157 protein-coding genes, 4 tRNA genes and 2 pseudogenes are annotated in these 175970 nt (G+C 29.5%); 85 read left to right on the top strand and 78 right to left on the bottom strand.

Translation table 11 applies throughout. The features are described 5' to 3' along the window. A partial coding sequence (locus ASC36_RS06035) for a T9SS type A sorting domain-containing protein (protein ID WP_221400567.1) occupies positions 1 to 1122 on the top strand: 1122 nt, incomplete at its 5' end. A gap of 35 nt (positions 1123 to 1157) precedes the next feature. Here the strand turns inward: ASC36_RS06035 and lpxB are convergent. Both lpxB and ASC36_RS06025 read right to left on the bottom strand, forming a co-directional pair. After that, entirely contained in the window at positions 1158 to 2282 is a 1125-nt protein-coding gene (gene lpxB / locus ASC36_RS06030) for a lipid-A-disaccharide synthase (RefSeq protein WP_055425592.1), read from the bottom strand. Between the two features lie 276 nt (positions 2283 to 2558). Beyond that, on the bottom strand, positions 2559 to 3338 hold the full coding sequence (locus ASC36_RS06025; protein WP_055425591.1) for an alpha/beta fold hydrolase: 780 nt from the start codon (positions 3336 to 3338) through the stop codon (positions 2559 to 2561). Between the two features lie 170 nt (positions 3339 to 3508). On the opposite strand from ASC36_RS06025, the gene ASC36_RS06020 reads away from it, so the two are divergent. The 5 genes from ASC36_RS06020 (at position 3509) to glpC (ending at position 10664) form a co-directional block, all read left to right on the top strand. Continuing rightward, positions 3509 to 4900: an amino acid permease gene (locus ASC36_RS06020; RefSeq protein ID WP_055425590.1), complete on the top strand. Its 1392-nt coding sequence runs from the start codon at positions 3509 to 3511 to the stop codon at positions 4898 to 4900. A 227-nt stretch (positions 4901 to 5127) separates the two neighbouring features. Beyond that, complete coding sequence (gene menB / locus ASC36_RS06015) at positions 5128 to 5946, top strand: 1,4-dihydroxy-2-naphthoyl-CoA synthase (RefSeq protein ID WP_055425589.1); 819 nt, start codon at positions 5128 to 5130, stop codon at positions 5944 to 5946. Positions 5947 to 6537: 591 nt separating this feature from the next. Beyond that, the gene (glpA, locus tag ASC36_RS06010) at positions 6538 to 8199 is read left to right on the top strand and encodes an anaerobic glycerol-3-phosphate dehydrogenase subunit A (RefSeq protein WP_082435414.1); all 1662 of its coding nucleotides are present in this window, start codon (positions 6538 to 6540) and stop codon (positions 8197 to 8199) included. Next, positions 8189 to 9475: a glycerol-3-phosphate dehydrogenase subunit GlpB gene (glpB, locus tag ASC36_RS06005; protein WP_055425588.1), complete on the top strand. Its 1287-nt coding sequence runs from the start codon at positions 8189 to 8191 to the stop codon at positions 9473 to 9475. Before glpA ends, glpB begins: the two co-directional genes overlap by 11 nt. Further along, the gene (gene glpC / locus ASC36_RS06000; RefSeq protein WP_055425587.1) at positions 9450 to 10664 is read left to right on the top strand and encodes an anaerobic glycerol-3-phosphate dehydrogenase subunit GlpC; all 1215 of its coding nucleotides are present in this window, start codon (positions 9450 to 9452) and stop codon (positions 10662 to 10664) included. Before glpB ends, glpC begins: the two co-directional genes overlap by 26 nt. A gap of 62 nt (positions 10665 to 10726) precedes the next feature. Here glpC and ASC36_RS05995 read toward each other — a convergent pair whose 3' ends face one another. Beyond that, entirely contained in the window at positions 10727 to 11494 is a 768-nt protein-coding gene (locus ASC36_RS05995; RefSeq protein ID WP_055425586.1) for a DeoR/GlpR family DNA-binding transcription regulator, read from the bottom strand. A 282-nt stretch (positions 11495 to 11776) separates the two neighbouring features. Here ASC36_RS05995 and ASC36_RS05990 point away from each other — a divergent pair, with 282 nt between their 5' ends. From ASC36_RS05990 to ASC36_RS05955, 8 genes are all read left to right on the top strand, one after another. Beyond that, entirely contained in the window at positions 11777 to 13351 is a 1575-nt protein-coding gene (locus tag ASC36_RS05990) for a glycerol-3-phosphate dehydrogenase/oxidase (RefSeq protein WP_055425585.1), read from the top strand. 60 nt (positions 13352 to 13411) lie between these two features. Next, positions 13412 to 14767: a phosphoglycerate transporter protein PgtP gene (pgtP, locus tag ASC36_RS05985; protein WP_055425584.1), complete on the top strand. Its 1356-nt coding sequence runs from the start codon at positions 13412 to 13414 to the stop codon at positions 14765 to 14767. A gap of 358 nt (positions 14768 to 15125) precedes the next feature. Next, complete coding sequence (locus tag ASC36_RS05980; protein ID WP_055425583.1) at positions 15126 to 16352, top strand: glycerophosphodiester phosphodiesterase family protein; 1227 nt, start codon at positions 15126 to 15128, stop codon at positions 16350 to 16352. A 112-nt stretch (positions 16353 to 16464) separates the two neighbouring features. Further along, positions 16465 to 17328 (top strand): YncE family protein, encoded by an 864-nt coding sequence (locus ASC36_RS05975; protein ID WP_055425582.1) that lies wholly within the window; start codon positions 16465 to 16467, stop codon positions 17326 to 17328. Positions 17329 to 17449: 121 nt separating this feature from the next. Further along, positions 17450 to 18757 carry a hypothetical protein gene (locus ASC36_RS05970; protein ID WP_055425581.1) on the top strand — a complete coding sequence of 436 codons (1308 nt, stop codon included), beginning with the start codon at positions 17450 to 17452 and terminating at the stop codon, positions 18755 to 18757. A 127-nt stretch (positions 18758 to 18884) separates the two neighbouring features. After that, entirely contained in the window at positions 18885 to 20390 is a 1506-nt protein-coding gene (glpK, locus tag ASC36_RS05965) for a glycerol kinase GlpK (RefSeq protein ID WP_055425580.1), read from the top strand. A gap of 468 nt (positions 20391 to 20858) precedes the next feature. After that, on the top strand, positions 20859 to 21608 hold the full coding sequence (locus ASC36_RS05960; RefSeq protein WP_055425579.1) for a hypothetical protein: 750 nt from the start codon (positions 20859 to 20861) through the stop codon (positions 21606 to 21608). Positions 21609 to 21782: 174 nt separating this feature from the next. Then, positions 21783 to 24158, top strand: coding sequence for a hypothetical protein (locus ASC36_RS05955; RefSeq protein ID WP_055425578.1), 2376 nt, complete (start codon positions 21783 to 21785; stop codon positions 24156 to 24158). 586 nt (positions 24159 to 24744) lie between these two features. On the opposite strand, the gene ASC36_RS10675 is transcribed toward ASC36_RS05955, so the two are convergent. The 3 genes from ASC36_RS10675 to ASC36_RS05945 all read right to left on the bottom strand — a co-directional run bounded on the left by ASC36_RS10675 (position 24745) and on the right by ASC36_RS05945 (position 26868). Continuing rightward, a complete protein-coding gene (locus ASC36_RS10675; protein WP_141656212.1) occupies positions 24745 to 25011 on the bottom strand; it encodes a hypothetical protein in 267 nt (88 codons plus the stop codon). Positions 25012 to 25148: 137 nt separating this feature from the next. Next, entirely contained in the window at positions 25149 to 25868 is a 720-nt protein-coding gene (locus ASC36_RS05950) for a 3-ketoacyl-ACP reductase (protein WP_055425577.1), read from the bottom strand. Between the two features lie 16 nt (positions 25869 to 25884). Next, positions 25885 to 26868 carry an aldo/keto reductase gene (locus ASC36_RS05945; RefSeq protein WP_055425576.1) on the bottom strand — a complete coding sequence of 328 codons (984 nt, stop codon included), beginning with the start codon at positions 26866 to 26868 and terminating at the stop codon, positions 25885 to 25887. Between the two features lie 601 nt (positions 26869 to 27469). Between ASC36_RS05945 and ASC36_RS05940 the strand changes: the two genes are divergently transcribed. Together ASC36_RS05940 and ASC36_RS05935 are read left to right on the top strand one after the other, a co-directional pair. After that, the gene (locus ASC36_RS05940) at positions 27470 to 29662 is read left to right on the top strand and encodes a glutamine synthetase III family protein (RefSeq protein ID WP_055425575.1); all 2193 of its coding nucleotides are present in this window, start codon (positions 27470 to 27472) and stop codon (positions 29660 to 29662) included. Between the two features lie 275 nt (positions 29663 to 29937). Continuing rightward, entirely contained in the window at positions 29938 to 31575 is a 1638-nt protein-coding gene (locus tag ASC36_RS05935) for a fumarate hydratase (protein WP_055425574.1), read from the top strand. 103 nt (positions 31576 to 31678) lie between these two features. Here the strand turns inward: ASC36_RS05935 and ASC36_RS05930 are convergent, their stop codons facing one another. From ASC36_RS05930 to ASC36_RS05915, 4 genes are all read right to left on the bottom strand, one after another. Further along, positions 31679 to 32623, bottom strand: a complete 945-nt coding sequence (locus tag ASC36_RS05930) for a carbohydrate kinase family protein (protein ID WP_055425573.1) — start codon at positions 32621 to 32623, stop codon at positions 31679 to 31681. Between the two features lie 13 nt (positions 32624 to 32636). After that, positions 32637 to 33644 (bottom strand): LacI family DNA-binding transcriptional regulator, encoded by a 1008-nt coding sequence (locus ASC36_RS05925; RefSeq protein WP_055425572.1) that lies wholly within the window; start codon positions 33642 to 33644, stop codon positions 32637 to 32639. A gap of 19 nt (positions 33645 to 33663) precedes the next feature. After that, positions 33664 to 35007 (bottom strand): sugar porter family MFS transporter, encoded by a 1344-nt coding sequence (locus tag ASC36_RS05920; RefSeq protein WP_055425571.1) that lies wholly within the window; start codon positions 35005 to 35007, stop codon positions 33664 to 33666. 475 nt (positions 35008 to 35482) lie between these two features. Further along, positions 35483 to 36061: a DUF4136 domain-containing protein gene (locus ASC36_RS05915; RefSeq protein ID WP_082435413.1), complete on the bottom strand. Its 579-nt coding sequence runs from the start codon at positions 36059 to 36061 to the stop codon at positions 35483 to 35485. Between the two features lie 181 nt (positions 36062 to 36242). Here ASC36_RS05915 and ASC36_RS05910 point away from each other — a divergent pair, with 181 nt between their 5' ends. Beyond that, a complete protein-coding gene (locus ASC36_RS05910; protein WP_055425569.1) occupies positions 36243 to 37016 on the top strand; it encodes a threonine/serine exporter family protein in 774 nt (257 codons plus the stop codon). Between the two features lie 52 nt (positions 37017 to 37068). Next, positions 37069 to 37563 (top strand): threonine/serine exporter family protein, encoded by a 495-nt coding sequence (locus ASC36_RS05905; protein ID WP_245630748.1) that lies wholly within the window; start codon positions 37069 to 37071, stop codon positions 37561 to 37563. 228 nt (positions 37564 to 37791) lie between these two features. On the opposite strand, the gene ASC36_RS05900 is transcribed toward ASC36_RS05905, so the two are convergent. Beyond that, entirely contained in the window at positions 37792 to 38796 is a 1005-nt protein-coding gene (locus ASC36_RS05900) for an acyltransferase family protein (RefSeq protein WP_055425568.1), read from the bottom strand. Positions 38797 to 39388: 592 nt separating this feature from the next. Between ASC36_RS05900 and ASC36_RS05895 the strand changes: the two genes are divergently transcribed. From ASC36_RS05895 to ASC36_RS05885, 3 genes are all read left to right on the top strand, one after another. Continuing rightward, positions 39389 to 39595, top strand: a complete 207-nt coding sequence (locus tag ASC36_RS05895; protein ID WP_055425567.1) for a hypothetical protein — start codon at positions 39389 to 39391, stop codon at positions 39593 to 39595. 128 nt (positions 39596 to 39723) lie between these two features. Next, positions 39724 to 40116 (top strand): hypothetical protein, encoded by a 393-nt coding sequence (locus ASC36_RS05890; protein ID WP_055425566.1) that lies wholly within the window; start codon positions 39724 to 39726, stop codon positions 40114 to 40116. A gap of 262 nt (positions 40117 to 40378) precedes the next feature. After that, positions 40379 to 40618 carry a hypothetical protein gene (locus tag ASC36_RS05885; protein WP_055425565.1) on the top strand — a complete coding sequence of 80 codons (240 nt, stop codon included), beginning with the start codon at positions 40379 to 40381 and terminating at the stop codon, positions 40616 to 40618. 171 nt (positions 40619 to 40789) lie between these two features. Here ASC36_RS05885 and ASC36_RS05880 read toward each other — a convergent pair. From ASC36_RS05880 to ASC36_RS05840, 9 genes are all read right to left on the bottom strand, one after another. Continuing rightward, positions 40790 to 40863: transfer RNA gene (locus tag ASC36_RS05880), tRNA-Met, on the bottom strand. 72 nt (positions 40864 to 40935) lie between these two features. Further along, the gene (gene ctlX, locus ASC36_RS05875) at positions 40936 to 41847 is read right to left on the bottom strand and encodes a citrulline utilization hydrolase CtlX (RefSeq protein WP_245630747.1); all 912 of its coding nucleotides are present in this window, start codon (positions 41845 to 41847) and stop codon (positions 40936 to 40938) included. Positions 41848 to 41872: 25 nt separating this feature from the next. After that, complete coding sequence (locus tag ASC36_RS05870) at positions 41873 to 42793, bottom strand: dimethylarginine dimethylaminohydrolase family protein (protein WP_055425563.1); 921 nt, start codon at positions 42791 to 42793, stop codon at positions 41873 to 41875. Between the two features lie 105 nt (positions 42794 to 42898). Continuing rightward, positions 42899 to 43972, bottom strand: coding sequence for a glycosyltransferase (locus tag ASC36_RS05865; protein WP_055425562.1), 1074 nt, complete (start codon positions 43970 to 43972; stop codon positions 42899 to 42901). Then, positions 43973 to 44521: a serine acetyltransferase gene (locus ASC36_RS05860; RefSeq protein WP_055425561.1), complete on the bottom strand. Its 549-nt coding sequence runs from the start codon at positions 44519 to 44521 to the stop codon at positions 43973 to 43975. 1 nt (position 44522) lies between these two features. Further along, entirely contained in the window at positions 44523 to 45674 is a 1152-nt protein-coding gene (locus ASC36_RS05855; protein ID WP_055425560.1) for a glycosyltransferase, read from the bottom strand. Between the two features lie 261 nt (positions 45675 to 45935). Then, on the bottom strand, positions 45936 to 47069 hold the full coding sequence (locus tag ASC36_RS05850) for a glycosyltransferase (protein WP_055425559.1): 1134 nt from the start codon (positions 47067 to 47069) through the stop codon (positions 45936 to 45938). Between the two features lie 11 nt (positions 47070 to 47080). After that, a complete protein-coding gene (locus ASC36_RS05845) occupies positions 47081 to 48010 on the bottom strand; it encodes a glycosyltransferase family A protein (RefSeq protein WP_055425558.1) in 930 nt (309 codons plus the stop codon). Positions 48011 to 48021: 11 nt separating this feature from the next. Next, on the bottom strand, positions 48022 to 49188 hold the full coding sequence (locus ASC36_RS05840; RefSeq protein ID WP_055425557.1) for a glycosyltransferase: 1167 nt from the start codon (positions 49186 to 49188) through the stop codon (positions 48022 to 48024). A 340-nt stretch (positions 49189 to 49528) separates the two neighbouring features. On the opposite strand from ASC36_RS05840, the gene ASC36_RS05835 reads away from it, so the two are divergent. The 4 genes from ASC36_RS05835 (at position 49529) to ASC36_RS05820 (ending at position 55220) form a co-directional block, all read left to right on the top strand. After that, entirely contained in the window at positions 49529 to 51766 is a 2238-nt protein-coding gene (locus tag ASC36_RS05835; protein ID WP_055425556.1) for a patatin-like phospholipase family protein, read from the top strand. Between the two features lie 217 nt (positions 51767 to 51983). Then, a complete protein-coding gene (ybeY, locus tag ASC36_RS05830) occupies positions 51984 to 52400 on the top strand; it encodes an rRNA maturation RNase YbeY (protein WP_055425555.1) in 417 nt (138 codons plus the stop codon). Positions 52401 to 52443: 43 nt separating this feature from the next. Continuing rightward, positions 52444 to 54312: a tRNA uridine-5-carboxymethylaminomethyl(34) synthesis enzyme MnmG gene (gene mnmG, locus ASC36_RS05825; RefSeq protein WP_055425554.1), complete on the top strand. Its 1869-nt coding sequence runs from the start codon at positions 52444 to 52446 to the stop codon at positions 54310 to 54312. Positions 54313 to 54407: 95 nt separating this feature from the next. Next, complete coding sequence (locus tag ASC36_RS05820) at positions 54408 to 55220, top strand: class I SAM-dependent methyltransferase (protein ID WP_055425553.1); 813 nt, start codon at positions 54408 to 54410, stop codon at positions 55218 to 55220. A 409-nt stretch (positions 55221 to 55629) separates the two neighbouring features. Here the strand turns inward: ASC36_RS05820 and ASC36_RS05815 are convergent, their stop codons facing one another. The 3 genes from ASC36_RS05815 to ASC36_RS05805 all read right to left on the bottom strand — a co-directional run bounded on the left by ASC36_RS05815 (position 55630) and on the right by ASC36_RS05805 (position 61071). Next, on the bottom strand, positions 55630 to 56823 hold the full coding sequence (locus ASC36_RS05815) for a phosphoglycerate kinase (protein WP_055425552.1): 1194 nt from the start codon (positions 56821 to 56823) through the stop codon (positions 55630 to 55632). A gap of 1174 nt (positions 56824 to 57997) precedes the next feature. Continuing rightward, complete coding sequence (locus ASC36_RS05810) at positions 57998 to 59821, bottom strand: lysophospholipid acyltransferase family protein (RefSeq protein WP_055425551.1); 1824 nt, start codon at positions 59819 to 59821, stop codon at positions 57998 to 58000. A 98-nt stretch (positions 59822 to 59919) separates the two neighbouring features. Beyond that, positions 59920 to 61071, bottom strand: coding sequence for an amino acid kinase family protein (locus ASC36_RS05805; protein ID WP_055425550.1), 1152 nt, complete (start codon positions 61069 to 61071; stop codon positions 59920 to 59922). A 258-nt stretch (positions 61072 to 61329) separates the two neighbouring features. On the opposite strand from ASC36_RS05805, the gene fbp reads away from it, so the two are divergent. After that, complete coding sequence (gene fbp, locus ASC36_RS05800) at positions 61330 to 62343, top strand: class 1 fructose-bisphosphatase (protein ID WP_055425549.1); 1014 nt, start codon at positions 61330 to 61332, stop codon at positions 62341 to 62343. Beyond that, positions 62327 to 62797, top strand: coding sequence for a GNAT family N-acetyltransferase (locus tag ASC36_RS05795; protein ID WP_055425548.1), 471 nt, complete (start codon positions 62327 to 62329; stop codon positions 62795 to 62797). The genes fbp and ASC36_RS05795 overlap by 17 nt, the downstream gene beginning before the upstream one ends. A 76-nt stretch (positions 62798 to 62873) precedes the next feature. On the opposite strand, the gene ASC36_RS05790 is transcribed toward ASC36_RS05795, so the two are convergent. After that, positions 62874 to 65420 (bottom strand): TonB-dependent receptor domain-containing protein, encoded by a 2547-nt coding sequence (locus ASC36_RS05790; protein WP_055425547.1) that lies wholly within the window; start codon positions 65418 to 65420, stop codon positions 62874 to 62876. Positions 65421 to 65848: 428 nt separating this feature from the next. Then, a complete protein-coding gene (locus ASC36_RS05785) occupies positions 65849 to 66343 on the bottom strand; it encodes a metallophosphoesterase family protein (protein ID WP_055425546.1) in 495 nt (164 codons plus the stop codon). A gap of 27 nt (positions 66344 to 66370) precedes the next feature. Here ASC36_RS05785 and truA point away from each other — a divergent pair, with 27 nt between their 5' ends. The 4 genes from truA to ASC36_RS05765 all read left to right on the top strand — a co-directional run bounded on the left by truA (position 66371) and on the right by ASC36_RS05765 (position 71141). After that, entirely contained in the window at positions 66371 to 67120 is a 750-nt protein-coding gene (truA, locus tag ASC36_RS05780) for a tRNA pseudouridine(38-40) synthase TruA (protein WP_055425545.1), read from the top strand. Beyond that, positions 67110 to 68879 (top strand): ABC transporter ATP-binding protein, encoded by a 1770-nt coding sequence (locus tag ASC36_RS05775; RefSeq protein WP_055425544.1) that lies wholly within the window; start codon positions 67110 to 67112, stop codon positions 68877 to 68879. Before truA ends, ASC36_RS05775 begins: the two co-directional genes overlap by 11 nt. A 347-nt stretch (positions 68880 to 69226) precedes the next feature. Further along, the gene (locus ASC36_RS05770) at positions 69227 to 70045 is read left to right on the top strand and encodes a 2,3,4,5-tetrahydropyridine-2,6-dicarboxylate N-succinyltransferase (protein ID WP_055425543.1); all 819 of its coding nucleotides are present in this window, start codon (positions 69227 to 69229) and stop codon (positions 70043 to 70045) included. A 13-nt stretch (positions 70046 to 70058) separates the two neighbouring features. Continuing rightward, the gene (locus tag ASC36_RS05765) at positions 70059 to 71141 is read left to right on the top strand and encodes a glycosyltransferase family 9 protein (protein ID WP_167336871.1); all 1083 of its coding nucleotides are present in this window, start codon (positions 70059 to 70061) and stop codon (positions 71139 to 71141) included. On the opposite strand, the gene ASC36_RS05760 is transcribed toward ASC36_RS05765, so the two are convergent. The 3 genes from ASC36_RS05760 to ASC36_RS05750 all read right to left on the bottom strand — a co-directional run bounded on the left by ASC36_RS05760 (position 71115) and on the right by ASC36_RS05750 (position 73154). Continuing rightward, positions 71115 to 71498 carry a DUF423 domain-containing protein gene (locus ASC36_RS05760; RefSeq protein ID WP_055425541.1) on the bottom strand — a complete coding sequence of 128 codons (384 nt, stop codon included), beginning with the start codon at positions 71496 to 71498 and terminating at the stop codon, positions 71115 to 71117. The two genes, ASC36_RS05765 and ASC36_RS05760, sit on opposite strands and share 27 nt — an antisense overlap. Positions 71499 to 71511: 13 nt before the next feature. Continuing rightward, positions 71512 to 72135 carry an endonuclease III gene (gene nth, locus ASC36_RS05755; RefSeq protein WP_055425540.1) on the bottom strand — a complete coding sequence of 208 codons (624 nt, stop codon included), beginning with the start codon at positions 72133 to 72135 and terminating at the stop codon, positions 71512 to 71514. 149 nt (positions 72136 to 72284) lie between these two features. After that, positions 72285 to 73154 (bottom strand): helix-turn-helix domain-containing protein, encoded by an 870-nt coding sequence (locus tag ASC36_RS05750; protein WP_055425539.1) that lies wholly within the window; start codon positions 73152 to 73154, stop codon positions 72285 to 72287. Between the two features lie 171 nt (positions 73155 to 73325). On the opposite strand from ASC36_RS05750, the gene hemA reads away from it, so the two are divergent. Both hemA and hemC read left to right on the top strand, forming a co-directional pair. After that, positions 73326 to 74579, top strand: a complete 1254-nt coding sequence (gene hemA / locus ASC36_RS05745; RefSeq protein ID WP_055425538.1) for a glutamyl-tRNA reductase — start codon at positions 73326 to 73328, stop codon at positions 74577 to 74579. 7 nt (positions 74580 to 74586) lie between these two features. Continuing rightward, positions 74587 to 75504 (top strand): hydroxymethylbilane synthase, encoded by a 918-nt coding sequence (gene hemC / locus ASC36_RS05740; protein WP_055425537.1) that lies wholly within the window; start codon positions 74587 to 74589, stop codon positions 75502 to 75504. Positions 75505 to 75512: 8 nt separating this feature from the next. Here the strand turns inward: hemC and ribH are convergent, their stop codons facing one another. The 6 genes from ribH to ASC36_RS05715 form a co-directional block, all read right to left on the bottom strand. After that, entirely contained in the window at positions 75513 to 75992 is a 480-nt protein-coding gene (gene ribH, locus ASC36_RS05735) for a 6,7-dimethyl-8-ribityllumazine synthase (RefSeq protein WP_055425536.1), read from the bottom strand. Beyond that, on the bottom strand, positions 75992 to 76699 hold the full coding sequence (locus ASC36_RS05730; RefSeq protein ID WP_055425535.1) for a tetratricopeptide repeat protein: 708 nt from the start codon (positions 76697 to 76699) through the stop codon (positions 75992 to 75994). Before ASC36_RS05730 ends, ribH begins: the two co-directional genes overlap by 1 nt. A gap of 38 nt (positions 76700 to 76737) precedes the next feature. Next, positions 76738 to 77400, bottom strand: a complete 663-nt coding sequence (aat, locus tag ASC36_RS05725; protein ID WP_055425534.1) for a leucyl/phenylalanyl-tRNA--protein transferase — start codon at positions 77398 to 77400, stop codon at positions 76738 to 76740. A gap of 67 nt (positions 77401 to 77467) precedes the next feature. Beyond that, the gene (locus tag ASC36_RS05720) at positions 77468 to 77857 is read right to left on the bottom strand and encodes a DUF3127 domain-containing protein (protein ID WP_055425533.1); all 390 of its coding nucleotides are present in this window, start codon (positions 77855 to 77857) and stop codon (positions 77468 to 77470) included. A gap of 770 nt (positions 77858 to 78627) precedes the next feature. Then, complete coding sequence (locus ASC36_RS11060; protein ID WP_245630750.1) at positions 78628 to 78756, bottom strand: Fic family protein; 129 nt, start codon at positions 78754 to 78756, stop codon at positions 78628 to 78630. A gap of 954 nt (positions 78757 to 79710) precedes the next feature. Beyond that, the gene (locus ASC36_RS05715) at positions 79711 to 80547 is read right to left on the bottom strand and encodes an OmpA/MotB family protein (protein ID WP_055425598.1); all 837 of its coding nucleotides are present in this window, start codon (positions 80545 to 80547) and stop codon (positions 79711 to 79713) included. Positions 80548 to 80756: 209 nt separating this feature from the next. Here ASC36_RS05715 and ASC36_RS05710 point away from each other — a divergent pair, with 209 nt between their 5' ends. Both ASC36_RS05710 and ASC36_RS05705 read left to right on the top strand, forming a co-directional pair. Then, complete coding sequence (locus ASC36_RS05710; protein ID WP_055425532.1) at positions 80757 to 81524, top strand: alpha/beta fold hydrolase; 768 nt, start codon at positions 80757 to 80759, stop codon at positions 81522 to 81524. Between the two features lie 96 nt (positions 81525 to 81620). Then, on the top strand, positions 81621 to 81950 hold the full coding sequence (locus tag ASC36_RS05705) for a HesB/IscA family protein (RefSeq protein WP_055425531.1): 330 nt from the start codon (positions 81621 to 81623) through the stop codon (positions 81948 to 81950). A 73-nt stretch (positions 81951 to 82023) separates the two neighbouring features. On the opposite strand, the gene ASC36_RS05700 is transcribed toward ASC36_RS05705, so the two are convergent. Next, a complete protein-coding gene (locus ASC36_RS05700; RefSeq protein ID WP_055425530.1) occupies positions 82024 to 82458 on the bottom strand; it encodes a hypothetical protein in 435 nt (144 codons plus the stop codon). A 355-nt stretch (positions 82459 to 82813) separates the two neighbouring features. Between ASC36_RS05700 and sufB the strand changes: the two genes are divergently transcribed. Beyond that, positions 82814 to 84268 carry a Fe-S cluster assembly protein SufB gene (gene sufB, locus ASC36_RS05695; protein ID WP_055425529.1) on the top strand — a complete coding sequence of 485 codons (1455 nt, stop codon included), beginning with the start codon at positions 82814 to 82816 and terminating at the stop codon, positions 84266 to 84268. Positions 84269 to 84345: 77 nt separating this feature from the next. Here the strand turns inward: sufB and ASC36_RS05690 are convergent, their stop codons facing one another. Genes ASC36_RS05690 through ASC36_RS05680 form a run of 3 tightly spaced genes read right to left on the bottom strand, consistent with a single transcriptional unit; the run spans position 84346 to position 86361 of the window. Further along, positions 84346 to 85254, bottom strand: a complete 909-nt coding sequence (locus ASC36_RS05690) for a hypothetical protein (protein WP_055425528.1) — start codon at positions 85252 to 85254, stop codon at positions 84346 to 84348. Between the two features lie 3 nt (positions 85255 to 85257). Further along, positions 85258 to 85662, bottom strand: a complete 405-nt coding sequence (locus ASC36_RS05685; RefSeq protein ID WP_055425527.1) for an ExbD/TolR family protein — start codon at positions 85660 to 85662, stop codon at positions 85258 to 85260. Positions 85663 to 85665: 3 nt separating this feature from the next. Further along, positions 85666 to 86361, bottom strand: coding sequence for a MotA/TolQ/ExbB proton channel family protein (locus ASC36_RS05680; protein ID WP_055425526.1), 696 nt, complete (start codon positions 86359 to 86361; stop codon positions 85666 to 85668). 130 nt (positions 86362 to 86491) lie between these two features. On the opposite strand from ASC36_RS05680, the gene hisE reads away from it, so the two are divergent. After that, positions 86492 to 87064, top strand: coding sequence for a phosphoribosyl-ATP diphosphatase (hisE, locus tag ASC36_RS05675; RefSeq protein WP_055425525.1), 573 nt, complete (start codon positions 86492 to 86494; stop codon positions 87062 to 87064). Here hisE and ASC36_RS05670 read toward each other — a convergent pair. Next, positions 87061 to 87480, bottom strand: coding sequence for a deoxycytidylate deaminase (locus ASC36_RS05670; RefSeq protein WP_055425524.1), 420 nt, complete (start codon positions 87478 to 87480; stop codon positions 87061 to 87063). The two genes, hisE and ASC36_RS05670, sit on opposite strands and share 4 nt — an antisense overlap. Positions 87481 to 87686: 206 nt before the next feature. Here ASC36_RS05670 and ASC36_RS05665 point away from each other — a divergent pair, with 206 nt between their 5' ends. The 11 genes from ASC36_RS05665 (at position 87687) to trpA (ending at position 97551) form a co-directional block, all read left to right on the top strand. Next, the gene (locus ASC36_RS05665; RefSeq protein WP_055425523.1) at positions 87687 to 89009 is read left to right on the top strand and encodes an OmpA family protein; all 1323 of its coding nucleotides are present in this window, start codon (positions 87687 to 87689) and stop codon (positions 89007 to 89009) included. A 182-nt stretch (positions 89010 to 89191) separates the two neighbouring features. Continuing rightward, on the top strand, positions 89192 to 89950 hold the full coding sequence (locus tag ASC36_RS05660) for an SDR family NAD(P)-dependent oxidoreductase (RefSeq protein WP_055425522.1): 759 nt from the start codon (positions 89192 to 89194) through the stop codon (positions 89948 to 89950). Between the two features lie 464 nt (positions 89951 to 90414). Next, the gene (gene trpB, locus ASC36_RS05655) at positions 90415 to 91608 is read left to right on the top strand and encodes a tryptophan synthase subunit beta (protein WP_055425597.1); all 1194 of its coding nucleotides are present in this window, start codon (positions 90415 to 90417) and stop codon (positions 91606 to 91608) included. Between the two features lie 3 nt (positions 91609 to 91611). Continuing rightward, on the top strand, positions 91612 to 93003 hold the full coding sequence (locus ASC36_RS05650; RefSeq protein ID WP_055425521.1) for an anthranilate synthase component I family protein: 1392 nt from the start codon (positions 91612 to 91614) through the stop codon (positions 93001 to 93003). A gap of 10 nt (positions 93004 to 93013) precedes the next feature. Further along, positions 93014 to 93520 (top strand): isochorismatase family protein, encoded by a 507-nt coding sequence (locus ASC36_RS05645; protein ID WP_055425520.1) that lies wholly within the window; start codon positions 93014 to 93016, stop codon positions 93518 to 93520. A gap of 10 nt (positions 93521 to 93530) precedes the next feature. Beyond that, a complete protein-coding gene (locus ASC36_RS05640; protein ID WP_055425519.1) occupies positions 93531 to 94097 on the top strand; it encodes an anthranilate synthase component II in 567 nt (188 codons plus the stop codon). 6 nt (positions 94098 to 94103) lie between these two features. Next, positions 94104 to 95102 carry an anthranilate phosphoribosyltransferase gene (gene trpD, locus ASC36_RS05635; RefSeq protein ID WP_055425518.1) on the top strand — a complete coding sequence of 333 codons (999 nt, stop codon included), beginning with the start codon at positions 94104 to 94106 and terminating at the stop codon, positions 95100 to 95102. 20 nt (positions 95103 to 95122) lie between these two features. After that, entirely contained in the window at positions 95123 to 95284 is a 162-nt protein-coding gene (locus tag ASC36_RS10670; RefSeq protein WP_156332317.1) for a hypothetical protein, read from the top strand. Between the two features lie 71 nt (positions 95285 to 95355). Further along, on the top strand, positions 95356 to 96138 hold the full coding sequence (gene trpC, locus ASC36_RS05630) for an indole-3-glycerol phosphate synthase TrpC (protein ID WP_055425517.1): 783 nt from the start codon (positions 95356 to 95358) through the stop codon (positions 96136 to 96138). Positions 96139 to 96154: 16 nt separating this feature from the next. Next, complete coding sequence (locus ASC36_RS05625; RefSeq protein WP_055425516.1) at positions 96155 to 96781, top strand: phosphoribosylanthranilate isomerase; 627 nt, start codon at positions 96155 to 96157, stop codon at positions 96779 to 96781. Further along, the gene (gene trpA / locus ASC36_RS05620; protein ID WP_055425515.1) at positions 96778 to 97551 is read left to right on the top strand and encodes a tryptophan synthase subunit alpha; all 774 of its coding nucleotides are present in this window, start codon (positions 96778 to 96780) and stop codon (positions 97549 to 97551) included. The genes ASC36_RS05625 and trpA overlap by 4 nt, the downstream gene beginning before the upstream one ends. A gap of 825 nt (positions 97552 to 98376) precedes the next feature. Here trpA and rnr read toward each other — a convergent pair. From rnr to ASC36_RS05560, 12 genes are all read right to left on the bottom strand, one after another. Beyond that, positions 98377 to 100530, bottom strand: a complete 2154-nt coding sequence (gene rnr / locus ASC36_RS05615; RefSeq protein ID WP_055425514.1) for a ribonuclease R — start codon at positions 100528 to 100530, stop codon at positions 98377 to 98379. A gap of 113 nt (positions 100531 to 100643) precedes the next feature. Then, positions 100644 to 101357, bottom strand: a complete 714-nt coding sequence (locus ASC36_RS05610) for an LrgB family protein (RefSeq protein ID WP_055425513.1) — start codon at positions 101355 to 101357, stop codon at positions 100644 to 100646. After that, a complete protein-coding gene (locus tag ASC36_RS05605; protein ID WP_055425512.1) occupies positions 101354 to 101692 on the bottom strand; it encodes a CidA/LrgA family protein in 339 nt (112 codons plus the stop codon). Before ASC36_RS05605 ends, ASC36_RS05610 begins: the two co-directional genes overlap by 4 nt. Positions 101693 to 101878: 186 nt before the next feature. Next, on the bottom strand, positions 101879 to 102850 hold the full coding sequence (locus ASC36_RS05600; RefSeq protein ID WP_055425511.1) for a Gfo/Idh/MocA family protein: 972 nt from the start codon (positions 102848 to 102850) through the stop codon (positions 101879 to 101881). Next, positions 102831 to 103847 carry a YveK family protein gene (locus ASC36_RS05595; RefSeq protein ID WP_055425510.1) on the bottom strand — a complete coding sequence of 339 codons (1017 nt, stop codon included), beginning with the start codon at positions 103845 to 103847 and terminating at the stop codon, positions 102831 to 102833. Before ASC36_RS05595 ends, ASC36_RS05600 begins: the two co-directional genes overlap by 20 nt. Positions 103848 to 103861: 14 nt before the next feature. Further along, a complete protein-coding gene (locus ASC36_RS05590; protein WP_055425509.1) occupies positions 103862 to 105529 on the bottom strand; it encodes a DUF6909 family protein in 1668 nt (555 codons plus the stop codon). Between the two features lie 549 nt (positions 105530 to 106078). Further along, positions 106079 to 108214: a S9 family peptidase gene (locus ASC36_RS05585; protein WP_073961221.1), complete on the bottom strand. Its 2136-nt coding sequence runs from the start codon at positions 108212 to 108214 to the stop codon at positions 106079 to 106081. Between the two features lie 166 nt (positions 108215 to 108380). Further along, positions 108381 to 108863 (bottom strand): thioredoxin family protein, encoded by a 483-nt coding sequence (locus tag ASC36_RS05580; RefSeq protein WP_055425508.1) that lies wholly within the window; start codon positions 108861 to 108863, stop codon positions 108381 to 108383. 4 nt (positions 108864 to 108867) lie between these two features. Beyond that, positions 108868 to 109233 carry a DUF4296 domain-containing protein gene (locus ASC36_RS05575; protein ID WP_055425507.1) on the bottom strand — a complete coding sequence of 122 codons (366 nt, stop codon included), beginning with the start codon at positions 109231 to 109233 and terminating at the stop codon, positions 108868 to 108870. Then, positions 109230 to 109931 (bottom strand): polyprenol monophosphomannose synthase, encoded by a 702-nt coding sequence (locus tag ASC36_RS05570; RefSeq protein ID WP_055425595.1) that lies wholly within the window; start codon positions 109929 to 109931, stop codon positions 109230 to 109232. The genes ASC36_RS05575 and ASC36_RS05570 overlap by 4 nt, the downstream gene beginning before the upstream one ends. An 88-nt stretch (positions 109932 to 110019) precedes the next feature. Further along, complete coding sequence (locus ASC36_RS05565) at positions 110020 to 110295, bottom strand: barstar family protein (RefSeq protein ID WP_055425506.1); 276 nt, start codon at positions 110293 to 110295, stop codon at positions 110020 to 110022. After that, complete coding sequence (locus ASC36_RS05560) at positions 110292 to 110738, bottom strand: ribonuclease domain-containing protein (RefSeq protein ID WP_055425505.1); 447 nt, start codon at positions 110736 to 110738, stop codon at positions 110292 to 110294. Before ASC36_RS05560 ends, ASC36_RS05565 begins: the two co-directional genes overlap by 4 nt. 80 nt (positions 110739 to 110818) lie before the next feature. Here ASC36_RS05560 and ASC36_RS05555 point away from each other — a divergent pair, with 80 nt between their 5' ends. Next, positions 110819 to 111598 carry a TrmH family RNA methyltransferase gene (locus tag ASC36_RS05555; protein ID WP_055425504.1) on the top strand — a complete coding sequence of 260 codons (780 nt, stop codon included), beginning with the start codon at positions 110819 to 110821 and terminating at the stop codon, positions 111596 to 111598. Between the two features lie 226 nt (positions 111599 to 111824). Then, positions 111825 to 112151, top strand: coding sequence for a YegP family protein (locus tag ASC36_RS05550; RefSeq protein ID WP_055425503.1), 327 nt, complete (start codon positions 111825 to 111827; stop codon positions 112149 to 112151). Between the two features lie 106 nt (positions 112152 to 112257). Here ASC36_RS05550 and ASC36_RS05545 read toward each other — a convergent pair whose 3' ends face one another. After that, complete coding sequence (locus ASC36_RS05545) at positions 112258 to 113442, bottom strand: pyridoxal phosphate-dependent aminotransferase (RefSeq protein ID WP_055425502.1); 1185 nt, start codon at positions 113440 to 113442, stop codon at positions 112258 to 112260. Positions 113443 to 113620: 178 nt separating this feature from the next. On the opposite strand from ASC36_RS05545, the gene rlmD reads away from it, so the two are divergent. The 16 genes from rlmD (at position 113621) to ASC36_RS05465 (ending at position 129978) form a co-directional block, all read left to right on the top strand. Continuing rightward, positions 113621 to 115027 carry a 23S rRNA (uracil(1939)-C(5))-methyltransferase RlmD gene (rlmD, locus tag ASC36_RS05540; protein WP_055425501.1) on the top strand — a complete coding sequence of 469 codons (1407 nt, stop codon included), beginning with the start codon at positions 113621 to 113623 and terminating at the stop codon, positions 115025 to 115027. A 4-nt stretch (positions 115028 to 115031) separates the two neighbouring features. Further along, positions 115032 to 115514, top strand: a complete 483-nt coding sequence (locus ASC36_RS05535; protein ID WP_055425500.1) for a DUF6452 family protein — start codon at positions 115032 to 115034, stop codon at positions 115512 to 115514. After that, the gene (locus ASC36_RS05530) at positions 115480 to 116160 is read left to right on the top strand and encodes a DUF6048 family protein (RefSeq protein WP_055425499.1); all 681 of its coding nucleotides are present in this window, start codon (positions 115480 to 115482) and stop codon (positions 116158 to 116160) included. Before ASC36_RS05535 ends, ASC36_RS05530 begins: the two co-directional genes overlap by 35 nt. Positions 116161 to 116239: 79 nt before the next feature. Then, on the top strand, positions 116240 to 117550 hold the full coding sequence (locus ASC36_RS05525) for a UDP-glucose dehydrogenase family protein (RefSeq protein WP_055425498.1): 1311 nt from the start codon (positions 116240 to 116242) through the stop codon (positions 117548 to 117550). 15 nt (positions 117551 to 117565) lie between these two features. Continuing rightward, positions 117566 to 118618 (top strand): dTDP-glucose 4,6-dehydratase, encoded by a 1053-nt coding sequence (gene rfbB, locus ASC36_RS05520; protein ID WP_055425497.1) that lies wholly within the window; start codon positions 117566 to 117568, stop codon positions 118616 to 118618. A gap of 8 nt (positions 118619 to 118626) precedes the next feature. Beyond that, positions 118627 to 119157, top strand: a complete 531-nt coding sequence (locus tag ASC36_RS05515; protein WP_141656210.1) for a hypothetical protein — start codon at positions 118627 to 118629, stop codon at positions 119155 to 119157. Positions 119158 to 119161: 4 nt separating this feature from the next. Beyond that, entirely contained in the window at positions 119162 to 120031 is an 870-nt protein-coding gene (rfbA, locus tag ASC36_RS05510) for a glucose-1-phosphate thymidylyltransferase RfbA (RefSeq protein WP_055425495.1), read from the top strand. A 13-nt stretch (positions 120032 to 120044) separates the two neighbouring features. Beyond that, complete coding sequence (locus ASC36_RS05505; RefSeq protein WP_055425494.1) at positions 120045 to 120908, top strand: ABC transporter permease; 864 nt, start codon at positions 120045 to 120047, stop codon at positions 120906 to 120908. Positions 120909 to 120967: 59 nt separating this feature from the next. Beyond that, positions 120968 to 122233 carry an ABC transporter ATP-binding protein gene (locus ASC36_RS05500; RefSeq protein WP_055425493.1) on the top strand — a complete coding sequence of 422 codons (1266 nt, stop codon included), beginning with the start codon at positions 120968 to 120970 and terminating at the stop codon, positions 122231 to 122233. A 25-nt stretch (positions 122234 to 122258) separates the two neighbouring features. After that, on the top strand, positions 122259 to 122660 hold the full coding sequence (locus ASC36_RS05495) for a sugar 3,4-ketoisomerase (RefSeq protein WP_055425492.1): 402 nt from the start codon (positions 122259 to 122261) through the stop codon (positions 122658 to 122660). 30 nt (positions 122661 to 122690) lie between these two features. Then, positions 122691 to 123212 carry a GNAT family N-acetyltransferase gene (locus ASC36_RS05490; protein WP_055425491.1) on the top strand — a complete coding sequence of 174 codons (522 nt, stop codon included), beginning with the start codon at positions 122691 to 122693 and terminating at the stop codon, positions 123210 to 123212. Between the two features lie 329 nt (positions 123213 to 123541). After that, the gene (locus tag ASC36_RS05485; protein ID WP_055425490.1) at positions 123542 to 124648 is read left to right on the top strand and encodes a DegT/DnrJ/EryC1/StrS family aminotransferase; all 1107 of its coding nucleotides are present in this window, start codon (positions 123542 to 123544) and stop codon (positions 124646 to 124648) included. After that, positions 124638 to 126152: a glycosyltransferase family protein gene (locus tag ASC36_RS05480; protein WP_055425489.1), complete on the top strand. Its 1515-nt coding sequence runs from the start codon at positions 124638 to 124640 to the stop codon at positions 126150 to 126152. Before ASC36_RS05485 ends, ASC36_RS05480 begins: the two co-directional genes overlap by 11 nt. 534 nt (positions 126153 to 126686) lie before the next feature. Next, positions 126687 to 127541 carry a glycosyltransferase gene (locus tag ASC36_RS05475; protein ID WP_055425488.1) on the top strand — a complete coding sequence of 285 codons (855 nt, stop codon included), beginning with the start codon at positions 126687 to 126689 and terminating at the stop codon, positions 127539 to 127541. Between the two features lie 113 nt (positions 127542 to 127654). Next, the gene (locus ASC36_RS05470; protein WP_082435410.1) at positions 127655 to 128587 is read left to right on the top strand and encodes a glycosyltransferase; all 933 of its coding nucleotides are present in this window, start codon (positions 127655 to 127657) and stop codon (positions 128585 to 128587) included. 344 nt (positions 128588 to 128931) lie between these two features. Then, on the top strand, positions 128932 to 129978 hold the full coding sequence (locus tag ASC36_RS05465) for a glycosyltransferase family 2 protein (RefSeq protein WP_055425486.1): 1047 nt from the start codon (positions 128932 to 128934) through the stop codon (positions 129976 to 129978). A 6-nt stretch (positions 129979 to 129984) separates the two neighbouring features. On the opposite strand, the gene ASC36_RS05460 is transcribed toward ASC36_RS05465, so the two are convergent. From ASC36_RS05460 to ASC36_RS05450, 3 genes are read right to left on the bottom strand one after another with little or no spacing between them, the layout of a single operon-like run. Further along, a complete protein-coding gene (locus ASC36_RS05460) occupies positions 129985 to 130983 on the bottom strand; it encodes a glycosyltransferase family 2 protein (protein WP_055425485.1) in 999 nt (332 codons plus the stop codon). Positions 130984 to 130992: 9 nt separating this feature from the next. Next, positions 130993 to 132300, bottom strand: a complete 1308-nt coding sequence (locus tag ASC36_RS05455) for a nucleotide sugar dehydrogenase (RefSeq protein WP_055425484.1) — start codon at positions 132298 to 132300, stop codon at positions 130993 to 130995. Positions 132301 to 132316: 16 nt separating this feature from the next. Continuing rightward, positions 132317 to 133369 carry an NAD-dependent epimerase gene (locus ASC36_RS05450; protein WP_055425483.1) on the bottom strand — a complete coding sequence of 351 codons (1053 nt, stop codon included), beginning with the start codon at positions 133367 to 133369 and terminating at the stop codon, positions 132317 to 132319. Between the two features lie 786 nt (positions 133370 to 134155). On the opposite strand from ASC36_RS05450, the gene ASC36_RS05445 reads away from it, so the two are divergent. Together ASC36_RS05445 and ASC36_RS05440 are read left to right on the top strand one after the other, a co-directional pair. Continuing rightward, entirely contained in the window at positions 134156 to 134914 is a 759-nt protein-coding gene (locus ASC36_RS05445) for a 5'-nucleotidase C-terminal domain-containing protein (protein ID WP_055425482.1), read from the top strand. Positions 134915 to 134925: 11 nt separating this feature from the next. Next, entirely contained in the window at positions 134926 to 135858 is a 933-nt protein-coding gene (locus ASC36_RS05440) for a bifunctional metallophosphatase/5'-nucleotidase (protein ID WP_055425481.1), read from the top strand. On the opposite strand, the gene ASC36_RS05435 is transcribed toward ASC36_RS05440, so the two are convergent. After that, positions 135846 to 136505 carry a YggS family pyridoxal phosphate-dependent enzyme gene (locus ASC36_RS05435; protein WP_055425480.1) on the bottom strand — a complete coding sequence of 220 codons (660 nt, stop codon included), beginning with the start codon at positions 136503 to 136505 and terminating at the stop codon, positions 135846 to 135848. The genes ASC36_RS05440 and ASC36_RS05435 overlap by 13 nt on opposite strands. A gap of 211 nt (positions 136506 to 136716) precedes the next feature. Continuing rightward, entirely contained in the window at positions 136717 to 139185 is a 2469-nt protein-coding gene (locus ASC36_RS05430; protein ID WP_055425479.1) for a beta-glucosidase, read from the bottom strand. A gap of 276 nt (positions 139186 to 139461) precedes the next feature. On the opposite strand from ASC36_RS05430, the gene ASC36_RS05425 reads away from it, so the two are divergent. Beyond that, complete coding sequence (locus ASC36_RS05425; protein WP_245630745.1) at positions 139462 to 139761, top strand: DUF3817 domain-containing protein; 300 nt, start codon at positions 139462 to 139464, stop codon at positions 139759 to 139761. Between the two features lie 202 nt (positions 139762 to 139963). On the opposite strand, the gene ASC36_RS05420 is transcribed toward ASC36_RS05425, so the two are convergent. Both ASC36_RS05420 and nadE read right to left on the bottom strand, forming a co-directional pair. Beyond that, positions 139964 to 140707: a YebC/PmpR family DNA-binding transcriptional regulator gene (locus tag ASC36_RS05420; protein WP_055425477.1), complete on the bottom strand. Its 744-nt coding sequence runs from the start codon at positions 140705 to 140707 to the stop codon at positions 139964 to 139966. 183 nt (positions 140708 to 140890) lie between these two features. After that, positions 140891 to 141679, bottom strand: coding sequence for an NAD(+) synthase (gene nadE, locus ASC36_RS05415; protein ID WP_055425476.1), 789 nt, complete (start codon positions 141677 to 141679; stop codon positions 140891 to 140893). A 53-nt stretch (positions 141680 to 141732) separates the two neighbouring features. On the opposite strand from nadE, the gene gldB reads away from it, so the two are divergent. The 3 genes from gldB to hemB all read left to right on the top strand — a co-directional run bounded on the left by gldB (position 141733) and on the right by hemB (position 144208). Then, entirely contained in the window at positions 141733 to 142749 is a 1017-nt protein-coding gene (gldB, locus tag ASC36_RS05410; RefSeq protein WP_055425475.1) for a gliding motility lipoprotein GldB, read from the top strand. A gap of 46 nt (positions 142750 to 142795) precedes the next feature. Further along, positions 142796 to 143122: a gliding motility protein GldC gene (gene gldC, locus ASC36_RS05405; RefSeq protein ID WP_055425474.1), complete on the top strand. Its 327-nt coding sequence runs from the start codon at positions 142796 to 142798 to the stop codon at positions 143120 to 143122. Positions 143123 to 143230: 108 nt separating this feature from the next. Continuing rightward, complete coding sequence (gene hemB / locus ASC36_RS05400) at positions 143231 to 144208, top strand: porphobilinogen synthase (RefSeq protein ID WP_055425473.1); 978 nt, start codon at positions 143231 to 143233, stop codon at positions 144206 to 144208. Positions 144209 to 144464: 256 nt separating this feature from the next. Here the strand turns inward: hemB and ASC36_RS05395 are convergent, their stop codons facing one another. The 7 genes from ASC36_RS05395 to recJ all read right to left on the bottom strand — a co-directional run bounded on the left by ASC36_RS05395 (position 144465) and on the right by recJ (position 151360). After that, positions 144465 to 146639 carry a peptidylprolyl isomerase gene (locus ASC36_RS05395; RefSeq protein WP_055425472.1) on the bottom strand — a complete coding sequence of 725 codons (2175 nt, stop codon included), beginning with the start codon at positions 146637 to 146639 and terminating at the stop codon, positions 144465 to 144467. 148 nt (positions 146640 to 146787) lie between these two features. Further along, positions 146788 to 147045: a DUF6952 family protein gene (locus ASC36_RS05390; RefSeq protein ID WP_055425471.1), complete on the bottom strand. Its 258-nt coding sequence runs from the start codon at positions 147043 to 147045 to the stop codon at positions 146788 to 146790. Continuing rightward, positions 147026 to 147340: a thioredoxin family protein gene (locus ASC36_RS05385; protein WP_055425470.1), complete on the bottom strand. Its 315-nt coding sequence runs from the start codon at positions 147338 to 147340 to the stop codon at positions 147026 to 147028. The genes ASC36_RS05390 and ASC36_RS05385 overlap by 20 nt, the downstream gene beginning before the upstream one ends. A gap of 24 nt (positions 147341 to 147364) precedes the next feature. Then, positions 147365 to 148003, bottom strand: coding sequence for a peroxiredoxin (locus ASC36_RS05380; protein WP_055425469.1), 639 nt, complete (start codon positions 148001 to 148003; stop codon positions 147365 to 147367). Positions 148004 to 148382: 379 nt separating this feature from the next. Continuing rightward, complete coding sequence (locus tag ASC36_RS05375) at positions 148383 to 149012, bottom strand: 7-carboxy-7-deazaguanine synthase QueE (RefSeq protein ID WP_055425468.1); 630 nt, start codon at positions 149010 to 149012, stop codon at positions 148383 to 148385. A gap of 50 nt (positions 149013 to 149062) precedes the next feature. Continuing rightward, positions 149063 to 149638: a nicotinate (nicotinamide) nucleotide adenylyltransferase gene (gene nadD / locus ASC36_RS05370; RefSeq protein WP_055425467.1), complete on the bottom strand. Its 576-nt coding sequence runs from the start codon at positions 149636 to 149638 to the stop codon at positions 149063 to 149065. A 12-nt stretch (positions 149639 to 149650) separates the two neighbouring features. Continuing rightward, complete coding sequence (recJ, locus tag ASC36_RS05365; protein WP_055425466.1) at positions 149651 to 151360, bottom strand: single-stranded-DNA-specific exonuclease RecJ; 1710 nt, start codon at positions 151358 to 151360, stop codon at positions 149651 to 149653. A 119-nt stretch (positions 151361 to 151479) separates the two neighbouring features. On the opposite strand from recJ, the gene ASC36_RS05360 reads away from it, so the two are divergent. From ASC36_RS05360 to ASC36_RS05345, 4 genes are all read left to right on the top strand, one after another. After that, entirely contained in the window at positions 151480 to 151971 is a 492-nt protein-coding gene (locus tag ASC36_RS05360; protein ID WP_055425465.1) for a hypothetical protein, read from the top strand. A gap of 118 nt (positions 151972 to 152089) precedes the next feature. Next, the gene (pyrF, locus tag ASC36_RS05355; protein WP_055425464.1) at positions 152090 to 153448 is read left to right on the top strand and encodes an orotidine-5'-phosphate decarboxylase; all 1359 of its coding nucleotides are present in this window, start codon (positions 152090 to 152092) and stop codon (positions 153446 to 153448) included. Between the two features lie 16 nt (positions 153449 to 153464). Beyond that, positions 153465 to 154031: a crossover junction endodeoxyribonuclease RuvC gene (ruvC, locus tag ASC36_RS05350; RefSeq protein ID WP_055425463.1), complete on the top strand. Its 567-nt coding sequence runs from the start codon at positions 153465 to 153467 to the stop codon at positions 154029 to 154031. A gap of 12 nt (positions 154032 to 154043) precedes the next feature. Next, positions 154044 to 154835 carry a UbiA prenyltransferase family protein gene (locus ASC36_RS05345; RefSeq protein WP_141656209.1) on the top strand — a complete coding sequence of 264 codons (792 nt, stop codon included), beginning with the start codon at positions 154044 to 154046 and terminating at the stop codon, positions 154833 to 154835. Positions 154836 to 154872: 37 nt separating this feature from the next. Here ASC36_RS05345 and ASC36_RS05340 read toward each other — a convergent pair. Then, positions 154873 to 155166, bottom strand: a pseudogene (locus ASC36_RS05340) (DUF4293 family protein); the annotation flags it as partial. Positions 155167 to 155432: 266 nt separating this feature from the next. Between ASC36_RS05340 and ASC36_RS10510 the strand changes: the two are divergent. Both ASC36_RS10510 and ASC36_RS05335 read left to right on the top strand, forming a co-directional pair. Next, positions 155433 to 155546 carry a class IIb bacteriocin, lactobin A/cerein 7B family gene (locus tag ASC36_RS10510; protein ID WP_073961218.1) on the top strand — a complete coding sequence of 38 codons (114 nt, stop codon included), beginning with the start codon at positions 155433 to 155435 and terminating at the stop codon, positions 155544 to 155546. A 63-nt stretch (positions 155547 to 155609) separates the two neighbouring features. Continuing rightward, positions 155610 to 156251 (top strand): ATP-binding cassette domain-containing protein, encoded by a 642-nt coding sequence (locus ASC36_RS05335; protein WP_055425460.1) that lies wholly within the window; start codon positions 155610 to 155612, stop codon positions 156249 to 156251. Between the two features lie 975 nt (positions 156252 to 157226). Here ASC36_RS05335 and ASC36_RS05325 read toward each other — a convergent pair. The 3 genes and pseudogenes from ASC36_RS05325 to ASC36_RS05320 all read right to left on the bottom strand — a co-directional run bounded on the left by ASC36_RS05325 (position 157227) and on the right by ASC36_RS05320 (position 160337). Beyond that, a complete protein-coding gene (locus ASC36_RS05325; RefSeq protein ID WP_317038629.1) occupies positions 157227 to 158621 on the bottom strand; it encodes a peptidase domain-containing ABC transporter in 1395 nt (464 codons plus the stop codon). Positions 158622 to 158658: 37 nt separating this feature from the next. Next, a pseudogene (locus ASC36_RS11135) lies at positions 158659 to 159039 on the bottom strand (cysteine peptidase family C39 domain-containing protein). 236 nt (positions 159040 to 159275) lie between these two features. Beyond that, positions 159276 to 160337, bottom strand: a complete 1062-nt coding sequence (locus tag ASC36_RS05320; RefSeq protein WP_245630744.1) for an HlyD family secretion protein — start codon at positions 160335 to 160337, stop codon at positions 159276 to 159278. A 554-nt stretch (positions 160338 to 160891) separates the two neighbouring features. Between ASC36_RS05320 and ASC36_RS05315 the strand changes: the two genes are divergently transcribed. After that, entirely contained in the window at positions 160892 to 161317 is a 426-nt protein-coding gene (locus ASC36_RS05315) for a hypothetical protein (protein WP_141656208.1), read from the top strand. Between the two features lie 37 nt (positions 161318 to 161354). On the opposite strand, the gene ASC36_RS05310 is transcribed toward ASC36_RS05315, so the two are convergent. After that, positions 161355 to 161738: a DUF4293 family protein gene (locus ASC36_RS05310; protein ID WP_055425457.1), complete on the bottom strand. Its 384-nt coding sequence runs from the start codon at positions 161736 to 161738 to the stop codon at positions 161355 to 161357. Between the two features lie 194 nt (positions 161739 to 161932). On the opposite strand from ASC36_RS05310, the gene rho reads away from it, so the two are divergent. Continuing rightward, a complete protein-coding gene (gene rho, locus ASC36_RS05305; protein WP_055425456.1) occupies positions 161933 to 163603 on the top strand; it encodes a transcription termination factor Rho in 1671 nt (556 codons plus the stop codon). A gap of 144 nt (positions 163604 to 163747) precedes the next feature. On the opposite strand, the gene ASC36_RS05300 is transcribed toward rho, so the two are convergent. The 3 genes from ASC36_RS05300 to ASC36_RS05290 all read right to left on the bottom strand — a co-directional run bounded on the left by ASC36_RS05300 (position 163748) and on the right by ASC36_RS05290 (position 166301). Beyond that, on the bottom strand, positions 163748 to 164320 hold the full coding sequence (locus ASC36_RS05300; protein ID WP_055425455.1) for a hypothetical protein: 573 nt from the start codon (positions 164318 to 164320) through the stop codon (positions 163748 to 163750). Between the two features lie 134 nt (positions 164321 to 164454). Beyond that, positions 164455 to 165345, bottom strand: a complete 891-nt coding sequence (gene era, locus ASC36_RS05295; protein WP_055425454.1) for a GTPase Era — start codon at positions 165343 to 165345, stop codon at positions 164455 to 164457. A 29-nt stretch (positions 165346 to 165374) separates the two neighbouring features. Further along, the gene (locus tag ASC36_RS05290; RefSeq protein WP_055425453.1) at positions 165375 to 166301 is read right to left on the bottom strand and encodes an N-acetylmuramoyl-L-alanine amidase; all 927 of its coding nucleotides are present in this window, start codon (positions 166299 to 166301) and stop codon (positions 165375 to 165377) included. 135 nt (positions 166302 to 166436) lie between these two features. Here ASC36_RS05290 and ASC36_RS05285 point away from each other — a divergent pair. From ASC36_RS05285 to ASC36_RS05275, 3 genes are all read left to right on the top strand, one after another. Continuing rightward, positions 166437 to 166521: transfer RNA gene (locus tag ASC36_RS05285), tRNA-Ser, on the top strand. Between the two features lie 19 nt (positions 166522 to 166540). Then, a tRNA-Pro gene (locus ASC36_RS05280) sits at positions 166541 to 166613 on the top strand. Positions 166614 to 166631: 18 nt separating this feature from the next. Continuing rightward, positions 166632 to 166705, top strand: a tRNA-Arg gene (locus tag ASC36_RS05275). Positions 166706 to 167145: 440 nt separating this feature from the next. On the opposite strand, the gene ASC36_RS10655 is transcribed toward ASC36_RS05275, so the two are convergent. Further along, a complete protein-coding gene (locus ASC36_RS10655) occupies positions 167146 to 167316 on the bottom strand; it encodes a hypothetical protein (protein ID WP_156332314.1) in 171 nt (56 codons plus the stop codon). A gap of 649 nt (positions 167317 to 167965) precedes the next feature. Next, a complete protein-coding gene (locus ASC36_RS05270) occupies positions 167966 to 169330 on the bottom strand; it encodes a phosphatidylinositol-specific phospholipase C domain-containing protein (protein WP_082435408.1) in 1365 nt (454 codons plus the stop codon). Positions 169331 to 170851: 1521 nt separating this feature from the next. Here ASC36_RS05270 and ASC36_RS05265 point away from each other — a divergent pair. Next, a complete protein-coding gene (locus ASC36_RS05265) occupies positions 170852 to 171559 on the top strand; it encodes an OmpA family protein (protein WP_055425452.1) in 708 nt (235 codons plus the stop codon). 27 nt (positions 171560 to 171586) lie between these two features. On the opposite strand, the gene ASC36_RS05260 is transcribed toward ASC36_RS05265, so the two are convergent. Beyond that, positions 171587 to 173758, bottom strand: coding sequence for a helix-turn-helix domain-containing protein (locus ASC36_RS05260; protein WP_055425451.1), 2172 nt, complete (start codon positions 173756 to 173758; stop codon positions 171587 to 171589). 344 nt (positions 173759 to 174102) lie between these two features. Between ASC36_RS05260 and ASC36_RS05255 the strand changes: the two genes are divergently transcribed. Then, positions 174103 to 175449 (top strand): hydroxymethylglutaryl-CoA reductase, degradative, encoded by a 1347-nt coding sequence (locus ASC36_RS05255; RefSeq protein WP_055425450.1) that lies wholly within the window; start codon positions 174103 to 174105, stop codon positions 175447 to 175449. A 311-nt stretch (positions 175450 to 175760) separates the two neighbouring features. On the opposite strand, the gene ASC36_RS10950 is transcribed toward ASC36_RS05255, so the two are convergent. Then, a partial coding sequence (locus ASC36_RS10950; RefSeq protein ID WP_221400566.1) for a hypothetical protein occupies positions 175761 to 175970 on the bottom strand: 210 nt, incomplete at its 5' end.

Genomic DNA, 175970 nt, shown 5'->3' with positions numbered 1-175970 from the left:
AATTCATTCCCTGCCTCTGTACTAATGGAAAATAAATCCTTCATTTATGATGGCAATCTTCATAGTTTGATGGTTACAGGTTTACCGGAATCTACCCAAGTTACTTATGAGAACAATGGCCATATTAACGCTGGTTCTTATTTAGTTACAGCTAAATTAAAGCACCCTAATTATGGCTATGCAGAACTTACGGCTACCCTTACCATCAATAAAGCTAAGGCAATTATCTCCGCTGAAGATATACAAACTTTTACTTATGATGGTTCGGTGAAAAATGTGAAAGCTACCTTAAATCATAATGAAACTGATTTAATCTATACGCCAAAGGGTTACATTAATGCCGGTGTACATATTATTACTGTAACTGCGCCTGAGTCCAAAAATTATACGGAAGTTTCTAAACAAATTACTTTAAAAATTGAAAAGGCAGAGGCTATTATTTCTGCAGAGGATATACAAACTTTTACTTATGATGGTTCGGTGAAAAATGTAAAAGCTACTTTAAATCATAATGAAACTGATTTAATCTATACGCCAAAGGGTTACACTAATGCCGGTGTACATATTATTACTGTAACTGCGCCTGAGTCCAAAAATTATGCGGAAGTTTCTAAACAAATTACTTTAAAAATTGAAAAGGCAGAGGCTATTATTTCTGCAGAGGATATACAAACTTTTACCTATGATGGTTCGGTGAAAAATGTAAAAGCTACTTTAAATCATAATGAAACTGATTTAATTTATTCTCCTCAACAAGGATATATAGAAGAGGGTATCTATAACATTACAATTATGGCTGATGAAAGTCCTAACTATTTATCTTCTTCCAAAAATGTAAAATTGATTATAACTAATAATTCTTTAGGAGTAGATGACCTTACAGTTGAAAATGAAGAAATCAAAATCGCACCCAATCCGGTTTCAACTACTTTAAAAATGATTTTTTCAAAATCACCGGTTAAAAAAGAAGCTATAAAAATCTATGATTTAATGGGTAGGTTGATTTTAGAAACACACACTGTTTCTGGAGAAAAAATTAAAGAAATCGATTTTACCGGCTATTATTCCGGAGTTTATATCTTAAAATATAAAAATAAAGTATTCAAAATTATTAGAGAATAATAAGTATTTTACTTGCATGTACTAAAAAAGGATTCCTAGTTTAGGAATCCTTTTTTTATATCATCCACTATCAGTTTTGCTGTTCTTATAGATGCTCCTGAATCTCCTAACCTATGTCTGAGCTCTAAATAATTCTTTTTAATTTTTTTCACATTTTCAATATCTAGCAATTTATTTAATTCACTCTTCAAATTAATATAGCTCAAATCATCTTGGATAAGCTCGGTTACTACTTTACGATCCATAATTAAATTAACTAAAGAAATATACTGTATATGTTTAATTAATCTTTTAGCTATTTCATAAGATATTCTACTTCCCTTATAGCAAACTACTTCAGGCACATTCAGTAAAGCCGTTTCCAAAGTAGCCGTTCCGGATGTAACTATTGCTGCTTGAGATATTCTTAACAAATTATAGGTTTGATTGGAAACAATCTTCACATGGGAATTCAAAAATTGCTTATAAAACTTTACCTCAATGGAGGGAGCAGCCGCAATTACAAACTCATAAGATAAAAAATCTTTTTCCACTGATAACATTTGTGATAACATCTTTATTATCTCTTGTTTCCTACTACCCGGCAATAAAGCAATTATGGGCTTATCCGAAAGACCATTCTCCTTTCTAAATTTATTTTGATCAAGATCCGGTAACGAATTTAAAGCATCTAATAAAGGATGCCCTACAAAATCTACCGGATAATTATATTTTGCATAAAAATCTTTTTCAAAGGGAAGAATTACAAACATTCGATCTATATATTTTTGGATGATCTTAACCCTGCCGGATTTCCATGCCCATAATTGAGGGGATATATAATAAAATGTTTTTATTCCTAATTTTTTTACACTTTTACAAATGCGAAGATTAAATCCGGGATAATCAATAAAGATTACACAATCCGGCTTATAATGAGAAATATCTTTTTTACACAGTTTAATATTTCCTAGTATGGTTCCTAAATTTACCAATACTTCTAGAAAGCCCATAAAAGATAAATCTTTATAATGTTTAACCATCATTCCCCCTTGAGCTTGCATTAAATCCCCTCCCCAGAAACGAAATTCAGCATGCTTATCCTCATTTTTAATTTCCTTCATCAGGTTAGAACCATGTAAATCTCCTGATGCTTCTCCTGCAATGATGTAATATTTCATATTTTTAATAAATTTAAGGTTGAAAAATACTCAAACCTCCCTGTTTGATCCTATAATGCTGACTTCAACTCTTTCTCAATAATCAATCCGTTTCCTATTAATTTATATAACATAAGCCATACTATTTTAAATTATAAAAAAAGCTTATCTAAACCAACGAATCATATAATCCGTATTTATTAATATATCCATCTTAAAATAGTATGATTAGCAGTTGTCGATAATAGACTCCTAAAACATCAAACGAGTAAAAGCTTTTCTTAAATTTTAATGAAATTAAGATTCAAGAAAAGTAGTTACAGTTTCATAAAAATCTGTAGGATTATCTACCTGCACCCAATGCCCGGCATTCGGAATTACTATGGTTTTTTCATTTGGAAAATATTGACGTATAGAAAACTCATCTTCCTTCAAAATATAATTAGACTTTTCTCCGGAAATAAATAAAGTGGGGCCTACATATTTCCCAAAAGAAATAGAATTATTCATCAGTTGATTATATTTCTCTGATAAGGTTTTCAAATTAAAGCGGAAATTAAAACGGTTATCTTCTGTTCTATAAACATTTTTCATTAAAAACATTATTACTCCGGAATCACTAATATATTGAGATAACATGTTTTCTACCTCTTTTTTTTCATTTACCTTAGAAAAATCAACACTTTCCAATGCCTTGAAAATTTGCTGATGATGCGGAGGATAGGCTTTAGGAGCCATATCAACTACTATTAATTTTTCAACCAGATCAGGATGTTTAATTGCACATTCCATAACTGACTTTCCCCCTAAAGAATGTCCTAATAAAATTGCCTTATCTATAGAATAATGCTTCATATAGCTTACCATATCATCTGACATGTCTGTATAGCTCATTTGATCTGAATGAAAGCTTCTTCCATGATTTCTTAAATCGATAAGGTGTACTTCATTAGTTTCTGAAAATTTTTTCCCTAAGGTTCCCCAATTATCTAACATTCCAAATAAACCGTGAAAAATTAATAATGGCAATTTTCCGGGATTATAAAATATTTTTGAATTTAAGATATGTTTTTCCATTTTATTATCTTTTTTACAAAAATATGGATATTCTTAACATATACTATGTTTTAAATAGTAGCACAAATGCATATTAATTTATATACAAACCTTCATAAAAAAATGTAATTTTATACTATATTTTATTATCAACACAACCAAGTATTACATAAACTAAAAAAATTGAATGCATGAATAATTTCAACAACCAATTAAAAAGGAGTTTAACCAACAGACATATACAGCTCATTGCTATAGGGGGAGCCATCGGAACAGGCTTATTTATGGGATCAGGAAAAACCATCAGTTTAGCTGGGCCTTCTATTTTATTAGTTTACACTATTATAGGTTTTATCTTGTTTTTTGTTATGAGAGCTATGGGCGAATTGCTTCTTTCCAATCTTAACTATAAATCTTTTGTAGATTTTACTACAGATTTATTAGGTCCTATGGCGGGTTTTTTCATGGGCTGGACATATTGGTTTTGCTGGATAGTTACTGGATGTGCTGATTTAATAGCTATTTCCGGATATGTAGAATACCTTTTTCCGAATATGATTGCTCCCTGGATTCCTGCATTGACTTGTATAATATTGTTCTTATGCTTAAATTTATTAACTGTAAAGTTATTTGGGGAAACAGAATTTTGGTTTGCCATAGTAAAAATTATTGCCATAATCTTCCTTATCGCAATCGGTATATTATTCATCTTTAATTATTTTAAATCTCCTTCCGGTGTAACTGCCTCCCTTTCCAATATATGGAATGATGGAGGATTTTTCCCTACCGGTTTTACCGGATTTGTGGCAGGATTTCAGATAGCAGCTTTTGCATTTGTAGGAGTAGAATTGGTAGGTACAACAGCTGCTGAGACTAAAAATCCTGAGAAAACCCTCCCCAAAGCTATTAACGCAATCCCTATTCGAGTAATTTTATTTTATGTACTTTCTTTAGCCATAATAATGTCGGTGATGCCTTGGCGCACCATAGATCCCGACAAGAGCCCTTTTATTGTATTGTTTTCTTTTACCGGAATTACATCAGCATTTAGTATTACTTATTTTGTAGTACTTACTTCCGCGGCCTCTTCAGCTAATAGTGGAATTTTTTCAACCAGTAGAATGCTATATGGTCTTTCGTTAAGTAAAAAAGCACCCATTTTTTTCAGAAAACTTTCAAAAGCTTCCGTTCCTTCTTATGGATTAACCTTCTCATGCATCTGCTTACTTCCGTCTGTATTGATACTTTATTTTGGAAATGAAAATATAATGTATGCCTTTACGTTAGTAACCTCAGCAGCAACTCTACTGTTTATTTTTATTTGGTCAATGATTCTCATCTCCTATATTTCATTCCGAAAGAGAAAACCCGAACTTCATCGAAGATCTAATTATAAAGTCCCCGGAGGCCTTATATCAATTTATTTATCCTTATTATTTTTTTTATTTCTCATAATTGCTTTTTGGTTCAAAGAGGATACCAAACAAGCTATCATCTTTACCCCCCTATGGTTTGTATTATTGAGAATTTGTTATTTCATAATTCCTAAAAAAATAAAAAAACAATGGAATTCATATTTTTAGTTTTAATACTTTCTTCTTACTAGAAAATTATAATTGAAATCTATAATGCAAAGGAAAAAGGAATGATTATTTAAAATTTTATGATACTAGCAAAATTTTTACCTAACATCCATTTAACTAATATAACTTTTTTATAATAAAATCCATATAGCCCCGATATTCTTACTTTTATAATAATAACAAAATACCTAAATTTGAAAATTATCAATAAAAATAAATAAAACAACATGGCTAGAAATTGGCAAACTATAAAAGAATACTCGGATATATTATTTCAATACTGGAACGGAATTGCAAAAATAACTATTAATCGACCTGAAGTTTATAATGCTTTCCGACCTGAAACAAATTTTCAAATGATAGAAGCCATGGAATATAGTCGAGAGCACCCGGAAATTGACGTTATTATTTTAACCGGTGCAGGAGACAAAGCTTTTTGCAGTGGTGGTGATCAAAATGTAAAAGGAGTCGGCGGCTATGTTGGAGAAGACGGCGTGCCTAGATTAAATGTATTGGAATTGCATAAAAAAATACGAGAAATTCCTAAACCGGTAATTGCCATGGTGAACGGATATGCTATCGGAGGGGGACATGTGCTTCATGTAGTTTGTGATTTAACCATAGCTTCCGAAAATGCAAAATTTGGACAAACGGGTCCAAAAGTGGGAAGTTTTGACGGAGGTTTTGGATCATCATACCTTGCCAGAAGTATTGGTCAAAAAAAAACAAGAGAAATTTGGTTTCTTTGTCAGCAATATTCCGCTCAAGAAGCTATGGAAATGGGTATGGTTAACAAAGTAGTTTCCTTAGAACAACTAGAAGACGCTACCATAGAATGGTGCGAAATTATGCAGCAAAGAAGCCCTATGGCTTTACGCATGATCAAACGTTGTTTAAATGCCGAACTAGACGGTCAACATGGTTTAATGCAATTAGCCGGAGACGCTACTCTTATGTATTATCTAATGGATGAAGCCCAAGAAGGTAAAAAAGCTTTCTTGGAAAAACGTAAACCCGATTTTAAAAAATTTCCCAAATTCCTTTAATAAAATTAAAAAAAGTCCCTTAAAAAAGGGACTTTTTTTACTAATTTAAAACTGAAAAATAATCCTTTTTTGAACGCTTATTAATCAGCAACTTACAAAAATTATGTCAATTTTTAAAATATTCTTAACTTTATTTCAAGTAAGGAAATGATTTCTTTTTTTAACTTATTTTTCTTATATAATTCTAACTTTCGCTTCATATTTTTTGGTATGATATAAAAAATATACCACAAAAAAAAGTTATGAATCTATTTTTACTTACCACTTTAAAAAAAATCAATAATATATCCATAAATAATTTACCATTATTTACGTTTCAGAATGGTTTTCTCAGACAATAATTGGGATAATAATAGATTATTTTTTAAAATATTTTCTAAAATTTTTCACTATAATAATTAATAAATTAATTTTAATTCATTAAAACTTTAACCATTAATTAATTAAAAATTAATCAAATCCATAAATCATATATTGATAAGAAAAATTTAGCTTAGCTGTTTTTAAAAAAAATGATCAATATCAGAATAATAGCCTATAATTGTTTCGTTTTCTTTCGTATTTTTGCTATTAAAATAAAACCAAACAATTGTGAAAACAGAATTTTCTAATTCTAGTAAAATTAACTCTTGGGATGTAATTGTCATTGGTGGAGGTGCGACCGGCTCTGGAACTGCTCGAGATTGTGCAAGAAGAGGATTGCGTACGCTTATGTTAGAGCGTCACGATATAGCCACTGGAGCTACGGGAAGAAATCACGGATTATTACATAGCGGCAGCCGATATGCTGTTACAGATAGAGAATCCGCTGAAGAATGTATCAAAGAAAACATGATCTTAAAACGTATCGCCAGTCATTGCGTTGAAAAAACGGACGGACTTTTTTTAACCTTGCCGGAAGACGATATAACATTCCAATCTAAATTTATCGAAGCCTGTCATACAGCCGGAATTGATGCTAAGGCAATAGACCCTAAAGAGGCATTACAATTAGAGCCTTCTGCGAATCCTTCCATAATCGGGGCAGTTGTTGTACCGGATGGAACAGTAGACCCATTTCGTTTAACACTTTCTAATATTATGGATGCTAAACAACAGGGAGCAAAAATTGAAACCTATCATGAAGTTTTAGGATTAATTAAAGAGCAGAACAGAGTTATCGGAGTAAAAGTCTTAGATCATATAACTAAACAAGAAAAAAACTTGTATGCTTCTGTTGTGGTAAATGCCGGTGGAATATGGGGACAAAAAATTGCAGAATATGCAGATCTTAAAATAAAAATGTTTCCTGCCAAAGGATCTCTTCTTATTTTTGGACATAGAGTAAATAATATGGTATTAAACCGCTGTCGTAAACCTGCAGATTCGGATATTCTTGTACCTGGAGATACCATATGTTTAATAGGTACCACTTCCACCCATGTTCCTTACGAAGAGATTGACAATATGTATGTTACTCCCGAGGAAGTAGACATTTTGATCCGAGAAGGGGGAAAACTATCTCCTACCCTGCTTCAAACCCGAATATTACGAGGATATGCAGGAGTAAGACCTTTAGTTGCTTCCGATGATGATCCGTCAGGCCGTAACGTAAGCCGAGGAATAGTTTTATTAGATCACGCTACAAGAGACGGATTGGAAGGATTCATCACTATTACCGGAGGTAAATTAATGACCTACCGATTAATGGCTGAATGGGCTACTGATTTAGTATGTAAAAAATTAAATAATACTACTCCTTGTACTACTGCTGAAGAAAATCTTCCGGGATCTCAACAAAGTATAGAAGAAATAAATCAAAAAATGATTTCCGTACCTGCTACCATACGTAAATCTGCAATTTACAGATTAGGCGATATGGCAGAAAATTTAAAAGCAAACCAGGTAACGGCAACTAGTTTAGTTTGCGAATGTGAGGAAGTATCTGTAGGAGAGGTTGAATATGCCATTAATGAATTGCATGTCAACAATCTCATAGATCTTCGAAGGAGAACTCGTGTGGGTATGGGAACCTGTCAAGGAGAACTTTGCGCCTGTAGAGCCGCCGGGCTAATGAACCATTATCAAGTATTAAGCTCAGATAAATCTAAAGAAGATTTAACGATTTTCTTAAATGAAAGATGGAAAGGTATACGACCAATTGCCTGGGGAGATACCTTAAGAGAAAGTGAATTTACCAGTTGGGTTTATGAAGGAGTGTGCGGATTAGATATGACTCAAGAACAAATTAAAAAAGCAAAAGATGAAATTTGATACAGTAATAATAGGAGGTGGCTTAACCGGTTTAATTAGTGGAATTAGGCTAATGCAGAAAGGACAGAAATGTGCCATCATATCTTCCGGACAAAGTGCTTTACATTTCTTTTCAGGTTCTTTCGATTTGTTAAACAATTTACCAGACGGAACTCCTGTAAATAACCCTGAAGCTTCCTTACTGGAACTCTCTAAACAAGCCCCGAATCATCCATATGTTAAAATGGGCGAATCAAAATTTACTGAATTAGCCCAAAAAGCAAAAAGTTTTCTTACAGAGATTGGAATAAAAACCCAAGGCTGTTCCCATAAAAATCATTATCGAATTACCCCTATGGGTATGATAAAACCAACCTGGTTGACAATGTCTAATTTTGCCTTTTTTGAGGTAGGAAAATTTCCGTGGAAAAAAGCTGCAATTATTAATATCGAAGGATTCTTAGACTTTAATCCTGATTTTATCTCCGAAGCATTCGAAAAGATAGGAGTGGAAACCTCCATCGCTTATTTTAACTTACCGGAATTAAATCTAATAAGAAAAAATCCGAGCGAATTCAGATCAACTAACCTATCCTTTGTGCTTGACAAAGAAGTTAATCAAGATCTTCTGGTTAAAATTCTTTCAGAAAAAAGTCAAGGATGTGAACTAATTATTTTCCCTGATTGTATCGGTTTTCGAAACGCAGATCTTTTGCCTGGGCTAATTAATAGATTAGGAAAGCCTATATACTTAATCCCTACCTTCCCTCCATCCTTAGTAGGTGTTAGCACACAATTGTATTTAAAAGATTATTTTACAAAATTGGGCGGAGTTTTTATGCTGGGTGACAATGCAACCCATGCAGATATAGAAGGTAATCAGGTGACCAATTTATATACACTCAATCACGGAAATATTCCAATTTCTGCCAAAAACGTAATACTTTCCTCAGGAAGCTTTTTTAGCCAAGGATTGTTAGCCGACATTAAACAAGTATACGAACCTGTATTTGATCTCGATACAGATTATTTAACAGATAGAGCAGACTGGTATAATAGCAATTTATTTGAAAAGCAAAATTACCAACAGTTTGGAGTAAAAACTGATAAGAATTTCCATGGGATTAAAAATGATACGCCTATTGATAATTTATATGTGGCAGGTGCAATTCTTAGTGGTTTCAATCCATTAAAAGAAGGATGTGGAGCCGGTGTATCCTTTTTATCTGCACTATATGTTGCTGAACAAATTTTAATTAAAGAAAAAACCTATGAACCTATTGCTCAATACAAGTGAAAATAACTTTGAACAATGTATTAAATGTACAATATGTACAGTGTATTGTCCAGTATCCAAAGTAAACCCCGATTATCCGGGCCCAAAACATTCCGGACCTGATGGAGAAAGATTACGTTTAAAAGATCCTGATTTCTATGATGAGTCTTTAAAATATTGTATCAACTGTAAAAGATGTGAAGTTGCCTGTCCATCTAATGTAAAAATTGGAGATATAATCCAGATGGCTCGTATTAAATATAGCAAGAAAAAACCTATTTTAAGGGATGTCATCCTTGCACACACTGACTTTATGGGTACCCTGGCTACTCCTTTTGCTCCCATTGTGAATGCAATGACCTCTTTTAAACCGGTTAAAAGCTTAATTGAGCCCATACTAAAAATTGATAAGAGAAGAAGTCTTCCCAAATATTCATTCGGTACGTTTAGAAGCTGGTACAAAAAAGTAGCTGATAAACAAAAAAAATATCCTACGCAAGTATCTTATTTTCACGGTTGCTACGTGAATTATAATAACCCTCAACTAGGAAAAGATATGATTAAAGTTCTTAATTCTTTGAATATAGGAATTCAGCTTCTTGAAAAGGAAAGATGTTGCGGCATTGCATTAATCTCAAATGGTTTTATAGACAAAGCTAAAAAGAATGCAAAAATTGATGAAGCAGAAATTCGCAAATCCGTAATAGATAAAAAACTTCCGGTAATTACTACTTCTTCCTCCTGTACTTTTACAGTACGCGATGAGCACTCTCATCTTTTGGGGGTAGATAACAGTTCGGTTAAAGATCAAGTGGAATTAGCTACTCGATACATTTACCGATTACTAAGTTCTTCTGATACCAAACTTAAATTTAAAAACAAGCCTTTAAAAATAGCATATCATACACCTTGCCACATGGCAAAATTAGGCTGGACTTATTATTCCGTTGAATTGTTAAAGCTTATCCCCAATGTAGAAGTAACAGTTCTGGAATCCAATTGCTGTGGAATTGCAGGAACATTTGGATTTAAAAAAGAAAATCATGAAGTTTCTAAAAAAATTGGTGATCCCTTATTTAAGCAAATTGAAACAGGTGGTTTCGATCTAGTAGCCACCGATTGCGAAACTTGTAAGTGGCAGATTGAAATGTTTACCACTAAAACATGTGAACATCCCCTTAGTATAATTGCCAATGCATTGGAGGATTGATATTATATTTTCAATAAAAAACCTTATGAAAATCATAAGGTTTTTTTGTTGAAAACAAATATTTATTTGGCTATAATTACTTCTATTCCGTTATCTTCTAATGTGTTAAGATCTTTTTCTGTAATATCGTTGTCCGTAATCAAAACATCAAGTTTATCTAAAGAACAGATTTGACCAAAACCTCTCTTATTTATTTTGGTTGAATCTGCCAATACGATGACCTTTTCTGATTGTTCAATCATTACTTTATTTAAATTGGCTTCTGTAGAATTAGAAGTTGAAAGACCAAAATCAAGGTCTATGCCATCTATACCTAAAAATAACTTATTACATGAAAATTTTTTTAACTCAGATTCTGCTAAAGATCCTATTACGGAAATGGAACTTTTCCTTAAGTCTCCCCCTAGCTGAATAACGTCAATAAAAGAATCCTTACTTAACTCCATTGACACACTTAACGATGAGGTAATGACAGTTAATTTTTCATACCCTGAAATGATTTTTGCTAAATAATATACTGTAGTTCCTGATGCTAAAATAATAAAATCCTGATCGTTAACAAACTTAAGAGCTGCTTTCGCTATTTTTTGTTTTTGCATTACTTGTACAAATTCCTTTTCATTAATATTTTTTTCGAAAGCATACAGAGGTTGCTTACTTGCACCTCCATGTGTTCTATATAAAAGACCCATATTTTCCAAGTATTGAAGGTCTTTTCTGATAGTTACCGCAGAAACATTTAACTTTTCACAAAGTTCATTAACTTTAGTGAAATTATGTTCATCTAATTCATCGATAATAAGTTGCTGCCTTCTATTAAGCTTGATCATGATCAAATATTTAAAAGTTTAAAGTTAAGAATAAAATCTAAATTTTTATTGCATATTTATCAATATGCCAATAAAAAAATCATTAACAAATATATACTCAGCAAATTATTTTTATATTCCATTAAATAACAACCCGCTTTTATATTTATCAAATTTTTAACTAATATTTATAGGAATTTCATGAAAAATAGTATATTAAAAATTTCATACTGTTTCGTATTGTTTTTTTTGTAATTTTACCGACAACAGAAAAGAAGCAAAAAACAATTAAATTAAAACAAAATGAAACGAAGTGCTCAATTATCAAAACTAAATACAAATTCTGAATGGGATGTCATTATAATTGGTGGAGGTTCAAGTGGTTTAGGTGCAGCAGTGGATGCGGCTACCAGAGGATATAAAACTGTACTATTTGAAGCTCGTGATTTTGCAAAAGCAACATCAAGTCGTTCTACAAAATTACTTCATGGAGGTGTTCGATATTTAGCACAAGGAGATATTGCACTAGTAAAAGAGGCTCTTCGAGAAAGAGGTCTTTTGGAAAGAAATGCCAGTCACCTTGCGAAAAAACAAGTTTTTGTTATACCTAATTATAAATGGATTGACGGTCCTTTTTACACCATTGGGTTAAAAATATACGATATGTTATCGAAAAAACTCAGCTTAGGAAAATCCGAGCATATCAGTAAAAGCAAAGCATTAGAAATGTTGCCTACCGTTGAACCTAACGGATTACATGGAGGTGTAATATACTATGATGGACAATTTGACGATTCACGTATGGCTGTAAATCTTGCTCAAACTGCTGTAGAAAATGGAGGAGCTATCTTAAACTATATGAAAGTAACCGGTCTTATCAAAGACAATAAAAATCAAATTACAGGTGTAAAAGTTAAAGATGAAATTAATGGTACTGAATACGAAGTAAAAGGTAAAGTCGTATTAAATGCTACCGGGGTATTTACTAATGATATCCTTAACATGAATGATCCTAATCATAAAAAAACTGTTGTTCCCAGTCAAGGAATTCACTTAGTTTTAGACAAATCTTTTTTACCAGGAGATAATGCTTTAATGATCCCTAAAACCAGCGATGGGAGAGTATTATTTGCCGTTCCATGGCATAATAGATTAGTGGTAGGTACAACAGATGTTTTAGTAGATAATCCTAGTTTGGAGCCTAGAGCTTTAGAACAAGAGATAGAATTTGTTCTTAATACAGCTTCTCAATATCTTGTTAAAAAACCAACTCGAAAAGATGTATTATCCATTTTTGCCGGACAGAGACCTTTAGCTGCTCCGGACAAAGAAGGAGGCAGCACTAAAGAAGTATCTAGAAATCATAAAATTTTAGTTTCAGAAACCGGATTATTAAGCATAATTGGAGGAAAATGGACAACATTCCGACAAATGGCTGAAGACTTTATCGATAAAGCTATTGAGACCGGAAAAATTGATCGCAGGCCTTGTAAAACAGATAAGTTATCAATTCACGGAAATATGCCTGCAAATCAAGTTGACAGAACCAATCACCTATATGTATACGGATCGGACATACCTGCTATCAAAAAGCTTCAACAAGAAAATCCTGAATATGCAGAAAAAATCCATCCTAACCATGAATATACAAAAGCCGAAATCGTATGGGCTGTTAGGGAAGAGATGGCTCAAAAAGTTGAAGATATATTAGCCAGAAGAGTTAGACTATTATTTGTTGACGCTCGTGCAGCTATAGATGCAGCCGAATCAGTAGCAAAAATCATAGCTAAAGAATTAGGATATGACGACAATTGGGTTACCCAAGAAACTAAAGAGTTTCAAGATTTAGCAAAAGGTTATTTATTAGTAAATTATTAAAATAAGTTATATATCATTTTCTCATTTAAAAATAATTAACTCTATTATAAAATTAAAAAAATGTCAAATTTTTTAACACCGCCTAAGCCTATTGAACGTAAGCCGGAATCAGAAGTTAATGCTTCATATAAACAATTGAGGCTTCAGGTTTTCATAGGAATTTTTATAGGATATGCCGCCTATTATCTTGTTAGAAAAAACTTTGCATTGGCTATGCCTTACTTAGTTGAATTGGGTTTTTCTAAATCTGATCTCGGAATTGCCTTTTCCTTTAATGCTACTGCTTACGGTTTGTCTAAATTCATAATGGGTGGTATTTCAGATAGAAGTAATGCCAGAAAATTCCTTCCTTTAGGATTAACCTTAGCTGCTGTCTCAACCATAATAGCAGGAACTTCCCTAGGAATGTATAATATTACTGTAATGGCCGTATTTCAATTTTTGGTAGGTTGGTTCGGTGGTATGGGGTGGCCTCCATGCGGAAGGGTTATGACTCATTGGTTCTCCGTAAAAGAAAGAGGAACTAAAATGGCTGTATGGAATTTGGCTCACAACGTTGGAGGTGGATTACTAGGTCAGGTAACCAAATGGGGAATACTTTTCGCTTCATCTCTTAGTATGAGCGTTTTGAGCTGGAAAGTAGGAATGTTTTGGTTTCCTGCAGGAATTGCTATCTTAATAGCCATAATTTCTTACATTCTTATACGTGACAATCCTCAAGCGTGCGGATTGCCTAGCATTGAAGAGTATAAAAACGATTACCCTCCAAACTATTCTAAAGATTCTGAAAAAGTATTATCAACTAAAGAAATATTTTTTAAATACGTTTTAAATAACAAAATGCTTTGGTTTGTAGCCTTTGCTAACGCTTTCGTTTACTTTATCCGATATGGAGTTCAAGACTGGGCTCCTACTTATTTATCAGAAGTAAAAGGATATTCCCAAAGTGATATCAGCAATGCCTATACGTATTATGAATTGGCTGCTATACCGGGAACCTTATTGTGTGGTTGGGTAAGTGATAAGATATTTAAAGGAAAAAGAGCCATGACTACCATCATATTCATGCTTCTTGTAATTACATCTATAATTGTTTATTGGCAAAACCCGGATAATAAATTAGTTGATTTAATAGCATTAACTTCAATTGGATTCTTTATTTATGGGCCGGTAATGTTAATAGGTGTTCAGGCACTGGATTTAGCTCCTAAAAATGCTGCCGGAACTGCTGCCGGTCTTACAGGTTTCTTCGGTTATTTTATTGGTACCTCATTACTTGCTAATATAGTTATGGGAAAAGTTGTTGAATCTTTTGGATGGTCAGCAAGCTTTCAACTGTTGATCGGTAGTGGTATTTTATCCATTATATTTATGACTTTTATTTACAAAAAAGAACAAGAACTAGATAAAAAATAAATATACAATATAACAATTATATTCTTTTTCTGTTTTTCTACTAAGTTTTGATTGTGAATAAATTTTTTGGGGATAAATATGACATTTGAATTTGTTCAATATATGGATAAATTCATGTTTAAATATAATTTCCTATTTAATTGAATATTACTTATAAAATAATAATGAATGATAGGTAAAAAACAAGGTACGATGGTTAATATTTATATATCATGTATTTAGAATGGTGTAGATGTAAATTGAGTTACCCATAAAATTTTTCACAATCAAAGCCTAATTAGCGTTGAAAAGATTTAATAACAATTAACAAGATATCTCAAAAATTAAAATTAAACTAAATTCACTTTATAATAATTATATGAGAAATAATAAACTGGTTACATTAGCATGTTTAAGTATGATAGCATTATCATGCAGTAGTGATGATAACGCACCAACAAATAGAAAAGAAGAGGTACGTCATTTATCTTCTGAAATGCAAATGGTAAGGGATTATGTCCCTGAAAATGCCGTAATAGGGCACAGAGGAACATCCTATTGGGCTCCGGAATCTACAGAGGCAGCTTACAGATGGGCACGAAACATAGGAGCCGATTATTTGGAAGCAGATCTTCAAATTACCAAAGACAGTGTGATATTAGTAGTTCACGACAATGTGTTGACCAGAACTTCCAATATAAAAGATGTCTATCCTGACAGAGCAACCCATCCAGCTTCTACATTCACTTATGAAGAGTTATTAAAATTGGATGCCGGTACTTGGTTTAACCATGATAAAAATACATCACCGGATAGAGCAAGACCAAGCTTTTCCTCTCAAAAACAATATATCAGCACCTTAGAAGACTTAATTATGTTTGCACAAGGGAAACGCTTAAAAAGAGATTCTAATGGTGAAAGGATATGGAAAAAAACAAATGGAAAGTATACTTTTGAGTATGAAGACGACCCGGCAGATAATGGGAACAGACCCGGTATTTATCTTGAAACCAAAGAACCCAGTTTAAACCCGGGAATTGAACATGCATTAGTAAAAGAATTAAACAGACATGGCTGGAACATTATTGAAAAACCAGCTACGGAAACCGCTCATTTCAAAAATGGTAAAGTAAATGTTGGAAATACAAATGGAAAAGTTGTATTACAAACATTTTCACATAATAGCCTATTAATTTTAAAAGATATATTTAAAGGTAAAATCCCAACTGCTTTATTATTTTGGAAAGGGACAGGACCGGATGATATACATGATGAACAACAAGCTACTTATATCAAACATATTAATTTCGGAATTGAAAATTTAGCTCAATTTATTGGTCCATCCATTGCCGGAGGAACTCCACCGGACAATTGGCCAGAATTATTAAATCCTTGGCAAGCTGAGCTGATACATAAATCAGGCATGAAAATACATCCTTATTCATTCGATAATGAAGGGCAAATGATTAAATATTTTTCACTTTCTGATGGGATGTTTACCAATCAATCTGATATGACAATTCGCTTTTATCACGAAAAACAACTCAGAGAAGAAGGACCGGCTTATCAAGATGCTAAAACTATTTTAACAGATTTAGGCTACTAAATAATAAAAAAAATTCAAAGCTGTAAATTCTATTGATTAGTTAATAAATAAAGAATTGAAAAACTTAACATATTAAAACAATAAAATAAATATTAATAATACAAATAAAATCATGAAAAAACTAATACTTGCATTATTAGTAGTTGGATTCACTTCCATGAATGCACAAAAATTAGCAAAATCAGGGAATAGCTACAAATTAAAAAAAGTTATTCCTGTTGAAGGAAGACAAGGTATTGCCATTGATAAAGATTATTATTATGTATCCAGCAGCACCGCTTTATTTAAATATGATAAAAATGGTAATCTAATTACAAAAAACGATAAGCCATTTACAAAATTTGAAAAGCAAGTAAATCATTTCGGAGATATCGATATTTTTAATGGAGAAGTCTACACCGGAGTAGAGTTTTTTGATTCAGGAGTTGTACGCAATATTCAAATTGCCGTATATGATGCAGAAACATTAAACTATAAATATTCTATCGACTTTGGAGAAATCGAACAACCGGAAGTAAGCGGTATTACCATCGACAAAAAAAACAATATTGCTTGGATGTCTGATTGGACTTCCGGATGGTATGTATACAAATATGACTTGAAAACTAGAAAATATATAGGTAAAGTTCATTTACAACCTTCTCCACAATGGCAACAAGGGGTTTATCATATAGATGGAAAACTTTTAATTACTTCTGATGATGGGGATTCAGATGTTCCTGAAGCAGATAATATTTATATTGCTGATGTGAGCAATCCTAAACAAACTCGTACTGAAGTTTCTTTATTTAGATCAATCCCTGAATTCACAAGAGCCGGCGAAATTGAAGGTCTTTCCATTGACCCAGTAACCAATGACCTAGTTATTCTTAACAACCGAGGAGCTATCATTAAAATGGGTATGCCTTCTGGATTTTATCCTGGCTACGACAAAGAAATTCACGAGTTGTATATTTTTGAAAAAACTAAAAAATAATTCTCTCTCATTCCACATAATTAACATAAAAGGATAAGGCAAAGTTTTGGAAGTAGAATCTTTGCCTTATTTTGAAAACTACATCACAAAACAAATTAATTACTAAATAAAAATAACTAACATGAAATATAAACGCAGTTTAGCTCTTTTCTTTTCGGCAGCATTTATTTTAGGCTATGGCCAAAAAGCCTCTCTAGATAATTTCCAAATAGATAATGATACCATTAAAAAAAGACCTTCACTTGTGGAACGCATGAATAGTGATAGCTCCCAACTTTCTCAAGGAATTAAGTTAAACTTTATTAAAGAATTAACCGGAGGAGATGAAAATAGCTTTACTCCTACACTAAAATACGGAATCGGTATGGTATTAGAAACTATTTACCAACAAGTTCCAAGCGAGAAAGGACCTCATAAAGAAGCATACTCAAGCTATAATTTTCAACCGGCTGCATTCAAAATAGGATTTATACATACAGATATGGCTATCTCTCCTAAATTGAGTGCTAGTGTAACTTGGAATCTTCATGCTAGTAAAATCACGGATGCTTTTATTAAATATAACTTACATCCCTTACTTAATTTACAATTAGGACGTTTTAAAGGAGCTGGAAACAGAGCTGCTAATGAGACTTCTGCATATGACTTAGATTTAGCTGATTTTACTTACACATCTGAAAATCAAAGTGCGGCCCAAGGTGGTCCGGATTTGAGACATTACGGTATAAACGTTTCAGGGAAAGTAAAAAATTTCGTTAAATACGCGTTTTTTTTACATAACAGCGACAGTAATCGAGATAGATATTGGTCTTCATTCAATGATGGCCCATCTGAAGGTCAAGGAAATCATGGTTTGGAGTTTAAAAGCTGGGATGCATCCCTTCGCTTTTTCCCAGTAAAAAATGTTGAATTCGGTGGTCATATGGGCTCTGTTAATCTTCCGGGAATGGGCTTTAAACAAGCTTGGGCTTATTCAGGGTTTTTATATTATATAAATCCTAACAAATACAAATTTAAATTTGATTATGGAACCTTTAAAAAAGTAAGATTTACAAGCATTGATGAAAATGGAAACACTATATTTGTAACCCCTAACAATATGGATTATACCAAACATGATTTTGTTAAGGTAAACAAATTAGGTTATTCTTTACTTGCAGGATTTAACATTACTCCAAAAATTGAGCCAGTTGCAAGATTTGAATATTTTAATCAAGGAAATAAAGATATTTCCGGATTTAACTATGAAAAGCTTTATTTATATACTGCCGGGATTAATTTTTATTTATATCCTAACAGTCCAAGAATGGCAAAATTAACAGCGTTCTATCAGCATAGAGCAGAAACCGGAGGTCCAAGCATAGCTAATGATTGGTTCGGTTTAAGTTATCAAATTGTGTTATACAATAATACGAAAGGAATTTTTTAACATAATAAAAAACATATAAAACTTAAAATACATTTAAAAAAGATAATTAGTTACTGATAATTCTATTTTAAATGTATTTTTTGTTTTTATTTTATAAGGATAAATTAAATAACTAAAATCAAAAAAGATGAAAGAAAAATTCATTTTAGCTTTAGACCAGGGAACTACATCTTCCAGAGCTATCTTATTTAACCATGGAGGAGAAATTGTATCTGTTGCACAAAAGGATTTTACCCAATACTTTCCAAAACCGGGTTTAGTGGAACATCATCCGGAAGAAATTTGGTCTTCGCAAATGTCTGTAGCTGCCGAAGCAATAGCTAAAAAAGGTATATCCGGTTTAGATATAGCTGCGATAGGTATAACCAATCAACGAGAAACCACAATAGTATGGGATAGAGAAACCAGCGAAACTATTTACAATGCAATCGTTTGGCAAGACCGAAGAACTTCCAAATATTGTGATGAGCTTAAGGAACAAGGTTTAACTGATATGATCAGAGAAAAAACCGGTTTAATATTGGATGCTTATTTTTCAGGAACTAAATTAAAATGGATATTGGATAATGTTCCGGGAGCCAGAGAAAAAGCCGAACAGGGAAAACTTTGCTTCGGTACAGTAGATACCTGGTTGGTTTGGAAACTTACCAGAGGAAAAATGCATGTTACCGATGTTTCTAATGCTTCTCGTACCTTACTCTTTAATATTCACACATTGGAATGGGATGAAGATTTGTTAAAATTATTCAATATTCCTAAATCTATGCTGCCTGAGGTAAAACAAAGCAGTGAAATTTTCGGAGAAACCTCCACTACTTTATTTTCAACCAAAATTCCTATTTCAGGTATTGCAGGAGATCAACAGGCTGCTTTATTTGGTCAATTGTGTACTAATAAAGGAATGGCTAAAAATACTTATGGTACGGGATGTTTCTTATTATTAAACACAGGAGAAAAAGCGGTTTTATCCAAAAATAATTTATTAACTACCATTGCGTGGAAAATAAATGGTAAAACCTATTATGCACTGGAAGGTAGTGTTTTTGTAGGTGGTGCAGCTGTTCAATGGTTAAGAGACGGTGCTAAAATTGTTAAAACCTCCCCAGACACTGAAAATTTAGCTAAAACAGTTCCGGATAATGGAGGAGTATATTTTGTTCCTGCACTCACCGGTTTAGGTGCACCCTATTGGGATCCATACGCTCGTGGAGGTATTTTAGGAATTACAAGAGGAACTACAGACGGGCACATTGCCAGAGCTACTTTAGAAGGTATTGCTTATCAGGTATATGATTTAATCAAAGCTATGGAAGCTGATTCCGGAGTACAAGAGCTTGAATTAAGAGTTGATGGTGGAGCATGTTCTAATAACCTAATGATGCAATTCCAAGCTGATATTTTCGGATTTAATGTGATCAGACCCAAAACTTTGGAAACTACTGCCTTAGGAGCTGCTTATTTAGCCGGGCTAGCCGTCGGGTACTGGAGCGGTATTGATGAACTTCAAGCTCAAAGATCAGTAGATCGCGTATTTACACCTGAAATGGATAAAGAAAAGGCTGAGCATTACGTTAAAGGTTGGAAAAGAGCGGTAAGCAGAGTGCTTAATTGGGTTGATGAAGAAGACAAATAAAATATTCTAGCAAAATTATTTCATTAACATGCTTTTATGTAGCATTGAAAAAAGAAGTAAAATTAAAAGTTTCTAACATGTTCTTAAAAATTGGTTTTTTTAAATTTTTGTGGAAATAATTATAATCAGAAACAGTTGCTAAATAAATATTGTTACTAGCTAGCAAATCATTACAATGGTCAATAGATAAGTTTACGGATGCTAATTCTGATTATCAGTAGAAGAACTACTCAGCATTCAGCATCTGTAAATCTATTCGGCAACACATTATAAAAAACTTAAATTAGATAATTATCAACTTTATAATAATTTCTGAAACTTTTAGGCAATATACTTCAATTTTTGAGTTAATTGAGGTGAAATTTTCGATATATTACCTGATAATTTTAGATTATGGTAGAATATTTATATTTTTACAATCTAATTTAGATTCTGATCTTAAATAAAAACAAACCAAAATCCAATAATATGAAAAAAACTCTTATTTTACTTGCAACTTTTATATCCTCTATTTCATTGTATAGTCAAGAAATAGAAAGATTAAATTTTAACCTTAGCTTACGATCCAATCACCTTTGGAGAGGTATAACTGTTACAGACGGAGCCATGACCGATGTAGACATAAATTATGCCTTAGACAATAAAAAATACCTCAAATTAGGAATTTGGGGAGGTATCGGTCTTGGTGATACGAATGGACAACACTATCATGAAATCAATTACTATCTACACTATAGTACCGAAAAATGGGGTGTAGGTGTATGGGATATATTCAATTCTACCGGAAGAGTAAAAGATGCTAAGGATAATGATATTTGGAATTACGATCATAAAACATCAGGACACAGATTTGATTTCAGAGCTTACTTTGTTTTTTGTGAAAGCTTTCCTTTAAAACTTGATTATGGAACTTCGTTTTATGGAGATGACAGAAATGAGAAAGGAGATCAAAGATGGTCTACTTATACCGGCTTAATTTATCCTATCGTAAAGGGTAAAGCAGTAGATTTAGATATATTCTGCGGTGCTGCCTTTGGCCTAGCCGGTAAATCTAGCTTTTATGGCAACGAAAAGCACGATTTCGACATAGTCAATGCCGGAATTACTGCTTCTAAAGATGTAACTGTGCTAGGATATAAATTACCTGTTTCAGCCACGGCAATGTGGAATCCCTCACGTAAGGAAGCAAGAGTTCAAATTGCCACTTCATTATTTTAAAAATAATTATATATCCTTTTATAAAAAATGTCGGTAAACTAAATACCGGCATTTTTACATCTTTTAATTTTTAAAATCACTTTCATATAAAAAATAATTTTATAATTTTACGCCTAAAGCATAAACTAAATACATAGAATTATAATTAAATTGAAGCAAAGACTATTTCTGTAAATGCAAACATTCATAAGAAGCAACTTAGTTCTATTATCTTTACTTTTTTTTTCTATACATCTTTTCTGTCAAATACATATTAAAATTGTAAATATTGAAACAAAATTACCGGTCGAAAAAGCATTGATTTATAATGAATCAAATCACCTACTAGGGCTCACTAATATAGATGGTATCATCACTTTAGATAAAAATGTAAATAAAATAATTATTCGAGTTGACGGTTACCTGCCTAAAATAGAAATGATTGGAAAGATGGATAAAACTATTTATTTATTTAAAAAAATCAAAAAAAAGAGTGATTCGAAGGCAGTATTTATTTTAAAAAAAGCATGGGAGAATAATAAAAAAAATAATGCAGATCATCTTAATGCTTATAAGTTTGATTCTTATGTAAAATTTACACTTGACATGCCTTCTGATTCCGTTAGATATATTCACAACCCTAAAAGAAAACTCGACACATTAAATAATAAATTAAAAGGCTTCTTAGAAAAAAGTATGGTTTTCCTTGGTGAAAGGACTATGCTATATGAATATGATAAAAAATTAGGCAAAAAGGCCATTGTAACTGCATATAAAGCAGGAGGATTCAGTAATCCGCAATTTTTTAATTTCTCTATTGCAAAATCAATGATCAACAATTATCCTGAAATGCTCAAGCCTAGAGAAATGCAAGGTACTATATCGAGATTGGTGGACAGTGTCTATATAAATAATAGAAAGACATATGTTATATATACCTATTCTCATGGAAAAAGTGAAACTCAATTTTATAAAAATCTAACATTTTTTGTTGATTCTGAAACCTATGCACTCGTTAAATTAATTGGTAATAATTCTAAAATTTCCAACATTTATTATGAAATCACCTATGCTCCCTATGAAGGAATCTGGTATACAGAAGATGAGTATATGAAGACAGAAATTCTAAGTAGTAATTTCATTAAAAAAATAAACAAATTACTCCCTAAAGGGTTACATTCCATAACACGATTAAATACTACAGCTACTATAGATTCTCATGTAACCAATTTCACCAATGATATTTCTTACAGTCCTAAAGATTTTAAGGGATATGAATATGTTATCTCAAAAGAGGTTTCCTATAATGCAGATGAAAAGATATCAGCACTTCGACATGATTCCCTAACTCATCGAGAAGCTACTACTTATAATGAATTATACAGAATATCTAAAGCATACAAACTGGAACCTAAATTGAGGTTTTTAAGAACACTTACCGAAGGTGAATTAGAACTCGGATTTTTTAATTTTGACATATACAGTATATTCAGCCATAATCTATATGAGTCTTTTCGTTATCAGTTAGGTGGACATACTAACTATAAATTCAGTAAAAATACACGTATTGGAGGATATATTGCCAAGGCGACCAGAGATGAAGAAGTTAAAGGAGGTGCTGATGTAACTTTTTTTATAAATAAGCATCAAGGAGGAGAATTATCCATTAAAGCAGAAACAGATGTACTTCCGGTAGGAAGAACCAAAATAAAATATTTAACTCCTAAAGATGAGCTTTCAGCTAAAACTAATAATATTTACAACGGTGATTATTTTAGCTATAGAAAAGTTGAATTATCATATCAGCAAGATTTTTTAAAAAATATTGATATAACTTTTTCCTTTGATTACCAAAGACAACGGGTAAATTTTCATTATAAATTCAAAGATTATGATGAAAGTACTTGGTTTAACTATGTAAATACAGCCATTCGCTTACGTTATGCTCCCAATGTAAAATATATCGAATCGAACAATGGAAAATATACTTTACAAGATAAGCCACCCTATTATTATTTTACTTACGTAAAATCTTGGAAATTATTTGAAAACAGTACCAGTATTCATCGTTTATATTTCTCGGCTTTATATTCATTTTTATCTAAATTAGGTAAAACTGAAATTATCGGGAATATAGGAGCTACTTTTGGGGATACTCCCATTATGAATTCATTTGAAGGCAATGGAGTAGCTAAGCATGGAAACAGTATTTGGGGAAGATTTGGCCTTAAAGGATTTCAAAGTTTTGAAACCATGAAGCCTTCGTCCTTCTTTTCGGATAGATTTATTTCTTTTCAATTTACCCACCATTTAAGGCCTTTACGTGTAAGTGAATTTAAATCTCTTCATTTTTCCATACTATATAATGGACTTATTGGATGGATGCCGAATAAAGACGTTCATTCTCATTTTGAGTTCGATGTTCCAAAAGATTATTACCAGGAAGTTGGCTTTGAAGCAAATAAACTATTATTAGGACTTGTAGGAGTAGGCGTATATGCTCGTTTAGGTGCTTATAAGGTCGGAAATTTAGATCAGAATCTGTCTATTAAGCTAACTATGGAATTATGAATCTTTAAATATATAAATGAAAATTTATATTTAATCATTCATTTATATGAATAGGAATCATTAAATTTCTTCTATTTTTAATTTTATTTATATACTTCCGGATTAACTATGCAAGGTAATTTTTATCTTTTTAATCGGAAATAACATTTGCAGCACAAAGAACTGACACAGCATTCCGTACTTTTATAGTTGCATGTACGATATTATAAGTAGTAATCGTAACATTTTCCTTTTTTAATAATGGATTATACACTTTGGTGGGTTACTTCGGAATCAGTTTCATCCAATCCAACTACCAAATTTCTTCTTCTTTAATCGCATTTGTTAAATCACTTTCATTAATTGTAGAGCCTTTTGTTGTATTTATTAGAATAAAAAGTTCTTTTCATTTTATATAATGCTTCAACATTAAAAAAATTCCTTTATTTCATCTGTTAAACGTATATGTAATCTTATTACCTCTGATTGTTCCAATAATTTATCGAAAGAAATATCATATGCTCTAAGGTCTTTTTCAACATACTTTTGTTAATGCCGATAACTATAAATTTCTCATCCCATAAGCATCTTTACAGCTTTAGCTATTTTAATACCTATACACCCATATCCAATATCCCATTTTTTTCCATTCAATTCTTGTCCTAAATACTTTACGTATAAAAAAACCGGCTTCAAGTTTTATTCGGTTATTAAAAAAAGTTTTTTTTAAAAACATCCAACAGCAATAGGTGAGTAATGACTTATATTGCATTACTAAGTAACTACATCCGGAATATTTACGACAGGTATGCCCTAACAATTTACATTTATCAATTACTTGATCAAGTGAAATAGGATCTGAACAAGCCCACATGTTAACCTCATATCCTTCTTTTTAAGCATATCCACTATCCACTTCCAATATTTTACTTGAATTAAATACATTCATATATTTATATTAAAAATAAAGTCCGAAGTTAATAGCCGGACTTTATCTATAAGTTTAAAATTTTAAGGATTGGTAGACCATAATGAAGCATTTGCCAACAAAGCTCGTTTATTTAATTTAAGAATATCTATAACTAATTCTGCAAAATCATCCGGCTGTAGCACTTTTTCCGGATTACCATCCGTAATTTTTAATAATTTTACAGACATGTCTGATGCAATAGTACTTGGAGTAAGAGTTGTTACTCTTATATTATGCTTCCTCATTTCATACATCAATGATTCTGACAAGGAGATTAAACCGGCTTTAGAAACACTATATGCTGAAGTGTTTGCTCCCCCCTTTAAACCTGCCGTCGATGAAACGTTAATAATGTCTCCCCCCTTTTTTTCAATCATAGCAGGTAAAACTGCTCTTGACATAAAATAGGGTCCAAAAAGATTGGTTTGTACAATACTTTTCCACTTATCAACAGGCATCTCCAAAAAACCTTGAAATGCCGAAATTCCCGCATTATTTATCAAAATATCAAAAGATCCAAAACTGCTTTGTAATTTTTCCATTTCTGATTCAACCTCTTTTTGATTAGAAATGTCAAAAACTGAATATGCAGCTCTTATTCCTTTTCCTTCCAATTCCTTTACAGTCTCCTTTACTGTTTTTTCATCTCTTCCTGTAATTGCTACATCAACACCTTCAGCAGCTAAAGCTAAAGCCACTGCTTTTCCTAACCCTCTGTTACCTCCAGTAACTATTGCTTTTTTACCTGTCAGCTTTTCCATAATAATTTATATGATTTTATAACTTTGCTAATTCGGAATCTATAAAATCCATTTGTTCTTTACTTATTTTTATATCGGCAGCTTTTGCATTTTGTATAGCTTGTTCAGCATTTCTTGCTCCTGCTAAAGCTATAGTAATTCCGGGTTGCTCAGCAGTCCATTTAAGCACTAATTGAGCTAAAGTTGCTCCCTGTTCATCCGCAATTGGTTTAATTTTAGCCAAAAAATCACCAATCTTTTTAATACTTTCCGGTTGATACATTTTCATATCTCTTCTTGCATCTCCTTCTTGAAATTTATGATCCGGTTTAATTTTTCCGGTTAACAATCCCCTTTCCATAGGACTATAAGCTAAGATAGATTTTTTATTTTTAATACAATAAGGAACTATATCTTTTTCTATTTTACGATTTAGCATACTATAAGGAACTTGATCGGAAAGTATTTTACATGCCTTATTTGCATCTTCTATCTGAGAGGTAGAACAATTACATACAGAAGCATGGCGTACTTTACCTTGCTCAATTAATTTTGCTACAGCTTCAAATGTTTCTTCAATGGGTGTAACACATTCCGGCCAATGCAGTTGGTATAAATCGATATAATCGGTTCCTAAACGTTTTAAACTTTGTTCACATTCATATATAACACTTTCTTTACCGGCATATTTATAAATATCGATATCTTTTCCCGAATTGTCTTTACTGTGCATCGCTAAATCCCCTTTAGCTAAATCCCAACGCATTCCAAATTTAGTTAAAATTTGGACCTTATCTCTAGAAATTCCTTTAATAGCTTCTCCTACTATTGATTCACTTGTCCCTTGGCCGTAAATAGGAGCTGTATCGATAGATGTCATCCCTGCATCATGAGCAGATTTAATAGCTTCTACTGCCACTTTTCTTTCTGTTCCGCCCCACATCCATCCTCCGGCAGCCCAAGCTCCGAAAGTTATTATCGATAAAGATAAATCTGAATCCCCTATTTTTCTATGTTCCATGTTTTTTAGGTTTTTGATTAATTATAATTACTGTCGTTATTTTTATGATTTAAATCTTATGGTTTTTAAAATATATTCAGATTATAATGAAAATATTATACCAACGTAAGACTTTGTAAATAAAAATTTTACAATTATATAGTTTTACTAAATTTAACTTATTCAATTTCCTCTATTTTTGTTATCACATTATTTCATATATTCTAAATTTTTAGCACGAATATTATTTTCATTTTAATAGTACAATTCTTAAAAAAAGGGACAAATCATCTATTTACAACTTATTCAAATTTTTAATTTTTTAATAATTTACAAAATATTTATTCCTTTTAGTTTATCATTAAGATCAAATATATGATTTTGAATATAAAAAATTATACTATTTTTTTATCATCTCATTTTTATGACTTTCTTATTATGAAATACTAATTTACCGTTTATTTTATTTTATTTAATAAAATTGGATTTTTTTTTTGATAATATGTCAAAAATTTCAGGCATAAACTTCTAATTAATTTATTAAACAATATGTAAAAACTAAGGGGGTGTTTGATTTTTTTTAATATTATATTTATATTTACCCTATAAAAAAACACATTTTATGTCAACATTACGTTTTTATGCTTTAAAAAGGCTACCCTATTTGCAACCTAAACATATAGAAATTCCAAAAAAATTATCTGAATTATATTGTGAAAATGTCTTCTCAGAATCCACCATGCGTGAATATCTGACCAAAGAAGCATATCAAAGTATTTTAGATGCCATAAAATATGGTAAAAAAATTACCAGAGAAATTGCGGATCAGGTCGCTGTTTCAATGAAAGAATGGGCTATGTCTAAGGGTGCTACCCACTATACCCATTGGTTTCAGCCCTTAACCGGTGAAACAGCTGAAAAGCACGATTCTTTTTTCAATCCTATAGGAGAAGGTCGGGCTATAGAGCGATTCAGCGGTTCTTTATTAATTCAACAAGAACCTGATGCTTCCAGCTTCCCTAACGGTGGTATACGCAATACATTTGAAGCTAGAGGTTATACCGCTTGGGATCCAACTTCACCGGCTTTTATTATAGATACAACCTTATGTATCCCCTCTATTTTTGTTTCGTATACGGGTGAAACGTTAGATTATAAAACACCACTATTAAGAGCATTACAATCAGTAGATGAAGCCGCTACCGAAGTATGCCAAGCATATTTCGATAAAAACGTAAGCAAGGTTTATTCAACTCTCGGTTGGGAGCAAGAATATTTTTTAGTGGATTCTTCTCTTTTTCAAACTCGTCCTGATTTGGTTTTAACCGGACGAACTCTTCAAGGGCATGCTCCTGCTAAGGGTCAGCAATTAGAAGACCATTATTTCGGTTCTATTCCCACTCGCGTTAGAAACTTCATGAAAGAGTTGGAAATTGATTGTATGAAATTAGGTATACCGGTAACTACCAGACATAATGAAGTTGCTCCGAATCAATTTGAGTTAGCACCATTATTTGAAGAAGCCAACTTAGCCGTAGACCATAACTCTTTATTAATGGATGTGATGAAAAAGGTAAGCCGTAGGCACGGTTTAAACATATTATTTCATGAAAAGCCGTTTGATGGAGTTAATGGCAGCGGAAAGCATAATAACTGGTCGCTTTCAACTGATACCGGTGAAAACTTATTAAGCCCGGGAAAAAACCCTAAGAAAAACCTTCAGTTTCTTACTTTTTTCATCAATACAATAAAGGCTGTGCATGACTATGGTGACTTATTACGTTCTTCGATTGCATCTGCCGGTAACGACCATAGATTAGGTGCTAATGAAGCTCCTCCTGCCATTATATCTATATTTATAGGATCTCAGTTAACAGCAGTTTTAAATGAATTAGAAAAAGTCACCAAAGGTAAGCTTTCACCGGATGAAAAAACCGATTTAAAATTAAATATTGTCGGAAAAATTCCTGAACTTTTACTTGATAATACAGACCGTAACAGAACTTCGCCCTTTGCTTTCACCGGGAATAAATTTGAATTCAGAGCAGTGGGATCACAGGCAAATTGCGGTGAGCCTATGACTGTTTTAAATACAATAATGGCTTATCAATTGCAAAAATTCAAAAAAGAAGTGGATGAATTAATTGATAAAGGTCTTAAAAAAGACGAAGCGATATTTAATATTCTTCGTGATTATATAACTGCATCACGAAATATTTTATTTGAAGGAGACGGATATAGTGAAGATTGGGTTAAAGAAGCAGAAAAAAGAGGTTTGGAAAATAAAAAAACTACTCCTGAAGCTTTGAAATTTGAATTAAACAAAAAATATATTGAGCCTTTTGAAAAGCTAAATATTTTAACACCTAAGGAGATTGAAGCCAGAAATGAAATCAAATTGGAAAAATATTCTAAAATGATCTCTATTGAAGCTAAAGTATTAGGAGATATGGCAAGAAATCATATTGTTCCTGTTGCTGTAGATTATCAAACCAAATTGATTGAAAATGCAAAAGGTCTAAAAGATATTTTTGGTGAAAATGAAATGAAATCCATGTGCAAAGAGCAATTGGATCTTATAAAAAATATTTCTTCTCATATTACAGAAATTAAAAGCGGGGTTGATAAATTGTTTAAAGAAAGAGATAAGGCTATTGCAATTTCAGATCCTGCAAAACAGGCTGAAACTTTTTGTAATAAAGTAAAACCTTTATTTGATAAAATCAGGGAACATTCTGATGCATTGGAAATGTTGATTGATAATGAAATGTGGCCATTAACTAAATATAGAGAATTGCTTTTTACGTTAAAATAATCTATAAAAATTATTTAGTAATTATTATATATGAGAGGGTCGATGAAAAATCAGCCCTTTCTTTTTTATCTTTTTCTATCCAGTTTATTGCCCAACCTTGTAATTCCATCCGGGCATTATCTTATTGATAAAATTACTTATTTATATACTAACTTCTCCTTTATTTATAATGATTATAAATATCATAATAGTCTTTAAAAACGGCAAATGTCATGTTTTATAATTCTGTTAATATCTATTTTTGACGCTATCAAATTTATAAAACTAGGCTTTATATGGCAATACCGGATTTTAAGTATCAAGAAACTTTTGAACAGGGTAAAGATCAAACAGAATATTATTTACTAACTAAAGATTATATTTCAACCACTACATTTGAAGGGAAAGAAATCCTTAAAATTGAGCAGGAAGGTTTAACTCTCTTAGCTCAACATGCTTTTCATAATGTTGAATTTTTACTTCGACCGGAACATCAAAAACAAGTAGCAAGTATATTATCAGATCCAGACGCCAGTGAAAATGATAAATTTGTGGCTCTTACCTTCTTACGAAATTCTGAAATTTCAGCTAAAGGAATTCTTCCTTTTTGTCAAGATACAGGAACAGCGATTATTATGGGAAAAAAGGGTCAACAGGTATGGACCGGCGGAAATGATGAGGAAGCTCTATCTAAAGGTGTATACAATACATTTACTTCTGACAATCTGCGTTACTCTCAAAATGCACCTTTAGACATGTATAAGGAAATTAATACAGGAACCAATCTTCCTGCTCAAATAGATTTATACGCAGTAAACGGACAGGAATATAAATTTTTGTTTGTAGCAAAGGGAGGTGGATCGGCAAATAAAACTTATTTGTATCAGGAAACTAAAGCACTGTTGAATCCCGATAAATTATTTCCTTTTTTAGTTGAAAAAATGAAATCCTTAGGTACTGCTGCTTGCCCTCCTTATCATATTGCTTTTGTAATTGGCGGAACTTCTGCAGAAACCAATCTGAAAACCGTTAAACTTGCTTCAACTAAATATTACGATAATTTGGCAACTTCAGGAAATGAAGGCGGACGTGCTTTTCGGGATCTCGAAATGGAAAAAAAGTTATTGAATGCTACCCGAGAATTAGGGTTAGGGGCACAATTCGGAGGTAAATTTTTCGCCCATGATATCAGAGTTATACGCCTTCCACGACATGGCGCATCCTGTCCGGTAGGTATGGGAGTTTCTTGTTCTGCCGATCGAAATATTAAAGCAAAAATAAATAAAGACGGTATTTGGATTGAAAAACTGGAAGATAATCCTGCGCGATTAATTCCCGAGCAGTATCAAAAAGCGGGAGAAGCAGGAGGAATTAAAATTGATTTGAATCGTCCCATGAAAGAAATACTTACAGAATTGTCCAATTATCCTGTTTCTACTCGTTTATCTTTAACAGGAACTATTATTGTGGGACGAGATATAGCCCATGCGAAACTACAAGAAAAACTTGATAATGGAGAAGAATTACCGCAATATATAAAAGACCATCCTATCTATTATGCCGGACCGGCAAAAACACCTGCCGGGTATGCTTCGGGTTCAATGGGACCTACTACCGCCGGAAGGATGGACTCCTATGTGGATTCTTTTCAATCCCATGGGGGCAGTTTAATTATGATTGCTAAAGGAAACAGGAGCCAACAAGTTACAGATGCCTGTCATAAATATGGTGGTTTTTATTTAGGAAGCATAGGGGGACCTGCAGCTATTCTTGCCCAAACCAATATTAAACACTTAGAATGTTTGGAATATCCGGAACTGGGTATGGAAGCTATTTGGAAAATAGAGGTGGAAAATTTTCCTGCTTTTATTCTTGTGGACGACAAGGGTAATGACTTTTTTCATCAAATTAAATATGATCCATGTAGTTGTTAATTAATTTTATCTTTATAATTTAAAAAGCAGCTTAATTATATAAGCTGCTTTTTATCTTGATCCATAGGTATAAATTAATAGACCTATATTTATTACGCTTTTACTAGTTTATAGTTTGATCTTCTACAAAAGTATTGCTTTTTATGGATTTATTCTTTCTAAATTTTTGAAATTCTTCTAAATCGTATACTGGACATGCCCCTATATGATTAGTTATAAATGCACCTAAAACTATTGCCTCTTTAATGGAGTCTAAAATTGAAAAGCCTTGAGCTCGTTTAGCTAAAAATCCCGCCAGAAATGAATCTCCACTTCCAACAGTATCTTTAATTTCTACTTGTATTGCTTCTGAATATATATATTGATATTGATCACAATAAACAGCTCCTTTACTTCCTTTAGTTACAATTAATCCATCTAAAGAAAAGTTTTTACGAACATATTTAACTGCCTCTTCTTCTGAGGTGTATTCTTTTCCCAACCATTCTAAAAGAAGCCTTAGTTCAGCTTTGTTCATCTTAACTAAATCGGCTTTTTTCATAAATTCGATAATAGATTCCTGTGATATGTAAGGTGGTCGAAGATTGATATCAAAAACTTTATATGGTGCCACTTCGATTAATCTTAATAATGTGCTTTTAGACAAATTATTCCTACTTCCCAAACTTCCAAAAACAAATCCTTGTGAATTCTTCACTAAATTTTCATATTCATCTTTCCATTCTATAAAATCCCAAGCTACCGGCTCTACAATGGTATAATGAGCTTCGTTATTCTTATCTATTTCTGCTATTACTGTACCAGTATCATATTTATCGGTTATCTGGCATTCATCAATAGGAATCGATGATTCTTTTACTTTAGTAAGCAATTCTCTGCCTAATTCATCATTTCCTACACAACTAATCATTCTTCCATCAATACCCATTTTATTAAGATGATAAGCAACATTAAATGGAGCTCCTCCTATTTTCTTTCCTGAGGGGAATATATCCCATAATATTTCTCCAAAACAAATGATTGGCTTCGTATTCATATTATTTTTCATTATATCTCTTATTTTAAGAAGATTGTTTTATTATTAATTTGGAATTGTACACTCTCGGTTTAAATTTTAAATTTTTATCTTCAATCATTCCGGTAATTATTTCCACGGCTTCTTTTGATATTTCATATAAAGGTTGTTTAATATGGGTTACCGGTACTTTAAAGATATCAAAGGCTTCTGATTCATCAAATGTAATTAGAGCTAACTCTTCCGGAATTTTAATGTTTAATACCATTAATTTTCTAAGCCCTGCCAATGCTAATTTATTTGTTGCAAAAAATAATGCATCAATTTTATCTTCGTTTGAAAGTAATTCATCTATTGCATTGGGAACTTCTACATCTATATTTGTTTCATTAATGTATTTTATATTTTCTGATTTATTAATTAACCCTTTATCCAAAACAGCTCTTTTATAACCATTTACTCTTTCATTTAAATGAATCAATTCTGTTTTAAATGTTAATAAGCCAATATTCTTTTTTCCTCTTTTTATTAAATGCTCTGTGGCTTGATAGGCAGCCCCATAATTGTTAGTGGTAATTACCGGTAAATCCATATTATTAAAATATCGATCAATTATAACTACCGGCGCTTTAGTTTTAGCTAAATCCAATATATACTTTTCCGATCCTTCTACAGGAAGAATTATAAAACCATCAACCTGTCTATTAAGAAAAATATCAATTAGCTGATGTAATTTTTCTGCGTTCTCATCTGAGCTTCCAATCAGTATCACATATCCTTTGATGCTTATCTCATCTTCAATAATCCTTGCTATTTGAGAAGCAAAGGGATTCGCGATATCTGCTACCAAAAGGGCAATAGTATTGGTTTTTTTTGCTTTTAGACTTCTAGCTATACTATTGGGTCGATAATTAAGTTCTTTAGCTGCGTTTTTTATTTTTTCTGCTGTTAGTTTACTTATTCTATTGGTATGACGATCATTCAATACATAAGAAACCAATGCGGTAGAAACTCCGGCTTTTAAAGCAACATCTTTGATTGACACTCTTTTCATAGCAGCTTTATTTTATAACTTAGTCTATCAGCCCTAATTCTTTTTCAATTTGTTCTAAAGATTTTCCTTTAGTTTCCGGAATCCAAATTTTAACAAAAATAAATGCTATTACAGTAAATACCCCAAAAATTCCAAATAAAGCACTATCACCTAAATTTGCTCGAATTATGGGCGCAAAATATACCGTTAAAAATGTACATCCCCAGCTTACCGCGGTCGAAAAAGACATGGCTAAACCTTTAATTCTATTAGGATAAATCTCTGATATGATTACCCACATAACCGGAGCAAATGAAGCTGCGAAAAAGGATATATAACCTAGTAATGCTATTAAAACTCCCATACTATTTTTTTCAACCTGTAAGAATGCATATGTCAAATATCCTAGAGAAATTGCCATACCAAAAGCGCCCCACAATAAAAGGGTTTTACGTCCTTTAGAATCCACTAATTTCAATGCAACTATGGTCATCAATACGTTTACAATCCCTACTATCATGGATTGTAATAGTGCTGTATCTCCGCCTACCCCTGCTGAACGAAAAATATCCGGAGCAAATATCAACACTGCATTTATACCGGTTATCTGTTGAAAAGCTGCTATAAGAGTTCCTATTGCAACTATTTTGCCAGTTTTTCCTGTAAATAATTCTTTACTATTGGTTTTTTCTTTATTTTTTTCCGCATTTATGGACTTTTCCATTTCCGGCAATTCATTGTTAACGTAACTATCTCCTCCTATTTTGCTGAGAATTACTATGGCTTCTTCTTTTTTACCCTTGGCTAACAACCACCGTGGACTTTCAGGAAAAGAAAATAGTAAATATAATAAAAAAATGATCCCAAATATTGCAGGAACACCCAACATATATCTCCAACTATCAGGTCCTAAGTTAATCAGGAAATAATCAAAAACATAGGCTAAAAAAATACCTATAGTTATTGCAAATTGATTAAATGATACTAAAGTACCTCTTTTATGGGCAGGGGAAATTTCTGAAATATACATGGGGCCTACTACTGAGGTAGCACCTACAGCAAAACCGGAAAGAACTCTGAAAATAGTTAATCCTATAAAACTTGTAGCAAAGGCACAACCTAATGATGAAATTATATATAGGACTGCTGTTATGATCATAACATTCTTACGACCGTATTTTTCAGCGATACTACCTGTAAAAAAAGCTCCAATTAAACATCCGATCATTAAAAAACTGGCAACAGTACCTAAACCGCTATCGCTTAAGCTGAAGTCTTGCTTAATGAGATCATTAGCTCCTGCAATTCCTGCCATATTTAACCCGAATAAAAGGCCTCCGTTTATTGCAACAAAAGTAATCCAATAAAGATAATTTGTGTTCATATTACATTTTATATTTGTGGTTTGATGTCGTAAATTTATTACTATTTAATCGATTAAATAATTTTATTACAAATGAATTATATCATATCAAGGGGTTGCAAATCATTATAGTCTCTGAATTTGATTTTATGAGATTATGTATCAAATTGTTTTCAATTGATTCAAACATACATTTAAATAAATATTAAATGGTAAGAAATTTAAAATTAAATTTTCTTAAATTAGAAAAATTCTTTAAAATATAGAAAAGATTTTTTAGCTAGATAATTTTTATACGCCGTAACTACTAAAAACTTAAATCCAATTATAAGTTTTTAATTGGTTCTTATACCTTAACAAGCTATCAATTTTGGACCAAGCATTCCATTATCATTATATTATTAGGTAATAAAAGATTTTTATGCATATTCTAACTTTACTTTTACTCAAAAGTTTTAGCCATCCTTTAAATTTTGAAGTTTTTAAAGTTTTTTTATTAATTATAATAGTTTCTTTTACTTGGTTTTATTTTGTTTGTTTTCTTAGGCGGATATTTCTTAAACAATAAATTAATGGATGAATTATAAAACGAAGCTCTCTCAGCAGGAGATGAATTATACGATTTTGAATCAACTACTTTGGATGTCCATACTAAATTCTTTGTTATTGCATCATCAAAATCTATCTTGAACGAATAATCCACAATTCTCTTATTATTTTTTATGGGAATGTCAACATTGGTTCCCAACCCAAACCAACCACTGCCTCCTCCAATTCCAACATTGACAGAACTGTTTGTGGGCTGTGCAAGTTCATTATAAACCTCAACAGCAACAAAAACATCCGGATTATCTACATCTTTTATTAATCCCTTGGAGTGTAAAACAGCATCCAGGTTTTTAATAAAATTAGCACTGTCAATTTTATTATTTAATTTAATTTTATTATCTGCATAATAATTATACTTTTTAACTTTAGAAAAATTATATCCTGAATCATAATCTACGGAAAGATTATTGGTTTGACATGAAACCAACATAATTAAGAAAATGAAAAACAGCCCATGAGATTTCATAAAATATAATAATTTATATTCAACATAATTTACGTTAACAAATTTACTATTATTTTAATCAATACGTACGTACTTATTCAAAATAAGCATAATTTATGTGATTGTTATCAGGTTTACGTTATTTTATCTTAAAACTTTACTTCCTTGTTATAATTTTACACCTGTTAATTAATACTTCTTTATGACTGATACTTCCATTGAAATAAAATTTGTAAGTGAAGTAATTTCTGATATTGCTATAAGCCTTATCATGAATGGTGCAAATACTTCGCGAACATTAAAAAACACTCAAAGAATAGCCGGAGCACTCGGCTATGAAGCAGATTTATTTTTTTCACTATCGGGCATTGTGTTAAGTGTGAGAGATAAAAAAACTCATGAAATGCACACTATTGTTCGTGCTATTCCTCATATAGGAGTTAATTTTGAAATTGTTTCCGAGATAAGTATTTTATCGTGGCAGGTTATCCACGAACATATGAATGTAAATTCTGTAAATAGACAATTTAATTCTATAAAAAAAATTAATCATTATCCGAAACCTGCCATCTGGATTTTTGTCGGTCTTGCAGGAGCCAGTTTATGTCGAATACTCAATGGAAGTTGGCTTGAGTTTTTTATTACTTTCCTTGCAACGGTATTAGGAATACTTGTCAGACAATTTTTAACTCAAAAAAAATTCAACATTTTTATAATTTTTACAATTGCTTCTTTTACGGCCGTATCCGTGGTAAATATTTTTCGATTAATCACTGGACTTGAACTTAAAAGTGCTTTTGCTGCCAGCGTTTTATTTTTAATACCGGGAGTTCCTTTAATCAATTCATTTATAGATATTTTAGAAGGATATGTTTCTCAGGGTATTGCAAGGGGAATACATGGGTCGATGTTAATTTTTGTTATCGCTATGGGTCTTTTTTTATCATTATTTTTATTTGGATATGGATTTAATTAATTTTTTTACAGTTTGTGAACATGTCACTATTTGGGAGAAAATATTTTGGTCTATGTGGGTATCAATAGGCTTCGCAGTTATTTTTAGAACCCCTTATCGTTCTATGTGGGTGGTGGCTCTGTTAGGAGGATTGGGTTTCAGCTGCCGCGCCCTTTTATTACGTTATTGTGAAAATCAGATTGTATTTTCAAGTTTTGCTGCTGCGAGCTTAGTGGGTATATCCGGAGTATATTTTGCTCATAAAGTGCACACCCCTCCCATTGTGTTTACTATTCCTGCTGTTATTAACATAATTCCCGGTAAAATGGGATACGAATTTATGATTTCTCTAATTGAAGTTATGATCTTAAAAGAAGGAGAACCTCTACAGTTTAACTATTTAGTTGAAATGCTTGAAAAAGCTACTCGTACCGGATTTACTTTACTATCACTTGCTTTTGGAGTTGTTTTTCCTTTATTAATTTTTAAAACCAGATCTGTAAAACAAACAAATCTTAATCTATTATTATTTAAGAAATGGGTTCATATTAAAAAGAAAAACGAATAAAAGAAGCTTTTCGACAAATTAAATAATTTCTATGTTGTTAATTTTTAATTAATTTCATCATGATCGACTTATAATAATTAGGAAAAATTGAAAGAATATTGTTTAATGGTTTAATTTACGGGTACACCATTTTCTTATAGTCATTTCAAATTTATATTATTTAAATTAAAAAAAACAATCGTGTAATTTTATACGATTGTTTTTTTTAATTTTTTAATATTCCTCCCTTTATTTTTTAATTGTATTTTTAGTAAAGATCATTTCAATTAATTTCGAAGGGTTCATTATAAGTTGTATAAATTTAAGTTTTGTTAAAAACATACATATAAATGTAATAATTATAGCAGCTATAATATCAACTATAATACTTATATGGTTAAAATGTTTAGTGATAACACCCCAATATAACGGATATACAATTAAAATATGCAATAAAAGTATTCCCAAGCTGGCAGATCCAAATTTATAGAACGTATCCGGTATAATATTATAAAATGCTGCTGAGCTTATAACAGCAAATATAATAAATATCAATCTTTGAATTAATCCATCGGTAATGGTTGGAAATACACTATAGGAATAACCTCCAAACGTAGTAAATGCATGATAACTTGTTCCATATAAACATACCCAAATACCAAAAATCACAAAAAAAGCTATGGAGTATATTTTTTTAACATTTTTTATTCTATACCATATATCCTGTGGAGCATAATATCCTACGAAAAAATGTGGAATAAAGACCAATACTCTCAATGCCGAAACATAATCGGGATGCAACATTGGGTCAATCTTTATGAACCCGACTGCTAAAGAAATTATAATTGAAATTATAAAGCTGACCGATGCAGGAATATTATACTTTCTTATTAGTACTATAAGATATCTCCACGCTAATAATCCCATGATATACCATAGGGGGCCTATTGGTAACAGAATGTATCTTATTATATTAAAATGTCCGGACAACATGGAGGGGATTGAATAGATAAGCTGGAACAAATAATAAACTAAAATAAAGCCTAAGAAAAATTTTTTATACTTATCCCACGTTAAATTTTTAGAAAAATAACCGGAAATAATAATAAATAAGGGTATCGTATAGATTGATGAAAAAATGTAAATTGACAGTTTAATTTTTGATGTAAATAAGTCATATTCACAGGTATGCGCTAATACAACAAAAAATATTAAAATGAACTTAGCGGAATCTAAAGATTTATTCCTTTCCATAAAAAAAATTAATTAATGATAAAACTATTTATATATTAAAATATATGAACTACTTATAAAATATATATCGTTGTTTTTTTATATAAACCTTTATACTATATATAATAGTTATAAAACTTCATCAGGCCCATATAAATATAAACAAAATACTATCTCATTTACTAAATATATTTAAATTTCAATCAACTTCTATTTTTAAAAGTTGCTCAAATATACATATAAAATGTTAATGCAATTCATGTTATAATTATGTGTTAAAGATAATGAATAGTTCAATTTATGTTAAAAAAACATATATTTTTACTTATAATATATAACTAACTATAGTATGATTTTTTTTTATTTTTATATAAGATCAGTATTATTTCTTGTTTATTTTTTTTATTTCTTTTTTCTTGAACTCCTGTCTTTTCCCAAAAAATACGGTGGCAACAAAGTATTGGCGGAAAACAAGGTGATTATCTTTTTGATATGACATCAACTCCGGATCATGGTTTTTTGTTAGCAGTCAGTTCTTTATCACACTTATCAGAACTTTCAGATCCTCATTTTTGAAAATAAAAATTCAGGTTTAGATTATTTCCTTTGGAAAATGAACCTTCCCGGGATATTGGAATGGCAAAAAAAATTAGGAGGAGAACGCTTGGGTTATCTATACAGCATTAATCTGACTCGTGATGGAGGATATATTTTAGGAGGCAGCTCTTATTCTTCATTTTTTAGAGATAAAAAAGATTTATGTCGTGGAGAGGATGATTATTGGATCATAAAATTGAACGCTGCCGGTAATGAAGGATAGCAAAAAACATAAGCTAATGACGGACTTTTAGAAATCGAAACATGGACCGACGATATGGGGACATGGTCTTGGACACCTGAGAAGAATGGCGGAGGCTATTGGCGAGGGTTAACGGTACCAACTATGATATGGATTATGGCAGAAACCAAATTAATTATACCGACCTTGACCCTGTTGAAGTGGTGGGAAATAATTCTTCTTTACCGGATTGTATATCCGGGGCATACAACCATGCAGTAACAAGTGATCAATATGGAAGATATAGTCCTTATAAGCCGGATGCATTTAGCTTCAGTATTGGAATTGCGGGAGCCAACGGCGATGCGGCTTTAGTTGTGGGAACAGGAGGCCGCCTGAGAATAAAACCGAATATACTGGGAGTAAAACCGAAGCTCAATTTGCTTTTCATGATAACTATGGGGATAATGAAGGTGTTTTGGCAGGGCTTGCTGGAACGAATGTTAGCTGGGGAGGATCCTTTTTGGTGGGAGATATGTATTCAACGTCTGCAAAAAATGTAGGTGGAAAACTTAAATTTGATCCAATGGAGTACGAACTATTGGAATAAATATCGGATTGGGGTTCGGAGCGGGTGTTGCTGTTTTTAAATCCGAAACTTTTAGATTAAGCAATGGTATTCGTCAATTAGGTAATTGGTTTAACAATAAATAAAAAGATAATGAAAAAGATAATTATTTCATTAACGAGAATTAGTTTATTGAGTTATTGTTTTAAAATTGATTGTAAAGAAAACGATAAATCGGACAAAAAATTGGATGTATTATGATCTTAGAGAAAAAGCCCTCCACAAGTCAAGCTTATTTAGATTTATATGGAGTGGATATGAATACGCGAAAACCCTGTCATTGTAAAGATAACGGGCATTGGTGGTTAACATTTAGGGATGATATGTCTGTGGGGGATACATTAATTAAACGAAAAGGGGAATTAGTCTTTTATATTCATAAAAAAGCTACTATTCTAAGCTTTCCTTGGAGATGTGAGGGTAAAGTGTATCAATAAATTTTATTGCTTCTATTTTAAGAAGGTGTGTTACTGTTTTTTGCTGATCATGAAACTTTAAAATTTTAAATATAACAAAAAAATATCAGTGAATGTTTTATTGTTCAGAAAATCGAAAGTATTTTAAATAAAAAAAACCTCATAATTCCTTATGAGGGGAGTATAATTTTGTAGCGAGGAGCAGACTTGAACTGCCGACCTTTGGGTTATGAATCCAACGCTCTAACCACCTGAGCTACCTCGCCAATTAATTGGAGGTGCAAATATAACGGGATTTCATTAATTTACAAAATTATTTATTCTTAAAGAGCAGATTTTTAACTTTCTGCTCTAGGTAAAAATATTTCTGCCAACATGCATCGTACACTTCCTCCACCGTATTTTTCAATGGTGGGAATATCAAATACCAATATTTGACTGTATTTATTTATTGCATTTATTTGACCTGCGTTCAATGATTGATAGGCCGTATGGGACATTACTAAAAATCTTTCTTTTTTATCGTTTTCCAATTGTAATGTATTTCCTAAAAAATGATTCATTTGTTCTTCTGAAATACTAATTACCTCCTTTTTTGTTGTTTGTAAAAAGTCTATTACCAGTTTCCTTTCTTTAGCATCTTGAATAGATTCTTTACATAGTATGGCAAAATCTTCCGTAACGCTCATCATCACATTGGTATGATACACCGGATATCTTTTACCCTCTTTCTCTTGGGTAGAATGGAAAACTACGGGCGAAAATTCCAAATCTTCACAAAACTCTATAAAAAGTTCTTCATGGGTTCTCTCTGAAATGGCAGCGTAGGCTATTTCATGGGTACGATCCAATACCATGCTTCCGGTGCCTTCTAAAAAAATTTCTTCTTCTTCTGCCTTGCTGTAATCTATTATTTCGTTAATGATAAATCCTTCCTGCTCTATAATATCCAAGATATCTTCCCTTCTTTCCGCTCTTCTATTTTTAGCATACATAGGATAGAGCACAACTTTTCCGTCTGAATGGAAAGAAATCCAGTTATTTGGAAATATGGAATCTGGTTTATGCGGTTGTTCTGTATCTTTAACAACTAATACATTAATTCCGAATTTTCTAAGTTTTTCAACCATATTTCTGAATTCTTCCAATGCTTTTTCTTGTATTGATTCTAAGGAAACTGAATCGTTTTGTTGGAAGAAATTATTTGTTGCGGTTTGTTGATTAAACCCAAATGCTACGGGTTCTATCATCAATACAGTATTTGTTATTTGAATATTACTCATCAGTACGTATTAAAGGTAAGGTGGAACATCTTAGAAGGCCTCCCATTTTTGATATTTCATAATAAGGAACCTTTTCTACTTTTATATTCCATTCGTTTTCTAGAAAATTATTAAGCCTTTCGAATCTATTTTCCGAAATAACCACTTCCGGTGAGATGGAAAATACATTTGTATTCATGTAATACAATTCTTCATCAGTTACTTCAAAGACATTATTTGTGCCAAAAAAATCAAGTAAGAAATGATAATCTTTTTCATTTGTGAAACCTCCTTTGTACAAAATAGCTTTATTGTTTCCTACCGGCATAAAGGTGCAATCCAGATGTAAAATTCCATTTCGAGGGTTTTTATCATCTTTTTTCAAAGGTAAATTTATAAAGGTTTTATTCGGATATAATTCTTTTAAGTAATCAATGGCATAGGGATTGGTTCTTGCTGTTTTAATACTTGTAAAATCTTTTCCTTCATAAGCCCCGCAAAAAACTACTTCATTATGAGGTATGATATCGCCTCCTTCAACCTTTGCTTTTTTAGGTAGATTGTAAATATTTTGAAAGTATATGGATTTTACTATTTCTTTATATGCATACAGCTCTTCTGCTCGATCTGCTATCATATTGGAAATAATGATATTATCTTCTATAACAAAGGCTACATCTCTTGCAAATACCTGATTGTAATCTTTTAAAATTTGGGGAGATAAAACCGTAACATCATATTTCTGAAGGACTTTTTTAAATTCTTTCATTTCATGAATTACGTCTTCTTCAACCGGGTAAGTATGATTTTTTACATTTTCATAAGACTTTGCATCATACGTTTCATCTAATTCCGGTGTTTTTCCCATGGAACAAGGTTGACCAAGAACAACAACTTTCAGCTTGGATGTTTCATTTTGTATATTAAGCTGCATAATATTTCATCTAGTTAATTGTTTTAAAAAAATCAAAGGTAATTCAAAATTATTTAAAATTTATTTTTAATATATTTTCCTTTATCTTAACAGAGTTTATTCTTCTTAATTAGATTTCGTAGCTCCAAAAATTTTTTCATATTGCTTAATAATAATTTCTTTTGAAAATCTGTTTTTTATGGATTTATTTATACGATTTTCATCATGTTTCTGGTTTAGGGTTATTTTTATCTGCTCTGCAAAATTTTTATGATCTTCAATGGATAAAATCTTTCCATTGACATTTTCTTCAATTATTTCATTTATCCCTCCTTTACAATTATTTGCTAGAGAAAATGTGCCGGTAGCTCCGGCTTCCAACAATACATTTGGAAATCCTTCATACCGGGAAGAGAGGATAAATAAATCTGCATTTTTTAAATAGGGATAGGGATTAGTAATTTTACCTAAAAATTTAACATTTTCTATTAGTAATGTTTCTTTTAATTCTACCAGTTTTTCTTTATCATCCCCCTCTCCTATTATATACAAAAATATATTTTCACCTTTAAGATGTGAAAAAACTTTTAAAAGATTATCAAAGCCTTTTCGATAGGAAAGGTTACCTATAGCAAGTACATTTTTATAACCTTCGGAAAAGGGATAAATCATTGTTTCAAGTGATTTTTTTTCTATTACCTCTACATCCACTGGATTATTGATTTTTGTAATTTTATTTTCTCGTATTTTCAGGTTATTTATGAGATCATTTTTCATGTCGTCACTCTGCGCTATGATAGTATGAAAATTGTTGTAAAATCTATAAAAAAACTTGATTTCCGGGCGAGTTACATGTTGTGACACTATATTAGTTTCTCTGGCAATAAAATGAACTTTCGGAAAAAAGGGAATTATGGGTGCTAAATAGGCTGAAATTTCACCCCAACCACCAAAAACAATATCCGGCTTTAAAGTTCTTATTACATTAAGAATAGGAAAAAATGCATTTCGTATTCGTGGGGTTTTTATATCTATAATTTCAATGTTTTTATCCAAAAGCTCAAGATAATAACCTTCTCTTCGCATGAGAAGAAGCTTGGGCGTAAATTTTTTTTTATCTAAATAATTTATAAGCAAAGTAATTATTCTTTCTGCCCCGCCCATGTTTAAATCCGGAAGTATAAATAGTATGGTTTTCATTTACACTTTATTGCTAATATATCCTTCAGTTGCGTTTTCATTGGGCCATACTTGGGCTACATTTCCAATTGCAATGGAATTATCGGGAATATCTTCTGTAACATATGCGTTGGGTGCGATCAATACATTATTTCCTATTCTTATGTTACCAACAATTACCGCATTTGTACCGATCCATACTTCATTCCCTATAACAGGTACCCCCGCTTTTTTTCCTCTATTTGTTTTTCCTATGGTAACACCCGGTGCGATATTACAGTTTCTACCTATTTTTACTTCCGGATTTATGATAACCGTTCCCCAATGCCCCAGGTAAAAACCTTCTCCTATTTGTGTTTCCGGGTATATCTGAAACCCGTATTTAGTTTGGTAATGGTATAAAATTGCTCGATACAGTAAGCCTAAAAATGATTTTTTTTTGTGTATGGAAGCTTTTCTTAAAAAATATATATATCGAAAATTAGGATTCATTAGGGATTTTCCAAAAAATTTTCCCGGCCATTTTCCATATATTCTGTAATAATCTTTTTGTATCTGGGAATTGGACATTTTATAAATGGTCTAAAATAGTTGTTAATCTGGAAACTGCATTTTCTAATGTAAATGGCAATTCTTTCTCATTCATTTCTTGCTTATATTTTTGGGCAATTTCAGGTTGAGTTAAAAATTCCTTCATTCCTTTATAAATCCCTTCTTCAGAATTCTCAACGATTTTTCCTAATTTTCCATCTTGCAATATTTCTCTGACAGCGGAAACATCTGTTGCTATTATGGGTTTTTTCAAGGTTAAGGCTTCAAATAATACGGTTGGATAACCTTCATATCTCGATGATAAAATAAAGTAATCGGCATTTTTAAAAAAAGGATACGGATTTTCTTGATAGCCTACCATTTTTACTGTATCATCTAGCTTTAAAGATTTAATAAGTGCTTGGATATTTTTAAAGTCATACCCGTCTCCTACTATATAAATTTTATGTTTATACCCTTCCTGCAAAAGTTTTTTATGCATTTTAATGAGCCGGTCAAAGCCTTTCTGGGGAAAAACGGTTCCAACTGCAACAAAAATTTTTTCATCCTTTACTTTAGTAAAAGTAAAATCAATATCTTCCTCTGATTTATTTACTATTTCTTGGGAATCTATCGGATTATAAATTCTAATTAGTTTTTCTTTTTCATCTTTTGTAGAGGCTAATTTTTCAAATCCGGATTTTATTTTATCAGATATTACCCATATTTTATCTGCTTTAAAAAAATCCTTTATTCTAGCCGGTGTATAATCTGATATGCTGAATAAATCGTTATGTACCCAAACTACCTTTTTTGATGTTTTTAACGGACTTTTTAATACTTCTTCCAACAATCTATGATTGGCAATAAGCTCTATATCATAATCTCGTTTTTTTAATATAAATTTATATAATATGATAGGAAAAAATTTCAATAGTTCTTCATATAACCTTCTATAAGCTTTTACAGGTATTTCCCAGGGTTTGTTGGTAGTTATCATTTCTCCTTTATGAAGATGATATATAGTAACCCAAGAGGGAACCTCTTTTAAATATTTTCCTGATTTAAGATTTAACAACAAGTCTACTTCATATTTATTTTTGGGTAAATTTTTTAAAAAGGTTATTAAGACTTTTTCGGCACCTCCATGACGTAAGGATCCTATTCGAATAAGTATTTTCTTTTTCTTCATCTTAGATAAGAAATTTTTTTTATAAAAGTTTTTTTCAAGTAATAGCTAGATAATATATGAAAATATTAGTATTGAAATTTTAAAATTATTTATTTTTATTTTTTTCCAAATTAACCTAATCATATTCCTACCGAAAAACTTGATAAGATATTTAGTTTGAAATTTACATGGCCATAAACTTGTAAATATCATAGAAAGATACAAAAAGCACTTAAAATCTCAATATGATATAATAATTTTATTGTCTATTACTGATCTAAGTTATCTAACTAAAAGTAATTCCCATTTGGTAAGAATGTTATCTTTTTTCCACTTTTTAGATTCATCATAGGAAGATTTATTTATTTTTTTTAACAAAGCTTCATTATTTATTAATAATTGAAGTTTATTGGTAAAATCTTCTTTATCATGATGCTTTATAAGAAAACCGTTATTCTCATTAACAATATGTGACGGACCGAATTCACAGTTATAAGAGACTAATACATTACTGCAGAACATAGATTCTACTAATACCAATCCAAAAGCCTCAGTTTCCGATGCTAATACCAATATTTTACTTTTTTTCATATAGTCACAAACTTCTTCTTTTGTTTTATTTCCTTCAATTTCTATATTGCTATGGGGGTTTTCTTGTATATAATTTTCTAAATAATTTTTTTCCGGTCCATCTCCTATTATCTTTAATTTCCAGCTTTCTTTATTTTTTAAATTTGAATATATTTCCACAATTTCCCTTATGTTTTTTTCAGGGTGAAGCCTCCCCACAAATAAAATCGTATTTTCTTTATCTTCACAACTTATAAAGGGCATGCTCTCAAAGGGATCTCCTATTATGTTGTAAATTAAAAAACTATTAGGATTTATTTTTTTATAATGTTCTTCTGATTCTTTATTTATATAAATGATTCCTTTTAAATATTTGTAATAAGGACGCATAATCGTATACCAAAAAAAACCTCCCATCTTGTAATTTATATGTTCCCATGTCCACGTTTTCTTATTTATTCCTTTCATTGTGGATAACATGCTGGAAAGAGTATATCTGCAAGAAATTAGAGTGTCATAATTCTGATGGTTTTTTTTTAACCATTTTTTTAACAGGCAATATACTCCGTATTGGTAAATATAATTTTTGATGTTTTGTTTCTTTGGCAACCATGAAAAGTATTGGTTTATGAATACCATTGAACGATATGATTTTGTATTTCCAAAGGAATTCAATACTACTGTTTTAATTTTGGAATTTAAATCATATATGAATTCTTCATTACCATCCAAACATAAGACAGTTATATCAAATTGAGTACATAATTCATTCATCAAATTAGTTAAAACTGTTTGTACTCCTCCTGATTTACCAAGCGAATAGGTAATAAACAATAATTTTTTCATACTTTATTTTATTAACTATGTTTATTTTTTAAATAATATGCATAGCTAAATGGTAATGTAAATACACTCATAAGTTTTATTATTGGATTTTTTATACTTGATATATTCGAAGCTAAAGATTTTTTATTTAAAAAAGAATAAAATTGAAAACCTATTAAATTCCTCAGTAATGTTTTAGGATAAGAAAATAATTGATAACTATAATTGTTTAGCATTGCTTTATACCCTTCTCTTAATCCAAATATATTTTTACCCTTCCAACGGGTATTTGAAACTGATGCTGAATCGTCATCATCTTTATGATAAATACGTATTACTTTATTGATAAATTTAGTTTTTAAACCAAGCGAATCGTACGTTGTAAAAAAAACATTTTGGGGAATATATCCTTTATTTTCATAAATTGAATAATCAAATTTATCCAATTCTCTAAGATAACTTTTTGTTATAAAAATGCCATTTTTATCTCCCTTTACTTGGTATTTATATCGCATTTCTAAAATAGAGCCGGTAAATCCGTTACCCGGAAATAAATTTCCTATTAAATTTCCTTCCGTATCTGCTGAATGACCAATTACACCGATATATTGATCTTGATTTTTAATTTTTGACACTTCTTGATATAAAATTTCAAATGAATCTTCCGGCCAACTGTCATCTGAATCAATAATTACAAAATAGGGTGTTTTTACTTTTTTAATTCCTTCAAATACAGTAATAAATTTATGTCTATTTTTACCTTTATAATATTCAATTGGGATAATATTTTCATTTTTATATCTATGTACCAATTGGCTTGTTGAATCCGTAGAACCGTCATCCATTATAATCCACCTAAATCTTTTAAATGATTGTTTTTGAAGTGATTCATAAACTCTATTTAGTGTATGAGCTCTATTATAAGTTGGTGTTATTACGGTTATTACGTAATTTTTTTCCATTAATTGATTTTTTATTTTGTAAACAGCTTTTCTATTTCTTTATATATTGCAACAGGTGAGAAAATTTCTTTAAATTTTTTATTGTTTTCGACAAAGAACTTCCCTTTTTTCGGATCGGAAATCATAGTTTTCATTGCTTCATATAAGGCTTGTTCATTCTTGCTTGGTATGAATATACCGTTTTCTTGGTCAACCATCATTTCTCTTATTCCTCCTACATCTGTAGTTATTATGGGCTTTTCTAAAATGAGACTTTCTGCTATAACTAAAGGATAGGCTTCTGATAATGAAGGAAGTATAAAGTAATCCGCCTCTTTGATCAAAGGATAGGGGTTTTTATATTCCCCCAAAAATATAAATGATTCTTCTATATTATATTCGATTACTTTTTTTACTAATTCTGCTTTATATTCTCCATTTCCAATAATATATATTTTATGATATATTCCATCATTTATCAGTTTTTTATGGGCATCTATTAAAAATTGATACCCTTTACCCGGTTTAATCCTTCCTACTGATATAAATGATTTTATTGAATCATTTTTGCTTGAACTGATTTCTATATTTATTTTTTGTTCGGATTTAGCTATTATATCATCAATATCTATTGGATTATAAATAATCTTAGCGTTTTTAACTATATTTTCATTAAAGCTTTTTGCACTTTCCATGGTTTGTTGTGAAACATATACCATGGTATTAAATTTTAAAAATTTTGCTATGAAATTTTTTTTATTTCCATTTATGGTTATATTTTTTATATCTCCATGCATCCATCCAATCTTTTTAGATTTTCTGTTAGGACTATTTAATACATCATCATAATTATAATGGAAAAAACCTATTTCAACTTGTTGATCATATAATTTTAGTTTTTTATATAATAATTGAGGAAATTTATTATAAAATTTTAATGTACCGGCTCTTATTATTAATTGAATTTTTTTAAGAAAAAAATTTTTATTCATAAACTCTTTTCCTTTTCCTATATATTGAACTGTAATGAATTTGGGTATATCCTTTAATAATTCTCCTTGATAAAGATTTAACAATAAGGTAATATCAAATTTATTCTTATCTAAATTATTTAAAATATTTAGTAAGACTTTTTGAACGCCTCCGGTTTCCATTGATCGGAGTCTAAAAAGAATTTTAATTTTCTTAATTTCTTTCATTAACTAGCAACGTAAATTCTAAACTACTTTATAAGATTTATTGATTATTATTTTTAATGTAATATCACAAATTTTATTTATAATTTCTAACCATAAATTTAAACTTTCTTTTTTTTATATTTTAATTTATTTTACTTAAACATTATTTTTAAAACATTACTATTTTAAATTTATTCGTCACTAGTAATTAAATTTTTAACTATTATCAACCGTATTAAATTTTAAAAAAATAAAAGTAATAATAAACTAATCTTTTTTTAGTTAATCTAAAAAATTTCCTAAATCTTTCTATTTTAGTTATTATTTACATAAATTATAGGTTTTTAATATATTTGCTATTATGAAATTTTCTAAAAAATACTTATTATTTTTTATTTTACTAGTAGGAAATTTATTTTACGGCGTAAATAGAGATTCAACTTTTATATCAATTCATGATTCTTTAAATAATAGACCTAAAGTTGGTTTAGTTCTAAGTGGCGGGGGCGCTAGAGGATTTGCTCATGTCGAAGTTATTGAAGCAATTGAAAAAGCAGGAATTAAAATTGATTACATCAGTGGAACAAGCATGGGTGCCATAGTTGGTTCATTATATGCAGCAGGATATTCTCCCGAAGAAATGAGGAATATTATTAAAAGTATTGATTTTAACGAGCTTTTTATACAAGATAGAAATCGAAATTTTATTCCTTTCTTCGATAAATCGTACAGGGAAAAATATATTTTAACATTGCCTATTTCCAATTTTAAAATGGTGTTTCCTTCGGCATTAAGTAATGGACAGGGTCCTCTAATGTTATTAACCCATTTATTGTATAATGTGCATGATATACATGACTATTCTAAACTTCCTATACCTTTCTTATGTATCGCAACTAATTTAGAAACCGGAGATGAGGAACAGTTGGAAAGTGGTTTTCTTCCTCTAAGTGTTTTGGCTAGTGGTGCTTATCCTTCACTTATTGAACCTGTTACAATTGATGATAAAATTTTAATCGATGGTGGAATTGTTAATAATTTTCCTTCCAGGGCCTTACGAGATAAAGGAATGGATATCATTATTGGAGTTGATTTGGGTAATGGTTTACAAAAGGCTGATGAAATAAACTCAATATTTAATATTATAAGTCAAATAATAAGCTATCGTATCAATATTAAAACTGATTTCGAAAGAAGTTATGTAGATTTATTAATTAAACCCGATTTAAAGAATTATGAGGTAACAGAATTTGATAAAAAAGATTCCATTTTATACAAAGGCAAATTAGCCGGTGAAAAAGCATTTCCTGAATTATTAAAAATTGCAAAATTACAAGGTTATACTAATATTAATAGACCAAGAATTAAAGAATTACCTTCAGAAAAAAATTTATTTATCACTAAACTTTCCATATTTGGGAATTCATCTAAGGATTCAATATATATAAAGAGAAAATTAGGTTTAAAATTACCTCAAAATACATCAATTACTAAGTTAGATAAAGGTATTTCGGCTTTATATTCCACAGGAAATTATAAAAGGGTTTATTATGAACTTACATCTGAAAACTTTGAAGAAAATCAACAGATAAACTTATTTTTAGATAAAAAAGTCAATAATTCAATCAAATTTGGTATTCATTATGATGATGTATATAAAACTTCTCTATTAACTAATATTACCCTCAACAAGCTTCTTCTAAATAATTCCAATTTATCTATAGATGTTATTTTTGGAAATAATTTCAGAACTAACGTTAATTATTTTATAGATAATGGAATGTTACCTAGTATAGGCTCTAATACTTCCTTTAATTCTTTTAATTTTAATTATACCGATTTAAAAAGAAGCGAATATTCATTTAACCATATTCGTTATTTCAATCAACAAATTTATTTACAATCAACTTTTAATGAAAAATTTGCAATGGGTACAGGTATAGAATATAGTTTTATGAGTATTTCTCCATTTTCATATGATCATAATAATGATTCACATCATAAAAGTTTCGTCAAAGATGAAAGCTTCTTTTATAATCCTTATTTTTATATAAAAGCAGATACCAGAAATAATCCTAACTTTCCATTTAAAGGTTTTAAATTAGATGCTTCTGCTAAATATATATTTTATTCCAATGCAAATGATTTTGAAAAATTTACAATAGTTAAAAGTCTGCTAAATTATTCAATTTCCATCGGACATAGATTAGCTTTAGAAAATCAACATTTTCTAGGGGTATCTTTTAATAATCCAACTTTACAATATAAATATTTCAATGGTGGATATTTTGAACAAGATTTCTTAAATTTCAGTAAATTTCTAGGATTACCATTCGCTTATAAATCCGGTAATCAACTTTTTTCTTTATACTCTTCTTTAAACTATAAAATCTTAAAAAATCATTATTTAAAAATTTACGCCAATATGGAAAATGTAGAAGATGAATTTAAAGATATTAGATACTTTAAATATAAATACTTTAGTTATGGATTTGGTTATGGATATGACAGTCCCTTCGGTCCTATTAACTTATTATATACATACTCTACAAATCAAAACAAAGGTATCTTTAGTGTTGGATTAGGTTATTGGTTTTAATATTTAAATTTTTAATTTTTAGTATCTGCATGCTCTTACCTAATCTTATTATGTAAAATTTATAGACACTTTTTACATCCATCTTTAAAATTGTTATACATTATATTTAATGTAAATTATTTAATAAAATTTAACAGAAATTAGAAATACTAATAATAATTTTATTATATAATTTCAAATTTAATATATTAATTTAGCTAAGTAGAAATTAATAAAAATGATAAATTATTTTTCAAAAAATGATTTTATTTTAAAAAATAAATTAAAAAGGAAAAAGTGGTTAAAAAATGTAATTGAACAAGAAGGATGTCGTTTAGGAGATGTCAATTATATTTTTTGTTCCGATGAACAATTATTAGAAATCAATATCCAATACTTAAATCATGATTTTTACACAGATATTATTACATTTGATTATAAAGAAAACCATTTAATATCTGGTGATATATTCATCTCAATTGATCGAGTAAGAGATAATGCAGTAATTAATTATGAAGAGTTTGATAAAGAATTGAATCGTGTTATGGTTCATGGTATTTTACATTTAATTGGATATAATGACAAATCAGATAAGGATGTAAAACTTATGAGAAAAATGGAAAATATATATATATCTTTATATAAAAATTATTAAAATTAATTATAAAAAATTTGTTTCACGTGAAACATCTACAAATATGATATTAGAAAAATACGATGTGATTGTAGTTGGTGGTGGACACGCAGGTTGTGAAGCTGCTGCCGCTGCTGCTAATTTAGGTTCCAAAACTCTTTTAATAACTATGAATCTACAAACTATTGGTCAAATGTCATGTAACCCTGCCATGGGGGGCATAGCAAAAGGACAAATTGTTAGAGAAATAGACGCATTGGGTGGTTTATCAGGAATAGTTACTGACAAAACTATGATCCAATTTAAAATGCTTAATTTATCAAAAGGACCTGCTATGTGGAGTCCTAGAGCACAATCTGATAGAATGAGATTTTCAGAAGAATGGAGATTACAACTAGAAAATATTAACAATCTCGATTTTTTTCAAGATATGGTTATAGGTTTATTAACAGATAATAATAAAATCATTGGCGTTGAAACTTATATGGGAGCTGTTATTCATTCTAAGTCTGTAATATTAACTAACGGAACATTTTTAAATGGATTAATTCATATTGGTAATAAGCAATTCGGAGGTGGGAGAATGGGTGAAAAAGCAGCCTATGGTATTACCGAAAATCTAGTTGAATTAGGTTTCGAAGCAGGAAGAATGAAAACCGGTACACCTCCAAGAGTAGATGGCAGAAGTATAAATTTTTATGAAATGGAAGAGCAAAAAGGAGATATTAACCCACAAAAATTTTCCTTTACAAATACACCTAAACTTATTCAACAAAGAAGCTGTTATATAACCTATACTAATATAAAAGTTCATGATGTATTACGTGAAGGGTTTGAAAGATCACCTTTATTTAATGGAACAATTAAAAGTACAGGTCCAAGATACTGTCCATCTATCGAAGATAAAATTAATAGATTTGCAGATAGAGAAAGACATCAAATATTTGCTGAACCGGAAGGTTGGCAAACAGTAGAATATTATATAAATGGATTTAGTACATCTTTACCGGATGATATTCAAATTAAGGCCTTACAACTTATTCCCGGATTTGAGAAAGCTAAATTATTCAGACCTGGATATGCTATAGAATATGATTACTTTCCTCCTACACAATTAAAAAATACTTTGGAAACAAAACATATTAACAATTTGTATTTTGCCGGACAAATAAATGGAACCACCGGTTATGAAGAAGCTGCAGCTCAAGGATTAATTGCCGGAATCAATGCTTCGCTTAAAATTAAAGATAGAGATCCTTTTATCTTAAAGAGAAATGAAGCATATATAGGTGTATTAATAGACGATTTAATTACAAAAGGTACAGAAGAACCCTACAGAATGTTTACTTCTCGCGCCGAATATAGGATGAGCTTAAGGCAAGATAATGCTGATGAAAGATTAACGCCATTAAGTTATTCTATTGGATTAGCTTCAAAAGAAAGAATGATAAATTTTGAAAAGAAAAGTAAACAGACCAATGATTGTATTAATTTTATAAAATCTACATCCATAAGAAAAGATGAAACTAATCTAATTTTAACTCAAAAAAATTCCGCACCAATTTCTCAATCTGTAAAAGCTGACAGTATTTTAGTAAGACCCAATATATATTTAAAAGATTTAGAAAAAGTTCCATCAATTAATAATTATATTAAATCAAATCATTTACCTAATGAAGTTCTTGAACAAGTAGAAATTAAGATTAAATATAAAGGTTATATTGATAAAGAACTTGAAAACGTTGAAAAATTAAATAGACTTGAAAATATTAAAATTCCTGTTAACTTTGATTATTGTAAATTAAATAGTATTTCAACTGAAGCTAAACAAAAACTAATAAAATTTAAACCGGAAACAATTGGTCAGGCCAGCAGAATTAGTGGAGTTTCTCCATCAGATGTTAATATTTTATTAATTTATATGGGTAGATAATTTAGTAATAATATACAGTTATAGATGTTCCACGTGGAACATCTATAAGTAATAGTATATTTATATAAAATATTAATATATATAAAAATTTAATAATGAAAATTAAAGATCACTTTTTATCTAATGAAGTGTTTGAAATTAAAGAAACTGAGTATAATAATGTTTTAAAAACTATTAATACACCTGAGGATATATCAAAATACTATGAAAGTGAAAAATATCTATCTCATACTAAAGATCAATCATTAAAAGCTAAGCTATATTTATTAATTCAAAAACTAAATGAAAAGTATAAATTAAAAATTATTACTAAATATAAAACTTCTGGAAAATTGTTAGACTACGGTTGTGGAGATGGAACATTTTTAAAATTTATTCAAAATAGAAATTTTTCTGCTTTAGGTTATGAACCCAACAAAAAAGCTGCAATATCTGCCAAAAATAAAATTGGTCAAAATAATATTATAAATTCAATAGATTATATTGAAAATAATTCTATAGACATTATAACACTTTGGCATGTAATGGAACATATACCTAATCCTGAAGAAATACTTTCAAAATTAAAATTAAAATTAAAAAGTAATGGATATATATTAATAGCAGTTCCCAATTACAAATCATTTGATGCAAAGTTTTATAAAGAATATTGGGCAGCTTGGGATGTACCACGACACATATATCATTATTCAAGACAAGGAGCCATAAATTTTTTTAATAAAAATAAATTTAATGTTATTCACACTTATCCCCTACCCTTCGATAGCTTTTATATTTCTTTACTAAGTGAAAACTATATTAAAAATCCTTTAGGAATTTATAGATTTCCTTTGATTGCTATCTTATCTAACTTAAAAGGAATTAAAGATGGAAATTATTCTTCAGTAATATATATAATAAAAAAATAAAACAATATTCATATATAGTACTATCCGTTGATAATATCAAAATTAATTTAAAATATAATTTTATGGTATCTTAATTATAAATACAATTAAAAAAAATATTAAAATTAATTTAATAAATAGTTACTGAAAGACTATTCCACAGATATCATTTTCAAAAATAGTAAAATATAAAAGTATTACTATAAATATTAAACAATATTTAATTTATTATATTATTTATTAAACATATTTTAATAAAATTATTTACAAAAATTATTAAAAAGATAAAGATTAAATAATATGAATAAATAGGATGATTATTAAATAGCTATACTTGATTTATAAAAAAAATTTAAATATTTATAACAATATAAAAAAGAAGCTTGATGCCTCAAGCTTCTAGTAAATATATATTAAAATAAATGTTAAATTAATCATTAATAATTGCTGCAACTCCGGGTAATTCTCTACCCTCTAATGACTCAAGCATAGCACCACCTCCCGTGGAAACATAGCTTACTTTATCTGTATAATTATTCTGCTTTACAAAAGCTACACTATCTCCTCCTCCAACTAAAGAAAAAGCACCTTTTTTTGTTGCTTCTCCAATAGCATCACCAATAGCTTTAGTACCTACTGCAAAATTTGGCATTTCAAATACTCCTAAAGGTCCATTCCATAATATGGTTTTAGAAGCCATGATAACATCTGAAAATGTTTTAATAGTTTTAGGTCCAACATCTAACCCTTCCCAACCATCAGGGATGTTATTAGTTTCAACAACTTTTCTATTAGCATCATTTGAAAAATTATCACCAATAACAGAATCTTCTGGAATATAAACTTTTACACCTTTTTCGTTAGCTTTTTTTAGTATATCTAAAGCTAATTCTTGTTTATCATCTTCACATATGGATTTACCAATATTACCACCTTGTGCTTTAACAAAAGTATATGTCATTCCACCGCCAATAATTAAATTATCAACAACAGGAAGAATGTTTTCAATAATCGTAATTTTAGAAGAAACTTTAGATCCACCTAATATAGCAGTTACAGGTTTTTCTCCCGTTTTAAGAACTTTTTGAATAGCGTCAAGCTCTTTAGCCATTAAAAGGCCAAAACATTTATTTGAAGGAAAAAATTTAGCTACAATAGCAGTTGAGGCATGAGCACGGTGTGCTGTACCAAAGGCATCATTTACATAAATGTCTCCAAGCGTAGCTAATTGTTTTGCAAAAAATTCATCACCTTGCTCTTCTTCATTATGAAAACGTAGATTTTCTAATAATAAGACTTCTCCAGGTTTAAGATCTGTTGAAGCTTTTTCAGCTTTAGAACCCACACATTCATCAACAAACTTAATAGGTTTACCTAAAACTTTTGAAACGTCATCCACAATATGTTTTAATGAAAATTTATCAATAACCTGACCTTTAGGTCTGCCCAAATGCGTCATTAAAATAACTGAACCTCCATCTTTCAATATTTTATCTATAGTTGACTTAGCAGAAACAATTCTAGTATTATCAGTAACTTTAAGACTTTCATCTTGAGGGACGTTAAAATCAACTCTAATTAATGCTTTTTTTCCATTAAAATTAAAATCATTAACTGTTTTCATAATTTTTATTTATTTTTCTTACAAATATACCTTCATAAAAACGAAAAGAGAAATTTTAATACCTGAATTTTTTCCACATTTAATTATTATTTATATATCTTTTTTTAATTAATTAAATAAAATAATGTATATAATGATAATGTACCTGTTAATATGTTAATAACTTTTAAAAAATGAGTTATTAAAACATTTAAATATAATATTAACAAAATAAATTGTATGTAAAAAATTATATACCAATAATTTAAACCGGTTATTAACAATTTAAAAAGCCTATTGATAACATATTTGTTATTAAAGAAGATGTTATTAAAGTAATAAAAAGGAAAGTAAAAAACACATTAAAAAAGTTTGATAAAATTTGGAAAAGTGTTAAAAATTTATAATTAATAATTAAAGTTATTGAAGCAAAAATTTTTGTTTAAAAATGTTAACAATGGATTAACTTAGGTGTTAATATTGATTTAACCTATTGAAAATTTATGAGTTAAAAATATTTTTTTTAATAATATATTTATAAGTTCATTGATTTACAGTTTATTATGTAATGTATGATGATTATAAAAAAAACTAAGTTATTAACAAGTTTATTAAATTAATAATAATTAAGTATTTACAAATATTTGTTTTATAAAATATTGATAGTAAAATTATTATACATACATAGTATGACTATTTAATTATTAAAAAAGTGAAAAATAGAAGTGTAAAGGACATCAATATTAAAAATTCTAAAGTCATATACATTTTAATTAAGTAAATAAAAATTTAATTATATTTAATCTTTAAATAAATTAATAGTAAAGATTAATAATAAAATAATTTATCATTTTGTAATATATAGCATATAAATTAATGTGATTTTTATTTGAATTTAATGATATATAATTGGTAAAAAGAAAGATAAAATCGTGTTATTTTATAAAAAAATAGTAATTGAAAATAATTCCAAACGCTTAAAAGGAAATTATAGTAAAAGAAAAGTTTGAACCGTAAGGTATAAAATAAAAAAGGTAAATAATAACTATTTACCTTGTAAAAATATTAGATTAAATTTTTATATAAGTTCAATAATTTATTAATGTATGGCGTTGAAAAGATAATTATAAATCATTACTAAAATATATTTAATTTAATATTGGAATTAGGCTAATCTTGAAATGAATATGTATTATCATTCTTCTTTTTGATTTTTTTTATCCATAGAATCTAATTCCTCTAAAACAGGATTAATAGTACTATCCGGGATATCGCTTATCCTAATATACATTAATCCATCTATAGCGTCATTAAATTTAGGATCAACATTAAAAGCTACAACACGAGCATTTTGTTTTAAATATTTTTTAATAAGTACAGGAAGTCTTAAATCAGGTTCAAGCTCATCAATTAGCTTATCAAATTTATTAAGATCGTTATCGGCAGCATCAAAGAATAAATCTTTTTCATTAGATTTAAGATGGACTTTAAATTCATTTTTTGAATGTACATATTGAGCAACATAAGAATCAAAATAATGAGAACGCATAAATTCAACCATTATAGATTTAGAAAAATTTGAAAATTGATTACTTATACTTACACCGCCAACCAAATATTTATATTGAGGATTTCTCAAGCAAACATGTATAATACCTCTCCATAACAATAATAAGGGTAAAGGTTTTTTTTGATATTCACTGGAAATGAATGCCCTGCCCATTTCAATGATTTTTTTAAAGAAAGGATGTATTTCCGAATCATATTCAAAAAGAGATGCAGTATAAAAACCCTTAATTCCATGTTTTTCATAAATTTCTTTTCCCATTCCCATTCGATAAGCACCGGCAATTAATTTATTTTCGTTATCCCATAAAAATAAATGATGATAAATTTGATCGAATTCATCCAAATCAAAAGGTTCATTGGTACCCTCTCCTATTTCTCGAAAACAAATTTCTCTTAATCGACCAATCTCACGTAAGACATTAGGGATTTGTTCAGGTTTAGCTAAATAAACTTCATATTGAGAGGCACTAAAAAGCTCACAATCTATTTCTCTTAAAAGCTCAACTTCTTTTAAAATTAATTCCTTAGATGTCTCTTTAATAATAGGTTTAACTTTGTTGGAATTAGCAGATTTAGTCATTGCTGATACAGAAAGAAACTTTATATTTTTAAAGGGATTTTTAACTGTTGTGTAGAATGATTTAAGCATATATACCTTATTCCTTAAAAAATTACCGTAAGAATTAATATCCGGATATTCATCTTGTTGATTTACTGAAATAGGTTTACCAATACGTATTTTAATAGGATTTTTTCTCTTTCTTACCAATTCTCTTGGTAACATTGCGGTTTGTAAATCCGGGTGTATATTTGACATTTTGTAAAATAATTTACTATTTATGGCATGGAAATATACAGGAATTACCGGAACCTTAGCTTTTTTAAGAAGCTTTAAGGCGCTTTCAACCCATTCTCTATCTTGATATTCTTTTATATTCGGATAATAATGGGAAACTTCTCCGGCTGGAAAAATAATTACACAATGATTGTCTTTTAAAACGCGCAATGTTTCAATAAAACCTTTTTTACTGTCAAAAGTATCTTTTCTAGTCTCAAAAGGATTAACAGGAATAATTACCTTTTTTAAAGGCTCAATTTTTTGCAGTAAAAAGTTAGACATTATTTTAAAATCAGGACGAATTTCTGAAATAATTTTCATTAAAATTATGCCATCTAATCCTCCCAAAGGATGATTGGAAACGATTATGAAAGGTCCTTTTTCAGGAATTCTTTTTAAATCTTCTTCATGAATTTCATAGTTAACTTTTAAATGTTTTAAAACTGCAGTAAGAAATTCATTAGTAGGTAAATCTTTATTTTCAGTACAAAATTTATTAATATGACCAAGTTTTGAAATATTCATAAGGGCCCATGCTATACCCTTTCCAAAAAAGCCATATTTCTTTAAATTTAAAGTATTTTGTATATCCTCTAAGGTGACTAAACTCATATTGTTATTCTTTTACAATTGCTTGGTAAGTTTTTTTACCAATTGTTCTAATAAAACTATTTTTTCCTTTTTTAAAATTATTTCATATATCCTATGAACTATTTGTTACAGTATAGTAGACGCACATTTTCTTCTAATGTTACAATAAAAGAACTTACAAGAATATTCAGTAAAATGTTAATTGAATTAAATTTATCTTTAATAACTATCAAAACTAAAAAATAAGCAATCTTGATCATGCCTATTTTAATATTCAGTTCCGTAATTTGTTTACAAATTATATAAAGAATGTCTTCAGGATTATAAGTAAAATCAACTGGAGAAATAACAGGCAAATGTACATTTAATTTTTGTATGAAACAAGAAACATTCGGATCTCTCTTTGTACCTTTAAAAATACTAATAACTTGATTTTCAGGTTTTAAATATGAAAGAATTAACCATGAAATAGCACTTTTATATAGTAGGATGATTTTCAGTTGAAGTATGAATTCACTAATAAATGATATATCTATAGTTTCTTTATAAGTAAGATATTCTAAAAATTGAGAGTTTTCAACATAATTTAAGTTTCCGTTTATTACCTCCTTAACGTCGTTCCTGATTATGACAACTTTAGAAATTAAATAATAAATAATTATAGTAGCAGGATAGTCTGAAGATTCACTGCCAAGAAATACAGTAAAATAGTTGGAATTTGAATCTGAAAAACCATGAGTTACGTAAGTTTTAAAAATATTACAATTTTCAAAATGTTTATATATAAGTTTACAATCAAGAGTGCCATGTTTATAATTACAGTCAGTTTTTAAATAATTTCTTATATCAATCCAAGTATTAATAATTTTTGAATATTTTAAATAAAAGCTTAGAATTATGGATAAGACTATTTCACCAACGCTTACAATTTGATCATATATGTAGTTAAAATTATCGGATTTATTATTAAATAGTAAGTAACCAAGATTTTTACAAGTATTTTTAATACCCTTAAGAACATCCTTAAAATACGTAAAAATTTTTTTTACTTTTTCATAATGTATCTCCCCTATACTATCTAAGATTTTTTTATAAAATTCTTTTTTTTGTAAATAGGTTTGAATAATATCTTCTAATGAGTTGGAAGATTTATTCATGGCCGAAATAACAATAATTGTTGAATAGTATTCGGTCTGGTTCAAATCTTTTAAAATATAACGTACATTTTTTATGTTTTGTACAAAAGCACCTCCAAATTTATAAACTTTCATAAATGATAGTTATATATTTTCAATATTTAAGAAAACATATTTTTTCCAAAAATATATTTTGTGAAAAAATAATTTTTACAAGGAGGAAATTCACATATTAGTTGACTTAAAATTTATATTATAATGATAAACAGTACGATAAGTATTTTAAATATTAAAAAACCGTCAACAAATATATGACAAATCTGTATATTACTTATAAATTACGATCAAAAATCAATATATTTGGAACATTCAAAAAAACTAAATATATAAAATATGAAATTGAAGAGCTCACAGACTTTAGGCGAATTTATAATTGATAAACAGGCAGATTTTAAATATTCTTCAGGCGAGTTATCACGTCTTTTAGGAGCAATAAGATTAGCCAGTAAAGTTGTTAATCAGCAAGTTAATAAAGCTGGGCTCGTTGATATTATTGGGGCAATTGGAAATCAAAATATACAAGGAGAAGAGCAGCAAAAGTTAGATGTATTTGCCAATGATATGTTTATTGGAGCCCTAAAAAATCGAGAAGTGGTTTGCGGAATTGCCTCTGAAGAAAATGAAGACTTTATAAGTATAAAGTCTAAAGATGATGCACATAATAGTAAATATGTTGTATTAATAGATCCTTTAGATGGATCTTCCAATATAGATGTTAATGTAAATGTTGGAACTATTTTTTCAATTTACAGAAGAATATCAGAAGATGGACCGGTTACACTAGAAGATTTTTTACAACCCGGAAATAAACAGGTAGCAGCAGGATATATAGTTTATGGTTCATCCACCATGCTTGTGTACACAACAGGAAATGGAGTAAATGGTTTTACATTAGACCCGGCGTTAGGAGTTTTTTATCTCTCACATCCTAATATAAAAATACCTGAAGATGGAAAAATATATTCAGTAAATGAAGGAAATTATCTTAAATTTCCCCAAGGAATAAAAAATTATATAAAATATTGTCAAGAAGAAAAGGAAAATAGACCTTACACATCTCGTTATATTGGATCTTTAGTATCCGATTTTCATAGGAATTTGTTGAAAGGAGGTATTTATATATATCCATCCTATTCACAAGCTCCTAAAGGGAAGTTGCGATTGTTATATGAATGTAATCCAATGGCATTCCTAGCAGAACAGGCAGGAGGAAGTGCTAGCGATGGATTTACACGTATACTGGATTTGAATCCTGTAGAATTGCATGAAAGAACTCCATTTGTTTGTGGTTCTAAGAAAATGGTTGAAAAAGTAGAAAAATTTATGAAAGATGCCCAAGAGCAGTAATGATCTATATAAATTTATTTTAAAAAAATTTAATCAACTTACCGTAAATGAATTGTATAATTTATTACGTTTAAGAAATGAAGTTTTTATTGTCGAGCAAAAATGTCCTTATCAGGATTTAGACAATAAAGATTATAAAGCACATCATTTATTGATATATAAAGAAGAGAAATTAGTTGCTTATTCCAGGATTTTTCCTGAAAAAGTTTCATTTAATGAAGCTTCTATTGGAAGAATTATTGTTTGTAAGGAATTACGTTCAACAGGTCTCGGAAAAATTCTAATGAAAAAATCCATAGAATCATTGTTTGCTATTCATGGAGAACAACCTATAAGAATTGGTGCTCAATTTTATGCAGTTCCATTTTACAAAAAATTTGGATTTGAAACCGATGGAGATATTTATCTCGAAGATCATATTGAGCATATAGAGATGATAAGGAAAATATACTAATTTTTATATAAAGGAAAAAAATTAAAGGCTGATAAATAATATTATCAGCCTTTATTAATTTTATAAAATTGATTATTTATTTTAATGGATCGGAAGGCAATAATTTGTTATTATTATTTGTATTATTATCCTCTTCAATAATCGTATTTTCCTTCTTAATCTTACGGTTTTTGTCAAAACTGTAAGACAATTTAATATAATACAATTGATCACTATCTCTACTATAATAATTAGTTTTTAAATTAAAGTTATTAATATCTGAATTAAATTTTGTAGGACCCAATATATTTTGAACACCCAAAGAGGCTTTAATAGTTTTATTATTAAAAGATCTGGAAAGTTCTATATTCGAATAACGGAAGGGTTTATAGGATTTGTAAATTTCAAAATATCCTTTATCTGTACTAGATAAAAAGAAAGTTGTTAATTTAATATCTTTAGGAAGTATTAATTGAGCATATATTACATAAAACCACATAGGTTTCACTTTATCTAAATAAGGATAATCGCTAACTTTATAATAGTTGTACATTCCATAAAGGTATATGAAGTTCATTTTATCCATATTCATAGGCTCGTCAAAGAATTTTTTACCCATGGTAACCAGTTTGAAAGGTATAGGAATACCTACCCATACATTATAATTTTTCATGCCGGTAAAAGTACGGGTGGTTTGATTTACGGTCAATGAATTATCTTCTGTTTCGTAATACATCAAATTTATATTCTTAGAATATGTATAGTTAAAAGATATTTTCAAGTACCGCCATGCACTTAAAGAAACTTCATAATTATCGTAATAATCAGGTTTAAGATGTAAGTTTCCTTCTGAAGTATTGAATTCATCATAATAATTAGTCAAATTAGGATCCATATTAGAATAAGAAGGAGGTAACATACTTTTCCTATATGTAGCATTAAAATCTAGAGTAGGATTGAATTTATATAACAAACTAAAAGAAGGGAAAAACTTTTCAAATGTGTACTTAACATTTTGATCTTTATTTTTCACTTTATTTTTAAATTCTAAATTTTCATAACGAACTCCGGCGGTTAGATCAAGCTTGTCAAATTTTTTGCTCATCTCTCCATATACTGCATATTGATTTTCATCATAAATAAAATCTCTAAATGAATTATAATTCGGGTTATCCAGTATAGATGAAGAAGTATTTAAAAGATTATATTTTCCATAACTGGTATATTTAGTATGAGAATACTTTCCACCCGTGTTCATTTTTATTCCCACCTTATTAAGTGAAAATTCAAAATTTGGGTTAATTTGAAAATAATCTGATTTATAATCAATATCATTTACAGAATATTTATCGACCCCATCATTATTTTGAACGCTATTATTATTAGAAGTTTTATCAAAATGTTTATAAGATGCCGTTATATCAAATAAATTTCCTAACGTATCCATCTTAACCTTATATTTTGTAATTAATTCATGATTGGTGTTATTCTCAGAATATTTTGAATTATTTAAAAGATTAATAGGTTCAATATCATTAGAGCTCAAAGATTCACCTGTATAATGGTTATTATTGGCAGTATAACTTAGATTATAATTAATCAATAAATTACTGTTTTTATTAAAGCGAATATTTGAAGAAGGTCTGAAATAATAAAAACGGTTGTATTTATTTTCAATATTTTTTTGATCAAAAATGATAGAAGGAGTAAATGAAGTAAATTCTCTTTTATAATAAGTGGTTTTTTCATTTTCCCTATAATTAAATCCACTATTTAACTGTAAGGACACATTTTTCAAACGACTATTTAAGCTTATAGAAGGAGATACTCGATTATTCTTATTAAATTGATAATTTAATGAAGCTGATCCGTTTATTCCTCGTAATGCCCGACCATTAGTAATAATATTTATAATACCTCCTCCTGTTTTTGCATCATATGATGCACCTGGATTAGATATGATTTCGATTTTTTCAATAGCATTAGTGGGTAAACTTTGTAATAAATTTTCTAAGTCCCCTCCGGTTAATCCGGTAGGTACATCATCGATATAAATAGTCATTGACTTACCATTTACGGTAAGATTTCCACCATAACCTTTAATTACTCCGGGAAGTTTTGTTAATGTTTCTTGAGCACTTCCGCCGGAAAGTAAATCATTATCTTTTATCGTATAAGTAGTCTTGTTAGCTTCTAATTTTATTAGGTTCTTACGTTTTCTGGTAACTGTTACACCCTCGATTTCTTTTTCAGAAGTTATGGATGGTTTGCGAATTTCATGATTTATTTCAGGATAGGTACGTGTCAGATAAATTTCACCTAAATATAATGTGTCCTTACTTTGTTCAGTAATATTAAAGTTAAGATATTGTGATTCGTATTCAGGTACTGAGATATAAATACGAAAATTCCCTGGAATTTTAGTTATAGCATAACTGTTGAAACACTTAGTTGAAGTCAAACTTTTTAGGTCCTTAAAACCAGAACTCTTTTCATATTGAAATATAAAATTTTTCTGTAATTTAACATCAAGACAGGAATTTTTTTCTTTATCAATAACTTTAAAAGCTATTATAACTTTTGACTGAGCAAAACCTAACAAAGGAATAATCATTAAAGATAAACGAATAACAGATCTAATCATAAACAGAATTTGGCAGAATAATTTTTAAATCATTAGTATCATTTGATATTAATTATGTTACGTTAAATGTTGTAAAATATTAAATCATAATTAAAAAATTTTTTCAAATGTACTAACTAAATTTGTTATACTAAACCAACACATATAACTTCATGAGTTTATAAGTATTCAATAAATAATATTATTACTGATTAATATTTGTAAATTTGACATTAATTGATTTAAAAAATTTATTGAATAGAAAAAAACATATAATAATAATGAAATTAATAACATATTATTTTAATATTTTTTTATAATTTTAATTTTCCCAATCTGCAATTTATAAATGGTATGTATTTTAACTAACATTAGAATTTTGATTAAAATTTTTAAAGAGAAATACGTAAAAATAAAGTAGAAAGCATTTTATAAAATATAGAAATGATTTATCTTGAAAACTCAATAACTTCCAAGTTTTGTATAGTTTCTTGATTTATTTCAAATCTCAACATAGTTCTAACTTTGTGAAATCCATAGATACCTATAGCACCCGGATTCATATGAAGCAAATGAAGCTTTTTATCATGGATAACTTTTAAAATGTGTGAATGACCGCAAATAAAAAGTTTGGGAGGGTTTGTTTTTATTTCTTCACGTATAATAGTAGCATATTTACCCGGGTAACCGCCTATATGAGTCATCCATACATCCACTTTTTCACAAAAAAACCTAAGATTAAGCGGAAATTCTTTACGAATTACTGTATCATCAATATTTCCATAGACTGCTCTAAATATTGGGACAGCTTTTTTTAAAATTTCAGAAACCTTTAAATTTCCAATATCACCTGCATGCCATACTTCGTCAGCTTGAGAAGCATATTCCAATATTCGATCATCAATATAGGAATGAGTATCGGAAAGCAATAATATTTTTCTCACTATTTTTGTAGTAAATTTACAATAAAATTGCGTTATTTCATTCAATTTTCATACGATGGTACTCAATATTTCGGTTATCAGAGGCAACCCAAACACATATCAGTACAAGAAAAATTAGAATCAGCATTAGGCAGATTGCTTAGAAAAGAAATAAAAACGACAGGTGCAGGCAGGACTGATACGGGAGTTCATGCATCCAAAATGTTTGCACATTTTAATTTGGAAGAAGATATACCAGACCAATTGGTTAGAAAATTAAATTCTTTATTACCTTCGGATATATCCGTAAAATCTATATTCCGTGTTAAAGATTCAGCACATGCACGTTTCGATGCAATTGAAAGAATTTATAAATATAGAATATCTATTCAAAAAAATCCTTTTAAGCAACATTTCCACGCACAATTTCTTTTCTATGAATTCGATGTAGATATGATGAATAGGGCCGCCCAAGTATTATTTGAATATAAAGATTTTACTAGTTTTTCTAAATTACATTCGGATAATAAAACTAATGATTGTTATATTTACCAAGCAGAATGGAGAAAATATGAGGATGAATTAGTATTTACAATTTCTGCCAATAGATTTTTAAGAAATATGGTTAGAGCAATAGTAGGAACTTTAATGGATGTAGGTAGAGGAAAAATTGATGAAAAAGAATTTAGAAGCATAATTGAAAAAAAAGACCGTAAATTTGCTTCTACTTCTGCACCGGCAAAAGGGCTTACTTTAGTGAACGTTAACTATCCTCAGGACATCTATTATGGAACATAAAAAAGAAAAAAACGTAAAAACAGGTCAAGCACTTTCTCGATTAATGAAATTGGGAAGCAATTATCCTGTGTGGTTTTATTCTACTATTTTTATTGCGTTAGCTTTAGCCTATGTTTCCTCTTATCGTCCGGTAATAATAAGTCATACAATAGATGTGGATATCATTAAAAATAAAAATTTTTCAAGTTTATATCATTCCCTATTGCTTATATTTTTATTAATGTCAGTTGAAGTTGTTTTACAATTTTTTTTAGTCTATGCCTCTAACTTTGTTGCTCAGAATGTGATTCGTAGCTTACGAATAAAATTATATAAAAAGATCATTTATTTTAAATCTTCTTTTTTTGATAAAACCTCTTTGGGAATATTAGTCACTCGATCTGTATCAGATATTGAAACTATCTCAACTATCTACACTGATGGAATATTAATGGTTTTAGGAGATATTCTCCGTATTATTTTTGTAGTAGTTACTATGTATTGGATAAACTGGAAGCTGGCAACCATAGCATTATTCATCTTTCCCATTATGATTGTTATTACCCGAATATTTCAAAAAGCCATAAAAAAAGCATTTTCAGAAGAAAGAAACCAAACATCCAATCAAAATAGCTTTGTACAGGAAAGGTTATCTGGAATGACCCTCGTTCAAGTATTCAACCAACAGAGAAAAGAATATAACAACTTTTATCAAATTAATCAGAAATTAGAAAAAGCATATCTTAAAACAGTTTTTTATTTTTCACTTTTCTTTCCTGCTGTAGATATCATAACCGGTATTGCCATTGGTGTTATGATATGGTATGCAGGTTATAACGCTTTAACTGTACATAATATATCACCGGGCGTAGTTATTGCTTTTACCACCTCTTATGTTAATATGCTTGTGAGACCCATGAGGCAAATAGCTGATCGTTTTAATACCATTCAAAGAGGTATTGTCGGAGCTGAAAGGGTATTCACCGTTTTAGATTCTAATCATGAAATATCGAATAAAGGAATCATAAAAAAAGATAGCATTAAAGGAGATATCATTTTTGATCATGTATCCTTTTCTTATGTAAAAGGAGAAAATGTTCTAAAAAACCTTTCTTTTACGGTTTCCAGTGGTGAAAAAGTAGCAATTGTAGGAGCTACCGGAGCAGGAAAATCTACCATTATAAATTTATTAAGCCGATTTTATGAAATTTCCCAAGGGAGTATATATATTGACGGAACCAATATAAAATCGTATGATTTGCATAATTTACGCTCACATATCGCTGTAGTATTACAAGATGTTTTTTTATTTAATGATACTATTTTGGAAAATATCACTTTTGGAAATAAGGATATTACCCTTGAAGAAGTAAGAAAAGCTGCCAAAGAAATACAAATAGATGATTTTATAATGAGTCTTCCTAATGGTTACGGTTATGAAGTGAGTGAACGTGGTGCTTCCATCTCTTTAGGCCAACGACAACTTATTTCCTTTTTACGTGCTTACTTGTATAATCCTTCTATTTTAGTATTAGATGAAGCTACATCTTCCATAGATACTAAATCAGAGGAATTAATACAAAAAGCAACCGATAAAATTACTCAAAATCGTACTTCCATTATAATTGCTCACCGTTTAGCCACCATACAGAATTCGGACCAAATCATTGTTTTGGATCATGGTAAGATTGTTGAAATAGGAAATCATAATTCATTGTTACAACAAAATGGGTATTACAGAAAACTTTACGAGGCCCAGTTTTCGCACACAACGAATTGAAAACTCATATTAAAGTACTATTCTTATACTATAAATTTATGTTCATAACAAAATATATATACCTCATAATTCAGCAGGTAAATTAAGAAACTCAATTATGATTTATTTTTATTGTAATAAGAACTATTATAATCGTACATTAAAAAACAAAATTAGAATAAGCATAATTAAGATATTTTTTATCTATACGTATAGTTATATATCTATAATCTTTAATTTTAACAATTAATAGAATAATTATAAATAAATTTATATTAATAATTATATTTTTAGAATGTGTAAGCATATATGAAATAAGCGTAAAATACATTTATAAAATTGTTAAATTTGTTGTATAAACAAAAAATATGAAAGAGTTACAACGAACCATTGAAAAAGTTTGGAATGACCGCGCATTATTATCGGATAAAGAATATCAAAAAGCAATTCGAGAAGTTATTGAATTGTTAGATTTAGGAAAACTAAGAGTAGCACAGCCTTTAGAAGATGGAAAATGGCAAGTAAATGAATGGATTAAAAAAGCTGTGGTATTATATTTTCCTATACAAAAAATGGAAACCTACGAAGTAGGTATATTTGAATATCATGATAAAATTCCATTGAAAACAGGATACGCAGAAAAAGGAGTTCGTGTAGTACCCCATGCAGTAGCAAGAAAAGGAGCATACATTTCAAGTGGAGCTATTCTTATGCCCTCTTACGTTAATATTGGTGCTTATGTAGATGAAGGTACTATGGTGGATACTTGGGCAACTGTTGGAAGTTGTGCACAAATAGGTAAAAATGTACACTTAAGCGGAGGCGTTGGTATTGGAGGAGTTTTGGAGCCTTTACAAGCGGCGCCGGTTATTATTGGAAATAATTGTTTTATCGGTTCACGTTGTATTGTGGTAGAAGGAGTACACGTTGATGATGAAGCTGTATTAGGAGCAAACGTTACCTTGACTTCTTCAACTAAAATTATTGATGTTTCAGGAAACGAACCTAAAGAATATCGAGGTTATATTCCACCTCGTTCAGTAGTTATTCCCGGCTCCATAACTAAAAAATTCCCGGCAGGAGAATACAATGTAAATTGTGCGTTGATAATAGGAACCAGAAAAGAAAGTACAGATAAGAAAACATCATTAAATGATGCTCTTAGAGAGCATAACGTATCTGTTTAGATATATCAGTATAGTGAAAGCGTTATTAATACAATATAACAATATGGGAGAGGTTCTACTCTCCAGTGTAATTTCTAATAATCTTAAGAAAATCTATCCGGATATTAAGATAGATTTTCTTTGTTATAAAAAATATATTGGAGTTATTCAAAGAAACCCAAATATTGATCGTATAATATCCATAGATACGGAACATATACGTTCCGTGCTTTTCGTGTATAAATATATTCAGTTAGTAAGAAGTGAAAAATATGACATACTTATTGACATGTCGCAGAATTTTAATAGTATCTTGCTAACTCTTTTTTCAAAAGCAAAGAAAAAATATAGTTTTTTTAGACCTTTCTTGGATAAATTATATGATAAAACCGTCTCAAAGGTAGAAGAACCGATAACTCAAACGTGCATCTTACTGGAAAATCGTTTAGTAATTTTACAAGAATTTCTAAAAGATAATCCTATACCGATTGATCCATTAGCTAAAATATATCTTGCAGAAGATGAAATTGAAGACGCAAAAGAAAAAATGATGAATGCGGGCATATATTTTAAACGTCCTGTTATTATGCTCGGTGTTTTGGGTTCAAACATTCATAATACTTGGACCGTTGGTAATATGGCAAAACTTATAGATTTTATATGGGCAAATTATAGAGCAGATCTATTATTTACCTATTTGCCTTCACAGTACAAGCAAGTAAATGAGCTTCTTTCTTTATTAAATTCCAATACCAAAGTATTTGTTCAACCCGTAGGAAAAACAATACGTGAATATGCTGCTTTTATGCAGAATTGTACTTTATTTATTGGAAATAGCAGTAGATTTGTTATTACTGCAAAAGCTCTGCAGAAACCTACTTTCACAATTTATCCACCATATATCAGTAGAAAGGATATTGCCTGTTATGAAAATACTAATTTACACCAAAGCGTTCATTTACATGATTTTTCACCCAGACTTTATGAAGACTTTTATCAAAATGAATTAAAAAATGACTCGTCTAAATTTTACTTGATGCTGTCTAATGAATTTGTGATATTGAAGGTAAAATCATTCTTAAAAGATCATTTAATTACTTTTAATAAAATAAAATAATAAACAGAGCCATCCTATTATCAATAACAAACCGCCAATTGGAGTTATGGGACCTAAAATACGTAAATTGATATTCCAATATTCAGAAAAGGCTAAAAAATAAATACTAAAAGAGAATAAAAATGTACCTATAATCATTCCCCATCCTGCCCATTTTTCCAAACCGGAAGTAAACGACAGAGAAAAGCCAAGAACTAAAAGAGCCAAGGCATGATACATTTGATATTTAACTCCTGTTTCGAAGCTTATTAATTTTTCAGCTGAAAGCATTTTTTTTAAAGCATGGGCACCAAATGCTCCTAGAATAATGGAAACTAATCCATAAAATGCCCCGGCAATAAGTACAATATTTTTCATATTTTAATAGTATTTAATTTTCCAATATATATCTGGTTATATAATCTTTTTCTAAGCTCCAACCTCTAGCCGGAGAATATTCGCGTCCGTAAAAAATAATTTGAATATGTAATAGGTTCCATAGCTCCTTAGGAAATAACCGTTTAGCATCTTTTTCAGTTTGTTCGACATTTTTGCCGTTTGTTAGCTTCCATAATTTCATAAGTCTGTGAATGTGAGTATCCACCGGAAATGCAGGATGTCCAAAACCTTGGCTCATGACAACTGAAGCTGTTTTATGACCAACTCCGGGTAAGGCTTCTAATTCCTCAAAACTTTCAGGAACTTCTCCATTATATTTTTCAACCAAAATTTTTGACAACTTATGTATGTTCCTAGATTTAGTATTTGATAAGCCTATTTCTTTTATATATTCTTTAATTTCCCATACCGGCAATTCTGCCATTTTAAAAGCATTAGGAGCTATTTTATAAAGTGAAGGTGTTACCTCATTAACTTTCTTATCTGTAGTTTGAGCAGAAAGTAAAACGGAAATTAATAAAGTAAATACATCCTGATAGACCAAAGGAGCTATAGGATTTGGATAAAGTCTTCTTAGCTCTGTCATAATATAATTTACCTTTTCCTTTTGTTTCATCAAGTCAAATAATTGGTGGTTAAAAGTAGTGAATAATATAGTTTAATTTTTTATATTAAATATAATTAATTTTTACAATATATATCCAACACACCTAATTTTCTTAACTTAATAAAAATAGTCAAAAATTAATTATATGCAATTTTCTATTATTTCATCATCCATTGTTTAGGCGTTATGCCATACTTTTTTTTAAATGCCTCTATAAAATGACTGGGATTTTCATAACCTAAATCATAAGCGATTTCTTGTACTTGTTTAACCCTTAAATTTAATTTTTCTTTGCCGATTTCCAATTTTGTATCCAATATGAAGTGAGAGATGGATTTTCCATAAATCTTTTTAAAACCTTCTTTAATTTTGTATTCACTTAAATTAGTGTTTTCAGATAATTCTTTTAAGGTGGGAGGAGAAGCTATATTTTCCATTAAAGTTTCTTTTATTTCATAAATCTTACGAATGAATTTTTCATCTTTTACAGGTAAGTTGTATGAAGAATGGGAATTATTTAATGAAAAGTAGTAGAGTAAAAATTCATGTAATTTCAATGTTAAATAGTGATTTTCAAAATCTTGATCTAAGTTAAAATCTTCCAGTTGAGATATAATTAGCTTTTCTTGGATGCTTAACGGTTTTTCATGATAAAATTTAACGTAATTGTTTTGAATAAGTAAGGGGAGTTTATCTTTATATTTGGAGAATATTTCTTCAAGTTTTTGTATAGCAATTACGAAAATGACCAATTTTGATTTTTTCGATAAGCTGATATTAATGGGAATATCTATTTCAGGATGAAAAATAAGTAAGGAGTTACCTTCATTCATTACTCGTAAAGATTTATTTTTAAAATGAAAGGATGCTCTCCCTTTAGTACACATATAAAATTGCACAAACCGTTTGCCTACCGGTTTGGAAATTGTATCAGTTAAGACAGTATAATTATCTATCTGAGCCATATATATATCTGATCCAATTTTATTTTCTCTAATTCTACTTTTAAAGGTATTTTTTAAATCCATTAATAAATTCTTTAAATATCAATTTCTATACACAAAACTATGATATTTATCATGTTAATTTTCTATTTAGATTAGTTCTAAAATTATTAAAATTTACTTTTACAGGTATTTTTTTATAAATATAGGTATTTTCTCTATGTATGTACTCATAAATTTGCTCCAACAAAAAATATGAAAAAACTTCAGCCTAAAAATATTAAAGAGTTTTATGCAATAAGTTTGAGCTATGTAAAGGCAGATACAAAAATTAGAGGAAAATATAGTTTTTTTCCGGAGTTTGTAGAAGACTTCTCCAATAAAATCAACGCCCTTTCCAATACTCAAATTTTTGTTTTATCTACTTGTAACAGAACAGAATTATATTTTCAAACAGAAAATTTACATCATGTAATTGAAGTATTTTGTAAGCAAATAAATGTTGTTTCAAATGAGTTCAGAAAATATATAATTGTATATAAAGGAAAAGAAGCCATTAAACATTTCTTAAGAGTTTCCGCCGGTTTAGAAAGTCAAATAATAGGTGATTTTGAAATTATATCTCAAATAAAAACCTGGTTTAAAAGATTCAAAAAATGTAATTGTACTAATTCTTTTTTAGAAAGATTAATTAATACAGGCATTCAAGCATCAAAAAAAATTAAATGTACTACCTCAATAAGTAATGGTGCTACTTCGATGTCTTATGCTGCAGTACATTATATTTTAAAAAATTTCAACCAAATTTCAGAAAAAAAAATAGTCTTGATTGGTACAGGAAAAATCGGAAAAAATACTTGTGAAAATTTAGTTAAACATATAGATAATCCAAATATAACATTAGTTAACAGAACCTATTCAAAAGCTCAGGAAATAGCTCATTCATTCAATCTTAATGTAGAAAATTATGATCAGATGCTTGAACAGGTTAATAATTCAGATATTGTCATTGTAGCTACAGGAGCTTCAAGTCCCATAATCACTAAAAAAGATTTATACACTAAGAAGCCGATTACTTTAATAGATTTATCCATACCCTCCAATGTTTGTTTATCAGTAAACGAATTCAATCATGTGACTCTTTTAAATGTAGATGATTTATCCCGAAAAATCAATGAAACTTTAGAACAAAGAAATAAAGAAATCCCTAAAGCAGAAGGTATAATAGAAAAAATGATGATTGAATTTATAATTTGGTCTGAAAACAGAAAATATGCACCGATAATTCATGCTTTCAAATCAGATTTGGAGAGAATAAAAGAACAACAAATTAAAACGTTAAAAAAAGATCAGATGTTCATTTCTGAAAAAGAAACAGAATTATCAAATCGTTTAGTCCAAAAAATCACCAACAGACTAGCTAACTATCTTATTACTAATCCAGAAAAAGCAGATGATACCATAAATTTATTTAAGGAAATGTTTCAACTGCAAGTATCAAAATTATAAAATATTTATGAGCCTTATTCGTATTGGAACACGTAATAGCCCATTAGCAATGTGGCAAGCGTTAGAAGTGGAAAATAAAATTAGGGAATTAGGTTACCAAACAGAGATTATACCGATTACTTCATGTGGAGACAAGAATCTTACTCAGCCTTTGTATCAAATGGATATTATAGGTGTTTTTACAAGAGATTTGGATATTGCACTTTTAAATGATAAAATAGATGTTGCAGTGCATAGTCTTAAGGATGTACCAACCTTATTACCGAAAGGGATATTTTTGTCTGCAGTATTAGAGAGAGACTATGAAGCGGATATATTAGTTAGAAATCCAAACAAATGGGATAAAAAAGGATGCTATAAAAATTTATATTTAGGTACAGGCAGTTTAAGAAGGAGAGCTTTTTGGAAAGCCAAATTTCCAGAAGTTACTTTTGGAAATATACGTGGAAATGTACAAACCAGATTATCAAAATTGGAATCCGAAGGCTTTGATGGAACTATTTTTTCATTGGCAGGAATAAAGAGACTGGGTTTATCTTTGGATTACGAACTATTGGACTTTATTATACCTGCACCAGCACAAGGTGTAGTTGGAGTTACCTCAATGGACAAAAATAAAGAGTTAACAGAATTATTAAGAAAGATCAATCATAAAGATACACAAATATGTATAGAAATAGAAAGAGATTTTTTAAACAAGATTGAAGGGGGATGTACCGCGCCAATAGGAGCTTTAGCTAGAATTGAAAATAATCATATTATTTTCAAAGCAGGAATAGTATCTTTAGACGGGAATAAAAAAATTCTTCTTCACGAAACATTTACCATTGCAGAATCTTCAGGAAAAGGTAGCATACTTGCGTTAAAAGCAAAGAAAATGGGTGCAGAAGAAATAATAAACGAAATAAAAGCCTATAGAGAGTAGTAGCTTAATTATTTATTCTTTAATTCTGCCATTCGTACAGCAACAACTCCCGCTTCAACACCTTTATTACCTAATTTTCCTCCACTTCGATCTAAAGATTGTTGTACATGATCGTCTGTAAGTACGCAAAATACAACCGGAGTTTCCATATGAGTATTCAAATAGGTAACCCCATCCGTAACCGTTTTACATACATAATCAAAGTGAGCCGTTTCCCCTCTTATAACGCACCCTATAACAATAATGGCATCATATATTTTCTTTTTACAAAGTTTTGTTGCCGCATATACTAATTCAACCGAGCCGGGCACAAATATAGAATCAATTTCAGAGTTTTTAGCACCTAAATCATGTAAAGTATCGACAGCGCCTTTGTGCAAGTTATGAGTAACTTCAGAGTTCCAATCTGAAACAACAATACCGAAACGGTAAGCACCGGCATTGGGTAGATTTTCTTTATTATATATGGATAAGTTTGTTGTTGCCATTATTGTTTTCCTGTTATGTATTTAAGTCTTTCAATATATGCTTCTACTTCTCCGGAAGCATCTATATCCGGGAATTTATCTTTAATATTCTGAAAAAATTCTAAAGCTTTCTCATTTTGATTTAAAGACATAGCCAAAATACCTGCTTTTTTGCTGAATTGATAAACAGTTGCAGCATTAGAACTTTCGTTAACTGCTTGAGTCATATAATTCAATGCTTCTTCTGTATTATTAAGTTCGGCATAAGCATCTGCAATGGCACCATATTTAACAGCTTTTAAATCTTTATCTGAAGTATCGAATTTGTTAAAATGTTCTAATGCTTTTTGATAGTTACCTTTTTTAAATTCGGTTATTCCTGCATATAAATGAGCGAACTTACCTGCTTTAGTAGAGCCATATTCTTCAGCAATGTCTATAAAACCAGAAATACCACTGGACTTTCCACCCAATGCCTGATCTGTTTTTCCCTCGTCATATAAATTTTCAGCATCTACCATTAAATCGGAAGCCTCAATATTTTTTGGAATTACTACATAATTATCATAAATAACATATCCTAAAACAGCGATAATTACAATAGCAAAAAAAATACCTATAGGTTTTGCATATTTTTGTATGAATCTCTCACCATCTATGGCAGAAGTATTTAAAGAATCTAAAATTTCTTTAGTTCCATAATTGTGCTTTACTTTATGTTTCGACATGTGCCTAAATATGTTTTTTAGTGCGCTAAAATAGGTATTTATAAATTGAAATCCAAATTTTTAATTATATCGCAATCTAAGTAGGTTTTGAATTTTTTACGTGATATTTGCATGGCACCTAGTTGTTCCAGATAAGAAGAATAAATTTGACAATCAATAATTTTATACTGATAAGAATATTTTTGGGCAAAATAGGTAAATCCACATTTGGAAGCATTGCTGATCTTAGAAAACATACTTTCCCCACAAAATACGGTAAGCAAATCAATACCATAAAATCCTCCCACTAAATCATTGTTTTTCCAAACCTCAACGCTTTTTGCCAGTCCCATTTCATGTAAAGTACAATAAGCGTTGATCATTTCTTCAGTGATCCAGGTTCCTGTTTGGCCAGTTCTTTTAATGGAGGCACAGTACTTTACAACTTCAGGAAAACATTGATTTTCCGTAAAATAGAAATATTTTTGATTTAGTAATTTTTTTGTCGATTTGGAAATTTTCAGATCTTTTGGATAAAGTACAAAACGAGGATCAGGAGACCACCATTGTATGATTTCATTAGGATTATACCAAGGAAAAATCCCGGATTTATAGGCTAAAAGTAATCTTTCTGGAGATAAATCTCCTCCTATAGCGAGAAGGCCGCTTTCATCGGCCTTAAAAATATCTGGAAATTCTAATTTTTGAGTTAACCAAATCATATTTATTAAAAAAGCACCCGTTTAGAGGTGCTCGAATAATTTTGAAATATATAAATATTTAATTTATTTAAAACGGTAAATCATCATCGTCTTCTTCTTGCATAGTAGGAGCGGGTGATGCAGGAGATACATGAGCGTAAGGTGGTACCATAGGATTTTCTTGTCCCATTCCAGATGAAATAGGTATTAATTTTTCTATTCTCCAGCCTGTAATGCTGTTAAAATATTTAGTTTCCCCTTGTGGATTTACCCATTCACGTCCTCTAATGTTAATAGATACTCTCACATCATCACCTACATTAAAAGAATTAATGATATCTACCCGATCTCCTAAAAGCTCGATTAATATATGCTGAGGATATTGTTCTTCCGTAGTTATTACTACTTCTCTTTTTCTAAATCCGCTATCAAATGTTTGAATATCTGATATTAATTTTATTCTTCCTGCTATTTCCATATCTACTTTTTTAGTTTAAAATACAAAAATAAAAAATTATTTTCAGCGGAAAAAAAGATATTCCTGTATAATCGTCAAAATGAAATGTATATGTTTTTTATATATAATGTACTTAAAAACACATGTATTTATATTTTTATCTATTAATTAAAAAAATTTTTTTATATCCTGATGAAAAAATCTGCAGACAGTACGTCAGATCAGGATCCAAAAGATCCTTAAAACGGGTATTTGCTCACACTTATAATTTTTCATGTGAGTTTGGCTTTAATATCAGGCGTTATGTTTATATAGGGGAAAGTAACCATTATTAATTATTCACTATGAAAAATGTCTAGGTAATTTTATAAAACTATATAATTTACTTATTTGAGTTCCGATAATTTCTTTTAATAATTCTAATTTTTCTAAACTATAGGCAAAAACATTAGATTTTTGTATAACTTGTTCCACTTTAGAAACTCTAATTACAAGATTTTTTACAAATAAGCCCTATTTATTGTTCATCAATAGCTTTGCCTTTAAACAATTGAATTTTAGTATTTGTTTCTCTTTGTAGATGTAAAATATTCTCAAAAGTATTTATCCCACTCTTACAAGTTTCAATTACTCTAACTAAAAAAAATTAAACCATTGATTTTTGTTTATTGTGATTTTGTACTCTTAATAAATTAACATAATAAAACTCTATATCTTTCAAAAAAATCTGAAAGATATAATATAAGTCTTTTAAGAATTCCTTTGCTAACCCAATATATAGTAATTAATAATCAACCCATCCTACCATTACCATCTAAAAAAGGGGATATAGTTTCAAATTTATAATGAATTAAAGCTATCTTTATAAGATCAGGCAGATAATTGAATAAATCGTTTTTAAAATTTTCTAAATCAAATATTAATTTCGGAACCGAAGTAGGTACAGGAGGGATAAAAGTATAATCATTTATACTTGCTCCAACTATCCAGTTTTGACTTTTTATAAATTATCCGAGAATTTTGTTTGCTCCCCTTGCCCCTTGTAATAATATTTTATAAGTCATTTTATAATCTTGAATAAAATGATAATTTTTCTAATAACATGATTGCATTATTCATCGCTTTGAGATAGTTTTGAACTTCCTCCCAATCATTCCTTTTTTATACTGAAATTTCATCTTTATTTTTATTAAGAAAGGCTTTCTCAATTTTGTTTGATTGGGTAGATTCTTAAACTATATGCATGCAAATAAAAAGATCAATATTAACATGTTCAGAATGCATATATAATCTATACAGTTACCTATTAGCCTTACTGAGAAGATTTAAAAAATGATCTAGTTTTTATGTATTAAATTAGGCTGAAAACTTTTTTTGTTGGTTTATCCACCAGCCAATAACATGTTCGTGATCGTGTTCACATAGTAGGGCTAGAAAAATGTTATTGATCAATCCATTATCACTGTATTAGTACATCTATTATATTTAAGGTTATTTTCTTTGTTTAGGCGTATGATTAGGTAAATAAGATTTATAATAAGCTTTAATATTTAATTGGCAATAAATAGGGCTCTATTTCCTTTATTTGTATATATTTAAGAATATTTAGTTGCTAGCCGTAGTTGCTAGCCGATAAAAAATACTAGCTAACCTCCATTCTTTTTTGTAGTCATCAATCGGTTAACGCAAAATGTACATTTCTTTAAAAAGAAATATTATCTGTATTTTTTACCAAGTTTTTTATTTATAAGCTTTTCAAGTTTTTTTATTGAATAAAAAAACATCTTGTATTCTTGCTGCCTTATCTGTGTTCTTATAAAATGAAAGGATCCCTATATAGGGATCCTTTCATTTTATAAATTAAAAAATAGTATTTATTTTATTTTTTGATCCATTAATTGCATAAATTGATCTAATTTCGGAAGAATTACAATTTCAGTTCTTCTATTAACCGCTTTATTTTCAGGATTAGTATTAGGTACTTTCGGTTGATATTCACCATGTCCACCGGCAAGTAATCTGGCAGGGTCAACGGCAAATTTAGTTTGTAAAAGTTTAACAACCGAAGTCGCTCTCATAGCACTCAGATCCCAGTTATCTCTTATGCAGCCTGAAGCTGAATTTTTAAATGGGTCATTATCAGTATACCCTTGAACTTGTACATCATAATCTTTATAGTCATTGATAATTTTAGCTACTTTTTCCAATACATTTTCTGCAGTAGGAAGTACATCATAACTACCGGATTTATATAGCATTTTGTCTGACAAAGAGATAAACACAACCCCTTTTTGAACCTGAACATCTACATCACTGTCATTTAAATTATCTAAAGAACGTTTTAATTTATTGGACAAAGCAAGATTTAGAGAGTCATTTTTTGCTCGAGCTTCTGTTAAACGCTTAATATATGCATTAGATTCATTAATTTGACCAATTAATTTGTCAATATTAACAGTTCCGGCTTTGCCGGTAGCCATACAATCAGCTAAGTTTTGCTGTAAAACATCATTTTGCTTATGTATCAGATTCATCTGTTCTTCTAAGGATTTGTTTCTCTCTTTTAAAGAAGTAATCGTACGATCTTTTTCAACATTTCTTTCTAAACAAGATTCATAATTAGCTTTTGCCTGTTCAAATTCTTTTCTACTCACACAAGACATTGCTAATAAACCAATGGAAGATAGCAATACTAATTTAATAATTTTCATATCTATTATGTACATTTTATTTAAATATCTGTTAAAATAATCAATCAAAAGCAGCCCTAAATAAGGCTGCTCATATAAATTTTAATGGTAAAAATAGTAAATTAAATTTAAAAATGGTATAAATACCGATATAAATATTGGATGTAAAAGGATTCTGAAGTTGCTTAGTAAAAAATTGTACTTTTGTATTAATAATTGCTTACAACAGTATGCTATACTATAGAGATAAAGGAAAAGGCAAAGTTATAATTTTTTTACACGGGTTCTTGGAAAATTCAAGAATGTGGAGATTTTTTCAGAATAACTTATCTAGAAAATATAGGGTTATAACTATTGATTTACCTGGTCATGGAAGATCTTCTAAAAAAACAAATGAAGTAAATAGAATGGAGGATATGGCTAAAAAAGTAAATAAAGTTTTAGAATATTTGAAAATAGATAATGTAACTATAATAGGTCATTCTATGGGAGGATATGTAGCCCTAGCCTTTGCAGATTTATATAAATATAAAGTTTCCGGTTTATGTTTATTTTATTCTACAACTTTACCGGATGATGAATCAAAAAAAGAACAAAGGTTAAAAGCTGCCGAAATAGCAGTTAAAAATCCTAAAGAATTTTTCCGAGTATCGATACCTAATTTATTTGCTCCTAAAAATGTATCCCAGATGCAAGCGGAGATAAAAACTGCTATTTCATGGGCTAAACATGCATCTTTAACAGGAATATCTGCGGCTTTAAAAGGTATGAGGTTACGTAAAGATAGGACGGATGTTGTAAGGAATCTAGACAAACCGGTTTTAATTATTTTAGGTAAATATGATAACGCAATAAAGAATTCCGAATTAAAAAACAAATTAGATGGAGTAGAAAATCTTTCGATCCACGAAATATCTACCGGGCATATGGGAGCGTTAGAAGCACCCAAAGAATGCTTAGAAATTATTGAAGCTTGGATGAATCGAAATTTTAATTGATACCACTATTATTATTACTTATATGAAGTATAAAATATGTTATGCTTTTTATTTGTAATTTCGTAGTAATATAAATCTATTTTTTTGTTTAATAATATGATAAAGGTATCTCAAGAAGCAGAAAAGAAAATCATTGAATTAATGAAAGAAAGTGGTTTTGACAGTTATAAGGATTTCGTAAGAGTAGGAGTTACTAGTGGAGGATGCTCGGGGTTATCATATAAACTAAATTTCGATCACAATCAGAATCCTGAAGATAAAGTCTTTGAAGATCGTGGAATTAAAATATTAGTTGATAAAAAATCCTTTCTTTACTTAGTAGGAACCACATTAGAATATTCCGGAGGTTTAAATGGAAAAGGTTTTGTTTTTAACAATCCCAATGCACAAAGAACATGTGGTTGCGGAGAAAGTTTTGCTGTATAAAAGATTAAAAAAGTATAAAAAGAAACCTTCTTTTTAAAAGAAGGTTTCTTTTATTGATACAACTCTTACTAATTTATTTAATCATTACTGCAGCTGCCATATTATCTAACTTTTTAATGTAATCATTAAATTTATTTAATTCTTTTGGATTAGAAGATAATTCTTCAGTTATAATTTTTCGAGTAATAATCAATTTTTGATTTTTCTTAGTAAGCTCTGTAAGTTTATTCGTATCTTTTGCATTAGCAGCATTAATATATTGATCTATGTATGCCTTATATTCTACTAAAAACTTTTGTATAATAACATCAGAGAACTTTGGAATATCTTGGTTTAAAATTTGACCGGTTTTATCTATTGATGGTTCATCATCTTCTTCCTTCATTAATTGAGAGCTGGATTCTGTTGTTTGTTGAGTTTGTTGATTTTCAGTAGTTTTTTTGTCGTTTTTACAAGATTGAAAAATAACTGAATTAACAATAATTAAAGATATAATTATTTTCTTCATATAAAAATTTATTTTCAGCTAATGTATAAAAAAAATGATTTAAAAATTATAATAAGATATTTAACAGGGTTCAATAAAATATTTATTTTAAACGCATGGTTGTTAATCCAATAATTTAATTAATTTATAATAGTATATCATCACAATATATCTTTTTTAATTAAAAAAGCATAATTAAAAACGAGTGATTTTATTCTATAATTAAAAAATTATTACTATTATAAAATTTGAAATCTCATTATTTAAAAAAACTATCAATGAGCTTTTATGATATTTAATAAACTCAGTATTTTTGCACTAAGAAACAAATTAAGTTTAATAAGATGGTGTAGCTATCTTTGAATCAATTGATAAAATGAGCAGAGCAAAATATACAGAAGAAGAATTACGGTTAGATCTAGAACAAAAAGATTATGAATATGGTTGGACCACAGATTTGGAATATGAAGATTTTCCTATAGGATTAAATGAAGATATCGTTCGTGAAATTTCCAAAAGAAAGAATGAACCTGAATGGATGTTAGAGTGGAGATTAGATTCCTTCAAATTATGGAAAGAAATGGATCCCCCACATTGGGCAAATGTTACCTTTGAAGAACCCGATTTTACTAATATAAAATACTATGCAGCTCCTAAAAAGAAAAAAGAATTAAAAAGTTTGGAAGAAGTAGATCCAGAACTATTAAATACTTTTAATAAACTAGGTATTCCGTTAGAAGAACAAAAAAAATTAGCAGGTGTAGCAGTTGATGCTGTCATAGATAGTGTTTCAGTTAAAACAACCTTTTCAAAAACATTGGCTGAAAGGGGAATTATTTTTTGTTCTATAAGTGAAGCTATTCAAAACCATCCGGAATTAGTTAGAAAATATTTAGGAAAAGTGGTACCTAAAAGCGATAATTTTTATTCAGCATTAAATTCAGCAGTATTTTCAGACGGATCGTTTTGTTATATTCCTAAAGGAATAAAATGTCCTATGGAACTTTCAACCTATTTTAGGATTAATCAATCCGGAACAGGTCAATTTGAAAGAACCCTTCTAATAGCCGATGAAGGAAGTTATGTTTCTTATTTGGAAGGATGTACAGCGCCACAAAGAGATGAAAATCAATTACATGCAGCCGTTGTTGAATTAATTGCATTAGAAGGAGCAGAAATTAAATATTCAACCGTTCAGAACTGGTATCCGGGAAATAAAGAAGGGAAAGGCGGTATTTATAACTTTGTAACTAAAAGAGCTCTTTGTGAGAAAAACGCTAAAATCTCATGGACTCAAGTTGAGACAGGTTCTGCTGTAACATGGAAATATCCTTCATGTATTTTGAAAGGAGATAATTCCATTGGCGAATTTTATTCTATAGCAGTAACTAATAATTTTCAACAAGCTGACACGGGAACAAAGATGATCCATATAGGAAAGAATACACGATCTACCATAATATCAAAAGGTATTTCTGCCGGTAGATCCCAAAATAGTTATCGGGGATTAGTTAAAGTTTTACCACAAGCAGATAATGCGAGAAATTTCTCACAATGTGATTCTTTATTGATGGGAAATAAGTGTGGAGCTCATACATTCCCATATATTGAAATTAAAAATAAATCTGCCCAGATGGAGCACGAAGCAACAACTTCTAAAATAGGAGAAGATCAGATTTTTTATTGCAATCAGCGAGGAATTGACACAGAAAAAGCAATTGCATTAATTGTAAATGGTTTTAGTAGAGAAGTACTTGATAAGCTTCCTATGGAATTTGCAGTAGAAGCAAAAAAATTATTGGAAATTTCATTAGAGGGTAGTGTTGGATAAATATATTATCCAGTAAAAAAACTTTCTATACAATAGAAAGTTTTTTTATTATTTATAATATAGTTCCCAGAAATATTTTAAAAATTAATTTTATAGGTACCGGTAACAGATCGAGTTCCAGCATTCCCCTTTACATACTGTTTTATCCATTTAATACCTGTATTAAATAAACAAGTATTATTTATTCCCGATTTTCGATTCACTGAAATAACATTTCCATTCTTATCAAGAGTATAGGAAAAGATAATAGTTCCTGAACCATTGCAGTTATGTTCAGGGACATTCCCTCCTCTACCCATAGTTCCGGGAATGAAGCTAACTAATTTCCTTCCATTACCAATTCCTTCGCCACCATTGCCATTGCCTCCTGTTTCTACACCTTGGTTTTGACCCGGTCTACCTCCAGTTCCTTCTCCGGAAGAAGATGTTGCTGCTCCTTTACCTTTTATTAAATTTCCTAGAGCGGCATTTCCCTTAGGATTACCCCCTGTAGCATTCTTTTTTCCGGCACCGGCAACAGATTTGGAATTAGGTTTAGTAAGGGAAGATTTTAAATAAGGCTTTTTCACAAGTTTGGGTTTATTCTTAGTTTTAAGTTCCGTTTTTTTAACAGGTTCGGGTATAACATCTTTGGAATCGTTCTGGTTTGTAAGAATAGGTTTGTTATCTTCTTGTGGTTTGGAATCATTAAGAGATTTATCTTCATGAGTTGACTCTGAATGCACTTTTTCCCCCTCACCCAATAATGCATCTTGATCAATAGGCTCTTCATCTCCTAAACCAACTTTATCGGTACCAAAATTAGCGCCCATATCGTCCATATCGAAATTAATATCAATATAGGCAGGTGGAGTAACAGTAAAAAAAACGGTTTTATAAGTTAAAATAAATGATAGTATGATCGCTGAAATTAAGATAGTAATAATTCCACTAATTAGCTTTTCTTTTTTATTATCATAATATTTAATTTTATAACGATAACTCATAGATTATTTTTCTTCTGGAGTATTCGGGTTGGTCGCAATTAAAACTTTGTATTTATTTCTATTGGCAATATCCATCAAGAAAACCACATCTTTATGTAAAGCCTCTTCATCAGCTGCAATGACAAAAGTAGGAGAAGGATTAGAATTAAACATAGTTTTTAGGGTAGGCTCAATCTCGTTTTTAGCTATTATTTTTTTATTTAAAAAATATTTTCCATCCATAGACACACCTATATAAATTCTTTCAGCAGGCATTTCCTGCCCCTTGGCATTAGGTAATTTTATAGTTAAAGCAGACTGGTTTGCAGATGCAGTTAGCATAAAAAAAGTAAGTAATAAAAATATTACGTCAGTTATGGATGCCATACTGAATTCAGGACTAACTCTATTTCTACTTCGTAATTTCATAAATTAATGAGTAACAGGTTTATTTAATATATCCAGAAAATCAATGGCAGTAAGTTGTAAAGCATATACGCTTCTATCAATACGAATTACCAAAATATTATAGAATAAATACGCCAATAAACCTACCATTAATCCGGCCGCAGTATTTGCCATGGCGGAATAAATACCTCCGGCTAACATTTGTGCGCTAGCTTGATCTTGTGCGCTGGTAGCAAAGAATGCTATAATCATTCCGATTACAGTACCTAGAAAACCTAGCATAGGAGCAGCTCCTGAAATAGTGCCTAAAACACCTACATTTTTCTCTAGTTCAAAAATTTCCAGCTGTGCTGTATTTTCTATAGCATCACTTATATCCCGAGTAGGTTTACCAATTCTCATTAAGCCTTTATAAAGCATCCTTCCTTCAGGCGTATGAGTTCTTTTACATAAATCTAAAGCAGCATTAATATTACCTTGGTGAATAAAATCCTTTATATCATTAAATATCGAAGAATTTTTATTAGAAAGCCTTTTTATTGTTAGTAAACGTTCAAAAAAGATATAAAGAGAAAGCATAAAAAGCAAAAAAAGGCAGATCATTACCAATATACCTATAGGACCTCCGTGAGTAAACATTTCTAAGAGGGAAAATTCTTTTTCATTAATTTCTCCACTATGCGCAAGTATTTTTTGTGCAGTCTTTAAAGAATCATTCATATAAATCCTTTTTTGTATAAAAGTTTTTAAATTATTTGTGCAAAGGTAGGAATTATTGTTAGTCTTTTATTAAATATAATCATATAAGATTAGAAGTAAAAATAGTATCTTCGCGCAGTTAATTCTTAAAATGAATAGAGATACTAATAATAGTAAAGAAAGAGAATTTATAACTATCATTCAGGATAGTAAAACAGGTAAGGTTTTAACATCTGGTATGAGTACGCATGTCTTAATAAAAAAAACACAGGTTGAAAAAAAAATTTACTTAGTTGATGTATCTTTTGATGATTTATATACAGTAGAAGAATTTTTTTGGAATAAAGACAAATCGGTTGCGTTAATTAAAGTAAAAACAAATAAAGATTCGGCTAAATATTTGTCAACAACGGATTTCTCAGAAGAAAATAGAAATTCATATTCCTATTTAAGGATAATAGAAAAAAAAATAGCTAAAAGTATAAAAGGAGAAAAGCAAAATACACATATTACTACTGTTTTAAAAAAAGGTAAATCAAAAATTGCACAAAAATTTGGAGAAGAAGCGGTAGAGTTGGTAATTGAAGCTGCGAAGGAAAATGATAAACTATTTAAAGATGAAGCAGCAGATGTTTTTTACTATTATCTAATATTGCTCCAGGAAAGAGGGTTTATGTTAGACGATATTTTAAAGCAGTTAAAACTACAAAGAAGGAAAATTTAAAGATTCTCTTCTTTAATTTGTTCAATATCAATTCCTGCATCTCTTAAAAAATCAATTCCACTTGTATCTGAATATTCATGAATGTAAACTAAACGTTTAATGCCTGCTTGATGAATAAGTTTGCTGCATTCGCGACAAGGAGATAGAGTGACATAAAGAGTAGCTCCTATACAAGATTGTGTGGAAGCAGCCACCTTAAGAATGGCATTGGCTTCAGCATGTAAAACATACCATTTAGTGATTCCCGACTCATCCTCACATATATTCTCGAAACCTGTAGGAGTACCATTATATCCATCTGAAATAATCATGCGGTTTTTTACAATTAAAGCCCCCACTTTTTTTCTTTCACAATAAGATAATTTACCCCATTCTTGAGCCATGCGTAAATAGGCAATATCGTATTTTGTTTTCATAAGATAAAAATACATTTTTTAACCAAATGTTTCACTAAACTGATAGTTCTTTTTAATTTTTAACATTTATTAAAAGAGGGAAATACTCTTATATAAAAAGAATATTTATGAATAAGTTAAAATATTTGGAATAATTATTGTCATAAATAAAAAGATAAAATATGTTATAATAAATAATAATACATTTAACACGGAAAAAGTTTGTTATGGAAAATCTATTAGATTCATTAAAGAAAATTATTACACCCGAGGCTATTTCAAATATATCTTCAGAATTAGGAGAAGACACAGAAAAAGTAAAATCAGCTATAAAAACAGTTGTTCCCAGTTTATTCGGAGCAGTTTTAGAAAAAGGTAACGATAATAAATTAGAAAATATATTGAAACAAGCTGTAAATATTCCTGCAATTTCTAATTCAAAAAGATTATTTACAGGTCAAGCAGATGCTGAAACACAAAAATTAAGTTCGGGATTTTTAAATAATCTTTTTGGAGATAAATTAGGAAATTTTTTTTCCTTGATATCTTCTTCATCCGGCTTAAAAAATGAAAGTACAACCAAGCTTTTGGGTATCATATCTCCACTAGTAGCAAGTTTTTTAGGCCAAAAGTTACAATCAGGAGGAAATTTTAAAGGCTTATTAGGGCAGATAAACTCAGAAAAAAATAGTTTTTTATCGTCAATACCCTCAGGCTTCGCCGGTATATTAGGGCTTTCCTCAATTTCAGGAATAGGAGATTCATTTTTCGATAAAGTTTCATCTCAAACAAAAGAAGCAGCAGAAAACGTAAAAGATAAAGTTGAAGATACCTATCATGAATATAAAGATAAAATGGAAAAACATTCTGGCATGGGTTGGTTAAAATGGCTGATAATATTTTTACTTGCAGTTATTCTAATCATTTGGTTATTTTCTAAAAATGGTTGTTCAAAAAGCAAAGGAACATCAAGTCCGGTCAACGATTCTATACAAAAAACAGAACCTCAACCAAGCAATAAAGACACTGTATCAGTTACTAATACTACTAATAATCAAACAGATCAAAAAATAAAAGAGTTACTTCCGATAACTTTGCCAAGTGGAACGGTAATCAATGCTTTTCCCGGAGGTATAGAAGACCAAATGGTTAATTTTTTACAATCTGATGAGTACAAAAATGCAACTAATGAAGATTTAAAAAATAAATGGTTTGATTTTGATGCCATTAATTTTGAATTTGGGAGTGGAACTAAACTAACTCCGGAATCTGAAACACAGGCAAAAAATATTGGAATTATACTTAAAGAATTTCCGGATGTAAAAGTAAAAATTGGTGCATATACGGATAAAAAAGGTAATGAGCAAGATAATCTAAAATTATCAGAAGAAAGAGCAAATACTGTAAAAGAAATTTTTGTTAAAAACGGATTTGGAGATAGAGTAGAAGGAGTAGAAGGATATGGTTCAAAATTTGCAAAAGTTGATGCAAATGCATCAGATGAAGAAAGAGCTAAAGATAGAAGAATTTCTTTACGTTTAGAGAAATAAAAATTAGAGAAATAAAAATTTTTTTAATTCTAAATTTTGGAAGATTAACATATAGGTAAAAAAAGTTAAACAAAATTAATTTTTAAAATATTTTCATTTATCTAGCTAAAAATTATAATAAAAAAGGATAACTCTTGGCATTAGTTTTGACCCTATGATAAAAATCATAAATTAAAACTAAAATGCGAAGATTAGAAAATAAAATAGCGTTAATTACAGGTGCAGCAGCCGGAATAGGGAGAACTACAGCATTATTGTTTGCAAAAGAAGGAGCAAAATTAGTATTAACAGACGTTAATATTGAGGGTGTAAATAAAGTTTCAGATGAAATTAAAAAATCAGGAGGCGATGCAATCGGATTGTCTTTAGATGTTTCCAATGAAGAGCAATGGATTGGGGTAGTTAAAAGTGCAGTTGATAAATACGGTCGAGTTGATATTCTTTTTAATAATGCAGGCATTTATGTTATAAGTCCGATTACTGAAATAGAATTAAAAACTTGGAACAAATTAATTAATATTAATGTAACAGGTGTATTTTTAGGTATGAAACATGTTGCACCCTTAATGGCTAAGCAAAAGAAAGGCTCAATAATCAATGCGTCTTCAATAGCCGGTATCGGCGGAGGGCCCGGTCATGTTCTTTATGGGGCAAGTAAAGGAGCCGTAAGGACTATGACAAAGGACATAGCCATGGAATTTGCAGCAGATAATGTAAGAGTTAATTCCATTCATCCCGGTTACATAAAAACGGAGATGGTAGACTATGCGTCTGAAAAGTCGCATAAAACATTAGAGGAATTAGGAGCCCTCTATCCGATGAAGCGTCTAGGGGAAATAGAAGAAGTAGCTAAAGCGGTATTGTTTTTAGCTTCTGACGATGCTTCTTATATAACTGGGGCTGAATTAGTAATTGATGGTGGAGTCATGGCAAGAGCTTAATTAAAGATAAAAACCTTAAAAATTCTATTTATAACCCATTCTTTATTTATATTAAATGAATGGGTTTTTACATTTAGTTTCCACGTATTATTATTGATTAAAAATATTTGAGCTGATTCATTTATAGAATGACTTATTAATGTATAAAATAAACAAATAGGAAATTATAACAAGAGCATAGTTTACTGATAATATAATTAAAAGTTTAAAAAGAATATAAAATTGTAACAAATATTTTGGATAATAAAAACAGAATTACTATTTTTGTTGAAATAATTAATCAAAAAGTGAAAACACTATTTTTTAATAATATATCTTGGTGGTGGTACTCTCGCTTCAATAGCCGTGAGCAGTAAGGGATATTATTTCAAATATAGCATAAAGAATTAAAAAACCTACCGTAACACGGTAGGTTTTTTTGTTTTTAAAAAGGATTACTTACATATTATCATAAAATGAAAAAAATGCATACGTATAATGTAGATCAAAACGGTTACTATGGAGAATTTGGAGGGGCATATATTCCTGAAATTCTATATGAAAATGTTGATTTGTTAAAAAAGAATTATTTAAAGATATTAGAAGATCCTGAATTTCAAAAAGATTATCACAATTTGTTAAGAGATTATGTCGGTAGACCTTCTCCCTTATACTTCGCTAAAAAACTATCTCATAAGTATGGATGTAAAATCTACTTAAAAAGAGAAGATTTAAACCATACAGGAGCACATAAGATTAATAATACGATCGGACAGATTTTATTAGCTCAAAAAATGGGTAAGACCCGAATAATTGCAGAAACTGGAGCCGGTCAACACGGAGTTGCTACAGCTACTGTCTGTGCCTTAATGAATATGAAATGCGTAATTTATATGGGAAAAGTGGATGTGGAAAGGCAAAGATTGAATGTTGAAAAAATGCAAATGTTGGGAGCAGAAGTAAATCCGGTAACAAGTGGAAATATGACTTTAAAAGATGCCACTAATGAAGCAATTCGTGATTGGTGCTCAAATCCGATAGACACTTATTATATAATTGGTTCAACAGTGGGCCCCCATCCTTATCCGGATATGGTTGCTCGGTTACAATCTGTAATCAGTGAAGAAATCCGTAAACAGCTTTTTGAAAAAGAACATAGAGAAATTCCAGACTATTTGATAGCTTGTGTTGGAGGAGGAAGTAATGCAGCCGGAACCATTTATCATTTCTTAAATGAACCATCCGTAAACATTGTCTTAGCTGAAGCAGCCGGAAAGGGAATAAATTCCGGAGAATCTGCTGCGACAATACATTTAGGAAAATTAGGAATTATACATGGAAGTAAAACCTTACTTATGCAATCAGAAGATGGACAAATTGAAGAGCCCTATTCTATATCGGCAGGATTAGATTATCCGGGAATAGGTCCTCTTCATGCACACTTAGCTAAGACCAAACGTTCCGAGGTGCTAGCAATCGCTGATGAGGAGGCGCTAGATGCAGCCTTTGAATTAACGAGATTGGAAGGCATAATTCCCGCAATAGAGTCGGCACATGCATTAGGGGTATTAAAGAAAAAGAAATTTAAAAAAGAAGAGGTTATTGTTATCTGTCTTTCAGGAAGGGGAGATAAGGATATGGAAACTTATATAAAAATACAGAAAAAACGAAACGGATAGAATATGAAAATACAGGTAAAGACAAAAAAATTATTAGCAGATCTGCAAACTCCTGTAGGGATATATTTAAAAATAAGGGATTCTTTTCCTGAATCTGCTTTACTTGAAAGTTCTGATTTTCATGCAGGAGAAGATAGCTCATCTTTTATAGCAATGGATCCGTTGTCTAAATTTAAAGTTAAAAATTATGAAATTACAACAGAAATAAACGGACAAACCACGATCAGAAATTTGGTAAAACCCTTAGTAAACGAATTAGATGAATTTATAAATAGTTTTCATTTGCAAGGAGAGAATCTTGCGAAAATTAATGGATTTTTCGGATATACATCTTATGATAGTATTCAATATTTCGAAGCAATTGATCCTAAAAATAAAAAATACGAAAATGCTGATATTCCAGAATTATTTTACATATTCTATCGATTTATATTAGTCATAAACCATTTAAAGAATGAGTTGACTATAGTCGAGAATATTCCAGAAGGAGAAAAATCTGATATTCATAAATTAGAAGCCTTATTGCAAAATAATAATTTCGCTTCCTATAATTTTAAGATAAAAGGTGAGGAAAAAAGTTTTATTACAGATGAAGAATATATAGACTCTGTAAAAAAAGGGATTGCACATTGTAAGAGAGGAGATGTTTTTCAAATAGTACCTTCACGGTGTTACTCACAAGCGTTCACAGGAGACGATTTTAAAGTATATCGAGCTTTACGATCCATTAATCCTTCTCCATATCTTTTTTATTTTGATTTTGGTTCCTTTCGTATATTCGGTTCATCACCCGAAACACATTGTAAAATAAACAAAGGACTTGCCTATATCGATCCTATAGCTGGAACCTATAAAAGAACCGGTGACGATGAAAAAGACAGAAAACTTTCAGAAAAACTTTTACAAGATGAAAAAGAAAATGCAGAACACGTCATGTTGGTAGATTTGGCACGAAATGACCTGAGCCGAAATTGCCATGAAGTAAAATTAGAATTTTATAAACGGGTGCAGTATTTTTCACATGTCATACACTTAGTATCCCGAGTGAGCGGTATCATAGATAAAGGTAAGAACAGCATTTCCGTATTTGCAGATACATTTCCGGCCGGTACCTTATCAGGAGCTCCTAAGGTTAGAGCCATGCAATTGTTGTATGATATAGAAAAGCATATGCGGGGAATTTATGGAGGATGTATTGGGTATATTGGTTTAGACGGAAATTTAAATCAGGCGATTACCATACGTTCATTTTTAAGCAAAAATAATGTATTGTATTATCAAGCAGGTGCCGGAGTGGTATCCAAATCAAATCCGGAAAAAGAGCTTAAAGAAGTAAATAACAAGTTGGGAGCGTTAAAGAAAGCGATTGATCTTGCAGAAAAATTAAAAAATTAATTTTTTATATATGAAAGCATTACTTATTATCGATATTCAAAATGACTATTTTGAAGGGAAAAAAAATCCGTTAAAAAATCTTTTACAAGCAAGTGAGCAAACAAAAAACATATTAGAAAAATTTAGGAATGAAAAATTGCCGATAGTTCATATACAACATATATCTTCTAGACCGGAAGCATCTTTTTTCATTTCCCACACCCCTAGGGTAAAAATTCACTACCATGTGAAGCCAAAAGAAACAGATTTTCAAGATACATTAAAGAAACTTACAGTAGATGAATTAGTAATTTGCGGGATGATGACTCACATGTGCGTAAATGCAACTACAAGAGCAGCAAAAGACTTAGGCTATACTTGTACTTTGATAGGTGATGCTTGTGCGAACTGTGATCTTAAAATTAATGGAGAAAAAATTCAGGCTAATGAAGTTCAAGATTCATTTTTAGCGGTTTTAAGCCATTACAATGCAAATATACATGTTGCAAAACCATTCTTAAGTTCTAAATATAAGTAATAAACATAAAATGAAAATATTAGTATTAGATAATTATGATTCATTTACCTATAATTTGGTTCATTTAATCAAGGAGTTGAATTATACGGATGTAGATGTATTTAGGAACGATCAAATTGCCTTACCCGAAGTGGCAAATTATGATAAAATAATTTTATCTCCCGGTCCGGGAATACCCTCTGAATCGGGAATATTACTATCATTAATCAAACAGTATGCGCCTACCCAATCTATTTTAGGAGTGTGTTTAGGAGAGCAGGCAATAGGAGAAGCCTTTGGTGCAAGATTAACCAATTTGGAAGACGTTTACCATGGGGTGGCAACAAAGATAAAAATAATCAGACATGACTATATATTCAAGGGCCTTCCTACGGAAATAGATGTAGGAAGATACCATTCGTGGATTGTGAACAAGCAAAATTTTCCGGATGAACTGCTAATTACGGCTATAGATAAAGACAATCAAATTATGGCTATAAAGCATAAGCATTATGATGTCCATGGAGTTCAGTTTCATCCTGAATCCATATTAACACCGGAAGGCAAAATCATTATAAAAAATTTCTTAGAAAATTAAGCTGAAATGAAACAAATATTAAACAGACTGTTTGAGCATCAATATTTAAACCGAGGAGAAGCTAAAGAAGTATTGACTAAAATGGCAGCAAAAGAATATAATGAATTTCAAATTGCGGCTTTTATCAGCGTTTTTCTCATGAGAAATATTAGCATAGATGAATTTTTCGGTTTTAGGGATGCTCTTATGGATTTATGTGCGGATGTTTCACCTTTGGCCGCGTATGATCCTATAGACATTGTAGGAACAGGTGGGGATAATAAAAATACATTTAATATTTCGACACTTTCTTGTTTCGTTGTAGCCGGAGCAGGATATAAAGTTGCAAAGCATGGAAATTATGGTGCAACTTCCGTAAGCGGAGCTTCCAACGTCATGGAACAGCATGGTGTAAAATTTACAGCAGATATTGGTAAGCTTGAACGATCACTGGAAGAATGTAACATAACTTACTTACATGCTCCTTTATTCAATGATGCTATGAAGGTGGTTACACCGGTTAGAAAGGCATTAGGAGTTCGTACTTTCTTTAATATGCTGGGACCTGTTGTAAATCCTATAAAGCCTAAAAGGAACGTGTTAGGGGTGTTTAACCTTAAAATGTCCCGCTTATATTATTATATCTATCAAAATTCCGATTGCAATTATACGGTCGTACATAGTTTGGACGGATACGATGAAATATCATTAACCGATAATTTTAAAGTGGTTACTCATTTAGGGGAACATATATATTCTCCCGAAGATATAGGCTTGGAAAGGTGTACACAACAGGATTTGGATGGTGGAAAAACCCCGGAAGTTGCCTCAAAAATTTTTGATAATGTTTTAGACAATCAAGCTACTAAGGCTCAAAAGAATGCAGTTATAGCCAATTCAGCTTTTGCAATCAACAATATAAATCCTAAATTATCCATAGAAGAATGCATCAATCAGGCTAGAGAATCATTGGAAAGCGGAAAAGCTAAACAAACTTTTCAAAAATTTATTAGTCTGAATAATTAGGCTTAACTAAAATAAAAAATATGAAAAAATTAGTATTTATAACTTTTATTTTAGGGAGCATAGTTTCTTATTCCCAAATAAAAGAAAGAGATCCTAACTTGATAGGATCCTGGCAAGGATCGGAGATGAACAACAAATTCAGTTTAGAAGGGAACGAATCAATACAGATTCTATTTATTTAGAAAATGAATTGGTAGAAAAAAATTAGTGGATGAGGTTAATCATCCTTCATTGAATTATAAATAATAAAAAGATGTCTACTATTTTAAATAAAATTATTAATTGTAAAAGGATTGAAATTGAAAACTCAAAAAGTCAAATTTCAATTAATGACTTGGAATATAAAATACGGAATATAAAGAAGAGACAATCATTTAAAGAATCCTTATTAAAATCTTCAACCGGCATAATAGCAGAATTTAAACGTCGATCTCCCTCTAAAGGTTGGATTTTCAAAGAAGCAAAAATTGAAGAAATTATACCATATTATTCTATAAGCGGAGCAAGCGCTATATCCATTCTTACCGATACTGATTTTTTTGGAGGTAATTTGCAAGATTTGGTAAAAGCAGAAAGCATAACACAAACACCTCTTCTTCGTAAAGATTTTATAATGGATGAATATCAACTTTATGAGGCTAAAGCTTATGGAGCTAGTGCAATTTTATTAATTGCTTCCGCTTTAACTATAGAAAAGACCAAAGAGTTGGCTAAAAAAGCAAAAAATTTAGAGTTAGAGGTATTGTTGGAATTACATTATGAAAATGAATTGGATCATATCAATGAATGGGTAGATATTGTGGGAATCAATAACCGTAATTTAAAAACTTTTATTACTGATGTACAAATTTCATTTGATTTAATTAATAAAATACCCTCTGAATTTTTAAAAATCTCCGAAAGTGGAATATCGTCTTCCCAAACAGTAAAAGACTTGATGCAAGTTGGATATAAAGGATTTTTAGTGGGAGAAAATTTTATGAAAACCAAAGATCCCGGTAAATCCTTACGGGAATTTATCGAAGAACTTAAATAATTGTAATTTAAGTAGAATGAAAATTAAAGTTTGCGGGATGAAATATCCTGATAATATTGAGCATCTTTCTTTATTACCTGTCGATTATATGGGATTTATATTTTACCCTAAATCCTTACGTTATATAGCTGAGGTACTCCCTAACCGAATTCATTCCATAACTAAAGATATTTTGAGAGTAGGAGTTTTTGTTAATGAGAACAAAGAATCGCTTTTCCATACGATTGAAAAATACAGATTAGAAGCCATCCAACTTCATGGAAATGAAACACAGAAGTTTTGTTTAGATCTCATAAAAAATTTTCCGGGAATAAAAGTAATTAAAGCTTTTAGCATATCAAGTCCTAATGATTTTTGTATTACTGAAGAATATGAAGGAATTTGTGACTTTTTTCTTTTTGATACAAAAAGCCCACAATATGGAGGTACGGGAAAAAAGTTTGATTGGTCGCTAATAGATTTTTATGAAGGTAAAATACCGTTTTTTTTAAGTGGAGGTATTTCAATGGAAGATGTTAAAAAAATTAAAGAAATAAAACATCCAAAATTATATGGTCTCGACCTAAACAGTAAGTTTGAAATAAAGCCAGGAATAAAAGATGTAGAATTAATAAAAGAATTTATAGAGAAAATAAAGCTATGAATAGAATAAAGCAATTATTTAATAAAAAACAGAAAGATATTCTTTCCATTTATTTTACCGCCGGATATCCGAATCTTAACGATACAGGGAAGATTATAATGGGGCTTGAAAAAAACGGCATTGATTTGATAGAAGTAGGCATACCCTTTTCAGATCCTATGGCTGATGGACCAACCATTCAAAAAAGTAGCACTATAGCTTTGAAGAATGGAATGAACCTAAAATTACTTTTTGAGCAAATAAAAGAAGTTAGAAAAGAAGTTGAGTTACCACTGATATTAATGGGATATCTTAATCCTATCATGCAGTATGGAATTGAAAATTTCTGTAAAAAATGTAAAGAAGTAGGAGTAGATGGGGCTATTATTCCGGATTTGCCTTTTAATGAATATATATCTGAATATAAATCAATTTTTGATACCTGTAACATAAAAATTATAATGCTTATTACTTCCGAAACATCAGAAGAAAGGATTCGTCTTATAGATAATAATACGGACGGATTTATTTATATGGTTTCTTCCGCTTCTACTACCGGAGAACAAAGAAGTTTTGATGATAAAAAGCTAGAATATTTTCAAAAAATTAATTCCATGAAATTACGAAACCCTCGTTTAATCGGGTTTGGGATATCCAATAAAGCTACATTAAAAGCTGCTCAATCAAATGCAAACGGGGCAATCATAGGAAGCAAATTTATAACCTTGTTAAAAGAAAGCAATACAATTGAAAAAGCAATTCAAGAATTAAAAAACACTCTAAAAACTTGACGTTTTTTTAGGATAATAAAAGAAAATTATAAATTGTAATATTACCTGTTTACGATAAACAAACGTATGTTAATAAACTATTTTTATCGGGGAATTATGTTAAAATGAATTTTTCGAATTATTAAACGAAACGCAGTATTGTTATCTCTAATAAGATAATAGGTTTACATGAAAGGGTGAGGTACATAATCAGATTTTAACCGTTTTTTAAGCAATTATATATTGAATGAGAATAATCGTTTCATCCTCAATAATGATGTAGAATATTCACTAATAGGAAAAATATTTCATATAGAGCAGAAAAAATATATTATAACTTTGAAAATGTCGAATTTTTTTCTTCAATCAGAAATATGACTAAAATATAACGAATACTTTTAATTCCCTTGTTATTCAAGGTGAACAATAAATTTTTAAACCATTAGAACAACTATTGAATTCTTATTTTGAAGGTAATTTAAATGAATTCAAGATTTCTTTAGACCGACTAAGTTATGATTTAAAAAAAATAGGTATGTAAGGTATTTCTTCAAATACCTTACAGAAAGACCTCAATATATGCTATCCAAGCTCAACGTATGGAGTAAATTTTTTCAGTTCGAGCGGTTAATAATGCTAACAGAATAAAAAAGATTTTTCTTTTGGTGCCTTATTATAAGGTTATAGTTTCGGATGAATCTTTAGCAGGATATGGCGGAGAATTTGGGAGAAATAAAAATTATTGGAAAGAGATGGAAAAGGTTCGTTACAATTAAAATTATTTTACAATCAGCAAAAATATCTGTCTTATTGTATTTCAATTTGTTTAAAATTTAAATCTTTTTTTCAATGTTTAATTAGTTCAAAGTCCAATTGTTTCTTTTCTAAATTGGCTTTTATAACTTTAATATATACCGTATCTCCCAACTGATATTGATTGCCTGTTCTCTGTCCTATAATTGAATAGGTTTTTTCATCATAACGATAATCATCTTCTCGGATATCCCTTATTTTGACCATTCCTTCTGTTCCGAATTCTTTAATTTCTACATAAATTCCATACTCGGTTACCCCGGAGATAACCCCCTCGAAAGATTTTCCTACGTGCTTTTCCATAAATTTAACCTGCATGTATTTAATGCTGTCCCTTTCCGCATCAGCGGCTAATTTTTCCATGTTACTGCAATGTTTTGCCATATCTTCTACGATTTCTTTGTTTGCAGGAAATTTTTTATCCAGTAATTCTTGTAACAGACGATGGGCAATTACATCCGGATATCGACGTATGGGAGATGTAAAATGGCTGTAATAATCGAAAGCTAATCCATAATGACCGACATTTTCAGTCGAATATTTAGCTTTTGACATGGTACGGATCGTTAATGTTTCAATCATATTCTCTTCACCTTTACCTTTTATGTCGGCAAGTAATTTATTGATGGATTGATATGTTTTTTTCTTATCGGCAATATTTATATCATACCCCAAGGTATTTACAAATTGTTTAAGAGAAAGTAGCTTTATCGGATCTGGATCGTCGTGAATTCTATAAATAAAGGTTCTGTTAGTTGGATTCCCTTTTTTATTTGTGCTGACGTATTCAGAAACTTTTTTATTGGCTAAAAGCATAAATTCTTCAATTAAATGATTGCTGTCTTTTCCAATTTTAAAATACACTCCTATTGGATTTTTATTTTCATCTAAATTAAATTTTACTTCAACTTTATCAAAAGAAATTGCACCTTTATTCATTCTATCTTCTCTAAGTTGCTTTGCCAATTTATTAAGAGTGAGTATTTCTTCATAAAAATCACCCTTCTTTCCTTCAATAATTTCTTGAGCTTCCTCATAGGTAAATCTCCTGTCGGAATGGATAACAGTACGTCCGAACCATTGTTTTTTTACATGGGCCTTGTCATCCAATTCAAAAACGGCTGAAAAAGTATATTTATCTTCATTAGGACGCAGTGAACAGACATTATTGCTTAAAATTTCAGGAAGCATAGGAACTACTCTATCTACTAAATATATGGAGGTACCTCTTAAATAGGCTTCTTTATCTAATAGGGTGTCCGGTTTTACATAGTGGGAAACATCCGCAATATGGATACCGATTTCCCAATTACCGTTTTCTAATTTCTCGATAGAAAGGGCATCATCAAAATCTTTGGCATCAACGGGGTCAATGGTAAAAGTTGTGACAGTACGCATATCTCTTCGTTTAGAAATTTCTTCGTCAGATATGCGAATATCCAGTTTTTCAGCCTCTTTTTCAACTTCATATGGAAACTTATAAGGGAAACCATAATCGCTTAAAATAGCATGAATTTCGGTTTCATTTTCTCCCGGTTCTCCTAACACTTCAATAATAGATCCGGTAGGGCTATCTTCTTTATCTTGCCAATCGAGAAGTTCTACAACTACCAGTTGACCATTTTTAGCCCCGTTAAATTTACTTTTTGGAATAAAAAAATCGGTGTGTATTGAAGGCTTATTCACCACAGCAAATCCGAAATTTTTATTTGGAGAATATTCAAATTTTGCAACAAATTGATTTTTAAATCGTTCCACGATTTCGATAACTTCCCCTTCAGGTTTTCTGTTTTTAAATTGATGTACAATAGCTTTTACAATATCATTTTGTAATGCTTTTCCTGTTTTTCCTTTAGGTATAAAAATATCTTTTTGAAGATCCTCAACTATTAAATAGGCATTTCCGTTTTGACTAAAATCAATTTTTCCGGTTACATATTCTTGATGGGAATTAATTTGGTATTTTCCGGTTTTAACCTCTATAAGTTGTTTTTCAGAAACTAGGCTTAAAAGTCCTTGTATAACAAACTCCCTTTGTCTGGGGTTTTTGTAATTCAATATAATAGATACTTGTTTATAGTTATATGATTTATTTGGATTTTTTATAAAGACATTAAGTATATTTCTTTTTAAATTTCGTAGTTTTTCTTTATGTTTGGAAGAAATTATTCTCTTTTTTTTTGTCATAATATTTTTAAAATTTATATAAATATTCGCAGATTTAAATTAAAACTTAATAGATAAAAATATACTAATAAGATAATTATTTATAGATGCAAAAAGTTGACCATAACGAATATTTATCCAATCGAATTTAATAGGTGTATTAAATACGGAGTTATTAAAGGAGCAAATATAGCAGTTAACACTCCGTTTAATGCCATTCCAAGAGCTCCGTAAGCGCCAAATTTTTCTCCATTTTTTACGATTTCGGCTGTACCTATAGCATGAGAAGCAGTGCCCATAGCTATTCCGATTGCCTTGTGATCTTTAATTCCTAATTTAGTGAGAAATCCCCATCCAAATAAAGCTCCGACAAATCCGGTAATAAATACTATAGCAATAGTAAGGGACGGAATACCCCCAAGACCTTTAGATACCTCCATAGCAATAGGCGTAGTAACGGATTTTGGAGATAGTGAATAGGCTATTATGTCTGAAGCACCCAAAATTTTGGCTATCACTACTACAGAAATAATTCCGGAAAGACTTCCTGCTATCATAGCTATAAAAACTCTTAAATAGCTACCTTGCAAATGATTTATATACAAATAAAGAGGTAATCCTAAAGTTACAACCGAGGGTCCCAACCAAAAAGAAATCAAAGAGGTGTTTTTATTATAATCCTCATAAGATGTATGGGTTACTTTTAAATAAACGATTAATAAAGCTATGGATGTAATACCCGGATGAAGTATTTTATAATTAAATTTAGTAAATAATAGGTTGCATAACCAAAATACGAGTAAGGTTAAAGTTAAATGAAAAAGAGGGGTATCTAAAAATTCCTTCATTCTTTTTTCTTTCTTACGAGTAAACTTACAGTTAATAACACTATAAAGGTACTAAATATAATGGATATTAAAATCGCTAACCATTCCTTTGAGATTAGATCCCATTGTGATGCTAAACCCACTCCTAAAGGTATAAATAAAATCAGCATATTATTTAAAAAAAAAGTAGCTACCTCTTTTATATCTTCAACCTTTATCATATTTAATTGTAAAGACACAAGTAATAAAAGCATTCCTATTATGCTTCCCGGTATTTTTATTTGCAGGATGAATACTATTAATTCACCGATAAAATATAATAGTAAAATAATTCCTAATTGGGAAATTAATTTCATACAGCAAAATTACTATATTAAATACAAATTAAATATAATTTTTAATAAGATATTTAACCAAATAAATTATTTATAAGTTAAACTGTAGATTTTAAATTTTATCTTGATAAATTTTAATAGAATATTTTATATATTGAAAATAATTATTCCATCGATTTTTATATTCATATAAGTAATTCTCCCTAATTAAGCTAAATAATTGGAAGCTTTATCAATAAAATCTATAGTGTCAATCGTGTTTTCTGCATCTATACGAGAGGGAGTCGAATTTTTTAACGATTGAATAATTTCTTTGTATAGTAAGGTATGTAACGATTCTTTATTTAATAGTATCGTATCGTAAGATTTACCTTCGACGTTATAATATAATATATGATCCATATATTGACCTCCAATTTTAATGGTACCTTTTTCAGCAATGACAGTAATTGATGATTCAAAATTTTTATCATAAGTGGAAATAGTATAGCACATACTCCCCAAAGTCTCTCCTGATTTAAATTGTAGAATCCCACTATCGGGGAATTCAGTAACGTTTTGATGTGTATAATTGGTTGTCAAATTACTCACTAATTTAATTTTTCCAAATAAATAATGTAAGATGTCTATAAAATGATAAAACTGTGTAAATAAGATTCCTCCATCTAAATTCCTTGTTCCTCGCCATGGGTCTTTTTCATAATAGCTATTATTTCTATTCCAAAAACATTCAATATTTATTAGAAAAATTCTACCTAAATAATTATGATCAATTAAATTTTTAATATGATTTATTAGATAAGAAAAACGAAGTTGCAGTGAAGTAAATAATCGAACATTATTATTCTTTGCCAAGGCAATTAATTTTTCCGTTTGGAAATTATGAAATGTTATAGGCTTTTCCACCAAAACATTTTTAGATAATTCAAGGATTTTTTTTGCTTGTTTATAATGGTAACCGTTCGGTGATGCAATTATATACAAATTTATGTCGGGGAATATAGCATGGCACTCTGACAGAGTTGAAAAAAAAGGAATATTTTTTTTTTCAAACACGGGTTTTTTCGTGTCAATTAAAGCAACAACATTTAAATTTTCATTTTGCGAGATATTCTCAAAATGTATTTTTCCTATATGACCGTATCCTATAATAGCTGTTTTAAGTATGTTTTTTTTCAAATTTATTTAGGAATTTTACAAATTGAATAAATAAAATTATAAATATTGAAAATAAAAAACCAGATAAGGCAAATGAAAAAGTATTTCGCTTATAAAGCAAAGACTTACTATCTACTAATTGTGGTTCTGAAATTACTGTTATAACTTGTGATTTTTGAACTTTTTCTACTTCTTTTTCCGCTAATGATTTGGTTAATTCTAAAGTTTTGTTTAGCAGATCTTGCTCAACGTTTGTTTTTGATTCTCCATTAAATGATATTGATGAATTGGAGGATTTAGCTTTATCTCCTTTAGCTATTGACAATAATAAGCTATCAATTAATTTTAATCCATTTTTATATATCTCAGTTTTAATATCTATGGATTTCAAATTAGCTTCTTTAATTCTTTTATAAAAAGGATCATTTTCAATTGGGTGTATAATTCTACTTTTAATTTCTTCGGGTGAAATTTTGTTTAAGGCTATAATATGTACGATATGATTAGGATAATCAGTATCTACAAGAAGGTTTTTAAACTTATCTATTTTATACTGTCTTGAAAAAATAGTATCATTTTTGTAAAAATCAGTGTTTTTATGTACAATATCGTAGAAAATATTTAATTCACTTGTAAATGTTTTGATAGGGGTGATCGAAATTGATTTTAAATCCTTAAAAAATGTACTATCTATGTTTCCACATAATTGGTTATACGAATTAATTTGTTGATAAAGTTTGGTCGTACTTTTAAAATTAGGAGCTAAAACCATTTCATAATTATAATTTCTTGGTAAAACCTTCTTATTAAAATATCCTATAATCCCAAAAATAATTACGGTAATTAATATAAATAAATAATATCTTTTTAATAAAATAAAAAACCCTAAAATAGTATTAACAAAACTTTTAAAAAAATTACCAATGGGGGATAAAACTTTTTTTATGATCTTTTCAAAATAGTGTAATAAATCTAAAATGCTTATTTCCTGATTTGAATTTTGATTTTGTCTATCCATTTACTTTATATGAATTAATTCTTAATAATTAAAATTTGCTCAAGTATTTTTTGAGTGATTAAATAAGTAGGTTTTACACCGGTTAATCCCAACCCTCCGGATGCTAAGGTACTTCCTGTTTCTAAAGGATTATCTGATGCATAATAAGCATACCTCAGCTTTACATTTTCACCTATATGATTACGTATTTTAGATGCTACTTGAATAGCTTTTTGATAATGAGCGCCTTCCATTTCTAAACCAATAGCTTTCCATGATGTTTGCATAAAATAAGTTAAAACATTTTTATTTTGTAAGGAAGTGCCTAACACGGTGATCATAGCTCCTTTATATGCGTTAATATTATATCCTTCAAAGTCTTGTAACGAAAGTTGATTATAAAAAGGATAATTATCAGCGGTTCCCTCAAATATATGGGCATTTGGTATCATAATATCTCCTTTATTCCCAACAAGAATTCCTGCTTTACCTAAAATTGAAATTGATTCAACATTTAGATTTGTTTTCTCTTTCGTATTATTTATGGGTCTTAATAATTCGTCCATTATCTCAAAAGCTTGCTCACCGAACGCATAATCAAAAACAATTAAAATATCTTCTTTATTTATATTTTTTATGTTTTTAAAAGGAGTGTTTTTTAAATTAATTTTTGAAAGGTCAAAAATTTGAACATCGATGTTTGATCCGCTTGTATCTTTTATATATATCATGCCATTTTTTTGAGCATAATTTTTTACAGTATCAACCAATTCCAAATTTTTACTTAAATCTTCATACATTTTTAATTCTTCGTCTACGTGAAAAGTTTTATTTAAAGAATCAAAAGCGTATAACATATTTTTCACACTATGCATATTGGAACTGATAATGTGAATTTTTTTATTTAATAACTTATTTTTAACTAACGTTTTTTTAACATTTTCTGCCCATTTTTCTCCAAATAAATGATGACCAACTCTTTCCTTTAGAATGGAGCTGAAAAATATTTCTCTTCTCCTTAAACCTAAAACATCATCTTTGCTTACTTTTCCTAAGTTGTAAATTATTTTTATAAATCTGTCAGGATCATTGGCTTCTTGAAAGTATTTATAAGAACTAATTACTTCATCAAAGCTTCTGCCCAGCATAGTTGCTATATGAGCTAAAATAACTTCTCGCTCTTTCCTCCTCAGCGGTTCAGAGCTTAATGCTGCGTTTTCCACAGACATCCAAATCCTTCCCACTTTACCATTGAAATCATGAGTTCTCTTTCTAATTTTATCTGCTTCATTGTATAAAAAAGTAAGGTGAGTTAAAATATCATAGATTTCAGATCTTCCCAATAAAACCTCAATGTTCATTTGATGCTCATCCACCCTATAACAGGTTCTTCTTCTTTTTTTAGGATAAATAGGGGTAAAAGAGGACTTGTCTAACCCTTCGTTAGAAGTTAAATATATAAATGAGCATTCTTCAATACCTTGCGGTAACCTGTCTAAAACATAGCTAAGCCCATTGAGTTCTACTTTATCGGGATCGGCTATTGAGCCATATATTTCAGGGTTTAATTTTAAAAGATAATTTCGCAGTTCCAATCCGGATGTTCCTGTAGGTTTGAATCCGCCTCTGTTAAAAAGATGCCGCATAGTAATGTATAGTCGTTCTATGATATCTGTAGATTCTCTTGCTTTATATACTGTCATCTTGATAATTTTTTAAACAAAGATAATACATTTTTATTTAGTATAGGGATTCATAATTGTATGTAACCCTTTATATAAAAGGTTTTTTGGTAATAATTATAGTGTAAAATTAAATAAATTTTTTAAACAATTTGTGTATGTATTAATATAATGATATTAAGATAATTATTTTGTTAAAAAAATAAACTTTTAACACAAAAATATTATATTATTAATATAAAAACAAATAGGATTATTTTTACAAAGTATAAATAATTCTATTAATTTACAAAAATTGAGCCAAATATTTTATTTAATTATATTTTTTGAAGATTTTTATTAAAATTTAGATATCGCCACGTTATAGAACCATCATTAATACAAAGTTAGGATTGATTTTTTTATTTTTAAATAAATTTTCAAATAAATTAATATAGATTAACAAAATATTTTACTACATGAGATAAGAAAATAGATATACCTGTTCATACTTATGACTTGAATTTGATAAAATTAAAGTTATGTTTAAACCAGTATACCAAAATAATAATGGTAAATATTAAAATTCTTTTAAAGGTTTGACTTAATATAATTAGTCATTTTTTGATATAGATGATATCTGGTATTGCCTCCATATATACTATGATCCTTATCGGGATAAATAGCTGTATCAACTTGTTTACCATTTTGAATTAAAGCTTTAATCATTTCTGCTGAATTTTGAAAATGAACATTGTCATCAGCAGTACCATGTATTAGTAAGAATTTTCCCTGTAGATTTCCTGCAAAATTTATAGGGGAATTTTCATCGTATCCTTCAGGATTTTCTTGAGGTGTTTGTAAAAATCGTTCAGTATAAATGGTATCATAGAATCTCCAATTGGTGACCGGAGCCACAGCAATTCCTATTTTAAATAAGCCATTTGACTTGGTCATACATAGGGAAGTTAAATAACCGCCAAAACTCCATCCCCATATTCCAATCCTGTTAGCATCGACAAAAGATTGTGTTTGCAACCATTTTGCAGCTGCAATTTGATCTTCCAGCTCTAATTTGCCTAATTGCTTATATGTTAATTTTTTAAAGTTTCCTCCTCTTCCTCCTGTACCCCTGCCATCAACAGAAACAATGATATATCCTTCTTGAGCAAGCATTTGGTGCCACCAATAGTTAAATGGATCCCAAGAATTATTTATAGTTTGAGAACCCGGACCACCGTAGACATACATTAAAACAGGATATTTTTTTTCTGAATTAAAATGCTTAGGTTTTATAATGTAGGATTTTAAATTAATTCCATTATCAGTAGGAATGTCAATAAATTCCATTTTTTTAATTTCTTTTTTATTGATATAAGAAAGTAGGGTTGAATTATCTTCCAGAGTTTTTATTATATTTCCGGTATTATTTCTCAATGTAAATAAAGGTGGTGTATTTGCAGTACTGAACTTATCAATGAAAAATGAAAAGTCAGTGCTAAATGTAGCATCATGTGTACCTAATTCGTCAGTTAAGATTTTTTGTTTACCGTTTTTAATATTAACAGAGGATATTATCCTATTATTAGAGCCTTTTTCATTGGATTGAAAGTATACAATGGAATTCTTATTATCAACCCCATAAATATGTGTTACCTCCCAATTTCCTTTAGTAAGCTGCTTTGTTAATTGACCATTATAATTGTAAAGATACAAGTGATTATAATCGTTTTTTTCGGAATTTAATATAAAATTCCCATCCGGCAAAAACTCAATATATAATTTATCTGTGTCCACCCATGTGGTTGAAGATTCCAATACTAGTAATTTTGTACTAAAATTTGTGGGGTTTATTCTTATAATATTAATTTTATTTTGAAGCCGATTAGAAGTTATAGCGAATAAATCTCCGGTTGAAGAAAATCTAATTTTAATAATATAATAGTTTTCGTAATTAGACAAAGAAATTGTATTTATTTCTTTTTTATCTACATTATATATGTTTAAGGCCACATTGGAATTAGCTTCTCCTGCTTTAGGGTATTTGTAAATGAGGTGTTCAGGGTATAAATAAGTTTCATAGAGTGGAATATTGACTTCTTTTACATGAGATTCATCAAAATGTATATAGGCAATATTTTTGCCGTCAGGTGACCATTCAAAATTTCTAACATGTCCAAACTCCTCTTCATATACCCAATCTGAAATTCCATTTATAATTTTATTTTTTTTACCATCATGAGTTACTTGTGTTATTTTTAACGATGGAAATTCCTGGTAATAAATATTATTTTCGTAAACAAATGCTAATTGGGTACCATCAGGTGAAAAAATAGGCTCTTGTATAGGTCTTTTATTAAAAACTTCAAATAATGATTGGGTTTTTATATTATACAGAGTGTAAATTCCTACTTTTGAATGACGGTATAGCGAAGAAAATTCTCTTTCTAAAAGTAAACAATCTTCATTATTATTAAATTGATAATCAGAGTAGTTTCCCGAAATGATAGTACAGATTTTATCAAAATTTTCGTAAGAATATTTTTCAATCCCATTTTTGGTTAGAATAGTATATTCTTTGCCATTTTTTAATGAATTTATTCCTGAAATGGTTTTAGGATAAAACTTGCCACTCCATATTTCTTCTAATGTTATTTTCTGTGCATAAGAATATAGTATTGATAAATATAAAATTATAGATAATAATATATTTTTATTAAATATCATACAAGGTTATTTTAATGAATTAATATTTTTTAAATTATATAAATTTATTCCAACATATTTTAAAAGTTTAAGTGTCACTTATAAATAATCTCGGTATAATTCGAAACTTTATATAATAAAATTTAGTAGCTAAAATAAATATAAAATCAAAATATATGCACGCGAATTATTTATATAATTTCGGATCAAGAGCTTTAGGAGACCAATTATTTAAAAAATTTTCAACTTTTTTAATATCATATCCTGAATTATTTTCCTCTAAAAAATCGGATTGTTGCGTATGAATTCTCTCTCCGTTTTCATTTAAAATCACAAATACCGGAAACCCGAAACGTTGAGGAAAACCTAAACTAGCTAAAATAGATTCATTTTTATTTTCTTTTGAGTAATTTAAATGGTATACAATAAAATTATTCATTAAAATATTTTTAATAACATCACTTTTTTGTGTTAAATTTTCGAAACGAATGCACCAAATACACCAATTTCCACCTATTTGAAGCAAAATAAATTTATTTTCTTTTTTAGCTTTACTAATGCAAGAATCAATTTTTTGATGAGCATTATCATTAGGGTTATATAATTTTTTATCTTGTGAATAAACAATAGAGACAATAAATATTACTAATGCCAAAAGTTTAATTTTCATTTTATTAATGCGTTTCAGATAATTCTTCTTTTAATTGGAGCTGCTGATCTTTGGTTAATTTGCTTTTCAGATTATCAATTACTCTATCATATATATGTTGTAAAGCATTTGCATCAGCATAATAATATACATAACTGTTTTGAAAAATTTCTTTAGTGGTATGATGAGCCTTAAATATTGTAACATAAGTGTCAAATGCGGTTTCTTTATCTAAGGGGAAATTAGTTGGAGTTTGTTTATATAAATATATGTCGCTTAAAATAGCTATCATATCCGTTTTAAGCAAAAGATGATCAGGTTTTTCAAGCGGATGATGACAAGAAAAAAGCGATAAAGACAGGCAAATGAATAGATATATAAAAAGTTTCATAATCTTCCTAATAAAGACATAAATTTCATTTTAATTACACCGAAAACAGCTTCACTTATGATGGCGCCACTCATCTTTGATTGCCCTTTAGTTCGGTCTGTAAATATAATAGGAATTTCAACAATTTTAAATTTTTTACAATAAGCGCGGAATTTCATTTCTATTTGAAAACCATATCCCACTAATTCCACCTTGTCTAAAGGTAATTCCTCAAGTACTTTTCTTGTGAAACAAACGAAACCTGCGGTTGAATCATTAATGGGTAAACCGGTAATTAAAAGTACATATTTAGAGGCAAAAAAGGAAAGCAAGACCCGGTTCATAGGCCAATTAACTACATTAACCCCTTGACAATAACGAGATCCGACAGCCAAATCTGCACCATTTTTACAAGCCTGATAAAGTTTAACCAAATCCTTAGGATTATGCGAAAAGTCTGCGTCCATTTCAAAGATATAATCATACCCTTTATGTAATGCCCATTTGAAACCATGTATATAGGCCCTTCCTAATCCATTTTTAGCACTTCTTTCTTCTAAAAAAAGACGATTGGAATATTTGGGGATGAGTTCTTTCACCAACGAACCTGTACCATCAGGAGAGGAATCATCCACAATCAATATATCAAAATCCTCCTCCAGGCTAAATACACAAGAAATGATATCTTTAATATTTTCAATTTCATTGTATGTAGGCATTATGACTAGTTTTTTATCGGGCACAGCATACTGATTTTAATAAAGTAAATTTATGTTTATAGTAACAAAGATAATCCAAAATTATAAGTTAGCTGGATAAAAAATAAGAAAACATAAGTTCGCTATCAGTTTCTTTTTCAGCTTCTTCAAATAGCGTGATTAAATTGTTAAATTTTTCAAGTTTATCTAAATTTAGATTTTGAAAATTAATTTTTACAGGTAATTCAATTATACCCGTAAGTGTATCCCAAAGTCCGTCTAAATTATTTACCATATCCGGGTGCAGCCCAAACTTTTTTTGAAAAACTTGGTAAAATTTAGTTAAAGAAGAAATGGAGTTAAAGTCAAAAGATACGGTTTTCATCTTTGTTGAAACGTCTTATAATGGTCATAAGTTACAAAAATTAGTCCATCATTGGAAAATATAACTCGATCCAGTCCTCTCATTCCGCATTTATAATTTAAATCTGCTTCTATCCATTTTCTTCCCTTTTTGGAAGGAATTTTATTTTCTATATTTTTAAATATATCGCCACCAATTATTTTACCTGGAAGTATTCGACAAAGATTACCTTTTTCAGGTCTCCAACCTGCTTTACGAGCCTCCATTTTTTTAATATAATAATTGGGTAAGGAATGTTTTTTTTTTATATAATTGATAACAATATCTTCTGAACTTAGTTGTTCTATATTAAATTGTTCAAGATTTAATTTTTTGTTTGAAAGGTTATAACTAAGGATTAAGGAAATTATCAATAAAACACCGAAGAAAAGACTATAAAAAAGGGATTGTTTTTTAATTTTCATGCTAATAATTCAAATATAACTAATAAAATTATCTAAATAATAAATAAGTTTTTTTACTTTTGCCAAATTTCTTTTATATCATGTATATAGAAAGTAATAAAAATCCAAAAATAAAGAATTTAGTAAAATTATTAGAAAAAAGTAAAGAAAGGAAAAATCAAAGGAAATTCGTTGTTGAAGGTAAAAAGGAAAATCTTTTTGCCTTAAAAAATGGTTTTGTTCCTCTTGAATTTTACGTACAATCTCATATTTTTCAGAACTCTATCACACTTCCTTCTTCCGTTATTAAATATGAAGTTTCTCAGTCTGTATATGATAAGATAGCATACAGGAAAATGTCAGAGGGAATTCTTGGGGTTTATGAGTATAAGACCCATGAATTAAACCAAGTTAAATTACCGGATAATCCGTTTATTCTGATAATTGAATCATTGGAAAAACCGGGTAACCTTGGGGCAATATGCAGGTCTGCAGATGCGTTTGGTGTAGATATGGTTGTGGTATGTGAAGAAAAAGCCGATATATATAACCCGAATGTATTACGGTCATCAGTAGGAAGTTTTTTTAATATTCCTATTATATCAACAAAAAATACAAATATATATGATTTTCTTATAAAAAAAGAGATACCGATTTATGCTACTTATATGAGTCAATCTTCAATTATTATACAAAATGTTGATTTTAGACAATCAGCTTCAGTTATATTCGGTACTGAACATTCCGGAATTTCTGAATATTGGAAAGACAAAATAGAACAGAATATATTAATTCCTATGAAAGGACAAATTGATTCCTTAAATGTAAGTAATGCCGTTGCAATTGTTTGTTATGAAATGCAAAGACAAAAAAACATGTAAAATAAGCACTTATGGTAATAATATTAGAAAACATTATGTGTATAATGTCATAAAAATATATTATTCTTGTTCTTTATTAATTAGAACTTATATCTTTGTATGAAATTATTTCGAAAAATAGAACATTATTACTTTATTATTTGTTTGAAAAAAACAAGAATATTGTAATTAGTTGGATAAATAACACTAAAAAGCTTAATAAAGTAAGACTAAAATTTGTACAACTATGTTTGAAATTTTTAAAGACAAATCAGGTGCTTTTCGATTTAGACTGAAAGCGAAAAACGGGCAGATTATCCTGGCAAGTGAAGGGTATACCCAGAAAACAAATTGTCAAAAAGGAGTTAGTTCTGTAAAAAGAAATTCTAAAAACGAAGATCGTTTTGAATTGAAACAGTCCACTAACAAAAAGTGGTTCTTTAACCTAAAGGCCGGTAACGGGCAAATAGTAGGGACCAGTGAACTTTATGACAATGAAACTAATGCTAAAAATGGTGTAAAATCAGTAATGAACAATGCCCCAACAGCAGAAACGGTTGATTTATCTAAATAGATGAATTGACCGGAACCTAAAAAAATTAGGTTTGAATATTTATTAAAAAATAAAAGCTGTGAATTTTCACAGCTTTTATTTTTTATAATCAAAAACAATTTATTTTTTACGATAAAGTGTTTTTAATTCTTTTCAAAGCCTCGATAAGATCTTCCTCAGAAGCAGCATAGGACAATCTTATGCAATTACTATTACCGAAACATACTCCGCCCACCGTTGCAACATGTGCTTTTTCTAATAATAATAAGGCAAAATCATCTGAATTTGTAATTTTATGTCCTTGAATAGTTTTTCCAAAATAAAATGAAACATCAGGAAAAAAATAAAAAGCACCAGCTGGTTTATTTACTTTAATCCCAGGAATTTCAAGTAATAAATTGTATACAAGCTCTCGTCTCTTTTTGAAACCGTCAATCATATAATTGATAACCGAAGGATTTGCTTCTATAGCTGTTATTGATGCCATTTGAGCAATACAATTAGCTCCTGATGTCATTTGTCCTTGAATTTTATCACAAGCATTAGAAAGCCATTTGGGAGCTCCTAAATATCCAATTCTCCAACCTGTCATAGCATATGATTTTGATACCCCATTAATTGTTACAGTCTGCTCAAAAACTTCCGGAAATTGAGCTATACTTTCATGTTTTCCTTCATAATTAATATATTCATATATTTCATCGGAAATAATAATTATATTTGGATACTTTTCTAAAACTTTAGCTAAGGCATATAACTCATCTTTAGTGTAAACAGTTCCTGAAGGATTACATGGAGAGCTAAATAAAAATGCCTTGGTCTTAGGGGTAATCGCATTTTCAAGCTGTTCAGGGGTAATTTTAAAGTCTGTGTCAATGGTAGTTTTTACAACAATATTTTCCCCGCCGGCAAGTTTAACCATTTCATAGTAGCTTACCCAATAAGGTGCCGGAACGATTACCTCATCACCATCATTAATAATAGAAAGCAATACGTTAATGATAGACTGTTTTCCACCGGTTGAAACGACAATTTGATCGGGTTGATATTCTAAATTATTATCTCTTTTAAATTTATTTGCTATAGCTTTTCTTAATTCCGGATATCCGGGAACAGGAGTATAGGATTTTACTCCATCTTTAATCGCTTTGATAGCAGATTCCCTGACAAATTCCGGAATTTCAAAATCAGGTTCTCCCAAAGTTAGGCTAATAACATTGATTCCTTGAGCTTTTAATTCTCGAGCTTTATTAGACATTACAAAAGTTTGAGAATAGCTAAGACGATTAAGGCGATCAGATAATAAATTCATTGTGGACTAATAATTTTGTTTTGTTTTCAAGAATCAAAAATACAGCATTTTTTTAGATTAAAATAGTTTTATAAGATAAAAATGTTTGCATTATCCAGTTCAAAATCAGTATATAGAAACTCTTTTTATAAAATACATTTTTTGTGTATTTTTGTAACCTTATTTTATATTCTGCAGATTGAGAAGGAAAAAAAATATACAAATATCCAATTTGGAGCTTATTACTGCCGGTGCTAAGGGAGTTGCAATAGGTAAAACAGAAGAAGGAAAAACAGTATTAGTGGGTTATGCTGTACCGGGTGATGTGGTTAATGTACAGGTGATTAAGTCTAAAAAGAAGTATTATGAAGCTAAAGTTGTAGGTTTTATAAAATATTCCCCTGATAGAGAGGTTCCCGAATGCATTCATTTTGGGATATGTGGAGGGTGTAAATGGCAAAATCTTTCTTATGAGAAACAATTGGAGTATAAAGAGAAAGAGGTTTACAATAATGTAAAAAGAATTGGTAAAATTGAAAATTTTCAACAATTAAGCATTGTTCCTTCTTCGGATAAGTATTATTATAGAAATAAAATGGAATTTTCATTTTCTAATGCTCGATGGTTAACTTCAGAAGAAATACAATCCGAAACCAATATCATCGATAAAAAAGCCTTAGGCTTTCATATACCTCAGCAATGGAATAAAGTGTTAGATATTAAAGAATGTTTTTTACAACAAGAACCTTCGAATAAAATCAGAAATTCTATTAAAGAGTTTGCTATAAAACATAAGTTGGAATTTTACGATTTTAAAGAAAAAAACGGATTTCTTAGAACTTTAATGATACGTTCTAATTCTAAAAACGATTTAATGGTTTTGCTTCAGTTTTTTAGAGAGGAAGAAGAAAATATTAAAAAATTATTGAATTATATACGCGAACAATTTTCAGAAGTAAAAACAATTCTTTATGTTATTAACTCTAAAGGAAATGATAGCTTGCACGACTTAGACGTTAAAACATTTCATGGTAATGGTTTTTTAATGGAAGAAATTGGAGACTTAAAATTTAAGATTGGTCCCAAATCATTCTTTCAGACTAATTATAAACAAGCAGTAAAGTTATATGAGATAGCAAGGGATTTTGCCGGATTGAATGGCGATGAAGTAGTTTATGATCTTTATACAGGAACAGGTACCATAGCGCAATTTATTTCAGCTAATGCAAAAAAGGTGATTGGAGTAGAAGCTGTTCCTGAGGCAATAAAAGCAGCTAAAGAAAATGCTGAATATAATAATATTAAAAATTGTAGTTTCTATTGTGGAGATATGAAAGATATATTCACAGAAGAATTTATTTATGAAAACGGTCATCCGGATATAATTATTACTGATCCGCCCAGAGAAGGTATGCATAAAAACGTAGTGGAAACTATTTTACGAATAGCTCCCGGAAAAATAGTATATGTAAGTTGTAATTCAGCTACTCAGGCAAGAGATTTGGAATTAATGAAAGAAAAATATGAAATAAAAAAAGTTCAAGCTGTAGATATGTTTCCGCAGACTTATCATGTAGAAAGTGTTGCGCTTCTTAAACTTAAATAAAAAAATGTTTCAAAAAAAAATAAATATATTATTTACCCTATTCTTTTTATGTATACTCATTTTTTCATGTGTAGATGATGATGTGTGTGATAAAGTTACCACACCGAGGTTAACCATTGAATTGGATAGTTTAGGTAGTAAATATAAGAAAAACCGATTATATGTAGACCGGAAAAATCCGGATGGTACTATTCAATCAGAAGGCGTTTTTCAAAAGAAAGACAGTATTCAATTACCGTTAAATTCTTTATCTGACGAAACTATTTTTTATTTATACGATACATTACATACACCAGATTCATGTAAAAATATTATTACTATAAAATACTTAACGGAACAACACTTTGTTTCAAAGGCATGTGGGTTCAAGGTTATATTTAATAATGTAACATATGAAGCAACTGCACTTACAAATATAAAAACCATAACGGGTAAATCCAACCATATTTATAATGAATCCTCAACGAATTTACATATTGCTTATTAGCGTACTTCTGGGGATACATATTCATTCCCAAACTAAAAGCAAAAATTCTTCATCAATTAGTAAACCTGAACATCAACTGTTCATAGGGATAGATTTATTAAATCCTGTTGCCGGTTGTTTTGCAGATAAAAAAAATTATAGTAGTTTTATTGCTTATAAAATTAAAAACAGGTGGACGGCTGTTGCTGAACTGGGTTATGAAAAAAATATTTATAATAAAAATAATTGGAATATTAATGCAAAAGGAACTTATGGAGAAATAGGAATAAATTACATATTGACAAACAACTATGAAAAATCAGCAGAAGGGTTTTATATAGGAGCAAGATTGGGTTATTCACCTTTCAAACAAAAGGTAAAAAAATATCCCCTTAGGGGAATGAATTCCAAAGGGCAAATACAAATAATAGGAGAAGGTTCTTTACCGGAAGCGAATGTGAGTTCAGGTTGGTTGGAAGCAGTAACAGGAGCAAAAGTTCAAATAGGAAACTCACCATTTTATATTGATTTTATGGTTCGTCCGAAATTTCTTATATATTCAAACAAACAGAAAAATATTGATAATTTAGTCATTCCAGGATATGGAAAAGATAGGGGGATCGCAAATATTTCCCTTTTCTGGGGGGTGAGCTATAAATTATTTTAATCAAAAAGAAAACCTATTGTAAAAACAATGGAAAAAATAAGTAAAATTTAAATTATATTTTTGCAAAATATTTAAATATATGAATATTACAATTGTTGGTACAGGGTATGTAGGATTGGTATCCGGAACATGCCTTGCTGATTTGGGCCATAGTGTACATTGTGTTGATATAAATGAAGAAAAAGTTACCCTGATGAAAAATGGGCAGGTGCCCATTTATGAGCCACAATTAGAAGAAGTATTTCTAAGAAATATAAAAGGAGGACGTTTGTTTTTCACTACCGATTTGAGTGAAGCAATGCGTGTTTCCAATGTGATTTTTTTAGCATTGCCCACTCCACCGGGCGAGGATGGCTCAGCTGATTTATCTTATGTTTTAGAGGTTGCCGGTCAAATAGGAGATCTTATGACTGAATATACATTAATTGTAAATAAAAGTACAGTTCCTGTAGGTACTTCAGAAAAAGTCTATAACCTAATAAAATCAAAAACACAAATTCCCTTCGATGTTGTTTCAAACCCGGAATTTTTGCGGGAGGGGTACGCTGTGGAAGATTTTATGAATCCTGAAAGAGTTATTGTAGGAGCCAGCTCACAGAAAGCTTTTGAAATAATGGATAAAATTTATTTGTCTTTAACCAATGCCGGTGCTAAAATGATCAAGATGGATGAAAAATCTTCTGAATTAACAAAATATGCTTCCAATTCCTTTTTGGCAACCAAAATTACTTTTATGAATGAAATAGCTAATTATTGTGAAAAAGTAGGAGCAGACGTTGATAAAGTTAGATTGGGGATGGGTTCAGATCAAAGAATTGGGAATAGATTTTTATTTCCGGGAGTAGGTTATGGGGGAAGTTGTTTCCCCAAGGATGTAAAGGCATTAATTAAAAGTGGTAAAGAAGTTGGCTACACATTCGAAATTTTAGAATCAGTAGAAGAGGTAAATCAGAGACAAAAAACAATTTTAGTGCCTGAAGTCGAAAAATATTTGGGCAATTTAAAAAATAAACAAATAGCAATTTGGGGGTTGGCTTTTAAAGAAAATACAGATGATATACGTGAAGCATCCTCGCTGGAAATAATTGAAATGCTGCTTAATAAAGGTGCAAAAATAAGAGCATACGATTCTATTGCCGTTAAAAATGTAAAAAAAATATTGGGTAATAAGATAGAATATGCTATTAATATGTACGAATGTATAGAAGGGGCAGATGCATTAATTATTGTAACGGAATGGGGTGAATTTAGGAATCCGCATTTTGATATATTAGAAAAAAAGATGAATAATAAAGCTATTTTTGATGGTAGAAACCTTTATAATTTAGATGAATTACAAATTCATGGCTTTTATTATAAAAGTATTGGTAGAAAATTAATAAATGGATAGATAATTTTTAAATAAATGAAAAAAATAATAATTACAGGTGGTGCCGGATTTATTGGATCTCATGTAGTCAGAAGATTTGTAAATCAGTATCCGGAATATAAAATTTTAAATCTTGATTCATTAACCTATGCCGGTAATTTAGAAAATTTAAAAGATATAGAAAATAAGCCTAATTACCAATTTTTAAAAGCCGATATCACTAATGAAGAACAAATAAAAGAAATATTTTCAGAATTTCAACCGGATGGAGTAATACACTTAGCCGCTGAATCTCATGTTGACAGATCCATAACCACCCCTCTGGAATTTGTAAAGTCCAATGTAATCGGAACTGTTATTCTTTTGGATGCTGCTAAAAAAGTTTGGAATAATAATTATGAAGGAAAAAGATTTCATCATGTATCAACCGATGAAGTTTATGGTGCTTTAGGTGAAACCGGTTTTTTTACTGAGGAAACTAAATACAATCCTCATTCTCCTTATTCAGCTTCGAAAGCATCTTCAGATCACTTCGTAAGAGCCTATACAGATACCTATAACTTACCTGTGGTAATTACCAATTGTTCTAACAATTATGGACCTAATCATTTTCCGGAAAAATTCATTCCATTACTGATTCATAATATAATCAATAATAATCCCTTACCTATTTATGGTGATGGTAATTATACCAGAGATTGGTTATATGTAATTGACCATGCCGTAGCTATTGATTTAGTATTTCACAAAGGGAAAAACAAAGAAAATTATAATATAGGAGGATTTAACGAATGGAAAAACATTGATTTAGTTCATTTATTATGCAAATTGATGGATAAGAAATTAGGTAGAAAAGAAGGAGAAAGCGCTAAATTAATAACATTTGTTAAAGACCGCCCTGGACACGACTTACGTTATGCTATTGATGCAACCAAAATAAACAAAGAGCTTGGCTGGAAACCATCCGTAAATTTTGAGGAAGGATTAACCAAGACTATTGATTGGTATATGAATAATAAGGATTGGTTAAATCATGTAACTAGCGGATCTTACAGAAAATACTACGATGAACAATATGATCTAACTTAATGAGAGTTATGACTAAAAGTAAAATAAGTGCATTTATATTTTCATTATTAATTGTAGTATCTTCTTGTACACAAACTAAGGAAAATAAGACCAAAATTACGCATAACTATCAAAAAGAAGGATTATCAATTAATTTACCTTTTAATTGGAAAGTGAAAAACGATTATTTCAAAGAAGGCAACAGATATATAGAATTAGATAAATACACTAATTATAAAGTAGAAAGTACTATGGCTATTAGTATTTTTAATCAAAAGTTATCTGCAGACTCAATATTAAATGATCAGATCAATCAACTTCAATTTTTTTATCAGAAAGTAAACTTTAAAATTATAAGCAAAAATAACCCTACCCATTTGGGAAAATTTGATTGTATTACCACGTATTATGAAGCCGATGATACCAAGGACAAAGTATACGGAGAAGTAGGGGTTATGCATTATAAAGATAAAACCATTACATTACAAATAGTAGAAAATAAAAATAATACCGATAGGTCAGATTACAATTTTATGTTTAATACATTTATAATAAAATAATTATATGAAAGGAATTATATTAGCTGGAGGATCAGGGACCCGATTGTACCCTCTTACTATAGCAGTAAGTAAACAACTTATGCCCGTGTATGATAAGCCAATGATCTATTATCCATTATCGGTTTTAATGGATGCAGAAATTAAAGATATTTTAATTATTACCACTCCTCATGATCAACAAGCATTCAAAAAGCTATTAGGGGATGGATCGGATTTCGGATGTAAGCTAACTTACGAAATTCAACATACACCTAACGGTTTAGCTCAAGCCTTTGTGATAGGTGAAAAATTTATAGGAGATGATTCAGTAGCATTAATATTAGGTGATAATATTTTTTATGGAGCAGGTTTAAGTCAATTATTAAGATCTAAGACTAACCCAAAAGGTGCAATAGTTTTTGCCTATCATGTAAACGATCCGGAAAGATATGGGGTAGTTGAATTTAATGAAGATATGAAAGCTATTTCAATTGAAGAAAAGCCATTAAGTCCCAAATCTAATTATGCAGTACCGGGATTATATTTCTACGATAATAAAGTAGTAGAGATAGCTAAAAAATTGAAGCCATCAGCCAGAGGAGAGTATGAAATTACAGATGTAAATAAAGTTTATTTAGAAAATGGAGAGTTGGAAGTAGGAGTAATGGACAGAGGAACAGCTTGGTTGGATACCGGAACTTTTGATTCTCTTCACGATGCCACAGAATACATTCGTGTTATCGAAAAGAGACAAGGCATAAAAATTGGATGTATTGAAGAGACAGCTTATAAGAGAGGATTTATAACTATTGAAAAATTATACGAGATTGCAAATAAATATGGAAAAAGCGGATATGGAGAATATCTTAAAAATATTACCTATTATAAACGTTAGTATTAATAAGTAAATGGAAGAAACTCAAAAATGGACAGAACAGATAAGTGCAAAACATTCACTATTAGATTTTAAACTTAAAGAAGTTTGGGAGTATAAGGACCTGTTAGTCCTTATGGTAAGAAGGAATTTTGTTGCCAATTATAAACAAACCATCTTAGGTCCCCTTTGGTTTTTTATAAACCCAATTATAACCTCTTTGATGTTTACTGTTGTTTTTGGGGGTATAGCAGGTATAAAGACAGGTGGATTGCCGGGAATTTTATTTTATTTATCAGGGCTAACTCTTTGGAACTATTTTCAAGATTGTTTGACAGGTACCTCTTCTGTGTTCAGAGATAATGCAAATATATTTGGAAAAGTTTATTTTCCCCGTTTAATTATGCCTTTATCCATAGTTATTGGCAATTTACTTAAATTTGGTATACAATTTTTTTTATTTTTAATCTTTTTGTTATATTATTTATTTAAAGGTGAACCTATACAAGTTAATATACATATAATATTATTGCTTCCATTTTTACTGGTACTTATGGCAGGTATAGGATTAGGACTTGGTATGATTATTAGCTCTATGACAACCAAATATAGAGATCTATCCTATTTATTATCATTCGGTGTATCATTGCTTATGTACGCTACCCCAATCATTTACCCTATATCTATGATTTATAACAAGCTTCCAGAAAAATTTCATTGGGTAGCTATGGTTAATCCTATTTCACCCATAATTGAAGTTTTTAAATACGGTTTTTTAGGAACAGGAGTTTTAAGTTGGGGAGGATTGTTATACAGTACAATATTTGCCTTATTCAGCATAATTTTTGGCATTATAATTTTTAATAAGGTAGAAAGAAGCTTTATGGATACTGTGTAATAGATATTAAAATCATTACAATTATCCAGAAATTTCATAAAAATATTCGTTTTTTAAATATGAATTTAGCAATAAAAATAGAAAATTTATCAAAATTATATAGGCTAGGACAAGTAGGTACCGGAACTTTACAGCAAGATTTTAAAAGATGGTGGTGGAAAACAAGGGGAAAGGGCGATCCTTTTGCTAAAATAGGAGAAACGAATGACAGAACCACTAAGGGAACTTCAGATTATGTGTGGGCATTGAAAGAGGTAAGTTTTGATGTAAACCAAGGAGAAGTCTTGGGTATTATCGGAAGAAACGGAGCAGGAAAATCAACATTATTAAAAATATTATCTAAAACCACTTCTCCTACTTCTGGAAGTATCAAAATAAACGGAAGGATAGCTTCTTTATTGGAAGTTGGTACAGGATTTCATCCGGAATTAACAGGAAGGGAAAATATTTTTTTAAATGGAGCAATTTTAGGAATGACTAAAAGAGAAATACGTTCCAAATTTGATGAAATAGTGAATTTTTCGGGTGTTGAAAGATATGTAGATACGCCGGTAAAAAGATATTCTTCCGGAATGTATGTACGTTTGGCATTTGCAGTTGCTGCTCACCTAGAGCCAGAAATTTTGGTGGTAGACGAAGTATTAGCAGTAGGAGATGCCGAGTTTCAGAAGAAATGTTTAGGTAAAATGAAAGATGTAAGTATTAATGATGGAAGAACGGTTTTATTTGTGAGTCATAACATGGCGGCAATTAAAACGCTATGCAATCAAGGAGTAGTGATGCAACACGGAAGTATATCTTATATTGGCGGAGCATTAGATTCAGTTGAATACTATCAAAAATTAAATAATATTCCCTCATGTTTTGAGCATGACGGAAATATGAATTCCGCACCAGGTAATGAAAATATAAAAATACTTAAATTCAATACGAAACCGATAAATGGAAATTATTTGACCATTTCATCTGGGGTAGAGTTTGAATTAGTATTTTATAATAATAAAGCAGGAATAAACTTAGATGCAACATTTGAATTAAGAAATTCAGATGAAATAGTCATTTTTCATACAGGTGAATTAATAACTGTAAATAAAGATTCCAAAAAAGGAATATATATTGTAAAAGGTCAAATAGAATCCAATTTATTAAATGCCGGAGTTTATAAATTTAATTTGATTTTTGGAGAAGATCAGAGATATCCACTATATATACAAAACGAAGTAATTCAATTTGAAATATTAAATGAATCTTTAGGATCTAATAATAATTTGCTTCCTGGATTGATTCGTCCGGATCTTAATTTTTCAAATAAGTTTTATGGGTAATAATGAATAAACTGAATATTAAATAATGAATAAACCACATATTATAGAATTATCAAAAATAGGATCTTCAGTTTTAGGATATATAACTGTTGCTGAAGAAAATTTAAATATTCCTTTTAATATTAAAAGGGTTTATTGGACTTATTTTACCCCACAGGATGTTCAGAGAGGAGGACATGCTCACAAAGGACTTGAGCAATTGATATTTGCTGTATCCGGAAACATTGAATTTACTACTGAAGATATATATGGTAATACAGAAACATTCATCTTAGATTCTCCTGAAAAAGGTTTATATATTCCCAGCAAAATTTGGAGAGATATAAAATTTTCACATAACGCAGTCTTATTATGTCTGGCTTCAGATTTTTATAAGGAACAAGATTACATAAGAAATTATGACGAATTTAAAAAATTGATGAAATGATTACATCAGGGATTATAATGAATTTAAAAAATGGAAATATGTAATTTCGGAATAGTTCTAAGGCTTGTAGATATTCAAGACGCAGAATTCATACTTAAATTGAGAAATAATAAGGTTAAATCTAAATATATTAATTCTACCCCCAATGATTTATCATTACAAGTAGAATGGTTAAATAAATATAAAGAAAGAGAAAAACTAAAACAAGAGTACTATTTTATAGCACTTGATGAAGATAAAGAAAGATTCGCCACCTATAGAATTTATAATATAAATTCTGAATCAGTAGAAATAGGGAGTTGGATTTCAGCACCAGAGTTGAAAAAACCTATAAATTCTATTAAAGTCGATTTCCTTGTCAAAAAATTTGTATTTGAAATACTTGGGTATACGAAATTAAAGTTCGAAGTAAGAAGAGAAAATAGATCAGTAATTAATTATCATAAAAAATACAATCCTAAAATTATTAAAGAAGATGAATTAAATATATACTTTGTACTGACAAGGATAAATTTTCAGCAAAATAAAGATAAGTTCGAAAGATTATTTTAAATATTTAGGATTAATTAAAAGGAGTAACTGTTAAGATTCAGATTGATGAATAATATTGTATAAATATAAAAAAATTATGTAATTATAAATTAAAGTTGGGTTGTATTTTAATTAATCTAACAAAAACATTTGTATTTATCTTTTTAAGGAGAATACGCTTACAGAAAAACTTATTATTGATTAGGTTTTAGTTTGCGAATGCTTTTAACAGACAATTTTATGTATTGAAAAATGAATAAATTAAATAGAATAATAACACAAGAGAATTTCATTACCAGGTTTTAACATTGAATATTCTTGGTGATCTATTTGAATAAAAGATAATAATCGTGATAAAATTTTTAGACTTACAAAAAATAAATCTTCAATTTCAAAAAGAAATTGAAGAAGAAATCATAAAAGTATATCGATCAGGATGGTATCTTTTAGGGGAAAAAGTTAGAGAATTTGAAAATAATTTGGCAAAATATATAGGAGTACAAGAAACCGTAGGTGTAGCCAATGGTTTGGATTCATTACGTTTAATATTAAAAGGATATAAAGAATTAGGAGTTATCAATGAAGGGGATGAAGTGATTGTTCCTGCCAATACATACATAGCCTCGGTTTTAGCTATATCAGAAAATGGATTAATTCCAATTTTTGTAGAACCTGATGAACAAACATTTAACATAGATATATCAAAAATAGAAGAAAAGATCACATCCAAAACTAAAGCAATTATGATTGTCCACTTATATGGGCAAGCAATATTTTCTAATGAATTAAAATTATTAGCTCAAAAAAATAATTTAAAAATTATTGAAGATAATGCACAGGCTATTGGTGCAGAATGGAATGGAATTAAAACCGGAAATTTAGGAGATGCCGCAGGTTTTAGTTTTTACCCGGGTAAAAATTTAGGAGCTCTGGGCGATGCAGGTGCAGTAAGTACAAACGATGCAGACCTAGCACAAACCATAAGGACTTTGGCAAATTATGGATCAGAAAAAAAATATATAAATAAATATCGAGGTTTGAATAGCAGACTTGATGAAATTCAAGCAGTAGTTTTGAATACAAAACTAAAATATAATGATCAAGAAAATCAAAAAAGAAGAGCGGTAGCAAATTATTATTTAAACAATATAAAAAATGCTAGGATAGAATTGCCAAAAATTGAAAATTGTATTCAAAATAAGCAACATGTTTGGCATTTATTTGTAATTAGATGTAAACAAAGAGATGAATTACAAGAATATTTAACAAAAAATAATATTCAGACCCTAGTTCATTATCCTATACCTCCACATAAACAGGAAGCTTACTCAAATTATAATCATTTACATTTTCCAATAACAGAAAAATTGAGTAAAGAAATACTAAGCTTACCTATATCAGCGGTTTTACATCAAGATGAAATTAAAAAAGTTGTGAAAATATTAAATGATTACTGATAACAGAAAATATTTTGATTCTTCACTAAAAACAGCAAAGGCTATATATGATAAAGGATTGTATGAAGATTGTGCCCTATATCTAAGGCAATTAGCAACCTTTGCTTTGTATAATATTACAGGATATTACGTAAATTGGAAATTTGAAAGATTACTATTAAATCTTGGGCAAAAAATACCTCCAATTTCCCCAATAAAAAAGGAATCACATACACACCATAGATTATCCATTTTACATATAGCGACAGAACTATACGATATAGGAGGGCATACAAAATTACTCATCAATTGGGTAAAAATAGATAAAGATAATTTACATACTGTAATTTTAACAAGAATGACAGAAAATAAATTATCTACTAAAGTAAAAGAAGAAATAGATACAAATTGTAACCCAATTATTACATTAGAAGGAACAATTTTAGAAAGAGCTTTTCAACTTAAACAGATAGCACAAAAATATGATCTGATTATTTTACACATACATCCGAATGATATTATCCCTACAATAGCTTTTAGTGACCCATTATTTAAAACTCCTGTTTTGTTTTTAAATCATGCAGACCATATTTTTTGGATAGGAATTTCCATAATAGATTGCTTAATACAGATTAGAGAATCTAATATTATTTTAGATAAGGAAAGAAGAGGTGCTAATTTTCAGATGTTTTTACCCATTCCGGTTGATAATACTCAAAAAAAAGAAAAAAGTCTAAATTTTGTTAAAGAAAAAGGACAGGTTATACTATTATCTACAGGCTCAGAATATAAATATAAACCTTTTGGTGAACATAATTTTTTCGAAGCTGCATATAAAATAGTCAATACCTTTGAAAATGTAATATTTTTTATAGCTGGAGTAAGCCCTACATGTGAATTTTATCAAAAATATAAGCATCCCAGAATAATATGTTTAGGAAATGTTACTAATTTAAAGGATTATGAAGAATTTTGTGATATTTACGTAGAAGGATTCCCTATGGCATCTTTTACGGCAATGTTACAAGTATCAAAACGACAAAAATACATTCAGTTAATGTACAATCCAGCCGATGGTATGAAATTATTTTCTGATAAACAAGCGTACAATTTAGATTATCCGAAATCATTTGAAGAATGGTTTATTCAATTATCCGAAGTAATAGAATCTCCAAAAATAAGAGATGAGAAGATGCATAAGCAATATCAATATATAAATCAATTATACAACTTAGAAAAATGGAAAGAATTATTGGGTGATATTTATAAAAGTAATAAAAATAGAAAACACACAGTACGTAATTCAGTGAATTTTGACAAATTTTATAGTTCAATTAATGAACTAATCAATGCAACTCTATTAGAAAGTTCAAGCAAAATAAATCATTTTAACTATTGTTATAAGTTAAATTTTTTTGAAAAAATAAAAGTGGTATTACGTTCAAGATATAAAACAAAGCATGTCAAAGTGAGCAAGAAACAAGCTATGAAATTTTTATTTAAAAGGAATGAACTATTCATATAAATAATTCTAAGATAAATATAAATTTAATATTGATAAAATTATTGAATGCAAGGGAATATAGATAAAATAGTGAAATTAATTTAGAAGCTGAACACAGGGAAATTAGTAAAAAATATCCTTAAAAAACAAGTTTTAAAATTTTAGTATTAAAATGTCTTATTTACTTATATTTTTGGAGAAATTAGACACTTAAAGAATAATATAAATTAGCGTTGGGATATCGGCTAATTATATAATTAATGACGAATTAAAATGTTGGTGAAATCAAAAGTACGGTTAAATTGTAGCTCCATGGTTTGCATGCAGGACTTAATTATTATATTAAATGTAATAAATTAAAATTTTTCACCAAACAATATTTAGCTTCAATGATCAAGAAAGATATTTCTAGAGAAGTATTATATTATAAAGTATGTAATGAAGGACTTACTATATATACGATAAATTTTATAAAGTTTAATAAAATTTACTCAAAAAATTGTTTTATAAAATTAAAAAAATTTCATATATATAAATAATAAACGAGATTTACGAATGATATCAATAATAGTTTCTTCATATAATAAAAGATATTTTCAATCATTTTGTAAAAGTGTTAAAGATACTGTTGGAGAAGGAATACCATATGAAATTATCAATATTTGGAATCCAGGATTAATGGGGATATGTAGTGCTTATAATCAAGGAGCCGTTCAGGCTAAATATGAAAATTTACTTTTTATTCATGAAGATACAATTTTTATAACAAAAGATTGGGGAAGTAAATTATTAAATTTATTAGATGATAAAAAAATAGGAATAGTAGGTGTTGCCGGTTCTGCTTATGTACCCAATGTTCCGGCTTTCTGGTGGGGTTTAAATGATGCTTGTTTTTATAATTTAATACAATCAGATTCAGAAGATAAGAATGTAATAACCTATAGATTAGATAAAAAATATGGAAACAGTAGAAAAGTATATTCCTTAGATGGTGTTTTTTTGGCTTGTAGAAAAGATGTATATTTAGAATTTCCATTTAGCGATGATTTAAAGGGTTTTCATGGTTATGATATGGACTTTTCATTGCGAGTTTCTTCAAAATACACCAATATAGTTACAGGAGAAATACTTATAAAACATTTTTCTTATGGAACTTTGTCTCAAGAATGGTTTACAGAATTAATCAATATACGTAAAAATTATATTGTTCCTAAAGATCAAAAAAATAATCAAGAATATGAATTGAAAAAATACGGTGTATTTATTGATTATTTATATAAATATAAATATCCTTTCTTTTGGTCCATAAATAAACAATTAAAATATTTAAACATACGTAAGTTGGGAATAAAAGGTTTTATAAAAGCAAATATTAAAATTTTAAAGTATATTAAAAAAGTTGCTATTTAAAAAAATAACGATATAAAACTCTTTAATTCATAAAATATTTTTTTTCATATAATTGTTGAGAAATTTATTAGTAAAAGATTAAACGTGTATATAAAAAAATTAAATTATAGTAAATGAAAAATAATATTTTTGCTATAATCGTTATTTACAATGGGATGCAAAAACATTGGATTCAAAAATGTTTTGAATCATTATTAAAATCAAGCTTAAAAATAAATATTATAGCTATTGATAACGTTTCAACAGATGGAAGTGTTGAGTTTATAAAGAAAAATTATCCAATCGTTGATCTTATTGAAAATCAATCCAATGAAGGGTTTGGAAAAGCCAATAATATAGGAATTAAAAGAGCATATGAAAAAGGGGCAGACTATTTCTTTTTGTTAAATCAGGATGCATGGGTACAGGAAAGAACAGTAGAAGTACTGATAAAAAATAGTATTAATCATCCTGATTATGGAATTTTAAGCCCTTTGCATATGAATGGAGAAGGAAGTTTAATTGATCAAGGATTCTATAACTGTATAAACCCATTTAAAAGTAGAAAACTTTATTCTGTTTTAAGTACACATAAAACAACTGAAGAAGTTATTTTTAATTTTGATTTTGTTCCGGCAGCCTGTTGGTTGCTTCCCAAAAAAACAATTGAGAGAGTAGGAGGTTTTAATCCAACATTTTATCATTATGCCGAAGATGATAATTATACCCATAGAATGCGCTTTCATTCAATGAAAGTTGGTGTGGTTCCTTCCGTTCATGTATATCACGATAGAGAAGAAAGGTCCCCTCATGTATATTTTGATGCGTTATTAACAAAATATAAAAGAAAAGTTTTATTAGATATTTCAAATCCTTTATTAAAAGGAAATAGAATATTGGTTGAATATCGGTTACTTCTTTCGGATTTATTCAAAGCTTTTCTTTTCCTAGATCTTAAATCGGGGAAATTAGTATTAAATAAATTTATGATACTAATAAAACTAAAGGAAAAGGAGATTTTGAAGAATAAAAAAATTTCAGAAAAAGAAGGAATGAATTTTTTGTAGTAGTAGTACAATTTTCAATAAAAATAGGACTGTCGTTTTATATATTGAGATAATCAATATTTTTATAATGAACTATAAATTGAAAAATATTTTTTATACATAATATTTAACACACCTAATTCAAATAACTAAATTTTTATTAGTACAACTCATCCATAAAAAAGTTTCCATATTTTATTAGAAATATGTTCGAATCAAGAATTACAATAACGCAAACTTGAATTTTGTTAATTTTGTGTAAGAAGTAATTACTAGCAATATTTTTATCCTTTGAATAAACCATTACGAAGTAATTAATAATATTTTTATTCTTAAAAGTTATCAAAAAAATAATTGACATAACTATGTATCAACCCTTAGTTTCAATAATAATTCCCACGTACAATGTAGAAAAATATATTGAGCAAGGGATAGATAGTTTATTAAATCAAACGTATTCCAATTTGGAAATACTAATTATAGATGATTGCTCTACAGATAATACACCAGCGATACTAGAAAAAAAATACACGAAAAATAAAAAAATTAAGATCATTGAAAAGTCAGAAAATTTAGGCCCGGCTAATTCTCGAAATATTGGAATACAACAAGCCCATGGAAAGTATATAGCACTATTAGATGGGGATGATTATTATGCAGTGGATAAAATCGAGAAACAGGTGCAAGTAATGGAGAGTAATCCGGATGTAGCTGTGTGTTCAACTTTTTTGTATACATTCGGATTAGAAGAAAAAGAAATACGCTTTCCCATAAGTCACATTGAGATTAAGGATCAGCAATTATTAGGCTGTCCTGTAGCACATCCAGCAACCATGTTTAGAACTTCATATATTAGAGAAAATAACCTATATTACAATGAAAATTTAAGATTTTCAGAAGATTATGACCTGTTTATTAGGGTTTTACTACAAGGAGGAAAATTTATGACCATTCCTGAAGCGCTTTATTTTTATCGACTTACAGGTAATCAAGCATCTTTTACAAGACATAATAATAAAATACTAAAAAATGAAAAACAATGGGAAATTTCTAAAGCTTTACATTATAAAGTTCTTAGTCAATTAATAGATGAAAATTCCAAATTGTATCATAAAAAATATATAGATGCTTTATTAGTGCATCACGTAATAAGAAATTTTCAAGATTTAAAACTTTTTATAGTTTGGGCAAAAAGGCTAATTGAATATAATGAAAGTATAGGATGTCCATTCAGTTCAAAATTTTTAGAAAGCACATATAAAAAAAGTGTGTTAGGTTATTTTCTTGCTCAAAAGCAATTATCATGGAAAATTTTATACCAATATGTAACGGTTTATCCTTATTGTGCTAAATTAGATTTAACATATCAAATAAAATATATAATAAAATGTATTCTATTTTTAAAACATTAAAAAAAATTATCCACGTTCAAATCTCCATTTAAATAATTTATATCCCATAGTAACCGGTAAATTTTGAAAAAGATTTTTCTTTTTTTGATCCATTGAATAAAAAGAAGAAAAGTAATCAAAAATAGATAGTGAAGGAGCTTTTTTTAATCTTTGATAATTTTGTTTCCAATAAACTATATCCTCTTTCATGCATTTCCATTGCATAGTAAGAGTCGTTTCTTTAAATGAGATAATATGCTTAAGCATAAATTTTCTCCTTAAAGGGCCTGCTTCCTTAAAAGCTTGTGTAAAATATTCAACTATAGTTTGATGATTCTCAAAATTTCTCTTAGTTTTATTAAAAATAATGGATTCATGATGTAGATAATAAAAATAAGTAGTTTTATGTAAGAATGCAATGCTGTCTAACTTTAATGCCGTATGAAAAGACCACAATTCATCCTGAGAAAATAGATCCTTAATAAAATAAATTTTATTTTTTCTAAAAAAATCAACCTGTATAAGTTTATTACAAGCACTTACCGACCAGGAACCATTACAAAAATACTCAAAGATAATATCATTTCCTTTTAGAGAAGTAAGGGAATGAGTAAAAGGAAATATTGTATATTTTGTTTTTTTAAAAGTATTAATTGCTGATATTTCACCTACAGCAACTTTAGACTGAGTTTTAGTAATTAAGTTAACTAATTCTTCAATACAGTCGGGAACTATTTCATCATCACCATCCAAGAAAAATAAATATTTACCCTTGGCATGGTCTATACCTGTATTTCTAACTATTGAAAGTCCTTGATTAGTTTCATGTTCAATAATTCGTATTTTTTCAGGATATTGAGATTGAATCCTTTTAATAATATTCAAACTATCGTCTTTACCTTTATCATCGACTAACAATATTTCTATATTAGAATATGATTGATTCAATACGGATTTTATACATCTTTCAATATATTTTTCGCAATTATAAACAGGAATAGAGACAGTAACTAAAGGGTATGACATAATAAAGTTTTATAATCGGGAATCAATACTATTTTTATCCAGGAATGATTTACAATCGTAAACCACAGAATTTTGTTTGCAATATTTCTTAATATTTATGTTTTTAAATTCTTGATGTGGTACGGCAAGAATCACAGTATCAAATTTCTTGGATTCCTGAATTTCATTATATATATCCAAACCATATTCTTTCTTAACTTCTTTAGGATCAGCCAAAGGATCCCATATTGTTATGTTTAAATCATATTCATTAAAACATTTCACTATATTAACGACCTTCGTATTTCTAACATCCGGACAATTTTCTTTAAAAGTAATACCTAAAATCAAGATATCAGAATTATTTATTATAATATCTTTTTTAATCATTAATTTAATAACCTCTGAAGCTATATAATAAGGCATAGAATCATTTAATCTTCTTCCGGCAAGAATAATCTCGGAATGATATCCTAATTCCATAGCTTTTTGGGCTAAGTAGTAAGGATCAACACCGATGCAATGTCCGCCGACCAGTCCGGGTTTAAATGGTAAGAAATTCCATTTAGTTCCGGCAGCTTCCAAAACTTCTGTCGTATCCACACCTAATAAATTAAATATTTTGGCTAGTTCATTTACAAAAGCAATATTAATATCTCGTTGAGAATTTTCAATTACTTTTGCCGATTCAGCAACTTTAATACTACTTGTCTGATAGGTACCTGCAGTTATTATTGAGGAATATAAATTATTTACAATGTCAGCGATCTCAGGTAAAGAACCGGAAGTTATTTTTTTTATATTAGTGAGAGTATTAATTTTATCTCCAGGATTGATTCTTTCCGGAGAATATCCTGCAAAAAAATCACGATTATATTTTAATCCTGATATCTTTTCTATAATAGGTACGCATTCTTCTTCTGTACATCCGGGATAAGTGGTAGATTCATAAATAACTATATCTCCTTTTTTTATTACTTTTCCTACAGTGGTACTGGCAGAAATTAAAGGAGTCAAATCAGGTCTGTTGGAGGAGTCTACAGGAGTAGGAACTGTAACGATATATATGGTTGAATTTTTAATATATTCTATGTTAGAAGTAGGATAAAAACCATTTTGATTTTCTAAATCTTTTGCGGAATTAACTAAAACATTGGATATTTGTTCTGAAGTCACTTCTCGAGTAATGTCTTTAGAATCAATTAATTGGTTGATTCTTTCGGCTGAAATATCAAAACCTGTAACCCTATATTTCTTTGCAAATTCTAAAGCTAAAGGAAGTCCAACATATCCAAGCCCTATTATACTTATTTTAATATTTTGAGGAGATAAAAGCATTGTATCGATATTTAAGTTAAATGGAATAAAAATTTCTATACCAGTCAATGAAATTTTTAATTCCTTCCTTTACTGAAACTTGTGGTTTATAATTAAAATTTTCAATTAAATCTGTTACATCGGCGTATGTAGACGGAACATCTCCGGGCTGGATAGGGAGTAAATTTATTATCGCTTTTTTACCCAATTCCTCTTCTATGGTTTTTACAAACGACATAAGCTCTACAGGCTTACTATTTCCTATATTATAAATTTTATAAGGTGCAGTAGAAGATGAAGGTTCCGGATTATTAGGATTCCAGTTTTGATTTCCTTCCGGTGGATTATCATTAACTTTTATAATTCCCTGCACAATATCAGAAATGTAAGTGAAATCACGTTGCATTTTCCCATAATTATAAACATCAATAGGTTTATTTTCTAAAATGGCCTTGGTAAAGATAAATAATGCCATATCGGGTCTACCCCAAGGACCATATACAGTAAAAAAACGTAATCCGGTAGTAGGTATTCCAAATAAATGGCTATAAGTATGAGCCATTAGTTCATTGCATTTTTTGCTGGAAGCATATAAGCTTACCGGGTGATCAACATTATCTTTAGTTGAAAAAGGTTGTTTTTCATTCAAACCGTATACACTTGAACTGCTGGCATAAGTTAAATGCTTAATAGAATAGTGCCTGCAGCATTCTAAAATAGTAAGGAATCCGGTAATATTAGAATCAATATAAGCTTGAGGGTTTACTAAAGAATATCTTACTCCGGCCTGAGCGGCTAGATTAATTACTTGATCAAAATTTTCTTGTTTGAATAAATTTTCTATATTCTTTTTATCTTCAAGATTTAGCTTAATGAATGAAAGATTAGGATATTTAGAACTTTTAATGAGTTTATTATATTCAATACCAGAGATAGCAAATCCACAATTTTTTAATCTTCCGTATTTTATAGTAACGTCATAATAATCATTAATAATATCGAGACCAATTATTTCATCATCTCTTTTTATCAAAGAATTTACCAAATGATACCCGATAAAACCTGCGATTCCTGTAACAAGGATTTTCATTCAAAATATTTTTATAACAAAATACAAATTTAAAAATTTTTATTTTGATGGATATACTGACATAATATTATTAATTTGTTAATTAATTTTTCTGGATAAAATATTCAATTTGAAATGATAGAGTTAGGATAAAAATTTTAATCTTCATTTTACCTGCTTACATACTAACCTCATTACTTGACTAATTTTTTGTATAACCAAATGGATAAATGATAATTGTAATGCAATTGTTTTTGAACAAATTTGGCACTATATGAAATTTCCAGAAAATAACTTTACCTATAATTTTAGGATAAAATTAATTTATAAATCTGATATTTTGCCAATAAACATTATCAATGTTAATAATCCTTTCAAAGATCAAACCAAAAAATTATTTTGTAAAATGGCATACAGAGGATTTTAAATTATTTAAATTTACTATAAAAATTTTAAAATTAAGTAAACAGAAAATACGATTAATATTGTAATTACTATTTACAAATACTTATCCCGAAAAAAACAGTTCAGTCCTAAAAATGGATGGTTTACCTATGAATGATTTTTTCATAATTATAGAAAATTTTGGTGGAAAAATTAATGCAAAAATCCTGATTTTTGGAAATCGCTTTTTCGCAATGATAAAACTTTAGAGAGAGAGATTGGGAAAAGATAATCTAAAAGAGGAATTGTTTAAACAATCAAAGGAGTTTGATCCTCTTGGGTATAATAGAAAATAAATTTTTATTAAGAATATTGCAGATTAAATAAATTTATCTAACTTTAAATAAGTTTGATGGGAAATTTATGAGAGTAATAAGCCGCGTAATCTTATTAGGTTTTATTTTATTAATATTGATAAATTGTAAAACAAGTAAAATAAAAAAAGAAGTATATCAGATACATCTTAATAGAGAGATTACGGATTCAATTATAGCCGATTCTCAATACATAAAATACATTTATCCTTATAAAAAACAATTGGATTCTATTCTGAAACAACCTATTAGTTATGCAAAAGAAGATTTTACGAAAATAGGGTACTCAAGTAATGAAGGGAACCTATTAGCAGATTTATTGTTAGAATACGCTAAAAAATATGCTGAAAAAAATAGTATAGCAATACCTGATTTTTGTCTTCTGAACATAGGAGGGATTAGAACAAGTATACCCAAGGGAGTTGTAACTGTGGAAAATATATTTGAAGTAGCTCCTTTTGAAAATGAAATGGTTTACATACAACTCAATGGGAATCAGATGGAAGAAATGTTTAATTATTTAGGAAAAGAAAAAAAAGGCCACCCATTGGCTGGAATAAAAATTATATATAAAAATGATAAATTTCATTCAGCATATATAGCAGGTAAAGATTTTGATCCCGATAAAAACTATTGGATTGTAACCATAGATTATTTAATGAATGGAGGAGACAGGATGTATTTTTTAACAAAATCAAATTCGATAGAAGTGACACATCAGAGATTACGAGATATTTTAATAGAACAGATTAAGCAGTATAAAGTGTTGCCGGATAGTAAAAATGAAAGGCTAATCTTTCAAAATTAAAACAAATTAATATGAAAAGAAGAGAATTTATAAAAACAACAACGATAGCAGGAGCAGCATTAAGTTTACCCCAAATAACCTTTTCTTCCTCAATATTAAAATCAGATAAAAAGATAACTGTATTGCATACTAATGATCAACATAGCAGGATAGAACCATTTCCGCCCACATATCCCAATAATCCTAACCAAGGAGGGTTTGCTAGAAGAGCAACTCTCATTGATAAAATAAGAAAGGAAGAATCCAATGTATTATTATTAGACTCAGGAGACGTTTTTCAGGGAACTCCGTACTTTAATTTTTTTGGCGGAGAATTGGAATTTAAATTAATGTCTAAAATGGGATATGAAGCTTCAACCATGGGAAATCATGAATTTGATAATGGTCTAGAAGAGTTTAAAAAACAATTGTCGCATGCTCGTTTTGATTTTCTTTGTTCCAACTATGATTTTACCAATACCATATTGGAAGGATTAACCCGAAATTATAAAATCATAAACAAAGGTGGTATTAAAATAGGATTATTCGGGGTTGGGGTTGAATTGGCTGGATTGGTAGATAAAAAGAATTATTTAGAAACTATATATATTGATCCTATTGAGATTGCTCAAGACCAAGCGAGAATGTTAAAAAAAGAAAAGAAATGCGATTTGGTAATCTGCCTATCTCATATAGGATACAAATATCCTAATTTTCCCGATAAGGTTTGCGATGTGAAACTTTGTCAGCAAACTTCACAAATAGATTTAGTGCTTGGAGGACATACACATACCTTTTTTAAAGAGCCTGAAAAATATATAAACAAAGAAGGCAAAGAAGTCCTTCTAAACCAAGTCGGCTGGGCCGGTTTATTATTAGGCAGAATAGATTATCTCTTTACACAAGATAATCAATTGAAAGATATTGCTTTCCAAACTATACCCGTAAAAAATTATACGGTATAGTTACGTTTTCCAAATAATTTAGAGCCAATTCTAACCATGGTGCTTCCACAGTTTATTGCCGTAAGATAATCATCGGACATGCCCATAGATAAAACAGTTAAGCCATATTCTTTTTGATGAGTAATGTAAAAATCGTGAAGAGATGAAAATTCTTTTTCAACCTGGTTAATATTATCTGTAAATGATGCCATGCCCATAAGCCCCTTTATGCTAACATGTGGAAACTTACCGTCCTTTTTTAACTTAAGAATTTCAAGAGCAGAATCGAATGTTAAGCCATATTTAGATTCTTCTTGAGCTATTTTTATCTGTAATAAAACGGATAGAGTGCGATTGTTTTTTAGAGCTTCCTTTTCAATAGTTTCCAGAAGGTCAATACTATCTACAGAATGTATAAGATAAATAAAAGGAGCAATATATTTTACCTTATTTTTCTGTAAATGCCCAATTTGATGCCAACGAACACTTTTTGGCAATTGATCGTATTTTTCAATTAATTCCTGCACTTTGTTTTCACCGAAATCAATTTGTCCACAATGATACATTTCTTCAATTTCTTTTGCGGAACGAGTTTTAGAAACGGCTATCAGACGAACATCTGATGGTATTGTTTTTAAAATAGTTTGTAATGAATCTGCTAAAGACATATAAATGAAAAATAGATTATCATGGTAAAAGTACTGATAAATTTTTTGAAAAATAACAAATAACTAAATTATGATAAAAAAATAAAGTCTTTTTATAAAAGTATAATTTAAGAAAAACCATTTATATAAATAAATATATATATGGAAATAATTTATAAATAAAAAGAGCGGAAAATAATTTATTTTCCGCTCCAGACAATTAAGCAAAAACCTATCTATTTGATTTAAGGTCTAGAAAATTAAGATTATTATTTAATACGTTATTTACTTTTTCAACGATTAATTTATCAGGTAACGTAAAAGAAGATACTTGTTTAGTATTAGTAAGTGAAGAGTTAAACTCAACTTTGTATACTCCGGCATCAGCAATCCATGCAGAAGCTAAAGGATTGAAAGAAGCTAAATCTTTAGGTTGTAACTCGAAAAAGACCACTTGAGTTTCTCCCGGTTTCAATAATCTAGTCTTAACAAATCCTTTTAATTCTTTTGCAGGTTTGTCTACATCACCCTTAGGAGCAGAAAGATACAATTGAACTACTTCTTTACCGGCAACATTTCCGGTATTTTTAACTTTAAGGGAAATAACCAGTTTTTGATTAAATTGGGCAGAGCTTAACACAGGTTCGGAATAATCAAATTTAGTATAAGAAAGCCCATATCCGAATTCATAAGAAGGCGCAACATTAAAGGTGCTAAAATATCTATAGCCAACATATATACCTTCCTTATAAGAAACGTCTTTAGGTTTATCTGCTGGAACTCCTTCAAAATTTGAGGATGATGAAACATCTGTATATTTAACCGGTAAGGTTTGAGTTAATTTTCCTGATGGATTAACTGTTCCTGAAAGTACATCAGTTATAGCGTAGCCTCCTTCTTGTCCCGGAAGACTAGCCCATAGTATTGCATCTACTTTTCCTTTCCAACTGGAAGTTTCAATGGCACTTCCTGAATTTATGATCACAACAACCTTTTTATTATGTTGATGAAAGGCTTTGGATACCTCAGAAATTAAATGTTGTTCTTTTTCAGAAAGATCAAAATCATCAGTAATTTTTCGATCTCCGGATTCACCCGCTTCTCTTCCGATAGTGATGATAGCAATATCATTTTCCTTTGCACTATTCTGAATAGATTTTTCTTTAATTGCTGGCTGAGTAATGATTGGTAAAATAGCAAGTAAATTTTTCTTAAGTTCTTCAATTTTAGCGAGTTCTTCTTTTACAAACTGTGAATATGTTTGGTTTAAATTTTTATCAATCAGATAACCATTGTCTTCTAACCCATTAGGTAAAGAAATCACATAAGCTTTATTTACATTCCCACTACCGGTACCACCAGCAATAATATTATAAGAGCCACTTCCAAATAAGGCTATTTTACTTCCTTTTTTTAAAGGCAGAGTTGCCTGGTCATTTTTTAATAAAACCATTCCTTCTGAGGCCGCTTTTCTACTTAAAAGTGCATGACCTTTTAAATCAGGGTTATTGGTAGGTTTATAACCAGCTACTCGTGGAGATTTATATATAATTTCCAATACTTTTTTCAAACAATTATCTACATCTTCTATAGACAGACGTTTTGTATCAATATATTTCTTAAGGGTTTCAAATTGGATTTGCGTACCCGGCATTAATAGATCGTTTCCGGCATGAATTTGCTGAGCAAAAATATTTTCATCATAAGAATCGCTACTTATTCCCTTATAGCTTGTATCACTTATCGCTGAAACATTAGCGAACCCACCAAACCAGTCGGTAATTACTGCTCCTTTAAAGCCCCATTCATGACGTAAAATAGTTGTTAATAAATCGTAACTTGCTGAAGTGTATGCTCCATTAATTTTATTGTAAGAAGACATGATGGTAGCTGGATTAGATTCTTTAACAGCAATTTCAAATCCTCGAAGATAAATTTCTCTTAAAGCTCTTTGAGATACATGTACATCTAAATCCATTCGATTATTTTCACTGTTATTCGCTGCAAAATGTTTCAATGATACACCCACGCCATTTTTCTGTATTCCCTGAGTGATAGCTGAAGCAAATTTACCTGCTATTAAAGGATCTTCTGAATAATATTCATAATTACGTCCACATAAAGGATTACGAATTATATTTAGAGCCGGAGCCAATTGAATATCCGAACCGTATTGTAAAGCTTCATCTCCAATAGCTTTCCCTATTTCTTCAGCCATTTCCACATCCCACGTTGTTGAAATAAGAGCTCCTACGGGAAAACCTGTAGCATAGTAGGTCCTTTTTTCATTTCTTCTTTTTGCGGAAATACGTACGCCTGCAGGGCCATCAGTAAATATTACCGCAGGGATTCCCCATTTATCAATGGGTGTGGTTGAACCGGCTGAACCGGGCATAAGATAGCTGGGAATTGTAACCCCCTTAGGGTCCAATGCTTCAAAGCCTTTCAACATTTCAAACCCTACCATTCCTGTACCTAATAGAAGATGTATTTTGTCTTCAACAGATAAACGAGTAATCAAATCATTAATTCTTTCATAGTCTGACAATCGAGTATCTTCATAAGGCTGAAGTTTTCCATCTTTGTTCCAATCAGAAAACTTTTGATTATTAACTACGATCTGTGGATAGGTTTGCGCTTTGCTAAAATTAAATGCGCAAAATCCGGCTAACGCATATAATACAAATCTTTTTTTCATCATATTATTTTTTTTCTCATAAGGTACAAATTATTTATTATATATTAACATAGACATGATATAAATTAGGTGCAAGATATATGTTTATTATTGCATAATATTTAATTATTGATATATAATAATCTTTATATCGTATTTTTATATTATAAAATAAATAGAAATGATCTGAGGATGTATTTGCATATGTGAATAATTAAATAAAAAGAAAAATAATAGTTTTCGATAAAATAAAAAATTAATTTGATAAATGATTATTTTTGTATGCAAATATTAAAACGAATGAATAAAAAAAAGTTGGAAAAATATTTTAGAATCGCCTGTTATACAGAATGCATAAGTTGTTTCTTGCTTTTTTTTGTCGCTATGCCCTTGAAATATTGTTTACATGATACCCTATTCATGATTCCGGCAGGTATGATTCATGGTCTGTTTTTTTCAATCTATATTATTTTGGCGATTCTAGTCAGAAAGCTCTATAAATGGGATGATGAAGATTTTGTTTTTGTACTTATGTCGGCTTTTTTCCCATTTGCGACTTTATGGGCTGAAAAAAAATTGGCTAAGATCAACCGAAGATAAAACATACTATTTATAAGGATTAAAGTTTCAAGCATAGATCAACAATATTGGTTAAATAAATCATTAGGGTAATTTAAAAAGCACTTTTTATAGATAGATTTAGTAAAATAAATATAATGATTTAGAAATAGGATAGGATGTAATAAATAAAAAGCTCCTTATTAGAATAAGAAACTTTTTACTTTTATATATATGAAAAATTCTAATTTATAGCGTTTTGTAATTCTTCCGTAATTTCCATATTATGAAATACCTGTTGAACATCATCATCATCTTCAAATTTCTCAAGCATTTTCAAAATAATTTGTGCCTGTTCTAACGGGAGGGCTTTAGTGTTGTTAGGTAATCTTTGTAATTCAGCACTTTTAGGCTCTATGCTTAATTCTTCAAATTTATGATTTATGGATCCAAAATCTTCAAAGGAGGAGGTAATTATTACTTCATTTTCATCTTCTTCAATTTCTTCAGCTCCAGCATCAATCATTTCTAATTCAAAATTGTCCCAATCCATAGTGAGGTTTGACTTATCTAAGGTAAATATTCCTTTTCGATCAAATATAAATGTAAGTTCTCCGTTTTTTCCCAGATTACCTTCAAATTTATTAAATATAGCACGAACATTGGCCACGGTACGGGTAGGATTATTAGTTGTACATTCTAAAAAAATGGCTATACCTCCCGGGCCATAACCTTCATAGGTTATTTCGTCATACTGTTCTGCATCTGCCCCTGAAGCTTTTTTTATCGCTCTTTCCACATTGTCTTTTGGCATATTTGCTCCCTTGGCATTGAGTAAACAACGACGAAGTGCAGGGTTAGACTCGGGATTGGGGCCTCCGGCTTTTACAGCAATGGCAATTTCTTTCCCGATACGGCTAAATTGCTTTGCCATTTTATCCCACCTTGCTAATTTTGAGGCTTTTCTATATTCAAATGCACGTCCCATAATCAAGTTTAATTTCTAAAACAAAAATAATAATTGAATAAATTATAGAAAAATAAATTATTAATTTTTAAAACTTTTTTAGATATTTTGCAATTTTATGATTTTTTTCTTTACGCTAATACATGTGTAAAATAAATAACATCATCATAGAAACAATTTATGATACTATAACTTTTAAGAAATTTAATGAAGCAATTCTTTAGGTATTTGACAAACCGGAATAGGATTTATTTTATGTTGAGCCAATCTATTTAATCTATCATAAATTTCAAAAACTTTACGTTCCCTTCCTGTAAAATCAGTAGCTTTGTGATTTTCATGAACTTTCATAGCCCATTCTAACTCCGGATAGGAAGCACCAATTTGATCTTCATCAGATCTTTCATCAGTCCAAAGACCATCGGTAGGTTTAGCTTTTTGTATGGATTCGGAAATATGTAATTCCCGGGCTATTTCAAAAACTTGACTTTTTAAAAGGTCGGCAATAGGACTAATATCCACACCGCCATCTCCATATTTAGTAAAGAAGCCAATACCAAAATCCTCTATTTTGTTACCCGTTCCACAAACCAGATAATTGTTAAGACCTGCATAATAGTATAAGGTAATCATACGAAGGCGAGAACGAGTATTGGCTAAAGATAAATTATTTTTTTCATGAGATTCGTCAGCATGTAAATCTGATTTTAGAGCTTCAAAAGTGGTGGTAAGGTTTATAGTTTTTCCGGAAACATTTTTGTATTGTTCTGTGAGAAACTTTATATGTTCTCGTGCACGAGTAACCTGGTCTTCGGATTGATGGATAGGCATATCTAATACTAATACGGGTTCACCGGTTTGGGCCGCTAATGTAGACACCACGGCAGAATCTATTCCTCCGGATACACCTACAACAAATCCTTTTGTGTTGCTATTTTTAAGATAATCGTTTAACCAATTAACAATATAGGAAATTACCTTGGTTGTTTTCATAATGTTGTATCTTTGCGCGTAATTTTATACATTAAAAATCAAGTGTAAAGATAATGAAGATTATTAAATATCTTATAATATTATTATTAGTCATAAGCTGCACACATAAAAACAGTAAAGACAATTTAAATAAGAGATGGAAAGTAGATGTAAGCAAGATACAAGTATCTGTTGAAATTCATGATATAGCTAATGATTTTTATAATTTAAATTTTTCAATTTCAAATTTCAGAAAAAAATATCCTTTTTATTTAAGTCAGGTTACCCCGGATTCTAGATTTGAAAGAGATCGAAGGGATAGTATGGAACTTAATATTTATTCTGAAATAAAGAAAAAAGTCGCTAATGATAAAATAAAAGCAGAGCTTGAAGATCTTTTTAAGCACATCAAATATTATTATCCTGATTTTAAGTTACCTACCGTATATTTATATTCTTCATTTACCTCCGATTATTTGAATCCCATAACTTATATCCCACAAAATAATTATTTACTTATCGCAACGGACTGTTTTTTAGGATACGGGAATAAATACTATGATATGATGAAGATAGACAGATATATCCAGAGAACTATGAGCATGGAATATTTATCTTCAAAAACAGCAAAAGAAATAATCAAGGGGATGGCATTAGTTCCCCGAGAGATAACCAGCCAATCCTTTGTTTCACAGATGATTTATCAAGGTAAAATTTTAATTTTAGAAGATGCATTCCTTCCTGAAATCAAAGATTGTTATAAAATAGGATATACTCAAGATCAGATAAATTGGGCAAGAGATAATGAGTTTGAAATATGGAATTTCTTCATTGAAAATAATTATATTTTCAGTGATGATATATCCCTTTCCGATAGGTTTTTATCGTTAGCGCCGTTCTCCAAATTTTATACGGAAGTTGATTCCCAAAGTCCCGGGCAAATTGGTTGTTGGACTGGATGGCAAATTTGCAGGAAATATTTAATTAAAAACGATCAAGTAAGCTTACAAGAATTTATAAAGAATCCTAATCATGAACAAATATTCGCAAAATCTAAGTATAAGCCTAGTCCTGATGCAGAGGAACACTAAAGTTTGATCAGAAAAAAATAAAGTGAAATTTTATATATAGATGCTGATGAAAGAAACAGAAATAAATTTTAATGTACAATTAGATGAAAACCATATTCCGGAAAAAATTATATGGGCAGCCCCTGACGGAGGAGTAGTGAGTGCAGAAAGTAAAGCTATTTTACTATCCGTCTGGGATGACAAAGTTAAAGAAGCATTAAGAATTGATTTATGGACGAAAGAAATGCCTATAGATGAAATGAAGCGTTTTTTTCATCAAGTATTACATTCGTTGGGAGATTCCTATCAAAGAGCTACTGATGAAGAAGAAATAGCAGAGGAAATTAGAAAATTCGCAGAATATTTTGCAGATAGGAGTGGTATCAAAATGTAATATATATTTTTAAGCAGTAAAAAAGATTTTATTAATCTGATTAACCATTATAACATCTTTGAATCATACCTTTTTTTAAGGACAAGTACTAACATATAACTAAAAATAATGATACTATATAATAGAAATAGAAGATTAAGAACAAACCAAGCTATAAGAGACTTAGTTAGAGAAACAACTCTAACCACCAATGATTTTATTATGCCCATATTCATAGCAGAAGGAGAAAATGTAAAAGAAGAAATATCGTCAATGCCCGGAATATATCGCCAGTCATTAGATCTTACTGTTAAGGAAGTAAAAGAATTATGGTCTTTAGGGATTAAAGCTGTGAACATTTATGTAAAAATTAATGAAAATCTAAAGGATAACACCGGTAAAGAAGCCTGGAATAAAGATGGCTTAATGCAAAAATCAATCAAAGCAATTAAAAATGCTGTACCGGAAATGGTAATCATGCCGGATGTCGCTTTAGACCCTTACTCCATTTATGGTCATGACGGAATTGTTGAAGACAATAAAATTATAAATGATCTAACAGTGGATGCGCTAGTAAAGATGAGCCTTAGCCATGCAGAAGCTGGAGCAGATTTTATTGCTCCAAGCGATATGATGGATGGAAGAGTTGCAGCAATTAGAGAAGCTTTAGAAGAAAATGGATTTCATGAAGTAGGTATTATGAGTTATGCAGCAAAATATGCCAGTTCATACTACGGTCCTTTTAGAGACGCTTTGGGAAGCGCTCCGGGATTTGGAGATAAAAAAACTTATCAAATGGACTATGGCAACAGTAAAGAAGCTATTAATGAAACATTGAAAGATATTGAAGAAGGAGCAGATATAGTAATGGTTAAGCCAGGCCTTCCTTATTTAGATATAGTTTCTAAATTAAATGAGATAGTGGACGTCCCTATTTCAGTATTTCAGGTTAGTGGTGAATATGCTATGATCAAAGCAGCTGCAAAAAATGGATGGTTGGATAATGATAAAATAGTTATTGAGAGCTTAACATGTATAAAGAGAGCAGGAGCCAGTCTTATTTCTACCTATTTTGCCAAAGAAGCAGCTAAACTTTTGAATCCATAAATGTAAAAAAATTATTAAAAGCTTTTATTTATATTCCAAAAGGCTTCTTAATTATATTTTAAACAAATATCTTTTTAAAAAGAATAATCCCAATCAATTTAATTAGTGATGGATATTATAAAATTTTAAAAGAGCTAAAATGATTGTTTACGATAAAATGTATAAATGATTTTTAAATGATTATCGAAACTACTCAATAAAATAAAAAAGCATACTTATTAATAAGTATGCTTTTTTTTAATATTTATACTAAAAATTATTTTTGTTGTTGATTTAGCAATATTCCTCTATAATCGATAATGTCAGAATCCTGATATAACGATCTTAAAAGTAAAGAAGGCATTTGTTGAGCATATTGGTTCATTAAAGAGGTCTTAAGTTGTTTTTTGTCACCAATTTGTCCTTTTGTAATGGATTTAGTTACAATCACATACACCCCTCTTTTGCCTTCAATGGCTTTAGACTTAGCGCCTTGCTTTATTCCAAAAGCAGCACCCCCAACTTTAGGTTCGAATTCACCGTTAACAGATGGGTTATCAAAGCTTATAGAAGCATTACCTTTAGTGGTTTTAAATTCAATTGCTAAATTTTCTAATGATTGGTTTTGAGAATTAACTTTTTCTGCAATAATTTTACCCAGTTTCTCATTTCTTACCACACTTTCAATTTCATCTCTAACTAAAGAAGGATCAGCTAAACCTTTACTAAATAAAGAAGAAACCCTGACTACTATATAACTCTGATCGCCGGTAGTAAATAACTCAGTATCACCTAGTTTTCTTTTAGAATCAAAAGCCCAAGCAATAATATCGGAATCTTTATCAGTATATAACCCATTCAGCATAGAGCCAAAACGTAATATGCCTCTTTGTTGTTGCGGTTTGTAATTAGATTTTCTTGCAAAATCAATGAATTCTCTAGATGATTTCCCTTGAATAGATTGTATGAAATTGGTTGATTGTTTTCTGGCTGTTTCGATGGTTTGCTCAGAAGGTTTAATTTCTTTAGCAAGATCTGCTAATTTATAGACAATATCATCTGGTTTTCTTTCAGAAATCATTAGAACTAGATATCCTTGAGGGGTTTCAATGACTTCAGCTTTATTAATAGGAGAGATTTCCAAAAAATGTTGTAATTTTTTATAAGGAGCCGGAAAGTCTTGAGCGGTAGTTAATTTCATTTCACCCTTATTTGATGAAATGGTTGGATCATCCGAATACTGTGAAGCTAACTTAGAAAACTCATTCGGATTTGCATTTAATTTTGCAGCTAACTCATCTGCCTGTTTTTTTGCCTGGTCTTTATTTCTAGCCGTCTTAGGCTGAATTTGTTTAGCTCCTGTATAACTTATTAATATATTTTTTGCGGTTACGGAATCCGTATTTTTTTTAGCAAGTAATTTGGATAAAACATAGTATCCATTATCTTTATAAGCATTAGAAATTTGTCCTATAAAAGCATTTTTTACCCACTTTTGTATGTTTTGAGGTAATTGTTTTTCACTTCTGTATTGTGATATAAAAGGTCTATCTGCTATTTGTGCAGTATTTAGTTCACTAATATATAAGGAGTCATTTTTTACTGAACCAAATGCTTGAATAGTATCTCCTTCGATAATTGATTTAGATAATAAGGCATTTAAAGCATGTAGAGTATTGTTTTCGTCAGAAGGGGTGGGTTTAGCAGAAAAATACACAAAATCTAGCGTTCTATTTTCATCAATTTTAAATATAGATTTGTGTTTTTCAATATAAGCTTTTAAATCTTCATCTGTAACCTTTACAGGATTTATTTTTTGATAACTATTATAATCGATTTTAACAAATTCTATATTAGCTATATAGGATTGATTTTGTGCTAATGTTTCAATTTCCTTATTATTAGTTAACATTCCTGAACCATAAGCTCCTAAAAATTGTTTTCCCATAGCTTGGTAACCAAAATTCTTTTTCAAGGTCATCATAGTCTGGAAATATTCCCTATATTCCGGGGAAGCATTTTGGTTTTCTTCCATTTTTTGGAATTCATCCTGAATCAACTTAGTGTTAATATTTCCGTTTTTATCTTTAAATTGAGGATTGTTAAATAAAGGAGAAGATTTGGCCATATTCCAAATCATTTTATCAGTTAAAATTAAACCCGAAGCATTGAATTTTTGCTCAATTAATTTTTGTTCAATTAGCGAATTCCAAACTTGTCCTTCAAGTAAATTTTCCGGATATTGATCTTGATACTGAGAAGATAAAAGACGAAGTTGACTGTAATATTCTTGGCGAGAGATAGCTTCTTTATTTACTTTTCCAAAAACATTGGGATCTTTCTTGCCAATTCTGCTCCAATCGATTCCGCCTAATAAAAATAATAATAATGCTACTGCAACAAAACCTATTAATAACCCGTTTCTTTTTCTTATTTGTCCAAGAATAGCCATTTATTCGTAATTTAATTTATTTTAATTTACGAAATTACGGTTTCGACATGAAATATAAAAATAATATTTAATTTAGTATTCATTTTTAGAAATAAAAAAACCTGCAAGATATTTCTTGCAAGTTTTTTAAAATAAATTTAAAAACAGACTATTTATCTATTGATCCAAGGACACGCTTCATAAATGCATTTAAGGCATTTTTTTCATCCATACCCTCTTTCATTAGTTTATTAACTTCTATAGCACCGTACATATTAGATATTACTTCTCCTAAAACATCTAATTCTTCATCTTTCAAACCCGGAGCATCAGTTAGATTCTCTAAGGTTTCAATAGTTTCATTGATATAATCTTCATCATTATTTTCAATGAATTGAGTTAAATGTTTAATTACGGGTAACTTCATTTACTAATTCTTGTAAAGGTTCTAATTTATTAGTTTGTATTTGATTTAATAGTTTTCCGTCTTTAAAAGAAGCAAAAGTAGGGAGATTAGTTACATTAGCTAATTTTCGAGATTCCGGGAATTTTTCTGCATCTACAATCAAAAACGGAATAGTACTATTTTCTTCTCCTATTTTTTTGAATTTAGGCTTCATAATTTTACAGTTTCCACACCATGAGGCTGCATACTGAACGATAACTATCGGAGATTCTTTGATAATTTCACTTAAATTATCTTGTTCTAGCTCTTGTACCATTTTTTTTGTTTTTTTATGTTATAATTAATGAGAAGATAAATAATCTGATACGCCTTTACGATTGGCATTCATCGCATCTTTCCCTTCTTCCCAATTAGCTGGACATACTTCACCGAATTTTTGAACATGAGCGTAAGCATCTATCAGGCGTAAGTATTCTTGAACGTTTCTTCCTAATGGCATATCATTAATACTTTCATGAAAAACCTTGCCCTCTTCATCTATTAAGAAAGTAGCTCTGTAGGCAACATTAGATCCTTTTAATACAACTGTTTCATAATCTTCATTATATTCGGATGATTCAATATCTAAAATTCCTAAAATATTAGAAAGATTACGTGTGGTATCCGCTAATATAGGATACGTTACTCCTTCTATACCTCCATTATCTTTAGGGGTATTTAACCAGGCAAAATGTACTTCATTGGTATCGCATGAAGCGCCTATAACTATAGTATTTCTTTTTTCAAATTCAGGTAGTGCTTGTTGAAAGGCATGTAATTCGGTAGGGCAAACGAAAGTAAAATCTTTTGGATACCAGAATAATAAAACTTTTTTATTTTTTTTGGTTGCCTCTTCAAAAATATTGATCTTTAAATCATCACCCATGTGATCCATGGCATCTATTAAAATGTTTGGAAATTTTTTACCTACTATTGACATAATTTTATTGTTTTGTTTATCAAAATATTATTTGTTTCAAAATTAGTTAATAAAATAAGGTACTAACTGCAATGAAGTATCATTCTTTTTTATTGAAGAATAAAAAAAAACTATATACATGAAAATATTTCCATGATAATTTTTTAAATTAATTATTAAAATAGAAAAAAAAGTCTCTGTATGTAAATAAAAGATATAAATATGAGAAATGGTTTTAATCGATAAGAATTGAATTGTAACATGTGATATTTATAAAAATATAGGTAAACTAATTACTTATTTCCTTATATAAAAATATTGATAATAAGAAAATTTAAATATAGATATAGAGTGGAAGAATTATAATTATGCCAAAACCTATTTTATCTATTTGAAATTATTATGGAATATTTAAATATTTGTGAGTTTGTAAAGAAATATGCCATTTAGGTTCTTTCATTACATAATCGATGATTTTAGTGGTAACTTTATTCCTTTTGCTCCACTCAGGTTGTAAATATAGAATGGTATTTTGATTCACATTTGAGGCCTGTTCTTCCGCAAAGATAAAATCATGATCGTTATAAATAATTACTTTTAATTCATTTGCTTTCGCATAGACACTTTTTAAAGGAAGGGCAGTTTTTTTAGGAGATAGACATATCCAGTCAATATGTCCGGATAGAGGATAAGCACCTGAAGTTTCAATATGTATTCTACATCCCAAATTTTTTAACCTAATCGTCAAGGGCTCCAAATTCCACATTAACGGTTCTCCTCCAGTTAAAACAATGGTTTTACATTTAGAAGCAGCTATTTCAGCAATTTTATCAACCGAACTAACCGGATGAATAGCAGGATTCCAACTCTCTTTTACATCACACCAATGACATTCCACATCGCAACCTCCGATTCTTATGAAATAAGCAGCTGTGCCAGTATACCTTCCTTCTCCCTGAATGGTATAAAAATGTTCCATAATAGGTAATGATAAACCGGATTCTAAGTTCCTATTTATGATATCTTTCATTTACTTATAATTTTTTAGCAAAAACAACTTGCAAAATTACAAAAAAGTAATTATTTGTAAAGATTGCTTCCGTCAATATAGTTGAACACTTCCGGAGGCAGCATAGGACGAACATTTTTGTGTTCTTTAATCATCGTACGTATTAAAGTAGAGGATATTTCAATGATGGGAGCAGAAATTTTATGGATATGAGGATGAACAATAGCTGTTTCTTTTTGTATAACGTCAATACGAGGATAGACAAATAAAGAATGATATTTTAGAATTTGGTCATAATTTTTCCATTTGTGAAAGGTATTAAGGTTATCTTCTCCCATCAGTAAGGCGAACTCATATGAAGGATATTTTTCTTTAAGTATAACCAACGTATCAATGGTATAGGAAGGTTTAGGTAATGTAAATTCAATCGAAGAAGATTTGAAATTGGGATATTTTTCAATGGCAAGGTTTACCATTTCCAACCTATAATGATCTTTTAATAAGGTAGATTTATTTTTAAAAGGATTTTGCGGAGTTACCACAAACCAGATAGTAGTAAGGTCTGTATTTTCAATAATGTAATTTGCAATGATTAAATGTCCTATATGTATGGGATTGAATGACCCGAAAAATAAACCTACTTTCATTCAGCGAAGTTACTAATCCTTATAAAATTTAACATCTTTTATTTGCAGCTGATAAAAAGTTTTGCCTTGCCAATAATTTTCATATAAAGTAAAAACCATGTCAAAAGGGTATTTTTCAAATTTTGGTAAAAGGTGTCCCATTTTAAAAGCAATGGCTTCGAAAGAATTTTTAATAGAATCTTGAAAAACAATAATTTTTAAATGAGATCGATCTTTTCCCATTAGCCTATAATCTCCTCCGAAATGAACATTCCTGGCTAAGAACACTGGGCGTAAATTAGCCGGACCAAAAGGCGCAAAATAGCTGATTAGCTTGAAAAAACGTTTATTTATTATAGATAAGGATATTTCCTCATCTATTTCAATGGTAGGTGTTCTTTGGCTTTCCTTAATAGTTTCTTTAACTACAGATTCAAATTTTTCTTTAAAGGGTAGAAAATTTTCCTTTTTTATGGAGAGTCCGGCAGCATACATATGACCACCAAATTGTTCCAGATATTCAGAGGTTTGTTCCAAAGTCTTATAAATATCAAAGCCGGTAACACTCCTTGCAGAAGCAACAAGGTCTTTATTTTTTCCTTCAGTAAATACTAAGGTAGGTCTATAATATTCTTCTATAAGTCTGGAGGCGACAATTCCGATGACCCCTTTGTGCCAGTTGCGATTAAAAACTATTGTGGAATAGGTGCTGGTTTGGCCTGTTTTTATAATTTCTTGAATTGCCTCGGAAGTAATGTTAGCATCAAGTTCTCGGCGTTCATTGTTAAGCTCATTAATTTGAGTATAAATCTTTCTGGCTTCAATGTCGTTGGTTGTAATAAGCAACTTTACCGCATTACTTGCATGACTGATTCTCCCTGCTGCATTAATTTTGGGTGCTATACCAAATACAATATTATTAATCGAAAAGGCTTCACGGGTTTCTTTAGGTAAAAAGACCTTTAAACCTACTCTGGGGTTTTCCAACAATTGTTGTAATCCGAAGGCTGCTAAAATCCTATTTTCCCCAGTTATGGGGACAATATCAGCAGCTATACTGATTGCGACTAAATCTAAATAGGGATATATATCATTCGATGGAATATGTTTTTTTGTTGACAAAGCCTGTATCAACTTAAAGCCAACACCACATCCGCTTAAAAATTTATAAGGGTAGCTGCAATCAGGTCTTTGCGGGTCTAAAATAGCAACAGCTTCCGGAAGAGCTTCATCCGGCAAATGATGATCACAAACAATAAAATCAATGTTTTTGTCTTTTGCATAAGAAATCTTATCCTTTTCTTTAATACCGCAATCTAAAGCAATTATTAAAGAAAAACCATTGGAAGAGGCAAAATCAATACCTTGATAAGAGATGCCATATCCCTCTTCATATCTATCCGGTATATAATAATCGATATGCTTATAAAAGGAATTAATAAAAAGATACATCATTGCTACAGACGTAGTGCCGTCCACATCGTAATCGCCGTAAATAAGGATTTTTTCATTATTATTTATAGCTTTTTCAATTCTTTCTACAGCAATATTCATGTCTTTTAAAAGAAAAGGATCATGAAGATGATCAAGCGAAGGTTTAAAAAAAGTTCTAGCTTCCTCAAATGTAGAAACACCTCGTTTTAAAAGAAGACCGGTAATTTCCATAGGAAATTCCAGTTCCTTAGCTAATTTTTGAGCTTTATCAGGATCGGGTTGAGGTAAAATTAACCAACGATTTCTCATAGGTTACAAATGTATATAATTTTAGTAAAAAAGAGTAATTTCATTTTATCTTTTATATTTATAGGAGGTTGGTTAAAAAGATTGAATGTTTTTATATATTTGATTAAAAATAAAGTTATATGAAGAGATTAAGAATTTTATTCTTTTTTTTGTGGCTGTTTAGCTTACTCTCTTGTAATTCGGGGCCTGGAAAATTTAACGATAATTTAATGGAAAATCTTAATAAAGCGGATAGGGAATATACTACCTTTTATGCTCTGGTTGAACAATACCCAGATACCAATGACTTTGTTTCCGTCACTAAAAGAGGGAAAGTTGCCTTAGAAAAAATGGAAAGATTGATTAACGAAATTAATCAATATGAAGCACCTAAAGAAGGAGAAGATCTTAAAAACTTATGTGAAGAGTATATCAAAAATATGATTATTTCGATAAAAGGATTTACTTCAGTAGAGAAATTAGGAAAAGATCAATTTGAAAAGGCAATTGAAAATATGGATATAAATGAAGTACAATTGAATGAAATTGATCGCAAAATTGTTGAGGCACAAAAATCATTTGCCAACAAAAGAAGATTTGAGTTAAAAGATTCACCATCAAATAAAAGATAGATAGGATAAAATTTTATTATTGTTACTAAATTGAATATTGGTGGAATTTATTTTCTCTTACTTTTTTACAAATACTGAAATTTATTAATTTATTACCTTTGCTTAAATCAAAAAAAAGATGATTAACAAAGAAAAATTTTTACTTAAATCTTACGAACTGGGAATAATAAAATTTGGTGAATTTACTTTAAAAAGTGGGATTTTGTCTCCTTTTTACGTTGATTTACGTCCTTTAGCATCCAGTCCAGAATTATTAAGCGAATTGTCTCAGCTTTTATTAGCAATGCTAAAAGATTGTAGGCACGAGCTTATTTGTGGTGTTCCCTATGCAGCTTTACCTATGGCAACAGCAATGTCTTTAGAATCCAAAGTGCCGTTAATAATAAAAAGAAAAGAGAGTAAAAATTACGGAACAAAAAAAATGTTGGAAGGAATTTTTACAGAAGGACAACGTTGCGTGTTAGTTGAAGATGTAATAACAAGTGGAAAAAGTTTGTTAGAAACTATAGAAGAAGTAGAAAAAGAAGGGTTGAAAGTAAAAGATATCGTTATTGTATTAGACAGACAGCAGGGTGGAAAAGAATTATTGGAAAATAAAGGGTATAATGTTCATACCTTGTTCAGTATTGAAAATGTGATTGATATCCTATACAACCATGAATTCTTAAATCATTCGAAGGTTATTAAAATTAAAAATTTTCTTAAAGAAAGACCAACAGTACAGTTTAGTGTACCAAGATTAACCTACGAGGAGAAATTAAAATTGCAGAATCATCCGATCTCTAAAAAACTGATTGAAATTGCATTATCTAAAAAAACCAATTTAATAGCATCTTTAGATACCTATAAATCTGAAGAAATATTAAAATTAGCTGATCAAATAGGAGACTTTATTGTGGCTATCAAATTGCATGCAGATATAATCACAGATTTTTCAGAAAACTTTGTGTACGAATTAAAAAAGATTGCAGCAATTAAAAACTTTTTATTATTTGAGGACAGGAAATTTGGAGATATTGGTAATACACAACAAATGCAATTTAACGGCGGAGTTTATAAAATTTCCGATTGGGCGGATTTAGTAACCTCTCATGTTATAGCCGGAGAAGAGAGTTTACAAGTATTTGGAGAAGAAATAGGGGTGGTTACTATTGCAGAAATGTCATCAAAAGGAACTTTAACTGATGAAAACTATAAGTCTAAAGCGATAAATATTTCAAGTAAAATGTCCAATGTAATTGGATGTGTCGCCCAATCTAAATTACCACCATCTTTATTGTTATTTACTCCGGGTGTAAATTTAACTGAATCAGAAGATTCAAAAGGTCAGCAATTTAATACCCCTGAAAAAGTTTTCTCAGACTATCATACAGATTTCATTATTGTTGGAAGAGGAATTTATAGAGCAAAGAATCCTGAACAAGAAGCTATAAGATATAAAGAAGAAGGCTGGAAAGCATATTTAAAAAATTGTTAAGATTACATATTAAAATATTTTGACGGAAAGAATTATAATTGGAATCGATCCCGGAACGAACGTTATGGGATTTGGAATAATTAGTGTAGTGGGAAATAAAATGGAGTTGTTATGTATAGATGAGCTAATCCTTAAAAAGGTAGGATCACATGCATTAAAGCTAAAAAGAATATTTGATAAGACCTTATCGCTCATTGATACTTATCATCCGGATGAATTAGCGATTGAAGAGCCCTTTTATGCAAAAAATGTTCAATCTATGCTGAAATTAGGCAGAGCTCAAGGCGTAGCTATGGCTGCTGGTTTATTAAGGGAAATTCCCATTACAGAATATTTTCCCAAAAAAGTAAAAATGTCAATCACAGGAAACGGTAATGCATCCAAAGAGCAAGTAGCAGGAATGTTAAAAACTTTGTTGAATTTAAAAGATTTTCCTACTCAATATTTAGATGCTTCAGACGGACTGGCTTTAGCAGTATGCCACGTTCTAAATAGCGGAACCCGATCCGCTGTAAATCATTCTAAATCTTATTCGGGTTGGGATTCCTTTGTTAAAAATAATCCTAAAAGAGTCGGTGGTTGATAATCTCGTGAAATGAAAAAAACTATTGATAGGTTTTTAATTAAAACTCAATTGTGGGTTTCTTTCATGATTGCTTTATTATGCATATTTTTTGGATGGTTGAACCATTCTGTAAATTATAACAGAATTGGAATAGTTTTCTTTTCTGCATTATCTGCCTATAACTTTATATGTTTTCAAAACTCTTGGTCAGAAAAAATTTTAAAAAAAACTTCTTTTTACCTGGTAACTGTAAGTTTGTTACTTGTGGCTTATCTCATATTTAAGGAAAAAAATTTAGCACAACTCTTCCATACTTTATTTGTTGGGAGTTTAGTTATAATGTATAACTCTAATTTTTTAAAGATCCGATTTAGAAACATCCCGTTGCTAAAAATTTTTATCATATCATTTGCTTGGGTCTATACAATTTTACTCATTGGAAATGCAAGTACTTGTAAAGTAATCTCAGAATTTTTAAGCCTATATTTATTTATTATAGGGATAACCATACCTTTTGATATATGTGATATGGAAGAGGATATCATTTTTACTATTCCCAAGTATTTAGGAATACGTAAAAGCAAGTTTGCATCATGTCTTTGCCTATTTTCATCCGCATTATCATTTGTATTAACTTTTTGTAATCAAGATGATTTACCATATGTGATAGCCTGGGAAGTGGCTTGTATGATCAGTATAAGTATGATTGTATTTATGGAAAAAGTACACCAATTTTTTTTTACGCATTTTTGGATTGAAGCCTGTTCATCCTTGCCCTTATTAATAATATTGTTGCAAAAAATAAGAGTCGTTTTATTTTAAAAACGACTCTTGCACTCATTAAAAGTTGTTATGAGTTTTAACGGAATCTGTCTACAGATTTTATGAGCTTATCATCCTTATTGATGTATTTATTTGCCATGGTAAGCAGAATAATCAGCAGGACCGGGACGAGTAACTCAACACCTTTCTCAGGAAGAAAATTTCTTCCTCCAGATGAATTTAGCAAATCATAAACCATAAAACCGATCAACACTACGTTTATAATTATGTTTAAATAATTAATTTTTCTTTGAACACCTCTGCTTTTAAAGCAGAATTGAGAAATAAAAGCTAACAATCCCCAACACATCACGAGGGCTAAAATAAAAACAACTGGTGAACTTTTATCTGATCATATTGGTACTTCCGGTTGTTCTGCTTAATTATTTTAAGCGATACTAGTCAAGGTCGTCACCACGTTACCTCTTTCTCCTTCAGCTGTGGATATTCAAATATAGTTATATATATTCTTTTAATGGGATAATTTATTTAAACCTATTTAAAGGTATTAGTGTATATATTATAATTTTATTGAATTTATAATAAAATATATGTATATTTACCCTATTAATTTAAAATTTAAAACTCATCAAAAACTTGAATTTACTAAATGTAAAAGAACTTACTGATGAAGAATTAGTAAACACTGAAGGAGGAATAGGTCCTTTAGCTATAGCTCTAACTGTAGGAGTTTGTGGTTCTTTGAAGTAAAGATTTTGACTTACAAATATTTGTAAGCCATATTTTATTTATACATTTATAATATATTTATTCATGTTAAAAATAAAAATAAATAGCAAGCAATATTTATCTAAAACCATATTAAAAGATGTTAATATTCATATACTTGAAAATGGGATATATGGTTTTTTTGGAAAAAATGGACAAGGAAAAACTACCTTATTTCACTGCATTTTAGGATTTACTAAATATCAAGGAGAAGTTTTATTTAATAATAATAAACTTGAAAGTCCTGAAATTGCCTGGATACCGACAGAACCTGATTTGTATGAATATCTAACCTGTCATGAGTTTATAATGTTCTATAAGAATATTTCTAGAGGAAAGAATAATACTTTAGATCCTGATAAATTATTATTTGACATAGAATTAAATAAAATTATTAAAGAATGCTCTACCGGTACTAAAAAAAAAGTATACTTGAACTCGATTCTACAAATATCTGATTATAAGATATATATTTTTGATGAACCATTTAACGGATTAGATATCGAATCTAACTATTCATTATTAAAATATATTCAAGAGTTAGGTAAAACAAATATTGTTCTTATATCTTCTCATATTATTGAAATAATATTACCATATCTTAAAGAGTGTTACTTTATAAATCAAACTACTGTTATAAAACACACAAAAGAAAACTTATTAAAAAACTTTGAGCTAAATGTTTAAAATTAAAAAGGCTTTATTCTTTATATATAAAAATCGATATAAAAATTTTGTATATAAAGATAATTCAAAAATATTAATATTCATTTTTTATATTGCTTCTCTATTGTACATAAATAAATATAATAATATATATATAACATATGTTTTATTTATGTTTTTATTTATACAAATATTTGTACTACATAGTAATAGAGAAGATTATAATTTACTTTACCATATTTTTGGAAGAAAAAAATTAATCATTTTATTATTAATAGATTATTTCTTATATAACTTACCCCTCTTAATATTTATTTTTATAAAAAGTAACGTGCTATTTATCTCAATATCTATTTTTATCTTTGTTTTACCTTTTACTAGACTTTCTTTAAATAAAAAACTAATTTACTCGCTACCTTTAAATAGTTATGATCCTGTATATATAACATATATAAGAAAATATCCTTTCATAATTGTTGTTTTTTTTTTAAGTTATTATCTACATATAGAAGGTATATCTTATGATAATATAAACTTGGTAAAAGGAACTTATTTTGCCATACCTTTTGTTAATTTACTTGTAAACTCTAATAGAGATAAAATTATATTTATTAAACTATCTAAATTATCCGAATATTATTTTATTTTAAATTTAATAAAATCTCATTTATCTTTCATATTTATATTTGTGGTTCCTCATATTATTATAGATTTAATCTCTAATACTATTGATATTTTAACCATATTTATGGCTATTGTACTTTCAATCTTAATCTTATTACTTAGATATATTTTTTTCTTTAATACAATATTATTTTCGATAGCCTCTTTGATACTATTTTTTATTTCTTTTAGTTTAACATTTTATACTGATAATAATATTTATTATGTAATTTTTATATTTGTTTTTATTCTATTGATTATATTCAAACAAACTCTAAAATCTATTAAAAAATTAAAAACAAATGTTATTTATTAAATAATTTTTACATTAAACTATATAGATAAAGTTTGTTTTTTCCATAATGATGCATATTTACCATTTAATTTAATTAATTCTTGATGAGATCCGTTTTCTAATAGTTTTCCTTTTTCAATAACTATTATATTATCAGAAAAAGCAATAGTACTTAATCTGTGCGCTATAATAATCAAAGTTTTTCCTTTATTTTTAAATTCAACTAATGTTTTTTGGATAATTTGCTCTGATTCAGAATCTAGGGCAGATGTAGCTTCATCAAGAATAAGAATTTCAGGATCTTTATAAATAGCTCTAGCAATAGCAATTCTTTGCTTTTGTCCGCCAGAAAGGAGAGCCCTGTTTTCCCCTAAGTAAGTTTGGAAACCATTAGGTAATTTTTCAACAAATTCTAAAATGCCAGTAGTCTTTGCTATGTCCATAATCTTCTGTAAGTTTGGGAAATCCTCTCCTAATGCTATGTTTTCAATTACATTTCCAGAAAATAGATCTATTTGTTGGGGAACTGTAGAAATCAAATTCCGAAGAGAATAATTCGAAATATAATTTAGATCATAATTACCAATCATTATCTTTCCACTTTTTAAAGTATATAAATTTTGCAATAAAGAAGCTATAGTAGTTTTACCAGAACCACTCTCACCAACGATAGCAGTAGTTTTACCTTTAGGAATCATACAGCTAAAATCTTTAAAAACCTCTATCCTGCTACCATAACTAAATGTGGCATTTTTAAATTCAATATCCCCTACATTTTCTCGTGTTAATTCAAATTTATCTGTTGATTCCTCTCTTTCCAAATCCATAATTTCAAAAAGTCGATCAGCAGCAATAACAGCATTTTGAATAGTTTTATTTAGTCCTATTAATTCTGTTACAGGATTAGTAAAATAACCTATTAAAGCATAAAAAGATAATAGCTCTCCTGGTGTTATAATCTTATCTATTACATATTTAGAACCTGACCATAATAATATAATAGTGAATATTCTAGATAAAAATTCTGTAGAATTTCCAGAAAAAAGAGTGATTAAAACTGATTTATATATTGTATTTAATAACTTATAAAAATAATTATCTGTTTTGTTATTTTCAAAAGATTCTAAACCAAACTGTTTTATAGTTCTTACAGAATTAATGGACTCCACTAAATGTGATTCTAAATCAGCAGAATCTTCCATTAATTGTCTTTCTATTTTTTTATTTAATTTATTTGTTATCCAATATACTAAAAAATATAAAGGAATAACTATTGCTATAATTAATGCCAGTTTCCAGTAATAAGTAAACATTAGAGCAAATAAAAAAATAATTGTGAAAATATTTACAAAAATTTGAATAGCAGCGTCATTAATAAAAGTACGAATCTTGACTGCATCATTTATTCTAGAAATAATTTCTCCAACCTTCATAGTATCAAAAAAAACGTTGGGGCAAATCTAATAGATGTTATATACCTATTTTATCATTACGCTGTTCAAAATATTCATTAGGCTCTAAAAGAATTAACATCCCTGTCCATATTTTTGCAAATTCTTCTATTTTATATGCTTCAATTTTTCCTTTAGCTGGATCCATGAATGAAACAATGTTCTTATGAACTTTATAGATAACTACATAATGATGCATTGTTTTATTAACAATGACATGTGCAATAGAGGGAAGAGGAATTTTTGTAATTGAATCTAAATCTCCTTTAACTCCTTTAGCATTAAAACCAAGATCATTAAGACCTCGTATTAATCATAATAAATTAGTTCCTCTTGTATCTGTATGGCAAATTTGGCGAACTCTTGCAATCGAAATTAACCTTCCATAATATGCGCATATTGAAACTAAGCAAGCTACACCACAATCTTTATAATCATGCTGTTTAACAAGTATTTCTTTTTTTATTAGTTACATATTTCTTCTCTATATCATCTGAAATCATTATGCTCAAAAAGCAACATAAACATAACTATTTTATATATAGTTGATTATATTAATAGGTGTTATGTTTTTATTACTTTTGTACAAATAGTCCCATTTTTATACAGATTAATTTTTATTCTTTTAATTTAGGATTAAACCAAATTATCAACATGATCAAACAATAATTGCCACAAAGTGCGATCAATCAAATGAAAACGAGTAGTTAAAGTCATACCTTTTTCAATTTTCCCTTTATATCCATTCTTTAACTGTAGAAAAGTTTTATCCATTGAACATAATACTCTAAAAAAACTTTCTCCTGTTTGCTGATTAACTGTAAGGTTCTTGTCAATCTGAATAACTTTTCCCTCTAAAAGTCCCCATTGATTATAATTATATGTATCCATTTGTATTTTAACTTTTTGTCCAAGATATATAAACCCTATGTCTTTTGGGGAAACGTAAGTTTCTATAACTATCATTTCTTCTGGAGAAATAGTTCCTATCTCTTGGCTTTGTATTATATATGAGTCTTGTTGTATTCCATGAAAATTTATTAATCTTCCTGAAATTGGGGAAGTGATTATATAATTTTTAGCTTCTTGATCTAATCTTTTAAATTCTGAATTAAGCACCTGAATTTGTCTTTCTATTTCTCTTTTATCTGCTTGCCATTGTGCAATATGTTTTTCTTTAATTGTAGAAATTTGTTTTTTAATATTTTCCACTTTAAATAGATCTTTATCAAACTCTGATTGAGATATTACACCCTGATTATATAAAGTTTTCGTCCTATAAAAATCTTTTTCTGCAAGCTCTAATTCAGATTTAATTTGAGCAATATTCTCAAACATGGCTGAAACTTCTCTTTGATATTGCCCTGTTTGTAATAAACTAAAATTACCTTCTACTATCTTATTGAGGTCGTCTAACTGAGCATAATAATCTGATGCCTGTATGCCTTGTAATTGTTTTTGAGTTTCTATTTGTTCTGCTGTTATGATTAAAAGAGTATCTCCTTTTTTTATTATTTGATTATTTTGTTTCAGGTTATTTCTTATTACTCTTCCACTAACCATAGAGGTAATATTCGTATTTTCTATAAAAGAACGTACAACACCTCTTGAAGAAGAAGTTATCGGAATATGAACTATTGGTAATGAAATAAATATTAGTATAATAAATATTAATATAGATAAATATATTTTTTGCATGAAAGTATAATAATAAAAGGACAGCAAATATACAATAGGCAAAAAATAAAACCTTATTTTATTTTGATATTTTTTACTCATTAGGGAGGTAAAACATAAATGTTAGCAACATGTCAATGAGAAAAGTAGTATCGCCTTTTTGTATCTTATATTTTTTCATAACCAACGGATCTGCCTGTTCCTGTTCTTTAAATATAAGATAAAATTCCCACAAGACTAGATTATAATAAGCAAGTTATCAAATAAAGTCCGGTTTCCCTGTTGAGTATCAATAAATCTCTGAGTACTTCTCTGATAACCAAGAATATGTGTTTTTTTTCAATTACCGATAGTGAATACCAGGCTTCGGTCAGCTTATTGGACTGGTAGAGCTTAACTGAACTACTCATCATTTTATGTTTCTTTTATAGGAATAGTAATGGTACTATATCTTTTAATTAAAGAAAAAAATTTAAAACTATTTCTGAATGTTTTATTTCTTGGCGTAATCGTTTTGTTATATAATCCAAATTTTACAAGAATACAATTTAGAAGTATTTCGGTGTTAAAAATTTTTGTTATTTCATTTGTATGGTCCTATTCAACACTATGCGTGGGGAATACAGTGCCTATTTCTACAGTTGAATTTTTATTTGTTTTTTTATTTATTTATTATAGGGATAACCATACCTTTTGATATATGTGATATGGAAGAGGATACCATTTTTACTATTCCCAAGTATTTAGGAATACGTAAAAGCAAGTTTGCATCATGTCTTTGCCTATTTTCATCCGCATTATCATTTGTATTAACTTTTTGTAATCAAGATGATTTACCATATGTGATAGCCTGGGAAGTGGCTTGTATGATCAGTATAAGTATGATTGTATTTATGGAAAAAGTACACCAATTTTTTTTTACGCGTTTTTGGATTGAAGCCTGTTCATCCTTGCCCTTATTAATAATATTGTTGCAAAAAATAAGAGTCGTTTTATTTTAAAAACGACTCTTGCACTCATTAAAAGTTGTTATGAGTTTTAACGGAATCTGTCTACAGATTTTACGAGCTTATCATCCTTATTGATGTATTTATTTGCCATGGCAAGCAGAATAATCAGCAGGACCGGGACGAGTAACTCAACACCTTTCTCAGGAAGAAAATTTCTTCCTCCAGATGAATTTAGCAAATCATAAACCATAAAACCGATCAACACTACGTTTATAATTATGTTTAAATAATTAATTTTTCTTTGAACACCTCTGCTTTTAAAGCAGAATAGAGAAACAAAAGCTAACAATCCAATCATGAATAAAAGTAACATATCTGTCAATTCATCAGGAATAAAGTCGGTAATATAACCAACAACCAAACCGATTATACCGGTTAATGATAAATATATACTTTGAATTCTTTGGATCAAAATTTAGCTTTTAAAACAGCAAATGTATAAAAAATTAGCGTTTTAATAAAATATTTTGTAATATTGCTGAATAATCTACTAAAGATTAGTGTATTATTTTTCATAAAGTTACTACTTTATTCTTTTATAAAATAATCAAAATCAATATTTTACAAAATTTTCGAGTAATTTTAAAATCATACTAAACATTACTTATGTTTGAGGAACAAAAGCTTAAAGCAATGAAAGTGGCTGATTTGCAGTCTATAGCTAATGAATTAAAAATTAAAAGTTCAGGATTAAAAAAATCAGAATTGATTGAATTAATTTTAGCTTATCAAAATAAACAAATAAACTTTGGTGAGTCGGAAAAGTCCACTGAAGAAGAACCTACAGTAACTGAAAAGAGACAAAGAAAAAGAATACCTGTTAAACAGCAGAGAGAAACCTTATTTACTAAAGATGAAGTTGTTGAAAATAGAGGTTTCCATGATGAAGAGTTAGCTAATGATGGGATTCAAAAGGAAACTTCGGATAGCGATGAAGACTTTAAGATTGATATTCCTGTTTACAGAAAACCACAAGTTATATTAAGAAAAAGTGCAGACAGCACCCATTTTCAAAAAACTATAGTATCTAAGGATGATAAAAAGCTTTTTGACGAAGAATTTAAAGCCAATTGTCCCAATCAGAAGAAAAACAATGCAAAAAATGAATTTGCTAACAAACCGCACACTAACGGTAATAAATATCGTTCTTCTGACTATGAGTTTGAAGGTATTATAAAAACAGAAGGGGTTTTAGAAATTACTCAGGATGGGTATGGATTTTTACGTTCGTCTGATTTTAATTACCTTTCCTCTCCCGATGATGTTTATGTTTCGCCATCTCAAATTAAGCTTTTTGGACTTAAGACCGGAGATACGGTTACCGGAGAAGTTCGTCCACCTAAAGAAGGCGAAAAATTTTTTCCTTTGGTAAAAATTATTGAAATTAACGGAAGAGACCCTTTGTTTGTTCGAGATAGAGTATCATTTGAGCATTTAACTCCGTTATTTCCTGAAGAGAAATTTAAATTAGCAGGAAATGGAGCTACGTTGTCAACTCGTGTGGTAGATTTATTTTCTCCCATTGGAAAAGGACAAAGAGGGATGATCGTTGCCCAGCCAAAAACGGGTAAGACTATTTTACTAAAAGACATTGCTAATGTCATTTCAATAAATCATCCGGAAGTTTACATGATTGTATTATTGATCGATGAACGACCGGAAGAGGTTACCGATATGCAAAGAAGCGTAAAAGGAGAAGTAATTGCCTCTACTTTTGATGAATCTGCTGAAAAACATGTAAAAGTTGCCAATATTGTATTATCTAAAGCTCAAAGAATGGTGGAGTGTGGACACGATGTAGTAATATTATTAGACTCCATTACTCGATTGGCTCGAGCTTATAATACGGTATCTCCTGCATCCGGTAAAGTGCTTTCCGGCGGGGTGGATGCAAATGCACTTCATAAACCTAAACGTTTTTTTGGAGCCGCAAGAAATATAGAAGGAGGAGGTTCCCTAACCATTATTGCAACTGCATTAATAGATACAGGATCTAAAATGGATGAAGTAATTTTTGAAGAATTTAAAGGAACAGGAAATATGGAGCTTCAATTGGATAGAAAGATTGCCAATAAGCGTATTTATCCTGCTATTGATTTGGTTTCTTCCTCTACACGTCGTGACGATCTATTATTAGACCCTGTATCACAGCAAAGGATGTGGATTTTAAGAAATCATCTGGCAGATATGAATCCGTTGGAAGCTATGGAATTTTTAAAAATAAGATTGGATCGATCACTTTCCAATGAAGAATTTTTATTAACAATGAATCAATAAAGAATAGAAATTTATATAGATAAAAAAGACTGTTAATTTTTAACAGCCTTTTTTATATGTAAACCTAAAATAGGTTATTTAAAACTTGAGATTCAAAAAGTTATTCCATATGAAAAACATAATATAGCTATAAACTTAAATGAATTATTTCATGAATTTGGAACGATTTCTCATATTTGGGTTGATCATGTTGCTTCTTGAAATATTTACCCTTTTGATTTGTTCTTTCATCATTTTAATTTGATCTCCTAGCATATTGGACGTATCCAGCTTTTTAGCTTCACTCAAAAGACGCTCCGCTTCATTTTTATTACCTCTCATCATAGCTCCGGCAGCCAGATTAAAAGTAGCCAATGCCCGATCGTGCTTAAAGCTTAAGCCATAATCCAAAGCGCTTTTCATATACGATTCGGCCTTAGCAGCATTACTTTGTGATTCAGTTATACCCATAAGATAGTTATAATATCCATATTGCTTTCTTACCAATTGACTTTTAACATTAGTAATTTTGTCTAACCAGGAACGTGCGCCCACCAGGTCCTGTTTACGCAATTTCCAAAAGGCTAATAAGATGTATTCATTTCTGAAAAATAATAAAATGGGAATAGCAGAAAGAAAGACCAATAAGATTCCAAGGCCTATTTGTCGATTAAACATTAGATAAACGCCCGATCCAATTATAAGGGCTGCAATACCAAGTTTTATATATTTATTCATTGTAAAGTCTTCAAATTTCAACAAAGGTAACAATAACAGTTGAAAAATCAGGATCAAAAAGAATGCAAAGATTACTTTTTTGTGGTAATATTGCAAGATAATAATAGCAAATCAATCAAAAAGTTATTTCGTTCTTATGTATGAATATAGCCGAAATTTTTTAGATCCCGATCATTAGATCTCCAATCTTTTTTAACTTTGACGTAGAGATTTAGAAAAATTTTTTTATTAAAAAATTTTTCTAAATCTAATCGCGCCTGCGTTCCTACCTTTTGTATTTTTTGTCCTTTATGACCAATAAGTATTCCTTTTTGCGTATTTCTTTCCACATAGATAGTAGATTCTATACGAATAATATAATCCTCTTCTTTAAAGCTTTCTGTAACGACTTCTACCGAATAAGGAATTTCTTTTTGATAATTGAGCAATATTTTTTCCCGAACGGTTTCATTTACAAAGAAACGAGCAGATAGGGTGGTAAACTGTTCCTTATCGTAATAAGGAGGCATTTCCGGTAATATGCTTTTTATTTTTGGAAGAATTAATTCTGTATTAAGAGAATGTAAGGCAGATATAGGGAGAATTTCCGCATTTGGTAATTGGTTATGCCAGTATGCAACACTTTCCGATATATTAGTTGCATCTTTAGCTTTATCAATTTTATTCAGCAAAACAATAACAGGAATTTTCACCGAATTTAATTTTTTAATTAAAAATTCAGACGGGTTGCTATCTTGACCAAACTCTGTAATAAATAGAATTAAATCTGCGTCATCGAAAGATTCTTTTACAAACTCGTTCATTTTTTCCTGTAATTCATAGGCAGGGCTTTGTATAATTCCGGGCGTATCGGAAAATATAATTTGTGTATTTTCATCATTCCAAATTCCATACACCCTATGACGGGTAGTTTGAACTTTTGGAGTTACGATGGATAATTTTTCTCCTATTAATTGATTTATCAAAGTGGATTTTCCTACATTGGGTTTGCCTACAATGCTGACAAATCCTGATTTGTGTGACATGAAATTATTTTTTTGATAAAATTAAAAAGTTATTTAGTATCGGAACGATATTTTTTATTTAGAGCTTGTAAAATTGCCCAAGTTTCAGCATCTACCATGCCATCTGCTTTTTCTGGTCTGAAATGCCATTGAAATGCCCTGACAATTAAAAAAGTATTTTTGTCCCACTCTCCGGTTAAATCAATTTTATAACCATATTTTCTAAGTGATTTTTGAAATTCCAACGGAGAAGTATAGGGATAGGTATCCGGAATGTATTGAGACAAGAAAACATCTTTATCATATTCATCATACCAAGCACCAATTCCGTAGTTAGTATATAATTCTTTCCATGGAAACATAGGTCCGGGATCTTGTTTTCTTAATGGGGCAATATCGCTATGGCCCACCACATTTACGGGATCGATCTGGTATCGATCGATAATATTCTTGGATAAAGCGGCTACTTTCTTAATTTGATACTCTGGAAAAGTAGCAAATAGCAAAGAATCTTTTATTTTAGTGAATCCTTTATTCACTATTTCAATACCAATGGAAGTATCATTTAAATTTTCTGTGCCGTTCCATGAGCTTATTCCTGCGTGCCAAGCCCTTTTATCTTCACTTACTAATATATCAATGGTATCATTAGGCTGATCAGTTATTAGATAATGGGAGCTTACTTGCCCCTTTTTAGCTAATATTTTAACGGAGGTTGGATAATCCGATACGGTATAATGTATCACTAAGAATTTTATTCTTTCATTGAAAGCTACAGAAGGAAAATTTTTTTGGGAAATAACATATTCCGGTAGATTAGCTTCAGTAATAATATGATAGTTAGGATTTGCATGGGTAATATATACGGTATCTCTAATAACTTTACTATCAAAGATAATTTTTTTTTGTGATCCACAACTTAAAAAGAAAAGTGTAGAGCACAAGATAAAAATGTTGAATTTTAATAATTGTATCATATATTTAATTATGTAATAACAAAGTTAAAAAACAGTAAAATAAATATTAGTCAAAAATTTTAAAAAAATACTTGCATAAATAAAATCTTACACTTAATTTTGCACTCCAAATTAGTTGTAATTCAGACTAAATTTGGAGAGTTGCCGGAGTGGTTAACGGAGCAGTTTGCTAAACTGTCGACAGGAAACTGTCGCGTGGGTTCGAATCCCACACTCTCCGCATTAACACAAGGTAAATTCGGGGTGTAGCGCAGGTGGTAGCGCATCTGGTTTGGGACCAGAGGGTCGCAGGTTCGAGTCCTGTCACCCCGACTTAATATATCAGTAAGGGGTCGCGTAGCTCAGCTGGATAGAGCATCTGCCTTCTAAGCAGACGGTCAAAGGTTCGAATCCTTTCGCGATCACTATTTTGTATATTATTTAGAAAAAAAATCATTTTATAGCTATATCTTTTAAGATCTCAAATAGATATAGAGGAATGATAGGCTTATATAATTAAATTCCCTTTGAACAAATCCCAAAACAAAAAAAATTTTTTGACGTCTTGATTTCTCAGCTAAAAAAGGTGAATTTGATCTAAAATCTAAAAAAAATACTGATCCAGATCTAAGACAAAGGGATTTACAATTGTATATTGATCATGTCTATGCTAAAATAACCCTAATAAAATGGACTGACATTTGATGAGAAAAACACTTACTATAGCGGATTATTGAGAAATTAAAAGTGCAATTCTATGAAAAGAATTTACGACTTTTATGCATTATGAATTGGAAAAAAATAAAATATTTTTTACTCCTTTCAGAAGACAATACCTATATTTTACATTTTCAAATTTTCCCATTCATTCAGAATATATTTTTGAGTAATTGAAACGTTTATAAGGACAAATAAAATACGGATCCGGTTCATCTATATTTTTTTCAAACGGATAAGTAAGTTTAGCAGAAAAGTTATTGGAGAAATGCGAATTTTTTTTTTCAATACCTTCCCGTAAGGTAGAAGATAAATTCATTTTAAATAATTTATGTATCAGCTTTCTTATATATTACAAAATTCTTATTATTATCTTATTATTATAAAGAGAGAAAACATAAAAAATCCATTCAAAAGTTAAGTGGCAAAATTATGCTTATATAAATATTTGTATCCCCAAAATTATATAGAGAACTAAAATGGTTAATAGCCTGAAAAAAAAGTATTTCCCCGCGCCCCGTAAGAATATCCGTTTCATGACTTGTTACGTAGACTTTTCCATTTCGAAAATGGATATAAAATCTGATAAGATTCTGCAAGTGAAGCTTGTTCTGAACTCATACGAGCTCTTGAAAAAAAGATAGCTTTCCTAAGCTATACTTGTTGGCTAGTTGAGTTTAATACTTGTGTTTTAACATACTAAAATTTCGATAAAAGTTGAAGCAAGTGCTTATTATAAAATCAATTTTAAGTCTGATAAACAGAATTACTAATTATAGTAGTGAGGATGAAAAATAATACGGTTTAGGTAATAATCATCTATTATATTTTCTAAAATTTGAAAAAAAATAATAATATTTTATATTTATTCATGAATATAAAATATTATTATTTTCGGTCAAAATTATCCATTTGATACTTATTTAGTTTTACTAGTAATAAGTTTCTCAGCTGTTTAGATTAAAATATTAATTACGATTTATAATTTTTGCAATAATACTATTATCCTTATCCCCTTCTTTATTATTATAAAAATCTAACATTATGGTGCCTATTTTACATTTTTCAGGTAAAGAATTTAAATATTCGGATAAAGATGGATTCATTGCCGGATCTATACCCAAACCACCCCATGCGTACATATAAGGAGTGCGACCATTAGCTACCTTATAGCCAATACTATTATAATTAATATAAAAAGTGTCAGAATCGTTTATGGATTGTGAGATATACTTTGTCACTAAAGAATATTTTTTATGAGTATCATGCTGGTCGTATTGGTCTTGAATAAAAAAATTATCTCCTCCCATATCTGAAGACTTACCTTCCCAATTCCAACCATTAAGTATAACACCTATATTCTCTTTATTTAATCCATATTTATTTAAAGCTAAATCATCAATTTTAAATCTATAAAGTGGAACAATATGACTTCTAGCCTCACCTAAGAAGGGTATTTTATTACCTTTGTAAAACAATGAATTGTATGCTGAATTTGTAAAATATTTACGTAAGAACAATTCTGTAATATTACCATCTGTATTTTCACTATTTAATAACATAATAATTGTTTCTTTAGAATTTTCTTCCAAAAAAGATTTACACTGATTTAATAGTCTTGTAAAGGATAAATTACAATTAGTATTATTATGGTAAATATTTAATTCATCACCTTTATCACACAATCGTATATCTAGAAAACGAATTCCATCTTCCAATTGTTCCCATATGGTATAATTCTGACATCTTACCCCTCCAACGTTGTTAGAAACATCTTTAGTTCCTGAATTATGTGTCCCGGGAATGGATAAATTAGATAATTTAACGCTATCAATTATATTTGACATCCAATTAGGAAACGTTTGATTTAAAATAAATTGATTAACTGATCCAGCATGAAAGTTTATAGTGCAAATAGTTTTAAGTGGAGTCATGGCGGAAGATCCAAGCCACCAGTTATTAGTAGTGCCGGTATGACCCTGAGCAATAACTAAATTAGGAATAGTGAGGTTTCGCTCTCCTAAAAAAGTTAAAGTTAAGTCTCCTAGAAATGCAAAATTTAAGTCATCAGGGCGTGTTGCTCCTGAAGAACAAACAATTGCCATTCCTCCGGATACTTTTGATTTAAACCAATCTGCCACATATCCTTTTCCCTTTCTTCCTGCTCGTACATTTAAATAACATCGTCCTTTTGAAATTGATATTCTGTTGATACCTTCCCAAGGTTGACCGTCTGTTATTCTATGTTCTTTAATCGAGAAGATTACATTGGTAACAGTTGGATATATATTACTTAAATCTAATATAAATTCATTATCTCTTATTGTTGCCATTTTTTTATTTGTTATTAAATTAATCTAATATTTAATTTTAATACAAAAATATAAAATAAATAGAATAAAATAAGATATAAAAAAATTTTTTTATATTTAAAAAATAATATAAATGTGTATTAAAAATAAATTCTGTAATTTAAAAAAAACTTAAAATTTCAAATCTCCTTTTTAAATACCAAATCATTAATATAAAACATGAGATAACCTATATGTAAAAGTAAATTTTTTCAGCTTGATTATAAAGATAAAATAATGATTAAAAATAATATAAGAATAATTTTAATAGATAAATTGGACTCTAATTTGCTTATCAAATGATATATCTGCAGTTCAATATTTGTCTTATATCTAACTCTAGTTATTCATTATATAATTAATCCAGTAAAAAAATTAACTTTTAGGTTAAACTTTATAACTTAATTATATATTTAGTTTATTGATTATAACTAATTTGTCTGAATATTAAGACGCGGATATAAAATAAAATTATGTTTTGTAAATTTTACATACTCAAAATTTAATTAAATTGATTTTCCTTATTTACTATTTTCTGTTTGCATGGATTAGAGAAAAGAGGTACTGTTTTTTCCTTATAAAATCTTGATACAGTAATTTTAAAGAAATATTACTTTGGTAATGTCAAAAAAAGTAATAGTTGGCCGAAGAAACTTTTATGTCTTTCTTAATTATAATAATAAGCATTAACAATCGCACCATAAAAAATAATTTCACTAAAGTATCTACCCAATAGTTTATTACTAAGATGCAAGTTATTTGGATGAATTATGTAACCTTATTTTATACTTTTGACGTTGTAATAAAAATGACATAAACGTTCATTTCATATATGGTTTTTTATCAGGATTAATTTTTTTCAAAAAGTAGTGCATGGTTTGATTCACCAAAAAAATCATTTAAAGTAAAAATATTTTCAGAGCCGTACCAGCAACGAAGAGTTTTTTTAACATACAAAGCTGTTGGAATTGTATAGTAAACTAATATAAATTTGTAATTATAATACCAATAACAAAAAAATGTTCGTTATCTCCAACTAAGGATAATTATAAAAATAAATTTTAAAATTATTAAGGTAATAGAAAGATTTTTTTTAAAGATAAATTATTTATATGAAGAGAAAATCATGTGTTAACATAATTTATATTTTACCAATAAGAATACAATTTTCAAAGCTAAAATTTCATAAAGTATAAATTTATATAATTAAATTTGAACATAGTAACATGTTGAAATGTAATATAATAAAAAAATATTGTTGTTTAACTATTTAAAATAAATTCACTAATAAAAATTATGTTTTTAATGATCAATAAAATATTAGTATTTTTAATAAATTATAAATTTTTCTAATTCAGTGGTTGCTTTATGCTATTAAATATTTTATTAAAATAAATTATTTCTTTAAATTTTCTTACTTAAAATATTAATGTAAATTTACCCTCTTAATTTTTATAATAATAAACAATACTGTGAGTAAATTTTTTACCTTAAATTTATAATATGAATAAAAATAAATATTTATATAAAAAAGTCCTATTAAGTTTTTTAGGAACTTTAACCTTAATCTTTACGCTAACTAGTTGTGAATGTGACAGAGACAAGAAAAAAGAATTACTAAGACAACAAGGAGAAAAAGAGAAATTAGAAAAAGAACAATTGGTTCAAGCAGATAACGTTGGAACAGTTATTCAAGGAACTTTAGATCCGGCAACAGGAAATTTTATTTATGAAACAGGTAATATATTTACCATAAAACTACCCAATGGGCAAGAAATAGTTGAAGTAGGAAATAATTCTACTGAAGCTAAATTATATAATTTTCTTATAGATTCAACTATAAATGTAAGCGAAGATAAAACCAAAGGGTGGATTACATTAGATCGAGTATATTTTGATACTGGAAAATCAATCATTACTTCAGAATCAGGAAAACAAATGAAAAATTTATCACAAATTTTAAAAGCATTTCCTAAAACTAAAGTAAAAATAGGAGGTTATACCGATGCTACAGGATCTGAAGAAACTAATAAAAAAATTTCTGAGGGAAGAGCAAAAATAGTTCAAGAAGAATTAATTAAATCAGGAATACATACAGAAAGAATATCATTTGAAGGTTATGGCTCACAGCATCCGGTTTGTGAAGCGAATGATACCCCCGAATGCAAGGCGCAAAACAGAAGAGTGGATATCCGCGTTCTTGAGAAATAAATTTCAGTTTCACTCACAGTATTGTTATTATATACCCAATTCGCTACGTACAAATTTAATTTCTTCATAAGAAAAATCATCACCTAATGAATCCTTAATAATTTTTAGCTCCTTGGTGTTTAATTCAATTAATTTTTTTTCAATAACAACATACTTCTCCTTAGAGATAAAATCATATACAGAAACTTTATTTTTTGAGATTAGCTTGGCGACATGATTACTGATAGTTGAAACCGTCAAATTTCTCGCTTTTGCAACCTCGGTTAAGCTTTTACCATCTTGTAAAAGTTGTAAAGTAATATCAATCGTGTCCTCTTTTTTAACGATAGATGAAACAGTTTCAGAATCAGAATTAAATACATATTCCTTATATGTAATTCTTTGGTCAATAAGATGGGTAGAAAGTATAGATTTTATTTTTATTTTTATGTTATTTTCAAATTCATAAATAAATCTTAAATATTGAGTGATTTTTGATTTATTTTTATATTCAAGATAATGAGATTGTAAAGGTTTCCATACCTTATTAAAAAGTTCATCAGCAAAATATTCAACAGCATCTTTCGCCCTCTTTTCAATAGTTTGCCATAATTCTTTTTTATTAATAACAGTAGATGAATTAAAACGAGAGAGAATATTCCGTTGGAATTTTTGGTTTACGAGCAATAGAGAATGAAAGCACTCATCCATGGAAGCAACCAAATTCAGTACATGTTGTTTTTCAGGAATAGACTTTTCAATAGTCATTTTCCTCCATTCCTGTATGTTATGAATTAGTGAAAGTACTGATAAGGATTTAAAAAGAGTTTCAAGTCCAAAGTTGTATTTCTCTTCATTGAGTGTATTTTCCAACTCATACACGTTCCACATCCGGTTTTGGAACTCATTAATTTTAGAGTCTTGAATAATATTATGACTCTTGATGATAGATTTTAAAATGATTCCTTCTAAAGTACGACACCTACTTAAAGCAACATAAACTTGACCGGAAGCAAATGATTTTCCGGCATCGATAATAACTTTATCGAAAGTCAGCCCTTGGCTTTTATGAATAGTTACACCCCAAGCAAGTCGGATCGGAAATTGAGAAAATGAACCCAAAACTTTTTCTGTAATCTTTCCGGTTTCAGGATCAAGACTATATTTTATATTTTTCCAAACTTCATGTTCTAATAAAAAAGAATCTTTTTGATTATCAAAATGAACATAAATATCAAAATCCTCAATTTTTTCAATAATACCAATTTTTCCGTTGAAATACCTTCTGTTGCCGGAACTGTCATTTCGTATAAACATAATTTGCGCACCTTCTTTTAATACCAATTCTATATCGGTAGGATAAGAAGTTTCAGGGAATGTCCCATCTATAATAGCCTCAAAAAACTTTATAGGTTTGTTGAGCTTTTTTAATTCATTTTCATTGATAAACGTAGCAATAGAATTATGAGTAGTTAAAGTTATATATCCGGTTTCCTTGGGAACAAAATCAGGATTATATCTTTCATGAAGTAAATCAAAATCAATAGCATTAAAATCCTGATATCGAATAGCATTTAATAAATTAATAAAAACAGCATCATCTTGTCTGTAAACCTTTTTAAATTCAATACATATCGGAGGGTTCTTTTGCAAAATTAGAGCATCAAAGAAAAAAAGGCTTTTATAATAATTTTTTAAAAGATTCCATTGTTCTTCTTTAATTACGGGCGGTAATTGGTACATATCTCCAATCATTATTAATTGTACCCCACCAAAAGGAGCAGGATTTTTCCTTGTATATTGTAATGACCAATTTATTGCATCAAGAATATCCGCACGTAACATGGAAACTTCATCAATAATTAATAATTCTACTTCCGAAAATAATTTTCTCTTATCTTTATTATACTTAAAATGCTGATGAAGTTCTAATTTAGTAATAGCAATATTACGATCAATCCATCCGTCATTAGCAGGAATAAAACTAGTAAGAGGAAAACCAAATAAAGAATGTATAGTTACCCCTCCTGCATTAATGGCAGCTACACCTGTAGGGGCAACAACAAGGGTGTTTTTGCTTGTAGAATTTTTTAATTCCTTTAAAAAAGTAGTTTTACCTGTCCCTGCCTTTCCGGTTATAAATAAGTTTTTATTAGTATAATTGGCTAAATCGAAAGCTAATTTCTGTTCAATATTGATTATAGTAGATTGGTTTGCCATATACTTGTTGGATTTAATACAAATATATAGTAATAGTAAAAGTTCAAAAAATAAATATGAAAATTTAAGGCAAATAATTGTTTTGATTTAAAAATTGTTAAATATTATAAAGATTAAACTTTATTAAACTTCATCCAAGTTTTTTTAAATTAATAAAATTGGAATATTATACTTAAAAATAGGTATATAAATAATAATATATAATAGATCTATCATTTATTTTGTTAAAAGAATTAACAAAAAAGTGGTGTAAACTTAAACATGCTCAGTAATTAATGCAGATAAATAATATATACAATTATAATATATATTCTATTTTTGTTTAAGACTTAATCAGGTAAAAAATGAAAAGTAAAATTATAGAAGGTTTTTCCAAACTAAACAAAGAAGAAAAAATTAACTGGTTGACTAAACAATACGGAGGTGGTTCAGAAGGATTAAAAAATATATTAACACAGTATTGGAATCATAACGCAGATTTGCAAAAATTACATGATGAATTCGCGGAAAACACTATAAGCAATTTTTACCTTCCCTATGGAATAGCTCCCAACTTTTTAATAAATGATGATATATACGTTCTACCCATGGCAATTGAAGAAAGTTCTGTAGTAGCCGCCGCCGCCAAATCGGCTAAATTTTGGTTAAATAAAGGGGGATTTAAGACCAAACTTTTAGGAAGTACTAAATTAGGACATATTCACTTTATGTATAAAGGAGATGCATCTAAATTATTACAATGGTTCAAAATCCATTTAAAGGAAAAACTCATAAAACAGTCCATGGATTTAACTAAGAATATGCGAATGAGAGGAGGAGGTATAACCAATATCGAATTAGTAGATAAATCGAATGAGCTTGAAAATTATTATCAGATAAAAGGTTCTTTTAATACACAGGATAGTATGGGGGCTAACTTTATTAATTCATGCTTAGAACAATTTTCAATAACATTTAAAGCAGAGTTTCAAAAATCCAATATCTTTGATGAGGAAGAAAAAAACAATTTTCAGATTATCATGTCCATACTTTCCAATTACACCCCAGATTGTATGGCAAGAGCCGAAGTAAGCTGCAAAATAAAAGACTTAAGAGACGATATTAGTATATCTCCTGAAGAATTTGCTTGGAAATTTAAACAAGCTGTTGAAATAGCAGAAGTGGAACCTTACAGAGCAGCAACTCATAATAAAGGTATAATGAATGGTATAGATTCAGTAATACTAGCCACAGGAAATGACTTTAGAGCAGTTGAAGCTTGTGCACATACCTATGCCTCACATACCGGAAAATATACAAGTTTAACACATTGTGAAATTAAAAATGATCGATTTCGTTTCTGGATCGACCTGCCGATCTCTTTAGGAATAGTTGGAGGTCTGACAAATCTTCATCCATTGGTCATTGCATCCTTGCAAATATTAAACAATCCCTCAGCAGAAAAACTTATGCAAATAGCAGCGGTTGCAGGACTAGCTCAGAATTTTGCTGCCATAAGATCATTAATTACAACCGGAATACAAAAAGGACATATGAAGATGCATCTTACCAACATAATAAATCAATTGGGAGCAACAGAAGAAGAAAAGAAAACAATACTTGATATATTTAAAGAAAAAACCATCTCTTATCATTTAGTATTCGAAGAATTGGAAAGACTTCGTAAAGAAAATAACGTTAAAGAAAGATAGAAAGATACTCACTAGCATATGATAAAAACCATAAAAGTAGACTATGTAGATAAAATAGGAAATACTTAATAAGAAGCTAACCAACCGGATAAAAAAAGTTAACAAAAAACGAGGAATTAATTAAAAAAGGAGGGAAAAAACTAATAAAACTCCCGAACACGAAAAAAAAGTTTAAGGTATATACAGAATATAAACAATTGAAAACTAGTTAATTTAGGGTTAAGAGGTCTGGGTTAGGCAAAGTATTTAAGAAAAAAAGATTAAAAAAAACTTGCGAAGAAAAAAAAAGTAACTATCTTTGCATCCGCAAGTCAGGAATAACGAAGAGAGAAAAGAGAAGAGAGAGTACCTGAACGAGCATAAAGATCGTTGAAATAAAAAAGTTTATAACAAAGCTTACGAAAGAAAAAGTAGCAAAACACAACCTGGAAGTTAAAGGAAGATTCTTTTGAGGATATGAGGCCATGAAATTGATAATTTAAGAAGAAATTACAATGGAGAGTTTGATCCTGGCTCAGGAT

The sequence above is a fragment of the Apibacter mensalis genome (genome assembly GCF_001418685.1).
Classification (GTDB): Bacteria; Bacteroidota; Bacteroidia; order Flavobacteriales; family Weeksellaceae; genus Apibacter; species Apibacter mensalis.
Note: the sequence above shows the minus strand (reverse complement) of the source record. Positions and strands in the feature narration are given on the sequence as shown.

Excerpts from the sequence above, each read along its gene's own strand:
- lpxB (WP_055425592.1), bottom strand. The coding sequence starts at position 2,282 with ATGAAATATTACATCATTGCAGGAGAAGCATCAGGAGATTTACATGGT.
- ASC36_RS06025 (WP_055425591.1), bottom strand. The coding sequence starts at position 3,338 with ATGGAAAAACATATCTTAAATTCAAAAATATTTTATAATCCCGGAAAA.
- ASC36_RS06020 (WP_055425590.1), top strand. The coding sequence starts at position 3,509 with ATGAATAATTTCAACAACCAATTAAAAAGGAGTTTAACCAACAGACAT.
- menB (WP_055425589.1), top strand. The coding sequence starts at position 5,128 with ATGGCTAGAAATTGGCAAACTATAAAAGAATACTCGGATATATTATTT.
- glpB (WP_055425588.1), top strand. The coding sequence starts at position 8,189 with ATGAAATTTGATACAGTAATAATAGGAGGTGGCTTAACCGGTTTAATT.
- glpC (WP_055425587.1), top strand. The coding sequence starts at position 9,450 with ATGAACCTATTGCTCAATACAAGTGAAAATAACTTTGAACAATGTATT.
- ASC36_RS05995 (WP_055425586.1), bottom strand. The coding sequence starts at position 11,494 with ATGATCAAGCTTAATAGAAGGCAGCAACTTATTATCGATGAATTAGAT.
- ASC36_RS05990 (WP_055425585.1), top strand. The coding sequence starts at position 11,777 with ATGAAACGAAGTGCTCAATTATCAAAACTAAATACAAATTCTGAATGG.
- pgtP (WP_055425584.1), top strand. The coding sequence starts at position 13,412 with ATGTCAAATTTTTTAACACCGCCTAAGCCTATTGAACGTAAGCCGGAA.
- ASC36_RS05980 (WP_055425583.1), top strand. The coding sequence starts at position 15,126 with ATGAGAAATAATAAACTGGTTACATTAGCATGTTTAAGTATGATAGCA.
- ASC36_RS05975 (WP_055425582.1), top strand. The coding sequence starts at position 16,465 with ATGAAAAAACTAATACTTGCATTATTAGTAGTTGGATTCACTTCCATG.
- ASC36_RS05970 (WP_055425581.1), top strand. The coding sequence starts at position 17,450 with ATGAAATATAAACGCAGTTTAGCTCTTTTCTTTTCGGCAGCATTTATT.
- glpK (WP_055425580.1), top strand. The coding sequence starts at position 18,885 with ATGAAAGAAAAATTCATTTTAGCTTTAGACCAGGGAACTACATCTTCC.
- ASC36_RS05960 (WP_055425579.1), top strand. The coding sequence starts at position 20,859 with ATGAAAAAAACTCTTATTTTACTTGCAACTTTTATATCCTCTATTTCA.
- ASC36_RS05955 (WP_055425578.1), top strand. The coding sequence starts at position 21,783 with ATGCAAACATTCATAAGAAGCAACTTAGTTCTATTATCTTTACTTTTT.
- ASC36_RS10675 (WP_141656212.1), bottom strand. The coding sequence starts at position 25,011 with ATGTGGGCTTGTTCAGATCCTATTTCACTTGATCAAGTAATTGATAAA.
- ASC36_RS05950 (WP_055425577.1), bottom strand. The coding sequence starts at position 25,868 with ATGGAAAAGCTGACAGGTAAAAAAGCAATAGTTACTGGAGGTAACAGA.
- ASC36_RS05945 (WP_055425576.1), bottom strand. The coding sequence starts at position 26,868 with ATGGAACATAGAAAAATAGGGGATTCAGATTTATCTTTATCGATAATA.
- ASC36_RS05940 (WP_055425575.1), top strand. The coding sequence starts at position 27,470 with ATGTCAACATTACGTTTTTATGCTTTAAAAAGGCTACCCTATTTGCAA.
- ASC36_RS05935 (WP_055425574.1), top strand. The coding sequence starts at position 29,938 with ATGGCAATACCGGATTTTAAGTATCAAGAAACTTTTGAACAGGGTAAA.
- ASC36_RS05930 (WP_055425573.1), bottom strand. The coding sequence starts at position 32,623 with ATGAAAAATAATATGAATACGAAGCCAATCATTTGTTTTGGAGAAATA.
- ASC36_RS05925 (WP_055425572.1), bottom strand. The coding sequence starts at position 33,644 with ATGAAAAGAGTGTCAATCAAAGATGTTGCTTTAAAAGCCGGAGTTTCT.
- ASC36_RS05920 (WP_055425571.1), bottom strand. The coding sequence starts at position 35,007 with ATGAACACAAATTATCTTTATTGGATTACTTTTGTTGCAATAAACGGA.
- ASC36_RS05915 (WP_082435413.1), bottom strand. The coding sequence starts at position 36,061 with ATGAAATCTCATGGGCTGTTTTTCATTTTCTTAATTATGTTGGTTTCA.
- ASC36_RS05910 (WP_055425569.1), top strand. The coding sequence starts at position 36,243 with ATGACTGATACTTCCATTGAAATAAAATTTGTAAGTGAAGTAATTTCT.
- ASC36_RS05905 (WP_245630748.1), top strand. The coding sequence starts at position 37,069 with ATGTGGGTATCAATAGGCTTCGCAGTTATTTTTAGAACCCCTTATCGT.
- ASC36_RS05900 (WP_055425568.1), bottom strand. The coding sequence starts at position 38,796 with ATGGAAAGGAATAAATCTTTAGATTCCGCTAAGTTCATTTTAATATTT.
- ASC36_RS05895 (WP_055425567.1), top strand. The coding sequence starts at position 39,389 with ATGAACCTTCCCGGGATATTGGAATGGCAAAAAAAATTAGGAGGAGAA.
- ASC36_RS05890 (WP_055425566.1), top strand. The coding sequence starts at position 39,724 with ATGGATTATGGCAGAAACCAAATTAATTATACCGACCTTGACCCTGTT.
- ASC36_RS05885 (WP_055425565.1), top strand. The coding sequence starts at position 40,379 with ATGATCTTAGAGAAAAAGCCCTCCACAAGTCAAGCTTATTTAGATTTA.
- ctlX (WP_245630747.1), bottom strand. The coding sequence starts at position 41,847 with ATGATAGAACCCGTAGCATTTGGGTTTAATCAACAAACCGCAACAAAT.
- ASC36_RS05870 (WP_055425563.1), bottom strand. The coding sequence starts at position 42,793 with ATGCAGCTTAATATACAAAATGAAACATCCAAGCTGAAAGTTGTTGTT.
- ASC36_RS05865 (WP_055425562.1), bottom strand. The coding sequence starts at position 43,972 with ATGAAAACCATACTATTTATACTTCCGGATTTAAACATGGGCGGGGCA.
- ASC36_RS05860 (WP_055425561.1), bottom strand. The coding sequence starts at position 44,521 with ATGTCCAATTCCCAGATACAAAAAGATTATTACAGAATATATGGAAAA.
- ASC36_RS05855 (WP_055425560.1), bottom strand. The coding sequence starts at position 45,674 with ATGAAGAAAAAGAAAATACTTATTCGAATAGGATCCTTACGTCATGGA.
- ASC36_RS05850 (WP_055425559.1), bottom strand. The coding sequence starts at position 47,069 with ATGAAAAAATTATTGTTTATTACCTATTCGCTTGGTAAATCAGGAGGA.
- ASC36_RS05845 (WP_055425558.1), bottom strand. The coding sequence starts at position 48,010 with ATGGAAAAAAATTACGTAATAACCGTAATAACACCAACTTATAATAGA.
- ASC36_RS05840 (WP_055425557.1), bottom strand. The coding sequence starts at position 49,188 with ATGAAAGAAATTAAGAAAATTAAAATTCTTTTTAGACTCCGATCAATG.
- ASC36_RS05835 (WP_055425556.1), top strand. The coding sequence starts at position 49,529 with ATGAAATTTTCTAAAAAATACTTATTATTTTTTATTTTACTAGTAGGA.
- ybeY (WP_055425555.1), top strand. The coding sequence starts at position 51,984 with ATGATAAATTATTTTTCAAAAAATGATTTTATTTTAAAAAATAAATTA.
- mnmG (WP_055425554.1), top strand. The coding sequence starts at position 52,444 with ATGATATTAGAAAAATACGATGTGATTGTAGTTGGTGGTGGACACGCA.
- ASC36_RS05820 (WP_055425553.1), top strand. The coding sequence starts at position 54,408 with ATGAAAATTAAAGATCACTTTTTATCTAATGAAGTGTTTGAAATTAAA.
- ASC36_RS05815 (WP_055425552.1), bottom strand. The coding sequence starts at position 56,823 with ATGAAAACAGTTAATGATTTTAATTTTAATGGAAAAAAAGCATTAATT.
- ASC36_RS05810 (WP_055425551.1), bottom strand. The coding sequence starts at position 59,821 with ATGAGTTTAGTCACCTTAGAGGATATACAAAATACTTTAAATTTAAAG.
- ASC36_RS05805 (WP_055425550.1), bottom strand. The coding sequence starts at position 61,071 with ATGAAAGTTTATAAATTTGGAGGTGCTTTTGTACAAAACATAAAAAAT.
- fbp (WP_055425549.1), top strand. The coding sequence starts at position 61,330 with ATGAAATTGAAGAGCTCACAGACTTTAGGCGAATTTATAATTGATAAA.
- ASC36_RS05795 (WP_055425548.1), top strand. The coding sequence starts at position 62,327 with ATGCCCAAGAGCAGTAATGATCTATATAAATTTATTTTAAAAAAATTT.
- ASC36_RS05790 (WP_055425547.1), bottom strand. The coding sequence starts at position 65,420 with ATGATTAGATCTGTTATTCGTTTATCTTTAATGATTATTCCTTTGTTA.
- ASC36_RS05775 (WP_055425544.1), top strand. The coding sequence starts at position 67,110 with ATGGAACATAAAAAAGAAAAAAACGTAAAAACAGGTCAAGCACTTTCT.
- ASC36_RS05770 (WP_055425543.1), top strand. The coding sequence starts at position 69,227 with ATGAAAGAGTTACAACGAACCATTGAAAAAGTTTGGAATGACCGCGCA.
- ASC36_RS05760 (WP_055425541.1), bottom strand. The coding sequence starts at position 71,498 with ATGAAAAATATTGTACTTATTGCCGGGGCATTTTATGGATTAGTTTCC.
- nth (WP_055425540.1), bottom strand. The coding sequence starts at position 72,135 with ATGAAACAAAAGGAAAAGGTAAATTATATTATGACAGAGCTAAGAAGA.
- ASC36_RS05750 (WP_055425539.1), bottom strand. The coding sequence starts at position 73,154 with ATGGATTTAAAAAATACCTTTAAAAGTAGAATTAGAGAAAATAAAATT.
- hemA (WP_055425538.1), top strand. The coding sequence starts at position 73,326 with ATGAAAAAACTTCAGCCTAAAAATATTAAAGAGTTTTATGCAATAAGT.
- hemC (WP_055425537.1), top strand. The coding sequence starts at position 74,587 with ATGAGCCTTATTCGTATTGGAACACGTAATAGCCCATTAGCAATGTGG.
- ribH (WP_055425536.1), bottom strand. The coding sequence starts at position 75,992 with ATGGCAACAACAAACTTATCCATATATAATAAAGAAAATCTACCCAAT.
- ASC36_RS05730 (WP_055425535.1), bottom strand. The coding sequence starts at position 76,699 with ATGTCGAAACATAAAGTAAAGCACAATTATGGAACTAAAGAAATTTTA.
- aat (WP_055425534.1), bottom strand. The coding sequence starts at position 77,400 with ATGATTTGGTTAACTCAAAAATTAGAATTTCCAGATATTTTTAAGGCC.
- ASC36_RS05720 (WP_055425533.1), bottom strand. The coding sequence starts at position 77,857 with ATGGAAATAGCAGGAAGAATAAAATTAATATCAGATATTCAAACATTT.
- ASC36_RS05715 (WP_055425598.1), bottom strand. The coding sequence starts at position 80,547 with ATGAAAATTATTAAATTAGTATTGCTATCTTCCATTGGTTTATTAGCA.
- ASC36_RS05710 (WP_055425532.1), top strand. The coding sequence starts at position 80,757 with ATGCTATACTATAGAGATAAAGGAAAAGGCAAAGTTATAATTTTTTTA.
- ASC36_RS05705 (WP_055425531.1), top strand. The coding sequence starts at position 81,621 with ATGATAAAGGTATCTCAAGAAGCAGAAAAGAAAATCATTGAATTAATG.
- ASC36_RS05700 (WP_055425530.1), bottom strand. The coding sequence starts at position 82,458 with ATGAAGAAAATAATTATATCTTTAATTATTGTTAATTCAGTTATTTTT.
- sufB (WP_055425529.1), top strand. The coding sequence starts at position 82,814 with ATGAGCAGAGCAAAATATACAGAAGAAGAATTACGGTTAGATCTAGAA.
- ASC36_RS05690 (WP_055425528.1), bottom strand. The coding sequence starts at position 85,254 with ATGAGTTATCGTTATAAAATTAAATATTATGATAATAAAAAAGAAAAG.
- ASC36_RS05685 (WP_055425527.1), bottom strand. The coding sequence starts at position 85,662 with ATGAAATTACGAAGTAGAAATAGAGTTAGTCCTGAATTCAGTATGGCA.
- ASC36_RS05680 (WP_055425526.1), bottom strand. The coding sequence starts at position 86,361 with ATGAATGATTCTTTAAAGACTGCACAAAAAATACTTGCGCATAGTGGA.
- hisE (WP_055425525.1), top strand. The coding sequence starts at position 86,492 with ATGAATAGAGATACTAATAATAGTAAAGAAAGAGAATTTATAACTATC.
- ASC36_RS05670 (WP_055425524.1), bottom strand. The coding sequence starts at position 87,480 with ATGAAAACAAAATACGATATTGCCTATTTACGCATGGCTCAAGAATGG.
- ASC36_RS05665 (WP_055425523.1), top strand. The coding sequence starts at position 87,687 with ATGGAAAATCTATTAGATTCATTAAAGAAAATTATTACACCCGAGGCT.
- ASC36_RS05660 (WP_055425522.1), top strand. The coding sequence starts at position 89,192 with ATGCGAAGATTAGAAAATAAAATAGCGTTAATTACAGGTGCAGCAGCC.
- trpB (WP_055425597.1), top strand. The coding sequence starts at position 90,415 with ATGCATACGTATAATGTAGATCAAAACGGTTACTATGGAGAATTTGGA.
- ASC36_RS05650 (WP_055425521.1), top strand. The coding sequence starts at position 91,612 with ATGAAAATACAGGTAAAGACAAAAAAATTATTAGCAGATCTGCAAACT.
- ASC36_RS05645 (WP_055425520.1), top strand. The coding sequence starts at position 93,014 with ATGAAAGCATTACTTATTATCGATATTCAAAATGACTATTTTGAAGGG.
- ASC36_RS05640 (WP_055425519.1), top strand. The coding sequence starts at position 93,531 with ATGAAAATATTAGTATTAGATAATTATGATTCATTTACCTATAATTTG.
- trpD (WP_055425518.1), top strand. The coding sequence starts at position 94,104 with ATGAAACAAATATTAAACAGACTGTTTGAGCATCAATATTTAAACCGA.
- ASC36_RS10670 (WP_156332317.1), top strand. The coding sequence starts at position 95,123 with ATGAAAAAATTAGTATTTATAACTTTTATTTTAGGGAGCATAGTTTCT.
- trpC (WP_055425517.1), top strand. The coding sequence starts at position 95,356 with ATGTCTACTATTTTAAATAAAATTATTAATTGTAAAAGGATTGAAATT.
- ASC36_RS05625 (WP_055425516.1), top strand. The coding sequence starts at position 96,155 with ATGAAAATTAAAGTTTGCGGGATGAAATATCCTGATAATATTGAGCAT.
- trpA (WP_055425515.1), top strand. The coding sequence starts at position 96,778 with ATGAATAGAATAAAGCAATTATTTAATAAAAAACAGAAAGATATTCTT.
- rnr (WP_055425514.1), bottom strand. The coding sequence starts at position 100,530 with ATGACAAAAAAAAAGAGAATAATTTCTTCCAAACATAAAGAAAAACTA.
- ASC36_RS05610 (WP_055425513.1), bottom strand. The coding sequence starts at position 101,357 with ATGAAGGAATTTTTAGATACCCCTCTTTTTCATTTAACTTTAACCTTA.
- ASC36_RS05605 (WP_055425512.1), bottom strand. The coding sequence starts at position 101,692 with ATGAAATTAATTTCCCAATTAGGAATTATTTTACTATTATATTTTATC.
- ASC36_RS05595 (WP_055425510.1), bottom strand. The coding sequence starts at position 103,847 with ATGGATAGACAAAATCAAAATTCAAATCAGGAAATAAGCATTTTAGAT.
- ASC36_RS05590 (WP_055425509.1), bottom strand. The coding sequence starts at position 105,529 with ATGACAGTATATAAAGCAAGAGAATCTACAGATATCATAGAACGACTA.
- ASC36_RS05585 (WP_073961221.1), bottom strand. The coding sequence starts at position 108,214 with ATGATATTTAATAAAAATATATTATTATCTATAATTTTATATTTATCA.
- ASC36_RS05580 (WP_055425508.1), bottom strand. The coding sequence starts at position 108,863 with ATGAAAATTAAACTTTTGGCATTAGTAATATTTATTGTCTCTATTGTT.
- ASC36_RS05575 (WP_055425507.1), bottom strand. The coding sequence starts at position 109,233 with ATGAAACTTTTTATATATCTATTCATTTGCCTGTCTTTATCGCTTTTT.
- ASC36_RS05570 (WP_055425595.1), bottom strand. The coding sequence starts at position 109,931 with ATGCCTACATACAATGAAATTGAAAATATTAAAGATATCATTTCTTGT.
- ASC36_RS05565 (WP_055425506.1), bottom strand. The coding sequence starts at position 110,295 with ATGAAAACCGTATCTTTTGACTTTAACTCCATTTCTTCTTTAACTAAA.
- ASC36_RS05560 (WP_055425505.1), bottom strand. The coding sequence starts at position 110,738 with ATGAAAATTAAAAAACAATCCCTTTTTTATAGTCTTTTCTTCGGTGTT.
- ASC36_RS05555 (WP_055425504.1), top strand. The coding sequence starts at position 110,819 with ATGTATATAGAAAGTAATAAAAATCCAAAAATAAAGAATTTAGTAAAA.
- ASC36_RS05550 (WP_055425503.1), top strand. The coding sequence starts at position 111,825 with ATGTTTGAAATTTTTAAAGACAAATCAGGTGCTTTTCGATTTAGACTG.
- ASC36_RS05545 (WP_055425502.1), bottom strand. The coding sequence starts at position 113,442 with ATGAATTTATTATCTGATCGCCTTAATCGTCTTAGCTATTCTCAAACT.
- ASC36_RS05535 (WP_055425500.1), top strand. The coding sequence starts at position 115,032 with ATGTTTCAAAAAAAAATAAATATATTATTTACCCTATTCTTTTTATGT.
- ASC36_RS05530 (WP_055425499.1), top strand. The coding sequence starts at position 115,480 with ATGAATCCTCAACGAATTTACATATTGCTTATTAGCGTACTTCTGGGG.
- ASC36_RS05525 (WP_055425498.1), top strand. The coding sequence starts at position 116,240 with ATGAATATTACAATTGTTGGTACAGGGTATGTAGGATTGGTATCCGGA.
- rfbB (WP_055425497.1), top strand. The coding sequence starts at position 117,566 with ATGAAAAAAATAATAATTACAGGTGGTGCCGGATTTATTGGATCTCAT.
- ASC36_RS05515 (WP_141656210.1), top strand. The coding sequence starts at position 118,627 with ATGACTAAAAGTAAAATAAGTGCATTTATATTTTCATTATTAATTGTA.
- rfbA (WP_055425495.1), top strand. The coding sequence starts at position 119,162 with ATGAAAGGAATTATATTAGCTGGAGGATCAGGGACCCGATTGTACCCT.
- ASC36_RS05505 (WP_055425494.1), top strand. The coding sequence starts at position 120,045 with ATGGAAGAAACTCAAAAATGGACAGAACAGATAAGTGCAAAACATTCA.
- ASC36_RS05500 (WP_055425493.1), top strand. The coding sequence starts at position 120,968 with ATGAATTTAGCAATAAAAATAGAAAATTTATCAAAATTATATAGGCTA.
- ASC36_RS05495 (WP_055425492.1), top strand. The coding sequence starts at position 122,259 with ATGAATAAACCACATATTATAGAATTATCAAAAATAGGATCTTCAGTT.
- ASC36_RS05490 (WP_055425491.1), top strand. The coding sequence starts at position 122,691 with ATGGAAATATGTAATTTCGGAATAGTTCTAAGGCTTGTAGATATTCAA.
- ASC36_RS05480 (WP_055425489.1), top strand. The coding sequence starts at position 124,638 with ATGATTACTGATAACAGAAAATATTTTGATTCTTCACTAAAAACAGCA.
- ASC36_RS05475 (WP_055425488.1), top strand. The coding sequence starts at position 126,687 with ATGATATCAATAATAGTTTCTTCATATAATAAAAGATATTTTCAATCA.
- ASC36_RS05470 (WP_082435410.1), top strand. The coding sequence starts at position 127,655 with ATGAAAAATAATATTTTTGCTATAATCGTTATTTACAATGGGATGCAA.
- ASC36_RS05465 (WP_055425486.1), top strand. The coding sequence starts at position 128,932 with ATGTATCAACCCTTAGTTTCAATAATAATTCCCACGTACAATGTAGAA.
- ASC36_RS05460 (WP_055425485.1), bottom strand. The coding sequence starts at position 130,983 with ATGTCATACCCTTTAGTTACTGTCTCTATTCCTGTTTATAATTGCGAA.
- ASC36_RS05455 (WP_055425484.1), bottom strand. The coding sequence starts at position 132,300 with ATGCTTTTATCTCCTCAAAATATTAAAATAAGTATAATAGGGCTTGGA.
- ASC36_RS05450 (WP_055425483.1), bottom strand. The coding sequence starts at position 133,369 with ATGAAAATCCTTGTTACAGGAATCGCAGGTTTTATCGGGTATCATTTG.
- ASC36_RS05445 (WP_055425482.1), top strand. The coding sequence starts at position 134,156 with ATGAGAGTAATAAGCCGCGTAATCTTATTAGGTTTTATTTTATTAATA.
- ASC36_RS05440 (WP_055425481.1), top strand. The coding sequence starts at position 134,926 with ATGAAAAGAAGAGAATTTATAAAAACAACAACGATAGCAGGAGCAGCA.
- ASC36_RS05435 (WP_055425480.1), bottom strand. The coding sequence starts at position 136,505 with ATGTCTTTAGCAGATTCATTACAAACTATTTTAAAAACAATACCATCA.
- ASC36_RS05430 (WP_055425479.1), bottom strand. The coding sequence starts at position 139,185 with ATGATGAAAAAAAGATTTGTATTATATGCGTTAGCCGGATTTTGCGCA.
- ASC36_RS05425 (WP_245630745.1), top strand. The coding sequence starts at position 139,462 with ATGAATAAAAAAAAGTTGGAAAAATATTTTAGAATCGCCTGTTATACA.
- ASC36_RS05420 (WP_055425477.1), bottom strand. The coding sequence starts at position 140,707 with ATGGGACGTGCATTTGAATATAGAAAAGCCTCAAAATTAGCAAGGTGG.
- nadE (WP_055425476.1), bottom strand. The coding sequence starts at position 141,679 with ATGAAAACAACCAAGGTAATTTCCTATATTGTTAATTGGTTAAACGAT.
- gldB (WP_055425475.1), top strand. The coding sequence starts at position 141,733 with ATGAAGATTATTAAATATCTTATAATATTATTATTAGTCATAAGCTGC.
- gldC (WP_055425474.1), top strand. The coding sequence starts at position 142,796 with ATGAAAGAAACAGAAATAAATTTTAATGTACAATTAGATGAAAACCAT.
- hemB (WP_055425473.1), top strand. The coding sequence starts at position 143,231 with ATGATACTATATAATAGAAATAGAAGATTAAGAACAAACCAAGCTATA.
- ASC36_RS05395 (WP_055425472.1), bottom strand. The coding sequence starts at position 146,639 with ATGGCTATTCTTGGACAAATAAGAAAAAGAAACGGGTTATTAATAGGT.
- ASC36_RS05390 (WP_055425471.1), bottom strand. The coding sequence starts at position 147,045 with ATGAAGTTACCCGTAATTAAACATTTAACTCAATTCATTGAAAATAAT.
- ASC36_RS05385 (WP_055425470.1), bottom strand. The coding sequence starts at position 147,340 with ATGGTACAAGAGCTAGAACAAGATAATTTAAGTGAAATTATCAAAGAA.
- ASC36_RS05380 (WP_055425469.1), bottom strand. The coding sequence starts at position 148,003 with ATGTCAATAGTAGGTAAAAAATTTCCAAACATTTTAATAGATGCCATG.
- ASC36_RS05375 (WP_055425468.1), bottom strand. The coding sequence starts at position 149,012 with ATGAAAGATATCATAAATAGGAACTTAGAATCCGGTTTATCATTACCT.
- nadD (WP_055425467.1), bottom strand. The coding sequence starts at position 149,638 with ATGAAAGTAGGTTTATTTTTCGGGTCATTCAATCCCATACATATAGGA.
- recJ (WP_055425466.1), bottom strand. The coding sequence starts at position 151,360 with ATGAGAAATCGTTGGTTAATTTTACCTCAACCCGATCCTGATAAAGCT.
- ASC36_RS05360 (WP_055425465.1), top strand. The coding sequence starts at position 151,480 with ATGAAGAGATTAAGAATTTTATTCTTTTTTTTGTGGCTGTTTAGCTTA.
- pyrF (WP_055425464.1), top strand. The coding sequence starts at position 152,090 with ATGATTAACAAAGAAAAATTTTTACTTAAATCTTACGAACTGGGAATA.
- ASC36_RS05345 (WP_141656209.1), top strand. The coding sequence starts at position 154,044 with ATGAAAAAAACTATTGATAGGTTTTTAATTAAAACTCAATTGTGGGTT.
- ASC36_RS05335 (WP_055425460.1), top strand. The coding sequence starts at position 155,610 with ATGTTAAAAATAAAAATAAATAGCAAGCAATATTTATCTAAAACCATA.
- ASC36_RS05325 (WP_317038629.1), bottom strand. The coding sequence starts at position 158,621 with ATGAAGGTTGGAGAAATTATTTCTAGAATAAATGATGCAGTCAAGATT.
- ASC36_RS05320 (WP_245630744.1), bottom strand. The coding sequence starts at position 160,337 with ATGCAAAAAATATATTTATCTATATTAATATTTATTATACTAATATTT.
- rho (WP_055425456.1), top strand. The coding sequence starts at position 161,933 with ATGTTTGAGGAACAAAAGCTTAAAGCAATGAAAGTGGCTGATTTGCAG.
- ASC36_RS05300 (WP_055425455.1), bottom strand. The coding sequence starts at position 164,320 with ATGAATAAATATATAAAACTTGGTATTGCAGCCCTTATAATTGGATCG.
- era (WP_055425454.1), bottom strand. The coding sequence starts at position 165,345 with ATGTCACACAAATCAGGATTTGTCAGCATTGTAGGCAAACCCAATGTA.
- ASC36_RS05290 (WP_055425453.1), bottom strand. The coding sequence starts at position 166,301 with ATGATACAATTATTAAAATTCAACATTTTTATCTTGTGCTCTACACTT.
- ASC36_RS10655 (WP_156332314.1), bottom strand. The coding sequence starts at position 167,316 with ATGAATTTATCTTCTACCTTACGGGAAGGTATTGAAAAAAAAAATTCG.
- ASC36_RS05270 (WP_082435408.1), bottom strand. The coding sequence starts at position 169,330 with ATGGCAACAATAAGAGATAATGAATTTATATTAGATTTAAGTAATATA.
- ASC36_RS05265 (WP_055425452.1), top strand. The coding sequence starts at position 170,852 with ATGAATAAAAATAAATATTTATATAAAAAAGTCCTATTAAGTTTTTTA.
- ASC36_RS05260 (WP_055425451.1), bottom strand. The coding sequence starts at position 173,758 with ATGGCAAACCAATCTACTATAATCAATATTGAACAGAAATTAGCTTTC.
- ASC36_RS05255 (WP_055425450.1), top strand. The coding sequence starts at position 174,103 with ATGAAAAGTAAAATTATAGAAGGTTTTTCCAAACTAAACAAAGAAGAA.